This is a genomic window from Allobosea sp. LjRoot9 (genome assembly GCF_964252745.1).
Lineage (GTDB): Bacteria > Pseudomonadota > Alphaproteobacteria > Rhizobiales > Beijerinckiaceae > Allobosea.
Genome location: NZ_CAXUPC020000009.1, coordinates 56,763 through 224,716, shown reverse-complemented (window position 1 = coordinate 224,716; position 167,954 = coordinate 56,763). Strand labels below are relative to the sequence as shown.

The 167,954-nt window shown below is 66.4% G+C and carries 138 protein-coding genes (1 of these 138 only partly in view); 56 read left to right on the top strand and 82 right to left on the bottom strand.

The window, feature by feature from the left end; genetic code table 11:
* Positions 1–163 precede the first annotated feature (163 nt).
* From ACSQ3P_RS26505 to ACSQ3P_RS26460, 10 genes are all read right to left on the bottom strand, one after another.
* A complete protein-coding gene (locus ACSQ3P_RS26505; RefSeq protein ID WP_436168455.1) occupies positions 164–790 on the bottom strand; it encodes a transglutaminase-like cysteine peptidase in 627 nt (208 codons plus the stop codon).
* Between the two features lie 326 nt (positions 791–1,116).
* Positions 1,117–2,730 carry an ATP-dependent acyl-CoA ligase gene (locus tag ACSQ3P_RS26500; protein WP_436168454.1) on the bottom strand — a complete coding sequence of 538 codons (1,614 nt, stop codon included), beginning with the start codon at positions 2,728–2,730 and terminating at the stop codon, positions 1,117–1,119.
* A 94-nt stretch (positions 2,731–2,824) separates the two neighbouring features.
* Positions 2,825–3,550 (bottom strand): SDR family NAD(P)-dependent oxidoreductase, encoded by a 726-nt coding sequence (locus tag ACSQ3P_RS26495; protein ID WP_436168453.1) that lies wholly within the window; start codon positions 3,548–3,550, stop codon positions 2,825–2,827.
* Positions 3,547–4,341 (bottom strand): cyclase family protein, encoded by a 795-nt coding sequence (locus ACSQ3P_RS26490; RefSeq protein WP_436168452.1) that lies wholly within the window; start codon positions 4,339–4,341, stop codon positions 3,547–3,549. Before ACSQ3P_RS26490 ends, ACSQ3P_RS26495 begins: the two co-directional genes overlap by 4 nt.
* Before the next feature lie 28 nt (positions 4,342–4,369).
* The gene (locus tag ACSQ3P_RS26485; RefSeq protein WP_436168451.1) at positions 4,370–5,614 is read right to left on the bottom strand and encodes an SDR family oxidoreductase; all 1,245 of its coding nucleotides are present in this window, start codon (positions 5,612–5,614) and stop codon (positions 4,370–4,372) included.
* Positions 5,611–6,792 carry a thiolase family protein gene (locus tag ACSQ3P_RS26480; RefSeq protein ID WP_436168450.1) on the bottom strand — a complete coding sequence of 394 codons (1,182 nt, stop codon included), beginning with the start codon at positions 6,790–6,792 and terminating at the stop codon, positions 5,611–5,613. The genes ACSQ3P_RS26485 and ACSQ3P_RS26480 overlap by 4 nt, the downstream gene beginning before the upstream one ends.
* Complete coding sequence (locus ACSQ3P_RS26475) at positions 6,792–8,447, bottom strand: AMP-binding protein (protein WP_436168449.1); 1,656 nt, start codon at positions 8,445–8,447, stop codon at positions 6,792–6,794. The genes ACSQ3P_RS26480 and ACSQ3P_RS26475 overlap by 1 nt, the downstream gene beginning before the upstream one ends.
* A 5-nt stretch (positions 8,448–8,452) precedes the next feature.
* On the bottom strand, positions 8,453–8,935 hold the full coding sequence (locus ACSQ3P_RS26470; protein ID WP_436168448.1) for an aromatic-ring-hydroxylating dioxygenase subunit beta: 483 nt from the start codon (positions 8,933–8,935) through the stop codon (positions 8,453–8,455).
* Between the two features lie 10 nt (positions 8,936–8,945).
* The gene (locus tag ACSQ3P_RS26465) at positions 8,946–10,259 is read right to left on the bottom strand and encodes an aromatic ring-hydroxylating dioxygenase subunit alpha (RefSeq protein ID WP_436168447.1); all 1,314 of its coding nucleotides are present in this window, start codon (positions 10,257–10,259) and stop codon (positions 8,946–8,948) included.
* A 20-nt stretch (positions 10,260–10,279) separates the two neighbouring features.
* On the bottom strand, positions 10,280–11,248 hold the full coding sequence (locus tag ACSQ3P_RS26460) for a PDR/VanB family oxidoreductase (protein ID WP_436168446.1): 969 nt from the start codon (positions 11,246–11,248) through the stop codon (positions 10,280–10,282).
* Positions 11,249–11,752: 504 nt separating this feature from the next.
* Between ACSQ3P_RS26460 and ACSQ3P_RS26455 the strand changes: the two genes are divergently transcribed.
* Positions 11,753–12,541 (top strand): aspartate/glutamate racemase family protein, encoded by a 789-nt coding sequence (locus ACSQ3P_RS26455; RefSeq protein WP_436168445.1) that lies wholly within the window; start codon positions 11,753–11,755, stop codon positions 12,539–12,541.
* A gap of 43 nt (positions 12,542–12,584) precedes the next feature.
* Here the strand turns inward: ACSQ3P_RS26455 and ACSQ3P_RS26450 are convergent, their stop codons facing one another.
* Entirely contained in the window at positions 12,585–13,427 is an 843-nt protein-coding gene (locus ACSQ3P_RS26450) for an alpha/beta fold hydrolase (protein ID WP_436168444.1), read from the bottom strand.
* A gap of 167 nt (positions 13,428–13,594) precedes the next feature.
* Here ACSQ3P_RS26450 and ACSQ3P_RS26445 point away from each other — a divergent pair, with 167 nt between their 5' ends.
* The 7 genes from ACSQ3P_RS26445 to ACSQ3P_RS26415 all read left to right on the top strand — a co-directional run bounded on the left by ACSQ3P_RS26445 (position 13,595) and on the right by ACSQ3P_RS26415 (position 22,558).
* Positions 13,595–14,743 (top strand): ABC transporter substrate-binding protein, encoded by a 1,149-nt coding sequence (locus tag ACSQ3P_RS26445; protein ID WP_436168443.1) that lies wholly within the window; start codon positions 13,595–13,597, stop codon positions 14,741–14,743.
* Between the two features lie 70 nt (positions 14,744–14,813).
* Complete coding sequence (locus tag ACSQ3P_RS26440; RefSeq protein ID WP_436168442.1) at positions 14,814–15,857, top strand: branched-chain amino acid ABC transporter permease; 1,044 nt, start codon at positions 14,814–14,816, stop codon at positions 15,855–15,857.
* Positions 15,854–17,623, top strand: coding sequence for a branched-chain amino acid ABC transporter ATP-binding protein/permease (locus ACSQ3P_RS26435; RefSeq protein WP_436168441.1), 1,770 nt, complete (start codon positions 15,854–15,856; stop codon positions 17,621–17,623). Before ACSQ3P_RS26440 ends, ACSQ3P_RS26435 begins: the two co-directional genes overlap by 4 nt.
* A complete protein-coding gene (locus ACSQ3P_RS26430) occupies positions 17,623–18,336 on the top strand; it encodes an ABC transporter ATP-binding protein (RefSeq protein WP_436168440.1) in 714 nt (237 codons plus the stop codon). Before ACSQ3P_RS26435 ends, ACSQ3P_RS26430 begins: the two co-directional genes overlap by 1 nt.
* Positions 18,337–18,373: 37 nt before the next feature.
* Positions 18,374–18,799: an organic hydroperoxide resistance protein gene (locus ACSQ3P_RS26425; protein ID WP_436168464.1), complete on the top strand. Its 426-nt coding sequence runs from the start codon at positions 18,374–18,376 to the stop codon at positions 18,797–18,799.
* A 48-nt stretch (positions 18,800–18,847) separates the two neighbouring features.
* A complete protein-coding gene (locus tag ACSQ3P_RS26420; RefSeq protein WP_436168439.1) occupies positions 18,848–21,001 on the top strand; it encodes a thiamine pyrophosphate-dependent enzyme in 2,154 nt (717 codons plus the stop codon).
* 9 nt (positions 21,002–21,010) lie between these two features.
* Complete coding sequence (locus ACSQ3P_RS26415; protein WP_436168438.1) at positions 21,011–22,558, top strand: indolepyruvate oxidoreductase subunit beta family protein; 1,548 nt, start codon at positions 21,011–21,013, stop codon at positions 22,556–22,558.
* Between the two features lie 226 nt (positions 22,559–22,784).
* On the opposite strand, the gene ACSQ3P_RS26410 is transcribed toward ACSQ3P_RS26415, so the two are convergent.
* The 3 genes from ACSQ3P_RS26410 to ACSQ3P_RS26400 form a co-directional block, all read right to left on the bottom strand.
* Entirely contained in the window at positions 22,785–23,285 is a 501-nt protein-coding gene (locus ACSQ3P_RS26410) for a MarR family winged helix-turn-helix transcriptional regulator (RefSeq protein ID WP_436168463.1), read from the bottom strand.
* Between the two features lie 266 nt (positions 23,286–23,551).
* The gene (locus ACSQ3P_RS26405) at positions 23,552–24,577 is read right to left on the bottom strand and encodes a histone deacetylase family protein (RefSeq protein WP_436168437.1); all 1,026 of its coding nucleotides are present in this window, start codon (positions 24,575–24,577) and stop codon (positions 23,552–23,554) included.
* Positions 24,574–25,284 (bottom strand): GntR family transcriptional regulator, encoded by a 711-nt coding sequence (locus tag ACSQ3P_RS26400; protein WP_436168436.1) that lies wholly within the window; start codon positions 25,282–25,284, stop codon positions 24,574–24,576. The genes ACSQ3P_RS26405 and ACSQ3P_RS26400 overlap by 4 nt, the downstream gene beginning before the upstream one ends.
* Before the next feature lie 106 nt (positions 25,285–25,390).
* On the opposite strand from ACSQ3P_RS26400, the gene ACSQ3P_RS26395 reads away from it, so the two are divergent.
* The 7 genes from ACSQ3P_RS26395 (at position 25,391) to ACSQ3P_RS26365 (ending at position 33,755) form a co-directional block, all read left to right on the top strand.
* Positions 25,391–26,170, top strand: coding sequence for a class II aldolase/adducin family protein (locus ACSQ3P_RS26395; protein ID WP_436168435.1), 780 nt, complete (start codon positions 25,391–25,393; stop codon positions 26,168–26,170).
* A 65-nt stretch (positions 26,171–26,235) separates the two neighbouring features.
* Positions 26,236–27,786: an ABC transporter substrate-binding protein gene (locus ACSQ3P_RS26390; RefSeq protein WP_436168434.1), complete on the top strand. Its 1,551-nt coding sequence runs from the start codon at positions 26,236–26,238 to the stop codon at positions 27,784–27,786.
* Between the two features lie 83 nt (positions 27,787–27,869).
* Positions 27,870–28,838 (top strand): ABC transporter permease, encoded by a 969-nt coding sequence (locus ACSQ3P_RS26385; RefSeq protein ID WP_436168433.1) that lies wholly within the window; start codon positions 27,870–27,872, stop codon positions 28,836–28,838.
* Positions 28,838–29,677 carry an ABC transporter permease gene (locus ACSQ3P_RS26380; RefSeq protein WP_436168432.1) on the top strand — a complete coding sequence of 280 codons (840 nt, stop codon included), beginning with the start codon at positions 28,838–28,840 and terminating at the stop codon, positions 29,675–29,677. The genes ACSQ3P_RS26385 and ACSQ3P_RS26380 overlap by 1 nt, the downstream gene beginning before the upstream one ends.
* Positions 29,678–29,679: 2 nt before the next feature.
* Positions 29,680–31,302: an ABC transporter ATP-binding protein gene (locus ACSQ3P_RS26375; protein ID WP_436168431.1), complete on the top strand. Its 1,623-nt coding sequence runs from the start codon at positions 29,680–29,682 to the stop codon at positions 31,300–31,302.
* 127 nt (positions 31,303–31,429) lie between these two features.
* Positions 31,430–32,473 (top strand): phosphotransferase, encoded by a 1,044-nt coding sequence (locus ACSQ3P_RS26370; RefSeq protein WP_436168430.1) that lies wholly within the window; start codon positions 31,430–31,432, stop codon positions 32,471–32,473.
* On the top strand, positions 32,466–33,755 hold the full coding sequence (locus ACSQ3P_RS26365) for an aspartate aminotransferase family protein (protein WP_436168429.1): 1,290 nt from the start codon (positions 32,466–32,468) through the stop codon (positions 33,753–33,755). Before ACSQ3P_RS26370 ends, ACSQ3P_RS26365 begins: the two co-directional genes overlap by 8 nt.
* Positions 33,756–33,821: 66 nt before the next feature.
* Here the strand turns inward: ACSQ3P_RS26365 and ACSQ3P_RS26360 are convergent, their stop codons facing one another.
* Positions 33,822–34,730 carry a LysR substrate-binding domain-containing protein gene (locus tag ACSQ3P_RS26360; RefSeq protein ID WP_436168462.1) on the bottom strand — a complete coding sequence of 303 codons (909 nt, stop codon included), beginning with the start codon at positions 34,728–34,730 and terminating at the stop codon, positions 33,822–33,824.
* A 98-nt stretch (positions 34,731–34,828) separates the two neighbouring features.
* Here ACSQ3P_RS26360 and ACSQ3P_RS26355 point away from each other — a divergent pair, with 98 nt between their 5' ends.
* A complete protein-coding gene (locus ACSQ3P_RS26355) occupies positions 34,829–36,139 on the top strand; it encodes an aspartate aminotransferase family protein (protein WP_436168428.1) in 1,311 nt (436 codons plus the stop codon).
* 52 nt (positions 36,140–36,191) lie between these two features.
* On the opposite strand, the gene ACSQ3P_RS26350 is transcribed toward ACSQ3P_RS26355, so the two are convergent.
* The 5 genes from ACSQ3P_RS26350 to ACSQ3P_RS26330 form a co-directional block, all read right to left on the bottom strand.
* Positions 36,192–37,361, bottom strand: a complete 1,170-nt coding sequence (locus ACSQ3P_RS26350) for a mandelate racemase/muconate lactonizing enzyme family protein (RefSeq protein ID WP_436168427.1) — start codon at positions 37,359–37,361, stop codon at positions 36,192–36,194.
* A gap of 169 nt (positions 37,362–37,530) precedes the next feature.
* On the bottom strand, positions 37,531–38,310 hold the full coding sequence (locus ACSQ3P_RS26345; RefSeq protein ID WP_436168426.1) for an amino acid ABC transporter ATP-binding protein: 780 nt from the start codon (positions 38,308–38,310) through the stop codon (positions 37,531–37,533).
* Between the two features lie 3 nt (positions 38,311–38,313).
* Positions 38,314–38,979: a GntR family transcriptional regulator gene (locus ACSQ3P_RS26340; protein ID WP_436168425.1), complete on the bottom strand. Its 666-nt coding sequence runs from the start codon at positions 38,977–38,979 to the stop codon at positions 38,314–38,316.
* A 46-nt stretch (positions 38,980–39,025) separates the two neighbouring features.
* Positions 39,026–39,721 carry an amino acid ABC transporter permease gene (locus ACSQ3P_RS26335; RefSeq protein WP_436168424.1) on the bottom strand — a complete coding sequence of 232 codons (696 nt, stop codon included), beginning with the start codon at positions 39,719–39,721 and terminating at the stop codon, positions 39,026–39,028.
* A 50-nt stretch (positions 39,722–39,771) separates the two neighbouring features.
* Positions 39,772–40,461, bottom strand: coding sequence for a transporter substrate-binding domain-containing protein (locus tag ACSQ3P_RS26330; RefSeq protein ID WP_436168423.1), 690 nt, complete (start codon positions 40,459–40,461; stop codon positions 39,772–39,774).
* Between ACSQ3P_RS26330 and ACSQ3P_RS26325 the strand changes: the two genes are divergently transcribed.
* The 11 genes from ACSQ3P_RS26325 to ACSQ3P_RS26275 all read left to right on the top strand — a co-directional run bounded on the left by ACSQ3P_RS26325 (position 40,460) and on the right by ACSQ3P_RS26275 (position 52,632).
* A complete protein-coding gene (locus ACSQ3P_RS26325; RefSeq protein ID WP_436168422.1) occupies positions 40,460–40,864 on the top strand; it encodes a hypothetical protein in 405 nt (134 codons plus the stop codon). The genes ACSQ3P_RS26330 and ACSQ3P_RS26325 overlap by 2 nt on opposite strands.
* Before the next feature lie 441 nt (positions 40,865–41,305).
* A complete protein-coding gene (locus ACSQ3P_RS26320) occupies positions 41,306–42,493 on the top strand; it encodes an ABC transporter substrate-binding protein (protein ID WP_436168421.1) in 1,188 nt (395 codons plus the stop codon).
* Positions 42,494–42,552: 59 nt separating this feature from the next.
* Positions 42,553–43,425, top strand: a complete 873-nt coding sequence (locus ACSQ3P_RS26315; protein ID WP_436168420.1) for a branched-chain amino acid ABC transporter permease — start codon at positions 42,553–42,555, stop codon at positions 43,423–43,425.
* Positions 43,426–43,581: 156 nt separating this feature from the next.
* Positions 43,582–44,568 (top strand): branched-chain amino acid ABC transporter permease, encoded by a 987-nt coding sequence (locus tag ACSQ3P_RS26310; protein ID WP_436168419.1) that lies wholly within the window; start codon positions 43,582–43,584, stop codon positions 44,566–44,568.
* A complete protein-coding gene (locus tag ACSQ3P_RS26305) occupies positions 44,565–45,335 on the top strand; it encodes an ABC transporter ATP-binding protein (RefSeq protein WP_436168418.1) in 771 nt (256 codons plus the stop codon). Before ACSQ3P_RS26310 ends, ACSQ3P_RS26305 begins: the two co-directional genes overlap by 4 nt.
* Positions 45,328–46,068, top strand: a complete 741-nt coding sequence (locus ACSQ3P_RS26300; RefSeq protein ID WP_436168417.1) for a branched-chain amino acid ABC transporter ATP-binding protein — start codon at positions 45,328–45,330, stop codon at positions 46,066–46,068. The genes ACSQ3P_RS26305 and ACSQ3P_RS26300 overlap by 8 nt, the downstream gene beginning before the upstream one ends.
* Before the next feature lie 74 nt (positions 46,069–46,142).
* On the top strand, positions 46,143–47,111 hold the full coding sequence (gene nac / locus ACSQ3P_RS26295; RefSeq protein WP_436168416.1) for a nitrogen assimilation transcriptional regulator NAC: 969 nt from the start codon (positions 46,143–46,145) through the stop codon (positions 47,109–47,111).
* A gap of 190 nt (positions 47,112–47,301) precedes the next feature.
* Positions 47,302–49,365, top strand: a complete 2,064-nt coding sequence (locus ACSQ3P_RS26290) for a hydantoinase/oxoprolinase family protein (protein ID WP_436168415.1) — start codon at positions 47,302–47,304, stop codon at positions 49,363–49,365.
* An 11-nt stretch (positions 49,366–49,376) separates the two neighbouring features.
* Entirely contained in the window at positions 49,377–51,092 is a 1,716-nt protein-coding gene (locus ACSQ3P_RS26285) for a hydantoinase B/oxoprolinase family protein (protein WP_436168414.1), read from the top strand.
* An 18-nt stretch (positions 51,093–51,110) separates the two neighbouring features.
* Positions 51,111–51,914 (top strand): SDR family oxidoreductase, encoded by an 804-nt coding sequence (locus ACSQ3P_RS26280; RefSeq protein WP_436168413.1) that lies wholly within the window; start codon positions 51,111–51,113, stop codon positions 51,912–51,914.
* A gap of 16 nt (positions 51,915–51,930) precedes the next feature.
* The gene (locus ACSQ3P_RS26275; protein WP_436168412.1) at positions 51,931–52,632 is read left to right on the top strand and encodes an HpcH/HpaI aldolase family protein; all 702 of its coding nucleotides are present in this window, start codon (positions 51,931–51,933) and stop codon (positions 52,630–52,632) included.
* Between the two features lie 49 nt (positions 52,633–52,681).
* Here ACSQ3P_RS26275 and ggt read toward each other — a convergent pair whose 3' ends face one another.
* The 12 genes from ggt to ACSQ3P_RS26215 all read right to left on the bottom strand — a co-directional run bounded on the left by ggt (position 52,682) and on the right by ACSQ3P_RS26215 (position 66,375).
* A complete protein-coding gene (gene ggt / locus ACSQ3P_RS26270; RefSeq protein WP_436168411.1) occupies positions 52,682–54,277 on the bottom strand; it encodes a gamma-glutamyltransferase in 1,596 nt (531 codons plus the stop codon).
* Positions 54,278–54,383: 106 nt separating this feature from the next.
* On the bottom strand, positions 54,384–55,970 hold the full coding sequence (locus ACSQ3P_RS26265; protein WP_436168410.1) for an ABC transporter substrate-binding protein: 1,587 nt from the start codon (positions 55,968–55,970) through the stop codon (positions 54,384–54,386).
* Positions 55,971–56,069: 99 nt separating this feature from the next.
* Positions 56,070–56,792 (bottom strand): GntR family transcriptional regulator, encoded by a 723-nt coding sequence (locus tag ACSQ3P_RS26260; RefSeq protein WP_436168409.1) that lies wholly within the window; start codon positions 56,790–56,792, stop codon positions 56,070–56,072.
* A gap of 280 nt (positions 56,793–57,072) precedes the next feature.
* Entirely contained in the window at positions 57,073–58,044 is a 972-nt protein-coding gene (locus tag ACSQ3P_RS26255; RefSeq protein ID WP_436168408.1) for an ABC transporter ATP-binding protein, read from the bottom strand.
* Positions 58,041–59,021 carry an ABC transporter ATP-binding protein gene (locus ACSQ3P_RS26250; protein WP_436168407.1) on the bottom strand — a complete coding sequence of 327 codons (981 nt, stop codon included), beginning with the start codon at positions 59,019–59,021 and terminating at the stop codon, positions 58,041–58,043. The genes ACSQ3P_RS26255 and ACSQ3P_RS26250 overlap by 4 nt, the downstream gene beginning before the upstream one ends.
* Complete coding sequence (locus ACSQ3P_RS26245; RefSeq protein ID WP_436168406.1) at positions 59,018–60,562, bottom strand: gamma-glutamyltransferase; 1,545 nt, start codon at positions 60,560–60,562, stop codon at positions 59,018–59,020. Before ACSQ3P_RS26245 ends, ACSQ3P_RS26250 begins: the two co-directional genes overlap by 4 nt.
* Positions 60,562–61,458: a polysaccharide deacetylase family protein gene (locus tag ACSQ3P_RS26240; protein WP_436168405.1), complete on the bottom strand. Its 897-nt coding sequence runs from the start codon at positions 61,456–61,458 to the stop codon at positions 60,562–60,564. The genes ACSQ3P_RS26245 and ACSQ3P_RS26240 overlap by 1 nt, the downstream gene beginning before the upstream one ends.
* A gap of 11 nt (positions 61,459–61,469) precedes the next feature.
* Positions 61,470–62,255: an SDR family NAD(P)-dependent oxidoreductase gene (locus tag ACSQ3P_RS26235; protein ID WP_436168404.1), complete on the bottom strand. Its 786-nt coding sequence runs from the start codon at positions 62,253–62,255 to the stop codon at positions 61,470–61,472.
* 37 nt (positions 62,256–62,292) lie between these two features.
* Complete coding sequence (gene nikC, locus ACSQ3P_RS26230) at positions 62,293–63,144, bottom strand: nickel transporter permease (protein WP_436168403.1); 852 nt, start codon at positions 63,142–63,144, stop codon at positions 62,293–62,295.
* Entirely contained in the window at positions 63,141–64,067 is a 927-nt protein-coding gene (locus tag ACSQ3P_RS26225; RefSeq protein WP_436168402.1) for an ABC transporter permease, read from the bottom strand. Before ACSQ3P_RS26225 ends, nikC begins: the two co-directional genes overlap by 4 nt.
* 5 nt (positions 64,068–64,072) lie before the next feature.
* Positions 64,073–65,581 carry an ABC transporter substrate-binding protein gene (locus tag ACSQ3P_RS26220; RefSeq protein WP_436168401.1) on the bottom strand — a complete coding sequence of 503 codons (1,509 nt, stop codon included), beginning with the start codon at positions 65,579–65,581 and terminating at the stop codon, positions 64,073–64,075.
* A complete protein-coding gene (locus tag ACSQ3P_RS26215; RefSeq protein WP_436168400.1) occupies positions 65,581–66,375 on the bottom strand; it encodes a GntR family transcriptional regulator in 795 nt (264 codons plus the stop codon). The genes ACSQ3P_RS26220 and ACSQ3P_RS26215 overlap by 1 nt, the downstream gene beginning before the upstream one ends.
* A gap of 335 nt (positions 66,376–66,710) precedes the next feature.
* Between ACSQ3P_RS26215 and tagH the strand changes: the two genes are divergently transcribed.
* A complete protein-coding gene (gene tagH, locus ACSQ3P_RS26210; protein ID WP_436168399.1) occupies positions 66,711–68,150 on the top strand; it encodes a type VI secretion system-associated FHA domain protein TagH in 1,440 nt (479 codons plus the stop codon).
* Between the two features lie 67 nt (positions 68,151–68,217).
* Positions 68,218–68,727, top strand: coding sequence for a PAAR domain-containing protein (locus ACSQ3P_RS26205; RefSeq protein ID WP_436168398.1), 510 nt, complete (start codon positions 68,218–68,220; stop codon positions 68,725–68,727).
* 20 nt (positions 68,728–68,747) lie between these two features.
* Here the strand turns inward: ACSQ3P_RS26205 and tssH are convergent, their stop codons facing one another.
* From tssH to ACSQ3P_RS26165, 8 genes are all read right to left on the bottom strand, one after another.
* Positions 68,748–71,510, bottom strand: coding sequence for a type VI secretion system ATPase TssH (tssH, locus tag ACSQ3P_RS26200; RefSeq protein WP_436168397.1), 2,763 nt, complete (start codon positions 71,508–71,510; stop codon positions 68,748–68,750).
* A complete protein-coding gene (gene tssG / locus ACSQ3P_RS26195; RefSeq protein ID WP_436168396.1) occupies positions 71,507–72,550 on the bottom strand; it encodes a type VI secretion system baseplate subunit TssG in 1,044 nt (347 codons plus the stop codon). The genes tssH and tssG overlap by 4 nt, the downstream gene beginning before the upstream one ends.
* Complete coding sequence (gene tssF / locus ACSQ3P_RS26190) at positions 72,547–74,508, bottom strand: type VI secretion system baseplate subunit TssF (RefSeq protein WP_436168395.1); 1,962 nt, start codon at positions 74,506–74,508, stop codon at positions 72,547–72,549. The genes tssG and tssF overlap by 4 nt, the downstream gene beginning before the upstream one ends.
* A 238-nt stretch (positions 74,509–74,746) precedes the next feature.
* The gene (gene tssE / locus ACSQ3P_RS26185; protein ID WP_436168394.1) at positions 74,747–75,292 is read right to left on the bottom strand and encodes a type VI secretion system baseplate subunit TssE; all 546 of its coding nucleotides are present in this window, start codon (positions 75,290–75,292) and stop codon (positions 74,747–74,749) included.
* A 126-nt stretch (positions 75,293–75,418) separates the two neighbouring features.
* A complete protein-coding gene (locus tag ACSQ3P_RS26180) occupies positions 75,419–75,904 on the bottom strand; it encodes an Hcp family type VI secretion system effector (RefSeq protein WP_436168393.1) in 486 nt (161 codons plus the stop codon).
* A 131-nt stretch (positions 75,905–76,035) separates the two neighbouring features.
* Positions 76,036–77,529: a type VI secretion system contractile sheath large subunit gene (gene tssC, locus ACSQ3P_RS26175; protein WP_092164285.1), complete on the bottom strand. Its 1,494-nt coding sequence runs from the start codon at positions 77,527–77,529 to the stop codon at positions 76,036–76,038.
* A gap of 76 nt (positions 77,530–77,605) precedes the next feature.
* Positions 77,606–78,127: a type VI secretion system contractile sheath small subunit gene (tssB, locus tag ACSQ3P_RS26170; protein ID WP_092166424.1), complete on the bottom strand. Its 522-nt coding sequence runs from the start codon at positions 78,125–78,127 to the stop codon at positions 77,606–77,608.
* An 80-nt stretch (positions 78,128–78,207) separates the two neighbouring features.
* Positions 78,208–79,503, bottom strand: a complete 1,296-nt coding sequence (locus ACSQ3P_RS26165; protein WP_436168392.1) for an ImpA family type VI secretion system protein — start codon at positions 79,501–79,503, stop codon at positions 78,208–78,210.
* 328 nt (positions 79,504–79,831) lie between these two features.
* On the opposite strand from ACSQ3P_RS26165, the gene ACSQ3P_RS26160 reads away from it, so the two are divergent.
* From ACSQ3P_RS26160 to ACSQ3P_RS26150, 3 genes are all read left to right on the top strand, one after another.
* Positions 79,832–81,715, top strand: a complete 1,884-nt coding sequence (locus ACSQ3P_RS26160) for a type VI secretion system Vgr family protein (RefSeq protein ID WP_436168391.1) — start codon at positions 79,832–79,834, stop codon at positions 81,713–81,715.
* Between the two features lie 4 nt (positions 81,716–81,719).
* Positions 81,720–82,283, top strand: coding sequence for a DUF6931 family protein (locus ACSQ3P_RS26155; RefSeq protein WP_436168390.1), 564 nt, complete (start codon positions 81,720–81,722; stop codon positions 82,281–82,283).
* Between the two features lie 165 nt (positions 82,284–82,448).
* A complete protein-coding gene (locus ACSQ3P_RS26150; protein WP_436168389.1) occupies positions 82,449–82,790 on the top strand; it encodes a hypothetical protein in 342 nt (113 codons plus the stop codon).
* Between the two features lie 471 nt (positions 82,791–83,261).
* On the opposite strand, the gene ACSQ3P_RS26145 is transcribed toward ACSQ3P_RS26150, so the two are convergent.
* From ACSQ3P_RS26145 to ACSQ3P_RS26115, 7 genes are all read right to left on the bottom strand, one after another.
* Positions 83,262–86,552: a protein kinase domain-containing protein gene (locus ACSQ3P_RS26145; RefSeq protein WP_436168388.1), complete on the bottom strand. Its 3,291-nt coding sequence runs from the start codon at positions 86,550–86,552 to the stop codon at positions 83,262–83,264.
* A gap of 102 nt (positions 86,553–86,654) precedes the next feature.
* Positions 86,655–87,518, bottom strand: coding sequence for a PP2C family protein-serine/threonine phosphatase (locus ACSQ3P_RS26140; protein WP_436168387.1), 864 nt, complete (start codon positions 87,516–87,518; stop codon positions 86,655–86,657).
* Positions 87,518–88,255: a type VI secretion system-associated protein TagF gene (gene tagF, locus ACSQ3P_RS26135; protein ID WP_436168386.1), complete on the bottom strand. Its 738-nt coding sequence runs from the start codon at positions 88,253–88,255 to the stop codon at positions 87,518–87,520. The genes ACSQ3P_RS26140 and tagF overlap by 1 nt, the downstream gene beginning before the upstream one ends.
* A 6-nt stretch (positions 88,256–88,261) precedes the next feature.
* Positions 88,262–91,885, bottom strand: a complete 3,624-nt coding sequence (gene tssM / locus ACSQ3P_RS26130; RefSeq protein ID WP_436168385.1) for a type VI secretion system membrane subunit TssM — start codon at positions 91,883–91,885, stop codon at positions 88,262–88,264.
* Positions 91,886–91,903: 18 nt separating this feature from the next.
* Positions 91,904–93,481 carry a type VI secretion system protein TssL, long form gene (tssL, locus tag ACSQ3P_RS26125; RefSeq protein ID WP_436168384.1) on the bottom strand — a complete coding sequence of 526 codons (1,578 nt, stop codon included), beginning with the start codon at positions 93,479–93,481 and terminating at the stop codon, positions 91,904–91,906.
* Positions 93,478–94,815, bottom strand: a complete 1,338-nt coding sequence (tssK, locus tag ACSQ3P_RS26120) for a type VI secretion system baseplate subunit TssK (protein WP_436168383.1) — start codon at positions 94,813–94,815, stop codon at positions 93,478–93,480. The genes tssL and tssK overlap by 4 nt, the downstream gene beginning before the upstream one ends.
* A gap of 182 nt (positions 94,816–94,997) precedes the next feature.
* The gene (locus ACSQ3P_RS26115; protein WP_436168382.1) at positions 94,998–95,342 is read right to left on the bottom strand and encodes a hypothetical protein; all 345 of its coding nucleotides are present in this window, start codon (positions 95,340–95,342) and stop codon (positions 94,998–95,000) included.
* Positions 95,343–95,963: 621 nt separating this feature from the next.
* On the opposite strand from ACSQ3P_RS26115, the gene ACSQ3P_RS26110 reads away from it, so the two are divergent.
* Entirely contained in the window at positions 95,964–97,355 is a 1,392-nt protein-coding gene (locus ACSQ3P_RS26110; protein WP_436168381.1) for a M23 family metallopeptidase, read from the top strand.
* A gap of 86 nt (positions 97,356–97,441) precedes the next feature.
* On the opposite strand, the gene ACSQ3P_RS26105 is transcribed toward ACSQ3P_RS26110, so the two are convergent.
* Entirely contained in the window at positions 97,442–97,921 is a 480-nt protein-coding gene (locus ACSQ3P_RS26105; RefSeq protein WP_436168380.1) for a hypothetical protein, read from the bottom strand.
* 166 nt (positions 97,922–98,087) lie between these two features.
* Between ACSQ3P_RS26105 and ACSQ3P_RS26100 the strand changes: the two genes are divergently transcribed.
* Positions 98,088–99,473 (top strand): amidase, encoded by a 1,386-nt coding sequence (locus ACSQ3P_RS26100; protein WP_436168379.1) that lies wholly within the window; start codon positions 98,088–98,090, stop codon positions 99,471–99,473.
* Here ACSQ3P_RS26100 and ACSQ3P_RS26095 read toward each other — a convergent pair.
* The 9 genes from ACSQ3P_RS26095 to ACSQ3P_RS26055 form a co-directional block, all read right to left on the bottom strand.
* Complete coding sequence (locus ACSQ3P_RS26095) at positions 99,470–100,963, bottom strand: carboxypeptidase M32 (protein ID WP_436168378.1); 1,494 nt, start codon at positions 100,961–100,963, stop codon at positions 99,470–99,472. The two genes, ACSQ3P_RS26100 and ACSQ3P_RS26095, sit on opposite strands and share 4 nt — an antisense overlap.
* Before the next feature lie 31 nt (positions 100,964–100,994).
* A complete protein-coding gene (locus tag ACSQ3P_RS26090) occupies positions 100,995–102,086 on the bottom strand; it encodes an NADH:flavin oxidoreductase/NADH oxidase (protein WP_436168377.1) in 1,092 nt (363 codons plus the stop codon).
* Positions 102,087–102,276: 190 nt separating this feature from the next.
* Entirely contained in the window at positions 102,277–105,549 is a 3,273-nt protein-coding gene (locus ACSQ3P_RS26085; RefSeq protein ID WP_436168376.1) for a PAS domain S-box protein, read from the bottom strand.
* Between the two features lie 141 nt (positions 105,550–105,690).
* Positions 105,691–107,025, bottom strand: coding sequence for a hypothetical protein (locus ACSQ3P_RS26080; protein ID WP_436168375.1), 1,335 nt, complete (start codon positions 107,023–107,025; stop codon positions 105,691–105,693).
* 42 nt (positions 107,026–107,067) lie between these two features.
* Positions 107,068–110,004 (bottom strand): FAD-binding and (Fe-S)-binding domain-containing protein, encoded by a 2,937-nt coding sequence (locus ACSQ3P_RS26075; RefSeq protein WP_436168374.1) that lies wholly within the window; start codon positions 110,002–110,004, stop codon positions 107,068–107,070.
* Between the two features lie 7 nt (positions 110,005–110,011).
* Positions 110,012–111,538, bottom strand: coding sequence for a tripartite tricarboxylate transporter permease (locus ACSQ3P_RS26070; RefSeq protein ID WP_436168373.1), 1,527 nt, complete (start codon positions 111,536–111,538; stop codon positions 110,012–110,014).
* Positions 111,539–111,561: 23 nt separating this feature from the next.
* On the bottom strand, positions 111,562–112,089 hold the full coding sequence (locus ACSQ3P_RS26065; RefSeq protein WP_436168372.1) for a tripartite tricarboxylate transporter TctB family protein: 528 nt from the start codon (positions 112,087–112,089) through the stop codon (positions 111,562–111,564).
* Positions 112,090–112,097: 8 nt separating this feature from the next.
* Entirely contained in the window at positions 112,098–113,078 is a 981-nt protein-coding gene (locus ACSQ3P_RS26060) for a Bug family tripartite tricarboxylate transporter substrate binding protein (RefSeq protein ID WP_436168371.1), read from the bottom strand.
* Between the two features lie 217 nt (positions 113,079–113,295).
* Positions 113,296–114,009 carry a GntR family transcriptional regulator gene (locus ACSQ3P_RS26055; RefSeq protein WP_436168370.1) on the bottom strand — a complete coding sequence of 238 codons (714 nt, stop codon included), beginning with the start codon at positions 114,007–114,009 and terminating at the stop codon, positions 113,296–113,298.
* A 191-nt stretch (positions 114,010–114,200) separates the two neighbouring features.
* Here ACSQ3P_RS26055 and ACSQ3P_RS26050 point away from each other — a divergent pair, with 191 nt between their 5' ends.
* The 5 genes from ACSQ3P_RS26050 (at position 114,201) to ACSQ3P_RS26030 (ending at position 121,419) form a co-directional block, all read left to right on the top strand.
* Positions 114,201–115,403, top strand: coding sequence for a pyridoxal-phosphate-dependent aminotransferase family protein (locus tag ACSQ3P_RS26050; protein WP_436168369.1), 1,203 nt, complete (start codon positions 114,201–114,203; stop codon positions 115,401–115,403).
* Positions 115,404–115,742: 339 nt separating this feature from the next.
* Entirely contained in the window at positions 115,743–116,420 is a 678-nt protein-coding gene (locus ACSQ3P_RS26045; RefSeq protein WP_436168368.1) for a transglutaminase-like domain-containing protein, read from the top strand.
* A gap of 144 nt (positions 116,421–116,564) precedes the next feature.
* Positions 116,565–117,047, top strand: a complete 483-nt coding sequence (locus ACSQ3P_RS26040; RefSeq protein ID WP_436168367.1) for a MarR family winged helix-turn-helix transcriptional regulator — start codon at positions 116,565–116,567, stop codon at positions 117,045–117,047.
* A gap of 20 nt (positions 117,048–117,067) precedes the next feature.
* Positions 117,068–118,285 (top strand): efflux RND transporter periplasmic adaptor subunit, encoded by a 1,218-nt coding sequence (locus ACSQ3P_RS26035; RefSeq protein WP_436168366.1) that lies wholly within the window; start codon positions 117,068–117,070, stop codon positions 118,283–118,285.
* Positions 118,286–118,329: 44 nt separating this feature from the next.
* Positions 118,330–121,419, top strand: coding sequence for an efflux RND transporter permease subunit (locus tag ACSQ3P_RS26030; RefSeq protein WP_436168461.1), 3,090 nt, complete (start codon positions 118,330–118,332; stop codon positions 121,417–121,419).
* A 17-nt stretch (positions 121,420–121,436) separates the two neighbouring features.
* On the opposite strand, the gene ACSQ3P_RS26025 is transcribed toward ACSQ3P_RS26030, so the two are convergent.
* From ACSQ3P_RS26025 to ACSQ3P_RS25985, 9 genes are all read right to left on the bottom strand, one after another.
* Entirely contained in the window at positions 121,437–123,155 is a 1,719-nt protein-coding gene (locus tag ACSQ3P_RS26025) for a DUF4166 domain-containing protein (RefSeq protein WP_436168365.1), read from the bottom strand.
* A complete protein-coding gene (locus ACSQ3P_RS26020; protein WP_436168364.1) occupies positions 123,152–123,580 on the bottom strand; it encodes a thiol-disulfide oxidoreductase DCC family protein in 429 nt (142 codons plus the stop codon). The genes ACSQ3P_RS26025 and ACSQ3P_RS26020 overlap by 4 nt, the downstream gene beginning before the upstream one ends.
* On the bottom strand, positions 123,577–124,245 hold the full coding sequence (locus ACSQ3P_RS26015) for a DUF4166 domain-containing protein (protein ID WP_436168363.1): 669 nt from the start codon (positions 124,243–124,245) through the stop codon (positions 123,577–123,579). Before ACSQ3P_RS26015 ends, ACSQ3P_RS26020 begins: the two co-directional genes overlap by 4 nt.
* A gap of 89 nt (positions 124,246–124,334) precedes the next feature.
* Complete coding sequence (locus ACSQ3P_RS26010; protein ID WP_436168362.1) at positions 124,335–124,892, bottom strand: GbsR/MarR family transcriptional regulator; 558 nt, start codon at positions 124,890–124,892, stop codon at positions 124,335–124,337.
* Positions 124,893–125,085: 193 nt separating this feature from the next.
* On the bottom strand, positions 125,086–126,360 hold the full coding sequence (locus tag ACSQ3P_RS26005) for an acyl-CoA dehydrogenase family protein (protein ID WP_436168361.1): 1,275 nt from the start codon (positions 126,358–126,360) through the stop codon (positions 125,086–125,088).
* A 12-nt stretch (positions 126,361–126,372) separates the two neighbouring features.
* Entirely contained in the window at positions 126,373–127,416 is a 1,044-nt protein-coding gene (locus ACSQ3P_RS26000) for a phosphotransferase family protein (RefSeq protein WP_436168360.1), read from the bottom strand.
* Between the two features lie 62 nt (positions 127,417–127,478).
* A complete protein-coding gene (locus ACSQ3P_RS25995) occupies positions 127,479–129,044 on the bottom strand; it encodes a GMC family oxidoreductase (RefSeq protein ID WP_436168359.1) in 1,566 nt (521 codons plus the stop codon).
* Positions 129,045–129,206: 162 nt separating this feature from the next.
* Positions 129,207–130,556 (bottom strand): methyl-accepting chemotaxis protein, encoded by a 1,350-nt coding sequence (locus ACSQ3P_RS25990; protein WP_436168358.1) that lies wholly within the window; start codon positions 130,554–130,556, stop codon positions 129,207–129,209.
* 174 nt (positions 130,557–130,730) lie between these two features.
* Positions 130,731–131,657, bottom strand: coding sequence for a LysR family transcriptional regulator (locus ACSQ3P_RS25985; protein ID WP_436168357.1), 927 nt, complete (start codon positions 131,655–131,657; stop codon positions 130,731–130,733).
* A gap of 122 nt (positions 131,658–131,779) precedes the next feature.
* On the opposite strand from ACSQ3P_RS25985, the gene ACSQ3P_RS25980 reads away from it, so the two are divergent.
* The gene (locus ACSQ3P_RS25980; RefSeq protein WP_436168460.1) at positions 131,780–132,577 is read left to right on the top strand and encodes an NAD(P)H-dependent oxidoreductase; all 798 of its coding nucleotides are present in this window, start codon (positions 131,780–131,782) and stop codon (positions 132,575–132,577) included.
* 36 nt (positions 132,578–132,613) lie between these two features.
* Here the strand turns inward: ACSQ3P_RS25980 and ACSQ3P_RS25975 are convergent, their stop codons facing one another.
* Complete coding sequence (locus tag ACSQ3P_RS25975) at positions 132,614–133,852, bottom strand: aspartate kinase (RefSeq protein WP_436168356.1); 1,239 nt, start codon at positions 133,850–133,852, stop codon at positions 132,614–132,616.
* A 149-nt stretch (positions 133,853–134,001) separates the two neighbouring features.
* Here ACSQ3P_RS25975 and ubiG point away from each other — a divergent pair, with 149 nt between their 5' ends.
* A complete protein-coding gene (ubiG, locus tag ACSQ3P_RS25970) occupies positions 134,002–134,775 on the top strand; it encodes a bifunctional 2-polyprenyl-6-hydroxyphenol methylase/3-demethylubiquinol 3-O-methyltransferase UbiG (RefSeq protein ID WP_436168355.1) in 774 nt (257 codons plus the stop codon).
* Positions 134,776–134,945: 170 nt separating this feature from the next.
* On the opposite strand, the gene ACSQ3P_RS25965 is transcribed toward ubiG, so the two are convergent.
* Entirely contained in the window at positions 134,946–135,254 is a 309-nt protein-coding gene (locus ACSQ3P_RS25965) for a hypothetical protein (protein ID WP_436168354.1), read from the bottom strand.
* Positions 135,255–135,513: 259 nt separating this feature from the next.
* On the opposite strand from ACSQ3P_RS25965, the gene ccrA reads away from it, so the two are divergent.
* The gene (ccrA, locus tag ACSQ3P_RS25960; protein ID WP_436168353.1) at positions 135,514–136,776 is read left to right on the top strand and encodes a crotonyl-CoA carboxylase/reductase; all 1,263 of its coding nucleotides are present in this window, start codon (positions 135,514–135,516) and stop codon (positions 136,774–136,776) included.
* A gap of 5 nt (positions 136,777–136,781) precedes the next feature.
* On the opposite strand, the gene ACSQ3P_RS25955 is transcribed toward ccrA, so the two are convergent.
* Both ACSQ3P_RS25955 and ACSQ3P_RS25950 read right to left on the bottom strand, forming a co-directional pair.
* Positions 136,782–137,219 (bottom strand): GtrA family protein, encoded by a 438-nt coding sequence (locus tag ACSQ3P_RS25955; RefSeq protein WP_436168352.1) that lies wholly within the window; start codon positions 137,217–137,219, stop codon positions 136,782–136,784.
* 4 nt (positions 137,220–137,223) lie between these two features.
* Positions 137,224–138,189, bottom strand: coding sequence for a glycosyltransferase family 2 protein (locus ACSQ3P_RS25950; RefSeq protein WP_436168351.1), 966 nt, complete (start codon positions 138,187–138,189; stop codon positions 137,224–137,226).
* Positions 138,190–138,543: 354 nt separating this feature from the next.
* On the opposite strand from ACSQ3P_RS25950, the gene ACSQ3P_RS25945 reads away from it, so the two are divergent.
* From ACSQ3P_RS25945 to ACSQ3P_RS25935, 3 genes are all read left to right on the top strand, one after another.
* Positions 138,544–140,073, top strand: a complete 1,530-nt coding sequence (locus ACSQ3P_RS25945) for a hypothetical protein (RefSeq protein ID WP_436168350.1) — start codon at positions 138,544–138,546, stop codon at positions 140,071–140,073.
* A 177-nt stretch (positions 140,074–140,250) separates the two neighbouring features.
* On the top strand, positions 140,251–141,135 hold the full coding sequence (locus ACSQ3P_RS25940; protein WP_436168349.1) for a DMT family transporter: 885 nt from the start codon (positions 140,251–140,253) through the stop codon (positions 141,133–141,135).
* A gap of 88 nt (positions 141,136–141,223) precedes the next feature.
* Positions 141,224–142,912, top strand: coding sequence for an acyl-CoA dehydrogenase family protein (locus tag ACSQ3P_RS25935; protein WP_436168348.1), 1,689 nt, complete (start codon positions 141,224–141,226; stop codon positions 142,910–142,912).
* Positions 142,913–142,969: 57 nt separating this feature from the next.
* Here ACSQ3P_RS25935 and ACSQ3P_RS25930 read toward each other — a convergent pair whose 3' ends face one another.
* Entirely contained in the window at positions 142,970–143,980 is a 1,011-nt protein-coding gene (locus tag ACSQ3P_RS25930; protein ID WP_436168347.1) for a bile acid:sodium symporter family protein, read from the bottom strand.
* 107 nt (positions 143,981–144,087) lie between these two features.
* Here ACSQ3P_RS25930 and ACSQ3P_RS25925 point away from each other — a divergent pair, with 107 nt between their 5' ends.
* The gene (locus tag ACSQ3P_RS25925; RefSeq protein ID WP_436168346.1) at positions 144,088–144,987 is read left to right on the top strand and encodes a LysR substrate-binding domain-containing protein; all 900 of its coding nucleotides are present in this window, start codon (positions 144,088–144,090) and stop codon (positions 144,985–144,987) included.
* 39 nt (positions 144,988–145,026) lie between these two features.
* Here ACSQ3P_RS25925 and ACSQ3P_RS25920 read toward each other — a convergent pair whose 3' ends face one another.
* From ACSQ3P_RS25920 to ACSQ3P_RS25905, 4 genes are all read right to left on the bottom strand, one after another.
* Entirely contained in the window at positions 145,027–145,572 is a 546-nt protein-coding gene (locus tag ACSQ3P_RS25920) for a cytochrome b (RefSeq protein WP_436168345.1), read from the bottom strand.
* Positions 145,573–145,686: 114 nt separating this feature from the next.
* A complete protein-coding gene (locus ACSQ3P_RS25915) occupies positions 145,687–147,024 on the bottom strand; it encodes a GDSL-type esterase/lipase family protein (protein ID WP_436168344.1) in 1,338 nt (445 codons plus the stop codon).
* Between the two features lie 166 nt (positions 147,025–147,190).
* Entirely contained in the window at positions 147,191–147,802 is a 612-nt protein-coding gene (locus ACSQ3P_RS25910; protein ID WP_436168343.1) for a hypothetical protein, read from the bottom strand.
* A gap of 2 nt (positions 147,803–147,804) precedes the next feature.
* On the bottom strand, positions 147,805–149,760 hold the full coding sequence (locus tag ACSQ3P_RS25905) for a bifunctional 2',3'-cyclic-nucleotide 2'-phosphodiesterase/3'-nucleotidase (protein WP_436168342.1): 1,956 nt from the start codon (positions 149,758–149,760) through the stop codon (positions 147,805–147,807).
* Between the two features lie 112 nt (positions 149,761–149,872).
* On the opposite strand from ACSQ3P_RS25905, the gene ACSQ3P_RS25900 reads away from it, so the two are divergent.
* Complete coding sequence (locus ACSQ3P_RS25900; protein WP_436168459.1) at positions 149,873–150,499, top strand: glutathione S-transferase family protein; 627 nt, start codon at positions 149,873–149,875, stop codon at positions 150,497–150,499.
* Between the two features lie 6 nt (positions 150,500–150,505).
* Here the strand turns inward: ACSQ3P_RS25900 and ACSQ3P_RS25895 are convergent, their stop codons facing one another.
* The 3 genes from ACSQ3P_RS25895 to ACSQ3P_RS25885 all read right to left on the bottom strand — a co-directional run bounded on the left by ACSQ3P_RS25895 (position 150,506) and on the right by ACSQ3P_RS25885 (position 153,972).
* Positions 150,506–151,372 carry an FAS1-like dehydratase domain-containing protein gene (locus tag ACSQ3P_RS25895; RefSeq protein ID WP_436168341.1) on the bottom strand — a complete coding sequence of 289 codons (867 nt, stop codon included), beginning with the start codon at positions 151,370–151,372 and terminating at the stop codon, positions 150,506–150,508.
* Positions 151,373–151,504: 132 nt separating this feature from the next.
* A complete protein-coding gene (locus ACSQ3P_RS25890; protein WP_436168340.1) occupies positions 151,505–152,662 on the bottom strand; it encodes an acyl-CoA dehydrogenase family protein in 1,158 nt (385 codons plus the stop codon).
* A 119-nt stretch (positions 152,663–152,781) separates the two neighbouring features.
* Positions 152,782–153,972, bottom strand: coding sequence for a CaiB/BaiF CoA transferase family protein (locus tag ACSQ3P_RS25885; protein WP_436168339.1), 1,191 nt, complete (start codon positions 153,970–153,972; stop codon positions 152,782–152,784).
* Positions 153,973–154,209: 237 nt separating this feature from the next.
* Between ACSQ3P_RS25885 and ACSQ3P_RS25880 the strand changes: the two genes are divergently transcribed.
* The 6 genes from ACSQ3P_RS25880 to ACSQ3P_RS25855 all read left to right on the top strand — a co-directional run bounded on the left by ACSQ3P_RS25880 (position 154,210) and on the right by ACSQ3P_RS25855 (position 160,499).
* Positions 154,210–155,514: an ABC transporter substrate-binding protein gene (locus ACSQ3P_RS25880; protein ID WP_436168338.1), complete on the top strand. Its 1,305-nt coding sequence runs from the start codon at positions 154,210–154,212 to the stop codon at positions 155,512–155,514.
* Between the two features lie 176 nt (positions 155,515–155,690).
* Positions 155,691–156,596, top strand: coding sequence for a branched-chain amino acid ABC transporter permease (locus tag ACSQ3P_RS25875; RefSeq protein WP_436168337.1), 906 nt, complete (start codon positions 155,691–155,693; stop codon positions 156,594–156,596).
* Positions 156,596–157,543 carry a branched-chain amino acid ABC transporter permease gene (locus ACSQ3P_RS25870; protein ID WP_436168336.1) on the top strand — a complete coding sequence of 316 codons (948 nt, stop codon included), beginning with the start codon at positions 156,596–156,598 and terminating at the stop codon, positions 157,541–157,543. The genes ACSQ3P_RS25875 and ACSQ3P_RS25870 overlap by 1 nt, the downstream gene beginning before the upstream one ends.
* On the top strand, positions 157,540–158,289 hold the full coding sequence (locus ACSQ3P_RS25865) for an ABC transporter ATP-binding protein (protein WP_436168335.1): 750 nt from the start codon (positions 157,540–157,542) through the stop codon (positions 158,287–158,289). Before ACSQ3P_RS25870 ends, ACSQ3P_RS25865 begins: the two co-directional genes overlap by 4 nt.
* A gap of 2 nt (positions 158,290–158,291) precedes the next feature.
* The gene (locus ACSQ3P_RS25860) at positions 158,292–159,011 is read left to right on the top strand and encodes an ABC transporter ATP-binding protein (protein ID WP_436168334.1); all 720 of its coding nucleotides are present in this window, start codon (positions 158,292–158,294) and stop codon (positions 159,009–159,011) included.
* A gap of 54 nt (positions 159,012–159,065) precedes the next feature.
* Positions 159,066–160,499, top strand: a complete 1,434-nt coding sequence (locus ACSQ3P_RS25855) for an aldehyde dehydrogenase family protein (RefSeq protein WP_436168333.1) — start codon at positions 159,066–159,068, stop codon at positions 160,497–160,499.
* Positions 160,500–160,713: 214 nt separating this feature from the next.
* Here the strand turns inward: ACSQ3P_RS25855 and ACSQ3P_RS25850 are convergent, their stop codons facing one another.
* Positions 160,714–161,241 (bottom strand): Lrp/AsnC family transcriptional regulator, encoded by a 528-nt coding sequence (locus tag ACSQ3P_RS25850; RefSeq protein WP_436168332.1) that lies wholly within the window; start codon positions 161,239–161,241, stop codon positions 160,714–160,716.
* A 48-nt stretch (positions 161,242–161,289) separates the two neighbouring features.
* Between ACSQ3P_RS25850 and ACSQ3P_RS25845 the strand changes: the two genes are divergently transcribed.
* Both ACSQ3P_RS25845 and ACSQ3P_RS25840 read left to right on the top strand, forming a co-directional pair.
* Positions 161,290–162,474: an MFS transporter gene (locus tag ACSQ3P_RS25845; RefSeq protein WP_436168331.1), complete on the top strand. Its 1,185-nt coding sequence runs from the start codon at positions 161,290–161,292 to the stop codon at positions 162,472–162,474.
* Between the two features lie 141 nt (positions 162,475–162,615).
* On the top strand, positions 162,616–163,341 hold the full coding sequence (locus tag ACSQ3P_RS25840; RefSeq protein WP_436168330.1) for a class I SAM-dependent methyltransferase: 726 nt from the start codon (positions 162,616–162,618) through the stop codon (positions 163,339–163,341).
* Here the strand turns inward: ACSQ3P_RS25840 and ACSQ3P_RS25835 are convergent.
* On the bottom strand, positions 163,328–164,452 hold the full coding sequence (locus ACSQ3P_RS25835; RefSeq protein ID WP_436168329.1) for a zinc-dependent alcohol dehydrogenase family protein: 1,125 nt from the start codon (positions 164,450–164,452) through the stop codon (positions 163,328–163,330). The genes ACSQ3P_RS25840 and ACSQ3P_RS25835 overlap by 14 nt on opposite strands.
* An 83-nt stretch (positions 164,453–164,535) precedes the next feature.
* On the bottom strand, positions 164,536–165,498 hold the full coding sequence (locus ACSQ3P_RS25830; RefSeq protein ID WP_436168328.1) for a LysR family transcriptional regulator: 963 nt from the start codon (positions 165,496–165,498) through the stop codon (positions 164,536–164,538).
* Positions 165,499–165,937: 439 nt separating this feature from the next.
* Between ACSQ3P_RS25830 and ACSQ3P_RS25825 the strand changes: the two genes are divergently transcribed.
* Positions 165,938–166,936 (top strand): MBL fold metallo-hydrolase, encoded by a 999-nt coding sequence (locus tag ACSQ3P_RS25825; RefSeq protein WP_436168327.1) that lies wholly within the window; start codon positions 165,938–165,940, stop codon positions 166,934–166,936.
* A 142-nt stretch (positions 166,937–167,078) separates the two neighbouring features.
* Here ACSQ3P_RS25825 and ACSQ3P_RS25820 read toward each other — a convergent pair whose 3' ends face one another.
* A protein-coding gene (locus ACSQ3P_RS25820) for a bifunctional sugar phosphate isomerase/epimerase/4-hydroxyphenylpyruvate dioxygenase family protein (RefSeq protein WP_436168326.1) crosses the window boundary here: on the bottom strand, positions 167,079–167,954 show its end. Its footprint extends 1,002 nt past the window's final position; 876 of the gene's 1,878 nt are visible here — the last part of the coding sequence; its start codon lies off the right edge, out of view — the gene reads right to left on this strand; it ends in the stop codon at positions 167,079–167,081.

Sequence of the window (167,954 nt, the reverse complement as noted above, 5' to 3'; positions counted from 1 at the left end):
CTGAAAGCCGCAACTGCATCCGGTCAGGTTGTGTACCAGCCTGACCGGTCGCGTGCTCCAATCACGCAAGCTGATCCCAGCCCCGATCGGCAGCCGACGCAGACCAAGGTGAGCACGTCCTCAGATGTCCCCCCGAAACAGGCAGCCTCGACGATCAGGCCACTCAGGGCCGATGCGGGCGCCGTGTTGCAGCGGTTACGGTGATCGTACCGCCATCGATCGACTCCCAGGCGCGCGGATTGGCTTGCGACATGCGGGTGAAGAACAGGTGTCCGGTTTGCGACCAGGGCAGGACGCGGGAGGTCTTGTTGTCGAGAACGAGATCCCCCTCGGAGGTCGTTGCCATCAGCACCGCGTGCCCCTCGCCGGCGGACGTGCCGACGACCGCGATCAACAGGGCCGACGATGGCCAGCCACGCTCGATCAGCAGCTTGCGCTTCAGGAGCGCGAAATCCTCGCAATCACCCCGCCCGTCGGTCGGGATGCTCCAGACATCCTCGCGGCCATAATGATCCCGGTCGGATACCTCCGATATCGTGGAGTTCACCCGCGCATTGACCTCCTGAAGGTCGCGCTGGTGTTCCGGTGTCAGCAGAACCTGCCGCGTCAGGGCGCCGGACCGGCGGCATTCCGCCGGGTTGTTGGCGCAGAACGTCAGGAATGCGGGCGGTGGCGACGCCGGCCCGCGGGTCCTGGCGGCGAGCTGATCGGCCTGGGCAGAACCTGGCAGGGTTCCGGCGAACAGAGCGACACCGAGAGTCCATGTCGCGACGGAGGCAAAGGTCGTCATAGCCGAAACCACATGGTCATGGTCCGCCTTGCGGGTTGTGAGATCGCGGGAAGGCTGCTGAAGGATGGGGGCCTTTGCTTAAGAAAGAAGGCAATTCTGTGATGAGAATTCGCGGGAGATTCGCGCCGGTAGCATAAGTGCTTTGCGCAATTCGGCTCGCCCGCCAAGGCTGAAAACACCGCCGTCAACAGTGCGGTCGCCGGCGCAGCATCGCGCGCCGGGTGAGCCACTTACGTCAACGCACGGGTTTCGTTCGCCAAAATGGCGGGCTCTCCGAAGGCGGGCAGAACGCTGCGCGTTCGCGGCCAAAGCGGCCTGACCCGGCTCTACAGCCGCTTGAGCACATAGCCGGCCGCCTCGCGGTCCCAGGTGCCGGCCGTGACGCCGCGCTCGCGCAGGGTGAATTTCTGGACCTTGCCGTTCTCGGTCGCAGGCAACGCCTCGACGAAGTCGATGAAGCGCGGCACGGCGAAATAGGCCAGGCGCGGCTCGCAATGGCGGATGAGGTCGAGCGCGTTCAGGCTGCTTCCCGGCTGTCGCACGATCGCGGCCATGACCTCGTCCTCGCCGAGTTCCGACCGCACGGGGAAGACTGCCACTGTGGCGACCTCGGGGTGGCCGAGCAGCACCTGTTCGACCTCGAAGGAGGAGATGTTCTCGCCGCGCCGCCGGATGGCGTCCTTGAGCCGGTCGACGAAGCGGAACATGCCGTCGGGCTCGCGCAGCACGCGGTCGCCCGTGTGGAACCAGAGATTGCGCCAGGCCTCGACGGTCTTCTCAGGGCTGCCGAAATAGCCGGTGGCGAAGGCGAAGGGCTCATGCGAGCGCAGGACGAGCTCACCGGGCTCGCCATCGGGCAATTCGGTGTCGTCCGCATCGACGACCTTCGCCTCGAAGCCGGGAAAGACCGGCCCCATGCAGCCCGGCCTCTGCCGGTCGAGGCCCGTCCCGATGACGAAATTGGTCTCGGTCGAGCCGTAGCCTTCGAGCAGGCCGATGCCGGTGCGAGCCTTGAACTCGCCATGGACCTGGGCCGGGACGCCAGGCGCGAGCGCAATCCGCACCTTGTGCCCGCGCTCGGCCTCGGAGGCCGGCCGCGACAGCAGGATCGGCACCATCGCGCCGAGCAGATAGGTCACCGTCGCCTGCCGTTCGGCCAGGGTCGACCAGAAGCCGGAGGCGGAAAAGCGCGGCTCATAGCTGACGCTCGCGCCATGGAGCAGCGCCTGGAACAACGTGTTGAGCGCATTGGTATGGAACAGCGGCAAGGTTGTGCACAGCACGTCGTCCTCGGTCACGCCCAGCAAGGCGCCGGTATTGATGCCCCACCAGAAGAATTGCGCATGCGGGCAGCAGACGCCTTTTGCAGGGCCGGTCGTCCCCGAGGTGTAGAGAATAGCGAAGGTGTCGCCAGGCCGGAGCGCTGCCGGAGCTGTCGCCTCGCCGCCGCTCGGCATCGGCCGGGCCATGCCAGGCGCAGGCCCGCTCGGCTCTCCGATCATCCAGATCTGCTCGAGCGGCAGCGACGGCAGGTCGATCGCCTCGAGCGCGGGCAGGAAATCCGCCTGGATCGCCAGCAGCCGCGCTCCGGAATTCGCCAGGACATGCTGTAGCTGCTGCCCGCGCGAGGCCGTGTTGATCGGCACGATCACGGCGCCGAGCCAGCCGCAACCCAGGAGGAGCGTGATGAATTCCTGCCGGTTCGAGCACATCACCGCGACGCGGTCTCCGCTCACGATGCCGGCACTGGCGAGGAGGCCGGCAGCTCGCGCCGCCAGCTCCGGCGCTTCAGCAAAACTGAGCGTGGTTTCGCCGATGCGCAGCAATGTCCTGGAGCCGAACCGCGCAGCTTGCCGCTGCAGGATCTGCACCATGGAGCGTTCGCTCGCTGGGAACGACGCGGTCTGAGGCAGCCGCTCCATGGTGTCCGTCGCGTTCATGGGGTTCCTCGATCGATCGGCACGATTCCCGCCAGGATCTACCCATCCCGCAGCGGGCGATCCCAGCGCGATCTCAATGGCATTCCATCCGAGACTAGACGCTCAGCTGCCCGATGCTCGCTCCGCCGCAGACATAGAGCGTCTGCCCGGTCACGAAGCCGGCCTCGCGGCCGGCGAAGAAGGCGGCCGCGTTGGCGACGTCCTGCGGCTCGCCCAGCCGGCGCACGGGGATGGCGCGCGCCAGCGCCGCCTCCTGCTCGCTGCCGGCGGGAACGACGCCGTGGAACATCTGCGTGCCGGCGATCGGCCCTGGTGCGATCATGTTGACGGTGATCCCGTCGGGTGCCAGCTCCAGCGCCCAGGTCCTGCCCAAGCCGATCAGACCGGCCTTGGTCGCGGCATAGGCGCCGCGCGTCGCGGCCCCAAGCGCGGCGCGCGAGGACATCAGGATCACGCGGCCAAAGCGCCGCTCCCGCATGCCGGGCAACACCGCCTTGAGCAGGGTCAGCGCCGCGCCGAAATGCAGCTGGGCGAGGTCGGTGAAGTCACCGGGAGGCGTGGCGTCGATCAGGTTCGGCCTGATCACGCCGGCATTATGGATGAGATGCGTCACGGCATGCTGCGTGGCGACCGCGGCCGCGACAGACGCCGTCGCCTGCGCGTCGAACAGGTCGACCTGCCGGTGAACCAGCCGCTCATCCGCCCAGTCGGGCGCGTTGCGATCGAGCACGACGACCTGCATGCCGCGCGCCAGCAGGGTCCGGCTGATCGCGGCTCCGATGCCGGCGCTGCCGCCGGTGACGATCGCGACCTCGCTCATCGTGCGGCGCCTTTGCCCGGAACCAGCGCCAGCACCCTGAGCGGACTACCCGAACCTTGCCGGATCTTGAGCGGGGCGGCGAAGATCACCGCCCCCTTCGGCGGCAAAAGGTCGAGATGGGTCAGGCATTGCAGCCCGTAGCGGCCCTTGCCGTGCATGTAGAAATGCGCGGGGTAGGGCGGGTTGAAATGATGCGCCTGTCCGGCGTCGGTGCCGATCGTCTCGGTGCCGAAGCCGTGCACGTCGCGCGCCTCGACCAGCCATTCGACCACCTCGGGGCCGGGGCCTGGCGTGTGGGCGCCGTCATCGCGCAGGCCGGCATAGTCGGCGAAGGACTTCTTCGACCAGTCGGTGCGCAGCAGCACCCAGCTTCCCGGCGCGATGCGCCCATGCACCGCCTCCCAGGCCTCGACGAAGGCGATGGTCAGGACGAAATCGGGGTCGGCGGCCGCTTCCACTGAGCAGTCGAGCACCACGGCGGGCGCGATGAACTTCGCAGGCGGAATCGTATCGACGGCGTTGTCGGGCAGGTCCTTGCCGGAGACCCAATGGATCGGCGCGTCGAAATGCGTGCCGGTATGCTCGCCGACGGTGAAGTTGTTCCAGTACCAGGCCGGCCCGCGCGCATCGTAGCGCGAAACCTCCTCCAGCCGGAACGGCGCGCATTGGCCGAATTCCGGCGGCAGCACGATGGTCGGGAATTCCGGCGTCAGGGTCTGGGTCAGGTCGACGACATGGATCGCGCCGGAGGAGACGGCCTGGGCGAAGGCGAGAAGGTCGGGCGCGTCCATGGTGGCTCTCCTCGGGAATCGGGTGCGGTCAGGCGCCGCCGAGCTCGCGCTCGAGCGCCTTCGGGTTGGCGGCGAGCCGCTCGCGGATGTCCTGCGCGACGTCGCCGACGAAGATATCCTCGAGGCCCTGCCGCAGCGCGGCGACCACGGCCTTGGCCAGCGCGGCGGGCGCGACCTTGGGCGGCGGCACGGTCTGGAACCATTCGGTCTCCAGCGGCCCGAAGAAGGCGTTGACGACCTTGACGCCGCCGGAGCGCAATTCGGCGCGCAGGCATTGCGCCGCCGACAGGCAGGCGGCCTCGACGGCGGAATGCGCGCCATAGGCCGGCCAGTTCATCAGCGCATGGACCGAGAGCAGGTTGACGAAGGCGGCGGCGGAATTGGCGCCGTCGGCTCCGCGGAAGCGCAGCGCCGGCCCAAAAGCCTGGGCGAGGCGCATCAGGCCGAAATAGCGGATATCCATCTCGTCGCGCGCCACGTTGAGCCCGCCGCGCTCGATGATGCCCCCAGTGCGGACATGCTCGGCCGTGTTGACGACGATGTCGATGCGCCCGCCATTCTGCCCCGCCAGCTCCGTGACGGATGTCGTATCGGTCATGTCGAGCGGGACGATCTCGACGCGTTCGATCGCCGACAAACCCGCCATGCCGGGATAGGGTTTCCAGGGATCGGCAATGCCGACGAAGACGATTCCAGCGCCGGCCTCCGAGAAGGCCTTCGCCATCGCCTGGCCGACGGCGTTGCGCCCGTCGGTGATCAGGACGCGGCGGAATTTGGGATCGCAGGTCATTTCGCGCAGGATCGGGTCGGCTTCCATATCGGGCGTCTCCTCTGCCGGCAGCGCGAGCACCACGGCCGAGCCGCTCTTGTCGAGCTTCAGGGCGAGCTTCACGCGCTCGCCTTCGACAGTGTCGCCGTGAAGATGGGCCACGACCATCGGCCCGGCATCGAGCTGCACGGTCCCGACGCGCCAGGGCGTGCGTTCGCGAAAATAGGGGTCGGTCGAGATCCGGACGGTGGTCTCGACGATCAATCGTCCGCCGGGGTCGACATCCTTGAAAGGCAGCCGCACCGAGAGGCAATGCGGGCAGGCATCGCGCGGCGGATAGAGCACCTTCGCGCAATCCTCGCAGACCTGCAGGGCGAAACGGCCCTCGGCTGCCGCGGCCGTCAACCCATGGGCGGTGCGGCTGCGCTGGCCATGCGGCAGCAAAGGCAGGCGCGTGCGCGCCAGCGGGTTCTTGCGCTTGGGGCGGGGCAGGGGGGCGCTCATGCCGAACGCGCCAGGATGGCGGCGCAGGAGGAGAGGCCGCGATCATAGTTGATCATGCCGAAGCCGGAGACGAGGCCGGTCCTGGCGTCGGCTACCTGTGTCCCCAGCGCGGTCCCGGTCAATTGCCTGAGTGCCTCGACCAGTCCGAGATAGCCGCCGGCCGCGCCCGCCTGGCCGACCGAGAGCTGCCCGCCGCTGGTATTATGCGGGAAGCTGCCGTCATTGCCCAGGCTGTGACTGCGCACGAAATCCGGCCCCTCGCCCTTGCCGCAGAAGCCGAGATCCTCGAATTGCAGCATCGAGATCACGGGATAGTCGTCATAGGTCTCGACAAAGTCGATCTCGTCGGGCGCGATGCCCGCCATCGCCCAGAATTCGTCGACATCCATCGCCCAGCCGCCCCGGATCTGGACCGGATCCTCGGGGAAGGCGTTGTGCCGCTCGATCGTCGAGAGAATGCGCACGCCGGTCAAACCCAGCGAGCGCGCCGTATCCTCGCGGCAGACCAGGAAGGCTTCGGCGCCGGCGCAGGGCATGACGCAATCGAAGAGATGGATTGGGTCGGCGATCGGCCGGGCCGCCATATAGGCCTCCAGCGTCAGTTTCTGCTTCATCAGCGCATGCGGCACGGCAAGCGCATTGTCGCGCTGGGCGATGCAGATCTTGCCGAAATCCTCCCGCTTCGCCCCGAAGCGGTTCATGTAGTTCTTGGTGATCAGCGCAAAGCTGGCATTGGGCCCACCCGAACCATAGGGGTAGACCGCGTCCTGGGCGAAGCGGGAGAAGGTCGAGAGCGTCTTGCGGAAGGAATCGACATGGTTGGTGTCGGCGCCGACGCAGGCGACGAAATCGGCGTCGCCCGCCTGCACGGCGCGCGCCGCCCGCCGCAGCGCCACCACCGCGCTGGCGCCGCCGAGCGGGATATGGTCGAGCCAGCGCGGGGAGAGGCCGAGATGCTGCGTCAGGCCGATGGCGGTGTCGGGGCCGGCGGTGAAGCTCGACAGCGAGAAGCCGTCGAGATCTTTTGGCCGCAGGCCGGCCTGTGTGACGAGCTCGTGCAGGGCGCGGCCGATCCACCAGGCTGCGCTCTCCGTCGAGAAGCGGCGATAGGGCACGGTGACCGGCAGGCAGGCGACCACGCCGTCATAGGAGCGTCGCGTGGATGAGGTTGGCGCCATCAGGCCGCCACCCGCTTCTTCAGCGCGCGGGTATCGATGCAGGACGGAGCGCCGAGCGAGGCTTCGACCAGCTCCTTCAGCCCGCCGCGCTGGATCTTCTGGGTCGAGGTCAGCGGCACAGCCGGCACGAAGGCGACATAGCCCGGCGCCTTGTAATAGGCGAGGCGCGACAGGCACCAGCCGACGATGTCGGCGGCGAGCGCTGCATCCGCGAGCTGGCCGGGCTCAAGGACTTGGCCGGGCTCAAGCACGATACAGGCGAAAACCTCGTCGCCACGCACCGGGTCCGGCGTCGCGGCCACCGCGACCTGCCTGACCGCCGGGTGCTGCATCAGCACGCTCTCGACTTCGACAGCGGAGATGTTCTCGCCGGAGCGGCGGATGACGTTCTTCTTGCGGTCGATGAAATGCAGCGAACCGTCGGCGCCGCGCCGGACGACGTCGCCGGTATGGAACCAGCCGTCGGCCCAGGCCTCGGCCGTCGCCTCGGGATCGCTGAGGTACTCGCGGAAGAAGCCGTAGCGCGGCTCCGCTCCGGCATGGCGCACCAGCAATTCGCCGGGTTGATCGATCCCGGCCTCCGCGCCGGTCTCGGTGACGACGCGCGCCTCGACCTCGCAGCCGGGCCGGCCGAAGCAGCGCTGGCCGATATGGCGCGGCTCCCGGGAGGCGACGATCACGGCTCCGGCCCCGGTCTCGGTCATCGCCCAGGCCTCGATCAGCGGAAAGCCGAAACGCTGCTCGAACGGCTCATGCAGCGCCTGGTCGACGCCCGCGCCGAAACCGAAACGGACGCAATGAGCCCTGTCCTGCGGGCTCTCGCTGGCGCTCATCAGCATCGGCGGCATCACGCCGAGATAATGCACGATGGTCGCGCCGCTCTCGCGGACGCTGTCCCACCAGCTGCGCGGATGGAAGCGGTCGAGCGCGATCAGGCAGCCGCCCGTCGTCACCATCGCCATGGCGGAATAGGCCATCGCGTTCATGTGGAAGACCGGCAATGGCGTCAGCATCCGCTCCGCGCCCTGCTCCATGGCGATGAGGCCGCCGATCCCGGCATACCAGTGGCCGGCATAGAGGAAATATTCGTTCGGCAGCACGCAGCCCTTGGGCCGGCCGGTGGTGCCGGAGGTGTAGAGCAGGGCGCATTCGCTGTTCCGGTCCGGCTGGCCCGCTTTCGGCGCAGGCGCGCTGATCGGGGCGGGCGCGTCGTCGGGCCCGAAAACCTGGATCTCTCGCCCTGTCGCCTGCGCGGCGGCAGTGATATCGCCGTGGCGCGATGGAATGGCGAGCGCCGCCACGATCCCGGAATGCCCGATCAGATATTCGAGCTCGGCTGCGCGCATGTCCGGATTGATCGGAACAAGCGAGACGCCGAGCGCATTCAGCGCGAACCAGTGCAGGAAGAAGGCCGGCCGGTTCTCGAGCAGGATGCCGAGGCGGTGGCCATGGCCGTAGCCGGCCCGGCCATAGGCTTCGCGCAGCCGCGCGATCGCCTGATCCGCCTGCCCATAGCCGAGATCGCCGGCCGCAATGCCGTAGGCGCTGGCCGTTTCCGGCAGCACGCGCAGGAAAGGCTTCTGGGCATGGCGCGCCGCGGCGTCCGCGAAAGCGGCGAAGACGGTGTCGGGCCCCGCCGGCAATTGCGTCGTCATCACCATCACATGAACAGCTGGATATTGCCGAAGGCGGCGTCGCAATTGACGATGTCGACGCGCTTCAGCTTGATCTTCAGCTTGCCGTCCTCGACGGCGAGCGTATGCGTCGCCCAGGCGGCGTAGAGCTGCTGGTCGTCGAGCCTGGTCTCGACATAATGCATTGGGGTCCAGGTGACGTATGCGTTGCCGGCCGGGTCGTGCTTGTCGACCTGCGGCGTCTGCAGGACGTGATGGCAGCGGCTCTTGGGCTTCTGGCTGAAGGTGCGGTTGCCCTTCAGCCGCTCGACCCGGATCTTGAGGAGCAGCTTGTCCTCATACATCAGCGAGGTCGTCAGCCGCGCATCGGTCTGCCCCCATTCGAGCGGCATCCAGTAATGGCCGTCCTCGGCGAAGAGATCGAGCCATTCCTCGAAACGATGCTGGTCGATCAGCCGGGCTTCCCGGACGACGAAATCGATCAGGTCCTGATGTGTCGGAGCGGTCATCGGCCTGGCATCACATCGACATCGTCATGAATTTCGACCAGGCGCGGAACTGGTTGCGCATCTGCCACTCCGTCGTGCCATTGGTCTCGGCCGTCACATCCGCCTGCTCGGCGGGGTCGTAGAGCCGCTGCAGGTTGACCCACTGGTTGGCGTCGACATGCAGGCCCTCTTGGGCTCGCTCGTACATTTCGAGGTCGTCATGGCCGACGACGGAGGTCGGCGCATTGATCAGCCGGTTATACATCAGCGTCCGCTCCAGCAGCATGTCGGGCGCATCGACCAGCCGGAAGGTCCAGCTCTCGACCAGCGTCTTGTCCGCCGCGATCGGCTTGAACACGCGCACGAGCTGGATCGGGCCCTTGATCATCAGATTGGGGAAATAGACGGTGTTGTGCCGGTTCTCGTCGAGGATCGCCTTGGCGCGTTCCTCGCCATAGGCTTGCGCCATCTGCTCGAAATAGCCGGGCACGGCCGTATAATCGGAATGGATCGAGTGGTGCACGCCGGTATGGCCGTGGCCGTTGGGCCAGACGCGGATGCCCATGCCCTCGAAGAACTCGTAAGGCGCCATGAAGGGCGCGTAGATCTCCACCGCCATCGGCTTCTTCGTGCCGGGCGGCGCGTTCTTCCAGACGTCGATCGCGGTGCCGGCGGAGGATTCATGCGCCACCATCGGGTGGCAGGTATCGGTCTGGTTCTCGACCAGCATCTTCCAGTTGCAGTTGTGCATGTAGCGCAGCACGCCGCCGGCGACTTCGAGCCGCCCGGCCGGCGAGCGATCGACCATGTTGTCGAAGCTCGACAGGCTCTCGCCGAAGAACGCCTCGAAATCGAGGCCGCCGGCGTTCAGCTTGGCGAAGACGAAGCCGCGATAGTTGCGCACATCCGCGACCGGGCTCATGCCTTTGCCGGCATGGCTCTGTTCCAGCCCGGTGTTCTCGTAGCCCTTCTTCAGCGGGATCGCGAGCAGGGAGCCGTCGGTCCGGAAACTCCAGGCGTGATACGGGCAGCGGAAGAACTTGCCGGTATTGCCGCAGGCCTCGGTGGTGATGCGTGTGCCCTTATGCGGGCAGCGATTATGCAGGACCTTCACCGACATGTCGGTGTGGCGCACCATCAGGACCGGCTGCGTGCCGATATTCGTGCCGTAATAATCGCCGATATTGGGCACCTGGCTGTCATGGCCGACATAGACCCAGGTATTGGCGAAGATGTGCTCCATCTCGAGCCGGAACACCTCCTCGTCGATATAGACGTCGCGGTGAACCTCGGTCTCGCGCACGAGGCTTCGGACTGCCTCGACATTGCCCTGATATCGCGCCATCGCAGCCCCCGGGGAAAACGCTAGAGATCGAGCACGAGAGACGGCGTCTTCGCGCGCGACACGCAGATCTGCATCAGCTTGCCGGCCGCCTTCTCGGAATCGGACAGGATGAAGTCGCGGTGGTCGGGCACGCCCTCGATCACGCCGATCTGGCAGATGCCGCAATCGCCGCGCTTGCAATCATGCAGCGGATCCTCGCCGGCCTCGATCAGGACATCGAGAATGCTTTTGTCGGCAGGGACCTGGTAGCGCTTGCCGGAGCTCTTGAGCACGACCTCGAACGGCTGGTCGCCGGCCACCGGAACCGGGGCGGCGAAGATCTCGAAGCGCAGCCGACCCTCGGTCCAGCCGAGCGCCTTGGCAGCAGTGATGGCCGCCTCGATCATCGGCGTCGGGCCGCACAGATAGAGCGGCTCCTCCTGCAGCGACGCCATCAGGCCGGCGATGTCGAACAGGCCGGAGACATCGTCGGCATGCAGGCTCAGCGCCTTGCCGGCGAGCGCCTCGATCTCGGGCAGGAAGGCGAGCTGGTCCCGGCTGCGGCCGGCATAGATGAAGCGGTAGGGGCGCTCCTCCGCCTGAAGCGTTGCCGCCATGGACAGGATCGGCGTCACGCCGATGCCGCCGGCGACGAGGACGACAGGCTGTTCGCAGCGCTCCAGCGGGAAGTGATTGGCCGGGTGGGACAGGCTGACCCTATCGCCGGGTTTGAGGCCATGCATATGGCGCGATCCGCCCTGGCCTGCCTCCTCGAGCCTGACGCCGAGACGATAGGCCAGCGGGGCGGCGGTGGCCGTGCAATCGGCACTGTGGTTGACGAGAGAATAGGAGCGCTCGTCGCCATCAGGCAGCCGCACCTTGACATGCGAGCCGGGCGTCCAGCCGGGCAGCGTCGCGCCCGTGGGATCGGCGAGCCGCAGCGCTCGGATCAACGGTGTCAGCGCGCAGCTTTCGGTGACGACGAGATCGAGGCGCTCGCTTGTGCTCATGGCCGCGCTTTCGCTACCATTTCCGATGCTGGCGAGACCGCTTGCGACACTCGTCTTTCCCTCGCCTGATCGTTTCAATCTAGAATATTTTAGGTCTGAAGCTTTCTGTCGTCAACCGGGTCTGGGAGGCGAATTCGGCAATTTATCTGCAAATGCATATATAATCCAAATGGCGTAACGCATCTGGGTTTGCGGAGGTGGGCGAGGCGATCGGGTGTCCATTCGATGCGAGCGCGAATTCTATTCATATCGTGCATTTTCTGCCGATATTTTGGCTTAATGGTGGTTTTGTCGCCATATAGCGCCCCTCGATGATCTGCGATTATGGGCCCGGGCGGCTCGGTCTGGAGCCGCTTTCGGCGCCTCTCATGCGGCGGCTATCGAGTCCAATTCGGGGCGATTGACATGCAAATGCATATGTTTAAACTTGAAATATTCGAGTGTTCCGGGCGCCTGGTTGGCATCGGTTTTTCTCGGTTCGGGCAGGGGTGAGGTAGGAGTCGAATGCGCATCCTGTGGCAGAGCTTCGTCGATGTGGCGCAGAATGCGCCTTATCTCGAGCGCCTGTCGGCCTATCTCAATGACATTGCGGCGCCGGGAACCACCGTCGATATCGCCGGAATATCCCCGCCCGATCGCGATTTCGGGCGGCTGACCGAATTCCGCTGCGCGGCGCTGGCTATCGACCGCTGCATTGAGGCTGAAGCGCAGCACTATGACGCCTTCGTCATGGGCCATTTCCAGGATCCGGGGCTCTATGAGGCGCGTTCCGCTGTCCGCATTCCGGTGGTCGGTACCGGAGAGGCGACCCTGCATTTCGCCGCCCAGCTCGGGCGGCGGCTCGCTTTGGTCTCGATCGATCCCGTCTTCGAGGTCTGGCACTATGAACAGGCCGAGCGCTACGGCCTGCGCGAGCGCATCAGCGGCGTGACCGGGCTCGGCTTCGCGCCCGAGGATTTCAACCCGGCCTTCGCCGGCGATGAAGCTGCGCTCGCGCGGATGCGGGCGGTCTTCGAAGAGAAGGCGCGCCCGCTGGTTGCGGCGGGCGCCGATGTCGTCATTGCGGCGGGTGTCCTGCCGGCGCTGCTTTTGTGCCGCGCACGCGGTTACAAGGTCGGCCACGCGCCCGTCGTCAATTGCGCCGCCGTCGCGCTCAAGGCGGCAGAGATGGCTGTTGCCCTGCATCGTCTCGACGGCATCGAGCCGAGCCGGGGTCCGAGCTTTGCCTTGGCGCCGGAGCGCGCTGTCGCCGATTTCAGGCAATTCGTGGCGCGAGGGCGCCGGGATGACTGACGGGCTGTCGACGCGGCAAGTGTTCTCTCCGGAACGACAAGTGTCAGCTACGGAACGGCGGGCGCCGCTCCAGGAAGGCGAGCACGGCATCGGTGAAGGCCTCGGGCATCTGGTCGGGCAGGGGCACCATGCCCCCAGTGAGCTCGACCAGGCTCGCGCCGGCGATGGCGTCCGCGACCTTTCCGGCGACCGGATAGGCGTGCGGGTCGGCGGTCGGCGCGATCACGAGGGTGGGGCAACCAAGCAATGGCAGGCGCGCCTCCATGACGTAGCGGTTGACGACGCGGTGGCCTTCTGCGGCGAGCCGGCCGGCCTTGAGGGCGTCGACCACGAAGCGCTCGAGCAGCGCAATGTCGCCGGCGGGATAGAAGGGCTGGCGCATCCGCCAGAGTTCGAGGAGATGCGCGCCGTCTGCGCCTTGCGCAACCTCGTCGATCACGGCCTTGTCGGCATATTTGGCGCGCCTGGCCGCATCGACATAAGGCGGCGCCGAGAGCACCAGCGCCGGGATCCGTTCCGGGCGCGCCGCCGCCATTTCGATCGCGATGGCGGAGCCGGTGTGATGGCCGACGAGCGCTGCCTGCGGCAGCCCGAGCGCGTCGAGCAGCTCGAAGGCGCAGGCAGCCCAGCTCTCGATCGAGTCCTGGCCGGCAGGCAAGGCCTGGGAATCGCCGAAGCCGACCGTATCCATCGCGATGGCACGGTAGTGCCGGCCGAGAAGCGGCAGGACGTCACGATACTCGTCCCAGGAGCGCGGCGTCTGGTGCAGCAGGAGCAGCGGCTCGCCTTCGCCGGCCATGGCGATGTGGATGCGGGCGGATGGCGTCGCCACGAAGCGGCGCTCGATCTCGGGGCAGGGCTTTGGTTTCGGCTTCAGCATCGGCATCGGTGTCCATCGTCGGCAAAGCGTGGCCGAGCGCTATCAGCGCCGGCCATGCCCGGCAAGCGCGCCCCGAACTGCCACGATCGAGGCCCGGATCTTGCGGTGAACCGCACCGCCTACGCATCGGCGCGAACCCGAACGTTCGCATTCAAAAAAGAGGGGAGCCTACCGTGAAAACCAGCCTTCGCCTGACAATCGCCCTGGCCGGGACGATCCTGGCCACCTCCGCAGCCCGGGCCGACATCACTGTCGGCTTCGTCACCGCGCTGAGCGGGCCTGGAGCCTCGATCGGCATTCCCTACGCCAAGGGCATGGCCGCAGCCTATGAATACGTCGCCACCGTTAATGGCGAGAAGGTCAGGCTGATCCAGCTCGACGACACCTCCGATCCGTCGACGGCCGCGCGCAATGCCCGCAAGCTCGTCGAGGAGGAGAAGGTCGACATCCTGATCGGCACGGCGCAGGCGCCCGCGGCCATCGCGATGATGGCGGTCTCCGCCGAACTCAAGGTTCCGATGATTTCCGTGGCGCCGGTCGTGGTGCCGCCGACCAATGACCGCTGGGGCATCGCCGTCCCGCAATTGCCGAGCCTGATGTTCAAGGCCGTCACCGACCGCATGAACAAGGACGGCGTCAAGAGCCTGGCCTTTATCGGCTTTTCCGATGCCTGGGGCGATCTGGTCTATTCCGGCGCCAAGGCGGCCGAGGATCGCAGCGAGGTCAAGCTCGTCGCCAATGAGCGCTATGCGCGCACCGACACCTCGGTGACCGGCCAGGTCCTGAAGATCGTCGCGGCGCGGCCCGATGCGGTGTTCAATGGCGGTTCCGCGACGCAAGGGGCGCTGCCGCTGCTGGCGTTGGCCGAGCGCGGCTACAAGGGCAAGATCTACGGGACGCCGGCCCTGCTGAACGCGGATTTCATCCGCGTCGGCGGCAAGGCCGCCGAAGGCATCCTCGTCTCGGCGGGACCGGTGATCGTCGCAGAGCAGCTCCCGGATACGCATTTCAGCAAGAAGCTCTCGCTCGCCTTCCGCGCCAGCTATCTCAAGGTCAACGGCGCGGAAACGACTGACGGTTTCTCGGCCTATTCCTTCGACGCCTGGCTGATCTTCACCGAAGCCGCCAAGCGCGCCATGGCCAAGGCCAAGCCCGGCACGCCGGAGTTCCGGACCGCCCTCAAGGACGAGATCTTCGCGACCAAGGAACTGGCCGGCGTCCACGCCATCTACAATTTCAAGCCGGATTCCGCCTATGGCGTCGACGAGCGCAGCCTCGTGCTGGTCAGGCTGACCAACGGCACCTGGAAATACGAGCCCTGATCCCGCCAGACGAGATGGTCCCGTTCATGTCCTCTCGCCAAGTCCCCTCGCAATCGCGGTCTGAAACCTGATGACCAGTGATATCGCTGCCATTCTGGCCATAGACGGCATCGCGAGCGGCGCCATCTATGTGCTCATCGCCATCGGCTTCGTGCTGATCTTCGCGGTGACGCGCGTCATCTTCGTGCCATTCGGCGATATCGCCGCCTTCACGGGGCTGACGCTGGCTGCCCTGGAGACAAGGCAATTGCCGGGCACGATGGGGCTCGTCGCCTTGCTGGCGGTGCTCGCCACCGCGATGCAGATCAGCGCAGATCTGCGCGCGGGAGCGGCGAAAGCCATTCCCTACACGCTGCTGTTCTACCTCGGCTTGCCGCTCGTGCCGGTGCTGCTGATGTGGCTGGCGGCGGGGGCGGCGCTGGCCATGCCGGTGCGCATTGCCCTGTCGCTGCTCCTGATCCTGCCGATCTCGCCCTTGCTCGACCGGATCGTTTTCCGCCCGATCGCCGATGCCTCGGTCCTGCTGCTGCTCACTGTCGCCATGGCGCTGCATTTCGCCCTGGTCGGGCTCGGCCTGCTGTTCTTCGGACCTGAGGGCGTCCGGACGCAACCGCTGACGGATGCGAGCATGGAGGTCGCGGGCATGCTGGTCTCGCTCCAGACCTTCATGATCGTGGCGAGCGCCGTGCTGTTCAGCGGGCTTCTCTACGCCTTCTTCGGCTATACCATCACCGGCAAGGCGCTCCGCGCGACGGCGGTCAACCGGACCGGCGCGCGCCTCGTCGGCATCAGGCCGGCCCGTGCCGGCACGATCGCCTATCTGCTGGCCTCGGTGCTGGCCGGGATCTCCGGCATCCTGATCTCGCCGGTGACCACGATCTTCTACGATTCCGGCTTTCTATTCGGCCTGCGCGCCTTCGTCGGCGCCATCATCGGCGCGATGGTGAGCTATCCGGTCACGGCGCTCGGCGCCGTCCTCGTCGGCCTGCTGGAGAGCTTTGCGTCCTTCTGGAGCAGCGCTTTCAAGGAGGTCATCGTGTTTTCGTTCCTCATCCCGGTGCTGCTGTGGCGCTCGCTCACCGTGGGAGAGGCTGAGGATGAGGCCGAAGAATGAGCCCGCTCCAGATCCGCCTGATCGTGGCCGGTGTCGTTGCTCTGCTAGTGGCCGCCCCGTTCTACATGAACCCCTTCAGCATCACCTTGCTGAACTATATCGGCGTCTACGGCCTCGTTGCGCTCGGGCTCGTCCTGCTGACCGGGATCGGCGGCATGATGTCGTTCGGCCAGGCCGCCTTTGTCGGGATCGGCGCCTACGCGACCGCCTGGGCGAGCGCGGTGCAGGGCTATTCGCCCTGGCTCGGCCTGGTGCTGGCGGTCGTGCTGACCTGCTGCGTCGCTGCCGCGCTGGGCGCGCTGACATTGCGGCTTGGCGGTCATTTCCTGGCGCTCAGCACCGTGGCCTGGGGATTGTCGATCTATTTCCTGTTCGGCACCATCGACGGGCTCGGCCAGCATAACGGCATCGCCAACGTGCCGCCGATCTCGCTCGGCTCGGTTGCGCTGGTGGCGAGTTGGCAGATCTTCTACCTGATCTGGGCCGTGCTCCTCGGCGCGCTCCTGCTGTCGTACAACCTGCTGGATTCCCGCGCCGGGCGGGCTATGCGGGCGCTGCGCGGCGGCAATCTCCTGGTCGAGAGCCTGGGGATCGACGCGTTCCGCACCAGGCTCGCGACCTTCGTCATCGCCGCACTGTTTGCGGCCCTCTCAGGCTGGCTTTACGCCCATCTCAGCCGCTTCGTCAGCCCGGCGCCGTTCGAGGTTCATGTCGGCATCGACTATCTGATGATGGCGATGGTCGGCGGCGCCACCGAACTGCTCGGCGCGGTCGTCGGAGCAGCGCTCGTCACCCTGTCGAAGAACAGCATTCAGGACTATCTGCCGCTGATCGCCAAGGGCGCCTCCGGCCAATTGGAGATCGTGGCGTTCTCGATCATCTTCATCGTCTTCCTGCAGCGTGCGCGCGGCGGCATCGTCCCGGCGATCACCGGGTTGCTCCCGGGCCTGCGGGTCGAGACGCCGCGAGAGGCCGCGCCGCTTCCATCCCGGGCCAAGCCCGCCCCGGGCACGCCGCTGCTCAGCGTCGAGGCGGCGGAGCGCCGCTTCGGCGGGCTGGTCGCCGTCGACAAGGTCAGCTTCCAGCTGGAGGCCGGCCAGATCCTCGGACTGATCGGCCCCAACGGCGCCGGCAAGAGCACGATGTTCAACCTTCTGACCGGCGCCCTGCGCTGCAATGAAGGCAAGATCGTCTTCCTGGGCCAGGACATCACCCGCGCGCCCCAGCGCGAGATCGCCCGCGCCGGCATCGCGCGCACCTTCCAGCACGTCAAAGTGCGTCCGAAGATGACCCTGCTCGACAATGTCCTGCTCGGGACCCATCCGCGCACGCATGCGGGCTTCCTTAGCGGCGCCTTCGGGCTCGACCGTTCTGAGGAGGCGCAAGCGCGCTTCGCGGCCAGGCAACAGCTCGAACGCGTCGGGCTCGGCGACAAGCTGTTCGAGCTTGCCGGCAACCTGCCGCTCGGCAACCAGCGTGTGCTCGAGATCGCCAGGGCGCTCGCCTCTGACCCTGTCCTCCTGGTGCTGGACGAGCCGGCGGCTGGATTGCGCCGCCAGGAAAAGCAGGCGCTCGCGGCGCTGCTCAAGTCTCTGCGCTCGGAACATCTCACCATCCTGCTCGTCGAGCACGACATGGAATTCGTCATGGGGCTGGTCGACAGGATCGTGGTGATGAATTTCGGCTGCAAGCTCTGCGAGGGCGAGCCCGCCGAGGTCAGGCGCGATCAGCGGGTGCAGGACGCCTATCTCGGGGGGACGGCCTGATGGCGCTGCTCTCGCTAAGCGATCTCAACGTCTCCTATGACAAGGTCGAGGCCGTGCGCGGTGTCTCGCTGTCGATCCAGCCCGGTCAGATCGTCACCGTGATCGGCCCCAACGGCGCCGGCAAGACGACGCTTCTGGCCGCCGCCATGGGCCTGCTGCCCTCGACCGGGTCGATGGTCTTCGACGGCCTCGACCTGCGCAGGCTCGATGTCGAGGCCCGCGTCGAGCGCGGCTTCTGCCTGGTCCCGGAGAAGCGCGAATTGTTCGGCGAGATGAGCGTCGCCGACAATCTGATCCTCGGCGCCTATAGCCGGCGCGCCGACCGCGCCGGTGTCCGCCGCGACCTGGACGAGGTCTTCGACCGCTTTCCGCGCCTGCTGGAGCGTCGCGGGCAATTGGCCAACACGCTCTCGGGCGGCGAGCGGCAGATGCTGGCGCTCGGGCGGGCGCTGATGGCCAAGCCCCGCCTGCTGCTGTTGGACGAACCGAGCCTCGGCCTTGCCCCCCTGATCGTCCGCGACATCTTCCGGATCATCGCATCCCTGCGCGAGCTCGGCGTCTCCGTGCTGCTCGTCGAGCAGAACGCGCGGGCGGCGCTGGAGACAGCCGATTACGGCTATGTCCTGGAGACCGGCGAGATCGTCCGTTCCGGACCGGCTGAGACGCTCATCCACGATCCAAGACTGATCGCGACCTATCTCGGCGGGCACTGACCGCCATGCTTTCGACCTCAAGCGGAGCGATACCATGATGCGGCTCGAAAAAGTGCTCTACCGGGCTGAAGCGACGGCGACCGGCGGGCGTGACGGGCGCGCGGTCTCGAGCGACGGCGTGCTCGATGTCGCACTCTCCGTTCCCAAGGAACTGGGCGGCGCTGGTGGCGCGGCCACCAATCCCGAACAGCTCTTCGCGGCGGGCTATGCCGCCTGTTTCCTCGGCGCCGTGAAGCTCGTCGCCCGGCAACGCAAGCTCACCTTGCCGGAGGATGTCGCAGTCACGGCGGCTGTCGGGATCGGTGCGGTCGCGGTCGGCTATGGGCTGGAGGTCGAGCTCAGTGTGCGTCTTCCCGGCCTCGACCGCGCGATCGCCGAGGAGATCCTCGCGGGCGCACATGAGCGCTGCCCCTATTCGAATGCGACGCGCGGCAACATCGCGGTGCGGCTGAGCCTCCAGTGATGCAGGCGGGCGCGGATCCGGCATCGATCATCGACGAAGGAGGCTTCCATGGCTGAACGGTCATTCGAGCGCGAGGTGCAGGATCTCAAGCTGGGCGACGGGGAACTCTTTCGCGGCGAGGGCATCCTGGCGATCACCAAGGCGCTGCTCCAGTCCGGCGTCTCCTATGTCGGCGGCTATCAGGGCTCGCCGATCTCGCATCTGATGGACGTGCTCGCCGACGCCAAGGACGTGCTTGACGACCTCGGCGTGCATTTCGAAAGCTCGGCCTCGGAGGCGGCCGCGGCTGCCATGCTGTCGGCGTCGGTGATGTATCCGATCCGTGGCGCCGTCACCTGGAAATCGACCGCCGGCACCAATGTCGCCTCCGACGCGCTGTCGAACCTGGCGTCGGGCGGCGTCACCGGCGGCGCGCTGATCGTGATCGGCGAGGATTACGGCGAAGGCTCCTCGATCATGCAGGAGCGCAGCCACGCCTTCGCGATGAAGTCGCAGATCTGGATGCTCGACCCACGGCCGAACCTGGAGAGCATCGTCGGGGCGGTCGAGGACGGTTTTGCCCTGTCGGAAGCCTCCAATACGCCGGTCATCCTGCAGGTGCGCATCCGCACCTGCCATGTCCATGGTCAATTCGTCGCCAAGGACAATCGCCGCCCGGATTTCACGCTGCGCCAGGCGCTGGAAACGCCGGTCCGCGACACCGGCCGCATCGTGCTGCCGCCGGCCTCCTTCATCCATGAGAAGGAGAAGCTGGAGAAGCGCTGGCCGGCGGCGGTCGAATTCATCAAGGCGCGCAAGCTCAACGAAGTCTTTGGGCCCGAGGACGGCGAAGTCGGCATCATCCTGCAGGGCGGCATGTACAACAATGTGCTGCGCGCCCTGCAGCAGTACGGGCTGGCCGATGTCTATGGCGAGTCAGCCATCCCGCTCTACGTGCTCAACGTCACCTATCCGCTGATCGACGACGAGGTCGTGGCCTTCTGCGCCGGCAAGAAGGCCGTGCTGATGATCGAGGAGGGCGCACCGGAATATATCGAGCAGGCGCTCAACACGCTGCTGCGCCGCCGCGACATCCAGACCAAGATCGCCGGCAAGGACATGCTGCCGATGGGCGGCGAATATACCGCGCAGGTGCTGGCGAAGGGCCTCGGCACCTTCCTCGAAACCCATGCCCGCCTGCTGCTCGGCAACCGCCCGCCGCTGCCGGACCCCAGCGCGGTGCTGGACGACCCCAAGGTCAAAGCGCTGGGCGCGGTCGTGCCGCCGCGGCCGGCCGGGTTCTGTATCGGCTGCCCGGAACGGCCGATCTTCGCTGCGATGAAGCTGGTCGAGAAGGAACTCGGCCAGCACCATGTCGCGGCCGATATCGGCTGCCACCTGTTCTCGATCCTGCCGCCCTTCAACATCGGCGCGACCACGATGGGCTATGGCCTTGGCCCGGCCTCGGCCTCGGCCTTCAATGTCGAGGCCGACAAGCGCTCGATTTCGATCATGGGCGATGGCGGCTTCTGGCATAACGGGCTCGCCAGCTCCGTCGGCAACGCCGTCTTCAACAAGCAGGACGGCGTCATCCTCGTCGTCGACAACTACTATTCGGCCGCGACCGGCGGGCAGGACATCCTCTCGTCGCGCGCGCGCAATCCCGGCCGCCAGACCAACAACTCGATCACTGCGGCGGTGAAGGGCATCGGCGCGAAATGGGTGCGCCAGATCGACCGGACCTACGACGTCGCCAAGATGCGCGACACGCTGCGCGAGGCGCTGACGACCAAGGAGAAGGGGCCCAAGATCATCGTCGCCTCCTCCGAATGCATGCTGAACAAGCAGCGCCGCATCAAGCCGCTCTTCACTAAAGCGGTGAAGGACGGCAAGCGCATGGTGCGCGAGCGCTTCGGCGTCGACGAGGATGTCTGCACCGGCGACCATGCCTGCATCCGCCTCTCCGGCTGCCCCTCGCTCTCGGTCAAGCACACCGACGACCCGCTCAAGGACGATCCGGTGGCGGCAATCGACAATTCCTGCGTCGGTTGCGGCAATTGCGGTGAGGTGGCGGAGGCGGCGGTCCTCTGCCCGTCCTTCTACCGTGCCGACATCATCCATAATCCCACAACGCTTGATCGTGCCATGGCGAGGCTGCGCGGAGCGGTCATCGGCTTCCTGCAGCACCGGCGCGAGCGCCGGCGCATCGCCTTTTCGGCATGAGGTTCTGCGATGACCGCTGTTGACACCACCCGGACCGGCCTCTCCACAGACAAGCCGCTTTCGATCGCGATCCTCGCCATGGGCGGGCAGGGCGGTGGCGTGCTGGCCGACTGGATCGTCGCGCTGGCGGAGACTGAGGGCTTCATCGCGCAATCGACCTCGGTGCCCGGCGTGGCGCAGCGCACAGGCGCGACGATCTACTATATCGAGATGCTGCCGCCCAAGGGCGGGCGGCTGCCGGTGCTGTCGCTGATGCCGACGCCGGGCGATGTCGACATCGTGCTGGCGGCCGAATTCATGGAAGCCGGCCGCTCGATCCTGCGCGGGCTGGTGACGCCGGATCGCACGACCCTGATCGCCTCGACCCATCGCGCCTATGCCGTGGTCGAGAAGGAGCAGCCTGGCGATGGCGTCGGCGATCCGCTCACCGTGGTGGACGCGACCGATGTCGCGGCGAAGCGGATGATCGCCTTCGACATGCAGGCGCTGGCCGAAACCCATGGCAGCGTGATCTCCTCGGCGATGTTCGGGGCGCTGGCGGCCGCCAATGTCCTGCCCTTCGGCAAGGCGGCGTTCGAGAACGTGATCAAGGCCGGTGGCAAGGGCATCGAGGCCAGCTTGCGGACCTTCGTCGCAGCCTATGAGCGCGTGCGCGAGAAGCCGCGCGACACGGTCTCGAAAGCCGCGCCCAAGCGCTTCGAGGCGCTGCCGGCAACGACGGGCCAGGCCGTGCTCGATGCGCTGCTCGTGCGCATCCGCACGCAATTTCCCGAAACGGTTCACGCCATGCTCTTCGCCGGGGTGAAGAAGTTGGTCGACTTCCAGGATCCAGCCTATGCGGGCGATTATCTCGATCGCGTCGCCCGGCTGCATCAGCGGGATCAGGCTCATGGCGGGCCGGCGAAAGACCATGCCTTCACCCTCGCTGCCGCCAAATATCTCGCGGTCGCCATGGCCTATGACGACGTCATCCGCGTCGCCGATCTGAAGGTCCGCGCCAGCCGCTTCGAGCGGGTGCGCCAGGAGGTCGGCGTCAGGCCCGACCAGCTCCTCTACACCACCGAGTTCATGCATCCGCGCATGGAGGAGGTGATCGGCACCTTGCCGGGCGGGATCGGTGGTTGGCTGGAGGCCCGCCCGAAACTGGTCGCTTGGCTCGACGGCTTCGTCAATCGCGGCCGCCGCGTGCGCACCGGCACGATCCTGTGGTTCAGCGCGCTCTATCTCGTCTCCGCGCTGAAGCCGCAGCGCCGCAAGACGCTGCGGCACGCCCGCGAGATGGCGCATCTCGTTGGATGGCTCGACCAGGCGCTGGAGACCCTGCCGGCGAATTACGATCTCGCCGTGGAAGTGCTCGGCTGCCGCCGGCTGGTGAAGGGCTATTCGGACACCCATGCCCGTGGCGCCGCCAAGTTCGACCGGGTGCTCCAGGCCTTGCCGATGCTGGTCGCGCGCGAGGACGGCGCCAGCTGGCTGAGACGGTTGCGCCAGGCCGCCCTGCTCGACGAGGAGGGCATCGCGCTTGACGGCGCGCTGAAGACGGTTGCGAGCCTGTAGGCTCGGGGGTGGTCAGCGTCTTGGCGCATGCCGTTCGTGCTCGGCACCACCCGTCATGCTCGGGCTTGTCCCGAGCATCCACGTCTTGAACTCAGGCTTCGATCGGCGAAGACGTGGATGGCCGCCACAAGGGCGACCATGACGGGAGCGCGTCATTCTCGGACGCAGCCCCCCGGGGCCGATCGAAGATCGGATTCGAGGGCTCGCGGAGTGTCCAGATGGGTGCTCAGATCTCGTGCTTGCGGATGTTGCGCAGCACCTTGTGCAGCGTGCCGGTGAAGGCCTGGTATTCGTCCTCGTCGATGCCGTCGAACATGTTGACGAACATGGCGTACATCATCGGCCAGATCTGCTCGAAGGCGCTGCGTCCCTGCTCGGTGATGTGAACCTCGCGGACGCGCATGTCCTCGCTGCGCTGCTGGCGACGGATGAGGCCCTGTTCCTCCAGCGAATCCAGGGTCCGGCTCATGGTCGATTGCTCGGTGACGGCGAAGACAGCCAATTCGTTGATCGTCAGCCCCGAGGTCACGCAGAGCACCGCCAGCGCCCGCATTTTCGGGGTGGTCATGCCGTGAGCCTTCAGGGCATCGGCGAGGTTGCTGTTCCAGCGCGCTGCCACCCGGTTCATCAGATAGGGTGCGAACTGGTTGAGACCGATCTCGCCGATGGCAGGGCTGGCCTCGGCCCCGCCGCGCCGCAAAACCCCGCTGCCAAGCCGCTTGTCCAATTGCTGCCCGGCGGATTCCGAACCGGCACCCGTCTTTGTCACGTCGCTCATGGCATTGCGATGCAGCCGCACCCGCCATCTGTCAATCTGGTTGTGCAAGCCGGAGGCAGACGCTCCCAGGGTCGGTTTTGGACCAGGGGTCGAACCTGGACATCAACCGCTCGATCGATCCGTTCAGTTTCAGGGAATGCGGCGCATCCTGTTCAGAAAACATTCCACTGGAATGGTCTTCGCGAGGAGATGGCCATTTTCTTCCGCGATCAGCCTCAGCGTGCGGCTTCGAAGCCGACCAGGACCGCCGTGAGGTTCGGGCCGAGCACATCGGACAGATAGCCGCCCTCCTGGACGAAGACAGTGGGCAGGCCAAGGCGCGCGATCGTTGCGCCGATGCGACGGAAACCCTCGGTGGTGATGGCAAGCCCTGCGAGGGGATCGTGCTCGGAGGCGTCGAGACCGAGTGCCACGACCAATGCGCCGGGCGCGAAGGCGTGGATCGTCCTGGCCGCTTCGGCCAGAGCGAGCTGGTAGCCGTCGTCACCGGTGCCGAGCGCGAGCGGCAGGTTGAGATTGGCGCCGAGGCCGGGCCCGGCGCCGCGCTCATGCGCGTAGCCCCAGACGAAAGGGTTGAAGTGGGTCGGATCGGCATGGATCGAGACGGTCAGCACGTCGGGCCGCTCGTAGAAGATGCCCTGCGTGCCGTTGCCGTGATGGACATCGACATCGAGGATGGCGACGCGTTCGTGACGCTGGCGCAGATGGGCCGCGGCGATGGCGCTGTTGTTGAGGAAGCAGAAGCCGCTCGCCATGTCGCGATAGGCGTGGTGACCGGGCGGGCGGCAGAGCGCGTAGCTTGCATCCTCGCCCTGCATGATGAGCTCGGCAGCAGTGACGGCGGTGTCGGCGGCGGCGCAGGCGGCGGCATAGGTACCGGGCCCGATCGGGCAGGAGGTATCGACCGTGTGCCAGCCGAGGCGCCCGACGATATGGGTGGGATAGGTCGCCGGATAGCGCACCGGATGCATGTTGGCGATCATCTCCGGACCTGAATCGCCGAGCGCGCTCCAGGCCTCCCAGGCTTCGGCAAGGAAGCTCAGATAGTCGGGGCTGTGCACGCGAGCGCGTGGACCGGGACCGAATTCGGTGGCCTCGACCAGGGTGTGGCGGCCCGCTGCGAGGCCGGCAAGCAGGCGGTCGGCTCGTTCCGGCTGCTCCGTGGTGTGCCGGACCTGGCCGCGGACCAGGAAGAATTGCGGGTCGTGACTGCGGTGCTTCTCGCTATAGACGGCTTTCACGGGGTCGCTCCCAGGCTGGCGGCCGGCATGGCCCGGACGAGCTCGCCGACCCTGCGCCAGGCATCGCCGATATGGTGGTCCATATGCGCCACGATGCGTTCGGGATGGCCGGCCTCGATCGCAGCCAGGATCGGCTCATGTGTCCCGGCCACCTTGTGCGGATCGTCGTAAAGTCGGCCGATCAGGGCGATCACCGTGCGCAGCTCCGACGAGAGATTGTCGAACAGCTTGAGCAGCCTGCGATTGCCGGCGATCTCGCAGATCAGCCGATGAAAGCGGAAATCCTCCTCGATCTGCCGGGCCAGGTCGTTGCTGTCGGCGATCTCATGGAGCACGGCCAGTTGCCGGCGTAGCGCGGCGCTGGCCTCCGGCGTCATCCGGCGCGAGGCCAGCACGGCAGCGTGGCGCTCGATGCACAGGCGCAGGTCGTAGAAATCGTCGATGTCCTCCGGCGACAGGACGCGGACGAAAAAGCCGCGGCGCGGACGGGCCACGACCAAGCCCTGGTTCTCGAGCAGGCGGGCAGCCTCACGCACCGGCGCGCGGCTGATTCCGAGTTCGCGCGCCACGGCGGCCTCGACCAGCCTGCCGCCAGGCGCGATCTGGCCCTGCACGATGGCGTCGGTCAGGACGCGGGCGATCTGGCGGACCAGGTCGCTATGGGACAGAGCGGGAAGGCCGACCGGCGGCGTGAGTGGGCGCATCATTGAACCTCTGCTCGTGGTTTAGGCGGAAAAATGTTTTCTGTCGACAATTAAGTCTTGCGCTGCTCAGGGGGCTCATGCAGTCTTCGATCGAGTTGGAGACATTCAAATGGCTAGTCCTGCCCCGATCCGTAGCCTGCCGGTTGACGAGGCGACCTTGCAGATTCGCATCGATCTTGCCGCTGCCTATCGGCTGATCCACCGCCTCGGCCTCGACGACAGCATCTACACCCATATCTCGGCGCGCCTGCCGGGCCGGGAAGACCATTTCCTGATCAATCCCTACGGCATGCGCTTCGAAGAGGTCTGCGCCTCGAACCTCGTCACGGTCGATCTCGACGGCAAGGTCGTCGATGATCCGCTCGGGCTCGGCATCAACCCGGCCGGCTTCACCATTCACAGCGCCGTGCATGCGGCGCGGCATGATGCGCTCTGCGTCCTGCATACGCATACGGTCGCGGGTGTCGCTGTCGCTTGCCAGAAGGATGGCTTGCTGCCGCTGAACCAGTGGTCGATGCAGTTCACCAACAGCATCGCCTATCACGACTATGAGGGCATTGCGCTCGATCTCGACGAGCGCGAGCGGCTGGTCGCCGATCTCGGCGACAAATATGTGATGATCCTGCGCAATCACGGGCTCCTGACCTGCGGGCGCTCGGTGGCCGAGGCCTTCAAGCTGACCTACAACATGGAGCGCTCCTGCCGGGCGCAGCTCGCCATCCAGTCGGCCGGCGCCGCATTCGTGCTGCCTTCGGCGGCGGTGGCGGAGAAGACGGCCGGGCAATATGCCCGCGCCTATGACGGCATGGAGCTGCGCGGCAAGCCCGATGCCGAATGGGATGCGTTCAAGCGCATGCTGGAGCGCAGCGATCCCGATTTCATGAACTAGCCCGGGTCGGCCGGGCCTCAGTAAATCGACAACGAGCCGAAACGGCCGTCACAGAGGGGTGTGTCATGCTTAAGCGTAGTTTGGCTGGAATTGCCTTGGCCTGCCTGATGCTGAGTGCCGCCGTCGCCCAGGCGCCGAAGGCGGGTGGCGCCGTCAATGTCGCGATCCAGCCCGAGCCTCCGGGCCTGATGCTGGCGCTGATCCAGAACGGCCCGACCCAGATGGTCGCCGGCAATATCTATGAGGGCCTGCTGCGCTACGGCCCGAAGCTCGAGCCGCAACCCGGCCTCGCCGAGAGCTGGAAGGTCAGCGAGGACGCCAAGACCTATACTTTCGCGCTGAAGAAGGGCGTGACCTGGCATGACGGCAAGCCCTTCACCTCGGCCGACGTGCTGTTCTCGATCGAGACGCTGAAGCTCACCCATGCGCGCGCTCGCGCCAATCTCGTCCAGCTCGACAAGGTCGAGGCGCCGGATGAAAGCACGGTCGTCTTCACGCTGAAGCAGCCCTTCGGGCCATTCCTCGGGATCTTCGAGGTCGGCTCGATGCCGATGATCCCTAAGCACATCTATGACGGCACGGACGTCAAGACCAATCCAGCGAATAATACCCCGATCGGTACCGGCCCCTTCATGTTCAAGGAGTGGCAGAAGGGCTCCTTCATTCGGTTGGTCAAGAACCCGAACTACCATATCAAGGGCAAGCCCTATCTCGATGAGATCTATTGGCACGTCATTCCGGATGCGGCTGCGCGTTCAGTCGCTTACGAGACCGGCAAGATCGATATTCTGCCGGGTGGCTCGGTCGAGAATTTCGACGTGCCGCGCCTCAGCAAGCTCAAGGACACCTGCGTCACCGGCGCCGGCTGGGAGTTCTTCAGCCCGCATTCCTGGCTCTGGCTGAATAATCGTTCGGGCCCGACCGCCAACAAGCTGTTCCGCCAGGCGGTGATGTATGCGCTCGACCGCGATTTCGCCAAGGACGTGATCTGGAATGGGCTCGGCAAGGTCGCCACGGGGCCGTCGAACTCGGCGATCCGCTTCTACAGCGATGCTGTGCCGAAATATGATTTCAACCCCGGCAAGGCCAAGGCCCTGCTCAAGGAAGCCGGCTACAAGGGCGAGAAGGTGCGTCTGCTGCCGCTGCCTTACGGTGAGACCTGGCAGCGCTGGGCCGAGGCTGTGCGCCAGAATCTCCAGGATGTCGGCATCAATATCGAGACGGTGGCGACCGATGTTCCGGGCTGGAACCAGAAGACCGCTGAATGGGACTACGACATCGCCTTCACCTATCTCTACCAGTATGGTGATCCGGCGCTCGGCGTGGGCCGCAACTATGTCAGCAGCCAGATCGCCAAGGGGTCGCCCTTCAACAATGTCGAGGGCTACAGCAATCCCGAGATCGACAAGCTCTTCGCCGACGGCGCCGTCGCGGTGCCCGACAGCAAGCGCGCCGAGCTCTATCTTGCGGCGCAGAAGAAGCTGGTCGAGGACGTGCCGGTGGCTTGGCTGCTGGAACTGCAGTTCCCCACCATCACGCGCTGCAAGGTCAAGGATCTGGTGACGACGGCGATCGGCGTCAATGACGGGTTCCGCGACGCCTGGATCGACAAATGAGCTTCGGCTGACGGATCGCCGTCTTCCCCGCGTCGACGCGACGCGGGGAGGGCCGAGTTCTCCATCTGTGTCGAAAGTCTCCGATGCTGCAATTCATCGCCCAGCGCCTCGTCAAGGCAGTCATCGTCCTGCTGGCGATCGTCGTCTTGAATTTCGTCCTGATCCGGCTCGCTCCCGGTGATCCCGCTCTGGTCATGGCCGGAGAGGCGGGAGCGGGCGACGAGCTCTTCGTGGCGCAGCTGCGCGAGAAATTCGGGCTCGACCAGTCGCTGCCGCAGCAGCTCTTCCTTTATGTCAAAGGCATCGTCAGCTTCGATCTCGGCTATTCCTTCCGCCAGCAGCTGCCGGTCTCGAAGCTGATCCTCGATCGGCTGCCGGCGACGCTGCTGCTGACCGGAACGGCTTTCCTGATCTCGCTGGCGCTCGGCGTGCTGCTCGGTGCGCTGGCTGCACGCAAGGTCGGCACCTGGGCCGATACCGCCGTCACGATCCTGGCGCTGCTGTTCTATGCGACACCGCTGTTCTGGGTCGCCCTGATGGCGATCCTGCTGTTCTCGGTGACGCTCGATTGGCTGCCGAGCTTCGGCTACGAGACGGTCGGCGCCAATCTCACCGGGTTTGCCCGCGTCCTTGATGTCGGCGCGCATCTGGTTTTACCGGCGCTGACGCTCGGCCTGTTCTTCATGGCGACCTATGCCCGCATGACGCGCGCCTCCATGCTCGAGGTCGGCCGGCTCGATTTCGTCAAGACGGCGCGCGCCAAGGGCCTGCGCCCGGAAGTGGTGCAGAACCGGCATGTGCTGCGCAACGCGCTGCTGCCGGTGGTCACGCTCGCGGGCCTGCAGGCCGGCACGCTGGTGGGCGGCGCCGTGCTGACCGAGACGGTCTTCGCCTGGCCCGGTATCGGCCGGCTGATGTATGAGGCCCTGCTGCAGCGCGACTACAATCTGCTGCTCGGCGTCTTCGTCGTCTCCTCGGCCATGGTGCTCGCCTTCAACCTGGCGACCGACCTGATCTACCGCGCCGTCGATCCACGCATCGAGTACGCCTGATGAGCCCGTTCTGGCGCAAATTGCTGAGCAACCCGGCGAGCCTGATCGGCCTTGTCATCATGGTCGCGATCCTGCTGATCGCGATCGTCGGGCCGCTGATCTACACCAATTCGCCCTGGCGGATGGTGCAGCGGCCCTTCCTCGCGCCCTTCACTGTCGACAGCGTCAGGCTCGGCACCGACGCGCTCGGCCGCGACATCGCCACCGGCCTAGTGCATGGCGCGCGCGTCTCGCTGCTGGTCGGGCTGGTTTCGACGCTGGTGGCGCTCGCGATCGGGGTGCCGCTCGGCGCCATCGCCGGCTATCTCGGCGGGCGAGTCGACGATGCCCTGATGCGCTTCACCGAGTTCTTCCAGACGGTGCCGAGCTTCGCGCTGGCCATTGTGCTGGTGGCGGTCCTGCAGCCTTCGATCTATTCGATCGTCACCGCCATCGCCATCGTCAGCTGGCCGCCGGTGGCGCGGCTGGTACGCGGCGAGGTGCTGTCGCTGCGCTCGCGCGAATACGTTCAGGCGGCGGTCGTCGCCGGCCACACGACCAGCTGGATCATCTGGCGCGAGATCCTGCCCAACACGCTTTCGCCGATCATCGTGCTCGGTTCGCTGATGGTGGCGACTGCGATCCTGCTCGAATCATCGCTCTCCTTCCTCGGCCTCGGCGATCCCGATCTGATGTCCTGGGGCTATATGGTCGGGGCCGGGCGTACCGTGTTGCGCCAGGCCTGGTGGATCACTGTCTTCCCGGGCATCGCCATCCTGCTCACGGTGTTGGCGCTCAACCTGATCGGCGAGGGCCTCAACGACGCGCTCAACCCGCGGCTGGCCAAGGAGGGGCGCTGAGCATGACGCAGCCTGTCGTCTCCGTCCGTGACCTGAAGCTTGCCTTGCCGACGGGCGGTGACCGTGCGTTCGCGGTCGATGGCGTCTCCTTCGATCTCAACGCCGGCGAAATCCTCTGTGTGGTCGGGGAATCCGGCTCGGGCAAGTCGATGTGCGCCCATGCTTTGATGGGGCTTCTGCCCAAGGCGGTGACACCGCAGGGCGGGGCGATCCTGTTCGAGGGCAACAACCTGCTCCAGCTCGACGAGCGGGCCTGGCTCGGCTTGCGCGGGCGGCGCATCGCCATGGTCTTCCAGGAACCGATGACGGCGCTCAACCCGCTGATGCGCATCGGCGAGCAGATGGCCGAGATGTTCGAGGCCCATGACCTGCTGACGCCGAAAGAGCGGCGTGAGCGCGCCGTGGCGCTGGCGCGCGAGGTTGGCCTGCCCGACCCGGAGCGGATCGTGCGCGCCTATCCGCATCAATTGTCCGGCGGCCAGCGCCAGCGCGCCATGATCGCCATGGCGCTGGCGCTCGAACCCGCCGTGCTGGTGGCGGACGAGCCGACCACGGCGCTCGACGTCACCACCCAGGCCCAGATCCTCAAGCTGATCCGCGACCTGCAGCGCAAGCGCAACATGGCGGTGATGTTCATCACCCATGATTTCGGTGTGGTCTCGGAAATCGCCGACAAGGTCGTGGTGCTGCAGCACGGCAAACTGGTTGAGCAGGGCGAGGCGGCGGCGGTGCTGCAGCGCCCGCAGCATTCCTACACCCGGGCGCTGCTGGCGGCGGTGCCCTCGATGCAGCCACCAGACCGTGCCTCGCTGGGTGACCGGCGCAAGGCGGTCGAGGTCATCGGGCTCGGCAAGACCTATGTCACCGGCGGCGGCTGGTTTCGCCAGCCGCGCAGGGTGGCGGCGGCGCAGGATGTCGCCTTCGCCATCCATCATGGCGAGACGCTGGGGCTGGTCGGCGAATCCGGCTCGGGCAAATCCTCGGTGGCGCGGCTGGTGATGCGCCTCATCGAGCCGGATCGCGGCACCATCCGCCTCGGCGAGACCGACCTGCTCCAGCTCGATGGCGACGAGCTGAGGGCTGCCCGCAAGCGCATCCAGATGGTGTTCCAGGATCCTTACGCCTCGCTCAATCCGCGGCGGAAGGTCGGCGCCATCATCACCGGCGGTCCGATCGCCCATGGCGCCGAGCCGGCGGAGGCGCTGCAGCGGGCACGCGATCTGCTGCAACTGGTCGGGCTCGATGCCGGAGCGCTCGAACGTTATCCGCATGAATTCTCCGGCGGCCAGCGCCAGCGCATCGGCATTGCGCGGGCCCTCGCGCTGGAGCCGGAGATCCTGGTGGCGGATGAGGCCGTCTCGGCGCTCGACGTTTCCGTGCAAGCGCAGGTGCTGAAGCTGCTGGAGGAGCTCAAGCAGCGGCTCGGCCTCTCCATGCTGTTCATCACCCATGACCTGCGCGTGGCAGCGCAGATCTGCGACCGCATCGCGGTGATGCAGCATGGCAGGATCGTCGAGTTGAAGACGGCGGCCGAGCTGTTCGCCGCACCGGAGCATCCCTATACCCAGGCCCTGCTGGCCGCCGTGCCCGGCCATCTCCATGCCAAAGCGCCGGAAGCGGCCTGATCCATGCGTTGCGCTCAGACTTGGTGCGGCAGACTTGGCGCGGCAGGCCTGGCGCGGCAGACCGGGCAGCGCGTCCGTGCGGATTCCGGCCACGACGATTGCCCAGATCTGACCGGCGAGAATTGACATGACGCCAAACGAGGATTCGGGGCGAGGGGCTCGCCTGTCCGTAGGTGACGCCGAGCGGCTGGTGCGCGCGCATTATGGTCTGGAGGGCAGCGCTTCCGTGCTCAGCAGCGAACGCGATCAGACCTTTCATATCGAGACCGGGGCCGGGGACAAGGCTCTCCTGAAGATATCGGACTCCGAGGACGACCGGCGAGCGATCGCTTTCCAGACCGGGCTGCTGCTTCATGTCGAGCGGGCCGATGCTGGCGTGGCCGTTCCGCGCGTGCTGCGGGCGCTGAACGGCGCAACCGAGGTGGAGCTCGGAAGCGATAAGGGTGTCCGCACCATCCGGCTCCTCTCCTTTCTGGACGGGGCCTTGCTTGCCGGGGCGGAAGGATCGCCACTTCAGCGGCAATGCATTGGCGGGTTCCTGGGGCGGCTCAATATCGCCATGGCGGCCTTTCGGCATCCCGATGAAGAGCATGCGTTGATCTGGGACATGGCGCGCGCCGCGGATTTGCGCGGCCTGCTCTGCGAGATCGAGGAGCCCGGCCAGCGGGCTCTCGCCACCGCCAGCCTCGACCGCTTCGAACAGGCTATCGCGCCGTTGCTGCCCGGGATGCGACGGCAGGCCGTGCACAACGACGCCAACCCCGGCAACATCCTGGTCGATCCCGCCGATCCTGCGGCCGTCATCGGCATGATCGACTTCGGCGATGCCGCACGGACGGTGCTGGCCGCCGATGTCGCGATTGCTGCGGCCTACCATCTTGGAACCGACGACAATCCGCTCGGCCCCGCAGGCGAACTGATCGCCGGCTATCACGCGGTGCTCCCGCTCCTTCCGGAGGAGATCGATCTCCTTTGCGACCTGATGGCGACGCGCCTGATGATGAGCGTTACCATCGGTGCCTGGCGTGCCCAACGTCATCCGGAGAACCGGGCCTATATCCTGCGCAACAACCAGGCGGCCTGGGCCCGGCTGCGGCGCCTGGCCTGCCTCGACCGCCAGGATGGCGCCGCCTATTTGCGACGGATCTGCAATGAGATCGCCGATGTCTGACCCCTATATCGTAGCGCTTCGCGCCCGCCGCGCCCGCCTTCTGGGGCCGTCCTACCGCCTGTTCTACGACGAGCCGCTGCATGTGGTTCGCGGCGAAGGTGTGTGGCTCTATGACGGGGAGGGCGAACGCTATCTCGACGCCTACAACAACGTCGCCTCCGTCGGGCACAGCCATCCGCATGTCGTCGAGGCTCTGGCGCGGCAGGCGGCGGTGCTGAATACGCACACGCGCTATCTCGGCGAGCCTGTGCTGGACTATGCCGAACGGCTGTTGGCGACCTTTCCGGCAGAGATCGGGCATGTGATGTTCACCTGCACCGGCAGCGAGGCGAATGATCTCGCTCTTCGCGTCGCGCACGCCTTTACCGGCGGCACCGGCGTCGTCATCACACAATGGGCCTATCACGGCACGACGGTGTCGCTGGCGGAAATGTCACCGTCGCTGGGCAGCAATGTCAGCATCGGCAGCCATGTCCGCCTCGTCAAAGCGCCGGACGCCTACCGGCAGTCAGGCGACATTGGCGAGGCTTTCGGCGCCGAGGTCGCAGCTGCGATCGACGACATGCAGCAGCGCGGCATCAAGCCGGCGGCCCTCCTGGTCGATACGATTTTTTCCAGCGACGGCGTCTTCGCCGACCCGCCAGGTTTCCTCAAACCCGCAGCGGCGGCGATGCGCGCGGCCGGTGGGCTCGTCATCGCCGACGAGGTGCAACCCGGCCTTGGCCGGACCGGCGCAGGGATGTGGGGGTTCGCCCGGCATGGCATCGTTCCCGATCTCGTGACGATGGGAAAACCGATGGGGAACGGCCACCCGATCGCGGCCATGGCGGCGCGGCCTGACATCCTCGAGGTGTTCAGCCGAAAGACCCGTTACTTCAATACGTTCGGTGGGAACGCCGTCTCGGCCGCGGTCGGCATGGCCGTGCTCGACGTCATCGAACGGGAAGGGCTGGTGGCAAATGCCAGGGACACGGGAGCCTATCTGATCGGGGAACTGCGAAAACTGGCGGCCCGCCATGCCGTTATCGGTGACGTGCGCGGGGCCGGGCTTTTCATCGGCGTGGAGTTGGTGAATGACCGGTCCAGTCGCGAGCCTGCCAGTGAACTGGCAACCCGCGTCGTCAATGAGCTGCGTCGGCGGCGGGTGCTGGTCAGCACCTGCGGGCCTCACGCCAATATTCTGAAACTGCGGCCGCCGCTGGTCTTCGCGCGTGAGCATGCGGACATCCTGCTGGATGCGCTTGCTCGCACGCTCGAGGTGACGCATCGGCGCGACGCCTGAATTCCGCCGCGCCGCGAAACCCCTCTGCCAAGCCGCTCGTCCAATCGCGCCCCTTGGCGCCTGCCTTCATAGTCCGCGCAAGGCAGGGGACGCGGATCCGGGGCCGGATATCGGGCGCGCATCGCGTGCAAGGGTCGGCAACACGGCCCGGATATGGTCGCCCAAAGCTCTCGCGGCGGATGATGGCCGCAGCTCCGCGAACTCCAGCGCAATCCCGATCGCGGGAAGCACCGGCAATCCTGCCGAGACGATGTGCAGATCCGGCGGAACTGCGGTTCGGGTCAGAACGCTGATGGCGTGACCTGATCGGGCAATGGCGATGAGACCAGCGAGGCTGTTGCTCGCAAAGGCCACCCTATAGCGACGATCAGCCGCTTCCATGGCGTCGCAGGCAGCGCGATAGTCCAGCGTCATGGGGGCCGAAAGCGCCAGTGGGAGGACGGCCTGGTCAAGAATGTCCGGCTCGGCTGCGTTTGCGACCCAGACGAAGTGTTCTCTCCGGATGACCTCTGCGCCGGCCGGATCGGGGAGGGAGACCAGCGCCATCTCGATCTGCCGCCGATGCAGCAGCGGGCGCAGCTCCGAGGTCGGCGCACAGACCATGCGCAACTCGACATCGGGATGCAGGGCACAAAACGCCCGCAGCAGATCCGGCAGAAACGCGATCGAGTAATCCTCGGGACAGCCGAAGCTGACCGAGCCCTTGAGGCCGGTTCCGCGCATGTCGGCGAGGATCTCGTCATGCTTGGCCAAGAGGGATTCGGCATGGGCGAGCAGCTTGTCTCCCGCCGTGGTCAGGCGTACGCCCGAGCCGCTGCGGTGCAGGAGAGCCTGGCCTGTCAGCGCTTCCAGGCGCTGCATCTGCATGCTCAACGCCGATTGCGTCCGCCCGATCTGCAACGAGGCGACGCTGATCGAGCCCGTCCGCGCGATGACGGCGAAGTTCCTGAGCAAGGCGAGGTCGAGCGTGCGCATAGTCATCAATTTAATCGATATCGGCTTGAAAGAGTATCAATTTGCGCAGTGCAACAACCGCATCTAGCCTTTGGACACTCCCGCTCCCGAGGTGCCCCATGTCGCTCAACGCCGATCCCGCCTTCTGGGCCGCCGCAAACACACATCTGACCCGCTATGGGCCCGATTTTGAATCGATCATCGTCGAGCGGGCCGAAGGCAGCTTTGTCTATGATGCCGATGACCGCGCCATCCTGGACTTTACCTCGGGCCAGATGAGCGCCGTCCTCGGCCATACCCACCCCGACATCGTCGCGACGGTGGACCGGCAGATGCGGTCGGTGGCGCATCTCTTCAGTGGGATGCTGTCGCGCCCGGTGGTCGATCTGGCCTCGCGTCTTGCCGCGCTTGCCCCCGGCCTCGACCGGGTACAGCTCCTCACCACCGGGGCGGAATCGAACGAGGCCGCCATTCGCATGGCGAAGCTGGTGACCGGCGGACATGAGGTCGTCGCCTTCGCACAGAGCTGGCACGGCATGACGGGAGCGGCCGCTGCCGCAACCTACAGTGCCGGCCGGCGGGGGTATGGGCCGGTCGCTGCCGGCTCCTTCGTCATCCCTGCGCCCAACTCCTACCGCGCGCGCTTCACGCATCCCGACGGCTCCAATGATTGGCAGGCCGAACTCGACGATGCCTTCTCGCTGATCGACAGGCAGTCGACCGGCAATCTCGCCGCGTTCATCGCCGAACCGATCTTGTCGAGCGGCGGCATCCTCGAACTCCCGCTCGGTTATCTCGCCGCGCTCAAGCGCAAATGCGAGGAGCGGGGCATGTTGCTGATCCTCGACGAGGCCCAGACCGGGATCGCCCGGACCGGCAATATGTTCGCGTTCCAGCGCGATGGCGTCACGCCCGACATTCTGACGCTGTCGAAGACGCTCGGAGCCGGCCTGCCGCTCGCGGCCGTGATGACCTCGCAGGCCATCGAGGAGAAGGCGCATGAGCGCGGCTTCCTGTTCTACACGACCCATGTCTCCGACCCGCTCCCGGCCGCCGTCGGCGTGACGGTCCTCGACGTGGTCGAACGCGACGGTCTGGTCGAGCAGGCCGTCGCGCGCGGGCAAAGGCTCCGCAATGGACTTCTGTCGCTCCAGCAGAGGTTCGAATGTGTCGGGGACGTGCGCGGGCGCGGCCTCCTTCTCGGGCTCGAGATCGTGACCGATCGGCAGAGCAAGGCACCGGGCTTCGAGCTCGGGGCCAGGATCATGGAAGAGGCCATGCGCCGAGGCCTCAGCATGAACATCGTCAAGCTTCCCGGCATGGGAGGCGTCTTCCGGATCGCGCCGCCCCTGACGGTCTCAGAGGCCGAGATCGACCGCGGCCTGGCGATCATGTCGGACGCGATCGACACGGCGATCGCCACGAACTGACCCTGGCGACGGGCGATTTCAGCCTGAACCGATCAGGCCGCGTCTGCGATAGTCAAAGGCCATCCCGGCGATAGTCAAACGACCGGAATGGGGCGATCGCCTCGAGATCGACCTCGGCTCCGAGCCCCGGCGTCGTGGGAATCCTGAGCTTGCCCTTCTCGACCGCTTTTTCCGGTGGATTCTTCAGCACCTGGACATAGTCGTTGGCGTCGGAGAAATAGGGGTAGGTTTCGAGCGGCATCGACATGGCCGATGCAGCCCAGACCTGAACGGAGGCGGCCGTGCACAGCGAGCTTGCGCAATTATGCGGCGAGACGCGCGCATTATAGGCCTCCGCCAACGCCGCGATCTGCACCAGCTCGAAGATGCCGCCGCAATTGCCGACATCGGGCATGATGATATCCACGCCGCCGGTCTCGAGCAGGTTGCGGAAGCCACTGCGGGTATAGACGCGCTCGCCGGCTGCGATCGGGATGTTCCAGCGCCCCGCGAGATTGCGCAGCCCCTGCAGGTTGAAGGCGTCCAACGGCTCCTCGACCCAGGTCAGGTCGAGTTCGGTGCAGACATCCATGAAGCGGATGAGCTGGTCGTTGTTGAGCCCGCCGGAGAGGTCGAGCATCAGCCCGATCTCGGGCCCGACCACCTTGCGCAGCGTCCTGACCCGGTCGACGGCACGCCGAAACTCCGCATCGCCGAGCTGGCGCCGCTGCACATGGCGCAGGGTGCCGCCGGCCTGCTGGACCGCCAGCGGGTAGCATTTCAAGATCCTGAAGCCGTCCGCAAGCGGCCGCTCGGCGGCCTCGGCCCAGCCGATGACGTCATCATGCTGGGTGCTCCAGCCATTCGCGTAGACCTCCAGCGTGTCCTCGAACTTGGCGCCGAAGAGCTCGTAGACGGGAACGCCGAGCGCCTTGGCCTTGATGTCCCACAACGCTTGGTCGATGGCGCTGATCGCGGCGAAGACGATCGCCCCTCCGCCCTTGGTCCAGAAGGAATTATCGTAGATTTCCTGCCAGACATGGCGCGGATAGGTGGCATCAGTGCCGATCACGCTGGGCGCCAGATCCGACAGCATTCCGGCAGCCGCGTTCGCTCCGAGCCCATAGGCGATGGCGGCCTCGCCGTAGCCGGTGATGCCGTCCTTGGTCGTCAGCTCGACGATGACGGGATGAAGTCCCCCGCCTCTGATATTGAACACGCGCATATTGTCGATCGTCAGCATGGTCTTTGCCTTTCTGCCAAATGGGCGGGTCTGCGAAATGGGCGAGCTTGCAAATGGACGAGTTTGGTCGAGCCCGCGCGCCAGTTTCCCTGGCGGGCGGGGTGGTTCAGGACATCGGGACTTGAATCGGCGGAGCTACGCCGCCGCTGGTGTTTGAGCTACGCTGCCTTCAGTGCTTCAAGAGCCGGTTCAGGAAGAGCGCCAGGCGCTCGGTGGCCGGGCGGTTGAAGATCTGGTCCGGGCTGCCTTCCTCGGCGATCCGGCCCGCATCCATGAAGACGACGCGGTCGGCGATCCTTTGGGCGAAGCTCATCTCATGGGTGACGCACAGCATCGTCATGCCCGAAGCGGCCAGCTCGCTCATCGTGTCGAGAACCTCCGAAATCATCTCTGGGTCGAGCGCCGAAGTCGGCTCGTCGAAGAGCATGATCCGAGGCTGCATGCATAGCGCCCGGGCGATGGCCGCGCGTTGCTGCTGACCGCCTGAAAGCTGTGAGGGATATTTGTGAGCCTGCTCGGCGATGTGAACGCGGGCGAGATAGTCCAGGCTGCGCGCCTGCGCCTCCTGGCGCGACAGCCTGCGCGATTCCATCGGGGCCAGCATGCAGTTCTGCAGGATGGTCAGATGCGGAAACAGATTGAAGGATTGGAAGACCATGCCGACCTCGCGGCGGATCGTTCCCAGCGTTTTGTCGGCGAGTTCGACGCCCTCGACAGTGATCGTGCCGGATTGGTGGCGCTCCAACCCGTTGATGCAGCGGATCAGCGTCGACTTGCCGGAACCGGAGGGGCCGCAGATCACGACCTTTTCGCCGCTCCGGATCGTCAGCGAGACGTCCTTGAGGACGTGCATCGCCCCGAACCACTTGTCGATCCCGGCCAGCGCGATAACCGGGTCGGATAGGAGGGCTGTGTTGGGCCTGCGGTTGAGCACCATCGATTCCGCCATCGGTTAAATGTCCCCAGGTGCCAATTTGAGAATGCGCTCGCCCTCACTGGTGCAGTGATGCTCGCAAAGGCGGGCGGCGAGGCGCGGCTTGCGTCGCAGGATCGCCTCGACGATCGGGCGATGGTGCTCGATCACGATGCTCATGTCGGCTCTTGGGGTGTAGGTCGAGCTGATGAACATCCGAACCTGCTGCTCGACCATTCTGTAGTGGTTGAGCAGGCGACCATTCTTCGAGAGCTCGACGATGCAGCGATGCAAGGCGAAGTCGCGGCGCATGATCTCGGCGACGTTCTCGTTCCGGCGGGCCGCGTCGAAAAGCTCCTCGCCGGCCCGCTCCAGCCGCGCGGCACCGTCAGTGTCGAGCTGCTCGCTTGCAAGACGCGCCGCCATGGATTCGAGGCTGCCGCGCAGGGTGTAGATCTCCCATATGTCGCGCGGCTCGAAATTCGCGACCGACCAGCCTGTATACGGCGTCAGCACGACGAGGCCGTCGCTGCCGAGCTGATGCAGGGCGATACGCACCGTGCCGCGCGAGACACCGAACTGCTCGGAGAGTACGATCTCCGTCAGCCGTTCGCCGGGCTTCAGAGCGCCGGTCAGGATCGCTTCCTTCAGGGCATCGGCCGCCATCTGCTCGGCCGGCTGCCGCTTCAACGCCGTCAGTGCCATCGGCGCGCACCCCGGGCCGGCTGATCGGACACAGTCTCATAGGTGGTCATGCGGCAGCTCCGTAAAGGCCCATGCGCCCTTTGGCGAAATGGCGCTCCAGCGCACGCTGGATCACGCCATAGGCAAGCGCCAGACCGAGATACCAGATCGCCACCACCGCGATCACTTCGAAATACTTGAAGTTCGCGCTGAACAGGTTCGTGCCGGTCCCGAAAATTTCCGGAATGGCGATGGTGAACAGCAGCGAGGTGTTCTTGATCAGGTTGACGATCTGGTTGCCGGCCGGCGGGATCGCAATGCGGACGGCCTGCGGCAGGATCACCTTCAGCATCATCGATTTGTAGGTGAGGCTCAGCGCCTGGGCCGCCTCGCGCTGGCCGCGATCGACGGACTGAATGCCGGCCCTGACGATCTCGGTCATGTAGGCGCCCTCATTGATGCCGAGCGCGATGATGCCGGCGGCATAGGCCGGCAGATTGATCGCGCCATCGGTGAGCGCAGGCAGGCCATTGTACCAGAACACGATCTGGACCAGCACCGGAATGCCGCGGATGGTCTGGACATAGCCACGCATGATCGGGCGCAGGACCGGGATGGGCGAGGTCAGGATCACCCCACCGACCGTCCCGATCACCACCCCGATCACCATGGCGGTCACGGCGACCACCACGACGATCAGGGCCGGCTCGAAGAACCGCGTCGAGAAGAGCAGGCCTATGAAATAACCGACGTCAAAATGCATGAATCAATCCGCTCCAATGAACCCGCTTTCCGGAGGCCGCGTTCCGGCGCTCAATCGCCGCCCTTGCGGACGTCGCCATCGGCGAGGTTCCATTTCGTCAGGATCTTGTCATAGGTCCCGTCGGCCAGAACCTGCGCAAAGGCTGCGGAAATCGCGCCCTGCGTCCCCGTCTCGCCCTTGCGGACGACGATGCCATTGCGATTGCGCGGGGTGCCGGGCCCGCGCCCGCTCAGGACCGGGCTGGCCTCGGCGAAATCGTTCGGGCGCAATTGGATCAGGTTGGCGGCCACAGGCCAGTCGACATAGGCGACGCTGACGGATTTCTTGGCGACCTCGTTCATCGCTTCGATCTGGTTGCTGAAGACCTTCAGCACCATCGGCCGGGCGGCCGGGCACTCCTCCTTGACGCGCTCGAGCGCGGCCATCTGGGTCGTGCCGGCGGCGATCGCGGCCGAGTAGCCGCAGACGTCCTTCTCGGTCTGGAAGGTCAGGCCGCTCGTCTTCTGCGTCACCAGGCGCAAGCCTCCTTTGAAGACGGGAACGAAATCGAACATCTCCTTGCGTGGCTCGGTGATGCCGACCTGCGAGGCGATGATGTCGAATTTCTTCGCGATCAGCCCCGGGAAAAGGCCCTGGAAGGCCAGGTTCACGATCTTCGGCTTCAGGCACATGCGCTCGGCCAGCACGGAAGCGAGCTCGGGATCGAAGCCCGAGGGCTGGTCATCCCTCATGAAACCCATGGGCGGCGCCGTCAGCGCCGAGCCGATCGTCAAGAAACCAGGCTCGACGAGGTTTGGCGGTACTGGGAGGCATGCAGCCGACGCCAAGGACGCCGACATCAAGGACGCCGAGGTCAGCAGGGCTGCAGCAACGGTCGCGCGGACACTCAAGATGACGCCGAAGGAACTCATGAACCCCTCTTTTGATTTTTGGCGGAGCGGCGGGATCGCGACGGATCGGCCCTGGAGCCTTCCGCAGCGAGCCCGGCTGCTGCTTATTTGCGGCATGGATGATTGTCAGCAATCATCCATGCGCATTTATGGGCAACCCCTTCACCGTGTCAAGCCGCGGCGCAGCAGGTCGCCAGGCCGCCCGTCTTTGGGGGCGCGGCGAGCCGTGCGGATCTCTTCAAACTGGCAATGATGGGCTGGCCGGGGACATTCACAGCCGCCTCGGACGCTATGAGATGGGTCGGTCCAACCCCCAGGCTGGAGCATTTTCGAGCGAAGTGGGCACCGGTTCGCGTGAAGAAAACGCGTTAAAACAAAGCGCAGGAGCTATTGAACGATCCAATCAGATCGGAAATTGCTCTGGCGAGCTGCCGCGCCTGCTCGATGCCGGAGAGGCTGCCGCGCGCGACGCGGACCCTAGGATTTATCGTCGCGCCTCGCCGCGCCATAAAGAAACGCTATGGCGGCAGAATGCAGTTGTGGTTCCCAGAGCGAGTCCGCCGAACCTAGAATTTTCTCCCATCGGGCCTGCAAATCGCGCCCGATCGGGTCGGATCGTTGCGTGCATGCGACGAAGCCGGTTCCGGCTAACCGCGACGCGATCGCGGAACACGATCAGGGAACGGAGTCGATCATGGCCAACACAGTTCACCGCAGGGCCTTCGGCCTTCTCGCATCAGCGATCTGCCTTGCCGGCGCGCCAGTCTTCGAGACCTCCGCACTGGCGCAGGACAACAGCATCCGCCTCGGCATCGTCGCGCCGATGAGCGGCCCCAATGCCCGCTACGGCGCCTTCTCGCTGCGCGGCGCGCAGCTTGCCGCCAAGGACATCAACGCGGCTGGCGGCATCGATGGCCGCAAGATCCAGATCTTCTCCGCCGACAGCCAGGGCACGCCGGTCGAGGGCGTCTCGGCGACACGGCGCCTGATCGACCAGGACAAGGTCGATTTCCTGATCGGCGACGTGTCGAGCTCCGTGACGCTGGCGATGCAGCCCGTCGTCGAGGATGCCGGCGTCCTGCTGATCAACGCGGCTTCGTCGAACCCCAAGATTACGTATGCGGCGGGCGTCGGCGGCTTCAAATGGAGCTTCCGCAACTATCCCACCGATGAGAACCGCGCCCTGATCGTTGCGCAATATGCCGCCGAGAAGCGCGGCTTCACCAAATTCGCCGTGCTCTCGGTCGACAGCGATTATGGCCGCTCGGCGATCGAGTTCACCAAGAAGTACCTGCCACGCTTCAAGGGCCAGATCCTGACCGAGGACTACTACAAGGAAGGCGAGGTCGATTTCCGCAGCGTGCTGGCCAAGATCCGCGATTCCGGCGCTCAGGCGATCATCATGTACGGCCTTGCCGACACCACGCCGATCGTGGCGCGGCAGATGACCGAGGTCGGGCTTGCCGGCAAGGTGCCGCTGATCGGCAATGGCGAGTTCAACACCGAGAAGACGATCAAGTCGGCGCCGAAGGCGCTCGAAGGCGCCGTCGAGGCTGCGGCCTGGCTGCCGGGCTGGGACAGCCCCAAGAGCAAGGGCTTCGTGGCCCGGTTCGCGGCCGAATATCGCGAGGCGCCCAACAACCACGCTTATGTTCACTGGGAGACCGTCAACCTGCTCGGCAAGGCGGTCGAGGCAGCCAAGAGCGCCGACCGCGCCAAGGTCCGCGATGCGCTCGCCAAGATCAAATACGACAGCGCCGTGGGCGAGGTGACCTTCGACGACCACAACCAGGCCAAGCTGCCGATGATCCTGTTGCAGATCGAGGACGGCAAGCCGGTGGTCAAGGGCGCCTATTCCGCCGATATCGACTATCCGCGCTGACCGTCCCGCGCGGGCGCAAGGGCGCGGGGGTAAGCGCGCGGGCTTAAGGGGAGGTCGAGATGCTGTTCCAAATCTCAGAGCAGATCGTCAACGGCATCGTCACCGGGGCCGTCTACGCCCTGGTCGCCGTCGGCATGACGATGATCTTCGGCGTCCTGCGGGCGATCAATTTCGCCCATGGCGAATATTACATGGTCGGCACCTTCGGGGCCTGGGTCGCGATCGAGTATTTCGACCTGCCTTATCCGGTCGCCATCGTCGCCGGCGTCATCGCCACGGCCTTTGTTGCTCTGGTCATCGGGCAGTTCGTGATGCGGCGCATGGTCGGGGCGCCGGCCGAGGCTGGCGTGCTGGCGACGCTGGGCATCGCGCTCATCCTTCAGAACATCGTCATCCTCCTCTTCGGCGGCGGCTACAAGTTCTTCGAAGGCGGCTATATCGAGCCCGTCACCATTCTGGGCGTATCGCTTGCCGAGCAGCGCCTGCTGATCATCGCGGTCGCCGTGCTGGTCTTCTTCGGGCTCGAGCTCCTGGTTACCTATAGCCGCATGGGCAAGGCGATGCGGGCCGTGTCGCAGAACGTCGAGTGCTGCGCCGTGGTGGGCATCGATGTCCGCAAAGTCGTCGTGACGACCTTCGTCCTGGGGGCGGCGCTCGCCGGCCTGTCAGGGGTGCTGACCGCCCCGGTCAATGTCAGTGTCTATGGCGGCATGGGCGAACTGATCACCTTCAAGACGCTGCCGATCATCATCATGGGCGGCCTTGGAAATGTCCGCGGTACCTTCTTCGCCGCGATGATCCTGGGCATCGCCGAGAGCCTGGTCGCCACCTATGTCGGCCTGCAGTTTCGCGACACGGTCGGCTTCGCCACGCTGATGCTCGTGTTGATGTGGCGCCCGCACGGGCTGTTCTCCGCTCAAGCCCGTTACTGACCTAGAGCCGGATGACTTCAGACGGAATCACGGAGTGATCCCATCTGAAGTCTGAATCCGTCTCTCATCAAAGAGTTAGAGCAGGATGCGAAAACCGGTTCCCACTTTTCGCATCCTGCTCTGGCGGCCCCCAGCCAATCTGTCCGAGGATCGACGATGTCGCTGAACGAGAGCTCGCTTCCGCTGCCTGGCCGCGACCTGAGGCTGCCCTTCGGGCTCGCCGTCGTCGTCCTTGCCTGTTGCGCGCCGCTGCTGCTTGGCAACTACGCGCTGCATGCGGTGATCATCTCGCTGATCTTCCTGCTGCCGGCCCATGGGCTCAATCTGCTCGTCGGCTATACCGGCCTGCTATCGCTCGCGCAGGCCGCCTTCTTCGGCGTCGGCGCCTATGTCTCCGCCCTGATGGCGGTGCATTGGGGCACGCCATTCTACGTCAACCTGTTCGGCGCGGGTCTCGTTGCCGGGGCGCTGGCGCTGCCGCTTGGCATCCCGGCTCTCAGGTTGCGCTCGACCTCTTTCGTGATGTGCACGCTCGGCTTCGTCATCATCGGGCAGGCGGTTGCCAAGAACTGGATCAGCCTGACGCGCGGCGACATGGGGCTGTCGGCCATCCCCAAGCCCTATTTCGCGCTCGGGCCGGCCTCCTTCACGGTCTCGGGGACGGTCGGGTTCTACTATCTCGTGCTCGCCATTGCCGCCCTGGCGACCTTCGCCGTCTGGCTGATCGTCAGCTCGCCGGCCGGCCGCAACATGGTGGCGATCCGCGAGAACGAGACGCTGGCCGAGTCCGTCGGCGTGCCGACCTGGCGCTACAAGCTGGTCGTCTTCATGATCAGCGCGGCCTTCGCCGGGCTCGGCGGCAGCGTCTACGCGCATTATCTGACCGTGGTCAGCCCGCTGACATTCCAGATGTCGAATTCGACGCTGATGCTGATCATCGTGCTCGGCGGCGGGCCGGGCACCATCTCGGGTGTCGTCTTCGGGAGCCTGCTCTTCGTCGGTCTGTCCGAGGCGCTTCGCATCGCTCCCGAGCTGCGGATGGTGGCCTATGGCTTCTGCCTGCTGGCGCTAGTGTTTTGGTTTCCCAAGGGCTTTGCGCCGCTGATCACTCGCTTCTGGACCATGCTCAGGGGGCGCTCATGACCGGTCTACCGATATTGGACATCACTGGCCTCAGCAAATCCTATGGTGCGATCCGCGCCGTGGACGGCGTCGATCTGCAGGTCCATCGCGGTGAGATCTGCGGGCTGATCGGACCCAATGGCTCGGGCAAGTCGACCTTCTTCGACTGCACATCCGGCCTTGCTCGCCCCAATGCCGGCTCGGTCAGGCTCGATGGGCAGGACATCACCGGCTGGTCACTGAATCGCATCGCCCGGGAAGGCCGCATGCTGCGGTCCTTCCAGAAGACCGTCACCTTCGGTGCGCTCGACATCGAGGAGAACCTCGTCATCGCCGGCCAGATGTTCACCTTTCCGAGCGTCGCCTCGACCTTCGGGCTCGGCGCCCGCTCGCGCGCCCGGGTCGACGGCCTGCGCCAGCGTGCGCGCGAACTCATCAGGCTGTCGGGGCTCTGGGATGTCCGCACCCAGCCGGCGGGCAATCTCTCGGGTGGCCAGCAGAAACTGATCCAGTTCGCCTCGATGCTGATGCCCGAGCCCAAATTGATCCTGCTCGACGAGCCGATGGCGGGGATCAATCCGAAATTGATCGAGCGCGTCGTCGAGGCGATCCGCTACGCCAATGAACAGCTCGGCGTCAGCTTCCTGGTGATCGAGCACAACATCGACGTCATCACCAGCATTTGCCAGCGCGTCGCCGTGCTCGACCAGGGGCGTAAGCTCGCCGAAGGCACGCCGGCTGAGATCATGCGCAACCAGGCGGTTCGGGAGGCCTATCTCGGTGGCTGAGACCAGTCTTTCGATTGCGGGCCTGCGTGCCGGCTATGGCTCGCTGGACATTCTCAACGGCGTCGATCTCGACGTGCCGCAGGGCCAGTTCGTCGCGCTCCTGGGCCCCAATGGCGCGGGCAAATCGACCCTGCTCAAGACGCTCTACGGCATGACGACCATCAAGGGGGGCGCCATACGCTGGCAGGGCCGGGACATTGCCGGGCTGGCATCGCGCGAGATCCTGGCGCAAGGCGTCTCCCTGGTGCCCCAGGGCCGCTGCAATTTCCCGCTCATGACGATCGACGAGAACCTGCAGATGGCCGCCTACACCCTGCGCGACGCCAAGGTGAAGGCCGATCGCGACTATGTCTACGAGCTCTTCCCGATCCTCAGGAAGCGCCGCACGACGCTCGCCGGCAATATGTCTGGCGGCGAACAGCAGCTTCTGGAGGTCGCGATGGCTGTGCTCCAGCGCCCGCGCATCCTGCTGGTCGATGAACCCTCGGTCGGACTGTCGCCGGCCGCGATCGGCATCGTCTTCGACGAATTGCTGCGCATCAACGCGATGGGTCAAACCATCCTGCTCGTCGAGCAGAACACCAAGAAGGCGATGGAGGTGGCGCAGCGCGCCGTCATCCTGCGGCTGGGCAAGGTGATCTGGGATGGCAAGCCCACCGAGATCAGCCATGACGAGCTCGGCGAGCTCTTCATGACGGGAAAGATGCGTGGCGAGACGGATGTGCAGCACTGACGGCGGTGGCAGCCGGTCGGTTTCACGTTGCCGGGGAATGACCTAACCTCGCCCCCGGGGAGGCGGCCGGGCCGATGAGTGTTGATTTCAAGAAGTTGAAGAGCTTCGTGAAGGTGGTGGATGCCGGTAGCGTGTCTCGCGCCGCTGGCATGCTGCGCACGGCTCAGCCGGCGCTCTCCCAGCAGATCGCCGCGCTGGAGAGCCATTTCAAGCACAAGCTCCTGATCCGCAGCAATCATGGCATCGCGCCGACCGAAGCCGGGCTGATCCTTTACCGCCATGCCCAGCTGCTGCTGAAACAGGTCGAGCAGGCGCGGATCGATATCGAACAATCCTCGCGCTCGGTTGCAGGCCGTGTCTCGATCGGGCTCGCCACCTATTCGGCGTCGAGCGCGCTGTCGCTGCCGCTGCTCAAGGCGATGAAGACGCGCTATCCCGACATCGTCGTCCATATCAATGACAGCTTCGGCCATGTCCTGAGCGAGCTGATCATGACCGGCAAGATGGATATGGCGGTCATCTATGGATCGAGGCCGATCAAGGGCGTCGTGCTGCACCCGCTGTTCCGCGAGGAGCTTGTCCTGGTGTCGCCGCCGGGCGCCGCCATCGGGACGGTTGAGGGGGAGGCGCTCCCGCTCTCGGCTCTGGCCGAGGTCGACCTGCTGCTGCCGAGCCGAGGCCATTTCCTGCGCCAGATGATCGACGAGTCGCTTGCGCGCGCTCGTGTCGCGCCGCGCGTCTCCGCCGAGATCGAATCCGTTTCGTCGCTGGTCGCAGCCGTCATGGACGGTCTGGGTTCGACGATCCTGCCCGGGTCTGTGGCAGCCAGCGCCGCAGGCTTTCGCGGCGCCGATGTCCGGCCACTGATACGGCCCGCGATGACGGCTACGGTTTCCCTTTGCGTGTCGGACCATCTGCCGATGTCCGAGCCCGCGATTGCCGCTCGCTCCGTGCTGATCGAAATCGTTCAGGCCTTGATCCGGGAGGCGCCCTTCGGGTTGAAATCGGCTGGCGAGGCCGAGCGTTCCCAGGCCGCACCATAAACGTCGCACCATAAACGTCGCGCCATAAACGTCGCGCCATAAACAAAGCCTATAGCGGCAGACCGCAGTCCTGTTGGCCAGCTGCGCGTGGCTGGCTCTACCCTTCCTGGGTCGTCGCGGTGAACGGCTTGGCGGTCGCTTCGCTGGCCGCAACCTCCGCGACCTCCGCAAGGCAGGCTCAGAGGACATCATGGCCAAGCTGGCATTCGACACCGGTGGAACCTTCACCGATTTCGCGCTGCTCGACGATGCAGGCGAGGTGCATCTGCATAAGGTGCTGAGCACGCCGTTGAACCCGGCCGAGGCCGTGGTTCAGGGCGTTACCGAGCTGCTGGAGGCGTTCGGCGAGGTTATCGACAGGGCCAAGCTGCAGGTCCTGGGCGCCACGACGGTCGTCACCAATGCCGTGTTGGAGCGCAAGGGCGTCGAGACCGGCTTCGTCGCGACCGCCGGCTTCCAGGATATGCTGCGCATCCGCAACGAGGGGCGCTACGATCTCTACGATCTCAACCTGCGCTATCCCGACCCGCTGGTAAGCCGCGCCAACAGCTTCGGCGCCCGCGAGCGCATCGCGGCCGATGGTGAAATCGTCACCGAGCTGGACGAAGATACCGTGCGCGAGATCGCCGGGCGGCTGCGCGAAAAGGGGGTCCGCTCGGTCGCGGTCTGCCTGCTCCACGCCTATAAATACCCAGCGCATGAGCAGCGGGTCGCTGCCCTGCTGAAGGACGAATATCCCGATATCTTCGTCTCGCTCTCCTCTGAGGTCTGCCCGGAGGTGCGCGAATTCGACCGCGCCTCGACGACGGTGGTCAACGCCTATACGCGGCCCCAGATGGCCGGCCATGTCGCCCATCTCCAGCGAGAATTCGCAGGGAAGGGCATCGATCGGCAGGTGCTGTGGATGACCTCCTCGGGCGGTCTGGTTCCCAGCCAGCGCGCAGCCGAGCTGCCTGTGCGCCTCATCGAGTCCGGCCCTGCTGCCGGAGCTGTCGCGGCCGCCGAGTTTGGCCGCATTGCCGGGGAGGGCAGCGTGCTCTCCTTCGACATGGGCGGTACCACCGCCAAGCTGTGCCTGATCCCCAATGGCGAGCCCACGGTCGGCACCGATCTCGAAGTCGCGCATTACCAACGTTTCCGGAAGGGGTCCGGCTTCCCCCTCAAGATCCAGTCGATCCAGATGATCGAGATCGGCGCGGGCGGAGGCTCGATCGCCGTCAAGAACCCGCTCGGATTGCTCGATGTCGGCCCGCGCTCGGCGGGCGCCTTGCCGGGGCCGGCTGCCTATCAGCGGGGCGGTACCGAGCCGACCGTCACCGACGCCGACATCCTGCTCGGCTATATGGGGACGGAATCCTTCGTCGGCGGCTCGTTCAAGGTCTCGAAACAGGCCGCCCATGATGCGATGGCGCGCCTGGCCTCCGATCTCGGTGTGAGCGTCACGCGTTGCGCCTGGGGCATCCATGATCTCGTCAACGAGTCGATGAGCAAGGCGGCTGCGATGCATGCGACCGATCTCGGCGTCGATCCCCGCTCCCTGCCCATGGTCGCCTTTGGCGGCGCCGGGCCGGTGCACGCCTATGGCATCGCGCGCAAGCTCGGCATCAAGCGCATCATCTGCCCGACGGGGGCGGGAGTGACCTCCGCGATCGGCCTGATCATCGCTCCCGTCGCCGTCGACCTGTCCGCGAGCTTCCCGATGGCGCTGACGGCTTGGGATGGTGCTGAGATGCGCAGGCTCCTCGGCGGCCTCGCGGTTCAGGGAGCGGAGGTCGTGTCCGCTGCCGGCGTGCCCAAGGAAACGATCGAGAACCGCTATACCGTGGACATGCGCTATGTCGGCCAGGGCCATGAGATCACGGTCGCGCTGCCCGACCTCGAACTGCAGCAAGAGGATTTCCTGGCGCAGCTCACGGCCAATTTCACCACGCTCTATCGCGAGCTCTTCGGCCGCACCGTCAACGCCGGCCTCGAGGTGATCACCTGGCGTTTGCGGGCTGGAGGCCGGAAGGGCAAGGTTACGCGCCCTCATGGCACGACGGCGGCAGAGGCCCTGAAAGGCCGGCGCGACGTCTATTTCCAGGAACTGGGCACGGCCGTCGAGACACCCGTCTACGACCATTACAGCCTGCCGGTCGGCGAACCCGTGAAGGGGCCGGCAATCGTCGAGCAGCGCGAGTCGACAGCCGTGATCGGCCCGAGCGGGACAGCCCATGTCGATGCGCATGGCAACCTCGTCATCAACATCCTCTGAGGGCGATTCCGATGTCCAAGACTTCGACGGCCAAGACTTCGACTGCCAAGACGCCGACTGCCAAGGCCGCCACGGATTTCAACGATCCGATCAATCTCCAGGTGATGTGGAATCGCCTGATCTTCATCGCCGACCAGGCCGATACGGTGTTGGGGCGCACGGCCTTTTCGCCGATCGTGCGCGAGAACCACGATTACGTCACCGTGCTGCTCGACAGTCGTGGGCGGGCGCTGGCTCAATGCACCTGGTCGATCCCGGTCTTCATCACCTCGCTGCCGGTTGCCGCGCAGACCTATTTCCTGCCGAAATTCCCACCGGAGACGTTGCAGGAAGGCGATGTGCTCGCCACCAACGATCCCGAGATCGGCACCGGCCATCTGCCCGACGTCACGATGATCACGCCGATCTTCAAGAACGGGACGATCGTCGCCTATGCCGGCTCGATCGCGCATCTGCCCGATATCGGCGGCGCGCCGCTGCATTCGGAAGCCAGCGACATCTATGAGGAAGGCATCCGCTTTCCGATCGTGAAGCTGCACCGCGCCGGTGTGCCCAACCAGGACGTCCTCGACATCATCGCAGCGTCCGTGCGGCTTCCGACTGAAGTGCTGGGCGACCTGGAATCCATGGTCGCGGCCAACAACGTGATGGGCCGCGAACTGGTGAAGTTCCTCGATGAATACAGCCTCGACGAGGTCGATGGTCTCGCCGACGCAATCCATTCGCGTTCGGAAGCCCAGATGCGCAAGGCGATCCGCGCCTGGCCCAATGGCCGCTATGAGGCTGAAGTCCTCCTCGACGGATACCATGACGACATCACGCTGAAGGCCGCCGTCATCGTTGCCGACGAGACGATCCATGTCGACTACACCGGCACGTCCGACCAGGTGCTGCACTCCATCAACTGCCGCACCAATTATCGCTACGCCCACTCCGTCTACGCGCTGAAATGCCTGCTCGATCCCGAGACGCCCAATAATGAGGGCTGCATCACGCCGGTCACGGACGAGGCGCCGCTCGGCTCGATCCTCAACCCCGAAGCCTGGACGGCGGGCAACTCCCGCAATCTCATCGGCCACGTCATCCCATCGCTGATCTTCAAGGCGCTGGAGGGCGTCGTCCCCGACAAGGTCATGGGCGATAGCGGCGGGGCGCCGATCTGGGCGGCCAATTGCGTCGGCCGGCGCGATGACGGTTCGCAATATGGCTCGGTCCAGAATTTCCATGGCGGCCAGGGTGCGCGCGCTGAACTGGACGGCCTGGATACGCTGAGCTTCCCCTCCAACTGCAAGGTCACGGCGATCGAGATGTTCGAGATCGCGGTGCCGGTGCTGACGGAGTGCAAGGAGCTGATCGCGGATTCCGGCGGGGCGGGGCAGCATCGCGGCGGACTCGGCCAGCGCGTCATCCTGCGCAATCGCGCCAAGGCGCCGATGAACATCTATCTCGCGACCGAGCGCGTGCGCCACCCTTGCTTTGGCGTCGTGGACGGACAGTCGGGGACGCCCGGCAAAGTCGCCAAGAATGGTGAAGCGCAGTTTCCGAAAGGCAAGGTGGTCCTCCAGACGGGCGATCGCCTCGAGGTCGAGACGCCGGGCGGCGGCGGCTGGGGACGCGCAGCGGCGCGCTCGGCCGAGCTGATCGCGCTGGATATTGCGGAGGGGCTTGTCAGCCCCGATGCAACGCGACGTATCTACGGCAAAGCCTTCGCGGCGGCGGCTGAGTAGGGCGAGTAGGGAGAGACCATGGCACTGCTCAAGGGCAAGATCGCGCTCGTCACGGGGGCCGGCACCGGGATCGGGCGTGAGAGCGCCATCCTGCTGGCGCGCGAGGGGGCAACCGTGGTGCTGACCGGACGGCGAGCCGGCCCGCTCGATGAGACCGCCAAGGTGATCGTGGACAATGGCGGACGGGCAGTCAGCCGCACTCTCGATATCGCCGACCGCAGCGCCATCGTCGCGACTGTCGCGGCCATCGAGGCCGAGCTCGGCCCGATCGATATTCTCGTCAACAATGCCGGCAGCGCCAGCAAGGTCCTGAATGCCCGCTTCCTGTCCGAAGAGGAGTGGAACGCAACGCTGAACGTCAACCTGACCGCGGTGTTCTCGCTGACGCAGGCGGTGCTGCCGGCGATGATCGCGCGTGGCGAAGGCACCATCATCACGGTTTCGTCGCTGGCTGCGCTCAATCCCAATCTGCTGGGAGGAGCGGCCTATGGTGCGGCCAAGGCCGGCGTGAAGAACTTCATGGGCTTCCTGCACAACACCTATCGCAACCAGGGCATCCGCGCGACGACGATCCTGCCGGGTGAAACCGACACGCCGATCATGAACAACCGCGCCCGGCCGCCGCTGGCGGGAGAACGCGCCATCATGCTCGACGCCCATGACGTGGCGCGCGCCGTCCTTCTCTGCGCCAGCCTTCAGCCAGGCGCGATGATCCCCGAACTGCACATCTGCCCGACGCGGATGCGCGACACCTCCGCCGATATCGAGACCGCGCGCTGGGTCGGCGCGCCCGACGACACGGCTGACAAGCCCACGCGCTGAGATCGAGGATAAGACGATGAACGGAGCCAAGCTGCGCGGCAAATTGAGCCGGGGCGAATGCGTCAGCATGCTGACGACACATCATCTCTCCCCCGGCCATGCCGTCAGGCTGACCGAGCTGGGCGCCGATGCGATCTTTCTCGATTGCGAGCACGGCACCTGGAGCTTCGAGGATATCCGCCTCACTGCCCAGGCGATCCGGGGCGCTGGCGGTGCCGCGATCGTTCGGCCGGACTGCCACCAGCGCTCGCTCCTGATCCGCTATCTCAACGCAGGCGCGGACGGGCTGATGGTGCCGATGATCGACACGGCCGAGCAGGCACGCGGCGTGGTCGATGCCATCCGCTATGGCTGCTTTGCCGATCACGAGAAGCGGCTCGTCATCGGCATGATCGAAACGTTGGAGGCGATCGAGGGCATCGATGCGCTGCTCGCCGTCGAGGGGATCGACGTCTTCTTCATCGGCCCCGGAGATCTCTCACAGAACATGGGCCATCCGCCCGCGCCGGCTTTCGGCCAGCCGCGCCCACAGGCGGTCGTCGACAAAGTCGCCGAGGCGGTCAAGGCGATCCGCGGGGCGGGCCGGGTGGCCGGCACATTGGCAACCGCCGATGAACTGCCGTTCTGGCGAGACCAGGGCGTGCAGTATTTCTACGTTCATTCCGACCCGTTTCTCCGGATCGGAATGAACCAGCTAGCCGGCTTGCTCGCGGGGTGACGCGAGCGCGCTTTCGAGCGAACGGGCATCCGTTTCGCTCGAAAACGCCCTAGATGCCGAGCGCGCAGCCGTCCTTGCGCGGGTCGGAGCCGCCGAGCAGCGTGCCGTTCTCCCAATCGATCCAGATCGCCTGGGCGCCGCCGATCGGCGTCTTGGCCGGCTGAACCTTGAAGCCCCGGCTTTCGAGCGCGGGCCCGCAGGACGCCAGTAGCCGGCCTTCGAGCTCGACGGTTGCGGTGCCGGGCAGCGGGAACAGCCGCGGCAGGTCGATCGCGCTTTGCAGGTCGAGGCCGTGGTCGAACAGCTTCGACAGGAAATGGGCATGGCCCATCGCCTGGTAATGTCCACCCATCACGCCGAAGGACAGGCAGACCCGGCCATCCTGCGCGAGCATGGCGGGGATGATCGTGTGCATCGGGCGCTTGCGCGGGCCGACGGCGTTCGGGTGGCCCTGTTCGAGCACGAAGCTCTGGCCACGATTATGGAGAAGCACGCCCGATTTCGGCGTCAGCAACCCGCTGCCATAGGGATGGAAGATCGAGTTAATGAAGCTGACCGCGTTGCGGTCCTTGTCGACGACGGAGATGTAGACCGTGTCGCGATGCTCGGCGCCGCCTGTCAAAGCCGGCAGTGGCGCGGTCGCGCGCGCCGGGTCGATCCGGGCGGCGAGTTCATCGGCAAGCGCGTCCGAGAGCAGATAGTCGACCGGCACAGGGCTGAGCGCCATGTCGGCGACGAACTGGTCGCGCGCGGCATAGGCCAGGCGCGTCGCCTCGACCTCGATATGCAGGTTCTCCACGGCGAGCGGGTCGGGCTTGGGCGTGAAGCGCTCGAGGATCTTCATGATCATCAGGGCGATGATGCCCTGGCCGTTGGGCGGGATCTCGTAGACCGTTCGACCGCGGAACTGCGTGCTGATCGGCGTGACGTATTCGCCGGCGGCCGTGGCGAAATCCTCCAGCGTGTGCAGGCCTCCAGCCGCCTTGAGATAGTCGACCGTCTCGGCGGCGATCTCGCCGCGATAGAAGGCATCCCGCCCCTCGCGGCCGATCGCCTCCAGGGTCGCTGCCAGGTGGGGCTGATGCTGGACCGTGCCGGCAACCGGAGCCTCGCCCTTGACCAGGAAGGTCGCGGCCGCATTGGCATCCCGCCGCAGCAGGTCGCGCTGGTTGCCGAGATCATAGGCGACGCGCGGCGTGATCGCGTATCCATCGCGGGCGAGCTTGACCGCCGGCTGCAGGATCTCGGCAAGCGGCATCCGGCCATGGTCCTTGACCAGTTGCGTCCAGGCGTCGATGGCGCCCGGCACCGTCACGGCATGGGGCGAGTGCCGTTCGAGCGTGGTGATTCCGGCCGCGCGGTACCAGTCGAGCGTGGCGGCGGCGGGTGTGCGGCCCGAGCCGTTATAGCCGCGGATATCGGTGCTGCCGCCCTTCGAGATCAGGGCGAAGCAGTCGCCGCCGATGCCGGTCGAGCCTGCCTCGACGACGCATTGCACGGCGCAGGCGCCGACGGCCGCATCGACCGCATTGCCGCCGGCGCGCAGGATGTCGATGGCGACGAGCGTCGCCGCCGGATGCGAGGTGGCGGCCATGGCCTCGCGGCCAATAGTGAGGGAACGTCCGGGAAGCTCGAAGTCACGCATGGCAGGCCTGATCTTGGTTGGCCGCAGGCATCGACGCCGACGGCAGTGGGTTCATCATGACGGGCTCGCCCGGAAGGCAGCGTTGCTGCCGTCCGGGCCTGCGTTGTCAGCCCTTGCGCAGATTGGTGAAGACGGGAACGCCGTTCAGCATGCCGGTCAAGCCCTTGCGATAGGCGACGGGCTGGAAATACTGCCCAGCCGGGACATAGGGCACATCCTGCATCGCCTGCAGTTCGATCTCGCGGGCGATCGCTTTCTGCTCTGCCAGAGTTGCCACCTCGAGCCAGCGGGCGCGCAGCGCCTCGATCTGCGGGCTTTCGGGCCAGCCGGGGCCGGCTTTGGGACCATTGCCGCGCAAGGGCGAGCTCGTCGCCGGCGAGCCGAGATCGAGGCCCGACCAGTAGGTGACGTAGCAGCTCCAGCCACCTTGCTCGATCGGGTTGCGATTGGTGATGCGCTGCAGGACCGTGCCCCAATCGGCCGCGACGAAGTCGACATTCGCACCGATCTGACGCAAGGCGTCGGCCGCAACATCGCAAACCAGCGAGATGCGCGGCACGTCCTGGGCCGCGAGGAAGACGATGCGCTCGCCCTTATAGCCCGCGTCAGTCAGCTCCTGCTTGAGCTTTCCGAAATCCTTCGGCCCTTTCAGTGCCGACGCCACGGCGTCCGACGCCATCGGCGAGTTGCTGGGAAAGAAACCCATGCTGCTGCGCTCGACCTTGGGATCGCCGCCGCAGACCGCGTCCATGCAGGCCTGCTGGTCGAGCGCCTTGAGGATCACGCGTCGGATGGCCGGGTTGTTGAACGGCGCCTGGGTATGGTTGAGGCGCAATTGGCCGGCCATGCCGGTCGCATCCTTGACCTCGACGACGATGTTGGGGTCCTTCCGCAGCAGCGGCAGCAGGTCGATCAGCGGCTGCTCGATCCAGTCCACGGCTCCGGTCTGGAGCGCCGAGACCGCGGTCGCGGCGTCCGGCATGACATTGAACTCGACGCGGTCGAGATAGGGCGTGCGCGGCCCGGCGGTGAAGCTCGGCGTCCCGTTGGGGCGCGGCACATAGCCTTGATGACGGGCATAGACATGGCGGGCGCCCGAGACGCGCTCCTCTTTGACATAGCGGAACGGGCCGGAGCCGATCGCCTCCGGGATCTGCTTGAACGGGTCGGTTTCGGCCAGGCGCTCGGGCATGATCGCAGCGACGAGCGCGCTTGGGCGCGCCAGCGCTGCTGGCAGCAGCGGGAACGGCTTCTTGAGCCGGAAGACGATGGTGCGGTCGTCAGGCGCCGAGAGCTCGTCGGTCACCGCCATCAGCGCCTGGCCGAAGGCATCGCGCGCGCCCCAGCGCTTGATCGAGGCGACGGCGTCGCGCGCCAAGACCTTGGCTCCGTCATGGAAGACCAGGCCCGGTCGCAGCGTCAGGGTCCAGCGCTTGCCGTCATCATCGACGACATGGCCTTCGACCATTTGCGGCTGCGGCTGCAGGGTCTCGTCGAGCCCGTAGAGCGTGTCCCAGACCAGGAGCGCATGGGTGCGCGTCGAATAGCCGGTCGTCCAGATCGGATCGATGATCGCAACGTCGGAATAGGGTACGAAACGCAGGGTCTTGGCGTCCTGCGCAAGCGCGACATGCGGCGCCGCGGGCAGGAAGGTTGCGGCGGCTGAGGCTTTCAGAAACTGGCGTCTGTCCATGTCATTCCCCTGTTATTGATGTGCTCGGCGTGCAGGCCGCTGCGGGCCCTTGTCGCGCCTGAAATCGGATCGCCTTGGCGAGTCCCTCCCGATATGTGGCTAAGGCAGTTGCAGTGCGCTCGAAGCCACTTGGCCGGCGCGGCGCGGCGTGCCGTTTGCGAGATTGCCGCTGCGCAGGAACTCGGCGAGGCGCGGCGCCGTGCGCATCACATGGTCGCGCATGGCCTGCTCGGCGAAGGCGGCATCACCCGTCTTCATCGCCTCGACCACGACATGCTGGGTCTGGGTGGCGGTGCGCGGCTGGTCGATATGGTGGAGCCAGACGCGCATATAGGGCTCGACGGCGATATGGAGCGCCGAGATCTGCCGCATGAGCTTCGGCCGGCCGCTGAGGCTGCAGATATATTCGTGGAAGGCCTGGTGATGGCTCAGCCAATCGCCGCCGCCGGCTTCGCCGCTGCGCTCCATCCGCTGGATGAAGCTGTCGAGTTCGGCCAGCACCGCGGCATCGACGCGCGGCATGGCGAGGCGGACCGCCAGCCCCTCGAGCACCGAGCGCATCTCGAAGCTCTCGAAGATCTCGTCGATGGTCAGGCCGGACACCACACAGCCGCGGTTGGGCCGGATCATGACGAGGCCTTCATTGGCGAGGCGCTGGAACGCCTCGCGCACCGGCATGCGGCTCATCGCCAGCTCCTGCGCGATCGTCTCAGGGATCAGCCGCTCGCCCGGCTGATAACGCCCGACGCGGATGGCCTGGAGAATCGCGAGATAGGCCTCCTCCTGCGCCGTGGCGGCGGAAGGTGTCCGTCCAAAGCTCATGGACTGGCTCCCTGCGAGAGCGCCGCCAGGGACGGTAGCACTCGATTGCATCACTGTATCCAGTGATGCAATCGACGGCGAAAGAACGCAAGCGCCCGGCCTGCTGCAATGCTGCGCAAGAGCGCTTGAACTTTTGGCCTGTCTGTTTGAGCTGCCTTCAGCGCGAGCCGTCGGGTGCCGGTCGTGTCGTGCGTCGGGTGTTGCGGCCGGGCCTTGCTGTGCCGCTGCGCGGCTTGTCCGGGATGACGGAGTGGTTCCGAGAATAGGTAATTCCGGACGCTCACGCCGCCCGGACGAAGCAGGCGGCCTGGGTTCCAGACTGCGCGTCCTTCAGGGCAGGGCGCACTGTTGCGCAGATATCGACGCGGATCGGGCAGCGGCTGATGAAAGGGCAGCCCGGCGGCGGCGAGAGCGGGCTCGGCAGGTCGCCGGTCAGGATGATCTTTTCGCGGCGGCGCTGCAGTACCGGGTCCGGCAGCGGGATCGCCGAGAGCAGCGCCTGCGTATAGGGGTGCCGCGGCGCCTCGAACATCGCGTCGATCGGCCCGCTTTCCGCAACCGTGCCGAGATAGAGCACCATCGCCTCGTCGGCGAGGTGACGCACCACCGAGAGGTCATGCGAGATGAAGAGATAGGCGAGATCGAGCTCGCGCTGCAGCTCCAGCAGCAGGTTCAGCACCTGCGAGCGGATCGAGACGTCGAGCGCCGAGACCGGCTCGTCGAGGATCAGAAGGCGTGGCGACAAGGCGAGCGCACGCGCGATGACGACGCGCTGGCGCTGGCCGCCCGAGAGCGCGCTCGGCAAGCGCTCGCCGAAGGCCGAGGGCAGGCCGACCCGGTCGAGCAATTCGATCACCCGTCTGCGCCGGTCGTTGCGCGACCAGCCGGCGATGGCGAGTGGCTCGGCTATGCTGTCGCAGATGCTCATCTTCGGGTCGAGCGCGGCGCTGGGGTCCTGGAAGACGATCTGGATCTCCTGCGCCAAGGCCGCCCGGTCGCGGCCTTTCAGCCCGGTGACGTCGCGTCCGTCGAACAGGATCGTGCCGCCGGTCGCCTGCTCCAGCCCGATCACGGCATAGGCCGTGGTTGACTTGCCGCAGCCGGATTCGCCGACCAGCGCGAGCGTGCGCCCGGCATGGACGTCGAAGGAGACGCCGTCCACCGCCTTGACCACGCCGCCGCGCGCACCGACGCCCTGGCGCAGCTTGAAATGGACCTTGAGGTCGCGGACCTGTAGCAGCGGCGCGCTCATGCCAGGGCCTCGACGCGGGCCGAGTGCCAGCAGGCGGCAGCATGGCCGGCCTCGACGGGCGCCAAAGGCGGCGGCTCAAGGCAGGCCTCGTCGGCGAGCGGGCAGCGCGTGCGGAAGCGGCAGCCTTCGGGCCAGGCGCCGGCGCTGGGCACCATGCCCTCGATGGTGCGCAAAATCGCCTTGCGCTGGCCCTGCAATGTCGGGATCGTCGCCAGCAGGAGCTTGGTATAGGGGTGGCGCGGTGCGGCGAAGATCGGCTCGACCGGCCCGCTTTCGACGATACGGCCGCCATACATCACGCAGACATCGTCGGCGAGATCGGCGACGACGCCCATGTCATGGGTGATCAGCACGATCGCGGTGCCGACCTCCTCGCGCAGGCGGCGCATCAGCTCGAGGATCTGCGCCTGGATCGTCACGTCGAGCGCCGTCGTCGGCTCGTCGGCGATCAGCAGGGCCGGGCGGCAGATCAGGGCCGAGGCGATCATGATGCGCTGGCACATGCCGCCGGAGAGCTCGAACGGATATTGCCGCGCCCGCCTGGCCGCATCGGGAATGCCGACACGGGTCATCATCGCGATGGCTTCCGCGCGTGCGGCTTTCCCCTGGAGTCCGCGATGCAGGATCAGCGCCTCCTCGACCTGCTCGCCGACGCGCATCAGCGGGTTCAGCGAAGCGACCGGCTCCTGGAAGATGATCGTCGCCTCATTGCCCCGCACCTCCGACAGGGCGGCCTCATCAAGGCCGGTCAGGTCGCGCCCGTTCAATCGGATCGCGCCCTGCTTGATCCGTGCCGCCTTCGGCAGCAGGCCGAGCACCGACAGCGCCGTCAGGCTCTTGCCGCAGCCGGATTCGCCGACGATGGCGAGGATGCGGCCGGAGCCGACCGCAAGCGAGACATGGTCGACGATGCGGTTGCCGTCGATCTCGATGACGAGCTCGTCGATCGCCAGGACGGGGGCGTCGATCGTCATCATGCCGTCGCTGCGACCACGGCGGCCCAGGGGCTGGTCGGATGAGCCATGCCGATGAAGCCGCCGTCGGGAGCGGTCATCACAGCCGATGGAATCGAGAAATTCACCGGATAGAGCGTGTCCTCGACGATCTCGATGGGGAAGGCGGTCGCGACGGTCGCAGCGACATCGGCCTCGGCGCGCGCGTCGATCTTGATGCGCGGCGTCGAGGCGTCGATGCGCGGGCGATGGAAGGCCCCCTCGAGCGAGAGGCCGAAATCGGCAAGGCCGGAGATCAATTGCAGCACCGTCGGGAAGATGGTGCGCCCGCCTGCAGCCCCGATGGCGAGCACCGGGCGGCCGTTCCGGCTCAGCACCAGCGGGCACATATTGGCGAGCGGCTTCTGGCCGGCCGCGATGCTGTTGGGCTGGCCGGGGCGGGGATCGAACCACATCATGCCGTTATTCATGAAGATGCCGGCATTGGGCAGCGCGACCTTGGCGCCGAAGCGCGAGAGCAGCGTGTTGGTCAAGGAGACCATGGTGCCGTCGCGATCGACCACGCTGACATGGGAGGTGCAGCCGGCCTGCGGCGTCGCGGCATGGCCGAGCGTGGTCAGGCGCGTCGCATAGGCCTCGCGGATGGCGCTGGCATAAAGCAGGGCGGTCTGGGCCGGCGTGGTCGCGCGCGAGAGCGGGCCGCTTTCGAGCCTGCTGGCGGCGTCGAGAAAGCTCGGCCCGCCGCTGAGGCCGGGCAGCGCCGCGATATCGAAATCGCGATAGCGGCCGGCGAGCGCCGGCGCCCAGGCGACCTCATAAGCGGCAAGATCACTGGTGCGGATCGGCGAGCCGCCGGCTTCGAGATCGGCGGCGATCATGCCGGCGCTCTCGCCCTCATAGAAATCGCGCGCGCCGGCCTTGGCGAGGCGTCGCAGAAGTGCGGCCTTGCGCGCCATCGGCTTGAACCGCCGCGTATCGGCCCCGGCCTTGGGCGGGTGTCCGTCATCCAGCAGCAGCGCCGCCGAAGCCGGATCGCGGGAGAGGCCGGCAGCGTCGATCGCGATGCAGAGCGCCGCGAACCAGTCGATCTCCAGCCCGCGCTCGGCATGTTCGATCGCCGGCTGCAGCGCCTCCTCCCAGGAGAGCGTGCCATGGCGTGCGAGCGCGGCTGCAAAGCCCGCGATCGCGCCGGGCACGCAGATCGCGCCATAGCCTGAGACATTGCGCTCGTCGACGACGGCCGGCCAGGCGAACCAGTTGCCGCTCTGGCCATCGGTCAGCGGATAATCGGCCGGATCGAGCCCGGCGGCGGCGCGGACGTTGAAGTCGAGCGTTTCGGTGGCGCCGGTCCGGCCATCGGCATGGACGAGAAAGCCGCCGCCGCCGACCCCTGACAGCCACGGCTCGACGGTGCTCAGCACCAGCGCGGTGACGACGGCGGCATCCATCGCATTGCCGCCGCGCGAGAGCACGGCCGCTCCAGCCTCGGCCGCATGACGGTTCTGGGCGGCGACGAGCCCATGGGGCGAATGGACGGCGGGCCTCTGGACGGTGAAGGTCTGCATCAGCGTGGGGCCTTGAAGCGGAGCGGGCCGCTGGGCTCGGGCAGCCGCAGCTTCACGCTGAAGCGCTCGGCATTGCTGCTCGCGGCATGATGGGCGGCGAGCTCGCCGACGGTGGCGATCCAGACGCCTTCCGAGGTTGTGACGGCGTCGAGCAGCTTTTCCAGCATCCGGACCCGGCCGGCGCGGCCGGAGATCCAGTCATGGATCGTCAGCATCATCATCCGGCCCTCGCGGTGCAGCACCTGCCATTCGTCGAGCCAGGCCTCGAGGATGCCGCCTTGCGGGGAGGGCGGGGCGCGGTCAGTCGGGCTGCCGGTGAAGCGAAAATAGATCGCGTCATCGACCGCCCAGAGCACCGGCACCTGGGTGACGCCGTCGATCGTATAGGGATGGTCGAAGCCCATCAGCGAGGAATCGTAGAGCCCGCGCCGCTTCACCTCCGCCAGCATGGCCGGCGTCATCTCCCAGGCCGGCGAGCGGAAGCCTTTCGGCACGATACCGGCTTGGGCTTTGAACAGGGCAAGCGATTCATCGAGCGCACGGGCAAATTCGTCCGGGTCCGCCTCGGTCGCGATCTCGTGGAAATAGCCGTGCAGGCCGACCTCATGGCCGCGTTCGACAAAGGCCGGCAGCAGATCGGGATGGTTTTTCGCCACCAGGCCCGGCACGAACATCGTCGCTTTGACGCTGTAGCGGTCGAGCAGGTCGAGGATGCGCCAGATGCCGATGCGCGGGCCGAACAGCCGCTGCTCCATCTGCCCGAGCGTGGCGGGGGCGTCGGGAGCCAGGTTCCACTGATAGGGGCTCTCGGCATCGACATCGATGCTGAAGCAGAAGGCGCTGGTCTTGCCGGCAGGCCAGTCATAGCCGGCGCGGGGGAAGGTCGCGGGGGTCATCGACGCCTCCTTCAAAGCGCGCTCTTCTTGTCCTGATGGACCGCGAGCGAGCCGATCGAATTGCCGCCATCGACCGTCAGCGTCGCGCCGGTGACGTAGGATGAGAGATCGCTGGCGAGGTAGAGCAAGGCGTTGCCGACATCCTCGCGCGAGGATGGCCGGCCGAGCGGGATCTGCGAGATCGTGCTCTGGATATGGGCTTCAGTCAGGCCGCTGACCTTGCTGCCGGCGGCGAAGCCCGGTTCGAGCGCATTCGAGCGGATGCCGTATTCGGCGAGCTCGACGCCGAAACCCTTGGTCAATCGGTCGAGCGCGGTCTTGGAGGTCGAATAGACCGCGGCCGTGCGGCGCATCTTGCGCGAGGCGCCCGAGGAGATGTTGATGATCGAGCCCTTGACGCCCTTGCGCACCATCTGCGTCGCGATCTCGCGGGTCAGGATGAAGGGCGCGCGCAGATTGACCGAGAAGATCCGGTCGAACTCCTCCGTCGAGGTGTCGAGCAGGAAGCCGCTGGGATAGATCCCGGCATTGTTGACGAGGATGTCGACCGCGCCCCAGCGCTGGCCGATCTCGGCGGCGAGTGCCTTGATCGAGGCCTCGTCGGTCAGGTCGGCGGGCTTGGTGAAGCTGTCGGGACCGAGGTCAAGCGATGCAGCCAAGGCGTCGAGCTCGCCGGCTTTCGCATCGGTCAGAGCGAGCGTCGCTCCGGCTTCGTGCAGAGTCTCAGCGATCCAGCGCCCGATCACGCCGCAGGCGCCGGTGACGAGCGCGCGCTTTCCCTTGATGTCGTCGAACATGGCAATGGTCCTCAAAGTCGAATAGTTGGCATCATGCTCAGCGGAAACGCGGGTCGAGGCGGTCGCGCACCGCGTCGCCGGTCAGGTTGACGGCAAGCACGAGCACGAACAGGCAAAGCCCCGGCAGGGTCGCGGCCCACCAGGCGGTGGCGACGTAGTTACGGCCAGTCGAGAGCATTGCGCCCCAGCTCGCCGTCGGTGGCTGCACGCCCAGGCCCAGGAAGGAGAGCCCGGCCTCGAACAGCACCATCAGCCCGAATTCGAGCGTCGCGACGACGCTGACTGCGCCGATGATGTTGGGCAGGAGATGGCGGAAGAGGACGCGCGGCGCGCTTGCGCCCATCAGCGCCGCAAGCCGGACATAAGGCATGGTCGCGATCGAGAGCGTCTGGCTATAGGCGACGCGGGCGTAGCGCGGCCAGCGCGTCAAGGCGAGCACCAGGACGACATTAACCAGGCTCGGCCCCAGCACCGCGACGGTGATGATCGCCAGCAGCACGGCCGGGATCGAGAGGAAGACGTCGACGACGCGCATCACCGCGACCTCGATCCAGCCGCGCCGGTAGCCCGCGATCATGCCGAGCGTGGTGCCGACCGTGCCCGACAGGATGACCGAGGCGAAGGCGACGATCAGCGAGACGCGCGCGCCATGGATGATGCGGCTGAGCAGGTCGCGGCCGAGCTCGTCGCTGCCGAGCCAGTAATGGAAGCTGCGCGAGACCGTGCCGGGCGGCTTCAGGCGGCCGACCAGGTTCTGGGCATTGGGATCATAGGGTGCGAGCCAGGGCGCCAGGATCGCAGCGAGCGCCACCAGAGCGACGATCGCCAGCGGCCACCAGCGCCAGAGCTGGCGCTTGCGGCGCGCGGGTGAGGCGGCAACAGCGCTCATCGCCCGCCATCCAGCACGATGCGCGGATCGACCAGGCTGTAGAGCAGGTCTGAGATCAGGTTCAGCGCCACGGTGACGAAAGCGCCCATCAGCACGACGCCCTGCACGATCATGAAATCGCGCGCCAGGATCGCCTGCACGGTGACCTGCCCGATGCCGGGCCAGGCGAAGACCGTTTCGACGATGACGGCGCCGGCGAGGAGGTTCGAGATTTCGAGCGCTGCGACCGTGATCAGCGGGATCGAGGCGTTGCGGGCGATGTGGCGAACGAGCAGGCGCCCGGTGCGGACGCCGCGCGAGCGGGCGGTGCGGGTATAATCCTTCGACAATTCGTCGAGCAGGGCCGAGCGCGTGATCCGCGCGAAGGTCGCCATCGAGAGCAGGCCGAGCGCGAAGGACGGCATCACCAGATGCGAGAGGTCACCGGTCGAGGAGGGCGGCAGCCAGCCGAGCAGCACAGAGAAGACCAGGATCATCAGGATGCCGCTCCAGAAGGTCGGCATGCTCTGGGCGGCGAGCACGAAGCCCGCCGCGAGCTTGGCGATCGGCTTGTCGCGGAAGACCGCGAGCAGGATGCCGATCGGCACGCCGATGCCGCAGGCGACGAGGAGCGCGCCCGCCGCCAGCATCAGCGTATAGGGCAGGCGCGAGGCGATGATCGTCATCACCGGCACGCGCTGCACGACGGACTGGCCGAGGTCGAAGCGGGCGAGATCGGCCAGGAAGTCGAGATACTGGACCGGCAGCGGCCGGTCGAAGCCCATCGCATGGCGCAGCGCATCGACATCGGCCTTGGTCGCGGTCTCCGGCACCAGCAGATAGGTCGGGTCGCCGGTCAGGCGTTGGACGAAGAAGATCAGTGTCACCACCCCGATGATGGTGGCGAGCGCCTGTCCGGCACGCCTGAGCAGGAAACCTTGCACGAAGCTCAGTCCGTCCAGCTCATGCGGTTGAGGAACATGCTTTCATTCGGCGTCGGCTTGAACTGCAGGTTCTTGGCCGCACCGTAGATCACGACGGCCTGATAGAGCGGTACCAGCGGGGCTTCCGCGGCGATGATCTCGTGAACCTGCTTATACGCGGCAAGCCGCTTGTCCTTGTCGAGCGTCTGGCGCGCCTCTTCGAGCAGGCTGTCGGCCTTGGGGTTGCGATAGGCCGACCAGCCGCTGCTCTTGTGGATCAGCGGGAAGAGCACGCCGTCTGCGTCCTGGCAGGCGCAGGACCAGCGGCCGAAGCTCAGCGTCGAGGTCGCCTCCGGCCCAGCCTGCGAACGCTTGAGGTAGCTCGCCATGTCCGACATCGCGATCTTGACGTTGAGACCGGCATCGTTGAGCTGCTGCTGGATCGCCTGGACGATGCGCTGGTCGAAGACGGGCGCGGTCGAGAGCTCGATTTCGGCTTTCGCCGCCGGGCCGGCTTCAGTGACGAGCGCCTTGGCCTTGGCAAGGTCGTAGCTCGGCCCTTTCAGGCCCTCGACCCAGCCGAAGCTGACTGGAGTCAGCAATTGCGAGACCGGCTTGTCGAAGCCGCCGAGCAGGCCGTCGACCAGCCCCTCCTTGTCGATGGCATAGGCCGCCGCCAGCCTGAGCTTGACGTTGTCGAAGGGCGGCTTGACCGTGTTGAGGCGCAGATAGGCGACGCGCTCGGTCAGGCCGATCAAGGCCTTGGCCTTGGTCGCGGATTTGAGCTGGCCGGCCTGGTCTGAATCGAGCGTCACGCCGAGATCGCTGGTCCCGGCCTGCAGATTGGCGAGCCGTGTCGCCCCGTCCGGCACGGCGCGGAAGATCACGGCCGGGAAGGGACCCTTGTCGCCCCAATAGGCGTCGTTGCGCACAAGCGAGACCTGCACGCCGCGCTGCCAGGCCTCGAATTTATAGGGCCCGCTGCCGACGGGCTTCAGGTTGAAGGCGTCCTTGCCGACCGCCTCGACGATGGCCTTGGGCACGATCGAGAGCTTGACCAGCTGGGCGAGCAGGGCCGGATAGGCGCCGTTGGTGGTGAGCTTGAGCTTGGTCGGCGAGAGCGCGGTCGCGTCGGTGATCTTGTCGAACTGGCCGAGCTGCGGGCTGCCGAATTTCGGATCGGTGATGCGCTTGACGCTGTAGGCGACGTCCTCGGCCGTCAGCTTCGAGCCGTCATGGAAGGTGATGTCGGGCCTGAGCTCGAACTCGATCTCGGTGTCGGAGAGGTATTTCCAGCTGGCGGCGACCTGCGGGACGATCTCGCCCTTGTCGTCGCGGGTGACGAGATTGTCGAAGATGTTGCGGTAGACATAGTAGCTGTCCGGGTTCCACTGCACCTGCGGATCGAGCGAGGACGGCTCGTTGACGAGGTCGACGACGAGCCGCTCCTTCGAGGCCTGGGCCGGAGCAGCGCCAAGCGCGAGCACGGCGACCAAGGCGGCCGCGACATGAGTGGTCCGCGAGAGAATGCTCATCACTGCTGCTCCTTCGAGAGGGGGATCGGGAGAGGGATCGGAGTGTCCGGCGCTGCGGTCGTGGGCCGCGCGGTGCGCCGGCGCGCCGAGCGGGCGGCCGGCTGCGCCAGGCGAGCCGACGCCGCCAGGAAGCCATGGGCGAGGGCGTCGGCGAAGCGCTCGTTCTCCTGCGAGATCGCGAAGCGGGCAGCGTCCGCATCGCCCGCGATCAGCGCGGCCGCCAGCGCGCGCCGGTCGGGCGGCGCGACGGGGTGGCCGGCGAGGTCGAGCAGGCGCAGGATGCGGTCGGCATGGTCCCAAATCTCACCGAGCCAGCGCCGGGCGAAGCTGCCGGCACTGCTGACGAGCAGGTCACGCAGTTGCCGCTCGGCCAGACGCGCGGTCGCCAGGGCGGCGGGCTCGCTGCGGCCAAAGACCGATTCCATCACGCCGAGCAGCGAAATCAGCAGGTCGCGGGACTGCCCATTGAGGCGTTGCGCCGCGAGCGACGGCTCCAGCCGGCGGCTGCCGTCCAGCACCGCCTCGATCAGCGCGCCGTCCACCGGGGCGATGCGCCAGCCCTGCCTGGCGTGCCGGCTGACGAAGCCCTGCGCCGACAAGGCGGTCAGCGCGACGCGGATGCCGGCGCGGCCGAGGCTGAAGCGCTCGGCCAGGGCAGCCTCGTGGATGAAATCGCCCGGTGCGAGTTCGCAGGCGATCACCGCCTTGCGCAAACGCCGGGTCGCGACATCCATCCGCGCCTCAGTGGCGGGCAGGGTCGCAGATGGCGCGAAGGGAGAGGAGGTGTCGAGCATGGCGGCAATCTGGAACGGTTTGTGAGATTTCACAAGTGGCTTGTGACATTTCATATGTCGCAGGATTCATCGCCGGTCGCGTCTCGAAATCGCGCTTCGAAGCGGGGCGAGAACATGGCAGGCAGCGTGCCGGAATGGTGGGGCGCGGCCAGCTCTGCGGGCCCTGCGATCCGGTCGTCGCAATGCTTGCCTTGGACGCTAAGGATTCTTTGACCTTTCCTTACGTCGCACTATGATTTTCTCGTCGAGCCGTACGATACTTGCGTAGGATTACGGCCGGGCTTTGTGTGAACGGGAAACTGCGCGTGCCGTCGCTTACGCTGTCGATACAGAACGTGGACAGGCTGCCTGATGGCGGCCCGCTCCAGATCACCATCAAGGGCCAGCGCGGGCTTGATATCGGCCGCGACCAGTATCTCGACTGGACCTTGCCCGACCCTGGCCGGATCGTCTCCAGCCGGCACTGCGAGGTGCGTTTCCGCGACGGTGCCTATTGGTTGCACGACGTGTCGAGCAACGGCACCTTCGTCAATGGCAGCGAATTGCGCATGTCGGGGCCGCACCGCCTCAAGGATGGCGACCGGCTCGAGATCGGCCACTACATTATCGGGGCGAGCGTCGACAGCGAAGGTGCGTCGGAGACCGCCCCCGAGGTTCCCACGCCGCCCTTCTCGCGGCCGGAGGAGATGTGGGACAGCGCCTCGACAGCGCCACCGATCCCGGCCTCCGAGCTCAGGCCACCGCGCCCGGCGGCTGAGCAGAGCGACCTGATGAACTGGTATGTCGATATCCCGGATATCGATGAGCCGGCGCGCCGCGACGAACCGGCCTGGCTGCCGCCGGACAAGAACACTGCCGCCGCCGCGCCTCTCCCTGTTCCGCCGCCGGCGCCGAATGCCGAAGTGCCAGGCTTCGAGGCCTTGCCGCCGATGACTGCGCCGCTGCCGGCGCCGCGCGGCGACTGGTCGATCCACCCCATTCCCGATGCGCCCGAGCCGGCTCAGCCTTCGCCCGAGCCCGTGCCGTTGGGCGGCTACATGACCTCGCCGCCGGCCGCGATCCTGGCCGCCAAACCCGCGCGCCCGGCCGCTGCCGCCGCCGTCGCCACGGCTCCCGAGCCGCCGCCGGCCGCTCCGCCGGTTTCGGTCAAGGCTCCGTCGGCCCAGACTTCGGCCCAGGCGCCGATCGGCAATCAGCTCGCAGTAAGGATGGCGCGCGGCGCGGGCGTCAGCGAGGAGATCTTCAACCGCCGTTCGCCCGAGGAGATGGCCGAACTCGCCGGCCTGCTGCTCAGGATCACCTGCGAGAACGTCAAGCAGATGCTGCAGGCGCGGGCCGAGACCAAGGGCCTCGTGCGCAGCACCAACCAGACCATGATCCAGGCGCTGGAGAACAATCCGCTGAAATTCTCGCCGACCGTCGAGGATGCGCTGAGAATCATGTTCGGTCCCAGCACGACGAGCTATCTCGACGCCAAGCGGGCGCTCGAAGACAGCTTCAAGGATCTGAAGACCCATCAGATGAACACCTACTCCGCCATGCAGCAGGCGCTGAAGATGGTGGTCGCGGATCTGGATCCCGCTGTCATCGAAGCGGCTACGGACAAGGAAGGCGGGCTCGGTGGCCTGATGGGCTCGCGCAAGGCCAAGCTCTGGGACCATTTCGTCACGCGTTGGAAGGCGAAGACCGAGCGCCACGACAACGGCCTGGTCGATGCCTTCATGCTGTATTTCTCGGAATGCTACGACAGGCTGGCGAGCAAGCTGCGCTCCTGAGTAGCCTTGCGGGTTTGCCGCGCGCTATTTAGAATTTCCGCTGCGTCACTCGACGGAGGGCCGAGCCATGCCGACCGGACCTGCTGCCCGCGTATTCGATCCCGTGCTGCACCCGCTGCCGCCGGTCCTGCAACCGGGGCCGGGCAGCCCTACGGTCCTGATCGGTGGCATGCCGGCCTGGCGCGGCATCGGTGGGGCCGGTGCGGCCGCTGTGAAGTCCGCAAAGCAGGCCTCGGACGCCACGCTTAAGGCGGCGGAGACCGCCAAACTGGCTGCGGCGGGCACACCCGGTGCCCCGGCAGCAGTTTTGGCCGAGGAGACCGCCAAGACGGCAGCCTCCGCCGCGATGAGCGCAACCATTACCGGCGCGGCAGCGAGTGGCGGCGGGGTCGACATCCACATCTGCGCCACGCCCCTGCCGGTGCCGCCGCATGGGCCCGGCGTCGTCGTCGATGGCTCGACGACGGTGATGATCAACGGCCTGCCGGCCTGCCGCATGGGCGACACCATCGTCGAGGCGCTCGGGCCGCCCAACAAGATCATGATGGGCTGCCCGACGGTGATTATCGGCGGCTGAGGGCTTTCATCTGGCCCGCTCTATGCGACCTCATAGGCGAACTGCCCGTCCGCGATCGCGACCTTGGCGCTCTTCACGTCGGTTTTCTCGATCGCCTTGTTGAGGAAGGCGCGCGAGAGCGCCGGCAGCAGCGTGTTGGTGATGATGTTGTCGATCATGCGCCCGCCGGAATCGGGGTCGTTGCAGCGCGAGACGATGTGGTCAACCACCGCCTGATCGTAGAGGAACGCGGCATTGTGGTTCTCGCGGATGCGCTTGCCGATGCGGTCGAGCTGGAGGCGCACGATGCCGCCCAGCATGTCGGGCGAAAGCGGGTAATAGGGGATCGTGACGAGGCGGCCGATCAGGGCCGGCGGGAAGACCTGCAGCAGCGACGGGCGCAGCGCCGCCGAGAGCGTCTCGGCATCGGGCTTGGCTGACGGGTCGCGCGCCATGTCCATGATCACATCGGTGCCGACATTCGAGGTCAGGATGATCAGCGTGTTCTTGAAGTCGATCCGGCGGCCGGTGCCGTCCTCCATCTGGCCCTTGTCGAAGACCTGGAAGAACAGCTCGTGCACATCCGGGTGCGCCTTCTCGACCTCGTCGAGCAGCACCACCGAATAGGGCTTGCGGCGCACGGCCTCGGTCAGGCGGCCGCCCTCGCCATAGCCGACATAGCCGGGAGGCGCGCCTTTCAGCGTCGAGACCGTGTGCGCCTCCTGGAACTCGCTCATATTGATGGTGATGATGTTCTGCTCGCCGCCATAGAGCGCCTCCGCCAGCGCCAGCGCCGTCTCGGTCTTGCCGACGCCTGAGGGTCCGCAGAGCATGAACACGCCGATCGGCTTGTTGGGGTTGTCGAGCTTGGCGCGATTGGTCTCGATGCGTTTTGCGATCATCGCCAGCCCATGGGCCTGGCCGACGACGCGCTTGTTCAAGGTCTCGGCCAGGTTGAGGATGGTCTCGATCTCGTCCTTGACCATCCGGCCGACGGGAATGCCGGTCCAGTCCGAGACGATCGCGGCGACAGCCTGCTCGTCGACATGGGCGTAGATCTTGCGCTCGTCGGGGTTCAAGGATTCGAGCGAGGCGTTCCTGTCCTTCAGCGCGGCGAAATCGGCTTCGGCATCGGCAGGAGCCGCTTCCGCATCCTCGCCGATCGGTGCGGCGGCGGGGGCTGTGTCGTCATTGTCGGCGTCCGTGCCGGTGGCGGGAGCGGTCTCGGCCGCGGCTGTCTTGGCTGCTGCAGCCTTGTCGGCTGCTGCTTTGGCGATCTTCTCGCGCAGCGCCTTGATCTCGTCGACGATCGCCTTCTCGGACGCCCACTCGGCTTCGAGCTTTGCCAGCTTCTCCTGCAGCGTCGCGGTCTCGACCGCGATCTCGGCGAGACGCTCGCTGGCGTCGGTGCCGATGTCGCGATCTGTCTCCAGCGCGGTCTTTTCCTTGTCGAGCGCGGCAATGGCGATGCGCGTATCCTCGATCGAGGCCGGCGTCGTCGTCTGGCTGATCGCGACGCGGGCGCAGGCCGTGTCGAGCAGGCTCACCGCCTTGTCGGGCAATTGCCGCGCCGGGATGTAGCGATGCGACAGGCTCACCGCCGCGACGATCGCCGCATCCGAGATGCGCACGCCATGGTGCTTCTCCATCGGCCCCAGAATGCCGCGCAGCATGGTGCAGCAGCGGGCGATGTCGGGCTCGTCGATCTGCACGGGCTGGAAGCGCCGGGTCAGCGCCGGATCCTTCTCGAAATAGAGCCGGTACTCGGCCCAGGTCGTCGCCGCGATGGTGCGCAAGGTGCCGCGCGCCAGAGCCGGCTTCAGCAGGTTGGCGGCGTCGCCCGTGCCGGCGGCCCCGCCCGCGCCGATCAGCGTATGCGCCTCGTCGATGAACAGGATCACCGGTGTCGGCGAGGATTGCACCTCGTCGATGACCGAGCGCAGGCGCTGCTCGAACTCGCCCTTCATCGAGGCGCCGGCCTGCATCAGGCCGATATCGAGCGAGCATAATCTGACGCCGCGCAAAGGCGGCGGCACGTCGCCGGATGCGATGCGCTGGGCAAAGCCCTCGACCACGGCGGTCTTGCCGACGCCGGCCTCGCCGGTGAGGATCGGATTGTTCTGGCGCCGGCGCATCAGCACGTCGATGATCTGGCGGATCTCGTCGTCGCGGCCGGTGATCGGGTCCATCGTCCCCGAGGCCGCCTTGGCGGTGAGGTCGATCGAGAAGCGGTCCAGCGCGGTCGAGCCCCTGGCTCCGGGCGCGGCCTCCGCGCCCGGCGTGCCGGCCGCGCGCAATCCCGAGCCGTCCATCGGCTGCAGTGATTCCTCGTCCGACTGGGCCCAGACGGTGCGGTGCTCGCCGGCCAGCGTGTCGACCGGGATTTTCGCGAATTCCTTGGAGGCATCGACCAAGGCGCGGCGGACATCGAGCGATTTCAGCGCCGCGACCAGGACATGGCCGGAGCGGATCTGGGTCTCGCCGAAGAACAGCGTCGCATAGTGCCAGCCGCGATCGAGCAGGTCGGTGACCTGGTTCGAGACGCCGGGCATCTCGGTCTCGTTGCGCTTGAAGCCGTTCACGACCGCGCCGATCTCGGTGAGCATGCGGGCGCGGTCGAGCTTGTAATGGTCGATGGTGATCGCGATGTCGGATTTGTCGTTCTGGAGCAGATGAAGCAGCCAGTGCGCCACCTCGACATTGCGGTTGCCGCTGCGCTTGGCCCCGCGCAGCGCCTGGATGAAGGCGTCGTAGCCCAGGCGGTTGAGCTTGCCGGTAATGGCCTCCAGACTGATCTCGCTCATGACGGCCCCTTCGTCTTGTTGGTTTTCGGCGGTTTTTTCGGCTGCGGGGCGGTCTTCTGCCCCGGTTGGAAGCGCGCATCGCAGCGGATCTCGTCGGCATCGACATCGCGTTTCGGCGAGAGCCATGAGGTCCAGCCGAGCTGTCCCGAGCGCGACAGGCGCATGGGCTCGACCTTGCTGGCGGGGATGGTGAGTTCGATATCCCAGGTGATCTCGTGGCCGACGACGAAGAAGATCGCGTCGTTCAGGACCTGGCAGACGTCGCCGCTGGGCAGGAAGCGCCGGTATTCGTCGAGATCGGCCGTATGCAGCCGCACCACGATCTTGTCCTCGATGCTGAAGACGCCGGCGCCGATCAGCATGTCGACGCCAAGCCGGGCATGGCGGCCGCCGAGGCTGGAGCGGTCGCTTTCCTCGAATTCGATCTTCATGCCGACGAATTCGTCGATCTCGACCTTGAGATCGAACATGCCCTCGAGAAAGCCGCGCAGGCGCGCCGCCGATTTCGCTTGTGCGCCGAGCAGGCCGGAAAAGCTGGCCTTGAGCGCATCCGGAGTGGCGTCGAGGCCGCGATAGGGTGCGCTACCCAGCCCGATGCCGGAGCCGACGAAATCGAAGAAGCGGTCATGGTCGAGGCTGTCATGCTGTGCGACGGGCCGGGCGTCGGCCCAGCTGCGGAAGAACAATTGCAGGAAGCGGTTCTGGAACAGGTCGAGAAAGCGCGGAAAGGCGTCGTCGCCGGCGATGAGCCAGGCATGAGCTTCCTCGGTCGTGGCATAGGGCAGGGCGCCCTGCGGGCCGAGCAGGCCGAGGAACTTGACCAGGATGCGCATGCGCCCGGTCGCGTCCTTCTCGGCCTTGGCCAGGGTCGATGCCGGGAAATCCATATAGGGGTCTTGGCCCAGCGCGACATAGTCCTCGCGCGTCGCGCTGGAATCGCCGATGCGGGGCTGCTTGGGATTGGCGCGCTCCAGCCGCCGCAGCGTCTCGTAGAAATCGAAGCGCCAGGGCTCCTGGGTCAGATCTTCGAGGAAGCTCACAGCACCCTCCTCGATCCGGCGCGAGGCGGCCAGCGCGCGATCTCGCCGCGCTCGACCGTGCGGATCACAGTCTGGGTGAAGTGGTTCATGCCGGCATATTCGGCGAAGAACCGATCGAGGATGGCCCCGAGCAGGAAGGCGCCGGAGCCCTCGAAGGCCTTCTCGTCCAGCGTCACGGTGACCTCGGTGCCGCGCGCCGCGCCCAGCCCCGCGCGGTGGCGCACGCGCCTGACCACGGGGCGGCTGTCGAGCGAACGCGTCCCGCGGATCCGCCGTTCGGTGGCGGCGTCCGCGAGGTCGGCGAAGAGGGCGAGCGTCTCGCGCAGCGCCCGCCCGTCCTTGCCGCCGCCGCGCTCGAGCAGGCCGAGATGGTTGAGGCTGAGCATATTGATCAAGCGCCAGGTCACGGTCCCGGTATGGGCGGTCTCGCCGCGGCTGCGCAGATAGGAGGCGACGGGCTCGCGCGGCGGCGTCGGCCCCGCCGTGCAGACGATGTCGAGCGTCTGGTCCTCGGGCAGGCGGAAATCGGCGCCGCTGCTGCCGACCGGCAATTGCTCGGCCAGATGCCGGTTGCTGCAGAAGGCGCGGATGCTGAGCTCGACGACGCGCGCGGCCAGATCCGTGCCCGGCTTCTCGGTCAGCGAGATGAACATGTCCGTGCCGATATAATCTGAAGCCGCGCCGCGCTGCTTCTCCTCGATCGAGCGGCGCCGGGGCAGGCGGCGGATGGTGTAGAACAGCCCGGATTCATCGCCGCTTTCGAGCGAGGAGGAGTAGAGCGGGCGCACCGGCACCTTCTCCCGCCCACCGGCGAAATGCGCGAAGACCTCGACGATGCGGTGCGGTTCGAATTCGAGATAGCGGCTGCGGTCCGGCACGACATGGTGCTCGTGGACATTGGTCTTCATCGGGATGCGGTCGGTGCCCATCTCGAACAGGTTCACCGCGGGGCTGGTATAGAGCGAGAAGGTGTTGCCATCGACGATGCTGCCGAGCCGCGGGCTCGCCTCGTCGAAGACCATGACGATCTCGATGTTGCGCGCCGCGAGCGACTGGCGGGCGGCTTTCAGCCCACCCAGCGTGAAGCCGAGGAATTTGCGCGGGAACATGAAATACTCGCGCAGCAGGTCGAAGCCCCGGAATATCCGGGTATCCTGCGGCAGCAGCGCCTCTTCCTCGTCCATGCCGATCTGCCGCAGGCAATCCTGCGGCAAGGGCACGGCGACCGGATCCCCGAACGGGTCGAGATAGCGCAGGAACACGCCGATGCAGCGCGCCATGATGTGCTCATAGAGGACGTGGGCGTCCGGCTCCGCGCCGGTGAGATAGAAGGGCAGCGTCTCGAGCTTCGTGCCGGAGAACCAGCATTCGGGCTTCGCCTTGGCCTCGGTGTCGGAAGGTTCGTCGTCGCGGCGCGGCGTGGTGCGGTGGGTCAGGCCGATGCGCAGGCCTGCCAGCGCCCGCCGGTCGATCGGGATGCCAAGGCCCTGCAGGGCGGCGGGCGTGGCGAAATACTCCGCGCCGGTGATCTCGAAGGGCCAGAGCGTGACATCGGAGGCGAGCCGATAGCGGCAGGCGACGCGGCGGCCGCGCTGCTGATAGGTCGCGTCGATATAGCTGCCCTTCGCGATGGTCTTGCCTTCGCGCAGTGCCGTGTCGCCGAAGGCGGGCTGAAAGCGGGCCAGGATGCAGGACGGCGTCGGCGCCAGATAATTCGGCACCAGCTGTTCGAGCAGATTGGAGGTGAATTCGGGGAATTCATGCTTCAGCTTGAGCTGTACGCGCGCCGCGAGAAAGGCGGTGCCCTCCAGCAGCCCGGATACCATCGGGTCGATGCGGTCGCGCACCAGGCCGCCGAGGCGGTCGGCAATGCCGGGATATTCGTCGCCGAACTCCTTGGCCTGCTGGTAGAGCAGATCCAGTTCGCGGTTGTAGAGATCGAGGAATTCGCGATCCATGGCAGCTAGGACGTCGTGTCGAAAAGCGGAAGCCGGTCCCTGGGCGACATCATGCCCTCATGCTGCGATGAGCGCCGGAGCGGGCCGGGATGATGTCTGGAGGCGTCATGCGCATATTCCCGAAGGTCGAAACGAACTCGTCTGCCGGCGTAACCTGAATGGACATGGGCCGCCCTAGTCTTTTGTTCTAACGCGCTTTTCTTCACGCGAATCGGTATCCACTTCGCTCGAAAACGCCCTAGAGGCGGCTGACCATGATCTTGCCCGAGCCCGCCTGCATCTCGGCGAAGAACTCGACGGGGACATTGACCGGGTCCGCCACCATATCGGCGCGCACGATGAAGCGGACTGCCAGTTCATGCACGGCGATCGACTTGTCGCGCTCGACATGCAGCGATTGTCGGACAAGCCGCGGCTCGAAGAGCAGCAGCGCGTCCTTGATCTCCTGGTCGATATTCTCGATGCCCGCCTCGTCGATCGTGCGATGCGCGATGTCGGGCAGGCCGTAATTGAGGATCGACCGGCGAACGGCTTCGTTGGGGCCGAGATCGAAGGACGATTCCAGGTTCACGGTGTTCAGCAGAGTGCCGAGATCGCGCGACAGCTCGCTGCGCAATCGGCTTTCCGAGATCGCCGCCCGGCCGGTCACGAGCCGGCCGGCCAAGACGCGCTCGCCCGCCTCGTCGCGCAGATCGACAGCCTTTCTGGCATCCTTTGCCTCCGCTCCGGAGCGGAAGGCCGACATCAGCGGAATTCGCAGGCTGACCGATTTCTTGCGACTCATCGCCTACTCCGCCAAGCAAGCACAGGCGGAAGCCGCGCGAGGCGCGGCCGCCGTCATCTCGCGCGGCTGCAAAAAGGCCGCGACAGCGCTGGCCCGAAGGCTGGTGCTGCCGACCGCCGCCGCTGATTACGCCGCGTCGACCTTGGCGATGTCGTATTTGAACGAGGGCTCCTTGCCCTTGTTGCCCTTGGCGTCCTGCGCCGCGAATTTGAACTCGAATTTGGCGAAATTCAGCGAGAAGGACAGGGTGGCTTCATCGCCTGAGCCGCTCAAACTGACACTGCTGACGACGATCTCTTCCATGATCAGCGTGACGAAATCGAGCGGCTTGTCGCCGGCCTTGCGCTGGATCAGCGTGCCCTTGCCGATATGAGTGCCTTTCGCCAGGAACTGCAGCAGGGTAACGGAGGCGGTGTCCGCCTTCATGAAGCACTGCACATCGCTGAATGAGGACTTGCCTTTGCCGCCACCGGTTGCCTCATGCATCGAGGCGCTCTGGCTTGCACCGAAGCTCCAGGATTGGAGCGCAAGCTCCTTTTCATGCCCTTTGACGGTGCTGTCGCCTTCGACTGACGGCGATTCGAGCTTCAGGTGGATGTCTTCGGCTGCCATAGTGGACTCTCCATTGCCAGTGCAGACTAGGCGCCGTTGCCCGCCCGGGCTTCCGGTGCCACTCCCAACCCCGGTAGAGAAGCTGTCGTTGCAGCCGCGCTACCTGGAGCAATCCGAGTTCAGACGGCCTCTCAGGACTTCTGCGGGAGCCGCGACACCAGGCTGAGGCTCACATCCATGCCCTCGAGCTGGTAGTGCGGCCGCAACAGGAAGCGCGCCGAGTAGTAACCTGGGTTTTCCTCGTCCGGGCGAATCTGGACGCTGGCTGCCGCCAGCGGCTTGCGCGCCTTCGTTTGTTCGGTCGAGGTCGCTGGTGCGCCATCGACATATTGGTTGATCCATTCCTGCAGCCAGACGGTGAGCTGCTCCTGCTCCATCGTCGAGCCGACCTTGTCGCGCACCATGCATTTCAGGTAATGCGCGAAACGCGAGACCGCGAACATGTATGGCAGGCGGGAGCGAAGGTTTGACGACGCCGTCGCATCGACGTTGTTGTCGTATTTCTTCGGCTTGTAGAGCGATTGCGCGCCGATGAAGGCTGCCTTGTCGGAATTCTTGCGGTGGATCAGCGGGATCAGCCCGGCCTTGGCGAGCTCGGCCTCGCGCCGGTCGCTGATCGCGATTTCGGTGGGGCATTTCAGGTCGACGCCGCCATCATCGCTCGGGAAGGTATGTGTCGGCAGGTTGATGACTTCGCCGCCCGACTGGACGCCGCGAATGCGCGTGCACCAGCCCCATTCCTTGAAGGCCCGGTTGATGTTCACCGCCATCGCATAGGAGGCGTTCATCCAGGCATAGTTCGAGCCGGTATGGCCGTCGGTCTCCTCCTCGAAGCCGAATTCCTCGACAGGGTCGGATTTCGCGCCATAGGGCAGGCGCGACAGCACGCGCGGCATGCACAGGCCGGCATAGCAGGAATCGTCGGAATCGCGCAGCGAGCGCCAGGCGGCATAGTCGGGCGTGTCGAAGATCTTGCCGAGATCGCGCGGATTGGCGAGCTCGTTCCACGAATCCATGCCCATCAAAGTCGGGCCGGCGGCCGCGAAGAAGGGCGCATGCGCGGAGGCTGCGACCTTGCTGATGTCGCGCAGCAACTGCACGTCCTGCGGCAGGTGGCTGAAATAGTAGTCGCCGATCAGGCAGCCATAGGGTTCGCCGCCGAGCTGGCCGAACTCATGCTCATAGACCTTCTTGAACAGCGGGCTCTGGTCCCATTTCGCGCCGGGATAGAGCTTCAGCGTGCGCGACAGCTCGTTCTTCGAGATGTTCATCACGCGGATCTTGAGCTGAACGTCGGTCTCCGAATTCATGATCAGGTAGTTCAGCCCACGCCAGGCGCTCTCGATCTGCTGGAATTCCGGCGCGTGGATGATCGCGTTGACCTGCTCGGAGAGCTTCTTGTCGAGTTGCGCGATCATCTCCTCGATCGTGTCGAGAACGTCGTCCTTGACCAGCGACTGATCGGCCAGCGCCTGCTGGACCAGCGTCGAGACGGCGTTCTCGACCTCGGTCGCGGCGCGTTCGCTACGCGGTTTGAAGCTCTGCTTCAGCAGCGAGGCGAACTCATCGACATCGCGCGTTTCGGTCTGCCCGGTCTGGGTAGCGGATTTGAGCTCGGTAGCCATGATTACCGTTCCAAAAAGCGAAGTGGCGCGTCGTAGGCGTGCTTAGGATTGAGCGTGCCTAGGGTTTTGGGCGTGCCTAGGATTTCTCGTCTTCGGAGGCTGGTTTGGCGCGCTCGCTCAGCGCCGCCATCAGTTTCGGATCGCTCAGCAGCTCACGCAGCTTGGCTTCCGCGCCGGCTTTGCCATCCATGTAGCTCTTGAGGTTGGCGAGCTGCTCGCGCGCCTCCAGCAGCTTGGCGACGGCCGGCACCTGGCGCGCCACGGCGGCGGGGCTGAAATCGGCCATCTTCGAGAACCGCAGCGCGACCTGGAGCTTTTCGCCCGATGGCGTGTCGCCGAGCTTGTTGTCGACCCGGAAGGTGACGCCAGGCTCGATCGCCGCCATGCGGTTCTCGAAGTTGTCCATGTCGATGTCGAGAAAGCCACGATCCGCCACGTCGGGTTTTTCTGCGCCGGCATAGTTTCCGGACAGATCCGACATCACGCCCATGACAAACGGAATCTCGATCTTACGATTGGCATCGTAAGGGTCATCGTAACTGATATGAACCCGAGGCGCTCGGTTGCGTCGGATGAACTTCTGGCCGCTGTCGGACATGTCAACCCCCGAGGCTGCTTCGCTGCGGAATTGAAGCAGAAACACTACATTTCAAAACGGCCGTAAGGTCAACTCCAAGATCAACTTTCATCGAGGTTCCGGAACGCACGTTCCGGTAGCATTTCTCTTAAAAGCGACATGAAATCGCGTTCGGCCATTGCGCGAGCACGCTCGCACAGTAACGGAATGGCGCTCGAGGGCTCGCGTGCACGCAGATGCGTGGCGACCTGCTGAAGGATGTCGAGCGCCTCGTGCCGGCTGCCTGCGGCGGGCGGATCGGCTTCCGTGTCATCCGTCTCGCTGCCGGGCCCGGCTTCGATCAGCGTGGCCAGGCGCTCGATCGGCAGGTCGAAGACCATGCGGCCGCCGACATTGATGGTCGCATCGCTGGCGTGGTCGGGAACCAGGAGCTGAACGCTTTCAGCGAGCCCCTTGCCGACGAGCTGGCGCGCCTGGGCGACCAGCAGGAGCGCCGGGCTCGACGGTTCGCGGGTCCGGAAGTAGAGCTCGGCGCCGAGCAAAGCGCGGCGGACGCCGGCCGGCGTGTCGAGCGGGATCGAGGGCGTGGGGCCCGCAGCATCCGGGGCTGCCCCGTTTGCCTCCGCGCTGCCCGCGGCCTGCGGCGCCAGCGCGGCGCCCGGATCGCGCTTGACGATCGCGCCGTCGAGCGCGGTTCTGATCTTGTCGAGCGTGGGCTTGAGTTTTCCCAGGCTGAGGCTGCCGGCGTTCTGCTCCTCGACGCAGGCTTCCATCTCGGCCAGCGCGGCTACGGCCGCGACGATCAGGTCGCGGTTCTGGACCAGCCCTGCCATGTCGCCGTCGCTGAAGGCGGTTTCCACGGCCTGCAGATCCGGCGCCGGCTCGCCCTCGCGGGCGCTGGCCTCGCCCTGCGCGATCTGGACCATCCGATAGTAGACCGGGCCGATGCGCCGGCTGACCGTCAAGGGCGCGTGCAGCAGGGGCATGATGATGCTGGTCGTATCGTCGAGCGACTCGATGACCACGATGCGCAGGCCGAAATCGCCCTCCTCGGCGGCGGGGTGGACATGCTCCCAGCGTACGCGCAGCAAGGCCGCCATCGCCGTCACGGCCGCGACGAAGCCGCCGAGATCGCGGTTGAGGATGCGCAGCTTCGCGAGCAGGACGAGTAGGCGTAGATCGCGGGTACGCCCCAGCAGGGTCTCGACGGCGCTGCTTTCCTTCGCCAGGTCGTTCTTGGTCCGGTCGAAGTCGAAGAAGGATTTCTCCGGAAGCAGGCCTTCCGCCCGCGCGACGAACAGGCTGTAATCGGGGTCATAGGCGAGGTCGAGATCGGGGCCGCAGGGGGCGTCCTCCTCGATCGCTTCGCTCAGGATCGTGGCGAGGCCCGCTGTCATCTCGATCTCCCCCGATCCATGTCCCTGGGCCGCAGCCCTGACGCTCCGGCGCTCTTGATCATGCCGTAGCGTCGATATGTGACAAGGTATCCATGAATGCTTTGTTTCCCACGCGTTGTGCGATCTTACAATGATTGACTGGCTTGGTGACGGGCCGAAATCAATCGCGTCCCGGCTAAGAACCAGGCTGAATTGCGCTGCCATGCCGGTTGAATTGGCGGAGACGCCGGGTTGCTTTTGGTCAGCCAGTCTCTGTGCTAGACCGTGATGCCGGCGGACTATAGATTTCGCCTGGTCAGCGACCGCCATATTGGACATGCGAGCCGACATGAGCCGAAAACTTAGTCAGTCCAACCGACCCGCGATCCTGAAGACGCCGTTCGGCGGCGATGTCCTGGCCTTCCGGCGGCTCGACGCCAATGAGGGCCTGAGTGAGCTGTTCGAATACCGTATCGAGGCCTTGAGCGAGAAGCCCAACCTGGATTTCGACGAAGCGCTCGGCCAGCAATGCCATCTCGAGATCAATGTCGTCGAATACGAAGGCACCGTCGTCAAGGGCGAGAAGAAGCGTTACTTCAGCGGTATCCTGGTCGAGGCGCAATGGCTCGGCATGCAGGAGGAATTCTACCTCTATCGCCTGACGCTGCGGCCCTGGCTCTGGCTGCTGGGGCAGACGGCCAATTGCAAGATCTTTCACAACAAGACGGTCGACAAGATCATCGAGAAGGTCTTGCGCGACGGGCAGCTCGGCGAGCTCAGGCTCGATATCAAATCCTATCCGCAACTCGAATATTGCGTTCAGTACCGGGAAACGAACCTCGCCTTCGTCAGCCGGCTGATGGAGGAATATGGCATCTGCTACTACTTCGAGCATGAGGCCGGGACCCATCGATTGATCCTGGCCGATCAGGCTTCGTCGCATAAGCCGATCCAGGGCACCGAAACCATCCCTTTTCTGCCGCTGGATACCAATAATCGGCGCGAGGTCGAGCATATCGAGCATTGGATGGTCGAACGCCGTTTCCGCACCGGCAAGATCACCTTCCGCGATTATAATTACGAGAAGCCCGACGCCGACATGCAGGCGGAGGAGCAGACTTCGGAAGCCTACCAGAATTCCAAGCTGGAGGTTTACGACTATCCCGGCCGCTATCTGGAGAATGGCGACGGCAAGACGCTGGCCAAGGTCAAACTCGAATCAGAGCAGGCCTCGGACCGGCGCCGGATCGCCTCGGGCGATGCCGCGACGCTCTATCCCGGCGGCTTGACCACATTGGAGCGCCATAGCGCCGACAGCGAGAACAAGCAGTTCCTCGTCGTCAGGGCGACGCATTCCTTCGTCTCGCTGCAATCCTATCGCTCCGGCGAGAATGGCGGCGGGCACGACTATTCCGGGCAATACGAGTTCCAGCTCGCCGACCGGCCGTTCAAGCCGCCGCAGCTCACGGACAAGCCGACGATCTTCGGCCCGCAGACGGCGCGCGTCGTCGGCGAGAAGGGCGAGGAGATCGATGTCGACGATCAGGGCCGCATCCTCGTCAAGTTCCACTGGGATCGCGAAGACGAGCATCTCTACCGGGTCCGCGTCGCGCAGGTCTGGGCCGGGGATTCCTGGGGCGGCTCCTTCATCCCGCGCATCGACCAGGAGGTGATCGTCGAGTTCCTGGAGGGCGACATCGACCGCCCGCTGGTCGTTGGCACCGTCTATAACGGCAAGCACAAGATGCCGTTCGGCACCAAGGCCAACAAGAACATCAACGGCATCAAATCGGACACCACGACGGGCAGCAACGGCTATAACCAGCTGACCTTCGACGACACCAAGAGGGCCGAGAAGGTCGAGTTCCGCGCCGAGAAGTTTCTCGACACGCTGGTCCGGGACACCGAGACCCGTAATATCGGTGAGGATTTTTCGAGCGAGAAGGGCGATGCCTCGCGCAACATCACCCTGAAGAAGGGCGACGACAACCTCAAGGTCGAGACCGGCAACCAGGTCGTCGATGTCAGCCAGGAAATCCTGATCAAGGCGGGCCAGAAGATCACGCTCAAGGTGGGTGGTTCGACGATCGTGATGGACCAAGAGAGCATCACCTTGAAATCGATCAACATCAAGGTTGAGGCTTCTGCGGATCTCGACATGAAAGGCACGACGACGCAGCTCAAAGGCAGCGCGATGCTGACGATCACGGGCGGCATGGTGAAGATCAACTGACGCCATGCGCCAAGACCGCTTTCTCACCGCGCGCGATGTCTTCGAGGCCTTTCCGACTGCGGGAGAGGATATCGAGGCTGCCCCCAGCGACGCCACCCCGCGCGATTTCCTCGTCGGGCTGATCGACAGCAAGACACCGGAGGATGCGATCAGCTTCTGCGCCTATCTTCTGCCGAGGCGGGAGGCGGTCTGGTGGGGCTGCTCCTGCGTGCGCGGGCTCGCCGATGAGCGCGAGCGCCAGCAGATCGAGCAGAACCGGGCTTTCCAGGCCGCTGAACTTTGGGTCAAGGAGCCACAGCAGTCGCGCCGGATCGAGGCGCTGCGCCTCGGTTTTGCCGGCCTGCGCGCCGACGCCAGCACCTGGCTTGCCCTGGGCGCGGCCTGGTCCGGCGGTGATATGGCCGACAACCCCCACGCTCCGGTGATGGCCCCGCCGCATCTGACGGCCAAGGCGATCCGCGCGGCGGTCTTGATCGCCTTGGCTCGGAACGCGACTCAGGAGCGCCGCGCCCGGCTGACGATCTGCATCGACCATGGCTTGAAGCTCCTGCAACGCCGCCCGGGCTGACGCGGGAAGCGGAGGCGGCAAGGGTGAGGAAAGTGCCCCAAATGGCCTGAATCAGGCCTTTCCAACCGGATTTGGACATTCTTCACCCGTTTGGCGGAACCTTCCGGATGTTGGCGCATTGGCACAATTATGATATGGTGCTTTCGTACAGAATGGAGCAAGGCGATGACCTTCGGCCTTTCGACCGCGCGATCCATGGCTTTCGGAACGGCGCTCGCACTCACCGGGCTGACGCCCGTGTTGGCGCAGGACGTGATCGTCCCCGGCGCTTTTCTGGTCGCGGAAGTGCAAGACGAGCCGCATCTGGTCGTCGCGCCGCTGCCGCCCGTGCGTAATGCGGAGACGCGTCCCCGGGCCGTGCGCTCGGCGTCGGTCAGGCCGGTGCGCGCGGCCTCGGCGCCCCAGCGCGTGGCTTACGCGGAGACGGCGCGGCCGCCGCGTCGTGCCGAGGCCTATACCTCTTTCTCCGCGCGGCCCAGCCTGATCTGGATTGGCAACGTCTACTGAACCTCTCACGACGGACGCCATCGACAAGCGAGTGATACGAGCGACGCAAGACTTGCGTCGCTCGATTGCGTTCGAGCGTCCCATCTCGTTCCGGGCTTGGAGCCCGATTGGACACTCCGCGAGCCCTCATCCTGAGCAGCATGCTCCAGGAGGCTCCCCCGCAAGCTGGAGCATCCTTCGAGACGCCGCGTGCGCGGCTCCTGAGAGCCTGACCGGAAATGAAACGAGCGATACCAAGGACCTCCGTTCGCTTGCCATCACCCGCACCGTCATTCCGGACAAGCCGCGCCAGCGGCGCAGCTCCGGAATCCATCGGAGGGCTCCGGAACTCTACGATGGATTCCGGATCTCCGCTTTGCTGCGTCCGGAATGACGGCGCAGAGGTGGTCAAGGCAGAGCCATTGAAATCCTTGATTTCATTTCAGGCCAGCCTCTCAGGATGAGGGCGGGAGGCTCCAGACAGATGGGGCTCTAGAATCCCAATCCGAGACCTGGCGTGACGCGCCTCGGCGCGGCTGCTGCGGGCGCCGCCGCGGCGGCAGGCGCGGCCCGCGCCGGCTTGGTTTCGGCGGCGCGCTCGCGCTGGGGTTGCTGGGCCCGCTGCACCGGCTCAGTGCGCTGCGGGCGACGCACGATGGCAGGGGCCTGCCTGCCCGGCGCGGGCGCGACATTCGTCGGGGGACAGGTCGGGGCAGGCCTCTCGCGCAGATCGAGCAGTTGCTCGGGCGTGATCGCGGCAGGTTCGGGGGCCGCGCCGATGCGCTGGCGGTAGACGCGCAGCGCTTCGCGCGTCGCGACATTGAGATTGCCGCTGATCCGGCCGGCATAGCAGCCGATCCGCGTCAATTCCTCCTGAGTTTCGCGCGCCAGCGCCGCAGGGTCGGTCGGGACCGGGCGCAGGGGACGCGGATCGGCCAATGGCTTGGGGGTGAGCAGGCTGGGGTCCGCCAAGGCAACCTGCATGCCCTGTTCCTGGGCTGCGGCGTTGCGCTGCTCGACGTCTTCGATGGATTGGCGCGGCGCGGTCACGCCAGCGCGGCGCATGGCCTCGGCCTCTTCCGTCAGCCAGCGCGCCTGCGCCTGTTCGAGCGCGATGCGCTGGCGCTCGGTGATCTGCGCATCCTCTGCGGTGGCCCGTGTTTCCGCGGTGGCGCCGTCGATCTTGCGCTTCGCCTCCTCGTCGGCGCGCAAGGCGGCGATACGGTTGGCCTCCGCATCGGCGGTTGCCCTGGCGCTTTGCTCCTCGGCGACGCGGCGGGCCTCCGCAGCCTGAAGCTCGGCCTGTTTGCGCATCTCCTCCGCGGCCTTGGCTTCCGCGATTTTGCGCGCGTCTTCAGCCGCCTTGGCCTCTGCGGCGAGGCGCTTATCCTCGATCGCCTTTGCCTGGGCTTGCTTGCGCGCCTCTTCGGCGGCCTTCGCCTCGGCGATCTTGCGGGCTTCCTCGGCCGCCTTGGCTTCAGCCGCCTGCCGGCGCTCCTCTGCGAGCTTGGCGGCCTGGGCCTGCTTGCGCGCGTCTTCCTCGGCCTTGGCCTCGGCGAGCTTGCGGGCGTTCTCCGCCGCTTTCGCCTCCGCGGCGAGGCGGCGTTCCTCTGCCGCCTTGGCGAGAGCCTGCTTGCGGGTCTCCTCCTCAGCCTTGGCCTCGGCGAGCTTGCGGGCGTCCTCGGCCGCTTTCGCTTCAGCCGCGAGGCGCTTGTCCTCGGCTGCCTTGGCGAGAGCCTGCTTGCGCGCCTCCTCCGCTGCCTTGGTCTCGGCGAGCTTGCGGGCATCCTCGGCCGCTTTCGCCTCAGCCGCGAGGCGCTTGTCCTCGGCCGCCTTGGCAAGGGCCTGCTTGCGCGCCTCCTCCGCGGCCTTGGCCTCGGCGAGCTTGCGGGCGTCCTCGGCCGCTTTCGCTTCCGCGGCGATCCGGCGTTCCTCGGCGGCCTTGGCGTCGGCCGCGCGGCGCGCCTCCTCGGCGGCCTTGGCTTCCGCGACCTTCGCCTCGGCCGCGAGCCTGCGATCCTCGGCGACTTTCGCCTCGGTCAGGCGGCGCACATCGTCGGCAGTCTTGGCTTCGGCGAGCTTGCGTGCATCCTCAACCGCTCTCACTTCGGCGGCGATCCGGCGCTCCTCCGCGGCTTTGGCCTCCGCCAGCTTGCGAGCCTCCTCGGCGGCTTTCGCCTCCGCGATGCGGCGCGCGTCCTCGGCCGCCTTCGCCTCGGCGAGCTTGCGCGCATCGTCAGCGGCCTTGGCCTCCGCGACGCGACGCTCTTCTGCAGCCTTCGCTTCTGCCGCACGGCGCGCATCTTCCGCCGCCTTCGCCTCTGCGAGCTTGCGCGCATCGTCAGCGGCTTTGGCCTCCGCGACGCGGCGCTCTTCGGCGGCCTTCGCTTCCGCTGCACGGCGCGCATCGTCCGCTGCCTTCGCCTCTGCGAGCTTGCGCGCATCGTCAGCGGCTTTGGCCTCCGCGACACGGCGCTCCTCGGCGGCTTTGGCCTCAGTGACCCGGCGCGCTTCCTCGGCCGCCCTGGCTTCCGCCAGTTTGCGGGCGTCGTCGGCGGCCTTGGCCTCGGCCTGGCGACGCGTCTCTTCGAGCTCGCGCTCGCGCGCCAGCTTCTCGCTCGCCGCCTTCTCCTGCAGGGCACGCTCTTGCGCCGCGCGCTGCTCCTGCTCGGCGCGCTCCTGGATCTGCCGGGCGCGCGCATCCTCGCTGGCGCGGCGCGCAGCCTGGGCGGCAAGCGCCTCCTCATCGGCCAGGCGCGCCGGGCCGGTGCTGGCGATCTGGGCCGGGGTGCCACCGCCCTTCAGCAGGTCGGTGCCGAAATAGAGCCCGCCGCCGAGCAGCGCGACGGCACCGAGGCCGGCCGCGATCGCCATGCCCGTCTTGCTGCTGCCGCCGCCTGCCGTCGTCGCTTTGGCCTTGGCCGGCTTGCCGACGGCAGGCTGCCAGGCCGCGACCTCCGCCATCGTCGCCGGGCGGTTCTCCGGCAGGGGCTGCAGCATCTTTTCGAGCAGCGGCCGGAAGCGCGGATCGATCTTCGACAGGTCGGGCACGACACGGCGTTTGTCGATGACCTCGACCTGCGAGCCGTTCATGTCGATGGGGCGGCCCTGAAGGCACTCCGCCAGGACCAGTCCGAAGCTGTAGATGTCCGATTTCGGGGTGACGTCGCCGCCGAACAGGCCAAGCTGCTCCGGCGAGACATAGTTGTACTTGCCGGCGAAGCCGCTGCCGATGATCGTCTGCTCGCCGGCCCGCGTCGAGCGCGCGATGCCGAAATCGAGGATCTTGGCCAAGGCCACGTCGGCCCCGGGCAGGATGACGTTGTCGGGCGCGACGTCGCGATGGATGATGCCGAGCTTGTGGGCCGAATGCAGGCCGGACGCGATCCGCTGCTGCAGGATGCAGGTGTCTTCGAAGGACAGTGGTCCGCGGACGAGATGGTCCTTCAGCGAGGTGCCGTCGACAAACTCCATCGCCAGATAGGCGCGGCCGAGCTGCGGATCGATCGAGAACAGATAATAACGGACGATCGCCTCGTGCTGCAGGTTGTGCAGCGAGGAGGCTTCCTTGCGGAACAAAGCGAGCGCGCTCTCGTTCTCGGCGAGATCGGAGCGGATCATCTTGATCGCCACCGCATCGCCGGTCTGGATGGCGTAGCCCTTGTAGATCTCGCCCATGCCGCCGGCGGCGATGGGATGGTCGATCCGATAGATCCCGTTCAGCGTCGTCCCGACGGCGACGCGGGCGCGCGGAATGATGACGGTGGCGCCGTTGTCGCTCATGGCGCGCGGCCTTCGCCGGAGCCGGCGGCCGACAGGGCGCGGACAAGGCGACGGCAAGGCCGCCGCATCTCCGTCATCCCTGTTTCATGCCGCCGCATCGCTTCAGGCCCCGCGCCCGTCGGCGTCGCTTCTGGCCGGCGAGGGGGAGACTGGCGCTTCCGCGTCCTTCGGCTCGCAGGCCACGACGATCACCGTGACGTTGTCGCTCGCGCCGCGCGCAAGTGTGAGCTCGACCAGATGGTCGCAGGCCGCCTGCGGCGCGCGCCCGGCCACTCCGGCCAGGATTTCGGCATCCGAGACATGGCCGGTCAGGCCATCGCTGCATAGCACGAAAACGTCCCCATCTTCCACCACGCCCTGAATCAGGTCGAGATCGGGGAGGTCGCTCACGCCGATGGCGCGCGTGATGATGTTGCGCCCCGGCCAGCGCTTGGCTTCCTCCGGGGTCAACTGCCCCTGGTCGACGAGATCCTGCACCTCGGTATGGTCGCGCGAGACCTGCGACAGCCGGCCTTGCCTGACGCGGTAGGTCCGGCTGTCGCCGGCCCAGCAGCAGGCGAAGAAGCGCTCATAGATCAGGAGCGCGACGACGGTGGTGCCGAAGGTCGTGAGGCCGCGTTCCTCGCCGGCCTTGCGCAGGCCGATATTGGCTTGCAGCACCCGGTCCTGGAACCGCGCGAGAAGGTCCGCCGGCGAGGCCGCCTGGCCGATCGTGCGCAGCGCCTCGACGACGGTGGAGGAGGCGAGCTTGCCGGCCTCATAGCCGCCCATGCCGTCGGCGACGCACCAGAGGCCGGCGTCGGCGTGAACGATGTAGCTGTCCTCGTTCTCGCTGCGCACCTTGCCGACATCGGTGGTCGCTCCGGTCCCGAAGCGGAAGCTGGCTTGCTGGTCGAGCGCGCCGGCAAGCATGGCGAGCGGATCGTTGCTCGCGCGCATGGACGGGGGCGGAAGGGTGCTGTCCATCAGGGCTCGACTCCGATCCTGGCCGGTTGTGCGCTCTCGTCAGCGCCGCCGCTTTCCGGACTGGCGGCCGGCCCCGTCAGCAGCAACGTGAAATGCTGCGCCTCCGGCAGCCGCTCGGCACAGAGCGCAAGCGCCGGAAACCTGTCGCCGCCGATGCTCCACCACCAGGAGCCGGCCGCTTGGCGGGCGGCCTTGTCCGACCGTTCGAGCCGCGCCAGCAAGGCGGGAATCTCGGTCGTGGCGTCGCCGCTCACGCCGAGCAACCCCCGATTGGAGGCGACGATCGCAGGCTGCGTGTCGCGGGCGACGCTCTCGGGCAAGGGCAGGCCTTCGAGCGCGGCCAGCGTCGTCTCATAGACGGCGTCAGGCTCCAGCGTATCGAGCAGGAAGGCCTCCGCGCTCTCGAACCAGGCGGCCTGCGCGTTCTCGGTCGGCGCGGCGAAGGCCTGCCCTTCGGGCGCCATCGCCAGCACAGCGAGCGGGAAATAGCGGCCGACGCCGTCGAGCGAGGGCATGAAGGCGCCGAGCACTTCGCTGCCGAGATGCGAGCGGCCGAGCCAGAAGCGCCAGATCGGCGCGCTGAGATAGGCCTCCTTCCAGCTCGGCCCGAGCGCCTGGATGCTGGCCGCCATGCCGCCCTGCAGCCAGATCTCCCAGAAGCGCAGGAGCTCGCGCGGCATGTTCACCGCGATGAAGTCGCGCTTGGCCGGTAGCTTGCCGAAAAGGGCGCAGTGCATCCTGCCTCAGCCTCCCGGACATCTGAATTCCCGCAGGGCCGGCAATGTCAGCGGGTTCTTCAGGGACGATACATTGATCTGGTAGGAAATCGACTGGCCGCCGACGGAGTAGCTGGCGACCAGGGCCTCGCCGCGCTTCGTCACCGAGCCGAGGTCGAGGAAGCGGAAGAAGGCCCAGGGGCCGCGCTTCTCCGGCCCGAAGACGGGCGGGCTGCTGGTCACGCCGCCAAACAGCCCCGTGCTCGTCGTCTGGCTCGAGATCACCGTGCGGTCGAGCCCGGCGGGGCCTGGCCAGACCACCGGCGTCGGCCCGCCGCCGGCCTGCGCCACCACGGCGACGCCGCTGATGTCGAGCTTGATCGTCGGCGCAGAGCCGGAGCTCGCCGCCGGCTGCGGCGTGATCGCCATGGTGAAGGACGGCATGTTGCCGCCGGTGCCGAAGAACGCGTCCTTGATGTCGGCGGCGCGCTGGAACTCCTTGAGCGCGGCGGGGGGCAGCGAGCGCGCCACGCTGATGTTCTGCTTGAAGGCCCATTCGGGCTTCGACGTATCGACCAGCGGCGCGAGATTTGTGGTGTAGAACTTGTCCATGATGCCGCCCGTGCCGAAGAGCCGGCCGAAATCGGCCAGCGGCACGTCGCGGTCGCTGCCGCGCGCGAAGGGGTAGCGGTTGGTGACGATCAGGTTGCAGGTCGCGGTGACCTGCGAGCGCAGATCCTGCAGGAGCTGCGAGACGGAACTGCCGGTCAATTCATTCTCGAAGCTCGTGGCGGCGGTCTGGATCAGGTTGGAGAAGGGCTGCGGGATCAGGTTGGCGCTGTTGCGCAGGGTCTGGATCTGCGCGGGCAAGGTGGCGTTGACCTGCGGCGCCAGCGCCGGGTTGGTCGCGAGCAGGCGCAGATTCTGGTTCACCTCGGAGAAAGCGAGCAGCACCTGGTCGATCGGCCGGCGGCCCTGCTCGCCCTCGAATAATTGGTGGAACGGCTTGAAGGCCGCCTCGATGGTCGCGCCCGGGGCCTGTTCTCCGCTGGCGGTGTTGGGCTTCTCCATCGCCTTGAGCGCGATATCCATGCGCGAGAGCGTCGTCGAGGAACTGCCCGTATTGACGCCGAGCCGCTGCGCCAGGTTCTGCGCCTGCTGGGCCTGGCTCAAGGAGCCGGCCGCCGATTGCGTCGCGGTCTGCCCGGCCGGGGCCGGGCGCTCGCGGGTGAGCTTGGTCTCGTCGCGGATCGATTCCAGCACCTGCTTCAGGGGCGAGGTGACGGCCGACGCCGCGCTCAGCGCCGGATATTGCGGCTTGTTGGCGAGCAGCGGCCGGAAGCGCAGCGCCGCCATCGTGCCCTGCCAGGAGGCGATGAAATCCTTGGCGTAGAGCTCCAGCAAGGCGCGCGGCAGCGCCTCGTACTGATCCGAGACGGCGGTCTGGTCGCCGGCCGTGCCCAGCACCCAGCGCTCCTCCTCGATCTGCTTGGCGACGTCGCGCAGGCGGCCGATGAAGCCCTCGTGGAAGCCGGCATAGGTATAGAAGAACGGGACGCGGACATTCTCGAGCTCGCCGCCGCGGGGCCCTTCGAAGACGAGCTTGGCGTCGGCGCCGCCCTTGGCGGCGGCCGTCCAGTCGGGCTTGCCCGGCGAGGCGCGCGCCTGGACGCGCAGCAATTGATAGGCGCGCTCGGCCAGGCTCAACCGCGCCAGCGTCTTCTGCGCCTCCTCGATCAAGGGCTCGTTGAGCGTCAGCGTGCCGGCGCCGCCGGAATCGGGCAGGCGCAGCATCGCCGTCAGGTGTTGGCTGAGCTCCTCGCGCAGGCGCGCATTGGCGGCGCCCTGATAGAGATTCTCGACCCAGTCGCGCCGCATCCACAGCAGGATCAGATCCTCGTCCATCTTCTGGCGGCCGCCGAGGATGAGATAGACCTTGAGCGCCTCATAGATGAAATCGGGCCGCGACCGGTTGGCCTCGATCAGCTCTTCCATGCGGAAGATCAGGCGCGAACGCAGCAGGCGCTCCAGCCCGGTCTTGTAGACCGCCTCCGAGGAGGAGCCGATCCGGTCCCACTGGCTCAGGCCGAAGGTCGCCCGCATGGGCGGCGAGACGCCCTCCTGCGCATAGCCGGCGGGCAGGGCGCGCAGCGCGTCGAGCAGCGGCACGACCTTCTCCAGGTCGCGGTCGGCGACGGTCGGCTCCTGGATGATCGGGGCCGCGGTCGCCACGAAGGTCTTGGTCTGGTCGTTGGTGTCGGCAATCAGGTCGACATTGCGGTTGTAGCTCGTCCACCACGCCGCCGCCCCGCCCAGCGTCACCAGAGCGAGCACGCTATAGGCGGCCGCCTTCAAGGCGAAGGCGCGGCGCACCGCCCTGCGGTCGGTCGAGACCCAGGCGGATTCGCCGATCACCACCTTGGTGATCAGATCGGTGAGGAAGAAGCTCTTGCCGGAGCCCGACATCGCCGCGGCGGCGACCTGGTTTGCGCCGAAATTGCGCGCCATCGCGCCGATCAGCTGGTCGATCGGCGTGCCCTGCTGCGTGCCCGAGGTGAAATAGAAGCCGCGCAAGGTCGCACGCGAATGATAGCGCGTCGGCTCGAAGATGCGGTTGAGGAACTCGATGATCGGGTTCTTCACCGCCGCCATCTGGGTCGGGAAGCCGAAGATCTGCACGCGCGCATTGGGCGTGGGCTCTTCCTGGAGCCGGTCGGGCAATTCGGAATTGAGGCGCTCGACCAGCGCGTCGAACTCGTCGGGCACCTCGCTGATCATGTTCAGCGTCTTGTCGTCGGTCTGGAAGGTATGGCCCCAGACCACGCGCCGCGAGGCTTCGTTCAGATGCTGGAAATACTCCATGAACCCGGAGACGAGGTCCATTTTGGTGAACAGCGCATAGACCGGGAAATCGACCTTGAGATTGTCGTGCAACTCGGTCAATCGCGCCCGGATCGCATCGGAATGGGCGTTGAGCTCGGCCGGCGACGCGGTCAGCACATCCTCGATGCTGATCGCCAGCATGACGCCGTTGATCGGCTGGTTTGGCCGGTTCTTCTTGAGCAGGTCGAGGAAGGCGAGCCAGCTCTTGCGGTCGGCCGAGGCGTCGGAATCCTGCGTGGTGTAGCGGCCGGCCGTGTCGATCAGCACGGCGTCGTCGGTGAACCACCAGTCACAATAGCGGGTGCCGCCGACGCCGGCGACGGCGGACGGCGCGCCGCCCTTGGCGAGCGGGAACTTCAGCCCCGAATTGACCAGGGCCGTGGTCTTGCCGGAGCCTGGCGGGCCGATCAGCACATACCAGGGCAGCTCGTAGAGATAAGTCGCGCTCGAGCCCGCGGATTTCTTCAGCGTCAGCAGCGCGTCGGCCATGCGCTCGCCGAGCACGTCGCCATCGCCCTCGTCGACGGCCGCGTCGGCCAGGCCCTGCTCCAGCGCCGCCGCCTCGCGCCTGCGCCGGATGACGCCCCAGACCAGCAGGCCGAGCACGATGAGCGAGACCACCGCGATGATGGCGAAGCGCACCCATTCGGAATCGAACGGATAGATCCCGGCAATGGAGATCAACGGGCTGGCGAACCAGACCAGCGCGCCGAAGGCGGCAAGCCCGATCAGGCTGATGATGATGCGCAACCAGATGGCCAGGGTCATGAGCGCCTCCGCCTGCGGTCAGCGTTCATGCGGGATCTGCACGTCGACGCGCCGGTTGCGCGCACGACCTTCGATCGTATCGTTCGAGGCGATGGGGGCGGTGTCGCCCTTGCCGTCGGCGAGGATACGCTTCTTGTCGCTGAGATCCTCGGTGAGGAGGGCCCCGACGGCCTTGGCGCGCTCGACCGACAATTCGTAGTTGTTGGCGAAGCGCACCGTTTTGATCGGCGTGTTGTCGGAATGGCCGGTGACCTTGATCTGGCCGGGCTCCTTCTCCAGCGTCTGCGCGATGCGCTTGGCGAGCGGGCGGAAGGCATCGATCACCGTCGCCTTGCCGGGCTCGAAGGAGGCGAAGCTGTTGACGCGCACGATGATGCCGGTCGAGACGGAATCCACCGCCAGCTTCTGCTCGCCGATCTCGGTCGCCAGCGCTGCGCGGATGCGTTCGAGCTGCGTCGTCTTGATCGGCGGCGGAGGCGTGGGCTTCACCGGCTGGACGACGCGCCGCTCGATCGAGACGTCGGTCGTCGGGAAGATGCGGCCGACATCGTCGATCACCGCGTCGCTGCCGGAGCTCAAAAGCGAACGCAGGGTCAGGTACATGGCGAGCAGCAGGACGCCCGCGAGCGAGGCCATCGCCCAGAACGGGATGCGCACGGTCGTGCCGCGTGCCGTCATGTCCTGACCCTGCCAGCGCGGCGAGAGCTCCTGATTGACGCGCTGCTTCACGCGCCGCAGCGTCTCGTAGAGATTGCGCTGGATCGTCTGCAAGGTCGCCGGGCCGCCGGCCGAGGTCCGGTGCACGCCCTGGAAGCCCAGCGCCAGGCAGGCATGCTGCAGCTCCAGCACATTGTAGTTCAGGATCGGGTCCTGCTTGGCCCGGTCGAGCTCCTCGAAGAAGCGGATGCCGCCGGTGCGCTCGCCGAAGAAGCGGCTCAGCATGCTGTACTGCGTCCAGAGCTGGCGATCCTGCGCCGGGATGTTCTGGACGATGTCGTCGGCGGTGGCGCAGAGCGTGTACTTCGCCTGCTTGGCCTGGTCCTGGCCGATGCCGGCGCCGGTGACGTCGGCCTCGAAGCGCTGGATCGCGCCGGCGATCTGGTCCATCAACTGGCTGAACGAGGCATAGGCCAGGGCCACGCGCAGGCGCCCGAGGATTGAGAGGATCGGCGCAGCCGCGCTCATGATCGGATTGTCATTGGGCGCCACCGGCATCTCGCGCGGCGCGACCTGGGGCACGGAGCCCGGTGGCTGCGGCACCGGCTGGGGCGGGGGAGCGTAGCTCTGCGCCGGCGGCGGCTGGTAGGGCGGCGGGACCGGCTGCGGATAGCTCTGGCCCGGTGCATCGGCCCAGGCGTCCTGCGCGGCGGCGTTGGGGTCTGCCTGCGGATAGCTCGGCGGCGGCTGGTAGCCAGAGGCCGGATGGTAGGAGGCGGGCGGGGGCGGATAGGCCGACGGCGTGAACGGGCCCGGCTGTTCGGATTGCTGGCTAGGCGGGCTCGGCGCGACCGGGCGCCTGCCACCGGGATTGGGCCGCACGACCGTGCGCTCATTGGGGTTGTAGGCAGGTTCGAACGGGTCTTTGGGCTCGGTCATCGCCTGTCTCCGAGGATCGCCCAGAGATCGAGCTGCAGTTCCGGCCAGTCGCCCGAGAAATGCAGGCCGATCGCGTTTGCCGTGCTGAATTCAGGCCAGAGTGGAGAGTTCTTGTCCAGCAGGAAGTAGACATGGTCCGCGACCGCGCGGATCTGCGACGGCGGGGTCGGAATGTGATTGAGGCCGACGCCCGGCAGATGGGCGTTGACGATGTCGTTCATCTTCGTATTCGGGCCGATCTTGAAGAGCTGCGGGAATTGCAGCTGGATCTCGATCAGGGGCCGGCGCGCCGCAACTTCCAGCACGAAATTGGCGTTGCGGAACAGGCTGCGGTCGCGGATCGTCGAGACGAAGGCGTTGGGCGCGCGCTCGATCAGCTCGAGCCGGATGGCACGGCGGCCGAGCCTGGCGCTGAGGAAATCCTGCAGGTCGCGCAGGATCGGCTCGAAGACGAGTTCGAGATTGTCGTGGTCATAGCGCGGATAGGTCCGCGTCCGGCGCTCCGGCGTGGCGAAGGTCGCGAGTTCGCCGACCATCCGCACGAACTCCTCATAGAGACGCTCGGGATGGATATAGCGCGAATGCCGGAAATGCTGCAGCACCGGCAGGTGCCGGTTGAGCAGCTGCAGCACGAAGAAATCGGCGCTCTGCAGGCCGCCGCCGGCGGTCGGGTCCGCCGCATAGCGCGCCAGCTCCTCGAGCTTGGCCTCGATCCAGCCGATGGCGCGGTCGATCCAGCCGTCGATCGCGGGATAGGCCGAGGCGATCAGCACCGGCGGGACGAATTTGTCGTCGAAGACGATGGTCTTGTCGCGCACCTCGACGATGCGGGCGATCGGCATGCTGACATAGCCGGGTTTGGCGGTCTTGCGCAGATCGAAGCCGAGCCGGGGATAGGCGACGTCGATCTCCTCCTCGACGCGCATGGCGGCAGTCGAGTCGATCAGCGTCTCACTGGCGGTGACATAGCGACTGGCGGTGGCGCTCGTCGGCTCGTCGACCTCGCGCGTATTGGCCGCCGCGACCGGCATGGTCAGCCAGAGCAGCTGCTTGGCGGCGGCGTCCGGCACGTCGATGGGAGCGGGCAGGGGGCTGTGGGCTGGAATGTCGAAGGGCGTGCCGTCAGGCAGGATGCCCGCCGCGCGACGCAGGCCGAAGCGGCTCTGCTGGGCGAGGTCGCGGTCGATCTCCAGGGTCGAAAAGCCCCAGGGGTAAGGCGTGACGAAGCGCGTGCGCGCATCGACGAGGTTTTCGAGATAGCGATCCGCTTGCTGCAGATGATGCGGCCGCAGAAAAAGTCCTTCTCCCCAGACGACCTTACTGTTCCAAGACATCGCCGAGCCTTCGAGCCATCGTCATGATTCCAGATCAAGGCGTAAGCGGCGCATCCCGCTTCGTCACGCAGCCGGCAAACTTTATTTCAGCCACGCTCACGCATCGTAACGTGGCGCAATGGGGCGGAACAAGCACGAAAGCACCGCGTGCCTAATCTTGACCGCGGTCGGTCCCAGTGCGCTCATGCGGCCGGTGCTGTGGGGGGCGGCAGCGGCGCGGTGATCTTGACGCGCCATGTGCCGGCCTCGTCGGCGAAAGCGGCATAGGTCAGGCGCTCCCAGCTGCGCTTTTCGCGGGCGAAGAAGGCTGCGAGCTTGGCGACGCAGACGCGGATCGCCTCGGTCGCGGGGATTTCCGCCCCGGCGACGTCCGGGTTGACGATGGTCACGATCTGCCCGTCGCCATCGAGCTTGCGCGGCTCGACCGAAAGCAGGAAGGCGTCCCACTCGTCAGGCACGATCTCGAACAATTCGTCGAGAATCTCGCGGTCGAGGGCGGATTGTTCGGGAGGCAGGGTCGAGGTCATGGCAGGCTCCTTGCGGCGGAAAGCGATGAGAGGCCAAGTCTGTCCAGAGATTTTAACTCAATCCAGGGGCTTATCTCCTGTAGCGCCTTGAATTCATTCGCATATTTGACGCGCTTTCGGTGTTGTCTCTGACTTGGTCCTTGATCCCCCGGCGTCGGAGCGCCGGATCAGGCAGCTCCGGGCCGCCTCGCATGCCGGGGAAGCACGGCCATGTCGCGAGGTGATGACAAGGCCGCCTCTCATCTTAGGAGTGAGAGCAGGATCGATGCGAAAAACCGGTTCTCACTTTTTCGCATCCTGCTCTAGAGAAAGATTGCTGGCTTCGAGTGTTTCAACGGGACGCCTGTCATGTCAATTACGTAATTGATTGACAATTCGCGCCCCGAATCGACAATCGTCGATATCTCGGCGAGGCTATTGCGGCAGATTGCCTTTGCGTTGCGTAAAGTCAAAGATCATCCTGTGTAAGGAACTGGGCCGCGCCTCCCTTTCGGCAGGTGGTGGGGCTGCCGGCCTGAAGCGTCGTTGCAGCGTTGACTTTCGCCCGGCTCGGCAGAGAATCGCGCGCGCCGTTTTCCAGGACTTGCTTGGATTCCAGGACATGCTTGGAGGAGCCCGGCCTTGAGTTCCGCCCCGTCCAAACCGCAGACAGCGGCCGAGCGCGTTGCTGCCCGGATGAAGGCGGCAAAGGCTGCGGAGGCAAGGGCTGCCGCCGAGGCGAAGGTTGCTGCCGCCGAGGCGAAGGCCCAGGCGCAGCTGCGCAAGGCCGAACCCGCGACCGAGGGCGACGGCAAAACGGACAAGGCCGGCAAGCGCGACAAGGCGGCCAAGCTCTCGCGGCCGGGCCGTCCGCGCTGGACCATGACGGTTGGCCCGGCGACGATCGCGCTTGTCCTCGTCGCCTTCGCCCTGCTGGCCGGCTGGGGTGCGATCGCGACCAGCGCCCTGATCTTCGGCGACAAGCTCTCGGCCCGCCTCGTCGCGCAGCAGAGCGACATGCAATTTGCCTATGAGCAGAAGCTCGTGGTCTTCCGCACCCAGCTCGACCGGTTCGCCCGGCAGACTCGATTGGAGCGTGACGGCGTCGAGGGGCGCATCGCCGACCTGATGCTGCGCCAGGCGGCGCTGGAGGCGCGCCAGGCGATGCTGACCGCGCTGGCCGACCAGACCCGCGTGCCCGACGGCGCAAGCCCGGTGAAGTTCGGCGAGGCCGGCGGGGCGCCGATCAAGGCGGCCTCGGTGCAGCGCGCCGCGCCGCGATCGACCTTCACCATCCTCGATCCGAGCTATCCCGCACCCGAGCGCGTGACCTATCTCGAACATGCGATCGACCGTTTCGAGAAGGTGCAACTGGGTTCGCTGAACGGCCTGACGCAGCGCTCGCAATCGACCCTGCTGCAATTGCGCTCGGCCTTCTCCGAGGTCGGGCTCGACGCCGAGAAATTCGTGCCGACAGCGGCGCTGGTGCGCGGGCAGGTCGCCAATCTGCTGCCGGAGACCAAGGATTTCGGCGGCGGCCCATTCGAGAGCAATGTCGCGCAGATCAGGCGCACGCTTTCGGTCCTGGGCCGGCTCAGGACGGCGGCGAACGCCGTGCCGTTCTTCCGGCCGATCCCGGGCAGCGCCGGGTTGATGACCAGCTCCTATGGCACGCGCTCCGATCCGTTCACCGGCGAGGCGCGTTTCCATGCCGGCACGGATTTCCGCTCGCCGATCGGTGTTCCCGTCCATGCTGGAGGGTCGGGTGTCGTGCAGACGGCCGGAATCGGCGGCGGCTACGGCAATCTCGTCATCATCGACCACGGCAACGGCATCACCACGCGCTACGGCCATTTATCGGCGATCAACGTCACCGTGGGCCAGCCCGTCGCGCTCGGCACCGTGGTCGGGCTGGTCGGCAGCACCGGGCGCTCGACGGGCCCGCATCTGCATTACGAGACGCGCGTCAATGGCGAGCCCAACGATCCCACCCATTTCATCCGCGTGGGCGAACGAATCTATGCGACTCAATAGGCGAGAGAGCGGGATGCCTGGCGCATCGGCGTAAAAAAGGCCCCGGACAGGATCCGGGGCCGAGCTGTTTCGCGTAAAGGCTTTGTTCAGCTCTTGAGCTTGGTGTTGCACTGGCTCCAGTAGCCGCCGCCCTTCTCGATCCACTTCAGCTCGCCATTGGCGTTGGCCGTCTTATTGGCGTTGTACTGGTCGACGCAGGTCTTGAGCCGGGCCTTGCCGGGCGATTCCTCGGAGTATTTCGGCGCGACGGCCCTGGGGAACACAGCGGCCTTGGCGCGGGCGGGCGCTGCCGCCGGCTTCTGCCCGGGCGCCGTTGCGGCGGGCGTGGCCGCTGGCGCCGGTGCGGGGTCAGTGACGGCTGCTGCGGCATCGTTGTCGGAGGCGTCGTCGTCGCCGCATTGGGCCTTGCGGAAATCGTTCCACTTCTGGCCCTTGAGCGTATTGGCCTTCTTGGCATCCTGATATTTCGCGCTGCATTCCTTCATCGTCAGCGCCGAGGCCGGCGTGGCGAAGACGGATGCGACGGCGATGGCGGAAGCAGATGCGACTATCAAAGTCCTCAGCATTGCGTTCTCCCTGACATTGCCCGTAGCGGGTACTTGATTAAAATCCTAGTTGCCCTTCGTTTCAAGTCTGTTGTCGGATGAGGAGCCATGGCTTAGCGGTTGGAATGTCGGCATTTCCCGGTCGGGGGGCGCCGCGCCGGCATGATGATCGCGGAGCGCCTTTCAAATGAGCGACCAGCCACTCTGGGGCCTGACCGCCGGGCAACTCGCGCAGGCTTTCGCGGCGGGCAGCGCCACGCCGGTCCAGGCGTTGGAAGCGGTTCTGGAGCGCCATGACGCCGTCAATCCGCGTCTCAACGCCGTCGTCACGCTCGACCGGGCGGGCGCGCAGGCAGCGGCGCGGGCGAGCGCGGGCCGCTGGGCGCGAGGAGAAGCGCTCGGGCCGCTCGACGGCGTCCCGCTGACGATCAAGGACAACATCCTGACCGCCGGCCTGCGCAGCACCTGGGGCAGCGCCTGCTACGCCGATTTCGTGCCGGAGCTCGACGAGACGCCGGTCGCCCGCCTGCGTGCGGCCGGCGCCGTCATCCTCGGCAAGACCAATGTGCCGGAATTCACCGTGCAGGGCGTCACCGACAACGTCCTCTTCGGCCCGACGCGCAACCCGTGGAATCCGGGCCTGACGCCTGGCGGGTCGAGCGGCGGGGCGGTCGCGGCCGTGGCGTCGGGCATCGGGCCGCTGGCGCTGTGCACCGATGGCGGCGGCTCGATCCGCCGGCCAGCGGCGCATACGGGGCTGGTCGGCCTCAAGCCCTCGCGCGGGCTGGTGCCGCGCCGGCACGGCTTTCCCGCGATCCTCGACGCTTTCGAGGTGGTGGGGCCGATCGGGCGCTGCGTCGGCGATGTCCGCGCGATGCTGCGCGTCATCGCCGGCGCCGGGGCGGAGACCGCGCCGCCCGCCGCAAAACGGATCGCCTTCATTCCAAGCTTTGGGGAGGCGCCGGTCGATCCGGCGATCGCTGCGAGCGTCACTGGGGCGGCCGAGCGCTTCGCCGGGCTCGGCCATGCCGTCGAGCGCCTGGACGATTTCACCCTGGCCGAGCCGGTCAATGCGATCTGGTCGATCGTCAGCGAAACCGGCGTCGCCTGGCTGCTCGACGCGCATCTCAAGCTCGGGCGGGACGCGCCCGTACAGCCCGGGATCGCCGCCATGGCCGAACGCGGCCGTGGCCATTCGGCCAGCGATTATCTCGGCATGCTGCGGACGATCGAGGCGGCCGGCGAGGCGTTCGACGCGCTCTTCTCCTGCTTCGACCTGCTGCTGATGCCGGCGACGGCGGCGCAGCCCTGGCCGGTCGGGCAGACCCATCCCGATGTGATCGACGGTCAATCGGTCGGTCCGCGCGGGCACGCGGTCTTCACCGCCTTCGCCAATGCGCTGGGCTTGCCGGGGCTGACCTTGCCGGCGAGGCCGGACCGGGACGACATGCCGATCGGCTTCCAGCTGATAGGGCCGCAAGGCAGCGACGACCGCCTGCTGGCGCTGGGAGCCGCCTATGAACAGGCGTTCGGCGGCTTTCCGATGCCGGTACTTTCCGACAGAGAAGGCTAGCCTTCGCTGCCATAACGACGGCGCAGATGCGCCTTGAACACGCCGGCGTCGAGCGGGCGGCCGGTGGCGTGGGTCAGCAGTTCGTCGGTCTCGTAGAGGCTGGCCTGGCTATGGATGTGGCTGCGCAGCCAGCCGACCAGGGGCGAGAAATCGCCGCGCCCGATCGAAGGCAGGATCTCGGGCTCGGCCTTGCAGGCGGCCTCGAAAATCTGCGCCGCGGTCATCGCACCCAGCGTATAGGTTGGGAAATAGCCCCAGCCGCCGCTGGGCCAGTGCACGTCCTGCAGGCAGCCCCGCCGGTCGTCGGGCGGCGTCACGCCGAGCAGCGCCTTCATGCCGGCATTCCAGGCGAAGGGCAGTTCCGAGAGCGGCATCTCGTCGGCGATCAGCGCCTTCTCCAGCCGGTAGCGCAAGATGACATGAGCCGGATAGGTCACCTCGTCGGCATCGACGCGGATGAAGCCGGCCTCGACCTTGGTGTAGCGTGCCAGCAAGGCCTCCTGCTCCCAGGCTGGGCCTGAGCCGCCAAAAGCCTCGCGCATCAAGGGCGCGGCGAAGCGGATGAACGCGGCGGAGCGGCAGGCCTGCATCTCGACCAGGAGCGACTGGCTTTCATGCAGGCTCATGCCGCGCGCCTGGCCGACAGGCTGGTTCATATAGGCTTGCGGCCGGCCCTGCTCGTAGAGCGCATGGCCGGTCTCGTGCAGCACGCCCATCAAGGCCTTGGCGAAATCGCTCTCGTCATAGCGCGTGGTGATGCGGACATCGTTGTCGGCCCCGCCGCAGAACGGGTGTGTGGAGACGTCGAGCCGGCCGCGCTCGAAATCATAGCCCAGCGCCGCCATCATCTTGAGGCCGAGCGCCCGCTGCTGCTCGATCGCGAACGGGCCCTGTGGTTCCGGTGTCCTGGGCCGGCGGGCCTGGAGCGCCAGGACCTCCTGCGTGAAGCCGGGCAGGAAGGTGGCGAGATCGTCGAACAAGGCGTCGATCTTCTCCGAGCGCCCGCCGGGCTCATAGTCGTTCAAGAGCGCGTCATAGGGGGAAAGGCCGAGCTTTTCGCCCTTCGCCTGGCCGATCTGGCGCTGCAGGTTCAAGACCTCGCTCAGGAACGGCAGGAGCCCGGCGAAATCGGAATCCGTGCGTGCCTGCCGCCAGCGCATCTCGCACACCGAGATCGCCTTGCTCGACGCCTCCACCAGATCGGCCGGAAGCGCGGTCTGAACCGTCCAGAGCCGCCTGATCTCGCGCAGATTGGCGCGCTCCCAGGGGCCGAGCCTGTCATCGTCCTCGGCAGCGCCCAGCCAGTCGCCGATGCGTGGCTCGACCGCCATGCCATGGCGCAGCACGTCGAGCAGCGCCATGCTTTCGGCCCGTGTCGCGGCGGCACCGGTCGGCATCATCGCGGCATTGTCCCAGCTCAGGATGCCGATGGCGTTGGACAATGCGGCGATGCGGCCGAAATGGGCGGAAAGCTCGGAATAGGCGGTCATTGGGGAGTTCTCTCGAGAAAGGCGGATGCGCTCAGCCGAACAGGTTGCGGAGCTGACGCGGCTGCGAGCGCAGATATTGCGAGGGCGGCTTCACGGTTGCGCCGAGCTGGGCGGCTGCGTGCCAGGGCCAGCGTGGGTCGTAGAGCATGCCGCGCGCCAGCGCGACGAAGTCGGCGTCGCCCGTGCCGATGATCGCCTCGGCCTGGTCGGCTTCCGTGATCAGCCCGACCGCGATGGTCGGCAGGCCGGTCGCCTGCTTCACGGCGCGCGCCAACGGCACCTGATAGCTCGGGCCGAGCGGGATTTTCTGCGCGGCCGAGAGGCCGCCGCCCGAGACGTCGATGAAGCTGCAGCCGCGCGCCTGCAAGGCGGAGGCGAAGGTGAGCGTCTGCTCGATATCCCAGCCGCCCTCGACCCAATCGGTGCCGGAGACGCGGATGCCGACGGGAAAGGCAGACGGCACCGCCGCCTTGACCGCCTCGAACACCGCGAGCGGGAAGCGCATGCGGTTCTCCAGCGAGCCGCCATAGGCGTCCTCGCGCCGGTTGGAGAGCGGTGAGAGGAACTGGTGCAGCAGATAGCCATGGGCCCCGTGGAGCTCGATTGCATCGAGGCCGAGCCTGACCGAGCGCTTGGCGGCAAGCGCGAAGCTCTCGACGAGCCGGGCGATCTCGTCCGCCGTCAGGGCGTGCGGAGCCCTGGCGTGGCCCTCAAAAGCCACGGCCGAGGGGGCGAGCGTCTGCCAGCCGCCCTGGTCGAGGCCGAGCTGGCCTCCGCCGGCCCATGGCTGCGCCACCGAGGCCTTGCGGCCGGCATGGCCGAGCTGGATGCCGATCGGCATGTTGGAATGCGCCCGCACGGCGGCGAGCGCCTTCGCCAGCGCGGCCTCGGTCTCATCCGACCAGAGGCCGAGATCGAACGGGCTGATCCGTCCTTCCGGCTCGACTGCCGTCGCTTCGAGAAAGAGCAGCCCGGCGCCCGACAGAGCGAGATGGCCGAGATGGATGATGTGCCAGTCGGTCGCGCGGCCGTCCTCGGCCGAATACTGGCACATCGGGGCAATGACGATGCGGTTGGCGAGGGTGAGGTCGCCGAGCGTGTAGGGGCTGAAGAGCTGGCTCATCGTGGTGGGTTCGCCTTGAATGGGCAGGATCTGGAATGGGCAGGGTTTGGAATGGGCAGGTCTGTCTGCGTTCGGGCAAGTCTAGCCGCAGCGCAGCATGCCTGGCCATGCGCAAGCCTGCACGCGACGGGCGCTGCAAACGCAAGCGACCGCCCGGTCCGAAAGGCCGAGGGGCTCCGGCAGGCGCTTCTCAATCCAGGATCGAGCCGAGGATCTTCTCCAGCGTATGCAGCCGATAGGGCTTTCTCAGCAGCGCGGTGCGGGCCGCGCCCTCGAAACCCTCGACCTGATCGCGGCCGGTGGCGAAGATGATGGCGAGCTCGGGCTTCAATGCGCGTAAGCGGTGCGCCAGTTCGCTGCCCGAAATATCGGGCAGGCCGATATCCGTCAGCAGGATGTCGACATTGCGCCCCGTCGCGATCTCGAGCGCCTTCAGCCCGTTTTCCGCCTCGATGGCGACATGGCCGAGATCCTGGACCATGTCGGCGGTGTCCATGCGGATGATGGCGTCGTCCTCGCAGACGAGCACGGTCAGGTTGCTCCGCCGCGCCGGTTCGGGCGCTGGGGCGGCCGCAGCCTGCAAAGCCGCCTTCTGCGCCGCGCTTTTCGGCTGGGGCCGGACGGTCTCATAGGACGGCGTCTTGCCGTCCTGCACCAGGACCTGGCGGATCTTCCGCGCCAGCGCCTCGCGCCCATAGGGCTTCGAGAGCAGGCTGACGCCCTCGTCGAGCCGCCCGCCATGGACGATCGAGTTCTCGGTATAGCCGGAGGTGAACAAGACGCTGAGCTGTGGCAGCCGCTCCTTGGCCTTGCGCGCCAGCTCCGGGCTCTTCAGCGGGCCGGGCATGACCACATCGGTGAAGAGCAGGTCGATCGCGACCCCGCTCTCGATGACCGCGAGCGCGCTCTGGGCGTCGGGCGCCTTCAGCACGCGGTAGCCGAGCTCGCCCAGCAGCGCGATCACGGTCTCGCGCACCGCCTCGTCATCCTCGACGACGAGGATGGTCTCGCTGCCACCGGTGACGGGGCCGGCCTCCTTCTCGACCAGCATGTCCTCGGCCTGGAGCGAGCGCGGCAGATAGAGCTTGATCGTCGTGCCCTGGCCGGGCTCGCTATAGACCTTCACATGGCCGCCGGACTGCTTGACGAAGCCATAGACCATGGACAGGCCGAGCCCGGTGCCCTTGCCCTGCGGCTTGGTCGAGAAGAACGGCTCGAAGATCTGGTCCATCACCTCGCGGCTCATGCCCGAGCCGGTGTCGGTGACCGAGATCTGGACATATTGCCCCGCCGTGACGTCGCGATGGGCGCCGCTATAGGCGTCGTCGAGGAAGGCGTTGCCGGCCTCGATCGTCAATCGGCCCTGGCCATCCATGGCGTCGCGCGAGTTGATCGCCAGGTTGAGGATGGCGTTCTCGACATTGGCCGGGTCGACCAGCGTGTGCCACAGCCCGCCGGCGATGCTGCTCTCGATCTCGATCGCGTCGCCCAGTGTGCGCCGCAGCAGGTCGTCCATGTCGCGGATCAAGCGGCCGACATTGACGACCTTGGGCTCCAGCGGCTGGCGGCGGCCGAAGGCGAGCAGCTGGGCTGCGAGCTTGGAGCCGCGCGCGACGCCGGCCATGGCGTTGTCGACGCGTTTTTCGGCCTTCTCGTCGCCGGCGATTTCCCGCGACAGCAATTGCAGGTTGCCGCTGATGACCTGCAGCAGATTGTTGAAATCATGGGCGATGCCGCCGGTCAGGTTGCCGATGGCTTCCATCTTCTGGCTGTGGCGCAGCGCCTCCTCGGCCTTGGCGAGTTCGGCGGTGCGGGCGGCGACGCGCTCCTCCAGCGTATCGGCGAGGTCGGCGAGCGCGGCTTCCGCTGTCTTCTGCGCGTCGATGTCGGTATTGGTGCCGACCCAGCGCGTGATCGCGCCGCGCTCGTCATGGGCGGGTACCGCACGAGCAATGTGCCAGCGGAATGTGCCGTCCTGGCGGCGGAGCCTGAATTCGGTCTCGTAGGGAACGCCGTCGCGCCGGGCATTCTCCCATGAGGCGGCGGCGCTCGCCGCATCCTCGGGATGGACCATCGCCATCCAGGCCTCGCCGTCGAGCGTGCCCGGGGCCGCTCCGGTGAAGGCGTAGATGCGCTCGTTGAACCAGTCGAGCTGGCCGTCGGGCCTGGCGGTCCAGACATGGTTCGGCATGGATTGCGACAGCGTGCGGAAGCGCGCCTCGCTTTCCCTGAGCGCGGCTTCCGCTTTCTTGCGGCCGGTGATGTCGAGGAACAGCACCGAGAAGCGGTCCGGCCCGATGCGCCTTGCCCGCGCCTCGAACCAGCGATGCTTCATCGAGGGAACATTGATCTCGTAGCGTGCCGGCTTGCCGGTCTCGAGCACGATAGCATAGGTCGTGATCAGCTCCGGCGGCAGGTTCGGGATGATCTCGCTGACATTGCGGCCGATCGCATCGGCCATCCTGACGTCGGTGCGTGCCTCGAAGGCGGGATTCATCTCGACGAAGCGGAAATCGACCATGGTCCCGGCGGCGTCGCGCACCGCCTCGGCGATGAAGAACCCCTCCTGCATCTGCTCGAACAGATTGCGCCAGCGCGCCTCGCTGGCGCGCAGCGCATCCTCGGCTGCCTTGCGCGGCGTGATGTCGAAGCAGACACCGACGAAACGGCGCTGCCCGCTCTCGGGCGTCGAGACCGCCTCGCCCTGTCGCGCGATCCAGCGGGTCTCGCCCGTGGCGGGGTCGAAGCGGCGATATTCTGCATAGGCGAGGGGATTGTCCTCGGTCAGGCGCTTCGGCCCCGAGAGCGCGCGGTCATCGGGATGCAGCAGGCTGACGAGCAGATCGTCGGTGACCTGGACGTCCGGCGGCAGGCCCCAGATGCGACGATATTCGTCGGAGACGTCGAGCAGGCCGCTTTCGGGATACCATTCGAAGACGCCGACGCCGCCGGCCTCCTGCGCGATCTTGAGCCGCTGTTCGGTGCGGACCCGCTCGGTGATCTCGATGACCACGGCGAAGACGCCGGCCGGGCTGCCGTCCTCGCCGAGGATCGGCATGTAGTCGAGGTCGAGCCAGCAATCCTCCGGCACGCCGCGGCGGTTCATGGCGAGGCGCTGCTCGCGCAACGAGAGCGTGCCGCCGGCGAGCACGGTGTCGAGCACGCGGGCGTTGAGTTCGGCCGCTTCCGGCCAGCCCTCCAGCACCTTGGCGCCGAGCAGGGCAGGGTGGCGCCTGCCGGCAAAGGCGGCATAGCCGTCATTGTAGATCAGCGTGCCCTCCGGGCCCCACAGCAGCATCACCGGCAGCGGCGAGCTGAGCGCCAGCGCCGTCGTGGTGCGCAGGCTCTGCGGCCAGCTTTCGATCGGCCCCAAAGGCGTCCGCGACCAGTCGAATTGCCGGATGAGAGCGCCGATCTCGCCGCCATTCTCCAGGAAAGCATATGGGTCGTGCGGGGCCAGCATGAGGCGCTCTGGTGGAGTTCTACGGAACCTCTGACATGTGGCCGGGATCGCAGAATACGGCAAGCGCAAAGGCGCGATCGGCCATGCGCCGCCTGTCCGGACGTCGAAAAGGGCTACGGAGCCAGAACTACAGCGCCAGGACTACGGCGCCTGGAACGCGCCGATCATGTAGCTTTCATTGCCGATTTCGGTGACGCGCCCCTTCACCTCGTAACTTGCGAGATCGACGATCCAGACGATGCTGGAGTTCGGCTTGCCCTTGGGTGCGCCGGTGATCGCGGCGTATTTGCCGTCGGGCGTGATCGCGATGCCGCGTGGCCGCGAGGGCTCGCCGCCCGGCGTCTTCAATTCGACCCGCCGGATCGTCGCGGGCCCACCCGCGATCGCCTTGGCGACATCGATGATGTCGATGTTGTTGGCCCGGAAATGCGTCGAGAGGATGCGCTTTCCATCCGGCAGGAAGGCGGCCACGAACGGCCGGGTCGGCGTGGCCTTGTCGTCGGTGCCGACCAAGACGCGCGCGACCTCGGCCTTGGCGGGGTCGGACAAGGCTTTCTCGACATCGATGATCGAGACCGTGTTGCCGGGGACGTCGGTCTGGGCGCTTTCGCGGGAGGCATGGGCGACGAGCTTGCCGTCCGGGCTCACCGAGATGCCGAAGCCGCCGGCCTGCACCGGGATGCGCGCAAGCTCCGCGCCGGCCTCGCCGGCGATCGCCTTCTGCAGGCTCATCACCGTGATGTCATCGGTGCCGCCATTGGCCCCGAAGATCGTGCCGCCGCCGAGCGGGCTGATCGTCACGCCATTGGTGTCGGGGAAGCAGCCGAATTTCGGGTCCGGCGCGCGATGCGGCACCGGATCGGGCGGGCAGGGGAAGCCCGGCTTGCCATAGGCCTGCTCGACCCTACGGATCACCTTGTTGGTGGCAAGATCGACGATGCTGAGATGCCGGCCGCCATCCTCGTCGCCTTCGCGCTCGGCATGGGCAAGCACCGCATGCTTGCCGTCCGCCGCAATAGCGAAGCCGGTCGGCCCAAAGCCTTCGGTCTCGATATAGCCCGCGACGGCGGCGAGCGTGCCGTTGCTGGCGGGATCGAGCGCCTTCGCCAGGTCGACGACCGTGACGGTGCCGGCATGGCCGTGCTGGAAGGCGGCCGCTGCCGCAGGCGTCGAGCGGCCGGAATGGTTGACGACATAGGCGCGCTTGTTGTCGGGCGCGATTGCGATGGAGATAGGCTGGCCGCTCGAAATCACCGTCTTGCCATCGACCACGATATCGGGCGTGACGCGCAGGCGATTCACCACCGCCTTCGGCGTGCCGTCATTGGCGGGGTCGATCGCCTTGTCGAGATCGATCACCAGCACGACATTATCCCAGCGGCCGCTCGCCAGAAAATAATCCTTCGCCATGGTCTGATGCACATGTCCCATCGAGCAGAGCAGGATCGCGCTGCCCAGAAGCGTCGTCCGTAGCATGGTCGTTCCTCCCGTTGGATCGCCCGTTTGCCGGGTCGTTGATCAGCTGGTCTGGTCGGCTTTGTCCTCCAGGGCCTCGGCGAGCACGCGCGCGACATGCATCGCTTCGCGGCCCGCGCCGTCATGGATCTGGTGGCGGCAACTCGTGCCGTCGGCGACGATGAGATCGCCTGCGCCGGCCTTGCGCACGGCCGGCAGCAAGGCGAGCTCGCCCATGGCGAAGGAGACGTCGATCGTCGCCGCGCCATAGCCGAAGGCGCCCGACATGCCGCAGCAGCTCGATTCGATCGGGCGGACATCGAGGCCGGGAATGGTGCGCAAGGTCGCCTCGACCGCGCCCATCGCCGCGAAAGCCTTCTGGTGGCAGTGGCCATGCAGATGCGCGATGCGACCGGCCTGGTCCTTGAGGGGCAGGGTGGTTGTCCCCGCCTTGAGGTCGGCGGCAAGCAACTCCTCCAGCAGGAAGGCGGCGCTCGCCACCGGCTCGACCTCGGCCTTGGGCAGAATTGCGCCGAATTCGTCGCGGAAAGTCAGCAGGCAGGAGGGTTCCAGCCCGACGATGCGCGCGCCCCTGGCGACGAAGGGGGCGAGCGCTTCGAGCGTCCGTTTCGCCTCGACCCGCGCCTCGTCGACGAGCCCGGCCGAGAGGAAGGTGCGCCCGCAGCAGAGCGGTCGGCCACCATCCCCAGGCTCGACCTTGTGCAGACGATAGCCGCCTGCCGCCAGCACGCGCTCGGCGGCTTCGAGGTTCTCGCGCTCGAAATAGCGGTTGAAGCTGTCGCCGAAGAGCACGAGGTCGCGGCCGTCGCCCTTCACATCGCCCGGCGTCGCAGTTCGGCCGGCTTGCGCCCAGGGCCTGCGCCAGACCGGCAGCGAGCGCCGTGCGCTGAAGCCGAGCCAGCGCTCGCTCAGCCGCGCCAGCAGCGGAATGCGGTCGCGCAGGTTCATCAGGGCTGAGAGCTTGGCCGCATAAGGCGCATAGCGCGGCAGCCAGGCGATCAAGCGCTCCTTCAGCGGCAGGCCGTGGCGCTGGTGATAATGGTGCAGGAACTCGATCTTCATGCGCGCCATGTCGACGCCTGTCGGGCAGTCGCGCTTGCAGCCCTTGCAGGAGACGCAGAGATCGAGCGTCTCTTTCATCTCCGGCGAGGTGAAGGCGTCCGGCCCGAGCTGGCCGGAGATGGCGAGCCTGAGCGTATTGGCCCGCCCGCGCGTCAGATGTGTCTCGTCCTGCGTGGCGCGCCAGGAGGGGCACATCGTACCACCGGTCATCTTCCGGCAGGTGCCGTTATTGTTGCACATCTCGACGGCGCCGCCGAGCCCGCCCCAATCGGACCAATCGAGCGCTGTCTCAGTCGGGATCGGCGTGGCGTAGCCGGGCGCGAAGCGCATCAGGCTGCGATCATCCATCCTGAGCGGGCGCACGATCTTGCCGGGGTTCAAGCGGTTGTCGGGATCGAAGCCGTCCTTGACCTGCTCGAAGGCGCGGGTGAGGGGGGCACCGAACATCGGCTCGACGAATTCCGAGCGCGAAATGCCGTCGCCATGCTCGCCGGAATAGGAACCTTTGAAGCTGCGCACCAATTCGCAGGCCTCCTCGGCGATGCCGCGCATCGCCTTGACCCCGGCCTCGTCCTTCATGTTCAGGATCGGGCGGACATGCAGGCAGCCGACCGAGGCATGGGCATACCAGGTGCCGCGCGTGCCATGCCGCGCGAACAGCGCGGTGACGGCGTCGGTGTAGTCGGCGAGGTGTTCGAGCGGGACGGCGCAATCCTCGATGAAGGAGACCGGCTTCCCGTCGCCCTTCATCGACATCATGATGTTGAGGCAAGCCTCGCGCACCTCCCAGACCGGTTTCTGTCTGGAGGGCTCGACCACCTCGACGACGGCTTCAGTAAAGCCGTGATCGGCCATGCACTGGTCGAGGCGCTTGAGGTCGTGCCTGAGCGCAGCGAGATCGTCGCCGGCGAATTCGACCAGCAGCAGGCAGTTGGGCTGGCCCCTGGTGATGTCGGCGAGCGTGCGCACGAAGAGCGGGATGTCGGCGCCGAGCACGAGCACATTATTGTCGACGAGCTCGACCGCGACCGGGCCGAGCGCCACGATATGGCGTGTCGTCTCCATCGCCGAACGGAAGCTCGGGAAATGGCAGACGCCCATGACGCGATGTGCCGGCAGCGGCGAGAGCTTCAGCGTCGCTTCGGTGGTGATGGCGAGCGTGCCCTCCGAGCCGACCAGCAGATGCGAGAGGTTCGGCCGGGCGGGCAAGAGCTCGTCGAGATTATAGCCGCCGACCCGGCGCTGCACCTTGGGGAAGATCGCCTCGATCTCGGCCCGGTGCCCGTCGGCCAGCTTGAGCATCCGCGTCATCAGATCGCGCGCCCTGATCGACTGGTTGTCCCCGGCAAAGCCGTCGCCCAGCGCGAAAGGCTCGCCGTCATGGAACAGCGCCTTCATGGCGATGACATTGTCGACCGTCTTGCCATAGCGCAGCGAGCGCGCGCCCGAGGAGTTGTTGCCGGTCATCCCGCCGATGGTGCAGCGGCTGGCGGTCGAGGGCTCCACCGGGAAGAACAGCCCGTCCTTCCTGACATGCGCGTTGAGCGCCTCCAGCACGAGGCCGGGCGCGACCGAGATCGTGCCGGCCGCCGGGTCATAGTCGCGGATCGCGTTGAAATGCCGGCTCATGTCGAGGATTAGCGCATCGCCGATCGGCTGGCCGTTCTGCGAGGTGCCGCCGCCGCGCGCGATCACCGGTACGCCGTGCTCGGCGGCGATCGTCAGGGCGGCCGCGATATCGGTCTCCGATTTCGGGAAGACCACACCCTGCGGGACGATCTGATAAATCGAGGCGTCGGTGGCGTAGCGCCCGCGCGTGAAGGCATCGAAGCGCACCTCGCCTTCCAGCGTCTGTGCGAGACGGCGTTCGAGGCCGAGATTGCGGGAATGGGCCGCAGTCGTGGCGGTCTGGTTCATCGTTGTGTCATTCCGCCGCCTCGGCCGGCTTGGCTGGCTGCCCGCGCCGCCGCAAGGCGCCGATCCCATCCATGACCGGCCCCCAGAGCAGCAGGAACAGCGCCAGCCCGACCAGCGTCGTCACCAGCCCATTGGCGGCGAAGACCTTGAGGCTGCCGCCCGAGCCGAGCAGGGCCTGGCGGAACGAGTCCTCGGCCCTGTCGCCGAGCACCAGCGCCAATACGAGGGGCGCGAGCGGATAGTCGAGCTTCTTGAAGACATAACCGACCAGGCCGAAGCCCAGCATCAGCCAGATGTCGAAGATCGAGTTCGAGATCGTGTAGGCGCCGATGGCGCAGACGATCAGGATCACCGGCGCGACATAGGAAAACGGGATGCGCATGATCGCCGCGAACAGCGGCACGGTCGCCAGCACGATGATAAGCCCGGCGAGATTGCCGAGATACATCGAAGCGATCAGCCCCCAGACGAACTGCTTCTGCTCGACGAAGAGCAGCGGCCCCGGCTGCAGCCCCCAGACCAGCAGGCCGCCGAGCAGCACGGCAGCCGTCGCCGACCCTGGAATGCCGAGCGCCAGCATCGGCAGGAGCGCGCTGGTGCCCGCCGCATGGGCCGCGGTCTCGGGCGCGAGCACGCCTTCGATATTGCCCTTGCCGAAGCTGTCGGGCTGCCGCGAGAAGCGCTTGGCGAGGCCGTAGCCCATGAAGGAAGCGGCGATCGCCCCGCCCGGCGTCACGCCCATCCACATGCCGACGATGGCGGAGCGCAGCAGCGTCGCCCAATAGCGCGGCAGCCCGGCCCAGGTGCGCAGCACCACCTTGAGGTCGATCTTGGCCTGCTTGCCCTTGAAGACCAGTCCCTCCTCGACGGTCAGCAGGATTTCGCTGACGCCGAACAGGCCGATCACCACGACGAGGAAATCGAAGCCGCGCATCAATTCGGTCGACCCGAAGGTCATGCGCAGATCGCCCGAGATCGAATCGAGCCCGACCGCTGCGAGCAGGAAGCCGATGCAGAGCGAGGTCAGGATCTTGGCGCGGTTCTCGCGACCCATGCCGATGAAGGAGCAGAAGGTCAGAAGGAACACGGCGAAGAACTCGGCCGGCCCGAATCTGAGCGCGAAGGAGGCGACGAGCGGCGCCACGAAGGTGATCAGGAGCACGCCCGAGAGCGCGCCGATGAAGGAGGCGGTGAAGGCGGCCGTCAGCGCCTCCGCGGCCTTGCCCTGCACCGCCATCGGGTAGCCGTCGAAGGTCGTCGCGACCGACCAGGCCTCGCCCGGGATATTGAACAGGATCGAGGTGATCGCTCCGCCAAACAGCGCGCCCCAATAGATCGAGGAGAGCAGGATGATCGCCGAGGTCGGATCCATGCCGAAGGTCAGCGGCAGCAGGATCGCGACGCCGTTGGGCCCGCCCAGACCCGGCAGCACGCCGACGATGATGCCGAGCACGACGCCGATCACCATGAAGCCGACATTGTGCCAGGAGAGTGCGACCTGGAAGCCGGCCATCAGGGAGGAGAAATCGTCCATCGCTTATCCTCAGTAGCCGATCTTCAATAGCCGAGCATGGCCTCTAACGGGCCTTTCGGCAGCGGCACGCGAAACTGCAGCTCGAACACCCAGAAGCAGGCGAGCGGCACGAGGATCGCCGTCAGCACGATCGCCCACCAGCGCGAGGTCGCGACGATGCTCATGAAGACGAGGATGAAGATGCCCGCGGCGACATAGAGGCCGAGCGGCTGGATCAGCGCCACGAACAGCACTAGGGGTGCGAACACCCGCGCGACCTGGCCGAGCTGCTCATAGGTGACGAAGACGCGGTTCTCGGCGCGGAAGGACTGCACCAGGATGAAGAGCGAGGCGGCCAGGAAGATCCAGCCGACACGCGCCGGGAAGAAGCCGTTCTGCGGACCATTGTCCCAGCCCGCGCCGCGGCCATAGGAATCGTAGAGCACGAGCAGGCCGAGCGCGATCAGGAGGAGCGCCGTGGTGATCTCGACCGGGCGGCGGGAGAGGCCGCGTGGGGCTTGGCTGTGCTGGGCATGGCTGTGCGAGACTTGGCTGTCGGGAGCGCCGGACATCACAGGCCTCACTTGGCCATGAAGCCGGCATCGCTCATCAGCTTGGCGTGCTTGCCCTCGTCGAGCTTGAGGAACTGCACGAAGGCGTCGCCGTCGCGATAATCGGGAACGAGTGCGTTGCGCGCCAGATACTCCTTCCATTCCGCGTTCTGCGAGACCTTCTTGAACAGCTCGACATAGAAGGCCTGCTGCTCCTTCGTCACCTTGCCGGGCATGAACATGCCGCGCAGCATCTGGTAGCTGACATTCAGCCCCTGCGAGGCGCAGGTCGGGATGTCGGCCCAGGACAGGCCGTCCGCGACCTTCTCGCTATAGGCCATCTTCTGTTCGGCGAAGACGCAGAGCGGCCGCGTCGCGCCACCGCGCCAGTTCGCCAGATCCTCGGCCGGGTTGTTGGTGTTGGCGTCGACATGGTTGCCCGAAAGCTGGGTCGAGGCCTGGCCGCCGCTGGTATAGGGAATATAGGCGAATTTGACGCCGCCGGTCTTCTCCATGCCGAAGACGAGCAAATTGTCTTCGCGCTTGGACGAGGTGCCGCCGATCTTGAGCGGCTCGGGCGCCGCCTTGGCCGCCGCCATGAAATCGGTCGCGGTCTTGTAGGGGGATTTCGCATTGACCCAGAGCAGGAAGGAATCCTGCGCCATCATCGCGACCGGCGTGTAGTCCTGCCAGTTCAGCGGCAGCTTGGTCGCCATCGGCGTCATGAAGATGCCGCTCGAGGTGGTGATCAGCTTGTGCGGGTCGCCGGCCGATTTCTGGATGTCGAGCATGCCCTCGGCGCCGCCGGCGGCCGGCTTGTTGACGACGATGATCGGCTGGGTGGTGAGCTGGTTCTTCTGGATGATGCCCTGGATCGTGCGGGCCATCTGGTCGGAGGCGCCGCCGGCCGAGAAGGGCACGACGATCTCGATCGCCTTGGTCGGCTCCCAGGCGGCTGCGGGCGCGACGCCGGCAAACAACGCGGATACGGCGAGCCAATGCTGCTTCATGATCCTCAACCTCCCTTAAGTCGCGCTCTGACGGCGTCGTGAGGGGAGCCTAGAACCAAAAAAATCTGCATTCAATCTGAAAATTGATATCGACAGATATGAGCACGATATCTGGCGCCGCGGCCTCAGCTGTCATTCCGGATCTCCGCGGAGTTTATCCTTGGGCCGGCCGAAAGCAGGACCCGGGGGCTGCACCCGGGATGACGGTGCGGTTGGCTCAGGCGTCCGCCGGGTCGGTGGCGAGCTGCGATTGCGCCGCCTTGCGCTTGTTGCGCAGGTGCAGGAACAGGATGTCGCTGAGTTCGCTGCCGGCGCGCCGGCGCAGCGCGTCCAGGATCGCCTCATGCTCCCGCATCGCCTCGCCCCAGCGATCGCGCTCCTTGGCGAGGTTGGCCGAATAGCGCACGCGGCGGATGCGCCCGGCGAAGCTGGCATAGGTCGCGCTCAGCGTCGCATTGCCAGCCGCCTCGACGATCATGCGATGGATCGCCTGGTTGCACTGGAAGTAGCCATGCATCTCGCGGCGCAGGTAGAAACGATACATTTCATGGTGTGTTTGCTCGATTTCGCCCACTTCCGCGTCCGAAATGCGCTCGCAGGCCAGGCGTCCGGCCAATGCCTCCAGCCCGCCCATCACGTCGAAGAGCTCGCGCAGATCCTCAGCGCTCAACTCGCGCACACGTGCGCCGCGGTTGGGCAGCAGGTCGATCAGCCCTTCGGCGGCGAGCACTTTCAGTGCCTCGCGCAAGGGCGTGCGCGAGATGCCGAAGCGGTCGCAGAGCAGGCGTTCGGGAATGCGCGCACCATCCGCGAGGTTGCCTTCGACGATGTAGTCGCGCAGCGCCGCCACTAGCCCGTCATGCAGCGAGACCGCCGCCCGCGGCGCCTCGGCGGTGGGCGTGTCGCGCAGTTCGGTTGCCGGAATCTCCATGATTTCCAGGTCCGGAATTGTACTTGTCATGGCTAATGGGTACGCGAAGCTTGGTCGGCTGTCGAGATGAGCGGCGCCTGGTTTGAGTTCCAATAGGCGATTGCATTCTCAAAAAATGAATGCAAAAAATCGACTATGGAGAACGCGCAGTCGAAACGCGCACCAAGAACGCGCACCGAGGAGGACACGCCATGGCAACGCAGCAGGGTCGACATTTCCTGCATATTCCGGGGCCGAGCCCGATCCCCGATCGTGTCCTGCGCGCCATGGACATGCCGATCATCGACCATCGCAGCGCCGAATTCGCCAGGCTCGGCAAGACGGTGCTGGAGGGCTGCAAGGCCGTCTTCAAGACCGAGCAGCCGGTGGTGATCTACCCGTCCTCGGGCACCGGCGCCTGGGAGGCGGCGATCGTCAACACGCTTTCATCAGGCGATACCGTGCTGATGGCGGAAACCGGTCATTTCGCCACGCTCTGGCGCCAGATCGCGGCGCGTTTCGGCATCAATGTCGATTTCATTCCGGGCGATTGGCGCAGCGGGGCCGATCCGGCGGCGATCGAGGCGAGGCTCGTCGCGGACAAGGCGCGCACCATCAAGGCCGTGATGGTCGTCCATAACGAGACCTCGACCGGCTCGACGAGCCGGATTGGCGAGATCCGCAAGGCGATCGACGCTGCCGGTCACCCGGCCTTGTTCATGGTCGACACCATCTCCTCGCTCGCCTCGGTCGATTACCGCCATGACGAATGGCAGGTCGACGTCACCGTCTCCGGCTCGCAGAAGGGGCTGATGCTGCCGCCGGGCTTGAGCTTCAACGCGGTCTCCGAGAAGGCGATGGCGGCTTCAAAAACCAACACGCTGCCGCGCTCCTATTGGGACTGGCAGGAGATGGTGAAGATCAACGCCAGCGGCTTCTTCCCCTACACTCCGGCGACGAACCTGCTCTATGGCCTGCGCGAGGCGCTCGCGATGCTGCAGGAGGAGGGGCTGGACACTGTCTTCTCTCGGCATCAGCGCCTCGCCGCCGCGACGCGCGCCGCCGTCAAGGCCTGGGGGCTGGAGGTGCTCTGCGAGAACCCGGCCGAGCAGTCGCCGGTGCTGACCGCCGTGATGATGCCACCGAGCCACAGCGCTGACCGCTACCGCAAGATCACGCTGGAGAAGTACAACATCTCGCTCGGCTCCGGGCTCGGCAAGGTCGCGGACAAGGTCTTCCGCATCGGCCATCTCGGCGAATGCAACGAACTCATGCTGCTGGGCGCGCTGTCGGGCGTCGAGATGGGGCTGGCGGCAGCCGGCGTGCCGCATCGCAGCGGCGGCGTCATGGCGGCGATGGCAGCGCTCGAGGCACGCGACGACGGCAATCAGGCGCCGGTCGCGGCCGTGGCCTGAGCGCGGGCATCGGATTTGGATTTTTGATCGCTCGCCATCACCCGCACCGTCATCCTGGACAAGCCGCGCAAGCGGCGCAGCTCCGGGATCCATCGGAGGGCTCCGGAGCTCTACGATGGATCCCGGGACGAAGCTTCGCTTCGCCCAGGATGACAGCGCGTAGTGATCAAGGCAGGGCCATTGAAATCATTGGCTTCACTCCAGGCCTCAGGATGGAGGCTGCCGGGCCAAATGCGGTAGTCCTGGTGGCCTGAGCGCCGTGTAGAGGCCTGCGACGCGTTGCCATCGCGGGGCTGCCTCCGTGGTGCTAAGCTTCGCGCGTCACCTCCGGCGCGGGGCATGAAAGCGATGCAGGACAGCCACCGCGTGCTCTTCACGAGCCCGGCCGAATTCATCGACAGCGATCACCCGAATGTGATCGCGCAGGCGCAGGGTCTCACAGTGGGGGTCGCCGAGCCGGCAGCCCAGGCGCGGCTGCTCTATGCTGCGGTGCGGGACGAGATCCGCTACGATCCCTATCGCGACTATCTCGACCCCGGCAGCTATCGCGCCAGCGCCGTGCTCGCGGCCGGCACGGGCTATTGCGTCGGCAAGGCTTCGCTCTATGCCGCGCTGTGCCGCGCGCTCGGCATCCCGGCGCGGATCGGCCTCGCCGATGTCATGAATCATCTCGCCACGCCGCGCCTGCTGGAGGCTGTCGGCACGAATATCTTCGCCTATCACGGCTATACCGAGGTTTTTCTCGGTGGCCGCTGGCTGAAAGCCTCGCCGACCTTCAATGCGAGCCTGTGCGCGAAGCTCGGCGTCGCGCCACTGTTTTTCGACGGCCGGCATGACGCGCTGCTCCAGAGTTTCGACGGGCAGGGCCGCGAATTCATGGCCTACATCGCCGATCACGGCGCCTTCTTCGACGTGCCGGTGAAATTCCTGATCATCGAAATGACACGGCTCTACCCAAAACTCTGCATTCCCGGCGGCCTGCGCGGCGCCTCGATGGAGCAGGAAGCGAAGGCCTGAAACGCGCAAAAAGCGCGACTGAGGCGCCCTCCGGCAGCCAACGCCAGATTGCGTTCGGGAAATTGTGCAACTGCGAAGGCGATCCAGAAATCGCCGCAATCGCCGCTCATATCATAAGCAGGCTTATGATATGAGGCACGGCAGATGAAGCGCCCCCTGAAGCGTGAATTGACCTTCCAATTGGTCGAGACCGCGCGGCTCCTGCGGGCCTATGTCGACCAGCGCGCTCATCAGCATGGCACGACCCGCGCACAATGGGGCGTGCTCGGGCGCCTGCGCCGCCAGGAAGGCCTCAACCAGGCCGCCCTGGCCGAGCAGCTCGACGTCCAGCCGATCTCGGTGGGTCGGCTGCTCGACCGGCTGGAGCAGCAGAAATTGGTCGAACGCCGCCCAGACCCGAACGATCGACGCGCCTATCTCCTGCATCTGACGCCCGATGGACGCGCGCTGGTCGATGATCTCGACACGGTGCGCGGCGAGATCGCCGGCGAAGTGCTGGATGGCGTCGAGGAGGCGGCGATCATCACGACGCTGGAGACGCTTGCCGCGGTGCGCGAACGCATCCGCCTGCACAAACAAGAACGCCTGACACAGCTTGCGGCGAATCTCGCCGACAGCGCCGCTTGATCCCCCGGAGCCACTCACCGATGCAGCGCAAGACCCTTTTCTCGATTGCTCTCCTGGCCACGGTCGCGGTTTCGACCGGCGCCTGGTTCACGACGTCTCGCGGCGCCGTCGATCCCGGTGACGGTGCGCGTTCGGCCCGTGCCGGGCGCAGCGGCGAGGGCGCTCCTGTCGCCGTGGTGACGGCGCTGGCCGAGCGGGCCAATATGCCCGTGCGCAAGCGCGCCATCGGCTTCGTCGAGACACCGGCCAGCGTCGTGGTGAAGTCGCGGCTCGACAGCCAGCTCATGGAGCAGCACGTCGTCGACGGCCAGTTCGTCAAGGCCGGCGACCTGCTCTTCACCCTCGACGACCGCGACCTCAAGGCGCAGATCGAGAAGGACGAGGCGGCGATCGCCCGCGATCAGGCGGTCCATAAGCGCACCGAGGCCGACCTCGCGCGCTACCAGCAACTGCTGCTCAAGAATGCCGGCACGCAGCAATCGGTCGACCAGGCGACGGCCGATGAGCGCTCGGCCGCCGCGACCATCCTCTCCGACAAGGCGACGCTCGACGCCGACAAGCTCAAGCTCGGCTACACCCGCATCCTGGCGCCGATCGACGGCCGGGCCGGCGCGGTCCAGGTCACGCCGGGCAATCTCGTCGGCGCCAACAGCACCGGCCTGGGCCTCGTCACCTTGACCCAGATGAAGCCGCTGCGGGTCACCTTCACCTTGCCCGAGCGCGACCTGTCGGTGCTGCAGCGGGCGCTCGGCTCCGGCCGCGCCATTCCCGTGACGGCGAGCGTGCCCGATTCCGGCAAGCCGCCCGCTCAGGGAACCCTGAACTTCGTCGATTCCACTGTCGACATGACCTCGGGCACGATCACGGCCAAGGGCTCCTTCAGCAATGACGACCTCGCGCTCTGGCCCGGCCAGTATGTCGATGTCGAGATCGCCGCCGACACCCTGATGGGCACGACGGTCGTCCCCACCGTCGCCGTCCAGACCGGCCAGAAGGGCGCCTATGTCTATGTCGCCAAGGCCGACCAGACGGCCGAGCTGCGCCAGATCAAGGTGGCGCTGAGCGATGGCGACCGTACGGCGCTGAGCGAGGGCCTCGAGCCCGGCGAGCGCGTCGTCACCGACGGCCAGATGCGGCTCAAGACGGGCGTGCGCATCCGTGAGCGCGCCGCCAAGGACAGCGCGCCGGCCGATCCGGCCTCGCAGGGCACGCCCATCGCGCAGGGAGCCAAGTCGTGAACATCTCCGGCTTCTGCATCCGCCACCCGGTGGCGACGATCCTGATGTCGGCCTCGCTCGTGCTGGCGGGACTGTTTGCCTATCGCTTCCTGCCGGTGGCGGCCCTGCCGCGGGCGGAATTCCCGGTCGTGAACGTCTCCGCGCAATTGCCCGGCGCCTCGCCCGACACCATGGCGACCTCGGTCGCGACGCCGCTCGTCAAGCAGTTCGCCACCATCGCCGGCATCGATTCGATCGCGACGACGAACGCCCAGGGGTCGACCTCGATCGCGATCCAGTTCGTGCTGAACCGCAATATCGACGCGGCCGCCGCCGACGTGCAGGCCGCCATCACCCGCGCCCAGAAGCAGCTTCCGCTCGAGATGACGACGCCGCCGAGCTATCGCAAGGTGAACCCGGCCGATGCGCCGATCATCCTGCTGGCGCTGAAGAGCGATGTCGTGCCGCTCTCGCAGCTCGATGCCTTCGCCCAGCAGGTCATCTCGCCGGCGCTCTCGACGGTCGACGGCGTTGCGCAGGTTCTGATCTTCGGCAGCCAGAAATACGCAGTCCGCATCCAGATCGATCCGATCGCGCTGGCCGCGCGCGGCATCGGCGTCGACGATCTGCAGGCGGCGATCACCGCGACCAACGCCAACACGCCGGTCGGCACGCTGCAGAACACCAGCCAGCAGCTCACCATCCAGGCCCGCACCCAGCTCGCCGACGCCGCGCAGTTCGCCAACGTCATCATCGCGACCCGCAACGGCAAGCCGGTGCGCCTGGGCGATGTCGCCAAGGTCATCGACTCCGTCGAGAATTCGCTGACATCGAGCGCTTATGACGGCATGCCCGCGGTGGTTCTCGCCGTGCAGCGCCAGCCTGACGCCAACACCGTCGAGGTCGTCGACAAGGTCAAGGCGATGCTGCCGGCCTTTTCGGAGCAGCTGCCGGCTGCGGCTTCGCTGTCCCTGCTGAACGACCGCTCGGTCTCGATCCGCATGGCCGTGGACGACGTCCAGTTCACCTTGCTGCTGACGATCGGCCTCGTGGTGATGGTGATCTTCGCCTTCCTGCGCCGCCTCGCCGCGACCTTCATCCCTGCCGTGGCGGTGCCGATCTCGATCATCGCGACGCTTGCGGCGATGTATGCCTTCGGCTTCTCGATCGACAACATCTCGCTGCTCGGCCTGACGCTCTCCGTCGGCCTCGTCGTCGACGACGCCATCGTGATGCTGGAGAACATCGTCCGCCATATGGAGGAGGACGGGATCCCGGCCTATGAGGCGGCGCTCAAGGGCGCGGGCGAGATCGGCTTCACCATCATCTCGATCTCGCTCTCGCTGGTCGCGGTCTTCATCCCGGTTCTGCTGATGGGCGGCGTCATCGGCCGCATCTTCAACGAATTCGCCGTGGTCGTGACGGTTTCGATCCTGGCCTCGGCCTTCGTCTCGCTGACGCTGACGCCGATGCTGTGCTCGCGCCTGCTGAGCGGCTATTCGGAGCACCATAAGGAAAACGCCTTCGGACGCGTGCTCGAGGCCGGGTTCGACGGCATCCTGCGTGGCTATGACCGGGCGCTGACGCTGTGCCTGCGCTTCCAGCCGGTGATGCTGCTGGCCTTCTTCGGCACGCTGGCTCTCAGCGTCTGGCTGCTTCAGACCGCGCCCAAGGGCTTCTTTCCCCAGGAGGATATCGGCCAGCTCCAGGTCTCGACCGAGGCGCGCCAGGACGTTTCCTTCCCGGCCATGAAGGAGTTGCAGGGGCAGGTCGCTGACGTCTTCCGCCATTCACCCTATGTCGCCCATGTCGCTTCCACGGTCGGCGGCAGCAGCGGCAGCGCCGGCGCCCTCAATGCCGGCCGTCTCTTCGTCGAGCTGAAGCCGCAGAACGAGCGGCCGCCGCTGCAGGCGGTGCTTGCCGGCCTGCGTCGCGATCTCGCGCCGATCGCCGGCATCACCGCCTATATGACGCCGGTCCAGAACCTCAACATCGGCGCACGCGCCTCCAAGAGCCAGTATCAGCTCGTCGTGCAGGGGCTCGACCAGGGCCTGATGAACGAATGGTCGGTGAAGCTCGCCGACGCGATGGCCCGTGACCCCGCGACCTTCATCGACGTCACCACCGATCTGCAGAACAGCGCGGCGGAAGCGACGCTGGTGATCGACCGCGACAAGGCCAACCAGCTCAAGATCGGCTCCGACATCCTGCGCTCGACGCTCTATTCCGGCTTCGGCGTGCGTCAGGTCTCGACCATCTACACCACCGGCGACAGCTATCAGGTCATCGTCGAGTTCGATCCAAAGGGCGGCTGGTCGGCCGACAAGCTCGACCAGATCCGTATCCGCGCCAGCAATGGCAATCTGGTGCCGCTCAGCGCCTTCGCGCGTGTCGAACGCACGACGGGCCTGCTCACCGTCAACCAGCTCGGCCAGCTCCCGGCCGTGACGATCTCCTACAACCTGCCGGCGGGCGTCGCGCTCGGCGACAGCGTCACCAAGATCGAGGCGCTGAAGGCCGAGATCAACCTGCCGAAATCGCTCTCGACGACATTGGCCGGCACAGCCAAGACCTTCCAGGATTCGCTCGCCAATCAGGGCCTGCTGATCGCGGGCGCGATCCTGACGATCTATATCGTGCTCGGCATCCTCTATGAGAGCTTCATCCACCCGCTGACGATCCTGACCGGGTTGCCCTCGGCCGCGATCGGGGCGCTGGGCGCGCTCAGGCTCTTCGGGCTCGATCTCTCGGTCATCGCCATCATCGGGCTCCTGATGCTGATCGGCATCGTCAAGAAGAACGCGATCATGATGATCGACGTCGCGCTCGTGCTGAAACGCGAGGGCAAGACGCCGCAGGAGGCGATCCACCAGGCCTGCGTGATGCGGTTCCGGCCGATCCTGATGACGACGCTCGCGGCCTTGATGGGCACGCTGCCGATCGCGCTCGGCGCCGGCGCCAGCGCGGAGCTGCGCCAGCCGCTGGGCATCGCCGTGGTCGGCGGGTTGATGATCTCGCAGGTGCTGACGCTGTTCATCACCCCGGTGCTGTTCCTCTACATGGAGCGGCTCTCGAACGGGCTCGACTGGCTGTTCTCGCGCAAGAAGAAGCTGGGAGAGGCGGCCGCACACGCCCATCCGGCTCCGGCGGAGTAGGAGCGGGGCTCCGCTTTTCAGCCCACCGAATGTGATGTGGCGCGCACCGCCTCCAGACGGGGCTCGTCTGCGCCGTCTGCGGGCAGCAGCCAGCCCTTGTAATGCGTCAGCAGGCCGATGAAGGGCAGCGTCAGCTTCACGTCGAAGTGGAAGCGCCCCTGAGTGTCGGCATATTCCCGCGCTTGTGACTTCGGCTGCAGGAATGAGGGCAGGCCCAGGCACCGCATCGTCGTCACCGGAAGTTCGAGCCCATCGTCGCGCGCGGCAAGGCCGAGCCTGAAGGAGAGGGGCCCGAACGTCTCCCAGAGTTCGCCCTTGGCATCCGTCGAGAGCCGCGATGAGAACCGTACCCCGCCGAAGTTTCGCGTCCAGATCTCGGCAGGGCCGGAGGGGGAGGCGATGCGCTCGATGGAGAAGGTGAGCGGGATGTCGCGGCCGGCAGGCGGCAGGCCGATGATCTTGCGCAGCAGCCGGGCGATGAAGCCGTTGCCGGTCTCGATCTCGGAACGCCCATGCCAGACCGGCGGGCCGTTCTTGCCATGCAAGGTTTTGAGTGGCGCGGCCAGCGCCGCAAAGGCGGCCTTGCCGAGAGCGGTCTCGAAGACCGCCTCGCCGTGACTTGTCGTCTCGCTATGCGTGCTGATCGCATAGGGCGTCATTTCGGCCTCGATGGCGGTGAGCGTCAGCGCACCGGCCGCCGGCCGCGCTCCGGGTACGATCTGCCCCCCGAGCAAGGCGCGCAAGGCGGCCGCCGCCGGTAGCGTCGGGACATGCGGCCCATCGCCTTGCTCGGCCAGCAGAGACCAGCGCGCCGTCCGCAATTCGCCGTTCGCATCGAGCCCCGTCGCCTCGACCAGCATGCCGCCACGATCGGAGGTCGGCAGCCGCGTCAGCTTGCGCCCCGCCAGCAAGGCGGGGATCCATGGCTTCAGTTCGCCGAGCCAGCCGCGCCTGCGCAACCGCGCCAGCATGCCGATGCCGAACTGCTCGATCGGCGATTCGAGACCGGCCTGGAAGGCGACGCGCGAGCGCACAGCGAGCCTCAGGCCCAGCCATTGCGCATCGACCGTCTCGACGGCCGCAACCCGTCGCGAGCCGAGGCCCGGCATCGCCAGCCGCCGCCCATCGACCCAGCCATGGGTCTCCTGGAGCTCGCCTTCGCGCCAGATCGGGATCGGCCTGCCGGCATAGCTCAGGATCGCGGCGATGACCGCCTCGCCGACCTCGCTGCGCCCGCCGGGCGTGATCGTGATGTCGAGCGTGTCGATGCGCCGCCAACCTTCGGTCAACGCCGCCACGGCAGCGCAGGACAAGGCTGGCGTCGAGCTCGCACCCGCGAGCGCGACGAGCCCGCGCTTGCAAGCGAGGCCGTCCAGCGCCGGGCCGAAACCGAGGATGTAGTCGCGCGCATCGGCGAGATCGACGACATGGGCACCGGCCGTCAGCGCGGCGCGCGGAACGTCATAGCTCGCTCCCTGGAACGGCCCGGAGGCGTCGATGACCAGCCAGGGCGAGAGTTTAGCCAAAGCCGCGGCGAGATCGCGCCGGTGATCAAGGCCGATGCCCCTGATGGTCGTCGTCGCAGCGGTCGTGATGCTGTCGGCGAGCGCGCGCGCCTTGGCTTCGTTGCGCGAAGTGATGGTGAGGTCGAGCCCGTCCATGCCCGCGATATGCCGGGCGAGCCTTTGCCCGAAGACGCCGGTTCCGCCGATCAGCAGCACGCCTTTGGTCGTCATGATGCCTCGGGCAGGCTGAAGCGGTGGCGTTGGGCCGGATCGGGCATCTCGCAGGAGGCTTTCCGGCCGAACAGGCGATAACGATTGCGCGCGACGCGGTCATAGAGCCAGTCGCGGAGGGCGCGCGGCAGGAATTGCCCGGCCAGCAACAATCGCGCCGGCCCGCCGAGATGCCTGATCAAGGCGAGCACGCCGTCGGATTTCGGCAAGGCGACGCCGTTCTCGATGAACAGGAAGCTTTCGGGGGCGTCGGGATCGATACCGTGAGCCAGCGCCAGTTCGCGCCCTTCGCGCGACTGGATCGCGACGAAGCGCATCGCCTGGTCGCGCTCATGCTGCAAAGCGTAGCGCACCCCACCCGAGCAGAGCACGCAGACGCCGTCATAGAGCCAGATCGGCGGAGTGCTCCCGGGAGGCCGGCTCATGATTGCTGGTCCCGGTAATGTCCGGTCTGATCAAGCAATTCGCCGAAGAGCGGGTGGGCGAGATGCAGCGTGAAGGCGAAGGCACCGGGGCCGGTCTCGGCATGGCTGACGGTCAGCGCGCCGGGCGAGAGCCAGGCGGGCAAGGGCAGCCGGAAGCGACCGAGCTGGAGGTTGTAGCCGGCGCTGCGGAACAGCAGCGTCCCGCCTTCGACATGGAGCGTCAGCGCCATCGCGACGCCGAAGCCGATATACTCCTCCAGCCCGGTCGGGCCCGAGAAGCGCTTGGCGGAATGGATGACCTGAGGAAAGCCGGCCTGCTTGGCGTAGAGCCGCGTCCAGACCTGGCCGCCGGTCGTGGCATCCTCGGTCACGGTGACGACGCTGGCGACGTCCGTATCCAAGCAGATCGGCAAGGGCGCGCCGATCAGGCGCAGCACCTGCGACAGGATGCGGCCGGCCCGGTTCATGCGCAGCTCGGTGATACGCCCGACATAGGTCGCGGCGGCGTTGCCGCTCAAGCGCTTGGAGAAGCGGCGCTGGACGTCGGCGGGAAGTTCGCTCCATGACCGGGGGCCCAGCAGGGCGCGGAAGCGCAGATCGGTGAGGGCGGGTGTCGTGGCAGGTCCGGCGGGCTCTTGTGTCTGCCTGTGTGCATGAGCCGACATCGTGGCTTGCTCCAGCTCTTTGTTTCAACGCGTTGTCTTCACGCGAACCGGTGTCCGTTTCGCTCGAAAACGCTCCAGGGCCGCCCGTTTCAGCCCTTTCCTCCGGGGAGGAAGGAGGCGATCTTCGATCCCAGCCGGATCAGCATGTCGCGCTTGCCCTGCGGGATCGACAGCATCTGGCCGTACCAGCGGTCGAGCGCGGCGGTGAACTCCAGCATGTCGTGCAGACGCTGCCGCGCGACCGGGGTGACCTTCGGGTCGTGTTCCGCCTTCTCGACGCAATTGCGCAGCGCCGTCAGCGCCGGGTCGATCTCGCGCTGCTTGCGGCCAGCCGCGATGCGCGCCGCGATCTCCCAGACATTGGTCTCGGCCTCGAAATGGTCGCGCCGGTCCTGCCGCATCGGCACGCGCCGGATCAGGTTCCAGCCCAGCAATTCCTTGATCGAGTTGGAGACGTTGGAACGGGCCATGTCGAGGCTCTCGGCGATGTCCTCGGCAGTCAGCGGCCGCTCGGCCAGATAGAGGAAGGCGTGGATCTGGCTGATCGAGCGGTTGACGCCCCACTGTCCGCCGAGATCGCCCCATTGCAGGATGAAGGCCTCGAGCGGTTCGGGGAGCTCTTCTCTCGTGTCTGTGATTTCTGTCATAACAGAAATATAAGACAAGGCGCAGGCCGGCGCAAGCCTCGCCCCACGAGATCATTTGGAAACTCCAGCCCTCATCCTGAGGAGCCGCGTAAGCGGCGTCTCGAAGGATGTTCCAGATGGTTCGGGAGCCTCCTGGAGCATCCTTCGAGACGCGGGCGACGCCCGCTCCTCAGGATGAGGGCTCTAACGGGCTCTAAGAGACGGCCGGCTTCTGATAGGGCGCCTTGACCCCTTGCTCGGTGAAGGTCGAGCGGTTGGCGCCCTGGCGCTTCCTGATCTCGGCGCGGGCGATGGTGCGCAGATGCACCTCGTCGGGGCCGTCGATGAAACGCAGCGCCCGGCCCCAGGAGTAGATGAAGGCGAGCGGCGTGTCGTTGGAGAGCCCGCCGGCGCCGAAGACCTGCATGGCGCGGTCGGCGATCCGGGTCTGGAGCCGGGTCGCGGCGACCTTGATGGCCGAGACCTCGACACGTGCGGCCTTGTTGCCGTGAGTGTCCATCATCCAGGCGGCGCGCAGGCAGAGCAGCCTGGCCTGGTCGATCTCCATGCGCCCCTCGGCGATCCAGTCCTGGATATTGGCGTAATCGGCGAGCTGGCGGCTGAAGGCTTTGCGCTGCAGCGCACGCTCGATCATCAGTTCGAGCGCGACCTCGCATTGGCCGATCGAGCGCATGCAATGGTGGATGCGGCCCGGGCCGAGCCGGGCCTGCGCCAGCGCGAAGCCCGCGCCTTCCTCGCCCAGGATATTGGCGGCGGGCACGCGGACTTGGGCAAAATCGGTCTCGGTGTGCCCCTCCGGAGAGAAATGGTTCAGCAGCGGCAGGTTGCGCATCACGGTGAGGCCGGGTGCATCCATCGGCACGATCACCATGGAATGGCGCTTATGCGGGTCGGCCTCGGGGCGCGTATCGGAAAGCCCCATCACGATGCAGAATTTGACGTTGGGGTGCAGCGCCCCGGTCGTCCACCATTTCCGGCCGGTGATGACATAGTCGTCGCCGTCGCGGATGATCGTGGTCTGCAGATTGGTCGGGTCCGATGAGGCGACGCCGGGCTCGGTAATGCCGACGCAGGAGCGGATCTCGCCATTCATCAGCGGCACGAGCCAGCGCTGTCGCTGCTCCGGCGTTGCGAACATGTGCAGGATTTCCATGTTCCCGGTGTCGGGTGCGTTGCAGTTGAACACCTCCGAGGACCAGTAGATCCGCCCCATGATCTCGGCGAGCGGCGCATATTCGAGATTGCTCAGCCTTGTGCCTGGCTCGTCCGCCTTCAAGGCGGGCAGGAACAGGTTCCACAGGCCGGCCGCCTTGGCCTTGGCCTTCAAGCCGTCGATCAGCGCGATGGGATAGCGCCCGGCCTCGACCTCATGCTTCCAGGCGGCATCGGCCGGCTGGACATGGGCATCCATGAAATCCTGGAGCTTTGCCCGCAGGGCCTCGACCTTGTCAGAATAGGCGAAATCCATGGCGGTCCTCGTTCAGCTCTTGTCGTTGATCACGGCGTCGGCCCGCAGCGCGAAACTCTCCGCCATCGCGCCGACCGCGACCGCATTCTCCGCCGCCGCATTGCCCGATTTCGCGCGCGCCGCGATGCCGTCGAGAATGACGGCGAAGCGAAACAGCGAGAAGGCGAGGTGGAAGCGCCCGGGCCCACTAGTGCGCCCGGCGGCGGCGCAATAGCGCTCAAGATATTCTGCCTGCGTCGGGATGCCGAGCGCCGCGCGGTCGAGCCCGACAATGCCGGCATACATCGCCGGCGTCGAATGCCAGGGCAGGCAGGAGAAGGCGACGTCCGAGAGCGGGTGCCCGAGCGTCGCGAGCTCCCAGTCGAGCACGGCGACGATCTGCGGTCGGTCGAGCGCGAACATCAGATTGCCGAGCCGGAAATCGCCATGGACGATCGTCGTCTCCGCGCTCTCGTCGAGATGTTCGCTGAGCCAGTCGATGGCGCGGTCGATCGCCGGGATGGGCCGAGTCTTGGTTTCGCGCCATTGCCCGCCCCAGCGTCTGAGCTGGCGGGCATAATAGTTCCCGGGCTTGCCGAAATCGGTGAGCCCAGCCGCCTGCCAGTCGAAGGCATGCAGCGCGGCCAGCGTCTCGGCCATGGCGAAATACATCGCGCGGCGATCATCGCTGGAAACGCCGGGCAAGGCGGTGTCGTGGAAGACGCGGCCCTCCAGCCGCTCCATCAGATAGAAGGGCGTGCCGACGACATCATCCTGCTCATGCAGCAGCAGCACCGGCGGGACGGGGACATGCGAGCCCGCCAGCGCCTTGAGGATGCGGTATTCGCGCTCGACCGCATGGGCCGAGGGCAGCAATGGCCCCGGCGGCTTCTTGCGCAGCACCAGCCGCGTGCCGGCATCCGCATAGGACAGGAAGAAGGTCGGGTTCGACTGGCCGCCGCTGATCCGCTCCAGGCCCATTGGCCCGCCGATCCGGCCGGGCAGGGCGGAGCGCAGGAAGGCGTCAAGCCGAGCAGGGTCGAATTCCAGGGCTGCCGAGGTTGGGCCGGTCGTCATGGTCGGCATCATCGTGAGGCCGGAGGGGGAGGTCAACGCGACGATCGGCGCAGGGCCAGATTTCAGATTCTGGCGCCGCCGATCTCCGCCGCCATCTTCTCGGCGATCATCACCGTGCTCAGATGCGTGTTGGCGCGCACCACCTCCGGCATGATCGAGGCGTCGATCACCCTCAGGCCCGTGCAGCCGAGCACGCGGCAATGCGGATCGACGACGCTGCGGGAATCGCTCGCCGCGCCCATCCGGCAGGTGCCGCTGGCGTGCTGCGCGTCCGAGCATTCCTCGAACAGCCAGGCGTCGAGCTCGGCTGCGTCGAATGGCTGCTCGATCGAGTGCCCAGACAGCCCGTATTCGACGCGTGAGGCGATCGCCTTCACCGCCTCTGTCGACGCCAGCGCCTCGACCCGGCGCACGCCGTCGCGCATGCGGATGAGGTCGCGCTCGTCTGACAGCATGCGCTCATCCACTTGCGGGTCGATGCCCGGATCCGTCGTGGTGATGCGGACGCGGCCTTGGCTGAAGGCCTGGTAGACGGAGACGGCGAGTCGCCCGAGCGTAAGGTCGCCGCCGCCGAAGGAGGCGAGGTTGCCGGCTATCACGATCATGTCGTTCTCGCCCGCACCGCCGAGGCCCGAGCTGTAGCGCAGGCAGCAATTGGTGTGGCGGTGCATCGGCGTATCGACCATCGCGGTCTCCCTGAGGCGGAGGAACAGCGGCATGATCGGGTGGTCGAGCAGGTTCTCGCCGACCGGCAGATCGGCGATGACCGGGATGCCGAGCGAAGCCGAGAGCGCGGCCGGGCCGATGCCGGAGCGCTGCAGGATGGCGGGCGAATGGATCGCCCCGGCACAGAGAATGACCTCGCGGGTCGCGCGCGGCGAAAAGCTCTCGCCGTCGACGCGGACATCGACGCCGCCGACATGCGGCCGGTTGCCCTCGACCTTGAGCCGGGAGACCAGGGCGTTGCCGATGATGGTCAGGTTGGCGCGCTCGCGCGCCGGCTCCAGATAGCCGTCATTGGTCGAGACGCGGATGCCGCTGCTGCTGTTGATCGCGTAGGGTGAGGCGCCCGTGCCTTCCGGTGCGTTGTGGTCCTCGCACCAGCCATAGCCGAGCGCCAGCGAGGCCTCCTTCAGCGCGCGGTCGACCCGCCCCCATTGCGCCTCGGGCGCGCGATAGACCGGGATCGGCCCGCTATCGCCATGCCAGGGCGCGTCGCCGAAATTCACATCGGTTTCGAGGCGGTTGAAAGAGGGCAGGACATCGGCCCAGCCCCAACCGGTGCAGCCTTGCGCCGCCCAGCGCTCGAAATCATCCGGCAGGCCGCGAATCGCGATCTGCCCGTTGATGGTCGATGAGCCGCCGACGGCCCTCCCGCGCCAGAGCAGCTTGGGCTCCTGCCGCTCGGTTCGGCGCGCCATCAGTTGCGGCCAGCGGTAATCGTCGTCGGCGATCGCCCGCATCGGATTGGGGATGCGGATATGTTCCGGCGTCTCCGCCGTACGGAAATCGCGCCCCGCTTCGAGCAGCAGCACGCGGACTGCCGGATTCTCGCTCAATCGCGCCGCCAGCACCGCGCCGGCCGAGCCCGCGCCGATGATGATGTAGTCGTAGTCGCTCTCGATCATGGGGACTCCGCGAAGGATGCGTCGCGGAGGATAGAGCATTTTCGAGCAAAATGGACACCGGTTCCCTCGCGACAAACGCGAAGCGTTTGCGCGGAGAAAATGCGATAAAACAAAGAGCTAGGGCATTTCCGAGATTCGGAGAAAAGCGGAAATTCTCCAGCCTCAGGCTGCACGCAGGTTCGACAGGAAATGCGTGACGAGGTCGCTGATCATCCCGGCCGAGGCCTCGACCTGGACGGCGGCGCTGTCGAGCTCGATCGACATCTTGGTGACGTCGCCGATCGACATCCGCGCGGCCTGGGCCGAGAGCAGGCCTTCCTGCGTCCTGGTGGCGGCTTCCTGCGTATTGACGGCCATCTCGTTCGTGGCGGCCGATTGCTGCTGGACTGTCTGGGCGATCGAGGCAGAGGATTCCTCCAGCCGGGCGATGGTCAGGCCGATCGAGTTCACATGGCTGACGCAGGATTCGGTCGCCGACTGCACTTGCGCGATCTGCGTCGAAATCTCGGCGGTGGCGCTGGCGGTCTGATGCGCCAGCGATTTGACCTCGCCGGCGACGACCGCGAAGCCCTTGCCGGCCTCGCCGGCGCGCGCCGCCTCGATGGTGGCGTTCAAGGCGAGCAGGTTGGTCTTGGTCGCGATCTGCTGGATCAGGGTCACGATCGAGCCGATTCGGCCGGCAGCCTCGGCCAGCACGGTGATCGACGCGGTGACCTCGCGCGTATCGGCGACGGCTTGGCCGGTGATCGAGAAGCTCTGCTGCGCCTCGCTGCTGACATGGTCGAGCGCCTGCACCAGATCATTCGTCGCCGTCACCGTGCTGGTGATGCGCTGGGTGCAGTCGCGCGCGGCATCCTCTGCAAGCGTGGCTTCCCGGTCCGCCTGGCCGCTGCGGTAATGGCTGGTTGCGGCATAGTTTCTCAAGGTGGTCGCCGCGGTCTTCAGGCTCTCCGAGAGCTGGACGATGTTGTTCTGGAAGGACGAGGCGGCCAGATGGAGCTGGTTCTCGCGCTGCGTCAGGTTGATGCGGCTCGCCCGTTGATGACAGGAGGTCGCGGCGATGGCGTCGCAGAGGATCAGCCGGGTCAGGGCGGCGCATTCCTCGATCGCCTTGCGGCTGCTGAAGCGCCGGCGGCGGCCGATTTCCTTGAAGAGCGGATCGATCAATCGCAGCGTCGTGCCCAGCCGCGTGCGGATGCCGAGCGCGTCGCCGAATTCGGTCAGGGCCGCCTTGTTCAGGGAGGCGACGTAGTCCTCGCCGAACTCGCCGCCGAACAAGGTCTTGAGGTGCTGTTCCTCGGCCTGGACGACCGCCTGCCGGTGCTCGGCGACATGGGCTTTCATGTCGGCGACCGAGCGCTCGAGATGGTCGCAATAGGCGTGGCAGGCATCGCCGGCCTTGGCGGAGAGTGTCGGCAGCAGGGAGCGGGCGATCACGCGGGCCTGGTCGTCGACGCCGGATGCAAGCAGGAGACGCTCGACGGCTGTGCCGGTGATGGCGACAGGCTTCACTCCCGATGAATCGGTTTTCGGATTACGGTCCAAGGAATGCTGCAGCCTGAACGTTTGCCCCCTCAAGACAATCCCATCAAAATCTTAATGAATCCCGGCGCTTGCCTGCACGTATTTTAAGCTGCGGCGCGCCAATAAATGAACATGGGCTCCGGGAGGACGTTGCGTCCAACGCTATGGTCGGGGCCGTTCGATCCCCGGAATGCCGCCGATCTGCTCGGCGAGGAAGTCGACCAGTAGCCGGACGCGGGCGATGCCGGCGCGCTCGGGCACGATCAGCAGGCTCAGCGGAACGAAAGGCAGCGTGTAGTCGGGCAGGACCGCCTCGAGCCTGCCGGCCGCCAGGAGATCGCCGACCAGCCATTGATGGGTTGGGCCGATGCCGCGCCCGGCGGCGAGGGCCTCACGCGCGGCAAGCCCGTGGTCGACCCGGAAACGCCCGCTGAGGGGTACGACATGGCGCGCGCCGTCCGGCCCTTGCAGGGTCAGCGTATCGCTGCCCGCCACATTCGACATCCGGATGCCTTCATGGCCGGAGAGATCCTGCGGGACGGTCGGCCGTCCGCGCACCGCCAGATAATCCGGCGCCGCCACCAGCAGGCGCCGGCATTGGCCGAGAACCCTGAGCTTCATCGAGCTGTCGCTGAGCGGGCCCAGGCGCAGCGCGATATCGACGCCTTCCCGGACGAGGTCGACGCGTTCGTCGGTGAGGTTGAGATCGACCCCGATCTCGGGATAACGATCCTGGAACGCGAAGATCAGCCGGCTGGCGTGCAAGACCCCGAACGCCGCGGTGCAGGAGATCCGGATCGTGCCGACTGGTGCGCCGCGCGTGCCCCGCGCCTCGTCGCCGGCCTGCTCGACCAGGCGCAGGATCTGGACGCAGTCGGCATAGTAGCGGCCGCCTTCATCGGTCAGCGTGACGCGCCGGGTGGTCCGGCTGAGAAGCGGCACGCCGACGGCCTCCTCGAGCTCGCGCAGATGCCGGGTGATCGTCGACTGCCCGACCCTAAGTTCGCGTGCGACCGCCGACAGGCTGCCGCGCTCGGCGACGCGGATGAAGCTGCGCATGCGTTCGAGCGTGACGTCAGATCTATCCATTATATGGCATAATCTTATGCATTATCGACATCTAACGGATCGCATGGGCTCTGGCTACCTGAATGCCAATCAACCCACGGGATCATCGACCCATGAAAACGCCGCCCATGAAAACCCCACCCATGAAAATCCTGCTTGTCTTCGCCCATCCCGAGCCGCGTTCGCTTAACGGCGCGTTGCGCGACGTCGCCATCGAGGAGCTTAAGGCCCAGGGCCATGAGGTGCGGATTTCAGACCTTTACGCTGACGGCTGGAAATCCGAGGTGGACCGTGCCGACTTCCCCTCGCTGGCGCCGGACGGACGGTTCATACCGGTCGCAGCTTCCAAAAAGGCCTTCGACACGAACACGTTGACTGACGATGTCAAAGCCGAAATCGAGAAGCTCCTGTGGGCGGATACCTTGATCCTCCAGTTCCCCCTTTGGTGGTTCGCCATGCCGGCGATCCTCAAGGGCTGGGTCGACCGGGTGTTCGCCTACGGCTTTGCCTATGGCGTCGGCGAGCACAGCGATCAGCGATGGGGTGACCGCTACGGTGAGGGAACCCTCGCGGGGAAACGCGCAATGTTGGTCGTGACCGCCGGCGGTTGGGAGGAGCATTACGCCCCCCGCGGGATCAACGGGCCGATCGACGATCTGCTGTTCCCGATCAATCACGGGATCCTCTATTATCCGGGCTACGACGTGCTCCCGCCGTTCGTGGCCTACAGAGTAGATCGTTTCGATGAGGCCGGCTTCGAGTCCGTTGCCGAGAGCCTGCGCGAGAGAATGCGGACTCTCGCGACCACCCCGACCATCCCCTATCGGCAGCAGAATGGCGGCGACTATCTGGTCCCGAGCATGAATCTCCGCCCAGATCTGGGCGATCCGGATGCGAACGGCTTCGCGCTGCACCTGAACGGCCCAGGCGGGGAAGGCTAGGCGCCGCTCGTGCCGACGCCGCCTAGCCCGCGCGGCTTACGCGGCGTCGAGCCCGTAGAGGGAGTGCAGCGTGCGCACCGCAAGCTCGGTATAGGCGGCGTCGATCAGCACCGAGAACTTGATCTCGGAGGTCGTGATCGCGCGGATGTTGATGCCCTTCTCGGCCAGTGCCCGGAAGGCGCGCGCGGCGACGCCGGCATGGCTGCGCATGCCGACGCCGATCGCCGAGATTTTGACCACGTCGGTCGCGCCCTGCAGCGATTGATAGGCGATGTCGGCGTGGCGGCTTTCCAGCAGCGTCTTTGCCCGCTCGTAATCGGCGGTTGGCACTGTGAAGGTGATGTCGGTCGTCGCCTGATCGTCGGAGACGACCTGGATGATCATGTCGACATTGATGTTGGCATCGGCGAGCGGGCCGAAGATCGCCGCGGCCACGCCGGGCTTGTCGGCGACGCGCCGGAGCGTGAGCTGGGCTTCGTCGCGCGAAAACGCGATGCCGGTGACGATCTGCTGTTCCACGATGTCGTCCTCGTCGCAGATAAGAGTACCAGATTTCGGATTGTCGGGGTCGTCGAATGAGGAGCGTACATAGGTCGGCACGCGCTGGACCATGGCGATCTCGACCGAGCGCACCTGCAGCACCTTGGAGCCGAGCGAGGCCATCTCCAGCATTTCCTCGAAGGAGACCTTGTCCATGCGCCGGGCCTTGGGCACGACGCGCGGATCGGTGGTGTAGACGCCGTCGACATCGGTGTAGATGTCGCAGCGATCGGCCTTCAGCCCGGCGGCAAGAGCGACCGCGCTGGTGTCGGAGCCGCCGCGTCCCAGCGTGACGATACGGTTGGTCAAGGCGTGCACGCCCTGGAAGCCCGAGCAGACCGCGATTTCGCGATTGCGGTCGAAGCCGGCGAGGATGCCGGCGGGCTCGACCGCTTCGATCCGCGAGGAGCCATGCGCGTCCGAGCCGTAGATCGGGATCTGCCAGCCCTGCCAGGAGCGCGCGGGCAGGCCGAGTTCCTGAAGCACGATCGCCATCAGGCCCGAAGTCACCTGCTCGCCCGAGGCGACGACGACATCGTATTCGGCGTGATCGTAGAGCGCCGAGGCCTCCTTGCACCAGCCGACCAATTCGTTGGTCTTGCCGGACATCGCCGAGACCACGACAGCGACCTCATGGCCGGCGTCGAACTCGCGTTTGACGTGACGGGCGGCGTTCTTGATGCGCTCGACAGTGGCGACGGAGGTTCCGCCGAATTTCATCACCAGACGGGCCATGGCGGTCCAGAGGCTCTCAAATCAACAGTCCCGGACGAGCCGGGACGAAAGGTCACCCTCGCGCCCTACGCGAGGCCGGTGTAGATGACGGGCGGCGGCCGGACTGTCAATGCGAAGCAACCGGCTTCTGATCAAGAAGGAATAAAGCCATGGCGGCGACGGCTCAGCGCGACGGCTCGACGATCGACCCTGCCGAGGTCGCGCGTTTCGAGGCCATCGCCAAGACCTGGTGGGACCCGAAGGGGCCCATGGCGGTGCTGCACAAGTTCAATCCGGTGCGATTGGGCTTCGTTCGCGACCTGGCCTGCGCGCGGTTCTCGCGTGATCCCAAGTTCTCTCGTGATCCCAGGACGCTGACGGCGCTGGACGGCCTGACCCTGGTCGACATCGGCTGCGGCGGCGGCGTGCTCTCCGAGCCCCTGGCGCGGCTGGGCGCGCAAGTGACCGGGCTCGATCCGGCGCCGACCAATGTCACTGTGGCGCGCGCCCATGCCGGGAAGAGCGGGCTTGCGATCGATTATCGCCAGGAGACGATCGAGGCGCTGGTTGCGGAGGGCGCGACCTTCGACATCGTGCTGGCGATGGAGGTCGTCGAGCATGTCGCCGATGTCGAGGCTTTCGTGGCGGCCTGCTGCCAGGCGGTGAAGCCCGGCGGCCTCCTGGTGATGGCGACGCTGAACCGCACACTGAAATCCTACGCGCTCGCCATCGTCGGTGCGGAATATGTGCTGCGCTGGCTGCCGCGCGGCACGCATGACTGGAACAAGTTCGTGACGCCCGACGAGCTCGGCGCGGCGATCGAGGCCGGGGGGCTCGATCTCGGCGAGAGCACCGGCGTGGTCTACAACCCGCTCGCCGACCGCTGGTCGGCGGCGCGCGACACCGACGTCAACTACATGCTGGCGGCGTACAAACCGGCCTGAGCGGCGAGAATCCGGCTGTCTATCGTTCCCTGTCTCAGCCCTCATCCTGAGGAGCGGGCGCAGCCCGCGTCTCGAAGGGTGCTCCAGGAGGCTCCGGAACCATCTGGAGCATCCTTCGAGACGCCGCTTCGCGGCTCCTCAGGATGAGGGCTGTTTTTCCTGGCGGCCGGCTACATCCAGCGCCGCAGCGTGCCGCCTATCAGCAGCAGCGCCATGCCCGCGCCGGTGGCGACGATGGCGGCAGTGGCTTGCGGGCTGGTGCCGATCGCATAGCCCAGGCGCTTCCAGATCAGCGCGCCGATGAAGGCGCCGATGAGCAGGATCACGGCGTTGAAGAAGACGCCGAAGCCGCCATCGCCGAGAAGGGCGTCGGCGATCCAGGCCAGCGCGAACGCCGCAGTGACGATGACGGCGATCAGGACGAGCATTTGCGGCGTCGCTATATCGGGCAGGCCGAGCATCAGAAAAAGGGCGCGCATCGCGACGAATCCTGTTGGCGATCGAGCGATGCTAGGGCATCGGCTCGAAAAGTGGGAACCGGTTTTCGGAACAAGCCGATGCCAAATCAAAGTGCGGCAAGCAGCGGACCCGGTGAAAATGCGATTCGTTTTGCGCTGCGGTATAATTCCTTAGGGGGATGGCGCAGCGCAGCATGACGCGGCATCATCGCCTGCCTAGCCAAGGGAGCAGTCGAGCGCGCGCGATAAGCCGCCGGCGAACAAGAACAGGGAGACGACGATGTCCAAGCCGCAGGCCGCGCTCAAGGATCTCTACGAACTGAACGAACTGCCGCCGCTCGGCCATGTGCCGGCCAATATGTACGCCTGGACCATCCGGCGCGAGCGCCACGGGCCACCGATCGAGAGTTTCCAGATCGAGGTGATCCCGACCTGGGAGATCGGCGAGGAGGAGGTGCTACTGCTCGTGATGGCTGGCGGCGTCAACTATAACGGCATCTGGGCGGGGCTGGGCCAGCCGATCTCGCCCTTCGACGTGCACAAGGCGCCCCACCATGTCGCGGGTTCGGATTGCTCCGGCATTGTCTGGGCTGTCGGCACCAAGGTGAAGCGCTGGAAGGTCGGCGACGAGGTCATCGTCCATTGCAACCAGGATGACGGCGACGACGAGGAGTGCAATGGCGGCGACCCGATGTTCTCCTCATCCCAGCGCATCTGGGGTTATGAGACGCCGGATGGTTCCTTCGCCCAGTTCTGCCGGGTGCAGTCGCGCCAGCTGATGCAGAAGCCCAAGCATTTGGCCTGGGAGGAGGCCGCCTGCTACACGCTGACGCTCGCAACCGCCTATCGCATGCTCTTCGGCCACGCTCCCCACACCATCAAGCCCGGCGACAATGTGCTGATCTGGGGTGCGTCGGGCGGTCTCGGCGTCTTCGGCGTTCAGCTCTGTGCGGCGTCCGGCGCCAATCCGATCGGCGTGATCTCGGACGAGAGCAAGCGCGACTATGTGCTCGGCCTCGGCGCCAAGGGCGTGATCAACCGCAAGGATTTCAACTGCTGGGGCCAGATGCCCAAGGTCAACAGCCCCGAATACAACGACTGGACCAAGGAGGCCCGCAAGTTCGGCAAGGCGATCTGGGACATCACGGGCAAGAAGGATGTCGATATCGTCTTCGAGCATCCCGGCGAGGCGACTTTCCCGGTCTCATGTCTCGTCGCCAAGCGCGGCGGCATGATCGTGTTCTGCGCCGGCACCTCGGGCTTCAACATCACCTTCGACGCCCGCTATGTCTGGATGCGGCAGAAGCGCGTGCAGGGCTCGCATTTCGCCCATCTCAAACAGGCGAGTGCGGCGAACCAGTTTGTGCTCGACCGCCGCGTTGACCCTTGCATGTCCGAGGTCTTCCCCTGGGACAAGATCCCACTCGCCCATCAGAAGATGTGGAAGAACGAGCATGCGCCGGGCAATATGGCGGTGCTGGTGACAGCGCCGCGCACGGGCCTGCGGACCTATGAGGATGTGGCGGAGGCGCTGGCGGGGTGAGGCTGTTACGCCGCGTCCTTGTCCTCGATATCCCGGCCCTGCGCATCCCTGCGGAAGACGACGCGGTCATAGAGCGCGAAGTTGAGCATCAGGCCAGCGCCGACGCCTGCGGCGAGCGCGACATAGGGAATAGGCCTGGCTGAGCCGAGAATAAGGACGATGGCCGTGTAGGCCATCAGATTGACGGCGCCGGCCGCAAGGCTCGAGAGCGTGTAGCGCCCAAGCTCGGCGGCGGGCCGGCTGGAGGCGCGGTCGGCGAAGGTGAAGCGGCGGTTCATCGCCCAGGTGAAGGATGCAGCGGCCAGGAAGGCCAGGACCCGCGCCGTGATCGGCCCGAGCAACAGCCCCTCGACGGCGACGATGAAGACGCCGCCATCGACGAGGAAGCCGACGGCTCCAACACCGAGGAAACGCGGAAAGCGTCCGGACAATGCAGGCGGCATCGCCTCAGCAGCCGGCGGCCGGGTGGCCGAGATAGGCGATGAGCTTTGTCTCGCGTCGTCCTCGCGCGACGCTGTCGAGAATCAAGCCGGTCACGAAGGCGAGCAGGCCCGCGATCATCAAGCCGACGGAGAGAACGGCGGTCGGCAGGCGCATGACCCAGCCGGTCTCGATGAAGGCGACGATCACGGGGATACCGAGCCCGATCGAGGATAGCACGAAGAGCGCGCCGATCAGGGTGAAGAACTGGAGCGGCAGCAGATCGCGCACCAGATGCAGGATCAGGCCGAAGATCCGGAAACCGTCCTTGAAGGTCGAAAGCTTGCTTTCCGAGCCGGCCGGCCGCTCCGTGTAGAGCGTTTCGATCTCGGACATCGGCACGTCGAGGTCGAGCGCATGAACCAGAAGCTCGGTCTCGATTTCGAAACCGTTGCTGGTGGCGGGGAAGGACTTCACGAAGCGGCGCGAAAGCACCTTGTAGCCTGACAGCATGTCGCGGCTATGGGCGCCGAATATCCGCGAGACGAGGCCGGTCAAAACCTTGTTGCCGAGCACATGGCCGCGGCGATAGGCGTCGCGCCGGTGATGGACCCGCGCGCCGTTGACCTTGTCGTAGGGGCCCGCGAGAAGTTCCGCCACGAGCTTTGGCGCGGCCTGCGCCTCATAGGTCGCATCGCCATCGACCAGCAGATAGATGTCGGCCTCGACATCGCTGAACATGCGCCGCACGACATAACCCTTGCCTTGCCGGCGCTCGCTGCGGACGACCGCTCCCGCCTGCCGCGCGGCCTCGGCAGTGCCGTCGCTGGAATTGTTGTCGTAGACATAGATCGCGGCCCCCGGCAGGCTCTCCTGGAAGCTCCGCACCACGGCGGCGATCGTCAGCGCCTCGTTATGGCAAGGGATCAGCACTGCGATCGCAAGCGACGCCGGACATCTCTGGATGGCATGGCCGGTCGCCGGCAGAAACATTCCGATTCCATTTTGGACATCACGCGCATCGCTGGCGTGTTGTATCGGGCTGCCATCGCCGCGAAGGGCCGAAGGGATTGCAGTCATGGTGAGCATGATGAGCGCTGGTTGGTGGGGGCGAGAATTCGCTGGCAGCGTTGAGGCTGACGGACCAAGTCCTCGTTTCCGCACGGGGCATGTTCGCGCGCCGGGTCGTGGGAAGCATGATGAGCTGATCGCGTTTTGTCCCTGCACATGGCGCTGAATGGCGTCGAATCCGCGCATTTTCGGGGCTGTCATGTTGCGTGTTTTTATCTGGTTTCAGGGGCCGGGCGCAGAACAGCCGGGCGCAGAACGGCCAGGAGCAGAACGACATTGAGCGGCGACCTTGGGACCGGCTTGTCCGGACGGCCTCCTGCCGCCTCGGCGCAAGGGCATGATGGGGCGCGATCGGAGCCGGGCAGGGCGATCGATACACAGCCGGCGCCTGTGCTGGCATTGGCCTTGCGCATCCTGCTCGTCGTCCTGGCGACCCTGCTGACATTCTATGCGGCGAGCCTTGCGAGCGCATTCGGCGAGCGGCAGCATTATCGAGGTCGCGTCGCGGAGGCGGTCGCCTCCGGCGCATTGACGCGTGGCGTCGCCCTGCCGCTGGCGCGGGCCAGCCGCGTCTCCATCCATAATTTCAACGATTGCCTGATCTTGTCGATGCTTGTCCTGCCGCAGGAGGACGACATCTTTCGCCGGGCGCTGTCACCGCGCGTGCCGAGCCTGGATGCGCCCTGGTCCGGAGAAGCGCCGTCGGGCTATCCGCCTTATGTGCAGTGCCGCGATCTCGCTTTGGCGATCGAGCCGGCCGCCGATGTGCCAGTGGGCTATTATCATCGCTACCTGCATGGCGACTGGGTTCTGGCCAAGCTGCTCCTGGCGGTTCTGCCCTTCGCCTATGCGACGAATCTGCTGCTGATCCTGCTCGTGGCGGGCCTCGTCGGGCTGGCGCTTCTGGCGCTGCGCAACGCCGTGCGCCGGCCGGGAACGGCTGGACGGGACTGTGCCTATGCCGTCCTGGCGCTGACATTGCTGCTGTTCTATGCGCTGCCGGTTTTTGGTTGGTCTTTCTCCTTCGCACCGGCGGACCTCGTCCTGGTCGGCTTCCTGCTGTTCTTCTATCTGCGCCCGCCATCGGCGTTGTCGGAACTCGAATTCGCGACCGCTGCCGCCCTGTTTGGCGCATTGACCGCGATGTTCGAGTTCCTGACCGGCGGAAGCCCCAGCGGCCTCATCCTGATCTTTGCCGTCGTCCTCTTCGATGATGCCGTCGATCCGCGCGCGATATGGCGAAGGCTGTGCATCGGAACCGTCTCCTTCACGGCTGCGATCGTCCTGTGCTTTGCCTTCAAGATGGCGGCGGTGGCAGTGATCTGGGGGTTGCCGGAACTGACGCTCTTCGGGCAGCAGATCGGCGCCCATATGAGCAGCGCCGGCTGGGAGGTGGCGCCTGAGAATGCGGCGAGGCTGGCTCGTCTTGGCATCGATCCGGATGCGATCAGATCGAGCTTTCTGTTCAGCTACCTCTATGCCCTGTCGAAGGTTTTCTATTTCTCGCAGTTTCTGGCCTTCGGCTCGGTCGAGCTGGGGCTTCTCCTGGTGGCGCTCGCCCCCTTGCTACTTGGCTTACGTCAGGGATTGTTGCTCCGGCGCTGTTCAGAAGCGGTGGAGCGCATGAGGGCAGGGCTGTTGCTGGTTGCCTGCGCGATCATGCCGGCCTGGTACCTGGCCTTCGTGCACCACACCATCGTCCACGCCCATTTCATGTTCCGCCCGATGGTCTGGCCGCTGGCTCTGCTGCTGGCGATGGAGGCCTGGAGACGAACTGGCCAAAAGCAGAGCGCGAAGGCAGGTTGAGGCCAGATTCTGCTTCTCCAGGCTCTGCTGCTACGGCGCGCTGCATCGGGTGGCCCAACTCAATTATCGGGCGATAGCGCCACCGGCCCCGATGGGGCACATGGCTCGTGCGCGTCAGCATGGGGCGACAGGCCGGGCCGTCCGCTTTATCAGGCTGGCATCCGAAAGCCGGTTCCCATGCTCTCTTCCCCCCTGTTCCTGCGGTTCACGCCGGTCATCTTCACCTTCCTCTGGTCGTCAGGCTGGGTCGTCGCCGGCTATTCGGCGCTCTATGCGGATGCGCTGACCTTCCTGGCCGTTCGCTTCGCCTGCGCCGGCGTGCTGCTTGCGGGGCTTGCCTTTGCGCTGCGCGCGCCTTGGCCCAAGGGCCGGCGCGCCATCATCGACTGCATCGTCACAGGTGTCCTGCTGCACGCAGCCTATCTCGGTGGCCTGTGGTGGGCGATCCGCAACGGTCTGCCGACCGGCATTTCCGGCCTGATCGCAGGCCTCCAGCCGATTTTGACCGCGCTGTTCGCGCCGGCGCTCGTAGGCGAGCGGATATCGCCGATCCGCTGGGTCGGCATCCTCTGCGGCTTCCTCGGTATCGCGCTGGTGCTCGAGCCCAAGCTTGTCGGTGTAGAACCCGCGGCACTCTTGGGCATCGTGCTGCCGGTTGCAATCAATGTCCTCGCCATGCTCGCGGTGACCTTCGGGTCCTTCTACCAGAAGGCCCGCATCGTCTCGGGCGATCTGCGCACGGTCACGGCCGTGCAATACGCCACCGCCTTCGTCGTGACGCTGCCCTTCGCCTATGCGCTGGAGCCGATGCGCATCGAGTGGAACCTCACCATGATCCTGGTGCTGGCCTGGTCCGTGCTGGCGCTCTCGCTCGGCGGCGTCGGGCTCTATCTGCTGATGATCCGGCGCGGCGCGATCTCGCGCGTCTCGACCTTCCTCTATCTCGTACCGGTTCTGGTAGCGGGCGAAGCCTGGATTCTTTTCGGCGAGGCGCTGTCGCCGGTTCAGATCGCCGGCGTGGTGGTGACGGTTGTGGGCGTCGTGCTGGCGAGCCGCAAATAGCCGGGGCGACGCGGCCTTTCGCCCAAAGAGGCATTTCTGATTTTTGAAAACTCGCCCTATGCTGCGTCGCAACAAAGGGAGAGAAATCATGAGCGCGAACGCTGCCGCCACATCCGAGGTGCCCGACAGCGCGATCAGCCTGATCGCTGCGGCCCTGCCTGGCTTCGAGACGCTGTTGGAGCAGGCGATCGCGGCCGTGCGCCAGAAGGTCACGAGCGACGGCAAGATTTCCTCAGCGAAGCTCGAAGCCGAACAGCACGCCGCTCACGGTCTCTCCTGGCTTGCGACCTATGTCATGGCGCTGCGCGAGATGAAGGCCTATGGCGAGCGCCTCCAGGCCGAGGGCCGCTACGGCGCGACCGAGGACTACGCCATCCGCATCGGTGCCGGCGAATATGCCGCCCAGATCTTCGGCGGCATCCCGATGAGCCAGGGTGAGATCGTGCGGCTCGGCGCGCTCGGGCTCCCGGCCAAGGCGATCACCGCTGCCCGCTCGGATGCGGCCGAGACGCTGATCGCGGAAGGCAACACGCCCGAGAACCGCGCCCGCCTCGTTTCGCTGTTCAGCCAGGATCACGGTCTGATCAGCGTCGGCGACCCCGGTCTCGACGAGACGCTTGAAGCGATCCGCAGCGAGATGCGCCGCTTCTGCGCCGCCGAGGTGACGCCCCACGCGCATGAATGGCACCTTGAGAACAACTATATCCCGATGCCGGTCGTCGAGAAGATGGCCGAGCTCGGCGTCTTCGGCCTGACCATCCCCGAGGAGTTCGGCGGCATGGGCCTCTCCAAGGTCTCGATGTGCGTCGTCTCGGAGGAGTTGTCTCGCGGCTATATCGGCGTCGGTTCGCTCGGCACGCGTTCCGAGATCGCAGCCGAACTCATCCTCTGCGGCGGCACGGACGCACAGAAGCAGAAGTGGCTGCCCAGGCTCGCTGCCGGCGAGGTGCTGCCGACTGCCGTCTTCACCGAACCCAACACCGGCTCGGACCTTGCCAGCCTGCGCACCAAGGCGGTGAAGCATGGCCAGGGGGATGCGGCTGTCTGGAAGGTCTCGGGCAACAAGACCTGGATCACTCATCCCGTCCGCGCCGACATCATGACGCTGCTGGTGCGCACCGACCCGGATGCGGCCGGCTATCGCGGCCTCTCCATGCTGATCGCCGAGAAGCCGCGCGGTACGGACGAAGACCCGTTCCCGGTTGCAGGCCTGACCGGCGGCGAGATCGAGGTGCTCGGCTATCGCGGCATGAAGGAGTACGAGCTCGCCTTCGACGGCTTCGAGGTGAAGGCGGAAAACCTGCTCGGCGGCGTCGAGGGGCAGGGCTTCAAGCAGCTCATGCAGACTTTCGAGGCTGCCCGCATCCAGACGGCGGCGCGGGCCGTCGGCGTCGCCCAATCGGCCTTCGATCTCGGCCTGAAATACGCCCAGGATCGCATCCAGTTCGGCAAGCCCCTGATCGCCTTCCCGCGCGTTGCCGACAAGCTCGCCATGATGGCGGTCGAGATCCTGATCGCTCGCCAGCTCACCTATTTCGCCGCCCGCGAGAAGGACGCCGAGCGCCGCTGCGATCTCGAGGCCGGCATGGCCAAGCTGTTGGGCGCCCGTGTCGCCTGGGCCGCAGCCGACAACGCGCTGCAGATCCATGGTGGCAACGGTTTCGCGCTGGAATACCCGATCAGCCGTGTGCTCTGCGACGCACGCATCCTCAACATTTTCGAGGGCGCGGCGGAAATCCAGGCGCAGGTGATCGCGCGCAGGCTGGTGGAAGGGTGAGGCGGCTGGAGCCGGTTTCTTTTCCAGTGCAGCCTCCGAAAGAGGCTCCTTGACGCGTCAGCTTCGCGCCACCGCCTCGCTGCCTGCCAACACAGACGCCGGCGCGTTCGCCGCGGCATAGCGCTTCGCCAGCACGGCGCAGGCGATGAGCTGGATCTGGTGGAACAGCATCAGCGGCAGCACGATCAGCCCCACCGACTGGCCGGCGAAGAGGATGCTCGCCATCGGCAGGCCGCTCGCCAGGCTCTTCTTCGAGCCGCAGAAGACGATGGTGATCTCGTCGGGCCGGGAGAAGCCGAGTGCGCGCGACAGCAGGCGGGTGCCGGCGAGCACGGTCGCGAGCAGCAGCACATTGACCAGGACCAGGGCGCCGAGCTGCTCCAGATCGAGCTGATGCCAGATGCCCTGGGTCACACCCTCGCTGAAGGCGGTGTAAACGACGAGCAGGATCGAGCCGCGATCGACGAAGCCGAGCATGCGCTTGTGGCTGGCGATCCAGCCGCCGATCCAGGGCCGCAGCAGCTGGCCGGCGGCGAAGGGCAGCAGCAATTGCACCAGGATGTCGCCGACGGCGCCGGCCTGGAAACCGTGCCCCTGCGTGGTCAGGAGCAGCGCCGCCAGCAGCGGCGTGATCACGATGCCGATGAGGTTGGAGGCCGAGGCCGCGCAGAGCGCCGCCGGCACATTGCCGCCGGCGATCGAGGTGAAGGCGATCGAGGACTGCACGGTGGAAGGCAGCACGGAGAGGAAGATCAATCCCGTCCACAGGCCGGGCGTCAGCAGGGACGGCATCAACAGGCGCAGGAGCAGGGCGATCGCCGGGAAGGCGAGGAAGGTCGCCGCCAGCACGAGGCTGTGCAGCCGCCAGTGGCGCAAGCCCTCCAGCGCGGCGCTGGGCGCGAGCCGCGTGCCATAGAGGAAGAATAGCAGGCCGATGGCGAGGTTGGTGACGAGGCCGACGACATGCGCGCCCTCGCCATGGGCCGGCAGGACGGAGGCGAAGGCGACCGTGCCGAGCAGCGCCATGATGTAAGGGTCTGGCGCGAAGCGGGCGAGCAGGGATCGCATCGGGAGCACTCCATGATTGGGAGCCGCTATATCCCGCGTTTCGGCCTATGACGGAACGCCACATGATATGCTAATTGTCATTGCGTTTCGCAATGAAGGCGATGGCCATGCCGCACCCTTTCGACCCCGTCCTGCTGCGCAGCTTCATCGCGGTGGTGGAGGAGGGCGGCTTCACCCGCGCGGCCGCGCGCCTCAATCTCGGCCAGCCGACCGTCAGCCACCATGTCCGGCGCTTGGAGGAGGCGGCCGGCCGCAGGCTCCTGAGCCGCGACACGCATTCGCTGGAAACCACCGTCGATGGCGATGCGATGCTGGGCTTCGCCCGCCGTATCCTCGATGCAGACATGCAGGCCAGGAGCTACTTCACCGGTGCCAAGACGCGCGAGAGGCTGCGTTTCGGCGCCTCGGAGGATTTCGTGCTGTCGGGCCTGCCCGATCTGCTGCGCGATTTCGTGCGTGGTCATCCCCTCGTCGATCTCGAACTGACCGTGGGGTTGAGCGAAACGCTCTATGAGACGCTGGACCACGGTGCGCTCGACCTGATCTTCTGCAAGCGCCGCGAGGGGGATGGCCGTGGCCGCTCGGTGCTGCGTGACGATCTCGCCTGGGTCGGGGCGGGGCAGGCGCTCGACCCGGAGCAGCCCGTGCCGCTCGTGCTCTATCCGCCGCCCAGCGTCACGCGCGAGATCGCCATCGCGACGCTCGACCGCGCCGGCCGTTCCTGGCGCATTGCCTGCACCTCGGGCAGCCTGAGCGGGCTTGGTGCCGCTGTCTTTGCCGGTCTCGGCGTGATGCCGCATTCGCGCCGGCTGATGCCGCAGGGCCTCACCGATGTATCGGCCGCCAGCGGCCTGCCGGCGCTCGGCCAGGTCGAGTTCGTCGTGGTCGGCTCGGCGCGCGTCCTGCGCGGCCCGGCGGCAGCCCTCGCCGATGCCCTGGTCGAGAGCCGGGGCAGGCTGACCCGGATGCGCCTGATGGCGGCGGCCAATGTCGCGGGCGGCGTTTAAGGGCGCCGTCGTCTCCGGGGGGCGACGTCTCGCCCGCGCTTACGGCAGCATCCTGCGCAGCACGCCATCCTTGCGGACGAGATGGTGCCAGAGCGCCGCCAGCGCATGCACGGCGGCGAGGCCGATCAACGCATAGGCCGCCCATTCGTGGATTTCGCGGACGGGCCGCGACAGCGCACGGTCGACCGGCGGTGCGAAGGGCGGGATTGCGAAGAGACCGAAATCCAGCCCCTGTCCGCGCATGATCGCATAGCCGAGGCCGATCGCCGGCACGGCGAACATCAGCACGTAGAGGCCGAAATGGCCGAGCCCGGAGGCACGTTCGACCAGCGGCGAAAGCTCGTTCGAGGGTGCTGGGCGATGGCCTTGTCGCCAAAAGATCCGCAGCAGGACCAGGGCCAGGATGGTGATGCCGATCACCTTGTGGGTCTCGACGATTCCGTGCTCCCAGCTCTTCGGAAAGGCGTCGACGACAAGGCCCAGAATGAAGGTGACGACGATCAGCAGCGCCATCGACCAATGCAGCCCGCGCGCGACGCGGTCATAGGCGGGTGCTGTCTCGATCTTGGGTGAAGCTAACGTCATGAAGCAGGTCGCCTTCATATTTTGGAATTGTTCCAAACTAAGTTGGGCGACCATGCTTTGAAAGTTAAACTTTGCTCATGTTGCCGCGCCCGGGCGCGGCCTCGACGGAGGCGGCTATGGCTGCCGTTTCAGCCCCGGCACGACCACTGCGGGATCGATGGCGAAGCCCATCGCCTGGTAGCCTGTCCGATTGGGGTGGAGCTTGTCGCCCGGCCCGCCCGTCGTCGCTTCCGGCACGAAGGCGGGTTTGAGGCCACCGGTCGCGGGATCGAGCGTCGCCACGTCGAAATCGACCACGGCGTCGAAGCTGCCCGGGCTGCGGATGAAGGCGTTCAGGGCCTTGCGCTTCTCGTCCTGCTCGGGGTGGCCATGGGCCGCGCTCGTACTGCCGAGGGCCGATACGACCGTCGCCCCCACCACGCGGATGCCGCGCGCCCGCAGCTTGGCGATGCCGTCGCGCATGGCGTTCTGAACGGATTCCGTCGCTGCGTTGCCGTTCTTGCTGAAATCATTGATGCCTTCCAGCCAGATCAGGCTGGTGACGCCCGAGAGCGAGAGCACGTCGCGCTCCAGCCGCTGGATTGCGGCCGGGCCGCCCGGAAAGGGCTTGGCCGGCGAATACTCGGCCGGTCCCGCGATCTGGTTGCCGCCGATGCCGGCATTCACCACGGCGACGCGGTTCACGCCGAAATGTCGGGAGAGCCGGCGCGCCAGCACGTCGGGCCAGCGATCGTCGCCGTTCATGGTCGAGGCCGTGCCGTCCGTGATCGAATCGCCGAAGGCGACGACCACTGGCGTGTCGGCCGGCGCCTGCATGTCGAGCGCATCGACGAAGAACCAGGAGGCGGTGGGATGGATGAACGCGTCCTCGCCTTCGTCGGCGCCCTTGGCCCCGGCGCGCGGCGCGGTGACATAGGAGGTCTGCAGCGCCTTGGCGTGCCAGGTCATCGGGCCGCTTTCGCCCGTGACATGCAAGGAGACCGCGAGCTTGCGGCCCTGCAACAGCGGCGAGGCCGGATCGCTCGCGAAGGGCAGCTCGACTGGGTCGCTCCAGGCCGATGCACCGGGCTCGAGCGTCACCGAGGCCTTGCCGGCGAAGGTTGCGGGCCGATTGCTGCCGGGAACGAGCGCGGCCGAGCCGAGCTGGAGCCCGATATGGACATCGTCGAAGGTCACGGGCCTCGTGCCGAAGGCATTGGTCAGGCGGATCCGGGCCTGTCGCCCCCATAGGCTCGGGCGCAGGATCAGGCGAAAGCTCTGATCGTTCGCGCCTGCAGCCGGATCGGGAAAGGCGAAGCGCTGGTCGGGTTGGGCTGAAGGGTTGCCGATGGGGTAGGGGCCTTGCGCGGAGGCGACCCAACTCGTCTTCCAGGCAAGAGTGCCCGATTGCGCCATGGCGTCGCCCGCCAGTCCCGATAGAAGCGTCATGATGGCCAAGATGATCCGCAGCATGTGGTCCTCCCGATTTTTTCAGGAGCATGCTGGCTCGCAGGAGATGCGGCAAGTGCTTGGGCTCAGAAGTGCTTGGGCCACAAGTCTTTGGGCTCACAAGTCCTTGGGCTCATCCGAGCAGTAGCGTGCCGCGCGTGAGCTAGCGGGACAACACCCTAACTCGCTCTCACGGCCAGTTCAGCCGGACCTCGACGACGACCGGCTTCACCGCCCGCATCCGTGCGTCGGCCGAACTGAACGGCCTGTCGCCCGAAATCGCCTCCATTGCCAGGAAGCCGGGCTCGGGATCGAACCGGAGCGATAATTCGCAGCCACCGTCGGGCTTGGCGAGGCGGCCGCCTTTCCAGTCCCCGGCATGGCCGCCCCGGTCCCAGCCGAAGCCCAGAATCTCGAAGGGGCGGCCATTCGCGGCTTCCACCTCGGCAAGCGTCATGCCCTGGCGGATCGAAGGCTGCGCGCCGGGCACATCGATACGCCAGATGGCGCCCAGTGGGATGCTGATCGAGGCAGGCCGGCTGCGCGCCTTGCTGTCGTGCCAGAGTACCTGGAGCCGCCGTTTCCGGTCGCGCGGATAGACGATCGTTCCCGCTTCGGTCATGCCCTCGCCGACATCGATCTCGGCGCGCGCGACATTCTGCTGTCCGAACGCCTTGACCAGCGCCGCCTCGTTGGCGCTGCGGGCGAAAGGGCCAATGCAACTCAGCACCTCGGGCTGCTGGGCAAAGCAGGTCGCCGCGAGAGGCAGGCAGAACGAGAGCGCGGCGGCAAAAGCCCTCACGCTCAGCCCCTCAACCGCCACTTCGCAAAGCCCTCGCCGCCATCGCCCGCAGCCTCCGCCTTCAGCGCCGCCGGCAGCTTTCCGGCGGCAGCCGGCGAGGTGACGAAGGTGGCGTTGACGCTGGCCGGCAAGGGCGCGATCGCCCAGTTGCCATCGGCCTTGGGATCGATCGTCTTCTTCTCCAGGATGTAGCGCACGACCACGTCGCGGTTGAGGTCGGGCGCTTCCAGCACCACGGTCGTCTTGGTGCCCGGGAAATTGCCGCCGCCCGAGGCGCGGTAATTATTGGTGACGACGATGAACTCGGCTGCCTCGTCGATCGGCTTGCCCTGGAAGGAGAGGTCGACGATGCGGTGGGAGTCGGGCGCGACGAGCTTGCCGTCGCCGTCATAGCGCGAGGCCTTGGTGACATCGATGTGATAGGTTACGCCGTCGATCACGTCGAAATTGAAGGCCGGGAAGCCCTGGTTGATCAGCGGCTGCTCCTCGGTCCTGGCGGGGTCGATGCGGTTGAAGATGCCCGCCGAGCGCTCCAGCCATTCGCGCACCTGCGCACCGGTGATTTTCACGATCTGCACGGTGTTCGGGTAGAGATAGATGTCGGCGATATTCTTGAGCGCCAACGGCCCGGCGGGAATGTCGGTGAAGAAGGCCGGCCCCGCCCGCCCGCCGGATTTGAACGGTGCGGCGGCCGAGAGGATCGGCAGCGCCTTCATCGGCGTCTGCGCCATCAGCCCCTTGGCATAGGCCGCCTGGGCGTCGGTGACGATCTGGATCGAGGGATCGTCGGTGACCAGCGCGAAGAAGCTGTTGATCGGGCTGAGCGTCGCGCCGACCGGCTCGCGCATATAGCTCAGCGTCGCCTCGTGGTCGGTCTTCACGGAGGCGAGAATGGCGGCCTCGGCTGCGGCCTTGGGCACGATCTTGCGGTCGGGCGTACGCTCGTAGATCGGCCGCGGCTCGACCTTGAAATCGGCGATCTGCCAGCGCTCGCCGCGCTTTTCGAGATCGAGGTCGATGATGCCGAGATGCGAACCCCAGAAGCCGGGCTGGCAGGCCGGCTTGCCATGCAGCGAGCCCTTGACGTTGTCGACGCCGGCAATGCCGTCGAAGGCCTTGCCGCCGGGGAAGACCAGATGCTGGTGGCCGGTCAGGATGACGTCGATGCCGTCGAGCTTGGCCAGATGCAGCGCCGCATTCTCCTCCATGCCCTTGCGCTCGCCGCCCGCGATGCCGGAATGGCAGAGCGCCACGACGATGTCGGGCGTGGCCTTCATCAGCTCCGGCAGATGCTTCGTCGCCGCATTGACGATGTCGCCCGCGACCAGCTTGCCGTCGAGATTGGCCTTGTCCCATTGCATGATCTGCGGCGGCACGAAGCCGATCACGCCGATCTTGAGGACATGCTGGGCGCCGGATTCATCCTCGAAGCTTTGCTCGAACAATCGCCAGGGATCGACCAGCGGATAGCCGCTGGTCAGCTCGATATTGGCGCAGACCAGCGGGAACTCGGCCTTGGCGATGCCGTTGTCGAGGAATTCGAGCCCATAATTGAACTCGTGATTGCCGAAGGTGCCGCAGGTATAGGGCAGGGTGTTCATGGCGGCGAGCATGGGGTGGGTGTCGCCGGCCTTCAGCCCCTTCTTGTAGGCGATGTAGTCGCCCAGCGAAGAGCCCTGCAGGAAGTCGCCATTGTCGAACAGCATGCTGTTCTTGACCTCGGCCTGGGCCACCTTGATCAGGTTCGCGGTCTTGGCGAGGCCGACCGTGTCGTCAGCAGCATCGCGGAAATAGTCGTAAGGCACGACATTGACGTGGAGATCGGTCGTCTCGAGCAGGCGCAGTTTCAACCGTGCCGGGGCTTGGGCGGTGGCGATCGCGGGCAGGGCAGCGCTTGCGGCTATCGCGGCTCCGGCCTTCAGCGTGTCACGGCGGTTGAATTGCGTTTCGCGTGACATAGCCGGCTCCTGATCTCGTTGGGCGGACAAAAGGCTAGCATTGCGGCGCTGGCGTGACACGTGGAAGATGACGCTGTTCCGGCCGGAAGGCGGCAATTCGACAAGGCGCGCGATGATCCTGATTGGCCAGTATGATTCTCCGTTCGTGCGGCGCGTCGCCATTGCGTTGAAGCTCTACGGCCTGCCTTTCGAGCATCGGCCCTGGTCGGTCTTCGGCGACGCCGACAAGATCCGGACCTATAATCCGTTGACGCGCGTGCCGACGCTGGTGCTGGACGATGGCGAGGTGCTGGTCGACAGCCCGAGCGCGATCGATTTTCTCGACAGTCTCGTGCCGGCCGAGCGCGCGCTGTTTCCGCGGCAGGAACCGGCCCGGCATCGCGCTGTGAGGGTCGCGGCGCTCGCCATGGGGCTCGCCGACAAGGCCGTTAGCCTGTTCTACGAGCTGCGGCTGCACCGCGAGATCTCGGATCTCTGGGCCGACAGGTGCCGCGTCCAGATCCTCGGCGTTCTCGGCGCCCTCGAAGCCGACCGCGCCGGCAGGCCGAGCGACTCTTGGTTCGGCGGCGGGATCGGCCATGCCGATATCGCCGTTGCGGTCGCGCTGCGCTTTCTGGGCGAGGCGCATCCGGGGCTGGTCTCCTGGGCCGAATACCCGGCGCTTGCCGCCCATGCCGCCCGGCACGAAGCCCTGCCGCTGTTCCAGGAGATCTCCCAGCCCTTCATTCCGCCGTCCTGAGATGCGTCAGCCCGCCCGGCTGACACCTTCCATGCGAAGGCGCCCATCCGCCCCTTCAGTCCAGGCCTTGATCGCGCCATCGGGCAGCCGCCTGGCCTTCACCTTGAAGGGCTCGCCGGCGATCAGCGGGCTGACGCCGCGATAATCGAACTTGATCGGCTCACCGCCCGAGAGCGTTGCGATGATGTTGAGCATCAGCGTCGCCTGGATCGGCCCATGCACGACGAGGCCGGCATAGCCTTCCTCGCTCGTGACATAGGGGTGATCGTAATGGATGCGGTGGCTATTGAAGGTGATCGCCGAATAACGGAACAGGAAGACCGGGCTCGACGCGACCTCCCAGACGAGATCGGCGGCTTCCGGCTCGGCTAGGGCAGGCGTCTCGATTGGGGCGGGCGCAGCCGCCGGATCGCCCGGTTTTGCCGCCTCGCGATAGACGATATCGTGGCGCTCGCGCAGCGCCACGCCGCGCTCCGTGACGATCTCGTGATTGACCGCGACGAAGCAGAGCGGCCCGGTGCGGCCTTCCTTGAAGCTGATATCGGCGATGCTGGAGCGGCGCGTCACCAGATCGCCTTCGCGCAAGGGAGCGAGCGTCTCGATCGTCCCGCCGGCCCACATCCGGCGCGGCAGCGGCACCGGTGGCAGGAATTCTCCCTTGGCGGCATGGCCGTCGCTGCCGATCGCGTTCATCGGCGAAATCGGCGGCGCCAGGCACCAATGCAGGGCGAGCGGTGCCTCGCCCTCGGGATAAGGCGCCAGATGCGGCGCGAAGGTCGCCGCAAAACTCTGCACGAGACGCGGCGTCACGATGTCGGACGCCTCCATCGACTTGCCGATCCAGCTGCGCAAGGACGCGATATCGAAGGTCACGGCAGATCATCCTGAGAATTCGCCAGCGTGAGTCGGCTGGCGTGGTTTTCGAGAACCGGAGCGGAACGGACTTTCGTCCGTGAGCACCGGAAGCGCAGAAGGCCGCGTCAGACGGCCTCGCTGGTAGAATTGTCAGTATGATCTGGGCATGCCCAGCACGTGCTCGGCGAGATAGGACAGGATCAGATTGGTCGAGATCGGCGCGACCTGGTAGAGCCGGGTCTCGCGGAACTTGCGTTCGATGTCGTATTCCTCGGCGAAGCCGAAGCCGCCATGGGTCTGGATACAGGCATTGGCCGCCTCAAAAGAGGCATCCGCCGCCAGCATCTTGGCCATGTTGGCTTCCGCCCCGCAGTTTTCGCCAGCCTCATAGAGCCTGACCGCCTCGCGCACCATCAATTCGGCTGCGCGCATATTGGCGTAGGCCTTGGCGATCGGGAACTGGACGCCCTGGTTCTGGCCGATCGGCCGGCCGAAGACCTGGCGCTCTTTGGCGTAGCCGGAGGCCTTCTCGATGAACCATTTCGCATCGCCGACGCATTCGGCGGCGATCAGGATGCGCTCGGCGTTCATGCCCGACAGGATGTAGCGGAAACCTTTGCCCTCCTCGCCGATCAGGTTTTCCGCCGGCACGCGGACATTGTCGAAGAACACCTCGGTGGTGGCGTGGTTCATCATCGTGCGGATCGGCGCGATGGTCAGGCCGGCCTTCAAGGCCTCGCGCATGTCGAGCACGAAGACGGAGAGACCGTCGGTACGCTTGGCGACCTCCTCACGCGGGGTGGTGCGGGCGAGCAGCAGCATCAGGTCCGATTGCGCCGCCCGGCTCGTCCAGATCTTCTGGCCGTTGACGACGTAATGGTCGCCCTCGCGTCGCGCAGTCGTGCGCAGCGATGTCGTGTCGGTACCGCTTGTCGGTTCGGTGACGCCGAAGGCCTGCAAGCGCAATTCACCTGAGGCGATCCTGGGCAGATAGCTTTGCTTCTGCCCAAGTGAGCCGTGCCTGAGCAGCGTGCCCATGATGTACATCTGCGCATGGCAGGCGGCGCCGTTGCAGCCCTGGCGCTGGATCTCCTCCATGATCACGGTGGCGGCCGAGAGTGAGAGGCCCGCCCCGCCATACTCCTCCGGGATCAGCGCCGAGAGGAAGCCGCTTTGCGTCAGCGCACCGACGAACTCTGTCGGATAGGCCATCTCGCGATCGAGCTTGCGCCAGTATTCGCCGGGAAAGCCGGCGCAGAGTTTCGCGACGGCGTCGCGGATATCGGTCTGATCTGAAGTCTGCTGCATGATCTTTCGTGGCTCGTCTTGCTGCTGTGGCTGACCAACCTCTGCGTCATCCCGGACAAGCGGCGAAGCCGCGCCGATCCGGGATCCATCGTAGAGCCAGACGCGTCAAAGGATTGGCCCTACGATGGATCCCGGGTCTGCGCTGCGCTTGCCCGGGATGACGGTGAGGTTCTGGCGGGCGACGGCCCGCCCCCGAACTCGGCCCGCAACGCCTCGTCATGCTCGCCGAGCGCCGGCACGCGCCGCATCGCGATGCGTTCGCCATCGACGATCACCGGCGGCGCCAGCACCTCGACGGGGCCGGCCGGTGTCTCCACCGTGAGCGTGGTCGCCGCGACATGCGTGATCAGGTCACCGACGCTGGAGACCGTGCCATAGGCGATGGCGTGGCGGTCGAGCGCGGCGGCAACCTCGGCGAAGGGCCGCGCGCTCAGGATCGCTCCGATCGCGGCATCGAGCGCCTTGCGTTCGCGCACGCGCAGCACATTGCTGGCGTAGCGCGGCTCCCTCGCCAGCGCCTCGCTGCCCAGCACCTCGCGCGCCAGGATCTGCCATTCGCGTTCGCTCTGGATCGAGATCAGGATGTTGCCGTCGGCGGTGGCGAAGACGCCATAAGGGGCGATCGAGGGATGGGCGAGACCGACGCGCGGCGGCTCGATGCCGCCATAGCGGCGCGTCAGGTAAGGCACGTTCATCAGGTCGCCGAGCGTGTCGAACAGCGAGAGCTGGATCGCCGAGCCCTGGCCGGTCCGCGCCCGCCGCAGCAGTGCTTCCAGGATCGCCGCATAGGCGGTCTGTCCCGTTGCGATGTCGGCGATCGAGACGCCGATGCGGGAGGGGCCGGAATCCTCGGTTCCGGTGATGGCCGAAAGCCCCGATTCCGCCTGCACCAGCAGGTCATAGGCCTTGCGGCTGTGATGCGGCGTGCCGGGCGCGTAGCCGGAGATGTCGCAGGTGATCAGCCTGGGATAGCGCTGGCGCAATTCGGTCGCGCCCAAGCCCAGACGCGTCGTCGCGCCTGGCGCGAGATTCTGGATGAAGACATCGGCTTGCGCCAGCATCGCCTCGACCATGGCGCGGTCGTCTGGCTGCTTCAGGTCGACCCGGCAGGATTCCTTGCCGCGATTGATCCAGACGAAATAGGAGGACAGGCCTCGGGCGTAGTCGTCATAGCCGCGCGCGAAATCGCCCTCGGCCCGCTCCAGCTTGATGACGCGCGCGCCCGCATCGGCGAGCTTGCAGGTTGCGGTCGGCACCGCCACCGCCTGCTCCAGCGCCACCACCAGAATTCCATCGAGAGCATTCGTCATCGTTGAGCCGGCCTGTCTTTGATACGGCCGAAAGCGACCATCTCGACGCCGCAAGTCAAATAGCGTTTTGCGATGGGAACCATAGCGAAATCCGGGCGGGTAGCGGCGTTCTATAGGTTCTCGCTATGGCCTTCATCGCTTTATCCTTCTTGTGGCTTTCATCCGCCCATGCGCCCCTTCGGCCCAGGCAGCGCGCCGCCAAGAGCGCGTTCCATGAGGAATCCAGGGAGAAGAAACATGGTCAGGACGAAGCTGGCGGCCGCGCTGTTTGCGGCAACGGCGCTGCTGGGATTGCCGGCCGCCGCGCAGGAGAAGCCGAAGGAGCTGGTCGTGGGCATCGCGACCTTCCTGTCGGGGCCGGCCTCGGTCTTCGGCGTGCCCGGCAAGAACGCGGCGGATCTGTTCTTCGAGGAGATCAACGCCAAGGGCGGCATTTTGGGCGTGCCGGTGAAACCGGTCTATGTCGATGAGGGCGCTGGTACCAACCAGCTGATCTCCGAATATCGCCGCGTCGTGCAGGATCAGGGCGCGCAAATCATGCTGGGCGCGATCTCGTCGGGCTCCTGCAATGCGCTTGCCCCCGTCGCCGAGGACCTCAAGGTCGTCAATGTGATGTGGGATTGCGGCACTCAGACCATCTTCGAAGAGGGCAAGTGGAAATACTCGGTCCGCACACAAGGCCATGCCGGCGCCGAGATGATGGCGACGCTGCTCTACCTGATGAAGGTGAAGCCCGACTTCAAGACGGTCGCCGTGGTCAACCAGGACTATGCCTGGGGCCGTGAATCCTGGGCCTTGCTCCAGGCCGGCCTCAAGGCGCTGAAGCCCGATGTGAAGATCGTCGCCGAGCTCTTCCCGAAATTCGGCGCGCCCGATTTCTCAACCGAGATCACCAGGCTTTCGGCGCTGCGGCCCGATGTCGTGATCTCGACCTCCTGGGGCGGCGATCTCGACACCTTCGTGCAGCAGGCGGCGGCTCGCGGGCTGCTGAAGCAGTCGACCTTCGTGCTGCCTTTGGCCGAGAGCTCGCTGGAGCGTCTGGGCGCCGTCCTGCCGGAGGGCGTCATCGTCGGCTCGCGCGGCGACCACTATTTCCTGCATCCGAAATACAAGAACACCGCCGAGATGCAGGCTTTCGTGAAGGCCTACAAGGCCAAGACCGGCACCTATCCGATCTATCCGACCTTCCACATGAACCAGGCCGTGACCGGGCTGGTGAAGGCCTATGAGAAGGCCGGAGCCGCGGCTGGCGGCAAATGGCCGAGCAAGGAGCAGGTGATCGCAGCCTTCCAGGGGCTGGAGTTCAAGTCGTTGACCGGCACCATCACGATCCGCTCCGACCATCAGGGGCTGGAGGATCAGATGCTGGGCACGACCAAGCGCGTGCCGGAATACCCCTTCGCGGTCTACGACAAGATCGCGCTCTACCCCGGCAAGCTGGTGACCACGCCGCTCGGCGAGAAGTCGCTCGACTGGTTCGCCAAGGTCAAGCCGGAGCTGGTCAACGACAAGTCGATCGAGACGTTTGACTACGTGAAGTGACGGCCTTCGCCTGACAACACCCTCCGCCGTCATCCCGGACAAGCCGCGCAAGCGGCGCCGATCCGGGATCCATTCCTGAGCTGTTCCGGAATGGATCCCGGGTCTCCGCTTCGCTGCGCCCGGGATGACGGCGCGAGATTTCGCGGTTGAATCGAAAACCCAAGAACGATCCCTAAATGCCTCCAGAAATGATCCTTCTCGCCGCGCTCGACGGCCTGGCCTATGGCTCGCTGATCTTCCTGGTCGCGGTCGGGCTGTCGCTGATCTTCGGCGTGCTCGGCGTGCTCAACGTCGCCCATGGCTCGTTCTACGCAATCGGCGCCTATGTCGCGGCCTCGGCCGTGCTGGCGGCGGCCGGGATGGGACTGCCGACCTGGCTGGCCTTCCCCCTGTTCCTGATCTCGGCCGTTCTCGTCGGCGTGGTCGTCGGCGGCACGGTCGAGGCGCTGCTGCTGCGGCGCATCTACGGCAAGGAGGAGGTGCTGCAGCTGCTCGTCACCTTCGCCGTCTTCATGATCCTGGAGGATGCGCAGAAGGTCGTCTTCGGCACGCAGCCGCTCTTCGCCAATGCGCCGATGAACTGGCTCGGCACCGTCGAGGTCTTCGGCATCTTCTATACCAGCTATCAGCTCATCCTGATCCCGCTGGTGGCGCTTGCCGTGCTGCTGGGCCTGCGCTGGTTCCTGCGCCGGACGAGCTTCGGGCGCGCCATCATCGCGGTGACGCAGGACCGCGAGGCGGCGATGGCGATGGGCATCGACGCGACCCGGATCTACCTCTTCACCTTCATCATCGGCGCGAGCCTGGCGGCGCTCGGCGGGGCGCTGTCCTCGGCCACCACCTCGCTGACGCCCGGCATCGGTTCAGGCATGATCGTGCTGTCCTTCGCGGTCGCGGCCACGGCCGGGCTCGGTCGTATCGAGGGCGCGGCGGTGGCGGCGCTGATGATCGGGCTCGGGCGCTCGGCCGCGGTCTATTTCGCGCCGGAATTCGACGTGCTGATCCCCTATCTCATCATGGTCGTCGTGCTGCTGATCAAGCCGGAAGGCCTCTTCACCACCGTGCAGACGAGGAAGGTCTGATGTCGCGCCAATATCTCATCGGCGCGGGGCTCCTGATCGCGCTCGTCGCCTTCCCGCTGCTCTCACCCTGGTCGACGGTGATCCTGACGGTCGCGCTCTGCGAGGGTCTGGCGGCGCTCGGCATCCTGGTGCTGCTGCGCGCCGGCCAGGTCTCCTTCGGCCATGGGCTCTATTTCGCCTTCAGCGCCTATGTCGTCGCCTTCATGGCCGCAGCCCATCTCGGCCATGAAGTCCTGCTGCTGGTGCCGATCGCGACCGCCGCCTCGGGGCTCGTCGCGGCACTGGTCGGCCTGTTCATCGTGCGCTACCGGGCGATCTTCTTCGGCATGCTGAACCTCGCCATCTCGATGGTGTTCTTCTCGCTCCTGGAGAAGCTGTTCTCGATCACCGGTGGGGCCGACGGCAAGCGCGTGCCGCGCCCGACGCTCCTGGGCATGACGCTGGAGCGCGAGAGCTTCGAGTTCTGGATGTTCTACATCACCCTGGCGCTGGCCGCTGTCGCCGCGCTCTTCGTGGCGCGTTACCTGGCCTCGCCCGGCGGCAAGGCGCTGGAGGCAATCAAGTCGAATGAGACCAGGCTCGAATATCTCGGCGTCTCCAGCCGCAAGGTGCTCTATGGCGCCTATCTCCTGTCGGGCTTGCTGGCGGGGCTGGGCGGGGCGGTCATTGCGCTGGTCTCAGGGCATGTCACGCCGGAGCTGGCCTATTGGGTGCGCTCGGGCGAGTTCGTCTTCATCGCCATTCTCGGCGGGGTCGGCGGCGTCGCCGGCCCGTTCCTGGGCGCGCTGATGTTCCAGATCATCCGCGGCTATGCGGCGGTCTATGCGCCCGAGACCTGGCACGCCGTGCTCGGAGTGATGCTGCTGGTAATCATCTTCTTCGCGCCGAGCGGGCTCTACGGGCTGATTGCGGGCCGCAAGCGCGCCTCCGGGGAGGCCGCGCGATGAGTGAGTTCATCCTCGAAGCCCGCGACCTCGAACTGCGCTTTGGCGGCGTGCAGGCCGCCAATGGCGCGAGCTTGCAGGTGCGCGCCAATGAGCGCATCGCCATCATCGGCCCCAACGGCGCCGGCAAGACCACTTTCATCAATCTCTGCACCGGCTACATCAAGCCGCAGTCGGGCAGGGTCATCTTCGCTGGCCAGGATATCACGGCGCTCTCGTCGCGCGCGATCACCCGGCTCGGCATCGGCCGCTCCTTCCAGATCCCGCAGCTCTTCCTCGAGAACACGGTGATCGAGAACCTGCTGCTGGCGCTGAGCGCCCGCGAGGGCAGCTGGTCGCCTTTCCTCAAGCTCACCAGGCATCCCAAAATCGATGAGATGTGGGCGCTGCTCGAGATCGTCGGGCTGAAGGACACCGGCCACCGTATCGTGCGCGAATTGCCGGAGGGCATGCGCAAGCTGATCGACATCGCGGTTGCGCTCGCATTGAAGCCGAATCTGATCTTCATGGACGAGCCGACCAGCGGCGTGTCCAGCCATGAGAAGTTCCAGGTCATGGACACGTTGACCCGCGCACTCGACGCCCGCGCCACCACCGCGATCTTCGTTGAGCACGACATGGATGTGGTCGCGCGCTACGCCAATCGCGTCGCCGTCTGGTCGGGCGGCAGGATCGCGCTGGAAGGCTCGCCCGAGGAGATCCTGAACCATCCGGACGTCCGCGAGAGCGTGATCGGGGAGGTCGTCTGATCATGCCGCGCACCAAGGACATCCTGGAGATCAAGGGCCTCTCGGCCGAGATCGAAGGCGTGCAGGTCTTGCGCAAGGTCGATTTCGCCCTGGCCGAGGGCGCGACGGTCGCCCTGATCGGCCGCAACGGCGCCGGCAAGACCAGCCTGCTGCGCGCGATCATGGGCTTCATGAAGGTCACGGGCGGCGCGATCGCCTTTGACGGCAGGCCGCTGCTGGAGGTGAAGCCGCATGAGCGGCCGCGGCTGGGCATAGGCTATGCGCCCGAAGATCGCCGCCTGTTCTCGACCTTCACCATCGAGGAGAATATCCGCCTGCCGGCCGAGGTGATGAAGCTCGGCGCGCCCGAGATCGCGCGGCGGCTCGAGGGCATCTACGCCGTGCTGCCGGAACTCGCGGATCTCCGCCATCGCCCTGCGGCGGGCCTCTCCGGCGGGCAGGGCAAGATGGCGGCGCTGGCGCGCGCGCTGATGATCGGTAATCGGGTGATCCTGCTCGATGAGCCGTTTCAGGGGCTGGCCCCGGTGCTGGCCAACCGCTATGCCGCTGCCCTGCGCACCCTGCGCGACAGCCATCCCGAGATCGCCTTGCTGATCACCGAATCCAACCCCAGCCTGCTGCGCAATTTCGCCGAGCGCGCTTACGCGATCGAGCGCGGCGAGGTCACCGAAGTCGAGGGTGGGCTCGCGGCGAGTTCGCTGGCGGCGGCGGGGATGCATTGAATTCAAATCCCTCTCCCTTGGGGGCGGGGAACTGAGACCGACGGAGAAACGCCCATGAATCAGCACTTCATCAACGGCCGCTATGTCGCTGGCCAGACGGGCGAAACCATCGCCAAGCTGGCCCCCGCGACGGGCGAGGAATTCACCCGCATCGCCTGCGGCAACGCCGCTGACATCGACGCCGCGGTCAAGGCCGCCCACGCCGCCTTCGACGGCGCCTGGGGCAAATTGACGGCAGCCGAGCGCGGCCGGTTGATCTCGAAGCTCGGGCTCAAGCTGCAAGACCATTTCGACGAGCTCGCCAAGCTCGAGGCGCGCGACACCGGCAAGCCGATGGCGCAGGCCAGGGCCGATATCGACGCGACCGCCCGCTATTTCGAATTCTATGGCGGCGCTGCCGACAAGGTGCATGGCCACGTCATTCCATTCCTGAACGGCTACAGCGTCAGCGTGGTGCATGAGCCGCATGGCGTCACCGGCCATATCCTGCCCTGGAACTATCCGGCGCAGATGTTCGGCCGCTCGCTCACCGCCTCCCTCGCCATGGGCAATGCGGTCGTGCTGAAGCCGGCCGAGGATGCCTGCGCCACGGCCTTCCGCCTTGCCGAACTCGCGAGCGAGGTCGGCTTTCCCGACGGTGCGATCAACGTCGTCGCGGGGCGCGGCCATGAGGCCGGCGCGGCGCTTTCCTCGCATCCGGGCATCGCCTTCATGTCCTTCACCGGCTCGCCCGAGGTCGGCAAGATGGTGCAGCATGCCTGCGCCGACCACCTGATCCCCTGCACGCTCGAACTCGGCGGCAAATCGCCCCAGATCGTCTTTGACGATGCCGATTTCGATGCCGCGGTGCCGATCGTCTGCAAGGCGATCGTCCAGAACACCGGGCAGACCTGCTCGGCCGGCAGCCGCGTGCTGGTGCAGAAGACCGTCTATGACGCGTTCGTCGGCGCGGTCGCCAAGCAGTTTTCGAAGCTGCGCGCCGGCGCGCCGGAGATGGATCTCGATTGCGGCCCGGTGATCAATGCCAAGCAGCGCGGTCGCGTGCAGAGCTTCATCGACCAGGCGCGCGAGCAGGGCATCCCGGTGCTGGCCGAGGGACAGATCGCCCAGGGCGTGCCCAATGGCGGCTTCTACGTCACGCCGACCCTGTTCGGCCAGGTGCCGCGCGGCAACCGGCTGGAGCAGGAGGAGGTCTTCGGGCCGGTGCTGTCCGCCTTCTCCTTCGAGGATGAGGAGGACGCCATCAAGCTGGCCAATTCGACCGATTACGGCCTCGTCGCCGCCGTCTGGACTAGGGATGGCGGCCGCCAGCAGCGCGTCTCGCGGCGCGTCCGGGCCGGCCAGGTCTTCATCAATGGCTATGGCGCCGGCGGTGGCATCGAACTGCCCTTCGGCGGCACCGGCAAGAGCGGCCATGGCCGCGAGAAGGGCTTCATCGCGCTGGAGGAGTTCGCGGTGACCAAAACGATCGTGCACAAGCACGGCTGAGGCGAAGGCTGGCGCCGCGAGCGCCAGATCACATTACATTCGGGCGGCATCGTCCGAATGTAAAAAGAACATGTTAGATTCCGGTCGTTTAGAGCGTTTCTCCTGCGAAGGGCCGGCTCCCGCTTTTTCGCCTCCTGCTCTAGCTCCTTGTTTTATCGCATTTTCTTCACGCGAACCGGTGTCCACTTCGCTCGAAAATGCTCTAGGAGCGCTTTCAAGCGGTTTTGATGCGCGCCGGCCATTCGCTGGTGATCCCCGGCTGAACCGGGCGTTCCAGATAGGTCGAGAGCACGACATAGCTGCGGGTCGCGGTGACGCCGGGCACATCGTAGATCTTCGCCAGCAGGCCTTCGAGCGCATGCGTGCTCTCGGTGCGCACCTTCAGCAGCATGCAGGTGTCGCCCGCGACGGAATGGATTTCCTCGACCTCGGGATGCGTCTCGATCGCCATCAGCGCCGTGGTCTTGCCCCAGCCGGTGGTGTCGACATGGACGAAGGCGAGGAGCGTCTTGCCCGTGGCCTCCGGTTCGATCAGCGCGGCGATCCGCCGGATCGCGCCGGAGCGGCGCAATCGCTTGACACGCTCATGCGCCGCCGGCGGCGAGAGGCCGACGCGCTCGCCCAATTCGGCGTAGCTCGTGGTCGCGTCTTCGACCAGAACGCCTAACAGCTTTCGGTCCATGGCATCGAGTTCTCGCTCGGAACCACGGCTGCGCCGAACCCCATCTGTTTTTTCAAGCATTCGATGATCCCGCATTGAGCTGGAATGGTATTCGGTCATTCTGGGATAATGACGAACAGCAATCAAATCATATCCGCCTCACCCCGGATTCCCGCTGCCGCCTATGCGCTGTGCCTGTGCATCGGTCTGATCGGGGCGAATTCGCTGGCGCTGGCGCCGATCGCGCCGCAGGTGGCGGCGAGCTTCGGCAGCGACGTGCCGACGGTGATGTCGGCCTCGGCCGCCTTCGGCATCGGCACGGCGGCGAGCGCGCTCTTGCTCGCCGGGCTGATCGACCGGTTCGGTCCCGGCCGGATCCTGCGTTTTTCCTTGCTGGTCTTCATCGCTGCGCTCGCAGCGAGCGCGGCGGCGCCCGCCCTTCCGGCCTTCATCGCCGCGCAGGGGCTGGCGGGTCTCGCCGCTGGTGTCGCCTTGCCGTCGATCTACACTCTGGCTGCATTGGCGTCGCCCGCGGGCCGCGAAAGCGACACGCTGGGCGTCGTGCTCTCCGGCTGGACGCTCAGCATGGTCGCCGGCGTCTCCCTCTCGGCGGTGATCGCCGACCTCATCGGCTGGCGCATGGTCTATGGCATCGTCGTCGCGGCCGGCCTTGCCGCCGTGACCGGCATCGCGACGTTGGCGGCGAAGGGGGCTGCGGCCGGGCGGAGCGCGCCATCGCCGCTCTCGGCACTGCGCATTCCGGGCATCGCACCGCTGCTCTGCGCCTGCGCCGCCTTCATGGCCTCCTTCTATGGCGTCTATGGCTATATCGGGGATCATCTGCACCAGGGGCTCCGCCTGCCGGTGAGCGCCGGTGGCCTGCTCGCCTTGTGCTATGGCCTCGGCTTTGGCGCGGCGGCCTTCCTCGATCGTTGGATCGATCGCTTCGGCCCGGCCCGGCTGCTGCCGGCGTTGTTCATGGCTGTCTGCGGCATCTATCTGCTGATGGCGGCCGCCGCTGCCTCCTATGTCGCGCTGCTCGCTGTCGCCTTCGTTTGGGGCATGGCCAATCATGCGGCCTTGAACGTGCTGATCGTCCGGCTCGCCGCGCTCGACCCCGCCCGCCGCGGCGCGATCATGGGGCTCAACAGCGGCGTGACCTATCTCGCGCTCTTCGTCGGGACCACGGGGTTCGGGCCGCTTTATGCCCGCGCCGGCTTTGCGGCGCTGGCTGGGCTCGCGGTCGTGCTGATGCTCATGGCGGCGTTGGCCGCAGGGCTTGCGCCGCGCAGCTCCGCGACCAGCCGCCTATGATTCTAAGCCGCCGATGAATCTAAGCCGGCAGAGAGGCTTGCGGATCGAGGGCGAGAGCTACTAAACGGCGAGAGAAGCGGCGCAAGGTCGGAAAATGCGACCTTGCGCCGGCTCGCCGTCAGAGCAACCATCGCCAGAATCATGAATCGACCCGCAGGCGACACCCTCGAGATCCTCGAAAGCCTCTTTGCACCGTTGCAGGGGCGGCGGATGCTCGATATCGGCTGCGGTGGCGGCCATCTCATGCAGGGCCTCGTCGAACGTGGCGCGCGTGTCGCCGGGATCGATATCGACGAGACTGCGGTTGAGGCGGCGCGCCGTGCGGTGCCGACCGCCCATGTGCAGAAGGCCGGCGCAGAGCAGCTGCCCTTCAACGACGCGAGCATCCATGTCGCGATCTTCCTCAACAGCCTGCACCATCTGCCGGTGCCCAACATGCTGCTTGCTCTGGAAGAGGCGGCCCGCGTTGTCGGCAAGGGCGGCAGCGTCGTCGTCATCGAGCCCTTGTCCGAGGGCACGTTCTTCGATGCGCTGCGGCTGATCGAGGACGAGACGGCGGTGCGCCAGGCCGCGCAGGATGCGATCACCCGCGCCGGGCGGCGCGGCATCCTGAGCGAGTGCCGGTGCATGGAATATGACCGTGTCGAGGCGTTTGCCGATGCCTCGGCCTTCATCGAGCGCGCCGTCGGGGTCGATACGACGCGCCAGGATCGGGCCAGGGAGGCGCTGGGGAAGATGCTGGCCCGGTTCGAGACGCTCTCGGAGCGGGACGTGCGCGGCTATCTGCTGCGCCAGCCCCTGCGGCTGCACCATCTCAAGGTGCCGGTCGGCCCGCCACCGGTCGTCAACCCGCTCACATACGGATGACGTGCCGGATCGTGCGCCCCTCGTTCAGTGCGTCGAATCCCTCATTGATGCCGTCCAGCCCGCTGGTGCTGGTCAAGAGCTTGTCGACCGGCAGCTTGCCGCGCAGGTAAAGCTCGATGAAGCGCGGGATGTCGCGCACCGGGATGCAGGAGCCCACATAGGACCCCTTCAGCGTGCGCTCCTCGCCGACGAGCTTGACTGGTGCGAGCGAGAGCGTATGCGCCGGGTTGGCGAGCCCGGCGGTGGTGGTCGTGCCGCCGCGCCTGGTGATCTGATAGGCGAGGTCGAGCGCCTTGACCGAGCCCGCCATCTCCAGCCCATGATCGACGCCGCCCTTGGTCGCCGCCCGGATCGCCTCGATCACGCCGGGGTCACCGGCATTGAACGTATCGGTCGCGCCCAGCTCGCGCGCGATCGCGAGCTTGTCCTGCGCGAGATCGACCGCGATGACGCGCGAGGCGCCGCAGGCGGCAGCTCCCATCAGCGCGCTCAGGCCCACCCCGCCGAGGCCGACGACGGCGACCGTTTCGCCGGCGCGGATCTTTGCCGTGTTCACCGCTGCGCCGACGCCGGTCAGCACGGCGCAGCCGAACAAGGCCGCGATCTCATGGGGGATGTCGGCCTCGATCTTCACCAGCGAATGGCGCGAGATCACGGCATATTCGGCAAAGGCGGAGACGCCGACATGGTGATGCACCGGCTTACCCCCCGCGGAGAGCCTTCGCCCACCGCCGATCAATTCACCGATGCCGTTGGCGGCGTTGCCGGGCTCGCACAGGGCAGGGCGCCCCTCGCTGCAAGGGGAGCAATGCCCGCAGGAGGGCACGAAGACCATGATGACGCGGTCGCCCTGCTTGAGGTCCTGCACGCCCGGCCCGGCCTCGACCACTTCGCCCGCCGCTTCATGGCCGAGCACCATGGGGACGGGGCGAGGGCGGTTGCCGTCGATCACCGAGAGGTCGGAGTGGCACAGGCCCGCCGCGCGCACCCTGACCAGAACCTCGCCGGGGCCGGGCGGCGCGAGCTCGACCTCCTCGATCGACATCGGCTTGCTCAGCGCATAGGGCGCGGCGACAGGGCTGGCATTCAGGACGGCGGCACGGATTTTCAAAGGCGTGTTTCCTCGGGCATCATTGTTCTGGGTTGACCCTATCGGGGCTCAAGCCTCGCGCTCTGTCAAAGACGAAAACGCGATCAGCCATATAAGGCGGGCGGATCGCCATCCTCGCCCAGCGTCGCCGTCCAGCTCTCGTCGCTGACGAGCCCGCGCAGGATCTCCCATGAGAGCTGACCGATGGCGCGCGCCGCCGCCGGCATCGGCCGTTCGGTCGAATAGGCGAGATAGACCTTGCGGTAGAGCGAGGGCTGCTCGATGCGCCAGGTCTGGAAGAGACCTGCCTTCTCCTGCGCGCGGACCGCCATGCGCGGCAGGATGCCGTAGCCCAGGCCGCGCTCGGCCAGCCGCTTGATCTGCGTATAGGATTCGATCTCGATCGCGGGCTGGATCGTGGCGCCGACGCCGGCGGCCGCCTCGTCGATCTGGTCGCGCAGGCCATGGCCGATTCCGGGCAGGATGAGGTCGACAGCCGCTGCCTCGGTGAGCGTCACCGTGCCGCCGGGCGGCGTCTTCACCGCGTCGAGCCCGGGCGGGCCGAACAGGCAGAGCTCTTCGGTCAGGATATGGTGGATGCCGAGTCCCTTGGGATCCGAGATCGCATAGATCACGGCGAGATCGACTTCGCCCCGGCGCAGCCAGTCGAGCACGAAGCCGCTCATCGCCTCGGCGATGCGGATGCGCACGGCAGGATAACGCTCGCGCGCCGCCTGGATCAGGGGCACGCTGAACTGCTCGCTGACTGTGCCGGGCAGGCCGATGCGGACCTCGCCGCCGGGCGCAGCGGTCTCGCCCCGGACGCTGTCGCGCAATTCGGCGAACTCCGCCAGGATCGCCCGGGCGCGCAGCAGGAGCCGCTCGCCGGCCTCCGTCGGCAGCACGCCGCGCGTGCCGCGATGCAAGAGCGCAACGCCGAGCTCGTCTTCCATATGGCGCAGATGCTGGCTCAACGCCGGCTGCGCCACGCGCAGCTTGGTGGCGGCCTTCGAGAACGAGCCCTGTTCGACGATCGCGGTGAAATAGCGAAGCTGGCGCAAATCCATCGCTGGGTTACTCGGTTCCTGGCCGGCCGCTGAGGCCTCTCTGACGTTGGTAGCGTCGCCCGCAAGCGATGGCCAGAGCGGGCTTGGCGCAGCGGCATGCCAGGCCTCGCGCGGCGGCATGCATCGCCCGGGTCGATTCCCGAAATCGGAACGATCACAGGCGTTTGGCGCGACTGCTTGAATCAGTTTGCGCGCCAGGGGAACGTCTCCGGCCCCAGCTTTCGCTTATGCCGGATAGAGCGAAGGGATATTGGTCGCGCCCTTGGGGCAGGTGCATCCTCCGGCGCGAGGCAGGGCTTTCGAGAGGTATGGGTTTGCGACAAGGCCGCTCCAGGCCTCTTGCCTGGCAGGTCTCTTGCCCAGTCGGCCTCTTGCCCGGTCTCCGTCGACAAGAATGCCAGCGGGAACGCTGGAACCGTTTCACTCAGGAGGAAGCGCAATGTCCGAGGATATGATCATGCATCCCCATTCCAGCCGTCGCGAATTTCTGGGTGGCGCGGCTGCGCTTACTGCGGGCGCCACGCTGCCTTTTGGCGGCGCGGCCCTGGCCAAGGCGCCCTTGTCCAACACCCAGTCCGGCTATTTCTACCGCTTCATGCTGGGCACGGCCGAGGTCACGGTGGTCTCCGACGGGCCGCTGCCGCTCGGCGATCCTGGCGCGAGCTTCCTCGGCGTGCCCAAGGAAACCGTCTACGGCATGCTGGAGAACAACTTCCTGGCCAAGGACAATGTCGTCCTCGAGCAGAACGTCCCGATCGTGAATTTCGGCGACAGGCTCGTCATGTTCGACACCGGCATGGGCTTCTCCAAGGCCTTCGGCCCGACCACGGGTCGCCTGCAGAAGAGCATGGCGGAAGCCGGCATCAAGCCGGAGGACATCGACGCCATCGTCATCAGCCACGCCCATATCGACCATATCGGCGGCATCTCCTCCCAGGACGGCAAGCCGCATTTCCCGAACGCGCAGATCTATATCAGCCAGATCGATTATGATTTCTGGCTCGACGATGCCCGGCTCGGCACGCCGTTCAAGGCCTTCGGCGAGCATGCCCGCGCCAATCTCAGGCCGGTGAAGGACCGCATCGTCTTTTTCAAGGACGGCCAGGAATTCCTGCCGGGCGTGCAGGCGATCGCGGCTCCCGGCCACTCGCCGGGGCACCATATTTTCAGGGTGGCGTCCTCAGGCAAATCCTTCGCCTTCCTCGGCGATCTGACCCATCACGCGATCCTGCTGACCGAGAAGCCCCGGCTTGAATTCGCCTATGATTTCGACCCGAAACAGGCGGTGGAATCGCGCGTGAAGCTGCTCACCATCCTGGCCGACGAGAAGACGCCGGTGATGTCCTACCACTTTGCCTGGCCGGGTTTCGGCAACCTCGCCAAAGCCGGCGACGGCTTCCGCTACTATCCGACGCCGATGCAGATGCTGCGGGGGTAGGGGGCTGTCATCCCGTGCGCGCTGCGGCATGAAATGCCGCGGCGCAGACACGGGACCGTCTTCAGAAGGAGGCGCCTTCCGCGTCACGCGATCCCGCATCTGCGCAGCGGCACTGCGCGCCGCAGCGCGTGCGGGATGACGCTCAGCTCTCCCTCAACGGCCGCGGCACCGTCACGGGCCGCGCCTCTCTTGCCTGCGAGGCGAGGCGCACCGCTGCGTTCACCGCACCGAAGCCGGCATAGCCGCCGCGCCGCTCGACGATCTCGAAGAAGAAGCGCTGCGCGAAGACATGGGTGTAGACCTGCAGGAACTCGGCCTCGCCGTCGCGGTCATAGAGGATGTGGTGATCGCGCAAGGCGTCGATGAAGTCCGGATCGAGCCCGTGCCGCGCTTCCAGATCCTCGTAATAATTCTCGGGGATGTCGAGGAAGGAGAGGCCCGCGGCCCGCATCGCCGTCACCGCCGCGAAGATGTCGGGCGCGCTGAAGGCGATATGCTGCACGCCCGAGCCGAAATGCTCGGAGACGAAGCGCGAGGACAGGGTCCGCGTCGCCTGCGAGCCGTTGAGCACGAAGCGCAATGAGCCGTCGGCGCTGACGATCGGGCGGCTCTCGACGAGGCCGGCAGGATCGGCGATCGCGGTTTGCGGGATGCGCTCGAGATGGAACAGCGAGGTGTAGAACAGCAGCCAGGACAGCATCTCCTCATAGTCCATCGACTGGGAGATGTGATCGACGCTTTGCAGGAGGGCGGGCGCAGGCGCGGCGGCATCGGGCCTGGCGACGAAGTCCTTCTCCCAGATATGGGCGAGTTCGCCTGTGGCTTGGGTGAAATAGATCAATGAGCCGCCGACGCCGCGAATGGCGGGGATATGCATCTCGCCGGGGCCGACGGGCTGCTCGAAGGCCGTGATCTTCAAGTCTCGCGCCCGGGCCATGGTCTGCTCGACATCGTCGACGCGCAGGCAGATCGCGCAGACGCCGGGCCCATGCATGATCGCATGCGACTGGGCGAAACC

Bases quoted from the DNA above. Each gene is read 5' to 3' on its own strand.
- ACSQ3P_RS26505 (WP_436168455.1), bottom strand. From the start codon at position 790: ATGACGACCTTTGCCTCCGTCGCGACATGGACTCTCGGTGTCGCTCTG.
- ACSQ3P_RS26500 (WP_436168454.1), bottom strand. From the start codon at position 2,730: ATGAACGCGACGGACACCATGGAGCGGCTGCCTCAGACCGCGTCGTTC.
- ACSQ3P_RS26495 (WP_436168453.1), bottom strand. From the start codon at position 3,550: ATGAGCGAGGTCGCGATCGTCACCGGCGGCAGCGCCGGCATCGGAGCC.
- ACSQ3P_RS26490 (WP_436168452.1), bottom strand. From the start codon at position 4,341: ATGGACGCGCCCGACCTTCTCGCCTTCGCCCAGGCCGTCTCCTCCGGC.
- ACSQ3P_RS26485 (WP_436168451.1), bottom strand. From the start codon at position 5,614: ATGAGCGCCCCCCTGCCCCGCCCCAAGCGCAAGAACCCGCTGGCGCGC.
- ACSQ3P_RS26480 (WP_436168450.1), bottom strand. From the start codon at position 6,792: ATGGCGCCAACCTCATCCACGCGACGCTCCTATGACGGCGTGGTCGCC.
- ACSQ3P_RS26475 (WP_436168449.1), bottom strand. From the start codon at position 8,447: ATGACGACGCAATTGCCGGCGGGGCCCGACACCGTCTTCGCCGCTTTC.
- ACSQ3P_RS26470 (WP_436168448.1), bottom strand. From the start codon at position 8,935: ATGACCGCTCCGACACATCAGGACCTGATCGATTTCGTCGTCCGGGAA.
- ACSQ3P_RS26465 (WP_436168447.1), bottom strand. From the start codon at position 10,259: ATGGCGCGATATCAGGGCAATGTCGAGGCAGTCCGAAGCCTCGTGCGC.
- ACSQ3P_RS26460 (WP_436168446.1), bottom strand. From the start codon at position 11,248: ATGAGCACAAGCGAGCGCCTCGATCTCGTCGTCACCGAAAGCTGCGCG.
- ACSQ3P_RS26455 (WP_436168445.1), top strand. From the start codon at position 11,753: ATGCGCATCCTGTGGCAGAGCTTCGTCGATGTGGCGCAGAATGCGCCT.
- ACSQ3P_RS26450 (WP_436168444.1), bottom strand. From the start codon at position 13,427: ATGCCGATGCTGAAGCCGAAACCAAAGCCCTGCCCCGAGATCGAGCGC.
- ACSQ3P_RS26440 (WP_436168442.1), top strand. From the start codon at position 14,814: ATGACCAGTGATATCGCTGCCATTCTGGCCATAGACGGCATCGCGAGC.
- ACSQ3P_RS26435 (WP_436168441.1), top strand. From the start codon at position 15,854: ATGAGCCCGCTCCAGATCCGCCTGATCGTGGCCGGTGTCGTTGCTCTG.
- ACSQ3P_RS26430 (WP_436168440.1), top strand. From the start codon at position 17,623: ATGGCGCTGCTCTCGCTAAGCGATCTCAACGTCTCCTATGACAAGGTC.
- ACSQ3P_RS26425 (WP_436168464.1), top strand. From the start codon at position 18,374: ATGCGGCTCGAAAAAGTGCTCTACCGGGCTGAAGCGACGGCGACCGGC.
- ACSQ3P_RS26420 (WP_436168439.1), top strand. From the start codon at position 18,848: ATGGCTGAACGGTCATTCGAGCGCGAGGTGCAGGATCTCAAGCTGGGC.
- ACSQ3P_RS26415 (WP_436168438.1), top strand. From the start codon at position 21,011: ATGACCGCTGTTGACACCACCCGGACCGGCCTCTCCACAGACAAGCCG.
- ACSQ3P_RS26400 (WP_436168436.1), bottom strand. From the start codon at position 25,284: ATGATGCGCCCACTCACGCCGCCGGTCGGCCTTCCCGCTCTGTCCCAT.
- ACSQ3P_RS26395 (WP_436168435.1), top strand. From the start codon at position 25,391: ATGGCTAGTCCTGCCCCGATCCGTAGCCTGCCGGTTGACGAGGCGACC.
- ACSQ3P_RS26390 (WP_436168434.1), top strand. From the start codon at position 26,236: ATGCTTAAGCGTAGTTTGGCTGGAATTGCCTTGGCCTGCCTGATGCTG.
- ACSQ3P_RS26385 (WP_436168433.1), top strand. From the start codon at position 27,870: ATGCTGCAATTCATCGCCCAGCGCCTCGTCAAGGCAGTCATCGTCCTG.
- ACSQ3P_RS26380 (WP_436168432.1), top strand. From the start codon at position 28,838: ATGAGCCCGTTCTGGCGCAAATTGCTGAGCAACCCGGCGAGCCTGATC.
- ACSQ3P_RS26375 (WP_436168431.1), top strand. From the start codon at position 29,680: ATGACGCAGCCTGTCGTCTCCGTCCGTGACCTGAAGCTTGCCTTGCCG.
- ACSQ3P_RS26370 (WP_436168430.1), top strand. From the start codon at position 31,430: ATGACGCCAAACGAGGATTCGGGGCGAGGGGCTCGCCTGTCCGTAGGT.
- ACSQ3P_RS26365 (WP_436168429.1), top strand. From the start codon at position 32,466: ATGTCTGACCCCTATATCGTAGCGCTTCGCGCCCGCCGCGCCCGCCTT.
- ACSQ3P_RS26360 (WP_436168462.1), bottom strand. From the start codon at position 34,730: ATGCGCACGCTCGACCTCGCCTTGCTCAGGAACTTCGCCGTCATCGCG.
- ACSQ3P_RS26355 (WP_436168428.1), top strand. From the start codon at position 34,829: ATGTCGCTCAACGCCGATCCCGCCTTCTGGGCCGCCGCAAACACACAT.
- ACSQ3P_RS26350 (WP_436168427.1), bottom strand. From the start codon at position 37,361: ATGCTGACGATCGACAATATGCGCGTGTTCAATATCAGAGGCGGGGGA.
- ACSQ3P_RS26345 (WP_436168426.1), bottom strand. From the start codon at position 38,310: ATGGCGGAATCGATGGTGCTCAACCGCAGGCCCAACACAGCCCTCCTA.
- ACSQ3P_RS26340 (WP_436168425.1), bottom strand. From the start codon at position 38,979: ATGGCACTGACGGCGTTGAAGCGGCAGCCGGCCGAGCAGATGGCGGCC.
- ACSQ3P_RS26335 (WP_436168424.1), bottom strand. From the start codon at position 39,721: ATGCATTTTGACGTCGGTTATTTCATAGGCCTGCTCTTCTCGACGCGG.
- ACSQ3P_RS26325 (WP_436168422.1), top strand. From the start codon at position 40,460: ATGGGCGGCGCCGTCAGCGCCGAGCCGATCGTCAAGAAACCAGGCTCG.
- ACSQ3P_RS26330 (WP_436168423.1), bottom strand. From the start codon at position 40,461: ATGGGTTTCATGAGGGATGACCAGCCCTCGGGCTTCGATCCCGAGCTC.
- ACSQ3P_RS26320 (WP_436168421.1), top strand. From the start codon at position 41,306: ATGGCCAACACAGTTCACCGCAGGGCCTTCGGCCTTCTCGCATCAGCG.
- ACSQ3P_RS26315 (WP_436168420.1), top strand. From the start codon at position 42,553: ATGCTGTTCCAAATCTCAGAGCAGATCGTCAACGGCATCGTCACCGGG.
- ACSQ3P_RS26310 (WP_436168419.1), top strand. From the start codon at position 43,582: ATGTCGCTGAACGAGAGCTCGCTTCCGCTGCCTGGCCGCGACCTGAGG.
- ACSQ3P_RS26305 (WP_436168418.1), top strand. From the start codon at position 44,565: ATGACCGGTCTACCGATATTGGACATCACTGGCCTCAGCAAATCCTAT.
- nac (WP_436168416.1), top strand. From the start codon at position 46,143: ATGAGTGTTGATTTCAAGAAGTTGAAGAGCTTCGTGAAGGTGGTGGAT.
- ACSQ3P_RS26290 (WP_436168415.1), top strand. From the start codon at position 47,302: ATGGCCAAGCTGGCATTCGACACCGGTGGAACCTTCACCGATTTCGCG.
- ACSQ3P_RS26285 (WP_436168414.1), top strand. From the start codon at position 49,377: ATGTCCAAGACTTCGACGGCCAAGACTTCGACTGCCAAGACGCCGACT.
- ACSQ3P_RS26280 (WP_436168413.1), top strand. From the start codon at position 51,111: ATGGCACTGCTCAAGGGCAAGATCGCGCTCGTCACGGGGGCCGGCACC.
- ACSQ3P_RS26275 (WP_436168412.1), top strand. From the start codon at position 51,931: ATGAACGGAGCCAAGCTGCGCGGCAAATTGAGCCGGGGCGAATGCGTC.
- ggt (WP_436168411.1), bottom strand. From the start codon at position 54,277: ATGCGTGACTTCGAGCTTCCCGGACGTTCCCTCACTATTGGCCGCGAG.
- ACSQ3P_RS26265 (WP_436168410.1), bottom strand. From the start codon at position 55,970: ATGGACAGACGCCAGTTTCTGAAAGCCTCAGCCGCCGCAACCTTCCTG.
- ACSQ3P_RS26260 (WP_436168409.1), bottom strand. From the start codon at position 56,792: ATGAGCTTTGGACGGACACCTTCCGCCGCCACGGCGCAGGAGGAGGCC.
- ACSQ3P_RS26255 (WP_436168408.1), bottom strand. From the start codon at position 58,044: ATGAGCGCGCCGCTGCTACAGGTCCGCGACCTCAAGGTCCATTTCAAG.
- ACSQ3P_RS26250 (WP_436168407.1), bottom strand. From the start codon at position 59,021: ATGATGACGATCGACGCCCCCGTCCTGGCGATCGACGAGCTCGTCATC.
- ACSQ3P_RS26245 (WP_436168406.1), bottom strand. From the start codon at position 60,562: ATGCAGACCTTCACCGTCCAGAGGCCCGCCGTCCATTCGCCCCATGGG.
- ACSQ3P_RS26240 (WP_436168405.1), bottom strand. From the start codon at position 61,458: ATGACCCCCGCGACCTTCCCCCGCGCCGGCTATGACTGGCCTGCCGGC.
- ACSQ3P_RS26235 (WP_436168404.1), bottom strand. From the start codon at position 62,255: ATGTTCGACGACATCAAGGGAAAGCGCGCGCTCGTCACCGGCGCCTGC.
- nikC (WP_436168403.1), bottom strand. From the start codon at position 63,144: ATGAGCGCTGTTGCCGCCTCACCCGCGCGCCGCAAGCGCCAGCTCTGG.
- ACSQ3P_RS26220 (WP_436168401.1), bottom strand. From the start codon at position 65,581: ATGAGCATTCTCTCGCGGACCACTCATGTCGCGGCCGCCTTGGTCGCC.
- ACSQ3P_RS26215 (WP_436168400.1), bottom strand. From the start codon at position 66,375: ATGCTCGACACCTCCTCTCCCTTCGCGCCATCTGCGACCCTGCCCGCC.
- ACSQ3P_RS26205 (WP_436168398.1), top strand. From the start codon at position 68,218: ATGCCGACCGGACCTGCTGCCCGCGTATTCGATCCCGTGCTGCACCCG.
- tssH (WP_436168397.1), bottom strand. From the start codon at position 71,510: ATGAGCGAGATCAGTCTGGAGGCCATTACCGGCAAGCTCAACCGCCTG.
- tssF (WP_436168395.1), bottom strand. From the start codon at position 74,508: ATGGATCGCGAATTCCTCGATCTCTACAACCGCGAACTGGATCTGCTC.
- tssE (WP_436168394.1), bottom strand. From the start codon at position 75,292: ATGAGTCGCAAGAAATCGGTCAGCCTGCGAATTCCGCTGATGTCGGCC.
- ACSQ3P_RS26180 (WP_436168393.1), bottom strand. From the start codon at position 75,904: ATGGCAGCCGAAGACATCCACCTGAAGCTCGAATCGCCGTCAGTCGAA.
- tssC (WP_092164285.1), bottom strand. From the start codon at position 77,529: ATGGCTACCGAGCTCAAATCCGCTACCCAGACCGGGCAGACCGAAACG.
- tssB (WP_092166424.1), bottom strand. From the start codon at position 78,127: ATGTCCGACAGCGGCCAGAAGTTCATCCGACGCAACCGAGCGCCTCGG.
- ACSQ3P_RS26165 (WP_436168392.1), bottom strand. From the start codon at position 79,503: ATGACAGCGGGCCTCGCCACGATCCTGAGCGAAGCGATCGAGGAGGAC.
- ACSQ3P_RS26160 (WP_436168391.1), top strand. From the start codon at position 79,832: ATGAGCCGAAAACTTAGTCAGTCCAACCGACCCGCGATCCTGAAGACG.
- ACSQ3P_RS26155 (WP_436168390.1), top strand. From the start codon at position 81,720: ATGCGCCAAGACCGCTTTCTCACCGCGCGCGATGTCTTCGAGGCCTTT.
- ACSQ3P_RS26150 (WP_436168389.1), top strand. From the start codon at position 82,449: ATGACCTTCGGCCTTTCGACCGCGCGATCCATGGCTTTCGGAACGGCG.
- ACSQ3P_RS26145 (WP_436168388.1), bottom strand. From the start codon at position 86,552: ATGAGCGACAACGGCGCCACCGTCATCATTCCGCGCGCCCGCGTCGCC.
- ACSQ3P_RS26140 (WP_436168387.1), bottom strand. From the start codon at position 87,518: ATGGACAGCACCCTTCCGCCCCCGTCCATGCGCGCGAGCAACGATCCG.
- tagF (WP_436168386.1), bottom strand. From the start codon at position 88,255: ATGCACTGCGCCCTTTTCGGCAAGCTACCGGCCAAGCGCGACTTCATC.
- tssM (WP_436168385.1), bottom strand. From the start codon at position 91,885: ATGACCCTGGCCATCTGGTTGCGCATCATCATCAGCCTGATCGGGCTT.
- tssL (WP_436168384.1), bottom strand. From the start codon at position 93,481: ATGACCGAGCCCAAAGACCCGTTCGAACCTGCCTACAACCCCAATGAG.
- tssK (WP_436168383.1), bottom strand. From the start codon at position 94,815: ATGTCTTGGAACAGTAAGGTCGTCTGGGGAGAAGGACTTTTTCTGCGG.
- ACSQ3P_RS26115 (WP_436168382.1), bottom strand. From the start codon at position 95,342: ATGACCTCGACCCTGCCTCCCGAACAATCCGCCCTCGACCGCGAGATT.
- ACSQ3P_RS26105 (WP_436168380.1), bottom strand. From the start codon at position 97,921: ATGCTGAGGACTTTGATAGTCGCATCTGCTTCCGCCATCGCCGTCGCA.
- ACSQ3P_RS26100 (WP_436168379.1), top strand. From the start codon at position 98,088: ATGAGCGACCAGCCACTCTGGGGCCTGACCGCCGGGCAACTCGCGCAG.
- ACSQ3P_RS26095 (WP_436168378.1), bottom strand. From the start codon at position 100,963: ATGACCGCCTATTCCGAGCTTTCCGCCCATTTCGGCCGCATCGCCGCA.
- ACSQ3P_RS26090 (WP_436168377.1), bottom strand. From the start codon at position 102,086: ATGAGCCAGCTCTTCAGCCCCTACACGCTCGGCGACCTCACCCTCGCC.
- ACSQ3P_RS26085 (WP_436168376.1), bottom strand. From the start codon at position 105,549: ATGCTGGCCCCGCACGACCCATATGCTTTCCTGGAGAATGGCGGCGAG.
- ACSQ3P_RS26080 (WP_436168375.1), bottom strand. From the start codon at position 107,025: ATGCTACGGACGACGCTTCTGGGCAGCGCGATCCTGCTCTGCTCGATG.
- ACSQ3P_RS26075 (WP_436168374.1), bottom strand. From the start codon at position 110,004: ATGAACCAGACCGCCACGACTGCGGCCCATTCCCGCAATCTCGGCCTC.
- ACSQ3P_RS26070 (WP_436168373.1), bottom strand. From the start codon at position 111,538: ATGGACGATTTCTCCTCCCTGATGGCCGGCTTCCAGGTCGCACTCTCC.
- ACSQ3P_RS26065 (WP_436168372.1), bottom strand. From the start codon at position 112,089: ATGTCCGGCGCTCCCGACAGCCAAGTCTCGCACAGCCATGCCCAGCAC.
- ACSQ3P_RS26060 (WP_436168371.1), bottom strand. From the start codon at position 113,078: ATGAAGCAGCATTGGCTCGCCGTATCCGCGTTGTTTGCCGGCGTCGCG.
- ACSQ3P_RS26055 (WP_436168370.1), bottom strand. From the start codon at position 114,009: ATGGAGATTCCGGCAACCGAACTGCGCGACACGCCCACCGCCGAGGCG.
- ACSQ3P_RS26050 (WP_436168369.1), top strand. From the start codon at position 114,201: ATGGCAACGCAGCAGGGTCGACATTTCCTGCATATTCCGGGGCCGAGC.
- ACSQ3P_RS26045 (WP_436168368.1), top strand. From the start codon at position 115,743: ATGAAAGCGATGCAGGACAGCCACCGCGTGCTCTTCACGAGCCCGGCC.
- ACSQ3P_RS26040 (WP_436168367.1), top strand. From the start codon at position 116,565: ATGAAGCGCCCCCTGAAGCGTGAATTGACCTTCCAATTGGTCGAGACC.
- ACSQ3P_RS26035 (WP_436168366.1), top strand. From the start codon at position 117,068: ATGCAGCGCAAGACCCTTTTCTCGATTGCTCTCCTGGCCACGGTCGCG.
- ACSQ3P_RS26030 (WP_436168461.1), top strand. From the start codon at position 118,330: ATGTCGGCCTCGCTCGTGCTGGCGGGACTGTTTGCCTATCGCTTCCTG.
- ACSQ3P_RS26025 (WP_436168365.1), bottom strand. From the start codon at position 123,155: ATGACGACCAAAGGCGTGCTGCTGATCGGCGGAACCGGCGTCTTCGGG.
- ACSQ3P_RS26020 (WP_436168364.1), bottom strand. From the start codon at position 123,580: ATGAGCCGGCCTCCCGGGAGCACTCCGCCGATCTGGCTCTATGACGGC.
- ACSQ3P_RS26015 (WP_436168363.1), bottom strand. From the start codon at position 124,245: ATGTCGGCTCATGCACACAGGCAGACACAAGAGCCCGCCGGACCTGCC.
- ACSQ3P_RS26010 (WP_436168362.1), bottom strand. From the start codon at position 124,892: ATGACAGAAATCACAGACACGAGAGAAGAGCTCCCCGAACCGCTCGAG.
- ACSQ3P_RS26005 (WP_436168361.1), bottom strand. From the start codon at position 126,360: ATGGATTTCGCCTATTCTGACAAGGTCGAGGCCCTGCGGGCAAAGCTC.
- ACSQ3P_RS26000 (WP_436168360.1), bottom strand. From the start codon at position 127,416: ATGACGACCGGCCCAACCTCGGCAGCCCTGGAATTCGACCCTGCTCGG.
- ACSQ3P_RS25995 (WP_436168359.1), bottom strand. From the start codon at position 129,044: ATGATCGAGAGCGACTACGACTACATCATCATCGGCGCGGGCTCGGCC.
- ACSQ3P_RS25985 (WP_436168357.1), bottom strand. From the start codon at position 131,657: ATGGATAGATCTGACGTCACGCTCGAACGCATGCGCAGCTTCATCCGC.
- ACSQ3P_RS25980 (WP_436168460.1), top strand. From the start codon at position 131,780: ATGAAAATCCTGCTTGTCTTCGCCCATCCCGAGCCGCGTTCGCTTAAC.
- ACSQ3P_RS25975 (WP_436168356.1), bottom strand. From the start codon at position 133,852: ATGGCCCGTCTGGTGATGAAATTCGGCGGAACCTCCGTCGCCACTGTC.
- ubiG (WP_436168355.1), top strand. From the start codon at position 134,002: ATGGCGGCGACGGCTCAGCGCGACGGCTCGACGATCGACCCTGCCGAG.
- ACSQ3P_RS25965 (WP_436168354.1), bottom strand. From the start codon at position 135,254: ATGCGCGCCCTTTTTCTGATGCTCGGCCTGCCCGATATAGCGACGCCG.
- ccrA (WP_436168353.1), top strand. From the start codon at position 135,514: ATGTCCAAGCCGCAGGCCGCGCTCAAGGATCTCTACGAACTGAACGAA.
- ACSQ3P_RS25955 (WP_436168352.1), bottom strand. From the start codon at position 137,219: ATGCCGCCTGCATTGTCCGGACGCTTTCCGCGTTTCCTCGGTGTTGGA.
- ACSQ3P_RS25950 (WP_436168351.1), bottom strand. From the start codon at position 138,189: ATGTTTCTGCCGGCGACCGGCCATGCCATCCAGAGATGTCCGGCGTCG.
- ACSQ3P_RS25940 (WP_436168349.1), top strand. From the start codon at position 140,251: ATGCTCTCTTCCCCCCTGTTCCTGCGGTTCACGCCGGTCATCTTCACC.
- ACSQ3P_RS25935 (WP_436168348.1), top strand. From the start codon at position 141,224: ATGAGCGCGAACGCTGCCGCCACATCCGAGGTGCCCGACAGCGCGATC.
- ACSQ3P_RS25930 (WP_436168347.1), bottom strand. From the start codon at position 143,980: ATGCGATCCCTGCTCGCCCGCTTCGCGCCAGACCCTTACATCATGGCG.
- ACSQ3P_RS25925 (WP_436168346.1), top strand. From the start codon at position 144,088: ATGCCGCACCCTTTCGACCCCGTCCTGCTGCGCAGCTTCATCGCGGTG.
- ACSQ3P_RS25920 (WP_436168345.1), bottom strand. From the start codon at position 145,572: ATGACGTTAGCTTCACCCAAGATCGAGACAGCACCCGCCTATGACCGC.
- ACSQ3P_RS25915 (WP_436168344.1), bottom strand. From the start codon at position 147,024: ATGCTGCGGATCATCTTGGCCATCATGACGCTTCTATCGGGACTGGCG.
- ACSQ3P_RS25905 (WP_436168342.1), bottom strand. From the start codon at position 149,760: ATGTCACGCGAAACGCAATTCAACCGCCGTGACACGCTGAAGGCCGGA.
- ACSQ3P_RS25900 (WP_436168459.1), top strand. From the start codon at position 149,873: ATGATCCTGATTGGCCAGTATGATTCTCCGTTCGTGCGGCGCGTCGCC.
- ACSQ3P_RS25890 (WP_436168340.1), bottom strand. From the start codon at position 152,662: ATGCAGCAGACTTCAGATCAGACCGATATCCGCGACGCCGTCGCGAAA.
- ACSQ3P_RS25885 (WP_436168339.1), bottom strand. From the start codon at position 153,972: ATGACGAATGCTCTCGATGGAATTCTGGTGGTGGCGCTGGAGCAGGCG.
- ACSQ3P_RS25880 (WP_436168338.1), top strand. From the start codon at position 154,210: ATGGTCAGGACGAAGCTGGCGGCCGCGCTGTTTGCGGCAACGGCGCTG.
- ACSQ3P_RS25875 (WP_436168337.1), top strand. From the start codon at position 155,691: ATGCCTCCAGAAATGATCCTTCTCGCCGCGCTCGACGGCCTGGCCTAT.
- ACSQ3P_RS25870 (WP_436168336.1), top strand. From the start codon at position 156,596: ATGTCGCGCCAATATCTCATCGGCGCGGGGCTCCTGATCGCGCTCGTC.
- ACSQ3P_RS25865 (WP_436168335.1), top strand. From the start codon at position 157,540: ATGAGTGAGTTCATCCTCGAAGCCCGCGACCTCGAACTGCGCTTTGGC.
- ACSQ3P_RS25860 (WP_436168334.1), top strand. From the start codon at position 158,292: ATGCCGCGCACCAAGGACATCCTGGAGATCAAGGGCCTCTCGGCCGAG.
- ACSQ3P_RS25855 (WP_436168333.1), top strand. From the start codon at position 159,066: ATGAATCAGCACTTCATCAACGGCCGCTATGTCGCTGGCCAGACGGGC.
- ACSQ3P_RS25850 (WP_436168332.1), bottom strand. From the start codon at position 161,241: ATGCTTGAAAAAACAGATGGGGTTCGGCGCAGCCGTGGTTCCGAGCGA.
- ACSQ3P_RS25845 (WP_436168331.1), top strand. From the start codon at position 161,290: ATGACGAACAGCAATCAAATCATATCCGCCTCACCCCGGATTCCCGCT.
- ACSQ3P_RS25840 (WP_436168330.1), top strand. From the start codon at position 162,616: ATGAATCGACCCGCAGGCGACACCCTCGAGATCCTCGAAAGCCTCTTT.
- ACSQ3P_RS25830 (WP_436168328.1), bottom strand. From the start codon at position 165,498: ATGGATTTGCGCCAGCTTCGCTATTTCACCGCGATCGTCGAACAGGGC.
- ACSQ3P_RS25825 (WP_436168327.1), top strand. From the start codon at position 165,938: ATGTCCGAGGATATGATCATGCATCCCCATTCCAGCCGTCGCGAATTT.